This is a genomic window from Hymenobacter tenuis, assembly GCF_054780495.1.
In genome coordinates, this window is sequence record NZ_BAAGWF010000004.1 from 56,531 (window position 1) to 287,216 (window position 230,686).

Here is a 230,686-nt window from a genome sequence, read left to right on the forward strand (position 1 = left end):
ATCATCTTGTGGGCGTCCTTGCGCTCCTTCACATACACGCCCTGGGGCTTGCCGTTTTCATCGAGCTTGAACTTCACCTCCTGCGTTTCGAAGCTGATGGCACCCTGCTTGAAGCGGGCCGCGCACAGCTTCTTGGCGATGTCGTTCATCAGCACAATCTCTGCTGAGTAGTCGGAGTCCAGTCCTTCAATGCGCTCCTGGGCCTCTTCGTAAGCGAAGCGACGGTCGGAGTGAATGATGGTTTTGCCAAACCACGAGCTGTAGAGCTTGCCATTCTCGTCGAGCTCAAACACAGCCGAGAACGTCAGCTTGTCTTCGTTCGGGCGCAGCGAGCAGAGACCGTTGGACAGGCGCTCGGGCAGCATTGGAATTACGCGGTCTACGAGGTACACCGAGGTAGCGCGGTAGCGGGCCTCTTTTTCCAGGGCCATGCCGGGCTTCACGTAGTGCGTCACGTCGGCGATGTGCACCCCAATTTCCCAGTGCCCGTTTTCGAGCTTCTGAATGGACAGAGCATCATCAAAGTCCTTGGCGTCGGCCGGGTCAATAGTGAACGTGGTGACGTTGCGGAAGTCGCGGCGGCGCTCAATTTCACTAGCCGGAATTTTCTCCGCAATGCCTTCCGACTCTTCCTCCACCTCAGCGGGGAATTCAAACGGCAGCCCAAACTCCGCCATGATGGCGTTGATTTCGGCTTCGTTTTCGCCGGCCTGGCCGAAGCTGCGCACTACCTCGCCTACGGGCAGTTGGCCGCCGTCCTGGTCCGGAAACTCCGTCACGCGCACCAGCACCTTCTCGCCGTGGTTGGCGCCGTGCAGGTTCTCGAAGGGCACGAACACGTCGAAGTACAGCTTGCGGTTGTCGGGCTTCACGAAGCCCATGCCGCCTTGTATCTGGAGGCGGCCGACAACTTCCGGTCGTACCCGGTTCACTACTTCTACCACGTCGCCGACGGGGCGCCCGTCGCGGGAGCCGCGCAGGCGTAGCCGCACCGTGTCGCCGTGCATGGCAAACTTCAGACGGTCGGTGAATACGCGCACATCCGATTCGCTTTCCTCACTAATGACGAAGGCAAACTTATCAGTAGCCAAGGCCACTGTACCCGTAATGATTTCGCCGCTTGGCTCGCGGTGGCCGCGGCGTGGGGTGGTAGGCTCATCGGCATTCGGGAAGTCGAAGCCTGCCTCGCGGCGGCGGTGCACCACGGGATCTTGGCCGAATTCCGTTTCCATAGGCCGGCCAGCTTTGCGGGGGCTAGCGAATGGTTCCTGGTCGTTGCGGCGCGTTTTGCGGCCGCCAGCGGGCTCGGTAGCCGCGCGGGCAGCACCTGGGTCAGTCAGCCGATATTCGTCGTTCTGAAGCAGGGTAAGCAGGCCGCTTTTCTTGAGGGCCTTGAGGTGATTAAAAATCTCGTCGCGCTGCTCTTTGGTCGTGACACCGAGGCGGCGGGAGAGTTGGCGGTAGGCAAAGACTTTGTCGGGGTTGTCGCGGAAAATGCGAAACACCAGGTCCTTGCTAATAGCAGCAGCGGCTTGCTCGCCGCGAGCCGCCTTCGCGCGTGGGGCGCGGGGGGCGGCGGAGTCGTCTTTTTCTTTCATGTAGAAAACGGGCCGCCAGTTGTTGTCTTTTTCGCAGGCGGCGCAGGTTGAATAAGTGGGAAAGCTAGTACCAATACGAGGCTTTCCCGGGTAAAGTAATCCAGCCCGAAAAAGGGCCTCGAGGAGATGATACGGAATATATCGGCGAATAACTATTTCTAGTCGAAAATCCGAGGTTACGGTTGAGTTACTAGGGCGGCTAGATGCGTAAAGCCTGCCACCAAATGAAAGCAGAAGCGAGCTACTAGGCAGGGCCTAGAGCTTTACCCTACGCTAGTGAACGAGCTGGCCACAGCAGAACTGAAGACAGCCTAGATACCGGTTTGACTTCTTTGCCGACCTAGGCGCGGCTAGCTACTGCCGCCCGGATATCGGCGGGCTCGTCTTTAGGAATGGCGGCCAGCAGTTGTTTGGTGTACTCGTGCTGGGGGTTGGCGTAGAGCTCAGCCGCGGGGCCGCTCTCCACAATTTTACCCTGACGCATGACCAGCAGCCGGTCGCTCATAAACCGTGCCACCGACAGGTCGTGGGTGATGAATAGATAGGTGATACCGAACTCACGTTTGAGGTCGTTGAGCAGGTTGAGCACCTGCGCCTGCACCGATACATCCAGCGCCGATACGGACTCGTCGCAGATGATGCATTTGGGCTGCAACGCCAGAGCGCGGGCAATACAGATGCGCTGGCGCTGGCCGCCGCTGAACTCGTGCGGATACCGGAGGTAGTGCTCATCTTTGAGCCCAACCGTCCGGAGCAGTTCCAGCACCCGCTCCTTTTGCTGTTGCCGAGTACCGCCCACGTGGTGCACACGCATCGGCTCCAGTATAGCTTCGCCCACGGTCATCATGGGGTTCAAGGCCGCATAGGGGTCCTGAAATACCATCTGAAACTCCCGTCGCTTGCGCCGTAGCTCTTCAGCCGGCAGCGTGGCTAAGTCAACTCCTTCGAACAGAATACTACCCGACGTTGGTTCCACCAGCCGTAGCAACGTCCGACCCAGTGTGGTTTTACCGCAGCCCGACTCTCCTACTAGGCCCACGGTTTCGCCGGGGTAAATGTCAAAGCTCACTCCGTCCACGGCCCGCACGTACTCGGTAGTCCGGCGGAAGAAACCCTTGCGAATGGGAAAGTGCACGTTCAGGTTTTCTACCTGCAATAGCGGAGCTTGGGCAAGCACGCTCAGTGGCGCTTGGCTTACCAAAGGCTCACTAGTCGCAGAAGTAGCCTGAGGCTCGGAAGCATTTGGTAAGGCTGCCTCACTGCGGGGGGCTAGGCCCGTTTCCGACATAAACAACGGTTGGCCCGATTCCATCCCCGGGGCCGTTTCTAGGCCGAAATGTGGTTCCACAGGGCGTGAAACAGAATGTTCCACGGGAAACGTTTTGGTGGTTTCAGCTCCATGTTGAGGGCCTAATTCGCTTACCTCACCAATTTCAGTAGCAAGCAGTTGCGTTGCGCCAATTTTAGTAGCAATGAAGCCTCCATCAGCCGTTTCCTGCATAAAATCGGCTACTACCGGTAATTTTTTTCGCCCAACTGAAAGTTTTGGGCGGCAGGCCAGCAGGCCTTTGGTGTAGGGGTGTTGCGGGTTGGTAAAGATGTCGAGCACCGAGCCCTGCTCCACCACGCGGCCACGGTACATCACCAGAATGCGGTCGGCAATTTCTGCTACTACGCCTAGGTCGTGGGTGATGAAAATTACGGCCGTGTTGTGCTGGCGACGGAGGTCGTCGATGAGGCGGAGCACCCGGGCTTGCACCGTTACATCAAGGGCGGTGGTGGGCTCGTCAGCAATCAGGATGGCGGGGTTGCAGGCCATGGCCATGGCAATCATCACGCGCTGCTTCTGCCCTCCGCTGATTTCGTGGGGGTAGCTGCTGAAGATTTTCTCGGGCCTAGGCAACTGCGCCATTGTGAACAGCTCGACGGTACGGGCGGCGGCTTCCTTTTCAGTGAGCGAAGTATGCAGGCGCAGGGCTTCGACTACTTGGCTGCCGCACGTGTATACCGGGTTCAAGGAGGTCATCGGCTCCTGAAAAATCATGCTGATGTCGTTGCCGCGTACCTTCTGCAGCTGCTCATCGGTGAGGGTTAGCAGATCAACCTCCCCTAGCGCCTCCGACTGAAACCGGGCCTCACCCGAGGTAATCTGTCCGGGCGGCAGCGGAATCAGCCCCATCAGCGCCAACGATGTAACGGACTTGCCCGAACCCGATTCGCCTACAATGGCCAGGGTTTCGCCGCGCCGAAGCTCGAAGGAGATATCCGCCACGGCCCGCGTGTTGCCGCGGTGGCTCTGAAAATCGATGGTCAGGTTGCGAACGGAGAGAATAGGCTGGGACACGGCAACGAAAGACGAAGCGGAAAAAAGTAAAGATAGGCAGGCCCGCTGTAGCTTGCCGTGCCGATCCGGCGTATGCAACTTCCACAGAATATCAACCAATCCATTAAGTTACTAGCTCATGCAGTACCGCAAACTCGGCAAAACTGGCTTCAACGTTTCTGAAATCAGCCTGGGTACCTGGCAAGTAGGAGGCAAGTGGGGCGAGCCATTCAGCCACGAAACCGCCGACGCCATCCTGAATTCCGCCGTTGATTCCGGCATCAACTTCATTGATACGGCCGATGTGTACGGCGACGGGGAAAGCGAAAAGGCCGTGGGCCGCTTGGTACGCAGCCGCTCAGAGCGCGTGTACGTGGCCACCAAATGCGGCCGCCAACTGCAGCCCCATACCAATGAGGCCTATCAGCCCGCGGCACTTCGCAAGTTTGTAGAGGCTAGTCTGCGCAACATGCAGCTCGAAACCCTGGACCTAATTCAGCTGCACTGCCCTCCTACCGACGTGTTTTACCGGCCCGAAATCTTTGAACTGTTTGATCGGCTCAAAGAGGAAGGCAAAATCCTGAACCTGGGTGTGAGCGTAGAAAAAGTGGAAGAAGGCCTTAAAGCCCTCACCTTCCCTAACGTCACCACCATCCAGCTTATCTTCAACATGTTTCGGCAGCGCCCCGCGGAGCTATTGTTCCAGGAAGCCAAGCGCCATGATGTGGGCCTGATTGTGCGCGTGCCGCTGGCCAGCGGCCTGCTCACGGGCAAGTTTTCGCCCCAAACCACCTTCTCTGCTGAAGACCACCGCCAGTTCAACCGCGACGGCGCCGCTTTCGACAAAGGCGAAACCTTCTCGGGCGTAGACTACGAAACGGGCCTGGCCGCCGTGGAAGAGCTGAAACAGGTGTTTCCTGGCCAGGAGAACCTAGCGCCCTTGGCCCTGCGCTGGGTGCTGATGTTCCAGGAAGTAAGCTGCGTGATTCCGGGCGCCTCCAAGCCTAGTCAGCTCACTTCCAACTTGCAAGCCGCCGAGCTACCTGCCCTTACTACGGAGCAGATGCAGGCCGTGCGCCGCATTTATGAGCAGCGCATCAAGCCGCTGGTACACACCCGCTGGTAGCACTCTCGGTTTACGCTTGCCCAGACCCTAGTAGCGAGCCTGAGGATAGTTTGCTTCTGGACGAGGCCTAGTAACCTGATTCATAAAAAAGGCCTGCTGGAGTATTCCAGCAGGCCTTTTCAACTTTTAAACCGAAGCATTACACGAGCTCTGAGGCTTCCGCATCGCGGCGGGCCTGGGCAGCGGCGGCATCATCGGCCGCTACGGGGTGCGCTTCCTCCAAGTGGTGGCCATAGAATCGGTTCTGGAAAATCAGAATCAGCGCTACCCCCACAAAAATGGCCGAGTCAGCAATGTTGAAAATGGGCCAGAGCGAGAGGTGCGTCCCCCCGATTAGCGGCCAAGAGCTGGGCAGAATGCCTTCGTAGATGTCTACGTACAGCATATCAATCACCTGCCCATGCAGCCAGGGTGTGGGCACTCCAAAAGGCGCGTTGTCGTAAATAATGCCGTAAAAGATAGAATCTATGAGGTTGCCGATGGCCCCGCCCAAAATCATGGCAATGCAGATAATAAGGCCATTAGGCGCGTGCTGTTTCCAGAGCCGGTAGATGTAGTAGCTAATGCCCGTAACGGCCACCAGGCGGAACAGCGTCAGTAGCGCCTTACCATACGGCGGCGGCAGCTCCACCCCAAACGCCATACCTGGGTTCAGCGTGTAATGCAGCTTAAACCAGTCGCCGATCAGCGGAATCTCGCCGGGCATGCCCATGGTCATGTAGCGGTTCACGGCCCACTTCGAGAGCTGATCAATGACGATGACCAGCAAGGCCACCAAGTAGTATTTCCAGTACTTCATACAGTAGAAGTGAGAGGTTAGAAGCGAGAAGTGAGATGAGCAACTGACAAAAGTGCAGTCTCGGCCCCTAGCTCCTCTCCTGGCACAAAGTGACGAAGAATTTTGGACTTCGCCGCTCTGCAGCTTACTCCTTTTCCTGCGCCTATGGTATATGTTCACAGAGGCTGTTTGTGCCCTTTTGAACTGATTTAGAGAGACGTTGAAATGCTTTATACGCTGGTGTGCCAACCGGCCTTTTTACAAAACCGATTGGCACCTCAGCCTCAGGCAGTTGCCACGTGTAGCTGCACAGGCACGCTGAACTCGTCGAATTCCAGCACCGAGCCCCCGTTCAGATCGGGTGCAAAACTCAGGGCCAGCGCTTGCACTTCCTCCCGGATGTAGTCACCAAAGGACTGCACGGCAGCCTCTAGCTCGGGCTGGTGACCCAGCGTAACCCGGATTTTGTCCTGCACTTCCAGGCCGCTGTCTTTACGCAGGTTCTGGAGGCGGTTCACCAATTCGCGGGCTACACCTTCCTGGCGCAGCTCATCGGTCAGGGTCACATCGAGGGCTACCGTGAGGGGGCCGTCGGTGGCTACGAGCCAGCCGGGCAAGTCCTGGGTCCGGATTTCCACGTCGTCAGGGGCTAGCGTGAGGGCTTCCCCATCGACTTCCACGGCCAGCTGACCGGTCTTTTCGAGGGTGCTAATTTCCTCCGGCGTCATCTGCTGGATCCGGGCACCTACGGCCTTCAATTTGGCACCGTACTGCTGGCCAAGGCGCTTGAAGTTAGGCTTCACCGACTTCACCAGCACGCCGCTGGTATCGTCGAGGAACTCCACGTGCTTCACGTTTACCTCAGCGCAGATCAGGTCTTCCACCTTACCTACTTGTTCGCGCGTACTCTCGTTGAACACCGGCACCAAGATGCGCTGCAGCGGCTGGCGCACCTTCAGCACCGACTTTTTCCGCAGAGAGTGCGTGAGCGAAGAAATACGCTGAGCTAGCTCCATCCGCTCCTCCAACGCCTTATCGATGCGGGTTTCATCAGCCTGCACCAGCAGCGTGAGGTGCACCGATTCAGGGGCCAGGGGCGTGTTTTTCGCTACTGCTTCCTCGCGCATGCCATCGGTCATGTTCTTGTAGAGCCATTCGGCGAAGAAGGGCGCAATAGGAGCCATGAGCTGCGAAACCACCACCAAGCATTCCTGCAGGGTTTCGTAGGCAGCGCGCTTATCGGTGCTCAGCTCGCCCTTCCAGAAACGACGGCGCGAGAGGCGCACGTGCCAGTTGGAGAGCTGATCGGTCACAAAATCCTGGATGGCGCGGGCGGCCTTCGTGGGATCGTAAGCATCGTAATAGCCGCGCACTTCCACAATCAACGACTGCAGCTTGCTTAGAATCCAGCGGTCCAGCTCGCTTAGCTCCGTGTAGGGCACGCGGTCAAACTCACGGGCCTGGAAGTCGTCGAGGTTGGCGTACAGGGCGTAGAACGAGTAGGTGTTGAACAGCGTGCCGAAGAAGCGGCGCTGCACCTCCGTGATACCGGCGAGGTCAAACTTGAGGTTGTCCCAGGGCTGGGCGTTGGCAATCATGTACCAGCGCGTGGCGTCGGGGCCGAACTGGCTGATGGTAGCAAACGGATCCACGGCGTTGCCGAGGCGCTTGCTCATCTTGTTGCCGTTTTTGTCCAGCACTAAGCCGTTGGCCATTACGTTCTTGTATGCCACTGAATCCTCTAGCATTACGGCCAGGGCGTGCAGGGTAAAGAACCAGCCGCGGGTCTGGTCCACGCCTTCGGCAATGAAATCAGCCGGGAAATTCTTCTCGAATTTCTCCTTGTTCTCCAGCGGGTAGTGCCACTGGGCGTAGGGCATGGCGCCGCTATCAAACCACACGTCAATGAGGTCGGTTTCGCGGTACATGGGCTGGCCCGAGGGCGATACTAGGAAGATATCGTCCACGTAGGGGCGGTGCAGATCCATCTTCTCCCCGTTGGCGTAGGGGTTGTGTGTCATGACCTCGGCCGCTACGGCCTTGTCGATTTCCTGCTTCAGTTGCTCTACCGAGCCAATGCAGATTTCCTCGGTGCCATCCTGGGTGCGCCAGATGGGCAGCGGCGTGCCCCAGTAGCGCGAGCGACTAAGGTTCCAGTCTACCAGGTTTTCGAGCCAGTTGCCGAAGCGGCCGGTGCCGGTGCTGGCGGGCTGCCAGTTGATGGTTTTGTTGAGCTCAATGAGCCGGTCTTTCACCGCCGTGGTCTTGATAAACCAAGAATCCAGGGGGTAGTAGAGCACAGGCTTGTCGGTGCGCCAGCAGTGCGGGTAGGTGTGCTCGTACTTCTCCACTTTGAAGGCCGTGCCGTCGCCTTTCATGCGGATGGCAATGCTTTCGTCGAGGGTTTTGTAGTCGGCGCCGCTCTGGTCGTGGCCATCGTAGTTTTTCACCCAGCGGCCGCCGAATTCGCCCATCTGAGCTACGTAGCGGCCAGTGCGGTCTACAATGGGGCCTAGCTTGCCTTCATCGTCGGCTACCATCAGCGCGGGCACATCGGCCTGCTGAGCGGCCCGGAAGTCGTCGGCGCCAAATGTGGGCGAGATGTGCACGATGCCGGTACCATCCTCCGTGGTCACGAAGTCGCCGGGAATCACGCGGAATGCGCGCTCCTCGCCCTCAAAAGCCGGGAAGCCTTTGTCTTGACCGAACAGACGCTCGTAATTGATGCCTACCAGGTCAGAGCCTTTGAAGGTATTTTCAATGCGCCAGGGCAGCACTTTGTCGCCGGGCTTGAAGTCTTCAAACGAAGCATTTTTGCCTTTCTCCGAGAAGTACTTTCCAACCAACGCCTCCGCCAGCACCACCCGAACTGGGGCGAAGGTGTAGGGGTTAAAGGTGCTCACCAGCACGTAGGGAATGTTCTTCCCAACGGCTAGGCCAGTGTTGGCGGGCAATGTCCAGGGCGTAGTCGTCCAGGCCAGGATGTACACATCCGGCTCCGACGCACTGTCGCCATACAAGGCCGCCAGCGGCACCTCGTCTATCTTGACATTGCTGAACAAGGCCTCCGATTTTTCGTTGCGCTTCACCTTGAACTGGGCCACGACGGTTGTGTCCTTCACGTCGCGGTAGGTGCCAGGCTGGTTCAGCTCGTGCGAGCTTAGGCCAGTGCCGGCCGCAGGCGAGTAGGGCTGAATGGTGTAGCCTTTGTAGAGCAAGCCCTTGTCGTAGAGCTTTTTGAGCAGGGCCCAGCAGCTCTCAATGTACTCGGGCTCAAAGGTAATGTACGGGTCATCGAGGTCAACCCAATAGCCCATTTTCTCGGTGAGGTCGTCCCACTGGGCCTTGAAGCGCATTACCGTTTCGCGGCAGCGCTGGTTGTAGTCCTCAATGCTGATTTTCTTGCCGATATCCTCCTTCGTGATACCTAGCTCCTTTTCTACCTGCAGCTCAATGGGCAGGCCGTGGGTGTCCCAGCCGCCTTTGCGGGTCACCTGCTTGCCCAGCAATGTCTGGTAGCGGCAGAAGATATCCTTCACCGTCCGGGCCATCACGTGGTGGATGCCGGGGGCGCCATTGGCCGAAGGTGGGCCTTCATAAAACACGAACGTAGGCTGCCCTTCGCGGGTGCTTACGCTCTTCTCAAAGATGCCGTTCTTCTTCCACCACGCCAGGATATCGGTGCCGACCTGGCCATAGTTAAGCGGCTGCTTGTATTCGGGGTAGTTCATTGAGTGGGGTCGTTGTATCAGAACGTCATGCTGAGCTGGCCGAAGCATCTCTACTGCTGGCTAATTTGCCTATGAAGCAGTAGAGATGCTTCGGCCAGCTCAGCATGACGGTGTTTTTTAAGTTGTGTTCTGGTTTTAACCGTTCAGTTTCGGCTGCACCTGCATTCTATCCAAGTTGAGTTCGAGGTCATCATCTTCCTCGTGGTAGTTGTCATCGTAATGACGAATACCGGTTTGGTCGATAACATCCTCGTCCTTGCCGTGCTCGAAAGTAACGAGCAGGCAGGGCAGCAGAATCAGGTTAGAAAAGTTGGTTATCAGCAGACTGGCCGACATCAGAAGCCCTAGGGCCTTGGTGCCGCCAAACTCCGAAAAAGCAAACACTGAGAAGCCGAGAAACAGCACAATGCTGGTGTAAATCATGCTGGTACCGGCCTCCGAAAGCGTGGTGCTAATGGCAGCTTTCACGCGGCGGCCATTAGCGGCCATTTCCTGCCGGAACTTGGCTAGCAGGTGAATGGAGTTGTCGCCATCAATACCCAGGGCAATGCTGAAAATCAGGGCTGTGCTGGGCTTGAGCGGGATGCCGAAGTAGCCCATAATGCCGCCCGTGAGCAGTAGCGTAAAGAAATTGGGCAGCAGCGTAAAGAACACCGCCCGGATGCTACGGAACAAAATCAGAACCACCAAGCCCACTAGCACAAAGGCAATTACCAAGCTTTCTTTGAGCATCCCAATCAGGTACTCATTGCCTTTGGTGAAAATGATGGTAGTGCCCGTGAGTTTGACATCCATACCCGTGCCGTTGAAAATCTTGTTGATTTCGGGCTTGATGCGGTTGTTGATCAGAGTATCGAGGTTGTGCGAGCCGATATCGGCAATCTTCAGGGAGATGCGGGCCCGCTGCATAGTGCTGTCGGTGAAGGAGCGCAGCAGTTTGCTGGTCAGTTGGCCCTCGCTGCCCTTCGTCGACTGAGAATGCGCTAAGTAGCTGAAAATGTAGTTTTTCTCGGAGTTATCGGGCAGGCGGTAGTACTCCGGGGAGCCATTGTAAAAGGCCTGCGTAGAGGCTTTCAGGAAGGTTACCACACTGACGGGGGTAGTAAGCACGGGCTGGGTGCGCAGGAAGTTTTCCAGGCGGTCAATCCGCTCCAGCGTTTTCAGCTTCAGCAGGCCTTTGGGCTTGCCAGTATCCACTACCATTTCCAGGGGCATTACGCCGTTGAAATGCTGCTCAAAGAACTTCAGATCGGAGTTGACGGATGAGTCTTTGGGCAGATCATCCACCATATACGACACTGATTTCACCTTCATCACGCCAAACGAAGCCAGCACGACCAAGGCCGCAGCCGTCAGGTACACGGTGCCACGGCGCTCCAACACTAGGTAGTCGAAGAACTCCAACAGCTTAGTAAGCGGCTTGGCCTCCAGGTGTTCCAGCTGTTTGGGGGTGGGCGGTGGCAGAATGGTGAAGATGATGGGCATCAAGATAAACGAGACCATAAAGGCCACGAAAATATTGACGGTGGCCACCAGCCCGAACTGATATAGAATGGCAATGTTGGTGAAGCAGAATACCACAAACCCGATGGCCGTGGTGGTATTGTTCATTAGGGTTACTAGGCCAATTTTGCGCACCACCCGCGCCATAGCCAGCACCTGGTTGCCGGATTTACGGTAGTCGTAGTGGTAGCGGGAAAGCAGGTAGGTACAGTTCGGAATACCGATTACGATGATAATACTCGGAATCAGGCCCGTGAGCAGATTGATCTTGTAGCCCAGCAGCACCATGGAGCCAATGCACCACGTCACGACGATGAGCACGATGAGAAGCGGGAACACCACCGCCGACCAGGTCCGGAAGAACATGAACAGCGTGAGAGCCATCATCACAATAGTCAGGCCCACAAACAGCTTCATTTCGCTGGCCACTTTGGTGGTCATGGTAGCACGCACGTACGGCAGGCCAGCGTAGTGCATCTTGATGCCTGTTTTCTTCTGAAACCGCTCGGCATGGCCCAGAATCTCCTGCATCACGGCTTCGCGGCGCGAGGAGTTCAGGTACTTGGGGTCCATGGTGAGGGCTAGCAAAGTAGCGCCGGTAATGGGCGAAATCAGCTGGCCTTTATAAAACTCCTGAGCGTTTACTACCCGCATCAGCGAGTCCAACTCGGGCTGCGTTTGCGGGAAGTTGCGGAAGATGGGCGTGGCCCGAAAGGTTTGGCTGGCCGTGTCTTTTTCCAGCTTTGGCAGGCGCGTAACGCCCAAAATGCCCGTCACGCCTTCTACCTTACTTAGCGTATCGGTGAGGGTACGCAGCTCATTGAAGTTACCGAGCTTGTATACGGAGCTGTCCTGCATGCCCAGCACGAGCACGTTGCCATCCTCGCCAAACGTTCGTTTGAACTTCTGGAAGTACACCATGTCCGGATCCGTAGGGCTTACCACTTGGGCAAAGTCGTAGGTCATCTGCACCTTTCGAGCTTCCCACGCCATAAACACGGTAATCACGGCCAAAAGCCCGATGAGCAAACGGCGGTTCTTAATGACAAACAGGGCGAGGTTCCTCCACATAGGCTGCTAAAATGCAGCAAAGGTACACAACGCCCCGCAGCTATGCGGTTAATGCACAGCGATTAACCTTCTCGTTTGTAAAGGAGTCTGAAAAAGGAGGTTAGCAATAATTTCATTTTTTGTTCTGAATATAGAGAACTTTTTATGCTATTTATGTCGTAAAAGCAGGTATCCCAGTAAGTTACCTCGGGCAATAATTGCACTTTAACGCTTATTGGTTGTTGTTTTTCATTTTCCATGACTTTGTATTATTCCCCGGACGCCTCGCTTACGTACAACGCGGATTCCGAGACCCTGCATCTTAACTACAATGCTACCCGGCTATCGGTCTCTTTCGGGCAGGCCTACCACCGGGCGCTGGAGGAGATGCTGGCTCATAACGTAGGCAAGCTTTTACTGGACCTGAAGCGCAACGCGACCCCAACTGATGAGGACGACGAGCTGACTGGCCCCCTGGCGACTGTGCTGCCTGAGCAGCTGGCGCGCCCACTGTTTATAGCCGCGGTAGTTTCAGAAGGCCAGTACCAGTATCAGATTGGTAATTCCATTGCCTCCTCCACGCTTCCTTCCTCGCAGGTAGAGTTCAATTACTTTACCTCCCACCGCGACGCCGTGCAGTGGTTAAGCGAGAATTAGGACCTAGTACAACAACCATGTTGTAGCAATGCAAAAGGCCGCCGGATTGCTCCGGCGGCCTTTTGCATTGCTTAGCACCTAGTACCTGCTTATAGCTTTTCGAAAATACGGGAGAAGCTTACGGCCTCGCCGATGTAGCTGCGCAGCTCGGAAATCGGCATGCGGGTCTGCTCGCGGGAGTCGCGGTGGCGCACGGTCACGGTGTTGTCTTCCAGCGTCTGGTGGTCAACGGCAATGCAGAAGGGAGTGCCGATGAGGTCCTGGCGGGTGTAGCGCGTGCCGATGGAGTCCTTCTCTTCTACCACCAACCGGAAGTCGTGGCGCAGAGAGTTATAGATTTCGTTGGCTTTGTCAGGTAGGCCATCCTTTTTCACCAGCGGGAAAATGGCAGCTTTGATGGGCGCCACAGCGGGGTGCAGGCGCAGCAGCTTGCGGGTTTTGGTTTGCTGCTTCTCGCCTTCGCCTTCGGTGATAGTTTCCTCCTGATACGCCTGGCAGAGCGTGGCCAGGAACAGGCGGTCGGCTCCTACTGAGGTTTCTACCACGTAGGGCACGTAGTTGCCGTAGGGCTTGCCGGTTTCAGGGTTAATGTCGTTATCGAAATACTGTTGCTTTTTGCGGCTCAGGTTCTGGTGCTGGGTCAGGTCGAAGTCGGAGCGGGAATGAATGCCCTCAATTTCCTTGAAGCCGAAGGGGAATTCATACTCGATATCAACAGCCGCCTTGGCGTAGTGGGCCAGCTTCTCGTGGTCGTGGAAGCGGAGTTTATCGGCGGGCAGGCCCAGGGCCTCGTGCCAGCGGCGGCGCGTAGCCTTCCAGGTGTCGTACCACTCGCCTTCGGTGCCAGGGCGCACAAAGAATTGCATTTCCATCTGCTCGAACTCCCGCATCCGGAAGATGAACTGGCGGGCTACAATCTCGTTGCGGAAGGCCTTCCCGATCTGGGCAATGCCAAACGGAATTTTCTGACGCGCCGACTTCTGCACGTTCAGGAAGTTCACGAAGATGCCCTGGGCTGTTTCTGGGCGCAGGTAAATCTTGCTGGAGTCTTCGGCCACGGCGCCTACCTGCGTCGAGAACATGAGGTTGAACTGGCGCACGTCGGTCCAGTTGCTGGTCTTGGAAACCGGGCACTGGATTTTCTCATCAATGATGAGCTGCTTAACGCCGGCTAGGTCCTCGGCGGTGAGCAACCGCCCCATTTCAGCCAGCAAGGTTTCAGCGCGGGCTATTTCGTTGTTTTTCTCGTACTCGGCGGCGCGCTCCTCCAGTAGCACATCGGCGCGGTAGCGCTTCTTGCTGTCGAGGTTATCAATCATGGGATCCGAAAAACCATCCACGTGGCCGGAGGCCTTCCAGGTGAGCGGGTGCATAAAGATGGCCGCATCAATGCCCACCACGTTCTGGTTGAGCTGGGTCATGGCCTTCCACCAGAGCTGCTTCAGGTTATTTTTGAGCTCCACGCCGTTGGGACCGTAGTCGTACACAGCAGCCAGGCCATCATAGATTTCAGAAGAAGGGAATACAAAACCGTATTCCTTGGCGTGCGACACGATATCGGCCAGGGTGCTCTCGGCCGTGGCGGCGGATTTCTGCTCGTTGCTCATGAGGGAGAAGTAGGTACTAGGTACGTAGTGGTTCGAAAGCCGAAAGAAGTAAGCTGCTAGGTCGGCGGTGGCCTTCAACCGCTGAATGCGGCAGTCCGGCGGGCTCTACAGTCTTCTTTTGGGTACTGAAATAGCAAAAGTAGCCAAAGCTTTAGCTTGTGCCCTAGCCTGGCCTCCACAAATAGCCCAGAGGCGCTGCCACTCAATAATTTACTGTGCATCAGGCCTTCGGGATAAACCCAACATCGGTTCTTGCGTTTAGCGGCTCATTACACAGGGTGTCCGGCGAGTACGGTAACAATTTCATAATCTTGCGCCCCCTTTGGGCGGTCCTACCTTTGTTTACCGAAACTGAATCTTCACCAATCCCCCCCTTATGTTTGGCTTAGAGCCTCATGTGCTATTGCTGCTAATCGCCTGCTTGGTGGCAGCTTGCGCGTTTGAATTTGTAAACGGCTTCCACGACACGGCCAACGCCGTAGCGACGGTAATTTACACCAACACCCTGCGGCCGTGGGTGGCAGTCGTCTGGTCGGCATTCTGGAACTTCATCGGGGTGCTCACGGGCGGTATTGCCGTGGCGATGGGCATTGTGTATCTGCTCCCGGTGGAAAGCCTCGTCGATCAGAATGTGTACCACGGCATTGCCATGGTAGCAGCCCTTATTCTGGCCGCTATTATCTGGAACGTGGGCACCTGGTACTACGGCATTCCGGCTTCCAGCTCGCATGCCCTTATCGGGTCTATTCTGGGAGTAGGCATTGCCTACAGCTTCCTGCCCGGCGCCCGCGACGCGGCCGTGAACTGGAGCAAAGCCGGCGAAACAGGCCTGGCACTTATCATCGGGCCGGTGTTTGGATTCACACTCACCATCCTGCTGATGTTCCTGCTGAAGCGCCTGGTGAAAAACAAGACCATCTTTAAGGAGCCGCACAAGCGCAAACCACCACCCCTCTGGATCCGCCTGATCCTGATTGTAACCTGTACGCTAGTAAGCTATTTCCACGGCTCCAACGACGGGCAGAAAGGTGTGGGCCTGATTATGCTGATTCTGATTGGCATCGTGCCCTCCTATTTCGCCCTCGACCACACCAAGAACCCCTTGGATATGCGCGACTCACTGGTGCGCGTGGAGCAGGTAATGAGCAAGATAAATGTAGGGGACCTGAGTGCCGATGACCGCAAAAACGTGGCCGATATCCGCACTCAGACCAATATCCTCGACCAGGTATTTGTCGAAAAAACGCGGGTGGAAGAGCTGCCGCAGAACGCTCGCTTTGAGATTCGTCGCGCTATTCTGCTGCTTTCCAACAAAGCCAAAAAGATTCAGAGCAGCGACAAAGTAAGCCTGAGCACCCTAGATCGGAAGACGCTGGATGATGGTCTGAAGGATATGAAAGGCTTCACGGACTACGCCCCTACCTGGGTGTTCGTGATTGTATCCATCTCCCTGGCTGTTGGTACCATGGTGGGCTGGCAGCGCATTGTGAAAACCATTGGAGAGCGTATCGGGAAGGAACACCTAACCTATGCTCAGGGCGCTTCCTCGGAGCTGGTAGCCGCCACCATGATTGGAGTTAGCTCGGGCCTAGGTCTGCCGTCCTCTACTACGCACGTATTGTCTTCGGCCATTGCGGGTAGCATGGTAGCCAACCGCGGCATCAAGAACCTGAACCCGCAGATGGTGCGCAACATCGCCCTAGCCTGGGTGCTCACCCTGCCGGTCACGATGGCGCTGTCGGGCGGATTATTCCTGTTGTTCCGGGCCATTATGCCTTCCTAAAATTTTCCTGGAAATACACAAAAAAAGCCGCTCCAGAATTGGAGCGGCTTTTTTTGTGTTTGGCTGATTTTCAGCGTGCTGGCTTTATGGAGGGTTTGGCAGCTTTGCGTACCTAGTGTTGGGTAAAACCCCGGATAATTAGGCACTTATCCACTTATCAACACAATTTTTGATTGGTTTTGTGGATAACTCTAATTTAGGCGGGCCATTGCACCTCTAAGTCGTCGTTGATGAACACACCGAAGTTGACAAACTGCAGTTCGTTTTCATCGAAATACATGTCAATCATTTCCTTTTCGTAGGAGATGCGCATCTCGCCAGTGTCCATTTTCTCTACTTCGCTTTGCTCGTGTCCGTGGCGCTTCATTAGCTCCTGAATTGCTTCGGGGCTCTTGCCATGAATGGGCTCGCCGTAGAGGCTGATACCGGGGTGGTCCGTCTCGATGCAGCTCAGGCGGTAGTCGTCTTCGCGGTCGAAATACAGAGAGTATCCTTCCTCGAGGTAGTTCCAAGCCTGGTGCTCAAACTCGTCGTCGTCTTCCGACTCTTCTATTTCTTCGGGCTCTCCCATCAGGGCGCGTACCTCATCCATGGTAGCGCCAAACTTGAGCGGGCCCATGCCGATGCCTAGGCTGATTTCGTTTTCTTCGGTGCTGGAGGATTGGGCTGGTGTCTGCATAACCGTTAGGTCAAGGGTGAAGGGTTCAGGGAAAGTAAAGGTAGGGGTTCTGGAATGTCATTTGCCGTAACGCGCTTCGAACGCGGCGCGTTGCCGCACATACTCCGGATGCTGCTTGGCCTCGTCCCACTTCTGCTTGAATATAGCAGCCGCTTCAGCCTTTTCAGGGTCTTCGGGAGAACGAGGAAGCTCCGCGCGGCCGTGGGCGCCGCTCTGGCCTTTTTTATCGGCTGGTACGGGCCCGTCATACTTTTTGCCGCCTTGATGGTTGGCGTAGCGCCGGGCCCTAGTAAACCCCATCTGCAGAAACTTACGAGCCATATCGGCCCCCACAAAGTCTTCGTTCTGTAAATAGGCCTCAAACAGCCCGTAGATATACTCCGATGACTCCCGGGCCACCTCTGGCGTCCGGAAGCGCCAGTGGGGCAGAATCTCGGTTTTATACGGCTGTACAAGCAGCACCCCCTGCTCGCCTTTACCCACGCGGTACAGATCGGGGTGCTGGCGGAAATCAACGGTCCGGAAATCCAAGGTGTAGTCGAACGGCATGGGTAAAGGCAGTAAGGCTGAGCTAAAGCAGCTATACGCCGGTAAGTACCCTAGGGCTGCGTATTTGTTGCTTCCTAACACCTACGTCGTGGATAACCGGGCTTTTCATGTGGATAACCAACTGGTTATAAACAACTAAACCATACGCATGTGTGCATAGCAACTGCTATCCACAAGCCTATCCACAGAGATGGCCGTTTTGCTGGTTTCAGCAGTTTGGCTTCCCACAAAGCCTAGTGTTTAGGAGGATGCACGAGCGGTTTTCCACGGAAGGCAGCTCTGGATCACCCGGCCGCACCGGTTTGGCGGCCTGAACGACCTAGGCCGTGTGGATAGCGAAGGAAGCATAGTAATGCATAGCGAAGCACCTCGCTCGCATCACTGTGTTACGAGCCTACTGTCAGCACACGGGACGCTACTAGACCCAGCATAACGCTCTTTCTGCTGGACGAAAACTTTACGGCCCACGCACCCTAGGCCTCGAATTTGCTCAAACCACTTGACGTGTGTTTTCTGAGCCGCAGACTTTTCTGGGCAGCGACCAGGGTCCGAACTGCATTTTGGTTCAGCCCCGCTTTTCCACACAGTTAATAACTTTTAAGATTCTTTTTTAAATAAATTCTTCTTTGTTATCCATCGTTAGGGCTGTGTATAAGTGGATAAGAAAATGAGGTTATGCACACCGGGGATAACATGTGTACAAGAATGCAGTTATACACCGTCTATCAACAGGGTGTGTGGAAAATAATCATTTGATTTATAACACGTTAAACACGTTTTTAACAATCCACACAGCTTGTACACAAATCCACAATTCACATTCCTGTACGATGTGGATTGTAGTATTTTCGGGGGATAGTTATCCACCCTTATCCACGCTTGACTAGGGCTCGAAGGCAGGTGTAAGGGCCACTGAACATCCAAAAAAACTTCTCCGCAAGTTCTCCACGAGTTATCCATAGGTTTCCCCACCATTATCCACAGATTATGCCCTCAGTGAATCAGGGCGTGGAAAACTATGTGGATTGCTGTAACCGGGGTAGCTAAAAACAGCCCTGATGAAGCAGGAGGCCCAATTTGCTATGTGGATATCTAAATGGAGCATAGCCTATATAGCCCGCAGTAGGATTATTCCGACTTCGGTGCCAGCTGCTACTTGTCCGGACACTAATATCAACTGCTTGCCAGCGAGCCTAGGATGCTACACAGGCCTACCCTGCCAACAGGCGCACCCATGCGGCTTCGCAACGCAAAGCATTGGCAGAACCATAGGCCAAACAAAACGCCCGATTCCGGAGACCAGAATCGGGCGTTGCTGCGTGAAAACATAGGGAGCTAGAAGCTAATGGCCTCCACGTTATCGAAATTAGAGCGGACCTGAATGGTTTTGGGAAAGAGGTACACCGGCTCCGTAGGCACCCGCAGTTGGGGGTCGGGGCCTTGCCAGCGCCCGTCTTTGTTCGCGTCAATCAGCACCCGAATGCGATAAGCGCCGGGTTGCAGGTTATTGAAGCGGTAGGTGCCACGGGGGCTATCGAGGGTTGTTTGGACCTGGCCGGTACCGTCCAATAGCTGCACCCAATACCGGGTAGCTTTGGTCTGGATAGAACCGCTGAGCGTACCGGCAGCATTCTGATCTGTTACACGCAAGCGCAACGGCTTTAGTCCAAGCGGCTGCCCCGATAGATTTTGAATAGCTGTACTATCAAGCAGAATAACGACGTTTTTACGGGCCGTGGTGTTTAGAGCTACGGTGAGGGTAGTGCGGTCGGGGCTCAGCGCTCCGTCTTGTGGCACGCGGAGCGGCCGGCGCTTCACCGAATCTTCTACCAGCGTGCCAAAGGGCTTTTTGGCATCAAAGCGAATGGGTTCATTAAACACAAACCGCACTTGCCCTTGCCGGTACACCTCCCGCAGGCTACCTTCCACGGCATAGGTAGCGCCCCGTTTGGCCGGTGCCGTGCCCTGAAACCGAACATTGACAGTATCACGGCCTACGTTGCCAGCACTGTCGGTAGCGGCCAGCAGATAGCGGCCCTCCGGGAGTGCTGGCGTACGAAACAAGACGGCCGTGCGCCCGCGCTCCGTAAGGAGCACACCTTCATTAAGCTGGGCAGCGGCTGGGGCCGCCGTTGCGCCCAGTGGGGCAAGTACGATGCGTTCCACCCCTTCATTGTACGAAATCCGATACTCCGTTGGGCCGGGCTTTTGGGTAGTAATAAGGGCACGGCGCGAATCGGGGCGTACCAGCTGAAAACGCAGGCTGTCGGGTGTGGCACCGCTCACGGAAAGCAAGTCGGGCAGATACGCAATACGCTCTCCTTCCTCGTAGCGGTTGCTTTGATTTTTGTCCAGCAATGCATACGCCCGGTATTTTCCAGCTTTCAGATACTGCAGCTCAAAGGCGCCCTGCTTATCGGTGCGGGCCAGGTAGTAGGGCTTGCCGCGCCGGATATTGGCCGTATCGGTTTCGGGGTACAATACCACCGATACATTTTCGGTGGGCTGCTCCGTAAGTAAGTCGGTTACTACCCCGCGCACCGAGCCCGAGTCGAGCTGCGCGCCGGTGCTAAAGCTAATGATGGCTTTTTCTGCCGGGTTGCTCTCCGTAATGTCACTGATAGAGCTACCGAAGTTGAAGGAGTACGTGGTGTTGGCTGCAAACGGCTTATCGAAGAGCAGGGTAATGGAGGTGCGGTCTTCGCGCACTTTATAGGTGTCCTTCTCGCCGAGGACCGGAGCCACAATCAAGTTCTTCTGCAAATCCTTTACCTGCACCTGCTCCGAAAACTCCAGCCGCACTGATTGGCCCTGCACGTTCCGCTCGCCGTTGGCAGGTATGCTCTTCACGAGTTTAGGCGGAATAGTGTCGCGGATGCCTCCTTCGGGTGTGCTGATGGCAGCGCATCCGCTCAGGCCCGTAGCGGCCAGAAAGCAGAGAAAAAGACTAGCTCGGGCTGGTTGTAGCATATACAATAGGTAGCGAGAACGGAAGCCGGCAGCGGTGGCTGCTTCAGGCACCCCGAAGGTACAACGAGGCGCGGCAACCCTAGCTCACTAGGTGCTCAACGCCGATAAAGGCAAAAACTGACATTCCGGCCCCTGCAAAAAAGATGCTCACCCACTACGGAAGCATACTTTGTTAGCAGTAGCCGGAATGGCAACTTTCAGAGTGTGTGCAGGGTAACCTCCCTCCTACCCTGCCGTGGCGCGCTTGCGGGCCACATAAATCAGGCTGGAGTACTGGCCATCGTGGCTGGAGGCGTAGCGGTTCGACTGGTAGCCGGCTTTGAGCACCGTCAGCATTCCACCGCCCCGCTCGGCGCGGTGCTTTTCACTGAGCATGCTCACGTAATAGGCATCCAACGGCATCGGAAGTACCTCCTGCACCTGCATTTTATGCTTTTTCAGCAGCTGCTTCATGGTTTTGGGACTGAAATGATACAGATGCCGCGGCACATCGTAAGCAGCCCAGTCCTGGCGGTAGTGTTGCGCATCTAGGCTATCAATGTTAGGCACTGCAATAATGAGGGTGCCATCGGGCTTCAACAACCGGATGAGCTGCTGCAAGGTATCGTTCAGCTCATGAACGTGTTCCAGCACGTGCCACAGGGTAATAGCGTCGTAGGTGGCAGTCGGGAGCTGGGCTAAATCCAGAAGCGGCAAGGGCTGGCCAATGCGCTGCGTGGCTTCTTCCCGTGCCCGGGCATTGGGCTCCCACCCCGCCACCTTCCAGCCATTGGACTTAGCCGCCGCCAGAAAATGGCCCGTTCCGCAACCATAATCAAGCAAGCTTCCTTTGCGCGGCGCCAGCTTATTTACGAGAGCCACTTTGCGGCGCATCGTGAAAAAACGTGCCACTTTATAGGCCTGATTGATCATGCCACCGGCACCGCTGTTGTGGGATACATATTCGTCCGACTCGTAATAGCTGCCAATGTGCGCCGCATCGGGCCGCGGATTGGTGAATTGGAACGAGCAAGCTTGGCACTGCTGAATGGCAAAGCTTTCCTTGCTAACCGATTTATCTTCTACTACCAGTTTATTGCTAAACTCGGTTTTGCCACAGACGGGGCACTTCTCCAAACGCTCGTAAACCACAGATTTGCGCTGATTAATTTGATAACGCTGAGCCCGGCAATACAACTGCTACCGCCGTCGGCTGCACCACGAAGGTACGAAACCAAAGATGCCACGAATTCAGCGAGAATCCGTGGCATCGTTTTTTCTGGCAGATCAGCCTAAACAAGCAGGTTAGCTGCCTTACCGACCTAGATACACCATCAGTACCGATACATCGGCGGGCGAAACCCCACTGATCCGCGAAGCCTGCCCCAGTGTTTCGGGCTGAATCTTGAGCAGCTTTTCGCGGGCTTCGTGCGAGAGGGCCGGCATGGCCTGGTAGTCCAGGCGGCCTTTAATCTGGAAGTTTTCTAGCTCCTGCACCCGGGCTGCCTGCTGGTGTTCTTTCACCAGATACGACTCGTACTTTACCAAAATTTCGGCTTGCTCCAGAGCTTCGGGGCCGTAGGGGGCTAGGGCCAGCGTAAGGCCGGGCAGCACTCGGGCCAGTGCGGCCAAATCCACGTTGGGGCGGCGCAGCAAGTTTACAGCGCGCGTTTTCTCATGGATGGTTGCCGAGCCGATTTCCGTCAGCCAATCGTTGATTTCCTGGGGCTCGATGCTGTGGTTTTTCAGCAGCTTGGCTACCTCCTGCGTTTGGCGTTCTTTTTCGCGCACTAGCTCCATGCGCTCCTCAGAAGCTAAGCCCAGAGCATGGCCCAGCGGCGTGAGGCGTAGGTCGGCGTTGTCCTGGCGCAGCAACAGGCGGTGCTCGGCGCGGCTCGTGAACATGCGGTACGGCTCGTCGGTGCCTTTATTTACTAGGTCATCAATCAGCACGCCAATGTAGGCTTCGCTCCGCTTCAGAATGAAGGGCTCTTTGCCGTGCACCTTGTTGTGAGCATTGATACCAGCCATGAGGCCCTGGCACGCAGCTTCCTCATAGCCCGTAGTGCCGTTGATCTGGCCCGCGAAGTAGAGGTTCTGGATGCGCTTGGTTTCCAGCGTTAGGTGGAGCTGCGTAGGCGGGAAAAAGTCGTATTCAATAGCGTAACCAGGGCGGAACATTTTTGCGTTTTCGAAGCCCGCAATCTTACGCAAAGCCCGGTACTGCACGTCCTCGGGCAGGCTGCTTGAGAAGCCATTCACGTACACTTCAACGGTGCTCCAGCCTTCGGGCTCCACAAAAATCTGGTGGCGGTCTTTGTCAGCAAAGCGGTTGATTTTGTCTTCTACGCTAGGGCAGTAGCGCGGCCCAAGCCCCTTAATGCGGCCCTGGAACATCGGCGACTTCTCGAAGCCTTCCTTCAGGATTTCGTGGACCTCCGGGTTGGTATAGGTAATGTAGCAGGGGCGCTGCTTTACCAAAGCGGGCGTGTCGAGGTACGAGAACTTGCTGGGGTTTTCGTCGCCGGCTTGCTCTTCCATTTTAGAATAGTCGAGGGAGCGGCCATCTACACGGGGTGGCGTGCCAGTTTTCATGCGGCCAGCTTCAAACCCGAGCTCTTTGAGCTGCTCCGTAATGCCGGTACTGCCTTTCTCGGCGGCGCGGCCACCGCCAAACTGCTTTTCACCAATGTGGATGAGGCCGTTCAGGAAGGTACCGTTAGTAAGCACCACGGCTTTGCCCCGGAACTCAATTCCGAGTTGGGTTTTTACACCAACTACCGTGTTGTTTTCTACCACCAAACCCGTTACGGCTTCCTGCCAGAAGTCCACGTTCAGGGTTTGCTCCAGGGTCATACGCCACTCTTCAGCAAAGCGCATCCGGTCACTTTGCGCCCGGGGGCTCCACATGGCGGGGCCTTTAGAGCGGTTCAGCATCCGGAACTGAATCATGGTTTTGTCGGTGATAATGCCCGACTGGCCGCCCAGAGCATCTACCTCGCGCACAATCTGACCCTTCGCCACCCCGCCCATGGCCGGGTTGCACGACATCTGGGCGATGGTGTTCATGTTCATCGTCACGAGCAGAACCTTGGAGCCCATGTTAGCGGCCGCGGCGGCGGCCTCACATCCGGCGTGGCCGGCTCCTACTACAATAACGTCGTACTCTTCTTGCTGAAACATGGACCGCGAAAGCAAATGATGTAAGGCTGCTGGCTGCAAGGCAACTGGTATGCACTACGGCCGGCTGGTAAATGGCTGAATGGAGTAACAGGAAAAGCGAACGACAAAGTTCGCGCGGCCTAGCACGCAAAACGCCCGCGTTTGGGCGGGCGCTTCCAAAGAAATCAGTTCCGAAAACCGGACGCAACACGCTCAAAACGTGTGCAAAGATACGCAGTTACGCTCTTCTTTGCGCACTGCCTAACCGCAAGCTGCCTAGACCCGGCCCGGGCTTCAACCCCGATAGGCACCTAGGCTGGCTTATTCGGCGTCGTCCTGATCTAGAAAATCAACGGGCCAATCGGTAAGTAAGTCAGCTGATTGAGCCGCCACAGTATTCCAGGCAAAAGGAAGCCACCGGCCGCTGGCGCTATCAAACACTTCCGTAGCAGCCGGGCACGGAAACAGTTTGTAGTCGAATTTGGGGTAGTTGTGTACCAGGTAACCAGGATAGTAGTAGTCCATTTGCTGCTGCCGGGCCCGATTGATTTTTAGCAACATCAGGTATTTCCCCAAGCTATACTTGCGGTACGCCGGATGGTAAAAGTTCATGATGCCGGCCATGCTGCGCGCCCCGTTATCCAGGATGCCTGCTGCCACTAGCTGGTCTCCGTCGCGCAATTCAATTACCTCCGTATTAAACACGTTGCTGTTGGCCCCAGCTAGTAAAAAGGCTTCAACCGTTTCGGGGGCATCAAACGTGATGGAGCTGCGGTAAAGCCCGTAGAGCTCCTCTAGCTCCTCTGTGAGCTGGAAAGGCTTAATAATGACCGTAAACCGTTGGTTGGCGCGCAGTAGTCGGCGCTGCTCAGCCCCGTACTGCACCTCTTTCAGCGCAATACGCAGCCAGTGCACCGTATACAAGGAATTATCAAGGGGTAGAAACCGGCAGGTGAACAGGTCCTGGTGCATCCGGTAATACCCTTGGCTCAGATAAAAATCCAGCGCCTCGCCTCGGATAACAGGTGTATAGGAAGGGCTCGCGGCCATAGAGGTAACTCTAATTGAGATTACAATATGATGATAATATCAATTTATTTCCGGTAAAAGGTAGAATACATATAAATTCGGCGGTGGTAAAATAACAGGTAAATAGCTTGCTGCTTCCACTTATTATTTGTGTTCGTTAATAACTATTTGAATGCGGAGCCAATCCATAACCAGGGAGCTGTTAAACGAGCAGGTTTTGCGCACGAGGACCGCACATTTTTAGCGTAGCGAGCAATTGACAGCTTCCTAGATGCTGGTCTAGCCGCTGCCTTTGGCACTGAGCCGATGCGCCAGTGGCGGTAATACGTTTCGATAAGCTTTCCTTTCCCTCTTCGGTAAGGGACCACGTGCCACTACGATACACGCTAGGCAACTGGTGCCACAACTGGCGGGCGGTAGCGGTATCCCGCGTGCCGAGTACCCTAGCGACAATACGCCGCGTGTGCCGCTCCACAGCCAACCAGAGCTACACTTTTCGCTTTTTTTGCCCCACAAAGGTCCACATCTCATCCAATTCCAGCATTCGGGGCCAACTCGGCATGGGGCTTAGGTGGGGCCAAGCCTGCACTTTCTTTGCCAGCCGTATGATGGTGGGGCAAGATGCCAGTCAACCGCACGCTAGCCCGTTGTGAGACGCGCTCGACCAGCAACTTTTCCACCTGCGCATATTGCACCGCTTTGTGCGGCGCCGCGGGGGTGAAGACGGCTTGGTAGCGGCAGGCAGTGTACTGGAACTTGGGCTACCCCTTAAGGCTGCTATTTTTGCGCAGGACCGTGCTACCACACTTCTGGCAGGAAAAAGAGATCTGAAGGATTAGACAAGATACCGATCACCTGCTGTTTTGCCGCCGCAATAAATTTTTTATGATTATAAAAATAATAATCTAACATCAATATTATAAATACCATGCAATAATAAAATATAGTTGTTTTGCGTAATTACCACAATAATACATGCTACTATGAAATTTTAAAACATCAGAATATAGATTGTTATTATTGAAATTAAATTTTAATAATTAAAAAAGATATGCATAATACATCGGTATATATTATAAATTATCTTTGGTTTAAAATGTATTTTTTATATATAGATCTTAATTTCTTTGTTTTATCTCCATAAATAAATTTTTTAAATGAATTTATTATAATTTCATCCTTAGTGTAAAATAAGGATGCTTCTATCGCTTTTATTTTATTAATTATATTACCATTGGGGACTCTGCTATAATAAAAATTTTGAAAAAATATTAAAATGTCCGAACGCTTCATTGCTTTCAGATGTGGATGTCTTTTAGAACCAGCATAATGTATGAGGTAAGGGTAACTACTCCCTTCTTTTACTTTTTTAAGCTCAAGCTGATGAGTTTCTTCTCCATCACTCCATAACATATATGAATCAGGAAGTAGCTTAATTTGACCTTGATCAGATTTGATTGGCAGTATAACATTTAGGATAGATTGATCAACTAAAGGCATTAATTCCATATTCGTATAATATGGAAATTCCTTCGGATTGAAATATTTTTTCAAATCATACTCCGATATTTTACCAGTGCTCACTAACATTTGGCCTGCATTAAAAACATATCCTGGATAGCTATATTGAGGTTCTTCTATAATTATTTTATTAAAATCAAAATATGTTTCTTTTATGTATGCGTGATCTTGTTTTAAATTTCTATAATCTGCATCTACTACAAAATCGTATCCCTCTGATCTAGAGTAGAGATCTTCCAAAAGTTTTCCAACAAATATGATATCTGCATCTAATAGTAGTGGTCTTGAACCTGGGAAAAGATCAGATATTAAGAAATGTAATTTTGCTGCACTCCATCCAAAATGCTTTTTGCCTAAATCGAGGACTTTTACATTAAAAGCCTGCTCCAATTCTTGAGATGAAAAATCCCCCCTGAGGTAATCTTTAACTATGTATATATCAATATCGGGATAATAATACCGAATACTGGCTATGCATATTTTGGCTAGGAAAAAATCTCCTTTATTGCAAAAAACTACTACAATCTTACGTTCCATTGTGATTTAATCTATCTCCTAAATTAAAATGTGCGTAAAGATAGGCAGTCGTCTTCCTTTTTGCGCATAGCCGTCTGGCTAAGCAGGTCCTTGTCAGCGTAGCCGAGTAAGTGTAGCACGCCATGAATCATAACGCGGTGCAGCTCATCACGGAACGAGACGCCCATTTGCGCCGCGTTTTCGCGCACCCGATCCACGGAAATAAAGATGTCGCCTTCGAGAATATCGGCATCATCGGCGTTATCAAATGTGATGACGTCGGTGTAGGTGTCGTGGTTGAGGTACTCCACGTTTACCTTGTGCAGGTATTCATCGGAGCAGAAGATGTACGTGAGCTGTACAATTTCATGCTCGTGTACTTCTGCCACGCGCTCAATCCAGGAGGTTAGCTCCTGGGCATCGGCTAGCTCAAAAACAACATCTTCTACCAGAAATTCAATGCCTGGGCCTTCGTCGCGGCCAAAGTCATCATCTTCCTGGTCATTGTGCTCGGTTGGCAAATCGCTCATCGGGGCAAAAGGAGGCTAGTAGGTGGCAGTTTCGGCGCCGTTTACGGTGGGCTGAGTGGCCGAAGAAGCAGGCAGCATAAACGTGAGCTGCACGTTGCGACCATCTTTCCGGAACTCTACCTCATCCGCCAAATGGCGAATCAGGAAAATACCCCGACCACCTGGGTTCTCCAGGTTTTCAGGAGCCGTGGGGTCAATCAGGTTCGTGTAGTCGAAGCCGGTGCCTTCGTCCTCGATTTCGAACTTTACTAGGTTCTGATCTACAGATAAGGACAGAAACACGTTTTTGTCTTTATCGAACTTGTTGCCGTGGCGGATAGCATTGTTCACTGCCTCGGTTACGGCCACCATGATGTTGCCGTAGATATCGTCTTCGATGTGAAACGTGTCCTTCGAGTTATCGATGAAACTCTCCACAACACGGATATTTTCGACCAGCGAAGGAATCTGAATTTTAACCTGCTTCATATAAAGAAAAAGAGGGGGCAGCGGGGGAAGGGGGTAAAATTAGCTGAACGCTATTTCATTTTCTGAAAATATTCACTCACCTCGCGCTGATAGTACGGAGTAAGCGCCGGTGGGACGGTGCGAAGGAGCTCCGTCTGCCGGTTTTGCTGTCGTTTGTATTGTTGAAACGCTGGCGGAAACACGGGCGAACGGTTTTGGGCTGTCTGGGCTTCGCGCTTATCATCCTGGTCCCGTTCTCTGGCCGATTTCTCGGCTTGCAGCAAACGGGTAAGGATTTGGCGCTGGCGCATGATAGTCTGCTCCGTCAGCCGCTTGTTTACGAGGTCGGTTTCGGTTTGTTCCATCATTTTTTTTACATCGCCGAGGCCGCCGGCGCCGTCTTGGCCTTTACCATCTTTGTTGGAGCCGGGTTTGCCGCCGCTTTTCTGCTGCATGCGTTCCAGCTCCTGCATGGCCTGCCGTAGCATTTGTTGCTGCCCTGCCAGCTTGGCCAGCTCCTCGGAAAGGGCGCGGCCTTGCTTGCCACTTTGCTGCAGTTGCTGAATCTGCTGGTTGAGTTGCTGTTGCATGCGGCCTAGCTGGCCTTCGCCGGCACTGCTGCCTTTCTTCTTTTTACGGCCGGGTTTGCCCCCACCCTGCTGTTGCTGGCTCTGGCTTTGGCGCTGCTGCTCCTGCATTTGCTGCAAGGCGTCGTTCAGCATCAGGGCCAGATTGTTCATGCTGGTCATGGCCAGTTGCTGGGAGTTAGTAGCCCGGCCAATGCTGCGCTGCCGAATCTGGTCGAGGCTTTCGTCCATGCGGCCGTTCATCTCGCCTACTTCGCGGGTTACAAAGCTCTTGATCTGGAACACGCGCTTGGCCAAGGCATACAATGAGTCCTGCACTACCCGGGCGTCGTCCTTGAGCTTGCGCTGCGTCTGGCCCAGCTGCACAAAGCGCGGGTCGCTCTGGTCCACGGTTCGGAACTGCTTCATCAGGTTTTCCTGATCGAAGGAGAGCTTCAGCAGGTTTTCCAGGATGTCGCGCAGGTCGTCAATATTTTCCTGCTGCTCATCTGATTCCTCTTGGTCCATTTGCTGCTGCATTTTCTGGGCCATCTGCTGCATCTTCTGGGCGGCCTGCTTCTGGCTCTGGCTGGCTTTCTGGTTCTGGCTTTTGCCCAGCTGGTCCTGGCTTTCCTGCTGCTGCTCGTCTACTTGTTCCTGGTCCTGCTTCATCTCATCGGCGCCGTTCTGGCCGTCGAGCTGCTCGTCCAGCTCTTTCATTTGCTTCAGGTCCTGCTTTAGCTCCTCAAACTTTTGCTGCTGCTCGGTTTGCTGCTGTTTCAGGTTCTGCTGTTTTTGCTGCTGCTGGTCTTTGCTGAGGTTGTTTTCGGGGTTGTTCTTGTCATTCTTCTGGGTTTCATCGGCCAGCTTTTGCTGCTCCTGGGCCAGCTGCTGTAGCTTTTCCAGGGCCTGATCCTGCTTTTGCTCAAACTGGAGCTGCTTAAACATTTCGAGGGCACGCTCCAGCTCTTTCTGCAGGGTATTCTCTTTGTTTTCCAGCTGCTGCAGTAGTTTCTGCATGTCGGGCTGGTTCTGGTCCTGCTGCTGGTCTAGTAGCTTCTGCAGCTCTTCGTAGAGCTTTTTGGTTTCCGGGTCGAGCAACGTTTCCATGAGCTTTTTCAGCTCCTCGGCTTTCTGCGCTAGCTCCTCATTCTTCTGCGGGTCCAGCTGATTTTGCTGCTCCTGAAGCTGCTCAAACTGGCGCTTGAGGTCGTTGAGGGCTTGGTCCATCTGCTGCTTTTGATCCAGCATGTCTTTGAGCTGCTTGCGGTCCTGAAAGTTTAGGTCGCGCTTCACCTTCAGCTTGTCTTCGGCCTTGGCCAGCTCCCGCTCCATCTTCTTTGACTCCTGCGCCGCTTGGCTCAGTTGGCTTTGTACTGCTTGGCTCTGAGAGGCCAGCTGTTGGCGCAACTCGGTCCGGTTGGGTAAACGGAACTCAGCGGTGCGGCTGCGGGCAGCTTTGGGGCCATGCACGCCGTCGTTGTCCCACACCTGCACGAAGTACTCCAGCCGGTCGCCGGGGCGCAGGTTCAGGGGGCGCACATCCCACTGGTAAGCATAGCTTTGGCTGGGTCCACTACCTAGCGGCAGCGCCCGAACCTGATAGCCTGCGTTGGGCCGGCCTTTGCTGAGCACGCGGTAGTGCAGCTGCAGGCGCGAGAGGCCGTAATCGTCCCGAACGTTGCCGCCTAGGGCCAAGTAGCGCAAGGAGGTGCTGTCCTGAAACGCTTCCAGCGTTACCTCGGGTACTAGGTCTGGAATTACGGTCAACTGGTACTCAATCGGGTCGCGGTTGGGGCTGGCGGCATTGCGCAGGTGCACTGAGTACTGCTGGCTTTTCACGGCGCGGCGGGCCAGTAAAAACTGGCCGGCGTCGGGCTGGGCAGTTACCGTTTCATCGGGGTTCCGGAATTTCAGTAGGAGCTGGTCGGTAGCTTCCGTGTCAAACTCCCACCGAATGTCCGAGCCTTCGGGCACGGTGAGGTTGCCGGTGTTGCGGATGGTTTCGGCGGGTTTGCGCAAATAGGCGGGGTAGGAAACCCGCACGGCAAAGTCGCGCAGATTAGGCCGGGCCCGTACTGTCAGGTCATACTCTGAGGAGGTGAAGCCCGCTGCCGCCAGCTGAAATGCTACGTTCTGGCGCAGCTGCCGAAAATCAAACCGAAAGCGGTTGCCACTTTCCCGAACCAAATGCCGCTCGCGGCCATCATACACAATGCTGATTTCGTTGGGCAGGGCAGTGCCTTCCACCGTCACGTTCAGGGTAAAGTCTTCGCCCTTAAAAGCCGTTAGGTTTTTGTTCTCCACCACAAACCGAAAGGGTGCCGGTGGGGTGTATTTGCGGTTGTAGTGCAGAATCCGCTCGGTGCCCTGCACAAAAAGACTAGGGTACACCAGCAGCAAAAGTGCCACTACGGCTGCCGGTACGGCCACGTACTTCCATAGTGGTTTGGTCTGGGCCTTAATATTAATACCACGGCTGAACTCTACACCGCGCAGCTGGCCGGCACGCTGCTCTAGGCTGGCGGCCAGCAGTGCATTGTCCTGGGCTTGGCCGCGCAGCTGCAAGGCGTTCAGTAGCTTATCCTGCACGTCGGGGAACAGCTCCCCTACTCGTTGGGCCGCTTGCTCATCGCTGAGCATGCGGCGCAGGTTGGTCAGGGCTGAAAGGGGCTGCCAGATCCAGCGCCCAAACGCGTACACCACGCCGCCCACAAACCCGAAAAACAACCCGGCCCTGACCCAAGTAGGCAGGTACAGGAAGTACTCGAGTAGGTTAAATACCAGGAAAAGGCTGAGCAGCAGCCCGCCGGTAACCAGCAGCCCGCGCACCAGCAGACTTATATAAAACTTGCGCTTAAAGGCATCGAGGCGGGCCAGTACATCGTCCAGCGCCCGAGTCGTTGCGGGGTCTTTCTCCACTACCATAGGTTTGCTGCCTGATACGGGCCTGGGAAAGATACAGATTTCGGCCCGGCGGCTGCATCTACCTGACACAGGAGCTTGGGCAAGAGGTTCCACTACCCCTTCTGTAACCGCAAACTTGACGTATTGTGATGCTTGCTGCCAACAAAAAAAGTCCGGCTCCACCGGAGCCGGACTTTTTAAAGAATCTAGAAGAAAGGCTACTTACTCAGCTTTGGCCTTTGCGTCGTCTTTGTCTTGCTTGGCTTTGCGCTTTTCCTTTTTGCCGTTCGCGTCCTTGGTCTTGATTTTCATCTTTTCCGTGTCGGCAGCAGGGGTAACGCTGGTGGCAGCGGCCGGTGCAGCCGGAGCAGCGGCCGCTGCCACGCGGCCACCATCGGCATCCAGTTCTACTACTTCGTAGCCTAGCTCATTCAGGCCCGGGAAAGCCTTGGCCCGGTCGCCGACTACCACGATGTACATGTTATCAGCGGGCAGGTATTTCTGGGCAATGGCCTGCACTTCTTCCTTTTTCAGGTTTTTCAGAATGGTGCTCTGCTGCTGCACGTAGTCCTTCGACAGATCGTACTCTAACAGGCGCGCCAGGAAGGCGGCTTTCTGCTGGCCGGTCTCGTAGCGTAGCGCATCGTTCTGGCCCACCGAAGCTTGCAGGAACTGCAGTTCCTCGTCGGTGATGCCGTTGCGGTAGTTCTGAATTTCCTTCATGAACTCCTTCACCGAAGCGGCAGTAGCATCAGCCCGTACGCCGGCCTGCGCCGTGTAAGGACCCACGTAGCGGCTGCCCTGGAAGCCCGAGCGGGCACCGTAGGTGTAGCCTTTGTCTTCGCGCAGGTTCAGGTTGATGCGCGAGTTGAAGGCACCACCCAGCAGGTAGTTCGAGAGGTATGCGCGGTAGAAGTCGCCGGTAGCATCATAGGTCAGGGGAGTGAGGTAGCCCACCCGGATTTCTGACTGCGCAGCACCGTCCTTGTTCACGAAGTAGATGCGCGTTTTGTCGGGTTGCGCGGCATTTTCGCCGGCTGGCAAGGTCACGCCTTTCTTCTCCCAGCTTTGCAGGAAGCCAAGCTGGCTGGTCAGCGCCTTCTGGTCTACATCACCCACGGCTACCAGGTAGCTCACGTTTGGCGCGTAGTTCTGCTGATAGAACTGCTTTACATCATCCAGGGTGAGGCCGGTTACGGTAGAGGCCGTACCGCTGGTAGGCACGCTCATGATGTTGGACGGGCCATACACCAGGCGGGCAAACGTTTTGTCGGCAATAACTACCGGCTGCGTGTTCTGGTTGGCAATGCCCTCCAGCGTCTGCTTTTTCAACCGGGCGAAGTCGGCCTCATCGAAGCGTGGGCGGAGCAGACGCTCTTCCAGCAGCTTCATGGTAGCAGGCAGGTTTTTGGTCAGGCTCTGCACATACACCGTCGTGTTGTCGTCGCCGGACGATACGCGGATGCTGCTGCCCAGCTTATCTAGCTCTGAGGTAAACTGCTCAGCCGTGTACTTCTGCGTGCCTTCGTTCATCAACGAAGCCGTGAGAGCTGCCACGCCTACTTTGTTTGGCATAGCCTGCTCCAAACGGTGGCCGCCGCGGATAGTGAGCAGCATGGTCACCGTCGGAATTTCGGTGTTGCGGCTGCCCATTAGGCGCAGGCCGTTGCCGAACGACTCCTGCCATACGGCCGGAACCTGTACTACGGGGTTAGTGCCTGCTTTGGGCTGCTTGCTCCGGTCGAAGGTATCAGTCGCTTTAGCGTAGGTCAGGCCCTCATAGCCATAGTTTGGCGCTTTATAGCCTTCTTTCGAAACTGTATAGTTATCGGCCTTGGCCGGTGCACCACCCGTTTTGGGCAATACGCTCAGAATAACAGCCGGCTTGCCCTTGATGTACTGATTGTACACCCGGTTTACCTCGGCAGGCGTTACCGCGCGCAGCTGCTTTAGCTCTTGGGGCAGGCGATTAGGGTTGCCAAAGAACGTTTGGTTAGCGGCCAACTGGCTTACTTTGCCATTCACGCTGCTCAGGCTATTTACTACCTGTGCTTCGGTGCTAGACTTGAAGCGAGCTACCTGCTCGGCGGTGGCACCCGTGCGCTCAAATTCCTTCAACGTGCGGCGTACTTGCGCCTCAAGGCTGTCGAGGCCTTTGCCGGGGAAAGGCAAGGTTACCATCGTAAACTCACCGGCCAGCTCCGAGGTGCTGTTGTAGGCTTGAGCCTGAATAGCCTGCTGAGGCTTAATAAGGTTTTTGTAGAGCAGCGAGTTTTTGCCTTGACCAATGATCTGGGCTAGAGCATCGAGGGCGTACTCGTCGGGGTGACCGCTAGGAACCGTTGGGAACACCACCTGCATCATCGGGAAGCGCACGTTGTCCGTGTAGCTTACGTAGCGGTCGGCCGTCAGCTTGGGAGCTGCCAGCTTCTGGGCCGCTACGGCCGGGCCTTTGCTGATGGGGCCGAAATACTTCTCAGCCAACTTCACTACATCCTGGGCTTTCACATCGCCGCCCACAGTGAGGGTAGCGTTGTTGGGGCCGTACCAGCGCAGGAAGAAGTTCTTCAGGTCGTCTACGTTCGAGCGGTCTAGGTCTTCGAGGTAGCCAATAGTCAGCCACGAATAGGGGTGGCCGTAGGGGTACAGTGTGCGGGCTACGTTCTCGGAAGCCAGGCCATAAGGGCGATTGTCGTAGTTCTGGCCCCGCTCGTTTTTCACGGTGGAGCGCTGCACCTCAAATTTCTGCTGGGTTACGGCATCGAGCAGGAAGCCCATACGGTCAGCCTCCAGCCACAGCGCCGTTTCGAGCTGGTTGCTTGGTACGGTTTCAAAGTAGTTGGTCCGGTCGCGGTTGGTAGTGCCGTTGAGGGTACCACCGGCTGCCGATACGAGCTTAAAGTGCTGTTCGTCGCCCACGTTATCGGAGCCCTGGAACATCATGTGCTCGAAGAAGTGGGCGAAGCCCGATTTACCGATTTGCTCACGGGCTGATCCTACGTGGTACGTCACGTCTACGTGCACCAGTGGGTCAGAGTGGTCTTCGTGCACTATCACGGTTAGGCCGTTAGGCAGCACGTACTTCTCGTACGGAATAACCAGCTCCGAGCCTTTGCGGGTTACTTTCTCCACTAAGCGGGCACCGCCGGCCGTAGCGGCAGGAGCTTTAGCAACAGTGGCGGGTTTGGTAGTAGGTTTTTTTTGCTGAGCCTGAGCAGGCTGGAACGCAAGCGAGGCGCCCAGGCCCAGCAGCAACAAGTGGTTGCGAGTCATTATGGGAAAATAGAAATGAGGAAATACGGGTGGAAAGTTACACGGCTAAAGACAATTTCAACGCTAGGCAGGTTGCGTTGTGAAAAGTAACACAACATCTGCCGCAAAGTTGTTGAAATAACAATGCTATACTTCCAGCCCTAGGCCCCGCAGCTCGCTAAACCGGGCTTTCTGTGCCACATGGTTTGCGTAGCTCCGCTGCCTAGTGCCTACCGCTTTGCACACCAAAAAAGAGTGCTCTGCTTCCTACTCTACTTTTTCGCGCTAGCCTTCTATTGGCGAGCAACCCGGTACCGCTAAAGAAAGCCAGCACCAACCAAACTGGCAGGTGCCCCAGCCTGGTTCTGCTTTGCATATCGGTTTGCAGCCCGCCGCGCCCGCATGGCTACTAGGGCAGTGTCTGTCCCCTACCCCTCGGCCCAGGTGTACCGGCGCTCTTTCCAGTGAATGCCAGTGGGCCACCACGTGTACGTAAGCACCGCCAACGACATAAAGAGCAGATAAACATCATACAGCAGTAACACGTGCAGCTTTTCCCGATGCCCGGCCTGGCGTAGGGTAATGGCCAGGAACAGTGTCTGGCAGGCCACTTTGGCGGCATACAAGGTTACTAGGGTGCCAACAGGCAGCAACCCCGGCCAGCCCAGCACCGTGTAGAAAAACCCGTACGAGCTGAACAGTACACCAACCTGCCAGGGCAGCCGAACCGCGCCTTTCATCCAGCGTTTCCGTTGTTGCAGCAAGTGCCGCAAGGTGGGTTGCGCAACCGAAACACCTAGAGCACTAGGCGTCACAATGTTGCGGTAGCCCCAGCCCTGGGCCACTACCTTCTCAAACAGCTGCAAGTCCTCGGTAATGCTAAAGGCCAGCGCCTCATAGCCCCCAATGGAGGTATAGGCAGCCCGCGTTACCAGCATATTGTTGCCCACCGCCGTAATGGGCAGGCGCAAATCCGTTAGTATTCTGATCAGGCTTAGGCCAAATAGCCAGTCGAGGCCCTGGAGGCGCCCGAAAAGCGTGCCTTCAGCCGTGGTAATGCCCGTTACAATACCTACGCCCTTGGGCGCTGCGGCCAGCATCGTCTGCACCCAATCGGGGTGCAGGGCCATGTCGGCATCGGTGAACAGGAGGTAGTCAGTGGAGGCCGCGAGGCATAGGTGCGCCAGCGCGTTGCTTTTGCCCCGGGCCGAGCCAAGCTGGTGCCGGACAGACAGCAACCGAAACTGTGGCTTGTCTTGAATAAAGGCCTCAATGAGGGCGGCCGTGTTGTCGGTAGAAGCATCATCGCCAATCAGGATTTCGAGCTTTTCGGCCGGATAATTCAGTTTGGTAAGTGCCGTGAGGCAACGGATTATGGTGGTTTCCTCATTCCGGGCCGCAATCAGAATGCTCACGTGAGGCCGAGCGCTGGTTTCTGGTAAGACTGGCCGTGATAGCACTAGCAGGAGCAACACCAGCAAAAAGATGCCGAAGAATAACCCAAAAAAGAGGATCGGAAACGTCATATGGCTACCAGTAAAAAGAGGAAGCCACGCAAATTTCATAATACATAGAAACGTAGCTGCTTACCTAGCTAATACGACTGTGCAGCTAGGTGTTGTTGCCGGGTAAATGCTGATTTTACTGAACTATACTTTTGTATAAATACGTAGTTGCTAGAACGCAAAAGGCCCCTTCTATAGGTAGAAGGGGCCTTCTTTTAATCAGATATAATCAAGGGGGCTACAGGCGCGGGTCGGTTTCTACGGGTGCTTCATAGGCTCCAGCCGGCGTGGCCAATACCGTGCCCTCAGTAGGAAGGCGAATGTCATCGGCATCATTTACCCGAAGCGTAAGTAAACCGGAGATGATCATGGAGCAGCCACCTAGCACGAGCGTGTAGACCGACTCACCTCCAAAAACCGACTTGGTAAAGAAGCCTAGGATCAAGCCAGCTACTACCTGCGGAATTACGATGAAGAAGTTAAACACGCCCATATAATAGCCCATTTTGTTGGCAGGCAAGGCGCCAGCTAACATCGCATATGGCACGCTCAAAATAGAAGCCCAAGCAATACCTACCCCTATCATCGACACGAGCAGCATTTTAGGATCCTGAATAAAGTAGATGGAAATCAGACCAATGCCACCGGCTACTAGGCAAAGCAAGTGCGTAACGCGGCGGCTTGTGGCGCGAGCAATAACAGGCAGCAGCAGGGCCGCGATGGCTGAAATACCATTGTACACCGCAAAGCATACCCCTACCCAGTCAGCCCCTTCGTTGTAGAGCTTCGAGGTAGTATCCGTGGTATGGTAAATGTGGCTGGTTACGGCAGGAGTTGTGTAAATCCACATCGAAAACAGCGCCAGCCAGGAGAAGAATTGCACAATGGCGAGCTGTGCCATTGTTTTGGGCATGTTGGTAATGCCCTTGAAGGACTCCCGGATGCCGTTCCAGAAGCCTGCCGTACGGCGCTTTTCTTCTTCAAACTCGGCCATGTTGGCTGGTGGGTACTCTTTGGTATTCATCACCGTCCAGAGCACGGCTAGGAAGAATACTACCCCCCCAATGTAGAAAGCGTACTTCACGGACGGCGGAATCTGGCCGGCCGGTGCCGTATTGGCAATACCGAACCAGTTAGTAAACATCCAAGGCAGCATAGACGCTACTACGGCCCCCACCCCGATAAAGAAGGTTTGAGCAGCAAAGCCAGTTGTGCGCTGCTCCGAGGGTAGTAAATCGCCAACTAAAGCCCGGAAAGGCTCCATGCTGATATTGATGCTGGAGTCCATGATCCAGAGCATGCCTACCGCCATCCAGAGGGCCGATACGTTAGGCATCACCAGCAGCGCAAACGAAGCCAGGATGGCCCCAACCAGAAAAAACGGGCGCCGGCGTCCCCACTTTGGGCTCCAGGTCCGGTCTGACATGTAACCGATAATAGGCTGCACCAGCATACCAGTTAGCGGAGCAGCCAGCCAATACAAGGCAATTTCGGTTCCGCCTAGGGTTTCAAAAATGCGGCTGACGTTGGCATTTTGCAGCGCGAAGCCGAACTGAATGCCGAGGAAGCCGAAGCTCATGTTCCAGATTTGCCAGAAGCTGAGGCGGGGTTTTTCGCGGGTGCTAGTGGGGGTAGCCGCTACGCTGGTTGCCATGGAGGGAGGAATGTAGAAGTGGGAAATTGAAAGTCAGATGGAAAAGCAAGCCGCGAAACCGAATGCCACTGCTTGAGAATCAGTTTTTAGGCTTGATTTCGAAGATGTAGGCGCTCTGGGGGGCTAGTGTGAGGTTCAGGTACTCCACGGGCGGGGCTTGATTCAGCAGTTCGGTGTAGGTGTAGCGCTGGGCCGCGTTCAGGCCCATGAGTTGCATGGCCTGTTTCGGAATCTGGAGGGTGGGCTTGTAGGTTTTGTCGGGGCTGAAGTTGGCCACGATGAGCAGCTTCTGCTTGTCGGTAAAGCGCAGGTAGGTGTACACCTGGCGCTGGTTGTACTGGGCATCGAGGTTGTTGGCGTCCTGTAGCTCGTAGAAGCGGCCGCGGCGGATGGCGTCGCTCTGGCTGGTGAGGGTAAGCAGACGCGTGTAAAAGTCATGGAGCTGCTTTTGCTCGGGGCTGAGCTTGCCGCCATCAAACTTGCCGCCGTTCATCCACTTCTGGTGTTCCGGCACACCCCAATAATCGAAGATGGTGGTGCGGCCGTCCTCCCCTGAGAAACCCTCGGAGGCCAGAGCAGGCTCGCCCACATCCTGCCCAAAGTACAGCATTACGGGGCCCGTGGCTAGGGTAGCCGAAACCGTCATGGCCGGGATGGCGGCGCGAGGGTTGCCGGCAAAATCCTTGCTAGCAATACGTTGCTCATCGTGGTTTTCCAAGAAGCGCAGCATGTGGCCCGAGAACCCGCGGCTTTCTTCGCGCCACACCTTCGTAATATCCTCAGTGGTGCCCTCGCCGCGCATCAGGCGGCGCAGGCCATCGTACAGGCCCACCTTGTCATAGAGGTAGTCGAAGTGGCCCTGCTCGATGTACATCTTGTAGGTTTTGGCGTCGTAGGCTTCCCCAATAAAGATGAGGTCGGGGTTCACCTTTTTCAGCTCCGGAATTACCCAGGCCCAAAATTCTACCGGCACCATTTCAGCCATGTCGCAGCGGAAACCATCTACATTCTTCTTGGTCCAGAAGATGAGGATGTCGCGCATTTTCAGCCACGTGTCGGGCGTTTTCTCAAAATGCTTGGCGCGGCCGTTCTGGTAATCGACGCCGTAGTTGAGCTTGATGGTTTCAAACCAGTCGTCCACGCTCGGGGCCTCGGAAAATACATCGTTGCCGGTGGCTTTAGCGGGCACTTCCTGAAACTTCTTGTCTTCCCTAGGTCCGCTTAGCGGCCCAAGTGGGTTGTAACCGGCCGGCACCACAAATGACTTGCCGGGCAGGTAATAGAAGTTATTATTGGGTGTGAAGGCCTTGGTTTTATCATCCTTCTGGCCCAGATCCACGACGCCCACCGGGTGCGCATCCGACTTATAGGTGCGCGCTACATGGTTGGGAATAAAGTCGATGATGACTTTGAGCTTGTTGTCGTGGGTGCGCTTTACTAGGGCCTCAAACTCCTGCATCCGGTTCTTCACGTCCACGGCCAGGTCGGGGTCCACGTCGTAGTAATCCTTGATGGCGTAGGGCGAGCCGGCGCGGCCTTTCACCACATCGGCATCATCGAGGGCAATGCCGTGCTTGGTGTAGTCCGTCATGGTAGCGTGCTCAATCACGCCGGTGTACCACACGTGTGAGGCGCCCATTTTCCGGATGGCTTGTAGGGCGGTGTTGCTGATGTCGTTGAACTTGCCCACGCCATTTTCCTGGAGCGTGCCGTAGGACTTATTCACGGCCGTTTTGTTGCCGAACAGGCGGGTCATCATCTGGTAAATTACCAGCTTATGATCTTGGGGCAGTTCGTCGGTGGTATTGGGGTCCGAGGAGAAAGCGGTTTCTGCCACAGGCACGGAAGGTTGCGAAGTCGGGGAAAACAAAGAAAATGAAGCTAACCCCAGGGATAGGGCCGCCGCAGGCAGTAGCAGGTGTTTCATAGATAGGTAAGGTAAGCAGTTGTTGGTTGCGGGATGCCGGCTACCTAGTACTTGCGGGCAACAGGCAGCTCGCAACCGGCAACTGAAAGATTACCACTCTTGCGTTAAGGGGTGTAGCATCAGCTCATCTACCACCACGTGGGCCGGTGCCTCCAGCACGTAGCGGATAGCCTGGGCTACATCGGAGGGTTTGAGGTGCGTTTTTTCGGTGTCCAGGCCGCCAGGTTTCGACTCGTTGAAATAGGTGTCCACGAGGCCGGGGTATATCGTGCTGACTTTCACGCCAAAGGGCCGCACTTCCTTGCGCAACGAGCCTAGCATGGCATCCTGCGCAAACTTGCTGGCCCCGTATACGGTGCCATGCTCGAAGGTGCGCTTGGCTACATCAGAAGCAACGCCTACAATGTGGCCCGAGCCCTGCGCCTTCAGGTGCGGCACTACGGCTTTGCACATGAGAAAGGTGCCCTTTACATTGACGTTGAACATCCGTTCCCACTCATCGGCCTCGTAGTTTTCGAGCAGGTTGAAGGAGCCCACGCCCGCATTGCAGATCAGGATATCGAGGCGACCAAAGCGGCTTAGGGTTTCGGTCACCACCAGCTCAGCATCGGCTTCATCCGAAACATCCGCCGGAATGGCTAGGCCCTGGGTTTTGGCGTTGAGCTCGTTGAGTTCCTCGGAGCTGCGGGCTACGGCTACCACTTTGGCGCCCTGCATGGCGAGCAAAAGCGCCGTAGCGCGGCCAATACCGCGGCTGGCTCCCGTCACAATAGCTACTTGATCGGTCAGGTCGGTCATAGGATTAGCAGATTTAAGCTGAAGATACGTAACCGGGTGGTACTGCATAAGTGGCACGGGGCGGCGGTGGTTCCCGCTGCCCCGTGCTAATCTTACTTCTTCAGCTCAATAACCCAAGCCGTGCGGCCCGGAATCCGGAAGCTCTTTAGGTCCGAAACGGTGGCGCCGGTAGTTATTTCAGTGCCCGAGGTGAAGCCGTTGGTACGCTCCACAAACCGGGCGCCGTCCACCGTCTTCTCCTCCTTGTTACCGTTCAGCAGCACCATAACGGTTTCACCCTGCTCGTTGTAGCGGAAGTAGGTGTACACGCCATCCTGCGGAATAAACTGCATCAGCTTGCCGGTAGCCACCACGGGGTGCGCCTTGCGGTAATTGGCTAGGGTGCTCAGGTAGGTAAAGGCCTCGCCAGCCTGGCCGGTGCGGCCCGCCGCCGTGAAGTAGTTCTGCTTGTCGCCGGGGAAACCGCCGGGGAAGTCTTCACGCACTTTGCCATCGGGGTTCGAGAAGTTCTTCATCAGCACCTCCGTGCCGTAGTAGAGCTGCGGAATGCCTCGGGTAGTAAGCAGCCACGCCACGCCCAGCTTGTACTTCGCAAAGTCCTCCCCAATAACAGAGTAGAACCGGCTCATGTCGTGGTTATCGAGGAACGTCACGTTGCGGGTCGCGTCCTCGTACATCCAGTCGCCTTGCAGGGCATCATAGATCCGGTTCATATTGGGCTGGTCGCCGCGTAGCGCATCGTGCACCGCGCCCTGCGACTGGAAATCGAATACAGAGGCCAGGTTGGACTTAAAGCCATCCACAGGCTGGAAAATGTTGCGGGCAAAGAAAGCTTGTTGGGCCGTGCTGCCTACCCAGGCCTCACCGAACATGAACAGCTGTGGATACTCATCGGTAAGGGCCTGGCCCCACTGCATCAAGAACTTGGTATCGGAGTAAGGGTAGGTATCGATGCGGTAGGCATCGAGGCCGGTGTACTCTACCCACCACAGGAAATTCTGGATGAGGTAAGTAGCTACCAGCGGGTTGCTCTGGTTTACATCGGGCATGGTGGTGTCGAACCAGCCGCGGTTGTAAAGCTTGCGGTCCAGCTCCGAGCCGTACGGGTCATTCAGGGCCTGGGAGTTGTAGTTGCTGCGTGTAAAGCCGGGCCACTGGTTAAACCAGTCTTTGGCCGGCTGGTCCAGGAACAGGTAATTCTTGGAGCCCATGTGGTTGAGCACTACGTCGTGCACCACCTTAAACCCGTTTTGGTGCGCCTTGTCCACGAACTGCTTGTACTCCTCAGTTGTGCCGTAACGCCGGTCGGTGTTGTAGTAGTCGGTGAGGGCGTAGCCGTGGTAGCTGGCCTTGGGCATGTCGTTTTCCGTGACGGGCGTCATCCAGAGGGCTGTCACGCCTAGGCTCTTGAAGTAGTCGAAGTGGTTTTCAACGCCTTTCAGGTCGCCACCGTGGCGCGCATACATCGAGTCGCGGGCCGCTTTGGGGGCGCGCATGCCTTTGATGTAGTCGTTTTTCGGGTCGCCGTTCGAGAAGCGGTCCGGCATCAGGAAGTAAATGAAGTCCTGCTGCGTGAGGCCCTGCACCTTTTGCTTATCGCCGGGGGTAGTGCGCTGGCGCAGTTCGTAGGCATAGGTCTGCTTCTTGTCGCCCTTAAACTCCAGCTGCAGCTTGCCCGGCTTGGCCGTGGGGCTGATGGTGAGGTTAAGCAGCAAGTAGTTCGGACTCTCCAGCTTCTGCACGCCATCTAACGATACCCCTTCATATGCCTTGAGGGTAGCGGTGCTGCTAGCAATGCCGGGGCCATGCACCAGCAGCTGCAGCTTGGGGTTTTTCATGCCTACCCACCAGAACGTGGGGTCGATACGCTGAATGCCAGCGGCTTTGGCAGCCGGAGCAGGGCTAGCAACGGTTACAACAGGAGCTTTAGCGGCGAGTACTGGACTAGTAACGGCCAGCAGAGTGCCAGCCAGCAGGGGCAGAAAACGGGAAGAAATCATACGCGAGTGGGATTCAGAAACGGAGCTGGCAAGGTACGCAGCACATGCCGTGAAACGCTAGTGCTAAAGCCGCTCTGAATGGTGACGTATTGACGGATTTCTGGTGCCTGCTTGATGGGTTTGGTGATATAGCTTATTTCAAATGGCAAATGCGGTTGTACTTCGCCTTGTTTCGTATCTCGCCTGAAAGCCGGTTTCATGAGTGTTTCAAGCTGAAGCTGGTTCACGAAAAAGCCCCGCCGCTGGCGGAGGCCAGCAACGGGGCGTTGGGGTTTAGCAGCTGCAAGGGCCTAGGCCTACCGTTAGCGCAACTTACTGCAGCTTAGCCAGCCACAGGGAGGCATTGAGGTGCAAGCGGGCGTGGCTTACATTCTCGTTCCAGCCGTCGTACACAGTGTTGCCGGGCGAGCCGGTGCCGTCGTCAGCCGGCGAAGAGTCGCCGATGATAACTACGCGACCCGTACCGAAGGTGCTGCTGGCCGCCATGGCCAGGCTGTTGCCCTGGGTAGCGGAAGTGCGCCACACCAAGCCCTGCACGGTGCTGTTGGCGGTGGGCGAAAGCGTCATGGTAGCGCCGTTGTGGAAGGAAAGCTGCGAAACTTTGCCCTGCGAGCCGTTCATGATGGTGTTGGTGGTAGAAGCCAGCGCATTGGTGCTGTTCTCCACAATGTTGTCCATGTTTACCGAGAATCCGAAGGGGTTGGCTTTCACGGAGTTGTTTTGCATCAGGTCGTTCCAAATTTCGGGCGAGTCCCAGCCGTCGTTGTTGCGGTCGGAAATAGTGTGGTCCGAAATCATGAACAGGCCGCCGCCGTTCTGCACAAACTGCAGAATAGCGGTTTTCTCAGCGGCTGTAAATACCGTGTTCGGCTCATCTACCACAAATACGCTGTAGTTGGCCAAATCCTGCGGGTTGCTGGTGTTGCCGTAGCTGATGGCGGTGCCGGTGGGCAGTTGCTCTACGCTGTGGCCGAGCTTCACGAGGGCCACGCCCCACGCTGACACGGCTCCCGTCCAGTAGGTTTCGGCGGTAGTGCTGGTGATGCCGCTCTGGGCCGGCGAAGGGTAGCGCGGGGTCAGGCCAGCGTCCACATCCAGTACCCAGTCGGCGTTGCCGGCCAGTTCCCCGTGCGAGGCATCGAACAGGAATTTCTTGGCGCCAGTGGCCGGAGGCGTCGTTGTGCCACCGTACTGCTCCACTGTCACGTTATCAATGTTGATGCGGTTAGTGCCACCCGAAATCTTCCGGATTTGCAGGCGTACGCTGCCGCTCAGGTTTACGGTGAAGGACGCCGTGCTCAGGGCTGAGCTGCTGGTGGTAATGGTGCTGCCGGTTTTGGTGTAGGTGCTGCCGCTGTTCTGGCTTACCCACAGTTCCCATTGCGAGCTGGCATCGGTGCCGTACACGGCGTGCTGCACGGTTACTACCCCTGCGCCGGTGGTCAAGTTAAAGTTGGTAGTGAGGGAGCCTACGTTCCGGATGCGTACCGATTGCGCGCCGGTTTTAGGGTCAGCGGTGGTGTTGCCTAGCAGTGCGTCGTTCAGGGTCCAGGAGCCGGAGCCCAAGGTAACGGAGCCCGTAGTATAGGCTGTTTTGGTGCCAGCTTCAAAGCCTTCCGGAAAACCGGCGCTGCTGACGTTCGTGGTGGCCGTGGCACTGATGGCCGCTGGCGAGGGAAGATTTTCCTGCTTGGCACAGGCAAGAACAGAGAGGCTCAGCACGGAGGCTGCTAGCCAGCGCAAGGGGTAGCGCATAGGAAAGGGTTTGGTTGTGGAGTGGTGATAAGGGCGTGTTTACCGGGGCAAAGCTACCAGCAAGGGCATCCTGCCAACGGTAGGATAATGTTAAGGAATTATTACTATATCAACAGGAGTAGAAGCGTTTACCGCCCTTCAGCCCGGGGTTCGAGCCCCTTTGCACCCTAGGGTTGCTGCTGCCCCCAACTTCAGCCAGATGATGCTTGTTTGTCTATTACTAATGCCGGGTTTGCATTTTGCGGTTCTGGCTACGCCTTGGCCTACACAGTCCGCACTTTTCCGCTTTTTTTGGGTACGGATTCGTACGCGCATTCGTAATGGCGGAGGTTCCGCCCTGTCTTACCCCTAGTCCCACCGCGCTTTATGGCATTTGATCTGAAGATGTACACCCCCGCACCGGAGTTCAGCACTCCGGCTGCTTATTTTTCTATGGAATTCGCCCTGGATCAGGCGCTGAAAACCTACTCCGGTGGCCTCGGCTTTTTGGCCGGCTCCCACATGCGCTCTGTGTATGAGCTCAAGCAGAACCTAGTGGGCATCAGCATCCTGTGGTCGTTCGGCTACTACGACCAGGGCCGCAACGAAGACCAGAGCATGCGCGCCGATTTCCGCCTGAAGCACTACAGCTTCCTGCAGGATACCGGCCTGGTGTTCCCCATCGAAATTCACAACGCACAGGTGCTGGTGAAGGCCCTGTACCTGGCCCCCGACACGTTCGGGACGGCGCCCATGTTCTTCCTGACCACCGACATTCCGGAGAACGACTACCTCTCGCGTACCATCTCGCACCACCTCTACGACGCCGACACGGCAGCCCGCGTGGCCCAAAGCATTCTGCTGGGCGTAGGTGGTGGCAAGCTGCTTGATTTGCTGGGTCGCCACACCGACATCTACCACCTCAACGAAGGCCATGGCCTGCCCCTGGCGTTTTACCTCTACGACAAGCACGGCCGCAACCTCGAGGAAGTAAAGAAGCGTCTGGTTTTCACGACCCATACGCCCGAGCTGGCCGGTAACGAGGAGCACCCCGTAAAGCTGCTGCACGACATGTCCTTCTTCGGCCATGTGCCCCTGGAGGAAGTGCGTCGCTTGGGTATGATTGAGAATGAGCGCCTGAATTACACCCTCACGGCGCTGCGTTTTGCCCGCATTTCGAACGGCGTTTCGAAGGTGCACGGCGAGGTAGCCAACGACATGTGGGGAGGTTATCAGGGCATCAGTCCGATTATTGCCATTACCAATTCACAGAACGGCACCTACTGGCGCGACCAGCCCCTGCACGAGGCGTTAGTAGCCAACGACGACGCAGCCCTGAAGGCCCGCAAGCGCGAGCTGAAAAAGCAGCTCTTCGATATCGTGGCGGACCAAACCGGTACGCTGCTCGACCCTGAGGTGCTGACCGTCGTGTGGGCCCGCCGCTTTGCCGGCTACAAGCGCGCCGACCTGATCCTGCGCCACTTTGAGCGGTTCCTGGAAATTGTAAACCAAGCCGGCCGCCCCGTACAGGTTATCTGGGCGGGTAAGCCCTATCCCAAAGACTTTGGCGCTATCGGTCTGTTTAACAGCATCATCGAGAAGACTAAGAACCTGAACAACTGCGCCGTACTGACGGGGTATGAGCTAGCCTTGTCGGCGGCCCTCAAGAAGGGTTCCGATATCTGGCTGAACACGCCGCGCTACCCCCGCGAGGCATCGGGAACCAGCGGCATGACGGCCGCCATGAACGCCTCGGCCAGCCTGAGCATCGCCGACGGCTGGATTCCGGAGTTCGTGCGCCACGGCGAAAACGGCTTCATTGTGGAGCACACCGATATCAACCAGCCCGACCACGTGAAGGATGACATCGAGGCAACCAACCTACTGGATGTGCTCCAGAACGAAATCATTCCGCTGTACTACGACCAGCCGGAGAAATTCCTGGAGGTAGTAAAAACCGGTATGCGCGAGGTAGAGCCCGAGTTCGAGTCGCACCGCATGGCTACGGAGTACTACGAGCGGATGTATAAGGCGTAAGTAGGTTCACGGCGCTTTGGTGCCTAGTAAAAAGCCCGTTGGGTTGAGCAAACTGCTCAACCCAACGGGCTTTTTACCTTATCAGTCAATAAATTACTAGGTGCTCATGGCGTCAGAACTCGCTCCAGCACGGCCCACACGTTATTGGCCAGAATCTTCTGGCCCTCGGCGTTGGGGTGCACGCCATCGGGTAGGTTAAGGTGCCGCTGCCCGATGACACCGTGCAGCAGGAAGGGCACAAAGTCGAGCTCATTTTTCTCGGCCAGCAGCCGGAACAAGGCCTTAAACTCCTGGGCGTAGTGGCCCATGCGTCCGCCACCCAAGGTAGCCAGCGGCCCTAGGTCGAAGGGGAACTCCAACCCTACCAGCACCACGCGGGCCTCGGGATGTTGGCGTCGCACTTCATCCAGAATAAACTGCAGGTTTTGAGTGGTTTCGCGGACCGGGATGCCCCGCAGCCCATCATTAGCGCCCAGCTCCAGCACAAACACGTCAATCGTTGGAAAGCGGCTGAGCACCGAGCCGATGCGTTGGCGCCCGCCGGCGGTAGTTTCGCCGCTCACGCCGTAGTTGTGGGCTTTATACGGAAGCCGAAGGGCGTCGATTTTTTCCTGAATGCGGGACGGAAACGAGTCGCTGGCCCGCAGCTGATAGCCAGCCGTAAGCGAGTCGCCGAAGAAAACGATGGTTTGCATAAGAAGAAAGGCCACACTGTAAAAAGCTGTGGTAGAGTGAGGTATAAGCTGATGCGCACTAGGTCTGGCTGAAGCGTAAAGCCTGTTTAGCTCCAGCCTTATGCATGCAGTACAGCAGTTTAAACACGTAGATGAACGCGGGTTATCTGGCAGGGTTCGGACCAAGTGCGGGCCTAGTACGGTTGGCTGTATCCGGCTGGTTAGCTCGGAATTAGAGTAAAAACAAACTTTTTTGTCCGTTTCGGGCTTTACCTTTGTCAGCAGATAAGAATCGTTCTTATCTGCTGATTGCGTTTTGAAACCAACAACCCATACAATGTCCGTAACGAAAGCCACCGACGCTGATTTTCAACAACTACTGCAGGAAAACGAAAAAGTAGTGGTGAAATACTACGCCGACTGGTGCGGTAACTGCCGCCTGTTTTCCCCTAAGTTCAAGCGCCTGGCCGAAGCCAACGAAGGCATTGCCTTCCTAGATGTAAACGCCGAAACCAGCCCTGAGGCCCGCAAACTAGCCAGCGTAACTAACCTGCCGTTCTTTGCCGTGTTCCGCAACGGCGAGTTGGTAGATACCGTGGCCGCTAGCAAAGAAGAGGCCGTTGCCAGCCTGATTTCTCGCCTCAACTAAGCCCGCGCCCCCATGAAAATGCCCGTGATCAAGCGCCTGGTAGAAACCCAGACGTTGGAAAGCTTAGTTGCCGCCGAAGAAGCGCTTCTGGAAGAGAAAGCACCGGCTTTTGAGGTAGAAGGCGAAGACGAAGGCGAGCAACTCACGCACGTGTTTGCCGCCATCTTCATCCTCAACCACATGCAGGATACCGGCGCCGACTTCAAAACGGCCCTGCGCGAGTACACTGCTAAAGTGCGCGTGTCCATCAGCTAGGTCCTGTTGCTGCTCAAACCCCAAGAAAGCGGGCCCGAAAATCAGATAGATTTTCGGGCCCGCTTTCTTGGTTTACTAGGGTGCGTATTGGCTTACAGCTTCGCGAAGTGCCGCGCTACCAGTTGCAGACCCGCCTCAGTACACAGGCCGCGCACGTACGGGAAGAACAGGTTGCGATATACCTCGGCCAGGTTGGTTTGCGCCGGCGGAAACAGCTGGTCGTCGAGCAGCATACTGAACTGCGAAAGCAGGATATGCGCAATCAGGTGTGGGTTCAAATCGGCCCGCAGGTAGCCTTCCTGCACCGAGGCCTCTATCAGGCGCGTCAGGAGCGGAAACGAGTACCCGTTGATGTAGTCCTGCATTAGCTTCCAGGCTTCCGGATACTGCTCGCGCACCACATGGTAGTCGTAGTTAGGCGCCAGGCGCAGTTCCTGTAAGCTGTGGTTAAGCAGCCCGAGCAAGCACTCAAGCGGAGTAGCCAAATGGGCGAACAGCTGCTCGTGCTCCTGGCGCTGCCGGTTGGTGTTGCGCTGGGTTACCAAGCACAGCACAGCGGCCTTGCTGCCGAACAGCTCGCGGAAGGCCGGCGGGGTCAGGTCGAGAGCAGCGGCTAGCTGCTCATCGTGCAAAATGCCCACGCCTACCGCCGAAAAAAGCGCGGTGGCACGGTCCAGGAGTTCATGGTGTAAAAGCTCTTCCATGGGAAGGATAAAACTAGGCTGGTTCTGAGTGAGGCGCGTTTGGCTGTGAGCTAACGCCGCAGAGCAGTTACGCCAGCATACCCAACGCGAAGAAAAACAGCAGCTGCACCAGGTATACAAACGGTACCAGAGGGTTACGCTTCACAAAATCGACGCGGTTGAAGTATACCTGCAGGATCAAACTAACTGCAAACCAGCCTTTGAAGTTCAGCAGTGGTATGATGTCGTACTGCCAGCTCCAGAAATCATACTGCACCGCTACCGGCTCCAGGCACACATCTAGGCCCACCAGTAGCAAGGCCGCCACTACGGCCCGCAAAAAGTTAGGAATGGGCAGGTAACGGGCCAGAATACCCGCCGTGTACGTCAGCATTAGCCAATTGACGCCAATCATAAGAGGCACGTTTAGCCACTTGAGGCCTAGCGTAGCGCCGTACTCATAGTGCCCGAACAGCAGGCCGGTGCGCACGCCTACCACCTCCACGAAAAAGCCCGCTACCATTACCACTACGCAGAAGCTCCAGAACGCGGCCGTGCGGCGCGGCTGGAACGCCAGCAGCAGGCCCAACGTCAGCAGCAGGTTGAGCGGCACGAACTGCAGGAAAAAACTGGGGTCTTGGGAGAAAGCCAGGCCTAGCAGCCCCGTGGCGTGGAACAGCAGCAAGATGCCCTGAGCCCAGCGCAAACGCCGAAGGTACACCTCGCTGGACGGGGTAGTAACTGGGGGCATTTCTTGAGTTGGTTCAGTCATGAGGGGAGAAAAAAGCAAACAATAAGAAGGAGGCAGCCGGCCGGTTATGCACAAATCAACATCCGGCCTCTCCCTATCATGTTTCAGCGCTTAGTTTTTAACTAGATCAGAGACAATACGGGCTGAAAGCAAACACAGTGGAATGCCGCCGCCCGGGTGTACGGAGCCCCCGCAAAAGTACAGCCCGGCTAGCTGTCCTGAAAAATTGGGGTGGCGCAGGAAGGCTGCCAGCGCATTGTTGCTGGAACTTCCATACAACGCACCCCCGAACGAAGACGTGCGCGCTTCAATTCCCGGCGGGTCCCAGATGTGCTCGGCCCGAATCAGGCTGCCCACATCGGTACCCAGCGCCTCACTAACCCTGGCCAGCACCGCCCGGCGGGTTTGGGCCACCAGTGCGGCCCAGTCCTGGCCTTGGTCATGTGGTACGTTCACCATCACAAACCAGTTTTCGTGGCCCTCAGGCGCATCGGTAGGCGTGTGGCCCGAGGTGATGTTCACGTACACGGTCGGGTCGTCGGAAATGGTTTTCTCTTGGAAAATGGCCTCGAACTCGCGCTTGTAATCCCGGGAAAAAAAGATGTTGTGCACGCCCAGTTCCGGAAAGCGCCGCCCAATGCCCCAGTAGAATATCAGCGCCGAAGAAGACCTGGGTTGGCTCAGCGTTTTTTCCGGGGCGGGCTGCTGCGGAAGCAGGCGCCGGTACGTTGGCACCACATCCATGTTGCTGACCACCAGCCCGAAGTCGTATACATCTTTGGCGGTGCGCACCCCGGTTACATGCTTGCCGGCGGTAAGAATTTCCAGCACTGGCTCCTGATAGTGAAACTGCACGCCCAGCTCCTCGGCTAGTTTCACCAGGCTTTGCGCAATGGCATAGATGCCGCCGTCGGGGTAATAGGCACCTAGGCCATGCTCCAGATGCGGAATCAGGCTGAGGGTAGCGGGGGCTTGATAGGGGTCGGAGCCATTGTAAGTGGCAAACCGGTCGAAGAGCTGCACCAGGCGCGGGTCATCGAAGGCGGCCGTGTGACGCTCGTGCATGGTGCTCGTGAGGCCCAGCTGCGGCAGCGCGGCCAGCGCCTTCAGTACCTCGGGGCTGAGGTAGGTGCCGGCTTTGTGCAGCGACTTTTGCAGAAACGTACCGGCCGTGGCCTCGTAGGCGCGGCCGCTGCGGCCCAGAAATTCCAGCACCTCGGAGGCCGGCACGCCTAGCTTCTCCTCTACCTCCTGGGCAAACCGGGGGGCGTCGGCCCAGGCTGTGAGGCGGGTGCCATCGGCAAAAAAGTACTGCGTAATGGGGTCGAGGCGCTGGTAGCGGAAGTAGTCCTGTGGCTCGCGGCCCACCAACCGGAACAGCTCATCCACAAGGTGCGGCAAGGTGAACAGCGACGGACCTCCGTCAAAGCGGTAGCCGCCGGGCAATTCCAGCTGGTGCATTTTCCCCCCAAACGACTCCTGCGCTTCAAACACCGTCACGCGGTGCCCGTGCGCCGCCAAGCGCACCGCAGTGGCAATGCCCCCAATGCCAGCCCCGATTATGGCCACGGGTTGTTTGGGAACAGCAGATTTGGAACGCGACACGGCAGAAAAATAAAACAAGCCGCGGGGCGCGGCAGCAATAAATAGTAAAGGGGTAACAGTACGAAGAACGGGCTGTTTCTCGCACCAACACAAGTTTAAGCCAGTAAATGTTTGCCGGGCGAGCCTCAGGGCAACGAATACGACAGACAGCTAAAAATATTTGCCGAATCCACCGGTTTTTCCTCGTGTTTTTTAGCCGCCGCTAGCTCACAGGCGAGCTTTATGCCGTTGATGAGTCTAGGCAATTTTGCGTGTGTTGTAAGTGTATAGCGGCAAGTGTGCGACAATGTAAAAATGCTGCTCACGCCGCGCAGAGGCCGTTTGCGGCTTGTTTCACTTGCACTAGTACACCTATATTTGATCAGAGCACACCACGTCGCAGCTCCTTTCTGCCCGCGTGAAAATAGGGGTGCCGCCTATTCGGTTGCCCGCCACTCGGCTCGCATAAGCCGCGCCAGGTTTTCGCTTCTTCCCTAGCCTTCAAGTATTCGCCAACCCCTCATCCGGTGGCTAGGTGTGCCTTGGCGCCGAGCCGTTGAGCTTTCAGGCCAACGCACTAGGTAGCGCAAGAGCACCAAGGTGCCGTTCCTTCGGATTTCCTTAATGCAAGGTGCTCCCACGATGCGGATATAGGGCTTGGTAGTTACTACTAATCAAATTATTGGGTGTGAAAAAGAGCGGAAACGGGGCGGAGCATCTTTGCCCTGTTTTTTTCTTTCAGATGCCCACCCAAACTACTTGTTTCTAATAGTTTACGCTGATGAGTTGCTGCCCCACACTGCTCCCACCTCCCCGGAGCAAGGCCCGATGTACTCACCCCTTTCTCGTGCTGCTGCTCTTGCTGGGTGCGCTTGCTACCCATGCCACTCCGCGGTTAAGTTGGCTGCGGGCCGCCGGGCCCAAAACAGTAGATGAAAACGGCCGGGAGGTAGTGCTGCGCGGGTTCAACGTGGGCGGGTGGCTGCTCCAGGAAAGCTATATTTTGCAAACCGATACGCTCAACAGCCAGTGGCGCATCAAGCAGGGCTTGCTCCGGACTATGCCGGAGGCCGAAATGGAGGACTTTTACCGCCGGTACCGCCAGAACTTCATCACCAAAGCCGATATCGAATTTATTGCTAAACAAGGCTTTAACGCCGTACGGCTGCCCTTTCACTACGATTTATTCCTGACCCCGGAGCAGCGCCGCGCCCGCACCGAGGTAATTCGGGAGCCCCAGAATCAGCAGAAACTAACGGCGTATGTGCAGCGCTTAAGCACGTGGTATGATGCCGATAAGTTGTTTGTAGACAAGAACCTGGAGGGGTTTCGGCTCATTGATGAGGTAGTGAAGTGGTGCGCCGCCAACGGCATGTATGTAATTCTGGACCTGCACGCCGCGCCCGGCGGCCAGGGCACCGACCGCAACATCAACGACAACTTCCAGCCTCTGGACCTGTGGAAGCGCCAGGACGCCAAAGGCCGCCTGCTCTATCAGGACATGACGGTGCGGCTGTGGGAAAAGCTGGCGGCCCGCTACCACAAGGAGCCTCGCATTGCCATGTACGACCTGATTAATGAGCCGCATAACCTGAATGCCGCTAATGGTATGTCGGCTGATAATCAGGAGCTTCAGGTGCTGTATGCGCGGCTCATCAACGCCGTACGCGCCCAAAACGACCAGCACCTGCTGATGGTGGAAGGCAATGGCTACGGTAATGAATACACCAACCTCACGCCCGACAAGCTTCCCATCAAAGACAAAACCAACCTCGTCTATAACGCACACCGCTACTGGTGCCCCAATACTGCCGACGCAACCGACCCCAACCCGAACCAGATCAACCTGATTACCAACCTAGTGGCTTTCCGCAACCGGTGGCAGGTGCCGGTGTGGGTAGGCGAAACCGGGGAAAACTCCAACGAATGGTTTGCCGCAGCGGTGCAAGGGCTTAACGCCCAGAACATTGGCTGGTGCCACTGGAACGTGAAGCGCGTAGATGCTGGTGCCAGTCTGCTGCGCATCAAGCCCTACGGCAGTATTCTCACGCCCGAAGGCCGCGCTACCCTGCTAGAAAACATCAAGTTCGCTAACTGTCAGCCCAACCGAGATGCTATTGCGGCTCTCACGCAACCTGCTGGCGCCCAGGCTCCTTTTGCGGCCCTTATCGTGCCCGGTACCATCCTGGCCACCGACTACGACCTGGGCCGCGACGGCGTAGCCTACCACGACACCTACTCGGCCCGCACCGATTTCCGCAACCTAGCTCCTACCAACCAAGGCGGCGCCTACCGCAACGATGGCGTTGATATCAGCCCGAGTACCGAGGCTCCGAATGGGTTTGTGGTTGATAACATAGCTAGTACGGAGTGGCTTGCCTACACTGTAACGGTAACAAATGCCGGTACTTATACCGTGGAAATGCGCGTGCAGCCAGGCGCAGCTCCGGGCCGGTTGGCGTTGCAGCTGGATGGGCTCCCGTTGGGCTCAGCTACTGTTACTGCGGGCACTGCCTGGTCCACGGTTTCCCTTACTACCCCTGCCCTACCTGCCGGGCGGCATATACTGCGCGTACTGGTAGAAGAACCCGTGCAGCAACTGGCCTGGCTGCGCTTTGTACCAGCGTCGGCCGCGGGCGGAGCGGGCGGCCAATAGTAGAAGGCGCCTGCTTTTGCTTACCTTGAAGCACCATGAAGCTCGTGAATTCCCACTTCCCACCGCGTCGGGCTACCTGGTTATCTTTCCTGACGCTGAGCAGCCTGCTGTTCCTGATCCAGTTGGTCAGCTTCCCGGCTCAGGCTAAACCTGCTGATACACTGCGGGTTCGGGCTGAGTTGGAGGAGCTGTTTATTGAACCTTCTTACTATAGTGTGCTGGAAGACCCCACCGGTCAGCTCACTGTCTCCGACGTGCGCCAAACCAGCATAGCTCGTCAGTTCCGGCCCGGCAACACCTTGCCCACCACCATGGACAACATTGGGGCGGCCTATTGGCTGCGCCTGGTAGTAAAGGCCGAGGGCCCATTAAGTCAGCATTGGTACCTGGAAATGTTCGACTCCCACCTGAACGGAGTACAGTTCTTTCCAGACAACAGCACCACGCCCATCACCACTGGCGCCGATTTACCGCTGGCTACCCGCAAGTTTCCCTACAAAAACTTCCTGTTCAAGCTGCCGTTGCAGGCCAACGAGTCGCAGACGTACTACTTGCGCCTGACGTCTACCTCCAAAACTACGTTCCTGTCCCGCCTGCGTACCGAGCAGGTGCTGGCCGTTCACTTCCAGACCGAATACGGCCTGCTGGGGGGCTTTTATGGCGTGCTGCTGATAATGGTGGTCTACAATCTGTGCCTCTACCTCTTCATCGGCGAGCAAACCTACCTGCGCTACGTGCTGTACGTGCTCAGCTGCAGCCTAGTGTTTCTCTCAGAGGATGGCCTCGGGTTTCAGTACTTGTGGCCCGATAAGCCGGAGGTAAATTCCCTGATTATTGCGGGCTCGCCAATTCTATTGCTGCTGACGTTCAGTTACTACGCCCGGCAGTTCCTCGATACGGCGCAGCGCCTGCCCCAGTACGACCCCTGGCTGCGCGGTGTGGTGCTGCTAAGCGTGGTGGGCCTACTCATGGACGGCCTGTGGCTGAACTCGGGCTGGGGGTTCTGGTTTTACTTATTGCCCTACGGCATGATGTACTACGCTGCCTTCCGGGTATGGCAGCGCGGCCAGCGGGCGGCGCGCTTCTTTCTGTTAGCCCACGCCCTAGTAGCCGTAAGCGTAGTGTTCCTTATCTTGAGAAAGCTAGGAATCAATACGTTCACCACCACCGCCACGGTGTACAGCATGAACGTGGCCTTCGTGATTGAGGTGGTGGTACTGTCCTATGCTCTCGGCGAGAAAATAAAGAGCATAAAAGACGCCACCATCCGGGCCCAGGCCAAGCTGGTGAAGCAGTTGCGCAAAAAACACCAAGTGCAGGAGCAGCTAGTGGAGCAGCTCCAGCACAACCAAGACCTGAAGGACCAACTCAACTCCGAACTCGAAAGCCTGGTAGCCCAGCGCACCGAGGAATTGCGCCAGCAGAGCGATACCATAGCCGCCCAGAACCGCGACCTGCTGCACGCCAACGGCTTGCTGGCCCTGCAGTCGGCGGCCATTGAGAAACTAAACACAGACCTACAGCGCGACTTACAGGAGGTAAAAACGGCGCGGGTGCTTTCTAAAGAGGTTGATTTTGGGGAGTTTAGCCAGATTTATCCGGATAAAGATGCGTGCCTGGTGTACCTGGCCAACCTGAAATGGGCTGATGGCTACCAATGCCGCAAATGTGGCCATGAGAAGTACTGCGATGGGCGCGAGCCCCACTCTCGCCGCTGCACCAAGTGCCGCTACGTAGAGTCGGCTACGGCCTACACGCTGCTGCAAAAATGTAAGTTCTCGATTATCAAGGCCTTCTATGCCGTGTTCCTGATTTACACACACAAAGGCAATTACTCTTCTCAGGAGCTTTCCCGGATGCTGGATCTGCGCCAGGGTACCTGCTGGAGCTTCAGCCAGAAAGTGCTGGAAGCCATGCGCCGCCGCCGCTACGCCCCTGATTTCGACGAGAACGAAGGCTGGACACACGTACTGCTGGACGCCACCGGCGCCGAACCCGAAGAAGCCACTTCAGAAGAAACCGCCAACCAGGCCTAGCTCCCTAGGTACCTATCAGTCATCAACCCTCCTGTATCGGCATAGCCTCCTTGCCGCATCGTCAGGAGCAGTTGCAGCTGCCGGTATGCCTAGTAAATTCCGACGGAAACACTCCCCACAAAGTGAGTTCCGGCGGTAGGGTTCTGGCATTGTAGAAGGCTAGCCTTGGATCTAGCCTTCCCCGTGCCTGTATGGCGAATAGCCATTGCAACCGGTGAGTGAGTAACAGCTTACTATGGCTATAAGTGTAAGAAAGTTAAGAAAGAGGAGTGTTTTTTGATTGTTTTTTACGTGTTGCCAGCCTTGCGTAGTAACTCCTCTACTGGCTGATTCAGGGCATAATCTCCTTCTTTTAAGTGTGAGGTAAGTGTATAGCCTACGTGTGTGGTAAAGTTAAAAACCGCTTAAACAGGCTTGATTGCCTGTTTTTGCTATTGCTTTTCCTCACCACGGACGGATATATTTGGGCATTCTCCCCTACCTTACTGTACTTCTCGAGCTTTAGACGGAAGTGCTAGGTAGGGTTCCTGAGTCGTTTCGGTCTTCTTTGCTCTCCTCCCCGCCGCTAGGGGGCTGTGCAAGAGGCTACCTACTTCCTGCTTCTGCTATCCATAAGTAGTGTGCTTGACTTCCCCGATGCACACCTGATTTCGCTCCTCGTTCAGTAGCTTTTTTGGCATCCTAAAGCCATCGTTCAGTAGCTGCTGCCCTTGCTTTTTTGCATACGCTTGCCTGGTAGCCGAGCCTCCCCAACGGCCGGTTTTGTAGCTAATGAAGCATCAGCGTTTACTTCCCTCAATTCCCACAAACCCATGAATCAACACCTCTACACTCAGGCGCTGCGCCGGGCAATGTGGCTGGCGGCCTGCGGGCTGCCCACCCTTCCGGCGGTGGCTGCTCCATCTGCTGCCGGCCCCGATGCCAGCACAACGTTTGCCAGCAGCCGTACTGCGCTGGCCGATGTACCGGTTTCGGGCCGCATCACCCAGGGCAACGGCGACCCACTGCCGGGCGTTACCATCATCGTGAAGGGTACCACCATTGGTACTACTACGGATGCCGATGGTCGCTTCTCCCTGAACGCCCCGGACAACTCTACCCTGATTATCAGCTACGTAGGCTTTACACGCCGTGAGGTGCCCATCACGGGTGCTACTACCAGCCTGAACATAACCATGGCCGAAGACACCCGCGCCCTGAGCGAGGTGGTAGTAGTAGGCTACGGTACACAGGAGCGCGGCAGCGTAACGGGCGCCGTATCGTCGGTGTCGGCGCGCGAAATTGCCTCTCAGCCCGTCGCCGACGCTACCCAGGCCCTGCAAGGCCGGGCAGCTGGCGTTACGGTAACCTCGAACGGAGGTGCGCCGGGCGGCGCAGCTGGTACTTCCATCCGGGTGCGCGGCATTACCTCCGCCGGTAATAACAACCCGCTGTACGTAGTAGACGGCTTCCCACTGCCAGAAGGCGGTGAAAACCAGCTGAACGCTATCAGCCCCAACGATATCGAAACCATTGACATCCTGAAAGATGCTTCGGCCACGGCTATCTACGGGGTGCGGGCCGCCAACGGGGTAGTGATTATCACCACCAAGCGCGGCAAGGCCGGTACATCTACCATCAACCTAGATGCCTACCGGGGTGTGCAGCAAGTATGGCGCAAGCTGAGCCTACTGAACGCCCAAGAGTATGCTGTTATTAACAACGAAAACCGCTTGGCTAACGGCGACGCCATTGTGGTAGACCGGTTGCGCGACCCCGCCGCCCTAGGCGAAGGCACCGACTGGCAGGACGAAGTGTTCCGCCGGGCTGCCATCCAGAACTACTCGCTCTCGGCTACAGGCGGCAGCGAGAAAGCCCGCTTTGCTGTGTCGGGCAGCTACTTCCAGCAGGATGGTACCATCGTGGGGTCTAACTTCGAGCGGTTTACGCTGCGGGCCAACGGTGACGTGCAAGTGAATAAGGTCTTGAAGTTGGGCAACAGCATCTCGCTCACCCACCTCTCTGACCGGCAGATTACTAGCAACAGCGGTGAGTATGGCACCGTGCAGCACACGCTCCGCATCCCGGCTATCATTCCGGTGTTCCGCCCCGATGGCTACTACTATGAGCCCCGCGGCCAGCAGGACAACTTCATTGAGGAAAATCCCATTGTGGCGGCTACCCTCAACAACCAGCGCTTCACCCGCAACCGGGCGCTTACTACTCTCTTCGCTGAACTCGAGCCAGTAAAAGGCCTGCGCTTCCGTACCAACGTGGGCGCCGACTTCATCTTCGACAACTTCAACTCCTTCCGCCCCACCATTCCGGAGCTGCGGGTAGGCAACGAGGTGTACAGCACGCGCTACAACCTGGCCGGGGCTTCGGCAACAGCCTCGTACGCGCCTAGCTACCTGATTGAAAACACCCTCAACTACGACCACCTGTTTGGCGATAAGCACCAGGTAACGGTATTGTTGGGCCAGTCGGCGCAGTGGTTTAACTACAGCAACGTAGAGGCGTACCGTACGGGCTACCTGCGCAATGATCTGCAGGTAATTAACACCGGCCCGCTGAACACGTCTTTGGCCAACGCTGGTATCATCAACCCTACCTCGCACCTGGCCAGCTACTTCACGCGGGTTAACTACGAGTTTGCCGGCAAATACCTGTTCCAGGCCATTGCCCGCCTCGATGGCTCGGGTAGCTTCGAGCCCGGCGAGCAGTTCGGCTTCTTCCCCGGTGTATCGGCCGGCTGGCGGATTTCGGAGGAGGATTTCATGAAGGATAACAGCTTCATCAGCAACCTGAAGCTGCGCGCCGGCTACGGCAAGGTGGGTAACCCCAACAATGCCGGCCGCTTCGCCTACCTCTTCGCCATCAACTCCCAGATTCAGTACCCATTTGGCCCGAACGGCACCATCCAGACGGGTGCGGCGCCTACCCGCCTGGCGAATAACCAGTTGCGCTGGGAAACCAACAACCAGACGAACATCGGTATTGATCTGGGCTTCTTGGAAAACCGTTTCGAGGCCACCATCGACCTCTACGACCGTACCTCGCCCAACCTGATTGCGCCGGTGCCGGTGTCGCTGGTGTCGGGTACGTACGAGGCCGTAAACCGCAACGCTGCCAACGCCTACAACCGCGGTATCGACTTCTCCTTTACCTCGCGCAACATACAAGGCACGGGCAAGGCCCTGAATTGGACCACTACCCTGAACGTGTCGGCGTACAAAACCGAGCTCGAATCGTTGGGTGTAGGCCAGCCCTATGATGGACTAGGTGCCCTGAGCGGCGTAATCGTGCGTTACGATGCCGGCCAGCCTTTCGGCTCGTTCTATGGCTACGTGGCCGATGGTCTGTTCCAGACGCAGGCAGATATTGACGCCCACGCCACCCAAAACGGCGCGGCCCCCGGCGACATTCGCTTCAAGGACCTGAGCGGCCCCGATGGCGTGCCAGACGGCATAATCAATGCCTCTGACCGCACGTTCATCGGCAACCCCAACCCTGACTTCACTTACGGCATCAACAACACCGTTACCTGGGGTGGTTTTGACTTGAACATGTTCCTGCAAGGCTCGCAGGGCAATGATATTTACAACCAGAACCGCTACATCCTGGAGAGCCCCCTGTATGGCAACAGCAGCGGCAGCACCCGGGTGCTAGGCCGCTGGACCGGCCCAGGCACCAGCAACGATGTGCCCCGCGCCATTGCCGGCGACCCAAACCAGAACCTGCGCGTGTCCAGCTACTTCCTCGAAGATGGCTCCTACTTGCGCATCAAAACGCTCACGCTAGGCTACACCCTGCCGCAAGGCCTGCTCGACCGCGTGGCGGCCAAGCAGCTGCGCGTGTACGCAAGTGCCCAAAACCTGCTGACGCTGACCAAATACACTGGCTACGACCCTGAGGTGGGCTCCCGTGGCGTCGACCTGGGCGTTTATCCCCAGCCGCGCGTGTTCCTGGTAGGTCTCAACCTGGGCTTCTAACCTTTAATCAGCCTTCCCATGTCATTATTCAATAAATACGCTTGCGGTACCTTCCTGCTTACGCTGGGCCTGCTTTCCAGCTGCGGCAAGGAATTCCTCTCTGAAGAGCCGACCGACCAGGTTACGGACGCTAACTTCTACAAAACCACTACGGACGCTATTCAGGCCACCAACGCTGTGTACAGCGAGCTAGGCAAGGGCGGGCAGTATAACTATGCGCTGTGGGGCATCGGTGATATCGGCTCCGACCTTTCCACGACCGGTGGCGGCGGCGGCGGCGACGGTATTGAGCAGCAACAGCTCGATTTCTACAACATCCCGACCACCAACCCCCTAATTACCCGCCTGTGGGGCGGCTGCTACATTGGCATTGGCCGCGCCAACATTGTGCTGCAGAAGGTGCCCGGCATGAGCATTGATGCCGCTATTCAGAAGCGCAGCATTGGCGAAGCCCAGTTCCTGCGAGCCAAGTACTACTTTGACCTGGTGCGCGCTTACGGCGATGTGCCGCTGCTTACTACCCCTCCTACCTCCCTGGAAGAGGTGAACGTGCCCCGCACGCCCGCCGCGCAGGTGTATGAGCTGATTGTGAAGGACCTGACCGATGCCATTGGCAACCTGCCGGCTTCGTACAGCGGCGACGACATTGGCCGGGCCACTAAGTGGGCCGCTACTGGCCTGCTAGCTAAGGTGTACCTCACGCAGGGAAACATGGCCGGCGCCGCACAGCGGGCCCGCGAGGTGATTTCGCAGAGCGGTAAAAGCCTGTGGGACAACTACGGCGACAACTTCAAGGTAGCCACCGAGAATGGCAAAGAGTCGTTGTTTGAGGTGCAGTACGTGGCCGGCCGCAACCAATACACCTTTGATGGACTGGGCTTTGTGGGCAACGAGTTCATGGGCCCCCGCGGCCAGGGCATTGTGCCCCAGGGCGGCTACGGCTTTAACATTCCGGAGCCCGATTTCGTGGCGGGCTACGAACCCGGCGACCTGCGCCGCGACGTGACCATCTGGAAGCCCGGCGACGCGTATCCGGATGGCCGGGTGCAGCCGTCTTCCTTGCCCGGCTCCCCGAACGGCTATGGCGTGAAAAAGTGGTTTGTGGGTAAAAACAATACTAACATCTGGGACTCGGAGCTGAACATTCCGGTGCTGCGCCTAGCGGAAGTGTACCTGATTCTGGCCGAGGCCGCCGGCCCCACCGCGGAAGGCTACGAAGCCATCAACAAAGTACGCCGCCGGGCTTTCGGGCTGCCCATCAACACGGCCAGCGCCAAAGACCTTTCGGGCCTGAGCGCCGATGCCTTCAAAACGGCCGTGTGGCGTGAGCGCAAGTACGAGCTGGCCTTTGAAAACGACCGGTGGTTTGACATGAAGCGCACCGGTGAACTGCTGAAGTACCGGGGCGTGAAACCCTTCAACATTGTGCTGCCTGTGCCGCAGTCGGAAATCGACGTGAACTCGGGCCTGACTCAGAACCCCGGATACTAATTCTGCCTTGTCTGGCGGTTTGGCCGCCGGCTTACTACCCCCGCGCCGGGTGTAAACCTCCGGTGGGGGTAGTAAGCCAGCCGGCCAGCTTTCCCACTTCACTTCCCACGCAAATTCCCCATGAATCATATTACCCGCATTGCTGCGCTGGGCCTGCTGGTCGCTCCGCTGCTGCTCGCCTCCTGCGAAAAGGAAGGCGACGACTACAAGCTGGAGGGCGCCGTACCTCAGGCCAGCTTCACCTACTCCGTGAACACCACCGAGTACCCCACGGTAGTTACCTTCACCAGCACCAGCCAGGATGGTTTCTTGTACCAGTGGAACTTCGGTGATAACACCCGCGCCTCCGGCTCCCCCGTTACGCACACCTACATCCGCCCTGGCACGTACCAGGTGGAGCTGATTACGGCGGGCCGTGGCGGCACGGGCATTTCGGCCAAGCAGGCCGTGGTGATTCCGGATGCCTGCACCAACAACGCCTTCAGCAAGCTCGTAGATTGTGCCGGCAGCGGCACCCGGGTGTGGTCTATTGCTGATGCAGCAGGCTCCATTGTGAAAGAGTCGGCGACCGGCGCGGTACTTTCTACCTCCGCGACCCTGCCCGGCTGCCAGCTCGACGACCAGTTCTCGTTCAGCAACGGCTACACGCTCAACTACGAAAGCGCGGGCCAGACGTACCAGAACGGTGCGTGTGGCACCTCCCTGAACCGCTCGGGTAACTTCGTGTACAAGCCCAGCAGCAACGGACTAGGTCAGATTATTCTGAAAGGTAAAGGCGCCTTCATTGGCCTGCCTGACTCAGTTTCCAACAAGACCTACGACATTCTGGAGGCTACCGATACCAAGCTGCGCCTGCGTGGCACCAACCCCGATGGTACCCGCACCGTCATCACGCTGGCTCCCTTCGATGCGACGGCTCCTATTAAGCTGCTGCTCACGGGTGGTTCTTCCAAAACCTGGAAGCTGGACAACGCCGCCGATGCTCCTATTACCGTAGGCACTGAGGCTAACCCCGTAGCCTACTTCCCCGGCGTGAAACCCGGCGAATTGCCTGCCTGCCAGTCCGACGACGAGTATACTTTCTCGACGGCCAATGTATTCAGCTACAATGCCTTAGCTGAAACCTTCTCGGCAGCAGCTGGTTACACCTGCAAAGCACCCGAAACCGGCACCTCGGCCTACGTATTCGGGCCAGCCGCAGGTCCTGGGCTAGCCCAGTTCACATTGTCGAAGGCTGGTTCCTTCATTGGTGCCACCGATGCTTCGCCTACGGAGCGCGTATATCGGATTCTTTCCATTGACGACAAGAAGATGACCATTCGGGCCGGCAGTGGCCAAGCCGGTGGAACCGTATTCACCATTAAGATGGTTGCGAAGTAAGAAAAGCTCGACTGTTCGGGTACAGTACTGTTTGTAGTTCATGAAAAATAAATTCCTGATTGGAGTGCGGAAAGCACAGCTCGGCGCCACCTTTTTGATGGCGCTGAGCCTGAGCTCCTGCACCGAATCCAAATCCAAGAACGTGCCGGCCCCGTTGCCGCCCACACCAGTTACGCCCGTAGTAAATGAAGAAGCGCGCGACTACGGCCAATACACCGAGCTGAAGTGGGCCGACGAGTTCGACGGCGGCACCCTCGACCAAACCAAATGGTCGTATGAGCTGGGCGGCTGGGGCTGGGGTAATAATGAGCTGCAGAACTATACCAACTCCACCGAAAACAGCTTCCTGAGCGGTGGCAATCTTACCATTCAGGCGCGTCGGCAGCAGTCGGGCAGCAACGGGTATACCTCGGCCCGGTTGGTTACCAAGGGCAAGCAAAACTTCCAGTTCGGGCGGATTGATGTGCGCGCCAAAGTGCCTAAAGGCAAAGGCGTATGGCCGGCCATCTGGATGCTAGGCGCGGATATCGACCAGAACAACTGGCCCAAGTGCGGCGAAATCGACATCATGGAGCTGCGCGGTAGCCGGCCTACGGTGCTGCTTTCCACGGTGCACTTTGCCAACAGCACGGGCGCCCGCGAGTTGAAGGGCGAGGAAAAGAACCTAGACTTCGACTTGTCGGCTGACTTCCACATTTTCAGCGTGGTGCGGAGCAAGAACATGACCCGCTTTTATCTCGACGGCAACCCCGAGCCGTACTTCACCTTCACAGGTACCACCGCTAGCCCGTATCCGTTCAACAACCCGTTTTTCATGATTCTGAACGTGGCAGTTGGCGGTGACTTCGACGGCAACCCGGATGCTTCCACCACCTTCCCGCAGCAAATGCAGGTGGACTACGTGCGGTATTACCAGTATAAATAAGCGTATGCCACTGCCACCTGGGGCTGAGAAACAAACCAGGTTTCAGCAGTAGCCGCCCACTAAAGTAGTTCACGCGTACCCCGTTCGGCTTCAATGGCCGGATGGGTAGTTCCGGGGCCGGTCTGCCTGTTAGGGGTGCAGACCGGCCTTCGGTTTTACTAGGCCTGGTACCAAGCCAAAGCCCGTCTGCCCAGCAGTTGACTTCCCTTGATAAGAGGGGCTAGTCGTGCTGGACAGGCGGGCTTTTTGGTGACTACCGGCTGCTTACTCTACAGCTAGCACCAGTCCTTTCAGGTACTCACCTTCCGGATGGAAAAGGCTGACGGGATGGTCGGCGGGCTGGGTGAGGCGGTGCAGAATGCGAGCCGGGCGGCCGGCCTCAATAGCGGCGGCCAGCACGGCGCCTTCAAACAGCTCCGCCGAGACTACCTGCGAGCAGCTGAAGGTGAACAGCAGGCCCCCGGGCGCAATCTGCCGGATGCCGGCCGCATTCAGACGCTTATAGCCCATCAGGGCGTTGTGGCGCGCCGAGAGGTGCTTGGCAAACGCCGGTGGGTCGAGCACGATGAGGTCGTATTGTTCCTGGCTGTGCTTCATGAAGCTGAACACGTCCTCGGCGTAAGCCGCGTGCTTGCTTTCTAGGCCGGTGAGGGCTGCGTTGCGCTCCGTGAGTTCAATGGCTTTCTTGCTCGAGTCAACGGAGTGCACTAGCTCAGCGCCCGCCTCCAAGGCATAGGAGCTAAAGCCACCCGTGTAGCAGAAGGTGTTGAGCACGCGGCGGCCGGGGGCATAGCGGGCCAGCAGGCTGCGGTTGTCGCGCTGGTCAATGAAGAAGCCAGTTTTCTGGCCCGTTTCCCAATCTACCGCGAAGGGGTGGCCGTTCTCGTGCACAATGTGCTCTTGCCCGCTGCTTTCCCCGAAGAGGTAGCCATTTTGGGCACCGGGCGCGGCCTTGGCGGGCACCGTTTCGGCACTCTTATCATAGATAGCGCGCAGGCCCGGAATAACGGCTTGCAGGGCCGCGGCAATAAGTGGGCGGGCCTTGTACATGCCGGCGCTGTGCGCCTGCACCACGGCCGTATCGCCGTACACGTCGATAATAAGGCCGGGCAGACCGTCACCTTCGGCGTGAGTGAGGCGGTACACATTGGTATTGCCGGTGCCCGTAAGCCCTAGGCCCTGCCGAAGCTGAAAGGCATTCCGCAGCCGTGCTTCCCAGAAAGCGGCATCGGGCAGTGGTGCCTCGGGTCCGAAGCCAAGCATACGTACTGCAATGGAGCCGGGTGCGTAGTGGCCCACGCCCAGCACCTCGCCGTTGTGGGCCTGCACCATCACCACTTCGCCTTCTACTACCTCGCCCTGCATCCGGGCAATGGCCCCGGAAAACACCCACGGGTGCAAGCGACGAAGAGACTGGTCTTTACCAGGTTTGAGCGTGATAGTGGCGGTCATGGCAACGGGGCATTAGGAAAATGGACTACAAAGGTAGCCTCCTAATTTTTCCTATCCGTAGGCCCACTGAATTTGTAGCTGCTGCCATATCCAGTCAGTTACTCAAACGGGTCCAGATACGCTACCAGAATGGCAATAGCCGATAGCCCAGCCAGCACAGCCCACACCGGCCCGCCCCAAATCAGAAGCCCAATCAGCGAGACCGGCAGCACAACCAGCCCCAGCACGCCCAGAACGGTTGTGCCCAAGCCTACTTCAGTTGTGCGCTTAGGCCCAGCTGCTCGTTGCAGTGCTTGCGTGTTGTGGTGGCTAGGTTGCAGGCTTCGTTTGGCTAGTGCAACTACGGTGGCTGGTGCCTGCGTTAGCGCCCGGCGCGCCTCTTGCCGCAGCTGTCGGCGCTTTGGCTGTTGCTGAGGCCTAGGGAATAGTGCCGCTGCTTTATCGGAATCTGTAACTGAAGCCGGCGCAGTGGCTACCGGCCCAGACGGAACCGGGCGCGCTGCTACTACCGGCGCGGAAGGCTGAAACCGATACGCCGACTGGGTGCTGCGGCAACCTTGGGCCACAAGCAGGCCTAGTAACACGGCCAATACAACAGAAAGCCGAAAACGGCGGACAGCAGGAGTAGAAGATGTAGGCATACGGTCAGAACGGGGAGCAGCAGCAAGATACGCGGCTTATTGCCACCCTATACGGCAGCTGTCGGGCTCGCGCTGCCCCAGCCTGATTTTACTAGGTGCCTAGCGTGCCTGAACTTGCCCAAACCAGCGCCGGTAAATAGGTTGCCGCCAGGCAAATTGCGCCCATATAGCCGGGTAAAGCAGTACATCCAACGCCTTCAGTCCCGTCCGGTACTCCAGGTCTTCGGTGATGTAGGTGCCGCCACCAGGAGCCGGCTGCATGAGGTGGCGGTGCCGCCAGTAGCGCAGCGGCGGCGGAAGCTTCTGGCCTTCGTCTACAAAGTAAAAGGTGCCATCTGGCGTGGTGCCATGGTCGGTGATAAGGGAGGTCCAGTGGAAGCGGGCCGGACCGGCGCCGAGCTCAATATGCACCTCGTCGCCGCGGTGGCAGCCATCAAAGCGCAGCAGCCGAAACGGTGGAAACGGAGGCGCTAAGGCTAGAAACAGCTCCCTAGTAAAGCCAGCCCAAACCTGCGCCGGCGGTGCGGCTACGTGGGTACTCAAAGTGAAATGCATATGCCCTAGTACCTCCGCAGTAGGCCCTTTGTTTTCGCTACTGGCGCCCATTGCCTCTGCCTCATGCAGATAGAGTAGTAGTCCTTAGTGAAGATACGAAGGAAGGTCTCTTTAAACTTTTGCTTATATCCAAAATAATATTTATATATTTATGTATTAGCGCTTTGCGGCCGAGTGTAGCTGGTATATCCTTACCCATTTTTCTGCCATGAAAAACCCAAACGCCCTCGTTGGCGCTGGCCTGTTGTTGGCTGGTGCAGTGTATTTCCTGAGCTCACGCAAACAAGGGCACCCTAAGCCGAAAAGGTATTTCAGAGGCGACGTGGGTAAACGCTTCACCGACCACTTTGACCCCGATGCCGGCCAGCCAATTTCCGTGTCGGAAGCCACGAAGCTGGCCAAAAAATACAAGAAGCGGTACAAGGACAATACCAGCTCCAACTACTGCAACATCAAGGTCATCGAGACCATCAAGCAGACCACTGACTGCTACGGCATCCGGATTTACCGCACCCTAGACGATGAGGGCTTTCATGGCATTGCAGTGGTCGGAGTTGATAAGCAGGGCGTGGACATCACCAGCACCAAAGCCCACCTTTCCGACGCTACACTGGTAGCCAGAAGCTACGAAAAGTGCCCCTACAACTGCGACGGGACCCGCCTTATTCAGTAAAGCGGGTCCTACTCTAAAAAGGGTACGTGAGCGTTGGAGCAGGCGTAACCATCTTAAAAATAGTGACCGAAACCAGGTAGTAGCTGCGTGCCCGCAGGCCTAGCCGGAAGTGCTTATCTATCGGCCGCGAGTACTCCAAACCTGCTACCACGCCAGCTTCTTCGGAGTAGCTATTGCGGCGGTTAGTTCTATGTATTCAAGCGCTACCAAGCTGCCTGGCGTGAAGCTTCGGCAAGCTCAGCATGGTCCTTCTGTTGGAAGTGACGTCAGCGCACGAACTATGCCTTCCTGAGTAACTCAGCACTACCCCAGCAGTTCCTCAATATCCTCCTTGGTAAGGCTCTTGATGATGGCCTCATCGGTAGTAATAAGGTCCGTAACTAGCTGGATTTTCTTGTTCTGAAGGGCTAGTATTTTTTCCTCTACCGTATTCTGGGTGATGAACTTATACGTGAATACCGTGCGCTGCTGCCCGATGCGGTGGGCCCGGTCAACGGCCTGGGCCTCCACGGCGGGGTTCCACCACGGGTCGAGGATAAACACGTAATCAGCAGCCGTGAGATTGAGGCCTACGCCGCCCGCTTTCAGCGAAATCAGGAACACGCGTAGGTCTTCGGTTTCCTGGAACCTAGTAACCTCCTTGTGCCGGTCGCGGGTGTTACCATCGAGGTACGCGTACTCAATCTGGCGTTCATCCAGGGAGGCGCGCACAATATCCAGGTGCTTCACAAATTGGCTGAATACTAGCACCTTATGGCCTTCTGAAACCACGCTCTTGATCATCCGGATAACCTCCCGCAGCTTGCCCGACTCATGCTCATACTCCGCATCGGCCATGCGGGGGTGGTTGGCAATCTGGCGGAGCTTGGTGAGGCCCTGCAGCAGCATAAACTGCGTACTGGCCGTGCCATGCTCCTCTATGCTTTGCAGAATCTTATTGCGGTAGAAGCTCTTGGTTTCCTCGTAGCAATGCTGCTGCTCCTCTGTCATGGGGCAGTAGCTCAGGTTTTCAATCTTTTCGGGCAGCTCCGTGGCTACTTGGGCCTTGTGGCGGCGCAGGATAAAGGGCTTAATAAGTGCGTGGAGGCGCTTGGTTTTCAGCTCATCCTTGCCCTTTTCAATCGGCTTTAGAAACTCCTTGCGGAAAAACGACTGGCTCCCCAGCAGCCCGGGGTTGATAAACGACATCTGCGACCACAGGTCCATGGTGCTATTCTCCACGGGCGTACCCGTCAGGATGAGGCGGTGGCGCGAGTGGAGCCCGCGTACGGCCTGGGAGGTAGTAGAGCTAGGGTTCTTAATGGCCTGCGACTCATCCAGAATCACATAATCGAACTTGTACGTCTTGAGCAATTCGGCATCCAGGCGCACAATGCCATACGACGTCAGCACGACATCATACTCAGCGAATTGCTCCACGTTTTTGTCGCGGTAAGTGCCGGTGTAAATGAGCAGGCGCAGGTTGGGCGTAAACTTAAACGCCTCCGTCATCCAGTTGTACACCAAGGAGGTTGGCATTACCAGCAAGGACGCGGCGCCTTTGGCGGCACCACTTTCCTTGCGTTGCAACAGCATGGCTAGCGTCTGCACGGTTTTTCCTAGGCCCATGTCATCGGCCAAGCAGCCGCCAAAATGGTAGTCCTGCACAAAATGCAGCCAGTTGTAGCCCGCCTTTTGGTAGGGGCGCAGCTCGCCGCGGAAACCGGCGGGTAGGGGCCGGTCTTCCACAGCCTCAAACTCGCGCAGTTTTTCTAGCTTCCGGCTCATCACCACCGTGGCCAAGTTGCCATTCTGTAAGTCGGAAACCAGTGCTAAGTGGTGCTTGCGCAGCGTAAGCATCTGGTGGTGCTCCTCTACAAAGGCAAACAGCTCCAGGTACTGGGTAAACCACTCCTCCGGGATGATGGCAATTTGCCCGTTCGGCAGGCGGAACTCGTGGCGCTTGTTCAGGATGTAAGGCCGAAGCTTAATGAAGGGCACGGCAAACTCCCCGAAGTGCACAATGCCGTGCACATCAAACCAGTCGTTGGATTCCGTGATGCCTACCTGTGCCGTGATGGCCCCAATAAAATAGTCTTTGCCCGAGGTCAGGCTTTGTTGTACCGTGAAGCCTAGGCGCACCAGCTCATCGGCATGGTTATGTAGCCAGCGGAAGGCGGTGGCCCGCTCCAGAATGGCGCGGCCATTCCGAACTTCCAAGGCCCGGTCGCGCAGCTCCGTAATAATCTCTTGCTCCCTATCAAGATTGCGGATGAGGCGGTGGAAGATGTAGGTGTCTTCCTGCTTTTCCAGCTTCACGCACACGCGCTTATCGTAGGCTGTGTGCACGGTGTGGTCGCCGTAGCGGAAGCTCAAGTCGAAATGGATCAGATCCGAATCGGGGGCTTCTAGGGTGGCCGTGCTGCCACGCCGGCCGTTGCTTGCCGTAGCGCCTCTGGGCGTACTAGGTGCTGCCGCCACGCTAACCCCGGGCACATCAGAAAACGTGAGTTGGGGGCGGGCAATGTAGCGCTCCGAGCGAATATCAAACCCGCGGGCGTGCACATCAAACGACTCTACTAGCGGGGCCACAAAACGCTGAAAGTAGCTGTCCTCTACCTGGCGCGGAATTACAATGAACTTCTTGTTAAGGAAGGGCTTGATCTTTTTGCCGTCCACATCGTTCAGGAAGTTGTGCAGCACATCGTCTACCAGCAGCCACGCCGGTTGTTCGCAAACGATTACGGCGTTTTTGTACTGAAATTCAAGCTTCTGGCCCTTGTACTGAATGGTGGGGAAATAATGCGTGCTGTCCTCGTTGCGCCGAAAATGAAAAAGCACCGAAGCCCGCTCCGGTGCTACCATTATTTCGCGCCAGGTCGGCTCACCGTCCTTGCCCATAATGAACACATTCTTTCCCTGCAGCCGGTTCAGGATCTGGCCCATCCGCTCCTGTACATACAGGCAAATGGCTTCCTGCAAGGCTTTGTCGCCTTTCTCTGGGTCGTAAATCTTAAGGAAAAACTCAGCCGGAGTAGTCTTCTTCGACCAGAACTCCTTAATAACCGCATCCTGTTGGATCTGGTCTGTGAGAGCCACCAGCTCAAAGTCTACCACGTCCAGACCGTCCGCAAACTCAGGCGCGTTCTTGGCCGATACTGTCTGGTGCTGCAGTGTGAGCTGACCGCGTTGGTTGCGCTGCACTACATACGATTCAAACAGATAACCAAGATACTCGTGCTCAAGCAGAGAATAGACGATTTGAAAGGGCTGTGAAGTGGAAACCTTCATAGTCGGTTACTATAGTGCAGCTTCGAAAGTAAGAACAAATGCTAAATTGATATTTATTTATCGAAAAGTAAAATTCATTCCAAGAATAGTTACATTATAAAGATGAACAATGTTAAAATATAGGTCGAACTAACCTTTGAGGTATATGAAGGTAACCGGCATTTCTTCCGAAAGTTATAGGATCTTTTTATGTGTCAAATGCACGTAGGCTCAACAGTAAGTAAGCACGTAGAGCTGGGCCTATAGTAAAACAAAGAAAGCGCCCAACTAGCCCGATGTGGGCTGGCAGAGCGCTCTATACAATCCGGATGTAAATTTTCAGTAGTAGCCTACAGGTTTTCCCGCAAGTCGAGGCGCGAGGCATTCAGCGCTGGCCGGATGGATACGGCAATGGTGATAAAGACGATAGCCAAGCCCGTAAGCATCACATCGGCGAACTGCATCTTGACGGGGTAGGAATCTACGACGCTAGTAGCCATGCCCATGCTTACAACATGGAAGGTTTGCTGAATCCAGCAGATACCCACGCCCAGCACCAACCCGGTAATGGCGCCCACTTGGGCCACAATAGCGCCCTCAAGCAGAAATATATTGCGGATCGTGCGCGTACTAGCCCCCATGGCCATCAGAACCGCAATGTCTTTGCGCTTATCAATGACTAGCATGGAAAGCGAAAAGAAGATGTTGATGCTGGCGATAAGCAGGATGAAGGCGAAGGTGATGAACACAAACATCTTCTCCACCTTAATGGCTTTGAGCAGGCTAACGTGCTGCTCATCAGAGTCTAGGACTTTAAACGTCTTGCCTAGCTCCTGTTTCAGGTCATCCTTTACCTGCGCAATGTCGCGGCCGGGTTTCACCTTCACTTCGAGGGCAGTACGGCGGTTTTCGTAGCGCAGCAGCTGTTGGGCAAACTCCAGGGGCACAAACACATAGCTGTCGTCGATGTGCTGCTCAATCAGAAATACACCGCCCGCCAGGATGTTCTGCTCCGTAAAGGCAGTTTCTGGGTTCATGCTCAGCGTTTTGCGGCCCGTGTTACGCGGGTACAGTAAGCGCATAGGCGAAAACCGGTTGTCGAGCGTGATGCTGAGCTCGTGCTGCACGCCGGCTCCTAGTAAGGCATAATCCAGCCCGTCGCGGTGCAAATCGTGGTTGCCATCCACAATGGCCGAGTCGATGTTGCTTTGCTTGTAGTAGTTGTCGGAAACGCCCTTCATCTTCACTACCATCTGCCGGTCGCGGTACTGCAGCAGGGCGTTGTCCTCAATTACCTCCGTAATGATGCCTACCCCCGCCGTGGCCCGCAACTTAGCCAGCAGACGCGCATCAACCGGAAACGACTTGCCCTGCACGGCTGTGATAAGCAAATCCGAATCAGACTTGCCGTACAAACTCCGCACTAGGTCCTCGAGGCCGTTGAACACGGAAAGCACAATAATCAGCGCCATCGTCCCCACGGCCACGCCCACCATGGAGATGTTGGAGATAATGCTGATGATGTTGCGCTTCTTCTTCGAGAGAAAATAACGCCGGGCAATGAGCAAAGGTACGTTCACGTGCGGGGCGCGGGGTGGAGCTAGTGAAAGGGCGTAATAACGAAAATTGGTAGGTTAATCAGCAGCCAAGATACGCCGCCGGGCGCAAAAGGTCTATTTCCAGGCCTTCACAATCAGGCCAGTGCCCGAATCGTGCTTGGTGTTGGCATCGAACCAGTTTAGGAGCAAACAAAACGGGAACGTAACGAGGTAATAGAAGGGCAGCAGCACAAAAAACCACTTGGAGTAGCCCAGCATCAGGATGGGGTACTTCATGCTCAGCCGCCAGGATATTTGGCCCGGCTCCCCGTAACTATACTGCGCCTCAATGCGCTCAAAGCCTGCTGTACGCAGCTTTTGCTGAATCTCGTGGATGTTGTAGCCGTCGCGCACGTGCTCCTCAATAAAGGAGGTTTCGCCATCGGAGTGCACATCGGAGCCGCCCTGGTCAGAAGGGGTGGAGATGAGCAGCATGCCGCCGTCTTTGAGCGAGGCGTGAATGTTGCGGAACACTTCCACATCTTCCAGAATATGCTCCATCACATCCACCGACAGGGCCAAATCGAAGGTGTTGGGCTGCTGGTACAGCACAAGATCTTGCACGGCAAACTGGGCGTTGGTGCGGCCGATTTGGCGGAAGAAGCGGTTGGAGTCGGCAACCTGCTCATCCTTCACATCCACGGCCAGAATCTCCCACTTCTTGCTCAGGCCCGACATCCAGTAAGTGTACTGCCCGTAGCCGGAGCCGGCATCCAGAATACTGGTGGCGGCATCGGTGCGGCCTTTGGCCCACTGGCGCAGCTCGCGGTGCACGTGCCAGGTCCGGAGCAGGAGCAAATCGAGCAGGTGGTAGAAGAGGCGGCGGAGCCACGGCGTACGGTTAAATACTTCGCCGAGCGACTTCTTAATCGGGTCGTAGTACAAAGGGGTGAGCTGGTGAGGTGATGAATGGGTGAGGTTGAGAAGCTAGTAGTACCTAGCACAGGCATCAGCTTGATACCTGAACAAAGTACTACCTCGTCATTTCACCGGTTATTCGTCTTCGTCGGCGAAAAGCTTGGGGCGCTTGGGGGCGCCGCCCTCTGGTCCGCCTTGGGCGGCATCATCGCCTTCGCTAGGGGTCGGCGGAATGTGAATGTCGCCGAATATCTTGTCCATATGTGCTGCGTAAGCCGCCGAGTCATCCAGGAAAAAGACTAGGTCCGGTACGATGCGCAACTGCTGGCGCACGCGCTTGGCCAATGCCTGCCGAATACCTTTCTGGTTGTCTTTCACTAGCAGCAGCAGGTCCTCGCCGCTGGTATCCTTGGCCATCACCAACAGGCTCAGGTACACGCGGGCAATGCCCAGGTCAGGGGAAACGCGAATCAGGCTGATGCCCGGCGGCAGCCCCGGAAACAGGTGGGGAAGGTCGCGTTGAAATACGGCGGCCAACTCCTGTTGGAGCAGGCTAGCTACTTTTTGCTGTCGTTTACTTTCCATAAGAATTTACAAAGATACCGTTTGGGGTGATTAGGTAACGCAGGGAATAGATGATTAGGTAATTACCTAGGGGCGCTAACGCCAGAAAGCTGGGTGCGGCCTTGCCGGAACCGTACATTTGCCGGCTAGTAGGCCACTTTGTTTTTCCGGCACTAGGGTCTGTTTCGTTTTAAACTGCTGATTTCGCCTTGCTGCAATTTTTCAAAAGCTCCCTGCCCACCCGGCTTTTTGCCTTGCTGCTGCTGTTGCTGGCGCTGCGGCTTCCGCTGCTGTGGCTGGGCATTCCGCTTACGCCTGCTGAGCTTCGGGCCCTGCTGGTAGGCGAGCGGCTGCAGGAGGGCGCCCTGCTGTACCAGGATATTTATGATAGCATGGCGCCGCTGGCCGCCGCCTTTTATGGCGCCCTAGACCTAGTAAGTGCCCGGCCATTGTGGCTTTACCGCTTGCTGGCCTTGGCTCTGCTGATTTTTCAGGCCTTGCGCTTCAACTTTGTGCTCAACCGGGCCGATGTGCACCCGGAGCGCGGCTACGTGGGCGCCCTCACCTACCTGCTGCTCGGCAGCCTCACCTCCGAGCTAGATGCGTTGTCGCCGCTGCTGCTGGGCCATTCGTTTCTGATTGCGGCCCTGAGCGCCTTGCTGCCCACCTCCCGCGAGGGCTACGATAACCGGCGGCTGTTCCGGGCCGGCTTTCTGATTGGGGTAGCGGCGCTGTGCTACCTGCCGCTGGCGTTGTTTCTGCTGGTGGGCTTGTTTGCCGTTATCATCTTCGCGGCCAACTCGTTTAGGAGCTTTTTGCTGCTGGTCTGCGGCTTTTTGTTTCCGTATGCAGTGGTGGCTACGTTCTTTCTGTACACGGAGTCGTTGCCGGGTTTTGCTCAGTTTCATCTGCAGCCCACCTTGCGCGGCCTAGTAACCGAAACCGATGGGCTGCCGCTATGGGTGCTGCTGCGCCTACTGATTTTGCCGGGGTTGCTGCTGGTGCTAGGCCTAGTGCGTAGCTTCACTACCTCCCTCGGACTTGTGTTCCAGATTAAGTTTCAGCAGCTGATGCTGATTTGGCTGGTGGTGGCGGTGGCCATTGGGGCGGCCGGCCGTGGTATGGCTACCGGCACGTTGGTGCTTATTTTGCCACCCCTCACGTATTTCAGCTTGTTTCTGTGGCAGAAAGGGCGGCGGGCCTGGGTACCGGAACTGCTGCTGTTGGTGGTAATTGGGCTGGTGGTGGTTGTGCGGTATCGGTCGGTGCTGCACCTAGAAACTGTTATCCAGATTCCGGGAGAAGGTAACTATGCCATAAATCCGGAGCCCAAATATGCCTTTCTACAGGGGCAGCGCCTACTGGTACTAGGTCCCGATCAGCGCCCCTACGTCCAGAACCGCTTGGCTACTCCGTACTTCGACTGGCGCCTAGCGCAGGCCGATTTTGGCCACCTGAAGGAATATGATGCGGTGTTCCGGGTGGCCCGCAACTTCCAAAACAACCCGCCTCAATACCTGATCGACCAGGCCGGGCTAGTGCCAGAACTGCAATACAAAATCCCCGATATTTTTGGCCGGTACCAGCCCACGAACACACCCGGCGTGTACCGCTTAAGTAAATAAAAGAGCGGGTTTGTGCTGCACTAGGACCTAGTGCAGCGCAAACCCGCTCTTAGTATGGCGCTAATATTTAGCAGCTTATCTTATCAATGCGAGTCTGGTGGCGGCCGCCTTCAAAAGCGGTGTTCAGAAACTGGCTGGTAATGGCGCGGGCTGTTTCGGCATCTACAAAGCGGGCCGGAATGCACACAATATTGGCGTTGTTGTGCTGCCGAATCAGGGTGGCTACCTCCGGTTCCCAGGCCAACCCCGCCCGAATGCCCTGGTGCTTATTAGCCGTAATGCACACTCCGTTGGCCGAGCCACACAGCAGAATGCCCAGCTCAAACTCGCCCTGCTCCACGGCCGAGGCCAGCGGATGCACATAATCAGGGTAGTCCACAGAGTCGGCGGAGTAGGTGCCAAAATCCTGGACCTCATACCCGTTGTCGCGGAGCCAGTGCAGCAGCATTTGCTTTTGCTCGAAGCCGGCGTGGTCGGAACCAATGGCAAGTTTCGTCATGTGAGTGAGCTAGGAAAGTGAGTTGAGAGAGAGGAGTGAAGGTAGTATAGATGGCAAAAAAAATGTGCTGACGCAGCTAGTGGTAAAGCTCATCAGCACATTTCTTGTTCCGTATCAAGGGCTATGCTATGCCTTTGTTTTCAGTTAGTTGTGCGTTCAAGGAAGCAGTGCGGTTGCGGCCTACTACCCGGACAATGTTAATACTCAGCTCATAGAGCAGAATGATAGGAATGGTCACGATAATCTGGGCCGATACATCGGGAGGCGTGATGATGGCCGCAATAACCAGAATAACCACAATGGCGTGCTTGCGGTACACGCGCATGATTTCGGGCGTTATCAAACCAGCTTTGGCCAGGAAGAACACAATCATGGGCAGCTCAAACACAAAAGCACACGATAACGACATGGTCGTGAGTGTGCTCAGGTAGCTCTGCATGTCAATCTGGTTTTCAATGGTAGCATCTACCACGTAGCCCGCCAGAAAGTTGATGCTCATGGGCGCCGCAATGTAGTAGCCAAAGAGCAGGCCCAAGGCAAACAGCACCGATACAAAGAATACGGCCCCCTGCGAGTTCTGCTGCTCATGCGGGTAAAGACCGGGCTTAATAAAGCGCCACAGCTCCCAGAACAAATACGGAAAACCCAGCACCAGGCCCACAATAAAAGAGGTGCTGATGTGCATGGTCAGCTGCCCGCTCATTTCACGGTTCTGAATAACAAAACCAATTTTATCGATGCACAGGCTGGGCGCGTGCAGCCATTCCCCCACCTGGCAGAACATCCGGTACGTCCAGAAGTCGGGGCGGGAAGGACCCAGGATCAGGTCGTGAAATAGGAAATCCTTGGAGAAAAAGGCCGCCAGGGCAAATATCACTACCGCAATAGCCGCCCGGATGATGTGCCAGCGTAAGGCCTCCAGGTGGTCGATAAAAGACATTTCCTGCTGGTTGCCCAGCGCAGGTTGATTAGGATCCACAGAACGGGGGAAATGAGGAAATAAACGAAGGAGTCAGGACTAGGGTGACAGACAAACGAAAACCAGCCCGAACAGGATGCTGCCGGACCAGTTTTCGTGTCAAATAGGCCTAGCTACTCAGCCATTCCGGAAGTTAAACGAACAGCGGATACTGCTCCATCCACTCGTTGATCTGGCCCCGAACGCGGGCAATGCGGGTATCGTCGTCGTTATGGGTCAGCACTTCATCAATGAACTCCACAATCCGAACCATATCCGTTTCCTTCAGGCCGCGGGTGGTTACGGCTGCCGAGCCAATGCGCATGCCGCTGGTAATAAAGGGCGACTTATCATCGAAGGGCACCATGTTCTTGTTGATGGTGATGTCGGCCTTGATAAGCGTGTTCTCCGCAATTTTGCCAGTTAGGCCTTTGCTGCGTAGGTCAATTAGCATCAGGTGGTTGTCGGTGCCGCCCGAAATAATCTGGTAGCCGCGCTCCACGAAGGCACCTGCCAACGCCTGCGCGTTTTTGATAACCTGGTGGGTGTAGTCGGTGTAGGCGTCGCTGAGCGCTTCGCCGAAGGCTACGGCTTTTGCGCCGATAACGTGCTCAAGCGGGCCGCCCTGGGTGCCGGGGAATACACCTGAGTCCAGCAGGCTGCTCATCATGCGAATTTCACCTTTCGGGGTTTTCAGGCCGAAGGGGTTTTCGAAATCTTTGCCCATCATGATCAGGCCGCCGCGCGGGCCGCGCAGGGTTTTGTGCGTCGTCGTCGTAACGATGTGGCAGTAGTCGAAGGGATTATTCAGCAAGCCCTTGGCAATCAGGCCGGAAGGGTGCGAAATATCGGCCAGCAACAGCGCGCCTACCTCGTCGGCCGCTTCGCGCAGGGCTTTGTAGTCCCAGTCGCGGGAGTAGGCCGAGGCACCGCAGATGATGAGCTTCGGCTGCTCGCGGCGGGCTGTTTCTTTTACTTTCTCCCAGTCAATAAGACCAGTCTCGCGCTCTACGCCATAAAAGCTAGGCTTGTAAAGTTTGCCTGAGAAGTTAACGGGCGAGCCATGCGTCAGGTGGCCGCCGTGCGACAGGTCGAAGCCGAGGATTTTGTCGCCGGGGTTCAGGATGGCCAGCATGACGGCGGCGTTGGCCTGGGCGCCGGAGTGCGGCTGCACGTTTACCCACTCTACTCCGAACAGCTCCTTGGCCCGGTCTATGGCCAATTGCTCGATCTGGTCCACAATTTCGCAGCCACCGTAGTAGCGCTTACCGGGCAGACCCTCGGCGTATTTGTTGGTGAGGATGGAGCCCTGGGCCCGCATCACTTGCTCCGACACGTAGTTTTCGGAGGCAATGAGTTCAATACCGTGAGTTTGCCGTGCTTTCTCCTTCTGAATCAGGTCGAAAATTACGGTGTCGTGGGTGAGGGTAGTGGCTTGCGTTTCCATAGCTTCAAAGGTAGCGGATGAATAGTGAAATGAGTACGCACTAGGTCCGGGAGTTTGCCAAACCCTCCATGCAATTGTGGTGTGGCTTTAGAGAAGGTAATGGCCTAGGGCAGGTGCAGACCTGAACCGGTACGTGCTAGCGTAACCGGCTGGCCACGGGCACTGCTTCCGCATCTCGCAACTTCGCCTTACCTTGCCTGCATGAACTCGCCCCAGCAGCTTGCCGAAGTCCTGACCAGCTTACGCATCGGAAACCAGTCGTTTCTGATTACGTTTTATGAGCAGAACCGCGACCTGTTTGCCCGCTGGGCCCGGCGCCAGCACCAATTGGCCCCCCCGGAGGCCCACGCCCTGCTCCGGACCGTAGTAGTAGAGTTCTACGACCAAGTGGCCGATGGGCGCCTAACCAAGCTGCCACCCGATTTGCGGGCGTATGTGTATGGCATTGCCGATGAGGAGATGCGAGCTGCCCGTACTACGGCCGAGTTGCCAAGGGCAGAAGCCGGTCGGCGCCATCACCTCTTGGCAATGTTTCAGCAGCTAGGAGAAGGGTGTCAGAAAATGCTGATGTATTTCTACTTCCGGGGCTACAACTTTGAGAAGGTGGCCGGCAAGATGGGGTACGCCAATGCCAACGTTGCCCGGATCCAGAAATCGAGCTGCCTGCGGAAGCTGTACGAACTGCGGCTGCGCGCTGAAGGAGCCCAAGCATAATGGCTGGCTGGCCTCTTCTGCGTAGCTTAGCAGCTTCTGGGAGCTGTTGTGTACCTACAGCATGCCCCCAATCTGCCGCCCTACGCTTATTTCCCGCTAGTACTGTAGTATGACGCTGCCTGCCTTCGACCTGCGCCCTTACCTGGAAGAGCTGGAACGCTTTGCCGATGGCCAGATGACGCCCGCTGAGCAGGAAGCCTTTGAGGTCCGGCTGGAGCAGGATGCTACGCTGTACCAAGCCTACCAGGCGTACGAGCAGCTGGCCGCCGACCTACGCTGGGTGGCCGGGCACGAAACCCTGCATCAGCGCCTGCTCGCCCTAGATTTGCGCCTGGATCAGCGCCAGGCCGCCTTGGGCCGCATCCGCCGTCGGCAGCGCCGCACGCAACAGCGCTGGGGCCTGTTGGGGTTGGCGGCTGGTATTGTGCTCGTGTTGCTCTGGATGATCCTGCGCCCAACGGCCCCGAATGCGGAGGCCTCTTGGACCCGGTATTACGTGCCTGAGGTAGGGTTATCTGATGACGTAGTGCAGGAGACGCAACGCCCTCTGCTGGCCGAAGCCATGCGCTACTACCGCGACGGCCACTACGCGCCGGCACTGCACTCCTTGCGGCGCATTTCGTCCAGCAGCCTGGGCCAGGATACGCTTATGTACTACAACGGCATCTTTCTGCTAAGCCAGGATAAGCCCGAACAGATTAAGGCGGCGCAACCATTTCTGCGGCGCGTAGCCATGCAGTCGGGCTCGGGGCTGGCCCGGCGGGCGCGCTACCACCTGGGCATGGCCTACTGGCGCAATCAACAAATTACGGCTGCCCGCAATACGCTGCGCTCCGTAGCCAACGACCCTCAGAACCCGTACCAGGAAGCGGCCCGGCAGCTGCTTCGCTCCGACGCGCTACCGCAGGAATAAGGAAGCCAAACACTAGCCTGCCTGGCTTATCGAACCGCAATGGGGTAGTCGGGCTCTATGTTGGGTTGCAGCACCAGTTTGTTGGTGTCTAGGTCCAGAGCGGCCAGATGGCGAAGCTCCGGGTTGTGGCGGTACACGCAGCCTGTATCGAGGCAAATAGCTTCTTTGTGGGCTTTTACGTGTTTTTCCACGGTTGCTGTGGGAGTGGGCACGTGCCCGTGTACTATCCGCTTGCCGCCCGTGCGGGAAGCATCGTAGGTAAAGGCCTTGGTATTGAGCATGGTGTCCCAATCGTGGCGCATTTGCTCAGGAGGCAAGCGAAAATCGAAGCCGGCATGCACCAGAATAAAGCCCGGTACGTCAAACTGATACGGCAGGTCATGTAGCCAGCGCAGGTAGCGGGCCGGAATGTCCTCGGGCCGTTCCACGCCAAAGCTCTGTAATGTAATACGGCGGTCTTCATCCGTGGCCCAGGTGAGTTGTTGGTGTCCGTTGGCGGCGTCCAGCAGTTCCTGGTCGTGGTTGCCCCGTAGGCACACCACGTGGTAGCCCCGTTGCGGAAGCTGCATAAGATAGTCGAGGGTGCCGCGGCTATCGGGTCCTTTGTTCACGTAATCACCTAGTACATACAGCTCATCTTGTGGGGTTAGCTTCAGCTTTTCCTCTACTAGGTGCTGAAACGAGCGTAAGCATCCGTGCAAATCAGTGGTAACGTAGCGGGCCATAAGCGTAACTGGAAAGAAGAAACGAGAAACAAAAAAGCACCTGCCGTGGCAGGTGCTTTTTTACGGAGTCCGCAGTTTTTAGCTGTAAGCGGGCTTGTCCAGATCGGGCTTGTCGAGGTTGCGGTTCGGATGACGCAGACCAGCATCTAGGGCCTCCTGGGCCAAGCGCTCTTCGGTGGCCTCATCTAAATTATTTACAGGCAGGTTGCCGGTGCCTTTCGGCTGTTCCGTTTGGCTAGGGCTGCCATGGTTTTCCTTAGACTGCTGATTGGTGTTATTGCTTTTGTAGGGCATAGCGTTCAGAAGTTTACTGGTTCGTTTTCACGTAGAAACAGAGCGGGAAACTAAAAATGCCAGGAAAAACCTGGGCCTACAGGTTACTGCACAATGGCAGAGTCCGAGGCATTCGGGTCAGTGAGGTCGGCGTTGGTGCCTTGGCGGGCCAGCTCATCGTTGTTGGGCTGGCGTTGCTCCATTTGGCCCATGCCCACACGGGAGTTCGGGTTGCGCATTTCGTCGCGGCCGGGGCGGTCGTCGTCCGCATCCAGCTCATCTACGGGGCGACGCGGGCGCATGTCAGCGTCGCGGTCGTCGGGCATATCCTGGTTAGGGCGGTCGGAGCGCCCTTCGTCGTTGCTACGCATATTATCGGCGGGGCGCTGGGCCTTATCCGCATCTTCATTCACGGAAAGCGAGGTAATACCGTTCTCACTGTCCGTGCCGTAGCCTTCTTTGCCGTCGCGGTTGCCGAAGCCACCACGCGCTGCTTCGTTCTTGGGTGGGTCAGCACCCGGGATGATGTGTCCGGCAGAGAGTTCCTGGTCCGTCGTATCGTCGTTGATTACGCGAACGGGACGATTGTTTGGGTCAATGGCCATAAATAAGCAGACTAGTAGGATGGGAGGAGTTACAGGAAAGTGTACTGTGGTTTGAGGGTTTGGGTTTAGGTTTGGCCTAGTAGCTGGCCCATAAAATTGCGGCGTGCCCTCCTGCGTAGCTGAACGGTTGGGGCTGTCACGAAGCCTAGTGCAAAAGATGTTAAGCTCATGTGCCAACCAAACCCGAAGCGCTTTCCACTACCAGCAAGCAACAAAACGGGAGGCCCCGACTAGCAGGGCCTCCCGTTCTATTTCCAGGCAGGTAGCTGATGCCTAGTCTTGCAGTACAATGCGGGTGAACTTGCTCTTTTTGCCGGTTACCAACCGGGCCATGTAAGTGCCCGAAGAGAGCTTGCCTTTGCTGAATTCATACGAGAAGCTTTCCCCCGCTTCGCCGTTGCCTTCTGCAACTACCGTTACCACCGAGCCCTGCATGTTCATCACCTCCAGGCGGTAGTGGCCGCTTTGAGGTAGTTTGAAGGCTAGGGACGTACGACCCCGCGAAGGGTTGGGTGAAGCCGTTAGGCCATCCTCCGTGGTGCTTTCGCTGCCCAACAGGCTCGCGGAAGCCTCTTCCTGGCAGGTGCCTACCATGTCGCCGTGGCGCAGGTGGTCTAGTACATCGGTGCTGCCGATGCAGAGCAGCTTGCCGTTGTGGCACACCTGCACTTTGTCGTTCTTATTGCCGCAGCGCACGTCAATCACCTCAATTCTAACCTCAGCCGTGCGGGTGCACTGGTCAGCGTTAACGGCCGTAACGGTGAAGGTGTACGAACCAGCCGCAGTAGGCGTGAACACCGGATTAGCACTAGTGGCATTGCTCAGGCCGGTTGCTGGCGCCCAGGTGTACTGGAAGGTTGGGTCGCCGCTGGCAGTTAGCGTCACGCTCTGAGCACCATAGCCTAGGTAAATGGTGTTGCGGGCGGCCCCAGCGAAGCCAGCAGTTTCGGGCGATACCGTAATGGTGGGTGCTGAGCAGGCGTACAGTGGGGGCATATCGAAGGCCTCCACTTGGTCGATGCGGCTGGTGCTTAGGCCCTGCTTGGCGCTAAAGCCCAGACCACGGCGGGCAAACACTTTCCAAATCAGCTCCTGGTTGGCGCCTTTGTTCAAGACCATATCAGCCGCCAGAATGCCGTTGCGGGCATCTACAAAGCCAGGGCTGCAGGGCTGCTGCTTCAGGCCTTCAATCACGAGAGCCATGGCGATGTTGTTGCCGCCCGTGCCTTTGTACAAGTCAGCATGATACCCATACTTTTCGATCAGGGCCCAGTTCATGTCCCAAATCATGGTAGCCCATACAAAACCTACGCCGTGCGGAGCTGCCAGCGCCGTGTTGTTGGTAGCGCCGTAGGTGTAGTTATTCACCGCAAAATCGGTGCTGTACGGAGCCGGACGAATACCGCGGCCGGTGGTGGGCTGCCCGGAGGCGTATGTGCCAATACCACGGGGCTTCGCACCGTTGTCGCCAACTTTTGTGGTCAGCATCAGGCCAAACCAGTCGCTCCAGCCTTCACCCGCTTGTTCAGCATTGCGCAAGCAGGTTGAGTTCATGGCGCCGCCCGTCAGGCGGGTAGAGATGCCGTGACCGTATTCGTGGGCAATGATGCCGTTATCGAAGTCGCCGTCAAATTCCGGACCTGAGCCATCATTTTTCAAAGTAATTACTACCTCCGTTTGCGCATCCAGTGCCGTCCGGACCTTAGCTCCATCGGACTGGCTGATCATTACGGCCGGAATAGCAATAGCCGGCAGGGCCACGGTGGGCGCACCGCCCATGACGATGGGTGCACCAGCGGCGTTGTTAATAACTAAAACAGCTATAGCTCCTGCTTTTTGAGCGTTCTGTACCTTATCGGCAAAGCCACAGCTACCCCGGTACACCACCGCAATGTTACCGCTGATGGCCGCTGCATTACTAAACTCGCTGCAGCCTTCCTGGCCTACGCCCGTGGCCGTAGCGGCCAGCACAAGCTTGCCCGTTACGGGCGTGGAGGTTAAGGGCTTACTGAAGCTGCCTTCGAGGGCGGTGTAGCTGCCAGCTAAGGCAGCTGGCGAGGTAATGCGGAACAAGTCCTTATCGGGAATACCGCTCCACAGGTACATCTGCATGCGGGGCGCAAAGCCGTCGTTGCCGGTGGCAAAGTTGGCGTTGTTGCGCGTCGTCGGGATGTTGCGGCTGTCTTGGGCCTCAGCTAGTACGGGGTCATTGGCCATGCCGCCCCTTTCAAAGACATCATACTGGAAGTTGCCACTGGCCTCATCGAAGCCATACTGGTACCAGATGTCGTGCATGAGGTTGTTCCAGTAGAACAGGTTTGCTGTGGCCGCATCGCGGTACGTGACGGGCTGCTTGGTCAGGTCAACCGGAAAGTTGAAGTTCAAGTCAGCACCACCATCGGGACTGTAGTTGGTAGCGAAGCTATTGTTGTTGGTAGGGTCTTCGTAGGCGAAAACGTTGTTGCCACGGGTGGTAGTAAACGAGCCAGCGGGCGAGTAGTGCCAGCCTCGAGGCGAGGCTTTTTCATCGGCGGCACTCGTGCTGACAAATACCCGAGGCCCGTGGTTAGGGCTTTCCGTTACCAGAGGGTACACATTGTAGATGTTGGCTACTGGGTCGGCGGCGGCCGCTACGGTGGCGGCAAAGTTAAACGGCTTCGATGCCGCAACAGCCTGAGAAGCGCCGTAGCCCAGCGGGAGCCCGCCGGGGCCATCATTGTCAAACTCGCAGTGTACTACTAGGTTGTCTTTTTCCAGCACCTCCCCGGTAGCAGCATCTAACCGCATGTCCCACCAGTTCTGAGCGTTCAATTCGTAAATCGACACGTTCCAGGCCAGGCGCAGGCTGCCATCGGGCATGGGCTGATACACGAGCTTAGCCGGAATGGACTCCAGCGAAATGCCCCCGTTTGAGAACAGAACCTCTTGGTTTGTGCCCCCGGTCTTTTTCTGAACTGACAGCGGCTGTTTCAGGGAGATGTTCAGGTGCCGGGCTGCGGCCGCTACCGCCGCCTCGGCCGTGAGGCGGGCTTTGGCCGGCTTCACGCGCTTGCTCACATCAAGTTGGAAGCGGTTCCCCACGTTCAGGACCTGGTTGTCCGAGGTCATGTTAACGTTGGTAATGGCATTATGGATTTCAATGCCTTGGTACCGCTGCTTCAGGTAAATGTGCTTTACTCCACTCCTCTTCGACTCCGTCTGACTGCTTACCGCAACGTCGGCAATATCAGAATCTGTGAGCTTGAGGAGTTGTTTGTTTTTTTTGAGGTGGTTCAGTACGGCCTGCGGTACTGCTTTCTGGTCCGAAGGCCCCGTGCCTTGGCCATAGGTAGCCTGACCGGCTAGGAATAAGGAGGCTGCTAGCACGGGTGGTGCCAGGCGTGGTAAGAGTTTATGCATGTTGTAAGAGTATGGTGGATAAGGCAATAGCGCACTGTAAGTAAACAGTTTGGTATAGTTTTTTCAATAAGTAATTTAACTTATTTCATTAATTATGGGACTTCATTGAAATAATTACAATTGACAGGGCCTTTCTTTGGCTTAATGGCTATTTTTATTAATAATATCATATATATTAAAATTATGTCATTGTGAATATGCTGTAGCTCAGCGGTATAGCCAAGCCAAAACGGGAACTGACTAGGTGCCTGAAAACGAAAAGCCCCCTGGCAGCAAAGCCAGGGGGCAAACGCAGTGGTAACAGTGTCATCGGGAAGCATGGCTTCCGCGTACTTTGCTAGGGTATTTGAAGGCGTAAAGCGTTAAAGTATAGCTTGATAAGCGTGTTGTAAGCTAGGCAAAAACCTGTTTTACAGCAGTTTATGCCACTGCGGCAGAATGCTATAGTCCGGCTTTAATGCACCAGCACCCCAGCGTCTTCCGCGGCGGCTACTGGCTGCCCAATCAGGCGGCGCCCTACCAATTGAATCAGTAAGGCCAGCAAGGCCGAGGTGGCCATGATGGCCACCATAGGTACGGCCGTGTGGGTATTGAACAAACTCACTCCGAATGAGGCTAGAGCGCCCACCGCCATTTGGGTGGCGCCCATCAGGGCGGCAGCGCTACCCGCGTTTTTGGAGAAGGGAGCAATGGAGAGGGCCGCCGCGTTGGGGTTGGCAAAGCCCAGGCAGCACAGAAAAAGAAAGAGCATCACGATGGTGCCAGCTACGCCAAACCACCCTAACGCGGTGCCCAGCAGAAACACTAGCCCAATAATCGACTGAAACCCCATAGCTACCAGCACAATCTGCTCGCTGCGGTAATAGCGCAATACCCAGCTGTTGACTTGGCTGGAGCCGATGAAGCCCACCGAGAGCAAAGCGAAAATCCAGCTGTAGGCCTTGCCGCTCACCCCGAAAATATCCATGAATACCAGGGGCGAGCCGGAAACGTACGCCAGCAGGCCGCCAAACGTCATGGCGCCGGTGAGGGCGTAGGTAAAGAACTGAGGCTCGCGCAGCACCGACCAAAATGTGGTCAGGATGGGCTTGGGGTGCAGGGAGTAGCTAGGGTCGGGCTGGTAGCTTTCGGGCAGCCAGAACACGGAGGCCAGCAGCATAAGCGCACCCATCAGGAACAAGACCAGAAACACCGACTGCCAGCCGTACGCCTCCACCATATAGCCGCCCACGGTAGGCGCCAGCATGGGGGAAACGCTGATAACGAGCGTGAGCAGCGAGAAAACCTTGGGTGCATCCTTCACCGGGAACAGGTCGCGGACCATGGCCACGGCGGCCACCGTAGCGGCGCAGCTACCCAGGGCCTGCACAAAGCGGAGCAGAATAAGCGAGTCAATGGAGGCTGACAGGTAGCAGCCCAAGGAGGCCAAGGCGTACAGCAGCAAGCCTATGTACAGCGGCTTTTTGCGCCCAAACCGGTCGAGCAACGGGCCATAAAGCAGCTGCCCGGCCGAAACCCCCACGAAAAAGCTGGAGAGCGAAAGCGAAACCTCAGCCACTGTGGTGTGCAGATCCCGCGCTATGGCCGGGAAGCCCGGCAGGTACATATCAATGGAAAAAGGACCCAGCGCCGATAGGGTACCAAGAATCAGAATCAGAAAGAAATAGCGTTGCTTACTCATGAAGGGGTAGCAGACACCATCCGGCCAACTCAGTGGTCAGTGGCATCTTTAAAAGAAAAGTCAGGTTTTTAGACAGTTGGGCTTCTTAACCAAAGAATGAGCAAGAAGATTAGCTCAACAACGAAATGTTTTTTCAGAAACGACTCCGCTGCGGACAACTCAGCCAAGCCACAAAGGTAGTGGGCTAGGGTGGTTCTGGGGCCCAAGTGCCAGCCGCGGCAGCCCTATGGTAGCGGCGTGTGTGTTTCCGGGACGGGCAGCCTACCTTGCACTTCCTCCCTGTAACTGCGCTACCCTATGTGGACTGAACAAGACAACGCCCTTACCCGGACTTTCCGGTTCAAAGACTTCAAAATGGCCTTTAGCTTCATGAGCGATGTAGCAGAAGAAGCCGAGTACCAGGAGCACCACCCGTGGTGGAGCAATGAGTACAACGTGGTAACCTTCCGTCTGCGCACCCACGATGCCGGCAACACAGTAACCGACAAAGACCGCAAGCTGGCCGCCGCCATTGATCAGCTGGCGGCCGAATACGGCGGAGAGTGAGTGACGAGTAATCGGTTGCCCGCTACGCAAGGCCTAGTACCCGTACGCCGCAACCCACTACTTGCAACTGCTAACTCCTCTACCTTTGCTGCTGTATGACGACGACTGCTACTCCCGCTCCCACGCTTCTGTATCTGGTGCCCACGCCCATTGGCAACCTGGAGGATATTACCCTGCGGGCCATTCGGGTGCTGGGCGAGGTAGATACCGTGCTAGCCGAGGACACGCGCACCAGTGGCCGCCTCATGCAGCACCTGGGCCTGAAAAAGCCGATGCTCAGCTACCACCTCCACAACGAGCACCAGCAGGTGCAGCGCCTGTTGGAGCGCCTCGAAAAAGGCGAAACCATGGCCTTGGTATCGGATGCAGGCACGCCCGGAATTTCTGACCCCGGCTTTTTGTTGGTGCGCGAGTGTCTGGCCCGGGGCCTAAAGGTGGAGTGCCTGCCCGGCGCTACGGCCTTTGTGCCTGCCTTACTGAAGTCGGGGTTTGGGGCGGAGCGGTTTACCTTCGAAGGCTTTTTGCCGGTGAAGAAAGGGCGCCAAACCCGCCTTAAAGAGCTGGCTGGCGAAACCCGCACCATGATTTTCTACGAGTCGCCGCACCGGATTGTCAAGACCCTGGAGCAGCTGGCCGAAGTACTAGGTCCGGAGCGGCCGGCATCCGTCAGCCGCGAACTGACCAAGCTATTTGAAGAAACCGTAACGGCTCCGCTTTCCGAGCTGGCCGCCAACTTTGCGGCCCGCGCGGCCATCAAAGGTGAAATTGTGCTGGTGGTGCAAGGCCACAAAGAAGAGCGCGCCAAAGAAGACCGCTATACCGACGAACATCGTGCTGACTAAATCAACTGCTTCCGCTACCCCCATTACGGCCGCCAACCTGCCGGTTTCGGGGTTGGCTTTCTGGCTGCCGAGCCTGCTGGCCCTGCTGGGTGCGGCGTTGCTGTGGCTGGGCTGGCCCGTAAATCCGGCTCCGTTGGCGCTGGTGCTGCTGGTGGCGTGGGTGCCGTTTCTGCGGATGGAGCAGCTTCTCACGGAGCGCGGGGCTAGCGGCTGGAAAATATGGCGCTACGGTTATTTGCTGCTCGTGCTCTGGAACCTGTTCACTACCTACTGGGTGAGCTACAGCACGTTGGGCGGCGGCATCACGGCCGTTATCTGCAACGCCCTGATGATGACCATGCCGCTGGCCGCCTTCTATCACACCAAGAAGCACTTTGGTCCGCGGCTCGGCTACCTTTCCCTGCCCATCTACTGGATTGCCTTTGAGCAGCTGCACCTGCACTGGTTCCTGACCTGGCCCTGGCTGACGCTCGGCAACGGCTTTGCGCAAGCTAACTACCTGGTGCAGTGGTATGAGTACACCGGTTTCCTGGGCGGCTCCGTCTGGATTTGGGCCGTGAACCTGCTCGTGTTCGGGGCATGGTTTGGCTTTCGGAGTGCTGGTGCGGCGGCTGGTACTACCCCTCCACTACGCCTGAAGTGGTTATGGCCGGTACTCGCGGTGGCACTTCCCATAGCCGCGTCTTTTCTTATCGGAAGCCAGTATCAGGAGAAAGGCCCTACGGCTGAGGTGCTCGTGATCCAGCCGAACGTGGACCCCTTTAAGGAGAAGTTTGAGGGAGGCGCCAATTTCATTCCCCACGATCAACAGCTGACCCGTTTGCTCACACTCACCGAGCAAAACCTCACCCCGCAAACCAAGCTGGTGCTCTGGCCCGAAACCTCGCTGGATGAAACGTACTTCGAGGCCAGCATTGAGGGCTACCCTAAAATTATGCGCATCCGGCAGTGGCTGGGCCAGCATCCGGGCGTGGAGCTCATTACCGGCCTGACGACCGTGGGCCAGTATGGTCCTACTAAAGAAAAAGCCAGCCCTACCGCCCGCTTCCGCGAAGACTTAGGCTATTATGATGTATTTAACACTGCCCTGCATTTGGGCAGTGACACGGGCCCAGCGGAGTTTTACCACAAAAGCCGCCTAGTACCAGGCGTAGAAGGCGTGCCGCCGTGGCTCTCCATGTTTGTCATTGACCTGGGTGGTACGGCCGGCGGACTAGGCTCTCAACCCGAGCGAACTGTGTACCGCACCGCTACCCCCAACCTGCGCGTGGCCCCCGTTATCTGCTACGAATCCGTTTACGGCGACTTTGTGAGCGACTACGTGCGCGACGGCGCTTCGCTGATTGGCATCATCACCAACGACGGCTGGTGGTCTGATTCGCCGGGCCACAACCAGCACCTGCAGTATGCCACCTTGCGCGCCATTGAAACCCGCCGCGACATTGCCCGTTCCGCCAATACCGGTATTTCCGCGTTTATCAATCAGAAAGGCGAGATAACCCAGCGGACCGGCTGGTGGGTGCAGGCCGTCAGCCGCGCCACCGTGCACCTGAATACCGAGCTAACGTTCTACGTGCGGTACGGCGAGCTAATCGGGCCCGCCTGCCAGATAGCGGCCTTCCTGTTGCTGATTCTCACGGCCGTATGGGCCGTACTGCACCGCAGGAAAGTAGCTCGCCTATAATTCCAGACCGTCATGCTCCTGCATCACGAAGCATGACTACATTTTTCTTCTAATGCTTGATTACAATCAACTTAGCTTTCAGCTGGCAGCCGTTACGCGCCACGCCGGTCAGTTTATCCGCCAAGAAGCCCTGACCTTCGACCGCAGCCATATCGAAACCAAAGGCGTGCACGACCTAGTGTCGTATGTAGATAAGGAAACCGAAAAACTGTTGGTGGCCGGTCTGCGCGAAATTCTACCCGAGGCGGGCTTCATCACGGAAGAAGGCACTGTTGGCGCTGACCGCGTAGACGGCTACAACTGGATTATCGACCCCTTGGATGGTACCACCAACTTTGTGCACGGCCTGCCGGTGTACTGCGTGAGCGTGGGCTTGATCTATCATCAGGAGCTAGTAGCGGGTGTGGTGTACGAGGTAGTGCGCGACGAATGCTTCCGGGCCGCCAAAGGCGCCGGGGCTTTCTGCAACGAGGTGCCCATCCACGTAACCGATGTGCCCGACCTGAATAACTCCCTTATTGCCACCGGTTTCCCTTACACTGATTTCGGCCTGATGGACGACTACCTCCAGATTCTGGGGGCGTTCATGCGCCGCTCGCATGGGGTGCGCCGCGTAGGCTCGGCCGCCGCCGACTTGGCGTATGTAGCTGCCGGCCGCTTCGAGGGCTTCTTCGAGTTCAACCTGAATTCATACGATGTAGCTGCGGGCATTTTGCTGGTGCGCGAAGCGGGAGGCCGGGTAACTGAGTTTCTGGAAGATGGCGACCCACTCTTCGGGCGCCAGGTGGTAGCCAGCAATGGCCACGTGCACGACGAAATGCAGGCGACTATCCGGGAGTTCTGGAAGTAAGAGCGCCCAGGCAAACCACACGGCTTAAACCAAACTTTTCCGAGCTTGTCGTAGTTTTGTGACCATCATGTGGATACAATATCTCATCATTGCTTTGCTGTTCGCTGGCGCTGCGTTCTACGTGGGCCGCATCTTCTGGCGGGCCTTTATGTCCAAGGATCAGGCGGGTTGCGCCAAGGGCTGCGGCGGGGCCTGCTCCGTGATTGATGTAGACCGGTTACAGCGTACCATTGAGCTAGCGGCCACCCGCGACGCAAGTCCGCGCTAGCCCGCAATATTCTTGCATCCGGATATAACCTGTCCCCGTACTGGCTACGTATAGCCGGTACGGGGGCTTTTCGTTTGCAGGCCCTGCCTGCCTCGGCCCCCTGTCAACCTCTCCCTTAACTACGCCCCTCATCATGCAAGACAAAGAAGAAGAACGCTCGCTCGTCAACGTAGAACAGAAACTCAACAAAGACGGCTTTACGGCAGACTTCCGCGTGACGGAGGGCCGCTTGCACACCCTGGATACCGAGCGCGCCAAAAGCTACGGCCCTGAGGAAGTAACCATCGTGGACTTTTACCGCTTTGAAGGTGAAAGCGACCCAGATGACATGTCGATTCTCTATGCGCTGGAAACGACCGATGGTGTCCGGGGTACTATTTCCTCGGCCTATGGTACCTACGGTGACTCCGATGCCTTGGAATTCCTGAAACAGGTAGAAGACTTGGGTAAAAACCTGACCAAGAACCACAAGTAGGCGCCCACCGCGCCCAATTAGTACTACCTGCTCGCGTGCGCCGCAACTCCGTTGCGACGCACGCTGTCGTTTCCGCCCTTACCAAACTCAGCAATGAAGACGCCGCTGCCCACTCACCCGCTTCACTCTGCCGCTGACCTCGACCGCTTGATAGAGGCTATTGGCGATGCCCGCATTGTGCTGCTAGGGGAAGCCTCGCACGGAACCTCGGAGTATTACACCTGGCGCACTGCTCTTTCCAAGCGGCTCATTCAGGAAAAAGGATTCGGGTTTATAGCGGTGGAAGGCGACTGGCCCGATTGCTTTGAGGTGAACGCCGCCATCAAGCAGGATGAAGTGACCTATGGCACAGCCGCTAGGCTGCTAAGTAACTTTAACCGGTGGCCTACCTGGATGTGGGGCAACTGGGAGGTAGCGGCTTTAGTAGAATGGCTGCACCAGCACAACCGGCAGCTGCCGCGGGCGGAGCGCATTGGCTTTTATGGTCTGGATGTATACAGCCTCTGGGACTCCTTGCAGGAAATATTGCGCTACGTGGAAAAGCAAGGCGATGGCGCTGTGCACGCCGCCCAAAAGGCCTTCCGCTGCTTTGAGCCTTACGGCGACGACCCACAGGAATACGCTGAAGCCGTGGCCTTCGTCTCGAAAGACTGTGAAGATGAAGTAACCCACATGCTGCACACGCTGCGCCGGCAGGTGGCCACCCAGCACCTCGCCGGCTTACCGGAGCGTGAGGAGCAGTTTAATGCCGAGCAGAACGCCTTAGTAGCCGTGAATGCGGAACGCTACTACCGGGCTATGATTCAGGGCGGCTCGGCCTCTTGGAACGTGCGTGATCGGCACATGATGGAAACCTTAACGCGCCTGCTTGACCTCCACGGACCCACTAGCAAAGTCATTATCTGGGAGCACAATACGCACATCGGCGATGCGCGCTACACCGACATGCGCCGCGACGATATGGTAAACGTGGGCCAACTCGCTCGCGAAGCCTATGGCCGTGAAAATGTATTTGCCGTGGGCTTTGGCTCCTATCAAGGCTCCGTAATTGCCGGCAAAAAGTGGGGCGCTACCCCCGAACGTATGAGCGTACCCGAAGCTACCCATGGTTCTTGGGAAAACCTGCTGCATCAGCAACTCGGCGGCGACAATGCCCTGCTTTTCTCCTCGGAGTTGCGCGGCCACGACGTCCTGCGCCAGCCCATTGGGCACCGTGCTATTGGGGTAGTGTACCGGCCTGAGTTCGAGCGGTTCGGTAACTACGTGCCTTCTGTATTGCCAGAGCGCTACGATGCCTTTCTCTTTCTGGACAAGACCCACGCCCTGCACCCGCTGCCTACCCATCCGGCCGAGCATACCCCGCCGGATATGTACCCATGGGGTGAATAAGCAACTGTTTACTAACTATTTATACAGTCCGTGTGTCCCGCCGCCATAAAGCCGGGGCACACGGATATTTTATTTCTAGTCTTCGCTATGCAACGATTTGGAGCGCCTCGGATTCTCATCAGTACTCAGCTTTATAATACCAGGTTTCTCCTACCATTTATAGCACTACGTGTATGTTCATCCGGTCTATTGGCATTGGTACCGCTTTTCTTTCACTTCCACTTCTGGGGGTAGCGCAAGCTACTGAACCCCCAACACCCCGATTTTATGTGGGTGTTTCAGCTTACACCAACTGGTACCAGCGCGCCAGCCGTGGGTTAGATAACAGCAAGTGGCCCCCAGTACAGCTCACCCTCGGCTACCAACTTCGTCCTCGTTTGGGGGTACAGGTAAGTACGTCCTATACCAGCAGCACGCATTCCTACGTAGGCATGCTTAGCGAATTAAGCTATGCTCCGGGCGCCGAATATGCCTCTGACCGCCGCAACACGTCGTTGAATATCTCGGTGCTCGGGCGTTATACTCTTACGCGCGACCTAAGCCACCGCTTCCAGGTAGATGCGTTGGGCGGGTTTACCCTAGACCATAATACCTATCACCAGAAGGGCTATGTTCCTAACTTCAACCGGCCGGGTGAAACCGCCTTCTTTGAGCGAAACGGCCAAGCCAACCATTTTGGTCTTAGTTTAGGTCCTAGTGTCCGTTACCGCCTTTTCTCTGGCCTAGAGGCGGTGGGCGAGGGAACCCTCAACCTGGGCTTACAATCCCCGAACGTACTCACCACGTCTGGCTCTATTGGACTGCGCTACCGGTTTGGCCATTAACAGGGGCTAGCGGTGCAGTAGGTATTGCAGCAAGCTTCCTATTGCACCGCTAACCCCACACTTTGGTGCCTTCGGTGCAGTTGCGGCACATCTCAATCTGGTCGCGGCCTTTGAGCAGGGAGGCGCGGAACTGGCGGTACTTGGTGCCGTGCCAGAGCTGGCGGAAGGTTTGCTGCTTCAGGTCACCTAGGCGGTACTCGGCGTCTTTGTCAAAGCAGCAGGGCACCACCAGTCCGTCCCAGGTTATCACGCAGGAGTGCCACATTTTCCAGCAGTGATTTACCAGCTTGTTCTTGATGCTCCAGGTGCCGTTCTGGTTGTTCTCGTAGCGCGAGTAGTAGTCGATGGTCGGGATAAGCGGGGAGCCGTGCTGGTAATCGTAGATCTGAGCGGTCTTGAACCACACATCATCTACGCCCAATTCCTTGGCCAGCTGCTTGGCCTCGGCCATCTGATGCTCGTTGGGGCGAACAACCAGAAACTGAAACACCACCCGCGGCTTCTGCGACTTCAGCTCCCGACGCCACTTAATCAGATTTTTGGTGCCCTCCAGCACTTTATCCAGCTTGCCGCCCACGCGGTACTGCTGGTACACCTCCTGCGTAGTGCCATCCAAGGAAATGATCAGCCGATCAAGGCCGCTTTCCACGGTGCGGCGGGCATTGGTATCGTTGAGGTAGTGCGCGTTGGTGCTGGTAGCCGTGTAAATGCCCTTACCTGCCGCGTACTTCACTAGGTCCAGGAAATTAGGGTGCAGATATGGCTCGCCCTGAAAATAGAAAATCAGGTACCACAGCCGGGAGGCAACCTCATCAATGGTCTTACGAAATAGCTCATCAGGCAGCATACCCGTGGGCCGAGTGAAGGAACGCAGGCCACTAGGGCACTCCGGGCACCGAAGGTTACAGCTGGTAGTAGGCTCGAAGGACAGCGCTACGGGCAGCCCCCAGTGCCGAGCCTTGCCCGTTAGCTTGCTTAGCACGTAGCCGCCCACTACTTGCGCCCCATTCCAGACGCGGGTGGGGGTAGCTTTTGAAAAGAAGTTAAGTCCGTCGGTGAGTAAGGAAGCCATGCTGGTGGTAAAGGTACGGTGCCGGGGCTTGTCTGGTCAGGCCGTAAGCGTACTTCGCTCAACCCTCGGGTATCACCAGCTTCGTAACAAACAAAAACGCCTGCTGCCGCGTGGCAATAGGCGTTTTTGGTCTAATAAAAATGGAGAGCGGTTTACTTACTGTCTACGGGTAGCGTGCTGCTGTAGGTGTTGGCCTTCCCAAAAGACTCTTTAATTTCATCTACAGCGGCCCGGCTGCTGAGGCGCTTAGGCTTGGTGTTGAGGAAGGTACCATCTTCAGCGAGCAAGAAATAGCTAGGTACATCCTGTACGGCATACGCTTTGGCCATGGCTGAGCGCAGGCCGCCGGCTGAGCGCACGTGTACGCCGGGTAGCTTCTTGCTGATAACCAACTGCTTCCAGGCCCCTTCGTTCTCATCAAGAGCAACGTTCAGGAATACAATGTTTTTGCCGTCGAACTTCTTGGCTAGGTCCGCCGCATATGGCAAGTCGCGCAGGGCCAGGCCGCTGGTAGTGCGCCAGAAGTTGATATAGATGAGCTTACCCGCAAACTGCTTAAGCGTAACGGAGTCGCCGGTGGCCGATACCAAAGTGAAGTCGGGTGCCGGCGAGCCGATGGCAAATGCCTTATGCGTCTCAAAATCCTGGAGTAGCAGCGGGTAATACCTATTCTTGGCGTCTACGGAGCGGTAGTCTGCCAGCATAGCTGCTGACTGCTTCACATGCCCAAACCGAAACGACTCCTTGAGCACACGCCCCATGATGATGGGCTGCACGAGGCCGCTTAATTGTTTTTTGGCCAAATCATAGCACACCTGATAAAAATCGGGGTCGGTGCGCTGCTTGCCGTTGGTGATGGCCAGCGAGTGGATGTAGTTCAGCAAAAACTCCTGGTACTGCTCACTCTGAACCGCCGCCGGATTGTTGATCAGGGCTTTATCGTTCAGGAAGTCATAGTACGTAGGCGACATTTTCAGGCGGCTCTCCGTTGCCACTACCTGCTCGCGCAAGTCCTGAAAGGTGAGCCGGTCGTTGGCGTAGCTATACTCAATTTCTGCCTTTACATATTGCTGAAAGGCCGGGCTCAGGCCTTCCATGCTCGCTTCCATAAACTTTACCTCCTCTTTGCGGCGGTAGTCTAGGAAAGAAAGAAAGCCGGGTTCATAGAGCATGATGTTATCAGGAAGTACCTGAAAACCATCATTTTCCACAAACTTGTCGTCCATTTCGCTGAGGAACGTATTTGCCTCGGCCCCACGTCCTTTGTAGCGAACGGTGCCAGCCAAATCAGTAGCCTTGAAGCGGACTTCCATCTGGTTGCCGGGTTCCAGGTACATGTCTACCACGTCGTCGCCGTACACAAGGTCGGCGCGGGTGGGGCCTTGTACCGTTAGGGCCAACCGGAACTCACCTTTAGAGTCCAAGCGGGCGTAGGTAATCTGCTCTTTTACATCCAGCGGATTTTCGCGGACGGACACGGCAACCGAGTCAGCAGTACGGCCACTGACCTTACCGGTCAGGACCACGGTGCCCTGGGCGCGGCCCAGCAAAGGGGCGGCCAGCAGCCCCGCCCATAGCAAGGCGGCAGTGAAGGTAGATCTATTGGCCATTGAAGGAGCTACGTCAGAACCAGAACCCCAAATCTGACAGAAACATGTCAGGATCAGGCAACCGGAGTAAGGTGTTTCGCGGTAAAAGTCAATTCTTCTACCGAAGATACGGTGGAAAGGTTGAGAAAGTCCAATCCGATATATTACTTTTTTCGTAACCTGACCCGCAAACCCAAAGTTTTGAACACTTAGGAAAGCCCAGCCAAGAAGCTACATAAATTGTAGATTTCCTGGCTGGGCTTCAGTATGAGCAAGTTAGCGGTTTTACTGCTCCCATGACCTAGTGTTTTAGCCAAATAAACCCGTTAGTACCTCATCTAGCCGGCCGGCCGGGTGTACCCGAATGCCATAGCGCGCGAGGTCGAGGCCTTTGGCATTAAATTGAGAAATGTACATTTCGGCGAAGCCCAGCTTTTCTGATTCTCCCAGGCGCTGATCAAGCCGGCTTACGGCTCTGATTTCTCCGCTCAAGCCAACCTCGGCGGCCAGGCATATTTCGCCCCGAATCGGGATGTCATTTAGGGAACTTACCACGGCGGCGCACACGGCTAAATCCAATGCGGGGTCTTCGAGGCGTAAGCCACCGGCGATGTTCAGGAACACATCATGCTGGCCTAAGCGCAAACCGCTTCGCTTCTCCAATACAGCTAGGAGCATTTGTAACCGCTTGCTATCGAAGCCGGTAGAGGAGCGCTGCGGAGTACCGTATGTAGCCGGCGTTACCAGGGCCTGTACCTCCACCAGCAGGGGGCGGTTGCCTTCCAGGGTGGCGCCAATAGCAATGCCGCTCAGCTGCTCAGTGCGCTGACTCAACAGAATTTCAGAGGGGTTGCTTACCTGCCGTAGCCCCGAGCCCTGCATCTCATAAATCCCTAGCTCCGAAGTGGAGCCAAACCGGTTTTTGATGGTGCGCAAAATGCGGTAGGTCAGGTGACGGTCGCCTTCAAACTGCAGCACGGTATCTACCATGTGTTCCAGAATTTTGGGGCCAGCAATGGAGCCGTCTTTGGTGATGTGGCCGATGAGCAGCACGGGCACGCCCGTATCTTTGGCGTACTTAAGCAACTCTGTGGTGCACTCGCGCACCTGGCTTACAGAGCCCGGGCCCGCCTCAACAATAGTGCTGTGCAGCGTCTGGATGGAGTCAACAACTACCACGTTGGGCTGGAGCTGATCAATCTGGCGGAAGATGTTCTGGGTATTGGTTTCGGTGAGGATGTAGAGACCGGGGTGCTGCTGGCCCAGGCGCTCGGCCCGCATCTTGATCTGCTGCTCACTTTCCTCGCCCGAAACGTAAAGAATACGCAGATTGCGCAACTGCATGGCAATCTGGAGCATAAGCGTGCTTTTGCCAATGCCCGGCTCGCCGCCAATCAGCACCAAGGAGCCTGGCACCAAACCACCACCTAGCACGCGGTTCAGCTCCGCATCGTGGGTATTCAGCCGCGACTCCTCTTCGTACACAATATCACCGAGCGACTTCGGCTTGGCTGCTTTAGAGGTGGTACCCACCGCCGTAGATGCCTTCCAGGCATTGGCCGCCGTGTTGGTGTCGGTTTTCTCAATTACCTCTTCTACGTAGGTGTTCCACTCGCCACAGCTAGGGCAGCGGCCAATCCATTTAGCCGACTGTGCGCCGCAATTCTGACAAAAAAACAGGGTTTTAACTTTGGCCATGCCGCTTGATTGAGATGCAAAAGGGGAAACTAAAGAATGCAGCCGGGAGCTAAAAAGTTTGGCAAGAAACGTCTTTTTACCCGCCCGCGCTGCTTTTTGATATTCGTAAGAAAAGAAGGCTTAAGCTATTGGTAACAGACTGGCATCCGCTGTGAAAAGGGGCCGCTTCAGGCCGCGTCGCTTCCGCAACGCCCTGCACGGTGCACCGGAAAAGACTAGGTCGTGTGGTAGGGCAAAGCCTACGAAACTCAACCAATTCAAAGTAACTTATACCTTCAACCGTCTGCCGAAGGCATGTGCTGGCTATAGAGGCGAGCCGTGGAAAGAAGTAGTCCTTACCTACCGTTAGTTGCTTTGCCATGACCACCGCTGCTATTGCTGCCGAAGAGCTTACCCGAATCACGATTTTTAATGATTTGCCCCCTGCTACCCTGCACTGGTTGGCCAGCCATGGCGAGCGACGAAACTTTGCGCCCAACGAAACCATCCTGAGTGCCGGCGACGAAGCCCAATACATGGTGGCGGTGCTCAAAGGCGGCCTACAGTTTTATGCTGTGCGCAATGGAAACCGGGAGCCCGCCTTCCGGATTGATGCTGGCCAGATTAGTGGCGTGCTACCGTATTCGCGGTTGCGCGTGATTAGCGGGCACGGAGTGGCCGTTGGCGAAACCGAGGTGTTTGTGCTCCACCGTGCCCTGTTTCCGGAGCTGGAACAGGAAAGTCCTGAGCTGGTGCAGCGGCTAGTGGGCCTGATGAGCGACCGGGCCCGGCTGGAGGCGCGCCACCAAGAGCGCGACGAAAAGCTACGGGCGTTGGGCAAACTATCAGCGGGGCTGGCGCACGAGCTAAATAATCCGGCCGCGGCCATTATGCGAGCCACCGAAACGCTCACGTCTCTGCTGCAAGCCAAGCCGGCGCTGCTGCTGGAGTTTGTGCGCTATTGTCCGGCCCCCGAAACCCTATCGGCCCTGGCTGCCTTGGCTGCTGCACCCGTAACGGCTGCCCCGCCCGCTAGTTCACCGCTGGCTCGCGCTGATGCCGAGGATGAACTCTCGGACTGGCTGGAAACGCAGGGCGTGCCCGATGGCTACCAACTGGCCGCGGGCCTATTGGATGCGGGCCTGACGCTGGAAGCATTACAGCCGGTAGTTGCCGACTTACCCGAGCCCGCCCGCCCCGCCGCCCTCAGTTGGCTGGAAGGCCAGCTTACTACCCGCCGGCTGGTGCTAGATGTGCAAGAAGCCGGAACGCGCATTACTACCCTAGTGGCCAACGTGAAGACGTACAGCCACATGGACCGGGGTAGCAACTTCGAGCCCTTGGATGTGCACACCGGCCTCGACAGCACCGTGAACATGATGAGCTACTGCATGCGCGAAGAGAAAGTGCAGCTCATCCGCGACTATGCACCCACCTTACCCCTAGTAAAAGGCCAGGTCAGCAGCCTCAACCAAGTCTGGACCAACCTACTGGATAACGCTATTGATGTGCTGCCGCCGGGTGGGAAAATCATTCTGCGTACCCGGCAGGAAGGCGAATTTGTGCGCGTGTTTGTGATTGATAATGGACCCGGTATACCGGCCGACGTGCTGCCTCATATTATGGAGCCCTTCTTCACGACTAAGCCTGCCGGAGAGGGAACCGGATTAGGGCTCGATATTGCCATGCGAATTATAGAACAGCACGGCGGCCGGCTGGAGGTGCAGTCGGAGCCCGGCCATACGGAATTTGGTGTGTGGTTGCCGGCACTTTAGCACCTAGCGGTCCTGCGCTCATCTTATCTATCGTATTTCTGCCTTCCCTCACTTGCCTCTGATTACTATGAAAAAGCCTGTTATTCTCTGCATTGACGACGATCCGCAGGTTCTGACGGCCATTGATCGGGATTTACGCCAGGAGTTCCGACGCGACTACCGGGTACTGCGCGCCAGCTCGGGTCGCGAAGCACTGGCTACCATTCAGGAGCTGAAAGATCGGGAAGAGCCACTGGCGCTGATTTTGGCCGATCAGCGCATGCCCGATATAGAAGGTGTAGAGGTGCTTACGCAGGCACGCCAGCTGTACCCCGATGCTAAGCGCGTGCTGCTCACGGCCTACGCCGATACCGAGGCGGCCATCCGGGCTATCAACTCGGCCCGCCTCGACCACTACCTCATGAAGCCTTGGGACCCGCCCCAGCAACTGCTCTATCCTACGTTGCACGACCTGCTGCGGGCCTGGGAAGTCGGCTACAAGCCGCCGTTCAATGGCGTTCGGCTGATTGGCTTTCAATGGTCGCCCCGCTCCCACGACCTCAAAGATTTTTTGGCGGGCTATATGGTGGGCTACCAGTGGCTCGACTATGAAACTGACGCTGAGGCCCAGGCTTTACTAGCCCAGAAGGGGCTCTCAACCCACGACTTGCCCGTGGTGGTGCTGGAAGATGGCACGGCGCTGGCCAACCCCTCGGCCACGGAGGTGGCCACGCGTATCGGCCTAACGGTGCAGGCCTCGCAGGAACTGTATGATGTAGTCGTGATTGGGGCGGGCCCGGCAGGCTTGGCCGCCGGCGTGTACGGCGCTTCGGAGGGGCTCCGGACTCTAGTGATTGAGCGGCAGGCGCCGGGTGGGCAGGCGGGCACCAGTTCCCGTATTGAAAACTACCTAGGCTTCCCGACGGGGCTCAGTGGTACGGAGCTGGCTCACCGCGCCTGGACCCAGGCCGTGCGCCTTGGCGCTGAAATACTAGCCCCTCAGGAAGTAACCGAAATGTGCGTGCAGGATGGCTATAAGGTGCTCACCCTCAGCGACGGAAATAAAGTCCGGACCCGGGCCGTGATACTAACCACCGGCGTTAGCTACCGCACTTTGGCGGCTCCTGGCATGGACCGCCTGAGCGGAGCGGGTGTGTATTACGGGGCTGCCCGCACTGAAGCGCGTTCCTGCGAGGAGCAGGATGTGTACATCGTAGGCGGCGGCAACTCGGCGGGGCAAGCGGCCATGTATCTGGCAACGTATGCCCGACGGGTGTTCATCGTGATTCGGGGCGAAAGCCTGGCCGCGTCCATGTCGAGCTACCTGATTGAGCAGATTGGCCAGACGCCGAACATTGAGTTGCTGCCGTTTACAGAGGTAGCGGAAGTGTGCGGCGGCGACCACCTAGAAGAAGTGATGTTGAAACGCGAAGGCCAGCTGGAGCGCCGACCCGCGCGAGCCCTCTTTGTATTCATTGGAGCAAAGCCCAGCACCGAATGGGTGTGCAATACCATCGTGTGCGACAGCAAAGGATTCTTGCTGACGGGCCGTGACCTGGTAACGGATCCGCGCTACGCGGCCTCCTGGAAACACCCCCGTCGGGAGCCGTATCTGCTCGAAACGTGCGTGCCGGGAGTGTTTGCCGCCGGCGACAGCCGGGCCGGAGCTATGGCCCGGGTGGCCTCGGCCGTTGGAGAGGGAAGTATGGCCATCAAATTCGTGCATCAGTACCTCGATGAGTAGGCGCCGATGGGGTAGCGGGCAAGACTTTCAACTTTTTTTATGGAAACTCAACCGTATGGCTGGGCCTGCCTGCTTCTCAATTTTGGGCCTTAGTAGGTAATAGTGCGGGTTACAATTGGAAACGCGAGGTTCCTAATCAGGCGTAGCAGGTCTTTCCATGCGGTTTTGACGAAAACCATCCGTTCGGTTTGGAGGTATATAGCGTTGTGGCTATTCACAAGGATAGCCGTTTGCTGTTGTTTTTCGTGCCGAGGCGTATGCGCTCATTTTTCCAAAACCTTCCTTCTCTTACTTTCCTGCCCGTAGCCGCCACACTTTTGCTGGGCAGCTGCGAGATGCTGGAATTTAGCCCCAGTGACCACCGCTCACCTCATCATAAGCAGGACCTGACTGCTAAGCATCTGGCGCGCTTGGCTCAAACTCCTTTGCCTGCCGGCGATACGCTGCGCTTTGTGTTCACCGGCGACTCGCAGCGCTTCTATGATGAGGCAGAGGATCTGGTGAAAAGTGTGAATCAGCAGCCCGGCGTGCAGTTTATGCTGGTGGCCGGCGATATTTCCGACTTCGGCCTGGCCCGCGAAATGCACTGGGTAGATGACCACTTGCAGAACCTGAAAGTGCCGTACCTCACCGTTATCGGTAACCACGACCAGGTGGGCAACGGCCGTGAAGCCTACCAGAAAATATTCGGGCCGCTGAATTACTCCTTTACCTACGGCGACACCAAGTTTATCATGACCGATACCAACGGCCGTGAGTACAACTTTAATGGCCGCATTCCGGACATGAACTGGGTAAACCAGGAGCTGCAGGATAAGTCGACGAGCCGCCAGATTATCGTCTCGCATGTGCCCCCGCAGGATGTTGATTTTGACCCGGCCGTGCGCGATGCGTATGTAACGGCCCTGCGGGAAGCGCCTCGGTTGGCGTTCGAAATGAATGGCCACCGCCACTCCTTCAGCATTGGCGAGGCCTTCGGTGATGGAGTGACCTATATCAATTCTTCGGCCTTTGACACGCGCCAGTACCTAGTGGTAACGGTGTGGGGCGACAAGCAGTTTCGGCTGAAAACAGTAACGTTCTAATGGTACCGCGCATTCTATTGGCGGCCCTGGCCGCCACGCCGCTCGCCGCTGCTGCCGGGCCCGCTTCTATTTCCCCTGACTCCCTAGGTAGCACTTCAGCTTCAACTGTTGTGCAGGTGCCTTCTGACAGTACGCACCCGTGGTATCGCCCGCGGCATTTTGTGGCGCAAACTGGCGGTGGGCTGGGCATGGTGACGGTGGGCGCGGGCTATTCCTTCTGGCAGGAGCGCACCGACCTGGATGTGCTGCTGGGCTATGTGCCTAAAAAATACGCTGGCTCCGCCCTTACCGTGATTTCGGCCAAGTTTACGTACTCGCCCTGGCATGTGCCGGTAGGGAAGAAGTGGGCCATAAAACCGCTTTCTGTGGGGGCCTACGTCAGCTACACCAGCGGCATTGCCAACAAGGAAAAGCCGGGCCAATACCCTAAAGGCTACTACTGGTTTTCTACCGATACGCGTTTTGGGCCTTTGCTGGGTAGCCGCCTGAGCTACGCGCTGGCGCCCACGGCATCAGGGCGGCCCCGTAACCTCTCGGCATATTATGAGCTAGGCTCCAATGATTTGTACGTTATCAGCTACGTGCAGAATCCGAAGGGCCTGTCGCCAGCCGATATTCTGACCCTGAGCTTGGGCGTAAAACTTGATTTCTAGCGCGCTACCCTTTCTTGGTATCGCCCAGCCTGTTGTTCAGGAGCCAGAAGCACTAGGCCGGCAACGTGGCTGAACCGTCGGTTTGGAAGAGGTGAAGGGCTAGTAAAGCCGGCCCAACATGAAGCACCGCTCCTGCTCAGCATTTACTAGGTCCTAGCCGGGCGCAAACCCGAACAACACAGCGGTTCTGCTCAGCGGCTCGCCGTGCGCTAGGCGGCGCTTATTCGTTTACGCTCACATGCTCCAGGTACGTGGTGCGGGCTGCGCGCAGCAACTGCAGTAGTTCCGTGCGTTGCTGGATCAGGCGTTCGGCCACGGGCCGCTCCGTCCGGAACAGGCGGAGCACCCGGAGCTTGCGCAGGCGTCCGGCCAGGTTTCCCCAGTAGCTCAGGGCATAGAACCCCGACAGCGGCAGACTAATGAAATACAGTATCGTCCAGAGCCAGCTGTGGGTAAGGGAATGTACCAATGCCGTTTGGGCCAGATAAAACAGTGTGAACGTGAGCATGCCCGTCACTAGCATGATGGGGGCTATAAACACCACATCAGTGGTAGCGCGCTTGGCCGTAAGCGAGGGAATGATATACGGCAGATAGTTATTGACCACGCCATACAGGTACAGCGGCGCCCCCAGCAGCAGCCGAATGCCTGCCCCAATGGCGCGGCTGGTGCGGCTGCTGCCATCATCCGTGCGGGTTTCCAGGGCCTCATCCGTCAGGCGCAGGCGGGTGAGCTCCTGATGATAGGCATGCATTTTTTGCTGTAACTCGGCGAGGCGGCCAGCATCGTGGTTTTCAAAAAACCGGACGGCTTTTAGCAAGGTCCGGCTCAGCTGGAAGTTGTCGTAGAGCGTGTCTTCGTCGTCCTGAATCAGGTGCTGGCCGAAGGTGCGCTCCACTTGGGTCACGAGCTCATCTTCCTCATCCGTGCGCGTAATCACCAGACAGGCTTCCATGCGTCGCCGGATTTCCTCCGTGAGCACATCGGCCGCGGCATCGGGGTCTTGGTGGTACTGATCGGCGTAATCGGCTACCCTAATCGGCTCGGCTAGGTCCACAAACACATCAGACCGGAACCGCTGAGGATCGAAGTAATTTATGCCCATGGGCAGGATATGCACGCCCAGTGTAAAGTTGTGCCGGGCTTCGGCACCTAGCGCAATGCGCGCCGCACCGGTTTTCAGGGGCCGCAGCCGCCGCTCGGCCACGCTGGTGCCTTCCGGAAAAATCATGATGGTGCCGCCCTTATCAAAGTAATCGTAGCAGCGCCCAAAGGCTTTTTCATTCTGGGCCTCAAGCTGGGCCGGCGTCAGATTTTCAGCTCCGGTATCCAGGTCCTGCCGGCGGTAAATCGGGATAGAGTTGCCCGACTCCATAATGGCTCGCACAATCGGGTTCTTGAAGAAGGTGCTTTTGGCCAGAAATGCGATGGGCTGCCGCCGGTTAATGGCCGCTACCAGCGGGTCCATCAGGGTGTTGGGGTGGTTACTGGCGATGAGCAAGGGGCCGCGCATTTGAAGGCGCTTGGGGTGGCGCACCTCCAGCTGCCGAAAAAACACACGTAGGGCCACCTGCACCAGGGGCTTCATCACTGTATAGAAAAGCATAGCCGCAAGAAAGGCAGATTTTGGTGGGATTGGATAGGCAAGTGAGCCGCAAGTTGTCGAGCTTACGAGTGTTGCCGTAACATCGGACGGAGCACCGCGGGCCGAGTGAGCGGCATCCGCGCAATTTCCAGCATCTTTGAGGTACGTTTTGACTTGCCTATTATGCGTCTGTTGCTTGTATTTCTGGGGGTAGTGTTGGCCCCACTGGTGAGCTTAGCCCAAACGACGGCCGCCGCTGAGGCCGCTGCCCAGGCCACGGGCCTGCGCCGGGCCAACCAGCTGGTGCTGGAGCGGCGCTACGAATCGGCGTGGAAACTGCTCAAGTTTCTGGATCAGATGAACGTGGAGCCCGCCGTCGCGCTCAAGAAAACGGAGGTGGCCCTGAACTACCATATCGGCACCGAGGGCCTGACGTATTTCGCCTTCCGCGACCTGTCGTTGCTGGCGCCTTCCATCGACAGCCTGCGCCAGTTGGGCAAAGATTCAGTGCGCTATACCTTTCCGGTGCGCCGCGTGCTGGAAACGCTGAAACAGAAGTACCCCGATAACTACAAGCTCGACCGCGCCCTCGGCGACTACTACTTTGCCGTGCAGCAGTGCGATTGTGCCGAGCCAGACTTAGGCGAGGACGAGGTATTTCAGCGCACCGTTCAGCATTACCAGCAAGCCCACGAGCACGGCCAAGGCGACTACCTCTCGTATTTCGCTTTGGGCTATGCCTATCAGCGCCTAGGCCAGTTTAAAGAAAGCTTGGCTCCGTTTGAGCGCTCCATTCAGCTGCGCAAAAACTACCCTACTTCGCACCTGAACCTGGCCTTCGTGTACTTGGAGCTCAAGGAGTTCGAAAAAGCCCAAACCCATGCCCGTCGTGCCGTAGAGCTCTACGACGATAAGCACCACAAAGACGATGCAGCCTTCCTACTCAGCGAAATTGAGGCGCGCCTAAAATCTGCCACGGCCCCTAAAGCCCAATAAGAAAGGAGCGCGAACCGCACGGTTCGCGCTCCTGGTATTTTACAGTGTGGTACCTGCTTTAAACGTGCCGTCGTTCACAGATTTTAGGAACTTGGTGAGGCCGCGGAAGTAGGTTTGCTGGTCGTCCCACATACTCATGTGGCTGCCTTGGGGGCAGAGCAAGTAGTTGCCCTGCTTCACCTTATGGCTCATTTCTTCCATGTCTTTGGGGTTCATGGTGTCGTACTGGCCGCCAATCATGAGGGTGGGCACCGTGATTTTATCGAGGTCGTTCCACCGGTCCCAGGTGAGCAGGCGGCCAGCGGTTTTAAACTCGTTCGGCCCCTGCATTAGCTCATATACGTGCTGATTGACGTGCTTGAACGAGCGCGCCACTGGGTCGGGCATCTCGGCCATACGCAGCAGGTGCTGGGAGTAGTAGTTCTTGAACACTAGGTCCTCATACGTGGGATTGTGGTAGTCTTTCTTCACCTCAAACTTCTCCAGGGAGTCCAGCAGACTAGGCCGCAACTGGGCTCGAAGTGTCTTATTGTAAGCATCATAGCGCGGAATGCTGGCCACCATGTTCGAGATGACGAGGCCCGCCAGGTGGTCTTGGTGCTTGAGGGCGTACTCCAGGGCCAGGATGCCGCCCCAGGAGTGGCCTAGCACATAAAACTTATCAATGCCCAAGGCCTGGCGTACTTGCTCCACCTCATCTACGAAGCGCTCCGTGCGCCACAGGTCGTCATCCTGAGGCTGATCGGAGTAGTAGGAGCCGAGCTGGTCGTACTCATAGAACTGGATGCCTTCCTGCGGAAAAAAGCTCTCGAAGCACTCCATGTACTCATGGGTCATGGCTGGGCCGCCGTGCAGAAGCAGCACCTTAATCTTGCCCGTCCCAAACCGCTTCGTCCAGACGTTGAACGTGCCCTTGGGTGTCTTAATCGGAATCAGCTGTACTCCTCCACTCCGAACACCCGTTTCAAACGGCTGCAAATAGCCCGTCGTGACGGTATTGGGCGACTTATCGGAAGGAGCCGACGGGGCGTCGGGCTTCTGCTGGCAGCCGGTGATGGTGAGAGCAGCGGCTATGGCTAGGCCAGTAAGGCGGGTGAGGAGAGGTGCGGTCATGAGGTGGGGTCGGTTAGTTCTTCAATAGTAGAAAGAACTGACCGAAAGCCCACTAGGCCTATCGGTGTTTGTAGGTTAGCAAACCTATAGCCCTTAAAAGCAGACCGTCATGCTGAGCTTGTCGAAGCATCTCTACCGGAGCTAATCAAAAGAGTTAGCATTGCGGTAGAGATGCTTCGACAAGCTCAGAATGACGGTCGTGTGTAAGCCACATCAACCACTCTAAGTGGCCTAGCCTACGGAACCCTACAAATTCTCGCGGTTCATGACGCGGTTCTGGCGGTTAATAGACTCCAAGTGAACGGCGTCGAAGTACTTCAGGATGAAGTCTTTGGTGAGGCCGAGCTGGTTGCCTTTCTGTACGCCGCGCTCCAGAATTTCATTCCAGCGGTTGGTTTGCAGAATGGTAATGTCGTTCTCCTTTTTGTAGGTACCGATGTTCTCGGCTACCTGCATGCGGCGGCCCAGTAGGTGCAGAATCTCGTCGTCGAGCTGGTTGATTTGCTCGCGCAGCGTGGTGAGCACCGTGATGAACTCCTGCTGGTCGGTAGTTTCGTGGCGCCAGATGAGGCCATCCAGAAGCTCAGCGAGACGCTCGGGCGTTACCTGCTGCTTGGCGTCGCTCCAGGCGTTGTCGGGGTCAATGTGTGATTCCAGCATCAGGCCATCGAAGTCCAGGTCAATGGATTTCTGCGCGATGCCCGCTAGGCCAGTCCGGTTGCCGCAGATGTGGCTTGGGTCACAGATGATGGGCATGTCGGGCAGGCGACGCTTCATCTCGATGGGCAGGTGCCACATCGGGGCGTTGCGGAATTCGGTGTTACCATAGCTCGAGAAACCGCGGTGAATAAGGCCAATGTTCTTGACGCCAGCCTTCGCCAGGCGCTCCACGGCGCCCATCCACAGGTCCAGGTCGGGGTGCACGGGGTTCTTGATGAACACGGGCACATCGGTGTTGCGCAGGGCATCGGCCACGGCCTGCACCGAGAAGGGGTTTACGGTGGTGCGGGCCCCAATCCAGAGCACATCTACCTCGAAGGCCAGCGCATCTTCCACGTGTTTGGGTGTGGCCACTTCCACGGTAGTTGGTAGGCCAGTCAGCTGCTTGGCCTTCTGCAGCCACGGCAAGCCTTTGGTGCCCACACCTTCAAATAGGCCAGGCTTGGTGCGAGGCTTCCAGATACCGGCGCGCAGCATATCAACCTTGCCGGTTGCGGCCAGACGGGTGCAGGTTTCAATGAGCTGCTCCTCCGTCTCGGCCGAGCAGGGGCCAGAGATGATCAGGGGCTTTTTGGCCAAGAAGGTCTTGTGTTCGGCCTGGTCGGCGGGGGAGGTGATGAGCTGTTCCATTATAGGTAGTTGAGTTTTTCAGTTGGAGTGGCCTAGGGAGGCCGGGGAGTACTTTTTATTTTAGGCTCCCCTCTCAGATGAGGAGGGGCTGGGGGTGGTTGATGTGGCCTAGCACGGGTTTTAGAATTAGAGCTAGTTAACGTTCAACGATTGTCAACCACCCCCAACCCCTCCTCATCTGAGGAGGGGAGCTAGCATCTAGCTCTGTTATTTCAAAATCTTCTTGATCAGGTTGGCTTGCTCGATTTGTTGATAAACAGCCGAGTAGTCTTCCTGATTCAGCAGCTCGCGCAGGTGTTGGAGCTGGTGGATATGCTCGTCTAGCACATCCAGCACATTCACGCGGTTTTGGCGGAAAATGGGCACCCACATATCGGGCGAGCTTTTAGCAAGGCGTACCGTCGACTCAAATCCACCACTTGCCAATGCAAATATCTGCTGTTCTTCTTTCTCTTTCTCTAACACGGTGAGGGCCAAGGCAAAAGAAGTGATGTGCGAGATGTGCGAGATGTAGGCCGTGTGCAAATCGTGGGCCGTGGCATCCATGTAGACTAAGCGCATGGCTAGGCGGCCAAATACTGCTTCTACCCGTGCTACGGCATCTTCGGCGCTACGGGCTGCATCACAAATCACGAGGGTTTTGTCGCGAAACAAGCCGGGAATGGCGGCCGAGGGGCCCGAATATTCAGTGCCTGCCATGGGATGTACCGCCACGAAACGGGCGCGGTTGGGGTGGTCTTCTACGGCGGCCAGCAATGTTGCCTTGGTGGAGCCGACATCAATGACTACCTGGCGTTCAGTAGCGGCATCCAGCACCTGGGGCAGCACATGCAGCATGGCATCCATCGGCACGGCCACTACTACCAGATCGGCGCGGCCAACCGCTGCTGCCAGGTCGGCTTCTATTTCATCAACCAGGCCTAGCGCTACGGCTTGCTTCTGGTTTTCAAGGCTTTGATCTACACCAATGATATGATGCGCTAGGCCAGTCTCTTTGAGGCTAAGGGCGAGTGAGCCGCCTATCAGGCCAATTCCTATTATCGTGACTACCATTGGTGAAATGGTGAGGGGGTGAAGTAGTGTGTTTGCTGTGCTTGAGTGGAGCGAAGGACCTGCGAACATCAGGCATGCTCCCCGACGATACCGTTGCAGCGGGAGCAGGCCCTCCGTTCCTCTCAAACTGATGCGGAAGGGCTGAGCTGCTGGGCTTGCTTGATGCGGCCCAGCGCCGCCTGCAGCACCTCTTTGGTCTGGCACAGGCTCACCCGAATGAAGTTGTTGCCGTTGCTCCCGAAGATGCCGCCGGGCGTGATGAACACATTCGCATTGTAGAGCAGCTCGTCGCTGAGGGCGTACCCGTCGGCGTAGCCCGCCGGAATAGGAGCCCATACGAACAGGCCTACCTGGTTGCGGTCGTAGCGGCAGCCGATGGTATCGAGCAGTTCGAACACTAGCTCGCGGCGGGCGCGGTAGTGGGCGTTCAGCTCGGCGTACCAGGTTTCATCGAGGTTCAGGGCTTCCACGGCGGCCAGTTGCACGGGCAGAAACATGCCGGAGTCGAGGTTGCTTTTGAAGCGCAACACTTCCTGCAGTAGATCGGCGCGGCCTGCCAACAGGCCTACACGCCATCCCGCCATGTTGTGCGACTTGCTCAGGGAGTTCAGCTCCAGTACTACTTCCCGCGCGCCCGGCACCGCCAACAGACTCTGGGGCTCCTCCGTGTTCAGGATAAAGCTGTACGGGTTATCGTGCACCAGCAGGATGTTATGCGCTGTGGCAAAGGCTACTAGCTTGGTGAAGAACGCGGCATCGGCGGCGGTGCCGGTGGGCATGTGCGGGTAGTTTACCCACATCAGCTTCACCCGGCTCAGGTCGCGCTGGGCCAGGGCATCGAGGTCGGGGAGCCAGTTGTTCTCGGCTTTCAGGTCGTAGTCGAGGGGCGTGGCGCCGCTCAGGTGCGCGGCAGCGCGGTAGGCCGGGTAGCCGGGGTTCGGAATCAGCACCTCATCACCCGCCTCCAAAAACGTCATGCTCACATGAATGATGCCCTCCTTGGAGCCCAGCAGCGGCAAAATCTCCGACTCCGGGTCCAGCGCAACGCCGTACTGGCGCTGGTACCAGCCCGCCATGGCCTGGCGCAGCGCCGGTACGCCTTTGTAGCTCTGGTAGGCGTGGGTGTTGGGCAGCTCGGCGGCGCGCGTCAGGGCAGCCACCACGTTGGGGTGCGGCGGCATATCGGGAGAGCCGATGCCCAGGTTGATGATCTGCTTGCCGGCTTTATTCAGGCCATCAATCTCACGCAGCTTCTGCGAGAAGTAGTATTCCTGGGTGTGCTGAAGGCGGCTGGCTACGGGGACTTGCATGAGGTAGGCGTTTATCTGTTATCCTAGGTGAGGCGAGGAATGACAGCTCTGATGAGTGTTTTTTAGTGCGTGGTGCCCTTGTGGTACACTCCTAGCACTTCCAGTTTCTCCGTCACGGGGGCAATGTCGCGCAGGGCAGCTTGCAGCTGCTCGGGCTGGTCGAATTCCAGGTCGGCGTGGAAGTAGTATTGCCAGGTGCTGCCCGGTTTGGGGCACGACTGCAGCTTGGAAAGGTTGATGCCCAGATCGGCAATGCGCACCAGCACCCTCGCCAGGCTGCCCTGAGCATGTGAGGTGTGGAAATACAGCGAGGCTTTGTTAGGCTGCTCTACTTTCAGAGTGTTTTCAGGGCGGGCTACTACCAGAAAACGGGTGTAGTTTTTCTTCTCGGCGTGAATGTCTTCGGCCAGAATTTCCAGATCATATAGCTCGGCGGCTAACTTACCAGCCACTGCCGCCACACCTGAGCGCTGCTGCTCCCGTACGCGTTGGGCGCTCAGGGCGGTATCCTCTGTTTCTACTAACTGCCAATGGTGGTAATCGTTCAGAAAATCAGCGCATTGCAGTAGGGCCATGGGGTGGGAGTGCACCTCCTTGATATCGGAAAGCTGCTGACCGGGCAGCGCCATCAGGTGCTGGCGGATGCGCAGGTACACTTCGCCCATCACCCGCAGGCCCGACTTGCGCAGCAGCGTGTAGTTGGGCAAAATGCTACCGGCAATGGAGTTCTCAATGGCCATTAGCCCAGCTCCCGTGCTGCCAGTGGCTACCTGGCGCACTACCTCGCTAAATGTGGCGCAAGGCGCAGTCAGCGTTTCGGGGCCGAAGTAGTGGCGGGCGGCTATCTGGTGGAAACTACCGTCAAAGCCTTGGATGGCAACAGTGGGGAGCATGGTACTGGTGATGAAATGGCAATAAAAAAGGCCTCCGGGGTGCGGGGCCTTGGGTTTTGCTGTGGTGCTGCTCTTGTGTCAGTTTCGGCAAATCGGGCCCCGCTTCTTTGTAAAAAAGAAGTAGTAATAGCCGTAATAAAAGAAGTGCTGAGCAGACATGTGGGGTACTGTGTGAGCGTAAAAAAAGCGCCTCCCGAGGTTGTCGAGAGGCGCTGAAGTTTTTCGGTTGGGAAAGCTACAGAGGGGCCGCTCGACTACGCGTTGGCGTAGTAGAAATAGGAGCTAAAATAGAAGCGGCCGGTGGGCTGGAGCATGAGTATCAGGTGCTTTGACGGTGGCAAGGTGGGGCCCGACAGCGGTAAATCCAAATTAAATTTTAGAAATAAAAGCGAACAAACGTTCGGTAGAAGCGGCAAACACATCAGGAATGTTCCGCCTCTATGCGTGTTGTGCTGCCACCTGCAAGGCACGAATCTTCCCTGGGTTTGACTCCGATGTAGACCTAGTCTTTTTCCGCAGATTGTCTTCCATTCAGTGGGAACAACCGACCTGGCTTGCAGTTACGGCTGAGCTATAGGTGCCTCTAGCAGCTTGGAAACCTAGAAAATGTGAGCCGACAGAAAGTTGGCACGGTTTTGTAATACTATCTCTCCGAAGCCGGCAGCCACCCGCTGCGCACCCTTGGTAGCCGGCCCTTTCCTTCCAACTTTTCTTGCTATGAATACGAAGCGACTTTTCGGCCGCCTGGCCGCTGCTACCCTATTGATTTCGGCTTTTGCTACTGCTTCTGAGGCCCAGGTTCAGACGCACCGCGTACCTGCTTATACCGGCAAAGCACAGGCTCGCACGGTTCCTTCCTACTCCTCTTCGTCGGCCACGGATGGCGTGAAGTTTGGTGTTCGGGCCGGTGTGAACGTGTCGGACTGGTCGGGTGATGCGGTAAGCAGCGTGATGGACCTGGCCGAGTACACCAGCGGCGCCGTGACCAAGGAAATGAAGCCGGGTGTCTATGCCGGTCTGTACGCCACCTTGCCGCTGGGCCCGCGCTTTGCCATTGAGCCCGGCATTGGCTACTCCGAGAAAGGTACGGCTTTGGTGGGCCGAATTCCGCTGGAACAGTTTGATTTCCTGAACGCGAAAGTAACGGCCACGGCCCGCATGGCTTACCTCGATATTCCGTTGCTGGCTAAGGCGTACCTCACGGATGGCTTGTATATCTATGCCGGCCCGCAGGCGTCGGTGCTGCTTTCGGGTAAGGCCCGCGTGAAGGCCAGCGCCCTCGGGTTCTCGGCTTTCAATACTGACTTCGATGTGAAAGACCAGTTCCGCCCCGTTGACTTCAGCGTGGTAGGTGGCCTAGGCTATCAGTTTCAGGGCGGTTTTGGCCTGAGCGCGGGCTATGATTACGGCTTGTCATCGCTCGATAAAAACAACAATTTTGATGCGCAAAACCGCGTCATTAAGGCATCCCTGAATTACTCGTTCTAAACTCTCTCTCCGCGTACCTTTTCCCTGCACAAAGGCCCCACCGAACTTCGGCGGGGCCTTTTTTGGCACGAGCAATAGTACAACTACGTATTCATCACATAGGATACATAAGAAGCCGAAGTCGACCCAACGGTCTTGGCGGGCGGCGCGGCTGCAACCAGCGCCCCCAGACCCGCTAGTGAGTGAAGCATGGGCCGACTTCGGTGTTCGTAATGGCGTTAGCTCGCCCGTTAGGAGCGCTAGGGCAGAACCCAGCTGAAGACAAGAGTAGTATGGCGTTGAATAGGTTGCATTTATTTGAAAATCTGATGGTTACTAGTTGGCTTTAATGCCGGGCCTAGCAAACGTCCTGGCTTTAGCGGACGCCCACTTCCCGGGGGCTGGGCCGCAACCCTTCTGCTAGCTTAATAAGGCGCACCAACTCGGCGCGGTACCCATCGGGGTCGAAGCGCTTGGCACCCTTGGCGAGGCTAGCAGTAGATTCCCAGGTAGCTGCGCCACGGTAGTCACTCTGGCGCAGCAGCATACCAAACTGTGCGACGGCCGCGGCAAAGCGCAGGTTTTCACTAGCCTCCGCCAAGGGCCGAACCGACCCGGTAAGTGGTTGCTCTAGTAGCTTACTAGCAGTGCCCTGGGGCTGCTTGTAGCGCAGCTTTACGGTCAGCAATTCCGCTGAAGCTGGCGCCGGCGCTGGGGTAGGGGCCGATTGGTATTTTAGGGCATCGACGGAAGTGCGGGCGCCCACGGGCACTACCTCATACAAGGCCGTAACAGTGTGTCCCGAGCCAAGTTCACCGGCATCTTTGCGGTCGTTATTAAAATCTTCAGCGGCCAGCAGACGGTTTTCGTAACCCACTAGGCGGTATTCGCGCACTCGAGCGGGGTTAAACTCCACTTGCAGCTTTACATCTTTGGCAATGGTGAAGAGGGTGCCCCCAAACTGCTGCACCAGCACCCGGCGGGCTTCATCAAGGTTATCGAGGTAGGCGTAGTTGCCATTGCCTTGGTCAGCGAGTAGCTCCATCTTCTTGTCTTGGTAGTTGCCTTGCCCTACGCCCAGCACCGTTAGGAACACGCCGGATTCGCGCTCCTGCTTAATAAGACGCTCCATGGCTTGGTCGCTTTGCTCGCCCACATTGAAGTCGCCGTCGGTGCAGAGAATCACGCGGTTGTTGCCTTCCTTATTGGAGTTCTCTCGCGCTACCTTATACGCTAGGCGTAACCCAGCCCCACCGGCCGTAGAGCCGCCGGCTTCCAGGTTATCAATGGCTTCCAGAATAGTGGCGCGTTGGGAGCCGGCAGTGGGCGGCAGCACCGTGCCCGCGGCCCCGGCATATACCACCAACGCTACCTTATCCTGAGGGCGCAACTCTTTGGTGAGCAGCCGCAGCGCCTGCTGAATCAGGCCCAGGCGGTCTTCGCCTTCCATGGAGCCCGATACATCAACCAGGAAAACCAAGTTGGCTGGTGGCAGCTTCTCAGTTGCTATTTTACGGCCCTGCAGGGCTATTTGTACTAAGTGATGCTCGGGGTTCCAGGGGCACACTGCTTGCTCCGTAATAACGCGAAAGGGCTCCGAGGATGAAGACTCGGGCTGGGGGTAGTCGTATTGAAAATAGTTGATGAGCTCCTCCGTGCGCACCGCGTCGATAGGCGGCAGTTGGCCTTGCTGCAAGAAGCGGCGCACGTTGCTGTAGCTGGCCGCATCCACATCAATACTGAAGGTGCTCAAGGGTTCTTTGGTAGCACTCCGGAAGCCATTTTCAGCAATGGTGGCGTACGATTCCCCGGCGCCCGGTTCAGCGGGTTGCGAGGGGTAGGGTAAGCCATACTTGGCATCTGTCCGCTTGCCTTTTCGGGCCATCGAGCTGTTTCCCCGAACCCGTACACTAATTCCCGCCGTCCGGCCCGCTAAACCATAGCCTGTAACCACCACTTCATTTAACGACTGCGAATCTGCTGCCAGTGCGACGTCAATGGTTTTCTGCCCGCTGAGCTTTATTTCCTGCTGAACAAACCCAATGGCACTGAAGATGATTACTTTTTTACGGCTCGGGACCTGTAGTGTATAGGTGCCATCGTGGTTCGTGCTTACCCCGATGGTGGAGTCTTTCACAAGTACCGTCACGCCGGGCAAGCCCTGGCCCGTGCTCCGGTCTGTAACTTTGCCGCTGACAGTATAGGTGGCAGCTGGCGTGGAGGTAGCTACCCGCGGTTGGGTTTGGGCTACCATGGATGCGGAAGGCAACAGCGCTACCGCCAGCGCGAAATAGAAAATACGCTTCATGAGAGAAAGAATAGAGGTGAATGGATAAAAGACAGCGGGTAATTCTGGCGGGATGAGGACCAATTTGAGCAGGCATGCGCCCTAGTAGTAGCCTGCACAAGTGGGCATATGATAGGGTAGTTTGTGCCGGCAAGGCACCTAGCAGGAAGGCACTTGGCAAGCCAGCAGGAGGTAGCAAGGCAGCATAACCGGAGGCATTTGGGGAGGTGCTTGCTTGTTAGATGCCGCCGCCTCGCAGATTCCACAGGGCCACTGGAAATATTTTTGCAACTCTTTTGCCAGCCGCATTGCTGTGCTAGTAGAAAGCAGGTCGATGCGGTTTCCGCCCGAAACCGTAGCTTTCGGCTCTGCCTGTCGTTGTTATGTTCTTTCGTCGCTCCCACCGTGCTGTGCCAGTTGCCGTGCTCCCCGATGGGGAACTGCTCCGGCGCTACCATGCCCACGGCGACGTGCACGACCTCGGCACTCTCTACGACCGGCATATGGTGCAAGTACTAGCCATTTGTAGGCGCTACCTCCACGATGAGGAAGAAGCCAAAGACGCCGTGATGCAGCTCTTTGAGCAGCTAGTCAGTAAGTTGCGTCAACATGAGGTGGAGAACTTTGCTCCCTGGCTGCATGCCACGGCCCGCAACCACTGCCTCATGGCCTTGCGGGCCCGACAACGAGCCGGCCCGGCGGCGGGTGGGGCGCTGGTGGTGCATTTTCCTGATGCTGCCGGTATGGAATCGGCCGCGGCCCGGCATCTACTAGCTGATGACCCCGATGAAGCCGACCTGCACGAACAGCACCTGCAACAACTGGAGCACGCACTGGCCGAGCTGCCTCCTGGCCAACGACGATGTCTGGAGCTGTTTTACCTCGAAAAGAAATGCTACCGCGACATTGCCGACCTCACGGGTTTCGACCTGAACGCGGTAAAAAGTCACCTTCAAAACGGTAAGCGCAACCTGCGCCGCCACCTCGAATCAACTGCTGCTTCCAATGCCTCTCCCTAACTCCTCTTCTGAACCCACTGCTTCCGCGAGCCGGCACCTGCCGGTGGAAGTACTGCGTCGGTACGTGGCCGGGACGCTGGAACCAGCTGAGCAGCACCGTGTGGAAGCTCACACCCTCGACTGTGAACAGTGCGCTGATGTACTAGCTGGCCTGGAGCTGCAACCCGCCGCCGTTACCGATGCCAGCCTCCTAGACTTGCGCCAGCGCTTGGGTAGCCGCGTGGCCGAGCTGGCCGAAGAAGCAAAGCCCGTAGCGGCCGGACTAGCGTGGCGGAAGCTGGCCGCTGCGGCCGTGTTGCTGCTAACTCTGGGAGCGGTAGCCTGGTTTACGCTGCACCGTACTGCCTATACCGGCAACGAGGCCCTGGCCACTCGCACCATAACAGTAAAAACCGCCCCGCCCCCAGCCGCTCCCCACACGCTGCCCCTGGACACGACCCTGCTAGCGACTTCGGCATCGACTACCCCTGACCTGGCCCTGAACACACCTCCGGCTACTAGGTCAGCACCCTTAGCAAACCGCGCACGGCGCGCACCCTCAAAACCGGTCCGGGTATTCGCTGATAAAGAGGTGAGCAGGCCGGCAGTTGTCGCGTTAGCCACGCTAGCTGGCAACCAGTCGGCTGCCGATGCTTCCGAGGCCCAGGACTCTGGGCGTACAGCGTCCTCAAACGCCGCCATGGTAGCGGCGGCTCCTTCCCAGCCAGCAGCCCCTAGCACCGCCGAGGAAGCTTCTAAAGTCATGGCGCGTTCGGCTAGGTCGAAGGCCAGTGCAAAGTCCTCGCCGTCAGTGGTTTCATCTGCGGAGGCTACGCGCACCGTGCGCGGCCGTATTACCGATCAGGCGTCGGGTACGGGGTTGCCGGGCGTGACGGTGCTAGTCCCGGGCACGCAGCAAGGTGTTTCGACGGCGCAGGATGGTTCGTTTACGCTCACCGTGCCCGCCGCTACTGATAAACTCCTATTCAGCTCCATTGGCTACACCACCAAAACGCAGGCCCTGCGCCCCACAGACTCCACGCTGGCCCTTGCCCTGGCACCCGACTCAAAGGCCCTGAGTGAGGTAGTGGTGGTGCGGCGCGATGCCCCGCCCATGCCGGCGCCGGTGGGTGCTATGCCGGCCGGGGGCTATGCTGGCCTGAAAAAGTACCTGCGCGACAGCCTAGACTACCCCGAAAAAGCCCTCGAAGCCCGCCAGGAAGGCAATGTAAAGCTGCACTTTGTGGTGGGGGTAGATGGCAAACTCAGCGACATCAAGGTGGTGAAAAAGCTCTCCGAGGAGTGTGATGCCGAAGCCATTCGGCTGTTGCAGGAAGGCCCGGCCTGGTTCCCAGCCATCCAGAACGGCCGCCGCACGGCCCGCACTGTCGAGATTACGGTGCCATTCAAACTGGAGGATCGGTAGTGCAAGAGGATGTAACTGTCGCTCCTCGCCTAGTTACTACCCCTCACAACACAACAAACCCCTGCTGCCAACGCTGGTACCAGGGGTTTGTTGGTTTTTCTGGTCTAATGGTAACAACGTGATTAGCAGTGTTATGATGGGGTGTCATTACGCCTGAACGCAGCGGGATCCTGCTTAGCCGCTGTAGCCGCCGCCGCTTTCGGGCTCGGTGGCGCTGCCGCCGGGTTCTACCTCGCGGGGCAGGTCGGGCTCGGTTTTTACTTCTACGTGGCTGTAGTCGGGGGCGCCGTTGCCGGCTACCGGCACCGGCGTTTCGTTCGCAGTAGGGCTAGTATGGTGGGCCGAGGGAGGCGTAGGAGCCGTGTTTTCCTGGGCGGGCGGGGTCACAGCGGAAGGCTGGGCGGTGGTGGGCTGATCAGGCTGGACGGACAGCGCATCGGACTCGTCTTCGAACGTCTTTTTCATAGAAAGGAAATAGCTGATGAGGTGCTTGGAGCTACCCTATACGCAACCAACGGGCCTAGGGCCGAGCTCCCACCTCGCAGAATTTTGGGGTAGCCGTGGCGGGCCGTAGCCTGTTGCGTACTTTTGCGCCGTGCCGGCTAGCGGCGCGCTTTCTTGTACCCTTATTCTCTTCTCACCCACTAGAAGCATGACTCAGTTCCGCACCGAGAAAGATACCATGGGCACCGTGCAGGTTCCCGCCGACGCCTACTACGGCGCCCAAACCCAGCGCAGCATCGATAACTTCCAGATTGCCCAGGACATCAACCGGATGCCCAAGGAAATCATCCGCGCCTTTGCGTATCTCAAGAAAGCTGCCGCTCTCACCAACCGCGACGCCGGCATTCTGCCCGCCGAAAAGGCTGACCTGATTGGCCGCGTGTGCGACGAAATCCTGGAAGGCAAGCTCGATAAGGAGTTTCCGCTGGTGGTATGGCAAACGGGCTCGGGCACCCAAAGCAACATGAACGTGAACGAGGTAGTAGCCTACCGCGGCCACGTGCTGCAGGGCGGCCAGCTTTCGGATGAGAAAAAAGTACTAGCCCCGAACGACGACGTAAACAAGAGCCAAAGCTCGAACGACACGTTCCCGACGGCCATGCACATTGCGGCCTACAAGATTCTGGTAGAAACCACGATTCCCGGTATCGAGAAGCTGCGCAACACGCTTAAGGCCAAGAGCGAGCAGTTCATGCACATCGTGAAAATCGGCCGCACCCACCTCATGGACGCCACGCCGCTCACGGTAGGGCAGGAGTTCTCTGGCTACGTGTCGCAGCTCGACCACGGCCTGCGCGCTATCAAGAACACCTTGGCTCACCTTTCGGAGCTGGCCCTAGGGGGCACCGCCGTCGGAACCGGCATCAACACGCCCGCTGGCTACTCGGAGAACGTAGCCAAGCACATTGCCGACCTGACGGGCCTGCCCTTCATCACGGCCGAAAACAAGTTTGAGGCCCTGGCTGCCCACGATGCTATTGTGGAAGCTCATGGCGCGTTGAAGACGGTGGCCGCTTCGCTGATGAAAATAGGAAACGACATTCGCTTGCTGGCCTCGGGTCCGCGCGCGGGTATCGGCGAGCTGCACATCCCGGACAATGAGCCCGGCTCCAGCATCATGCCCGGCAAAGTAAACCCCACCCAGTGCGAGGCCATGACCATGGTAGCGGCGCAGGTGATGGGCAATGATGTAGCTATCAACATCGGCGGTATGAACGGCCACTTCGAGCTGAACGTGTTCAAGCCCGTCATGATTTACAACTTCCTGCACTCAGCCCGCCTCATCGGCGACGTGTGCGTGAGCTTTAATGACAAGTGCGCCGTAGGCATCGAGCCCCTGGAAGCTAACATCAAGAAGCACGTAGACAGCAGCCTGATGCTGGTAACGGCCCTGAACCCGCACATCGGTTACTATAAAGCCGCTGAAATTGCTCAGACCGCCCACAAAAACGGCTCAACGCTGAAGGAAACCGCGCTGCAGCTCGGCTATCTTACCGAGGAGCAGTTCAACGAGTGGTTGAAGCCCGAGGATATGGTAGGCGAAATCAAAAAGTAGGCCTAGCTGCACTTTTTTCAAAAGCCGTTGCTCCATTCTGGGGCGGCGGCTTTTGCTTTTTTCGGCATCTTTACGCGGCATTCCCCCGTCTCGCTCCCGATGAATTTTTCCCGCTGCATTACCCTCGAAAACAGCCGCGTGCGCCTGCGACCCTTAGAGCTTACCGACTTCGATGACCTGAAGGAGGTAGCGTTTGATCCGGCCATTTGGCAGTATACCCTAACCCCGGCCCCCCAAAACAGCGTGGAGCTGGCGGCCTGGCTGACGGAGAGTGTGCGCGAGCGGGAAGCCGGCCGACGCTACCCGTTTGCCATCATCGACCGGGCGAGTGGCCGGGTGGTGGGCAGCACCAGCTATGGCAACCTGGCGCTAGGTGACTGTCGGCTGGAAATTGGCTGGACCTGGCTGGGGCGCGCCTACCACCGCACCGGCCTGAACCGCGCTTGCAAGCATCTGCTGCTAAAGTATGCTTTTGGTGAGCTAGGCTGCGAGCGGGTAGAGCTCAAAACCGATGCCCGCAACTGGCAGAGCCGCGACGCCATGCGCCGGATGGGAGCCACCGAAGAAGGCACGCTGCGCAGCCACATGAAAACCCAGGGCGGCCTGCGCCGCGACACCGTGTACTTCAGCATCCTGAAGCCCGAGTGGGACCAGCTACGCCACTCCGTGTTTCAGCAGTTCGACGCCCGTGGCTGAACCGACACCCCCGCCGCGCCGGTTTCCGGCCCTAGTGCAAAAGCGCGCCGCCAGCTTTGGCTATGCCTTTCGGGGCGTGTGGGCCGCACTGCGCACCGAGGTGCACTTGTGGTTTCATGCCGTTGCCTCGGTAGTAGCAGTTGTGTTAGGCTTCTATGTAGGCCTAGCGCGCTGGGAGTGGGTGGCAGTGGCCTTGTGCATTGGGGCGGTGTGGTGCGCTGAGCTGATAAATACGGCCATTGAAGCCGTCGTAAACCTGGTTTCGCCAGACCATCACCCGCTGGCCGGGCGCGCCAAAGATGTGGCGGCCGGTGCCGTGCTGGTTATGGCCCTAGCCGCGCTGGCCGTTGGGTTGTTGATTTTCGGACCTCGCCTTTGGGCATTGGTTGCGCATTAGCGGGCTGCTACCTCAACTACTGGCTAGCGCCTGCGTAACCAAGCTTTGTGTGCATATTTGCCGCCCCTGCTGCCCTAGGCACCAGTGCCGCCTCAATCCCCGTCTTCGTTCATGCGCTTCTCCCTGCTCTTTCTCACGGCTTCCCTAGCCGCCCTGCTCACTACCCCCGCCTGCCAGCGCAATGTGGCCGTTACTACCCCCACCGATGCGCCCCAAACCGGTATGGCCGGCAGTGTTTCCACGCCTGCTCCTACCAGTGTCAACACCATTGAGCCTTCACCAGGCTCTGATGCGGCCTTCGATACGGCCAAGCGCCCTAAGTGGCTGGAAGACCGGATTCAGAAGCACATGAATGATAAAAAGCAGAACCCGCCCATTCATATCTACAGCTACCAGTTTGATGGGGCTACGGTGTATTATGAAACCAGTCCGTGCTGCGACCAATACACCAACCTGTATGCCGCCGATGGCAAAATCCTGTGTCATCCCGATGGCGGACTAACCGGCCGCGGCGACGGTAACTGCCCCGATTTCGTGAAAAAACGCACTACCGAAAGACTGGTGTGGCAAGACCCTCGCTAGGCACAAGTCAGCGGTAAACCCTTGGTATACCGCTGACTGCTTGCTGGTCTTCTGCACTCAACATCTACCTACTTCTCACTTCTATCGCATGATCAACACCATTGAAAAGCTGGGCGCTTACTCCGTATGGGCCAATGAAACCCTGTTGCGCCACCTCGATGGCCTAGTAGCCGAAGGTGCTACCATCCCGAGCGGAGCACTGCGCATCTTCAGCCACGTGCTGAACGCGCAGGCTATTTGGCTGGGCCGCATGACCAACACGCCCAGCCCCGTGAAAGTGTGGCAGGAGCATGATTTGGCTACCCTGCACCACTGGCATGAGCAAACCTCCGAGCGTTTTCACCAGTACGGTATTTCCGCCGATGACGCGGAGATGCAGCGCCTCATCACCTACACCAACTCCATTGGAGAGGGCTACACCAGCCAGATTTCAGACATCCTGACCCACGTGCCGGTGCACGGCAACTACCACCGCGCCCAGGTAGCCAAAGAGCTGCGCGCTGCCGGTCTGGAGCCCATTAACACCGATTTTATCACCTACTGCCGCGAGCTTTCGGCGAAGGCTGAGGCGGCCGATGTGCCGAGCTTGTAACACTAGGGCCACCTAGTAGGTTAAACCCTTTCGGGTGGTGATGCACCACCCGAAAGGGTTTTTAGTTGTTAGTTCTCCGCCATATTCGTCTTCCCTTTTCTGATGACTTCCTCTGCCTCACTTCCGCCCGTGCTCAGCCCTGAGCGCCTGGCTGGTGCTCATACCTACGCTACGTATCGTCAGCTCATTGATGACTTGCAGGCCCAGGGCAAAACCACCGGCGAAACCCAGTCGGACATGCTTACCAACTACACCCGCCTGAACGTGCAGCGGATGGAACGGATTGACAAAAAGGTAGAGCTGCTGCCCGAAGTGCAGGCGGCCCTCGGCAACCTGGAGCATAAGTACGAGTGGCTTATCTTGACGGAAGGCTGGTGCGGCGACGCGGCCCAGATAGTGCCCATTCTGGAGAAAATGGCTCAGGCCAGCTACGGCCGCATCAGCACCCACTACCTGCTCCGTGACGAAAACCTGGACCTGATGGACCAATACCTCACGGCGGGCGGCCGCTCTATTCCCAAGCTTGTGGTATTGCACGCTGATACGCTCACGGAGGCCGCGCAGTGGGGCCCGCGGCCCGCGCCAGCGCAAGATCTGTTTCTGGAAATGAAAGCTCAGGGCACCAGCTTCGAGGAGTTTGCTGAGCGCCTGCACGGCTGGTACGCCAAAGACAAAACCGTAAGCACCCAACAAGAACTATTGCCTATTCTGCGCGGCCTCGCCTAGGCCCGTGTTCCGGCCAAACCCCCAACAAAAAAGCTCCGGCCAGAAGTGGCCGGAGCTTTTTTGTTGGGAAGTGAAAAGACTAGCGCAGGCGGTCCATGCTCCGCACCAGCTGCTCGTCGCGCCGGATAAAGCGGTTGGCCAGCAGGTTCAGTAGTAGCGCGAGGGTAGGCAAGTAGAAACCAGCTTCGAACTGGCCGGGCATCTTGATATTGAGCAGCATCTCGCCACGGCTCGAATAATAAAAGCCCGCACCCAGAGTAGCCACAATCAACAGGAAGTTCACGAGGCCTAGCTTCAGCTGCGTGAAACGGTTGCGGTACTGAAAAATCTCGAATAGGGCTACCGCAGCCGAGGTGGCGGCCAGTGCGGCAATGGGCCACGTGCTCATTGGGGCCGACATGCCCGGATCGGCCTTCTCATACGTTAGCTGGGTGGCCGTCAGGAGCAGGGTTTGCTGGCTAACTGGGTCGGTTTTGCTCCAGAGAGGCAGAAACAAGACACTTAGCATGGCCAGGGCCAGCAACAGCAGGAATACGCTTTGGATTCTTTGTATCATCTTTGTGTTTTGATAGTTCGGCAGACGAAGAACGGCCTATGTGGGCCGGCAAAAGTAGCCAACTACGACCGGAATAACCGCATTACATCCAATGCCTACTGCATACATCGTGGACGCTGTCCGCACTCCTATTGGTAAATTTGGCGGCGCCCTCAGCAGCATCCGCCCCGACGATATGGCCGCTCACGTGCTGCGCGAGCTGCTCCGCCGCAATCCTTCCGTTGATAAAACGGCTATTGAAGACGTAATTATTGGCGCTGCTAACCAGGCCGGCGAAGACAACCGCAACGTTGCCCGCATGGCCGCGCTGCTGGCCGGACTGCCCATTACCGTTCCGGGTGTAACCGTAAACCGCCTGTGCGCCTCGGGGCTGCAAAGCATTATGGATGCCTCGCGAGCGATTATGGCCGGTGAGGGGGACATCTATCTGGCCGGTGGGGCCGAAAGCATGACGCGCGCGCCCTTCGTGATGGCCAAATCGGCCACTGCCTTTGCCCGCGACTTCATGGCCCACGATACCACGTTGGGCTGGCGCTTCGTGAACCCCAAGCTGAGCAAAATGCACCACCCGTACGCCATGGGCGAAACAGCGGAGAACGTGGCCCGGAAGTACGGCATCACGCGTGCAGAGCAGGATGAATTTGCCTTTCATTCGCAGCGTAAATACCAGCGCGCCTTCGAAAAAGGCCGTTTCCGCCGTGAAATTGCTCCCGTATTCATCTCCCAGCCCAAAGGCGATGCAGCCACCTTCGATCAGGATGAACCGCCGCGCATTTCCAGCCTCGAAAAGCTGGCTACCCTTAAGCCGGCCTTTCAGGCCGATGGCAGCGTAACGGCCGGTAACTCAGCGGGCATCAACGATGGCGCTGCTGCCGTGCTGGTGGTAAGCGAAGAAGCCCTTAAGCGCTATAACCTAAAGCCGCTGGCCCGGGTAGTAGCCTCGGCCGTGGCAGGGGTTGATCCGGCGTATATGGGCTTGGGTCCGGTGCCCGCCACCCAGAAAGTGCTGAAGCGCGCCGGCCTGACCCTCAACGACATCGGCCTGATTGAGCTCAACGAAGCGTTTGCGGCCCAAAGCATTGCCTGCATCCGTGACCTGGACCTGAACCCAGAAATTCTCAACGTGAACGGGGGCTCTATTGCCATTGGTCATCCGCTGGGGGCTAGTGGCTCGCGCATTACCGCTACCCTGCTGCACGAGATGAACCGCCGCGAAGGCGTGCGCTACGGCCTGGCTACCATGTGTGTAGGCGTAGGGCAAGGCGCAGCCGTGATTTACGAGAAGCTCTAAGCTGGAAACCCAACGCCCGGTGTGTTGAACGCGCAACGTGCTGGTGCACCTGATGGAGTAGCCTTATGCCTGATTCGCTCCTGACACCCACCCTTACGTTGCCCGTAGCTGGTGCACGGCTGCGGCCCTGGCGCTTTTCTGATGCCAGGGCCCTAGCAGCGCACGCCAACAACCAGCACATTGCTCAGCACCTGCGCGACACCTTTCCGCACCCATACACGGTGCAGAATGCGGAGTTTTTCCTGAGCCTCGTGGCCGATGATACCCGCGACCTGCACCTGGCCATTGAACTGGAAGGAGAAGCGGTAGGCAGCATTGGGGTGCATTTCAAGACGGATGTGCGCCGCCGCTCTGCCGAAATTGGCTACTGGGTGGCACAGGAGCAGTGGGGCAAAGGCTTGGCCACAGCTGCTGTGAAGGCGCTGAGCAGCTACGTGCTGGCCCACTTTGATATCTGCCGCCTGTATGCCGTGGTGTTTGCCAGTAATCCGGCTTCGGGCCGGGTGCTGGAAAAGGCGGGGTATGAGCTGGAAGCCCGCCTGCGCCGTAGCGTGGTAAAAGACGGCCACACGTTGGACTCGTTGCTGTATGCGCTGGTAGTAGAAAGCTAGTGGCGTGTCTTGCAGTCTATTCGCTACCCCTGCCATCGGTTCAAACCCAACGGGGGGCTAGTCTCTTCTTTCAATCTATTTTGCTTCATGCGCTACTTTCTTCATCTGGCTTACGACGGCACGCAGTACCACGGCTGGCAGATACAGCCGCGCGCCATCTCGGTGCAGCAGGAGCTCGACCGGTGCCTGTCGCAGGTGCTGCGGCAGCCCGTGTACTGCCTCGGCAGCGGCCGCACCGACTCCGGCGTGCATGCCAGCCACCAGGTAGCGCACTTTGACGCCGAATTGCCCGAGGGACTGGACATGGCTACCCTGCTCTACCGTCTCAACCGTGCCCTCCCGCGCGACATCCGGGGCCAGGTGCTACACCCCGTGCCCGATAAGGCGCATGCCCGCTACGACGCCACGGCCCGCACCTACGAGTACCACGTGCGCCTCACCCCCGACCCATTCGCGCCTAACTTTAGCCTATACCTCGACCGTGCCCCGGATCTGGCGGCCATGAATGAGGCCGCCGCCATGCTGCTGGGTACCCACGATTTTACCAGTTTCTCGAAAGTAAAAGGCAGCGAAAAACACTACCTCTGCACTTGCTTCGAAGCCGGCTGGCACGCCGTGCCCGGCGGGCTGGTGTTTCGCATTCGGGCCAACCGCTTTGTGCGCGGTATGGTGCGGCTAGTTGTGGGTACTTTGCTGACAGTAGGCCGTGGTAAAATGAGCCCCCAGGAGTTCGGAGAAGTATTCCGCAGCCTGAACCGGGTGCATGCGAGTGGTGCGGCGCTGGCCAATGGCCTGTTTTTGTGCCGGGTAGAATATCCGGCTGCGCTGCTCGAAGGTGTGACCTTACCAACGGGTTTGCCGTACTTTTCCGGAAAGTAAGGAGGTGAGAGCTGGAAAGAGTGCTGCTTTTTCCTAGGTGCTGTAGCGGCCCCAACCCTCCCGGTTACTTATTCGCTTCTCGCCTGTTACCTCCTACCTTCACTACCCGCCCCCGACTACCCTATCCGAATGGAGCAACCTACTACCGCCACTAAGAGCGGCAACATCTTCGATTGGCAGGTGCTAAGCCGGCTGATGACGTATGTGCGGCCTTACCAGCGCGTCTTTTACTTCCTGATTTTCCTGACCATTGCCACGGCTGTGCTCGGGACGCTGCGCCCGTTCCTGATTCAGCAGATGGTAGACGTAACCATTGAGCAGGGCGACTGGGCCGGCCTGAACCGCATGTTTGGGCTGCTGCTGGTGCTGCTGGTAGGGCACGCCATTGTGAGCTACCTCCAGACCTATTTCGGCGGCTGGCTAGGCCAGTACATCGTCCGCGACATCCGGGTAGACCTCTACAAGCACATTCTGGACCTACGCCTGAAGTTCTTCGATAAAACGCCCATTGGGGTGCTCGTGACGCGCAATATTTCCGATGTAGAAACCCTTTCCGACGTGTTCAGCGAAGGCCTAGCCGCTATGATTGGCGACATTCTGCAGCTGGTCTTTATCGTCTCGTTCATGTTTTACATCGACTGGCGCCTGACCCTGGTGAGCCTTTCCGTAATTCCGCTGCTGCTGTTCAGCACCTATGTGTTCAAGGAAAAGGTGAAGAAGTCGTTCCAAGAAGTGCGCACGGCGGTGGCCAACCTCAACTCCTTTGTGCAGGAGCACCTGACGGGCATGAATGTGGTGCAGATCTTTAACAACGAGGAGCGCGAGCTACGCAAGTTCAAGGCCATCAATCAAGAGCATACCCGCGCTAACATCCGCTCGGTGCTCTATTACAGCATCTACTTTCCGGTAGCGGAGGTGCTGGCCGCCGCCGGTGTGGGGCTGCTGGTGTGGTATGCGGCCCAGGGCCAGATTGAGGGCACCATCTCGAAGGGCGCCCTCATTGCCTTCATCATGTACAACGCGCTGTTCTTTCGCCCCATCCGCCAAATAGCTGACCGCTTCAACACCTTACAGTTGGGCCTAGTGAGCACGGAGCGCCTGCTTAAGCTCCTTGATAGTAAGGAGTTGATAGCTGACAATGGCACGTACATTCCTACCGACCTGCGCGGCGACGTAGATTTCGAGCACGTGTGGTTTGCCTACAACGACGAGGAATGGGTACTGCGCGACGTGAATTTCTCGGTGAAAGCCGGCCAGACCTACGCGTTTGTGGGGGCTACGGGCGCCGGTAAAACCAGTATCATCAACCTGCTCAGCCGCTTCTACGAAATCAATAAAGGCACTATCCGCATCGATGGCCACGACCTGCGCGAGTACGACCTGAAGGACTTGCGCCGCCACATAGGGGTAGTACTGCAGGATGTATTCCTGTTTGCGGGCACCATTCGCGACAACATTACCCTCGGCAAAACCGACATCACCGACGCCCAGATTTGGGAAGCCGCCGATCTGGTAGGTGCTCGCCGCTTTATTGAGCGCCTACCCGGTGCCCTCGATTACCAGGTGATGGAGCGCGGCGCTACCCTTTCGGTAGGCCAGCGCCAGCTCATTAGCTTCGTGCGGGCCATGGTGTACCAGCCGCGCATCATTATCCTGGATGAAGCCACTTCCTCCGTCGACAGCGAAACCGAGGAGCTGATTCAGCAAGCCATTGAAAAGCTGATGCAGGGCCGCACTTCGCTGGTAATTGCCCACCGCCTGAGCACCATCCAGAAGGCCGACCAGATTATCGTGCTCGATAAGGGCGAAATCAAGGAGTCGGGTACGCACGAGGAGCTGTTGCGCCACCAGGGCTTCTACGCCAACCTATACCAGATGCAGTACAAAGACGTGCTTTCGTAAGAAATGCGGTGCCGCGTTGCGCGGCGGTTTACCTTTGCGGCAGGCCTAGTGTTTTCTGCCTTTTTACTACCTCCATGAATAAGATTCTTCTGGCGCTGGCCTTGCTTCTCGGAGTGGGTTTCTCGGTAGCCTACTGGAAAATGGGCGGCTTCAGTGCCGCCACCATCACGCCCGAAACGACCACCCAGCCTTACTACCTGGCGGGGCGCTACTACGAGGGGCCGGCCAACGATGAAGCCTTCGGCGACCTGACCCGGCAGGCCTACGAGCTGCGCAAAAGCGGCCAGTTGCGCGGCGACTTCGGCAACATCTTCTACAACAGTCCCGAGACGTCCCGCGACGCGGCCCGTGTATTCGTGGGCGTAGTAGTAGCCGACACCACCTCGCAAAAGCTGCCGGAAGGGTATCAGTACCGGGTTTTTGCCGCCGGCCAAAAAGTGCTGCGCGCCCACATTGATGCCAGCTACCTGGTAGCCCCTGATAAGCTGTATTCCGGCATAAAGGAGTACGCTACCGCAAATAAGCTCACTCTGCAGGACGTGTACCTGGAGCGCTTCCCAGATAAAGGAGAGCCAGAGGTACTAGCCGTACTCAAGTAGCTGAATGACCCAAAAAAAGCGCTTCTAGGCCACGGACCTGGAAGCGCTTTTTTAATAACCGAAGAGCTATTTACCTCCTAAATGTAGTGAGGCACCCACATTGAGATAGGCTAAACCGAAATTAGAAACAAAATAGGAAGACTTAGCTCCAAAATCATTTACGGGTGCAGGTGATTTAGATTTATCCTTAGTACTGACGTAGCTAATATTTCCTAAGACCAGTTGCAGACCTAGTTTTTCAGTCGGGAAAAACACTAGGCCGGGAGTAATGGCACCCATTCCTCCCTTGCTTACACGGCGGGTAGTGATGCTCTGGCTAGAGGACGTTTCTGATGTCGAATAACTATTACCAGTTGTATAACCGCCATCCAATTGGCCATAAAGACCTAGCTTCTCAGTTATCATCTTATAATACCGTACGAATGGCCCGAAGGAATTAGTAGTGTAGCCGTAGGTATATCGGCCTTGATTTGGGTCATTTGTTTGTATCTGTTTGCCGTTATTTATGTTACCTGATAAGCCTATTGCTAGGTTGTCAGCTATAAAGTATCCAACAGTAGTGGTGAGTTGAAGTATCTTATAGTCGCTTTTCTGACTATTCATTGAACCGTTAAATTTATTTTCGGACTTATTGTAATTGATAAGACCACTTACTAAATAACGACCTGCACTTGTTTGTGCATGGGCACTAGCAGCGAAGCCAAGGAAAAGCAAACTTGGAAGTAACTTCTTCATGAAGATGGGTTAAAATAGATCGGGAAAATGTTAGAGTGTCGCTCTAACGGAGGTTTCACGATGTTATTTTATTATACATATATATTGATGAAAACGCTACCATGTTTATGTTAGTAACAATTCAGCTTGAAGGAAAGAAGAGAAAACGCCTCAGGTAGTTCAGCCTACACAATAACTCACAAAGGGCAACCGAGCAGATGGTAGTTATTTATACGTAGTAATCCTAAATTTTCTCGTTATAAGTACGTAAATCCATTTCGATCCGGGGCGTTATAGAAACCTTAGCAGTAGGGAGAAGTACAGAGGTAGCAGTGAGTTTGTCTAGTTACTAGGGACGAAATCGTTCTGAACTACTAGGCTAACGCGCTTCTAACTACGTGTCCCACCTGAACCTTAACGCCGGATTCTTATGCTAGCAATGGATTACCGGGGCCCTAAAAGGGTCCGTGCCACTGAAAAACCAATGCCCGAAATCAAGCATCCGCAGGATGCTATTGTCCGGGTAACCCGCTCCTGCATCTGCGGCTCCGACCTGCACCTATACAACGGCAACGTGCCCGATACGCGCGTAGGCTCCACCTTCGGGCACGAGTTTACGGGCATTGTGGAGGAAGTTGGTCCTGAGGTAACGAAAATCAAAGTAGGCGACCATGTATTGGTGCCTTTCAATATTGCCTGTGGCGAATGCCACTTCTGCAAGCAAGGTATGTTTGGTAACTGCCACGAGGGCAATACCATGGCTTCGGGGGTAGGCTCCATCTTCGGTTATTCACACACTGCGGGTGGGTACAATGGCGGACAAGCCGAATATGCCCGTGTGCCGTATGCCAACGTAGGCCCAACGGTGATACCCGAGGGGATGGACCCCGATGATGCCGTGCTGCTCACAGACGTAGTGCCAACCGGCTACCAGGCCGCCGAAATGGCTGGCATTCAGCCCGGTGATACGGTAGTAGTATTTGGCGCTGGTCCGGTTGGAATTATGGCGGCCCGCTGCTGCTGGCTATTTGGTGCCGGCCGGGTCATCATCATTGATAAAGAAGACTACCGCCTCGAATTCGCAAAAAACTACGCCAACTGCGAGGCTTATAACTTCGAAAAAGACATGGATGATCCAGTGGTTTTCATCAAGAAAATCACGGATTACATGGGGGCCGACTGCATAATTGATGCCGTAGGAGCCGAGGCAGCGGGTAACGCCATGCAAACCATCACGGGCCGCAAGCTGCTGTTGCAGGCGGGCTCGGCCACGGCCCTGCACTGGGCGGTTAACTCAGTGAAAAAAGGCGGTGTTATCTCCATTGTAGGCGTGTACGGCCCTACGGATAACCTCGTGCCAATTGGTAACGTGCTAAACAAAGGCCTCACCATCCGGGCTAACCAGGCCTCCGTAAAGCGGCTCTTGCCGCGGCTCATTGAGCACGTACAAAATGGAGTAATCAAACCCAAAGAGCTCATAACGCACCGTATCCCACTGGAGGAAATTGCCGATGGCTATCGGATGTTCTCCGCTAAGCTCGACAATTGCATCAAACCGCTCCTGGTTTTCCCTAACTCCAAATAACGCCGACTTACGATGGAAAATACTGTGAAAGATCCGCAGAAGCTGCCTGGTTGGGGTATTGATGCGGACCCTAAAAACGACCCTACTTATCCCATGCGTACGCGCATGAACGTAGAGCAGGACCCTGACAGCAAACACCGTCCCGCCTCGTTGCAGCCCGTAGACATAGAAATACTGAAATCTATAGAGCGGCCGAATGTATCAGCGGTATTCGGCGAAGCCTCCCCTCCAAGTGGGCTTAGTGGTATGATTCGGCGTATGGCTTTTAAGTACAGCGAGTCGCATTACGGGCACTGGCTACCCTTGATTCTGGCAGATAGAATAAATGTGGTTGAAGGTGTGTTGGAGGATTTTGCGCACGGCAAAGTGCCTAACATCTTCGCCGAGAAAGGCTACAAAGTAGAGTGGCAGCACAACCGGACCAATTTCATAGCCAAAATGGCCACCATTGCTGCCGTTACCGCCGGCGCGATATTGTTGCTCTCCCGCGACAGCAAAGGCCACAAACCCAATAGAAGATATTCATAAGCAGCATAAGCTAGCACCTAAAGCAACGGCGACTCGGACTCATGTCTGGGTCGCCGTTTTGCGTGATTAGTAAAGGTTGCTACGGCCTACTGACTAGCATGCTACTTATGTGAATTAGCTAGGGTTTGTGGCGTTGCTAGACCTAGTGCTGAAACTAACTGCCAAAACATAAAAAAGCCCGCTGAACAAATGCTCAGCGGGCTTTTTAGGGAGAGAACACGAGTGTCGGGGTGGCAGGATTCGAACCTGCGGCCTCCTGCTCCCAAAGCAGGCGCGATACCGGGCTACGCTACACCCCGATGCGTTGTGGGCATGCTACCACACTTCGGACACTTTCTCTAGTGTTTTTGCCGAAAAAAGCCTCCGGGTGGGGTTCCCAGAGGCTTTTCAAACAAAAAATTCTTCGGTCGGAGTGGCAGGATTCGAACCTACGACCTCCAGCACCCCATGCTGGCGCGATACCAGGCTACGCTACACCCCGATGAATTATGGCACAAATGTACACATGCTGGCCGCTACCACGCAAGCTTTTGAAAGGTAATTTTCAGGTTAAAAACGGTTGGGACGGCTTCGGGGCCTAGTAGCAGGCTAGCTGCCTGCATGTTGCTGAGAATTAAAAAAAGAGCAGCCTCAATAAAAATGTAGCTGGCGCGTTTCTTGCTCCAAAGGATTTTACTCAATAATGCAAGTCGACGAAACCGGGGTGGGGGTAGAGTTACGTACCTTTATAGTCCCGTATCGTTCACTTCTAGCTTCAGAACGCGTATGAAAACTTCTACTCTTCTTGGATGCTTGGTCGCGCTGCTTTCATGGGTGCAATCGGCTCAGGCTCAAACCAAACCAGCGCCAAAGCCTGCCCCTGCGGCAGTAGCGGCCGTGGCCACGGCCACGCCTCCAGCTCTTATAACCGATAAGATGGCGGACCCCACGCCGAATAAAGATGCTCTTAAGGTGCGGGCCGAAGCCAACCCCCTTACCAAGCGTCTGACGGTGCGTACCGATGCCACCGGCCCCACCCGGGTGGAGATAAACGCTACGGATGGCCGCCCAGTTATCACCCGCGACCTGATGTCGGGTGCGGATGCGGTGGTACTTGATATCAGCAGCCTACCAGCCGGTTCTTACCTCGTGCAATGCTCATCTGGTGAGCGCCGCGGCGTGAAACGCGTAATGGTTGGCCAATAAACTACCCACTCGCTAGGTAAATTTTTCTGCTAGAAAGCCTTGTACATTGTAAGATGTGCGGGGCTTTCTGTTTTTTGTGCTGCTTAACCACTGCTCCCTATGTCTCAACTATCCTATTGGGAACACCAAGCCTTCCTGCGCGCTGCGGATGTAGTAGTGGTTGGAGGTGGTATTGTGGGCCTAACGGCGGCGCTATATACCCGGCGGTTGCGACCTGCGGCAAGGGTAGTGGTGCTGGAGCGCGACGTACTGCCCAATGGCGCCAGCACCAAAAACGCCGGGTTTGCGTGCTTCGGTAGTATCTCGGAGCTGCTGGAGCAGGAAAAACGCGGCGGTACGGTGGCCCTGCAGCAAGTGGTGCAGGCCCGCTGGGCAGGATTACTTCGGCTGCGCGAACTGCTCGGTGATGAGCAACTGCACTACCAACCGGTGGGAGGCTACGAACTGTTCCGGCCCGAGGAAGCTGAACTAGCCACTACCTGCCTGCAGCACCTGGAGTATTACAATCAGTTACTAGCCCCCATCATCGGGCAAACTGCCATTTTCCGCAACGCCACGGCTCGGATTCCGGCCCTGGGCTTGGCTGGTGTAAACGTGATGCTGGAAAATAGCGCGGAAGGCGCCTTAGATACTGGCCAGATGATGCTGGGGCTGCTCCGGTTGGCCTGGCAGGAAGGGGTAGTAGTGCTGCATGGGTGCCCAGTGCATGCACTGGAACCCGGCAACACCAGGGTGCAGGTGCGCACAGCGCTCGGCAACCTGGAGGCGGAGCAAGTGCTGCTGGCAACCAACGCCTTCAGCCGACAGTTCTTTCCGAAACTGGACCTAGTGCCTGGCCGTGGGCAAGTGCTGGTAACGGAGCCGTTGCCCGGCCTGAACCTGCCCGGTACCTTCCATTATGATAAAGGCTACTACTACTTCCGGCAAGTTGGCAGTCGGCTGCTGTTGGGCGGTGGACGCAACCTCGACTTCGCGGCCGAAGAAACCATTGAGCCTGGCCTGACGCCGCTGGTTCAGAAGCGACTGGAACAGCTCCTCCACGAGGTAATTCTGCCCGGGCAGCGTCCCCGCATAGACTTCCGCTGGAGCGGCGTGATGGGGTTTGGTACTGAGTTGGAGCCGATTATCAAACCGCTGGCCCCGGGCATTTTTGGGGCGCTGCGCTGCAACGGCATGGGCGTGGCTATGGGCGCGGGCAGTGGTTGGAAAGCAGCTCAACTGATGGTGAGCTAAACGCCATCGGGTTCATCGCCTGGGGTTTGAAACAAGAATCACTACCCCTCGAAACGCAGCAAACCCTTGGCTGCAGTAGTAGCGCCAAGGGTTTGCGAGTGCTAGGTCAGGTTGGTTGTGAAAGTCCAGAGCTATGCTTCCTCACTTTGCAACTGCCGCTCGTAGAGGGCCCGGTACAGGCCGTTCTCGTCACGCATTAGGTCCTCGTGGGTGCCGTGCTGCACAATCTGCCCGTCGTCGAGCACCAAGATTTCATCAGCTAGCTTCACCGACGATACCCGGTGCGAGATAATGAGGCTGGTCCGGTTGTGCATGATGCGCTGCAGCGCCCCCAGAATAGCATTTTCAGTGTTGGTGTCTACGGCCGATAGGGCATCGTCCAGAATCAGGATTTTGGGCTCTTTCACCAGTGCTCGGGCAATGCTCACGCGCTGCTTCTGGCCGCCCGAAAGCGTGATGCCCCGCTCGCCAACTTTGGTATCAAAGCCTTCCGGAAAGCGCAGAATGTTCTCGTACACGTTGGCATCCTTGGCCGCCTGAATCATGCGTTCCTCCGTGGGTGCATCAATCCCAAAGTTGATGTTGTTGCGAATGGAATCAGAGAACAGGAACACATCCTGGGGTACGTATCCAATCTGCCCGCGCAGGGACCGCAAGGACAGGTCACGCACATCCACACCATCAATCCGGATGCTACCCTCCGTTACATCGTAAAGCCTCGATAGCAAAGCGGCCACGGTGCTTTTGCCCGAGCCCGTATTGCCGATAACAGCTAGCGTTTGGCCCTGCCGGATGCGGAACGACACGTTGCGCAACGCCTGAATACCGGTATCAGGGTAGGTGAAGGTAACGTGGTCGAATACAATGTCGCCCTGAATGTCCAGCTCCAGATTTTGGCGCGACACGATGTCGGTTTGCTGGTGCATGAACTCGTTGATGCGAGCCTGCGAGGCCTCAGCGCGCTGCACTAGGGAGCTGGTCCAGCCCAAGGCCGTTACAGGCCAGGTCAGCAAGTTCACGTAAATCAGAAACTCGGCAATGCTACCCGTTGTGATAGTGCCGCGCAGTACTTCCTGCCCGCCCAGCCACACCGTAACGATGGTGCTCAGGCCAATCAGAAACAAAATCAGCGGAAAGAACAGCGAGTTCACGAAGTTGAGGCTCAGTGACTTCTGCTTGTAGTGCTCCGAAGCTTCCGCAAACTGCCGGTACGAGTCCTCTTCGCGCACAAACGACTTCAGCACCCGAATTCCCGAAAATGCTTCCTGCACAAACGTGGTCATGCTGGCCAGGGAGCGTTGAATCTCGTCTGACTTCTTCTCAATCAGGTTGTTAACATAGAAAATGCTCACGCTCAGCACAGGCAGCGGCAGCAGCGTGTACAACGTCAGCTTCACGTTCACCATGAGCATGAGCGGCACGATGAGCACGAACAGAATAACCAACTGCATGAAGTACATGATGGCCGGCCCGATGTACATACGGACCCGTCCTACGTCCTCCGAAATCCGCGACATCAGGTCGCCGGTGCTGTGGCGGCGGTAGAAGCTCAGCGGCAAGGACTGATAGTGCTGATAGATTTCGTTTTTCTGGTCGTTCTCGATGTGCCGGCTCATCACAATGAGCGTCTGGCGCATGAAAAACAGGAAGATGCCGCGCAGCAGCGCCATCACCAGAATCAGCACGCCGTAGAGTAGCACGTGCCGGCCAAACAGCTCGTACACCTCACTTTGGGCTTCAGTGCCCGCATAGAGGTAGTAGAGGTCGATGCCTTCACTAACTAGGTCGAAGGCGTAGCGTACGATTTGAGCCGGGAAGATGGCTAGCAGCGTACTTAGGGCCACAAATAGCACCCCCCCGAGGAAGTGCCATTTGTAGCGGAAGAGGTATTTATTGGTAGCGGAGAGGGCGCGCACAGAAGCAGGTGGGGGAGTTTAGGAGTTTGGAAGTTAGAAAGTTAAAAGAAGCGTAAACGGTTTTGGCTGGAGTTTGGGTTTGGCCGGGGCCTAGTCTTACTCAGTTTCTAACCTATTAACTCACAAACCTCTAAACTCCGGGAAAAGACTACGGCTAGGTGGCTGAAGTCGGAAAAACGAAGTACTTTTGCACCCGCATTGCGCGAGTAACACCCCAGAAAGCCAAGCGGCACGTAGCATTGAACGACGGGAGAATAGCCGCAGGGCCTTGCCATTCGTTTAACCCGTTGCGGAGCGAAACTTCTCTGGAAAAGGCCTCGCAAAGGTACAACCACCCACGGTGAAATAGTGAACGGAAAGGGTTTGCGGTTTTGGCCTGCCTAGCAAGAGTAGCCAACTGCCCACCCTGCCTTTTCAGTATCTCCCACCTTCTCCTTTCCACCTCACCACCCCCATCTTATGGTTGAAACGAAAGTGCTGTCGGAAACCTCGGTATTCGGTCAAATTGCCGAACACCAGCACGAGCAGGTAGTGTTCTGTCACGACCACGAAACTGGTTTGCGCGCCATCATTGGCATTCACAACACGGTACTAGGCCCAGCGTTGGGCGGAACCCGCATGTGGCACTACACCTCCGAGGCCGAAGCCCTGAACGATGTGCTTCGCCTCTCGCGCGGCATGACTTACAAGGCAGCCATTTCGGGCCTGAACCTGGGCGGTGGCAAGGCCGTCATTATTGGCGATGCCAAAACCATGAAGACGGAGGCCCTACTGCGCAAGTTTGGCCGCTTCGTGCAAAACCTCAACGGCAAGTACATCACGGCCGAAGATGTAAACATGACCACCAAGGACATGGAATACATCCGGATGGAAACCAAGCACGTGTCGGGCCTGCCCGAAAGCATGGGCGGCTCCGGCGACCCGTCGCCGGTAACGGCCTATGGCACCTACATGGGTATGAAAGCCGCGGCTAAGAAGGCATTCGGCTCCGACTCATTGGCTGGCAAGCGAATTGCGGTGCAAGGCGTAGGCCACGTGGGTACCTATCTGCTGGAGTACCTGCAGAAAGAAGGTGCCCACTTGGTGCTAACGGACTACTACGAAGACCGCGCTCTGGAAGCAGCCGCTCGGTTTGGCGCTAAAGCCGTGGGCCTCGATGAAATCTACGACCAGGACGTGGACATCTACTCGCCGTGCGCGCTGGGTGCTACCCTGAACGATGACACCCTCAGCCGCCTGAAGTGCCAGGTGGTAGCGGGCTGCGCCAACAACCAGTTGGCTGACGAGAACGTGCACGGACCGGCGCTGGTAGAGCGGGGCATCATCTATGCCCCCGACTTCTTGATCAACGCTGGTGGCCTCATCAACGTGTGCTCCGAGGTAATGGGCGGCAACCGCGAGGCCACCATGATTCAAACGGAGAAAATCTACGACATTACTACCCAAGTGCTTACCCGAGCCGAGCAGGAAGGCAGCCACCCCCAGGCTGCTGCTACCCGCCAGGCCGAGGAGCGTATTGCCGCCATCGGCAAGGTTAAATCAACTTACTAAATGGTGAACTAGGGAAGTTGTGAAATGGTGGGTTTACTCTAATAAAATCCCTAGGGGCACATATTCGACAAACCTGCTGTTTCACGACTTCGCAACTTCACAACTTTACCAACAAGAATGCTCAACCGTCGCACGCTTCGCATCAAGGTCATGCAGTCCCTCTACGCCTATCATCAGGCAGTGGGGTCCGATTTTTTATTGGCCATTGACCGGATTGCGGATGCCTTCGCGCCCGATTTGAATTCGCCCGAGCCCCAGGACCGCAAGCAGTTGCAGGGCCAGCGCAAGATGTCGGAAGTCATTTTCAAGGAGTGGCACAAAACCGGCGAAGAGTTCGAGAAGACGAACGACGCTGACGTGAACGACGCAGTGCAGGACGCCATTAAGTACTACCAGCAGGCTGTAAGCAAAGATGCTTCGTTCTATGGGGGCCAGATGGTGCACGCTGCCGAGAGCATTCACGACCAGTACATTCACTTGCTCAACATTCCGGAGGCCTTGCTGCAGGTAATTGAGGAAGAGAAAGTGCGCGATTCGCGCCGCTTCACGGCCGCCAAAGAGCCCCTGCTCGACGCTACGCGCTTGTTGGAAAACCAGGTAATCGAAAAGCTCATCAACAACCTGCAGCTCCAGGACCTGACCATTCGTCGTTCCCTGAAGTGGCACGGCGAGGAAGAGCTGGACGCATTGCGCCAAGCCTGGCGGAGCGAGATGAAGCAGGATCCGGAGCTCTTGAGCTACCTGGCGGCCCCGGCCGGCAACTACCAGGAAGACCAGGAAATCCTCAAGCACATCTATAAAACCTACGTGTTCAAGGGCGAGAACCTGCCCGCGTACATTGAGGAAGACGACCTGAACTGGGAAGAAAACCGCGCCATCGTGAAGAACCTGGTAGTGAAAACCGTCAAGATGCTCGACGAAGCGGCGGACGAAAATCTGGTGCTCATGTCGCTTTCAGCGAACTGGCAGGAAGACAAGGAGTTTGCCGAAAGCCTGTACAAGCAGACGCTGGCCGATGATGAGAAGTACGAAAAGCTGATTGCCGAATCAGTACAGAACTGGGATGTGGAGCGCGTGGCGCTTACCGACAAAATTCTGCTGAAAATGGCACTCTGCGAGATGCACCTGTTCCGGGCTATTCCCGTGAAAGTGACCATCAACGAGTACATCGAAATCAGCAAGATTTACAGCACGCCTAAGAGCAAGCAATTTGTAAACGGTATTCTGGATAAATTGGCGCAGGATCTGACCGCCAGCGGGGCCATCCGGAAATCGGGCCGCGGGCTGCTGGATAACCAGTAGGTTCAACGCAGAACCGGACCTAGGCGGAAAAGCGCAATATTCGCGCAGTTCTATATCCTACGGCGCAGTTCTACGTATCTACTCATACTCCCTGTCTCACTTCTCACCCTCCGTACTCATTTCTGTTCATCATGGGTAGCAAAACCACTACCGGCATCCTTTGCTTTGCCGGCGGCGCCCTCACCGGGGCCGTTATCGGACTACTTTACGCACCTGAAAAAGGCCGCGAAACGCGTAGCTGGCTGAGCTATCAGCTGGAAAAGTACCGCGAAACGCTGGCTGACCTGACCGAGAACCTAGTAACCAGCCGCACCGACCAGGGCCCCAGCTCCGCAAAAAGCGAAGGCCAGCGCGTGATTCAGGATGCTAAGAGCAAAGCCGAGCAGCTGCTTGGCGATGTTGATCAGCTTATTAACCAGATCAACTCCCGGAAAACAGTTTAGGGATGCGCTGAATACTGGATGTGCTGAAGTGCTGATTGGCAGATACCTGCCGGCAGCATTTCAGCACATCTTCATTTTTAGTACCCGCCATTGGTAGGTACATTTGTACAACATTATGGGGTGCCGGCAGCCTACCGACGGCACTACCAGAAAGGTACTTCAGGTGGCTTCTGGCGGCGCAGCAAACGCTACCCCAGAATAGGCTACAAACCTGCTGCGGCCCCGCCCGCACCCAGAATTGCTCATTAACCCAACTCAATAGAATGCATCTCATCACTCTTATTCCCGGCGACGGCATTGGCCCCGAAATCACGAAAGCAGTAACCGATATTTTCGCGGCGGCACAGGTGCCGGTGCAATGGGAGGAGCAGAACGCAGGCCAAACCACCTTCGACCAGTCGGGTGAGCTGATTCCGCAGGCGCTGCTCACGTCGTTGGAGAAAAACCGGGTGGCGCTGAAAGGCCCCATCACTACCCCCGTAGGCAAAGGCTTCCGCAGCATCAACGTAACGCTGCGCCAGAAGTACGACCTCTACCAGAACGTACGTCCGGCCAAAACCACGGAAGGCATCGAGACGCGCTATTCAAATATTGACCTAGTGCTGTTTCGTGAAAACACGGAAGGCCTGTACGCCGGCCTCGAAATTTTCGACGAGCAGAACGGCATCGGTGATTCTATTGCCCGTGTAACCATTTCGGGTGCCCGTAAAATTTGCCGCGCGGCGTTTGCGTATGCTGCCAAGCATGGCCGCAAAAAGGTAACGCTGGCCCACAAAGCCAACATCCTGAAAGTGCCCGGCAAAATCATGCTGGATGCTGCCCAGGAAGCTGCTCGCGAGTTTCCCCAGGTGCAGTACGAAGAAAAAATCATCGACAACATGTGCATGCAGCTGGTTACCAAGCCAGAGCAGTTCGATGTGATTGTAACCACCAACCTGTTCGGCGACATCCTGTCGGACCTGTGCGCTGGTTTGGTAGGCGGACTAGGGGTAGTAGCTGGCGCGAACATCGGCGACGATATGGCCATCTTCGAGGCCGTGCACGGCTCGGCTCCTGACATTGCCGGCCAGGGCAAAGCCAACCCAACGGCGCTGCTGCGTTCGGCCCTGATGATGCTGCACCACATTGGCGAGCACACGTACGCCGACAAGATTGAAAAAGCACTGGAGCTGACCCTGAAAGACAAAGCCAAGTGCACCGGCGACCTGGGCGGCACGGCAACCACCACTGAGTTTGCGCAGGCCATCATCAACAACCTGAGCCACTAGTAGGTTGAGAGTAGCAGAAGCTTTCCGCTAGGCCCTGGCACAAACGCATGTGCTGTTGTGTTACGGCCTGGCGGAGGGCTTCCGTAGGCAAGGAATTATGCCGTACTTTCACCACGTAAATCGTTTTCAATAAGCTGCTGACATAACAGGCCGTAGCTTCTTTTTTTACTCAACATGAAACGCAATCTTTTTTCTGCTTTCCTGCTGTCGGGCGTGCTGCTGGGCGCCTGCAATAACAACAAGGCTGAGGTAGGTGCCGAGGGCATGAACGCGGCCGCTGCCAACGCCAGCGAGGCGGTAGCTAACCCGGTAGTAGACAACCCGAACGTAACCGGCGAAACGGAAGCTCCGAACCCCAACGCCCCGGTGATGACCTTCGCCGTAGCCGACCACGATTTCGGCGACATCAAGCCCGGCCAAGTGGTAAAACACACGTTTGAGTTCACCAACACGGGCAAGTCGCCGCTGCTGATTGAAAACGCAACGGCTTCCTGCGGCTGCACTACCCCTAACTGGACCAAAGAGCCGATTGCGCCCGGCGCCAAAGGCACCATTGATGTGCAGTTTGACTCGCAAGGCAAAACCGGCATCCAGAACAAAGAAGTAGCCATCCAGGCCAACACGCAGCCTACCATCACGAAAGTGGTAATTAAGGCCAACATCCTGCCCGAGAGCACCAACGGTCCTACGCGCTAGGGTAACTTCAGACGCTAACTACTAAAAGTTGAGGAGTAGTACGGCCCGGGCCGGCTGCCCTTCAACTTTCTGTTTTTCAGCGCTTTTCTTTTCCGTATATTCCTCTTTCTATGCTTGCTACGCTTTTACTCCAAGCTGCTTCCGGCGCTAATGGCCTGATTTCCTACCTTCCCCTAGTTGGTATGGTCATCGTGATGTACTTCTTCATGATCCGGCCCCAGCAGCGCCGCGCCGCCGAAGCTAAGGCTTTCCGGGCATCACTGGGCAAGGGCTCGAACGTGGTTACCATGGGTGGGCTGCACGGGAAAGTAGTCGACCTGAACGAGGACACCGTTACGATTGAGGTAGATAAGGGCGTACGTCTGCGCTTCGACCGTTCGGCCATTGCCCGCGAAGTAGCCAGCAAAAATTCTGCTCCCGCTGCCTAGGTACTAGGTCTGCTGCTGGCTCAAACCGCTTGCTGACGGGTTCCGGTTGCTACCTTGGCTAGGAGCCCGCTAGGGCCCGGGTAAGCGCAACCTGCTGGGGGCAACTAGTGCCTTCTTTGTTCTTCTTAAGCTTTCCGCCTCGTGTCGTCTGCTCGTCCTGACCGTTTGCTGCGCTGGTTTGTAAACCCGTTTTTTGGGCAGGAGCGGAGCTATTGGCGGGCCGTAACGGCGTGCTTTCTGGCGGCCAGTACGTTCTGGCTGCTAAACGCCTTCAACAAGACGTATACCACCCGCATTGCGTACCCTATTGCGTGGCGCTACGATGAAAGCCGTTTCATTCCGGTGAAGCCGCTCCCGAAAGAAGTGCAGGTAAACGTGACGGGTCGAGGCTGGAAACTGCTGCGGCGCCAACTCATGCTGGATGTAAAGCCAGCCGAGCTGCTGCTGGGTGCGCTGCCAACCACTAGGTACGTAACCAGCCGCATGCTGCGGCCGGCCCTGCAGCAGGCCATGGATGGGCTCCAATACAATTACCTGATTGCCGATACGCTTTGGGTGGAATTTGACCGCTTGGTGAGCCGCAAGCTGGCGTTAGGACTGAGCCCGGCCGCCGATGGGGCTGCGCTGCCCTATGCGGCCCGCTTTGAGCCAGATAGTATTGTGTTTCGGGGGCCGGCGGGCAAGGTGAATACGCTGCCCAGCCCGTATCCGGTGCACCTGCCTCAGGCCCCGGCCGGCTCCTCAACCGGCGATATACAAGTTCCTATTGGCGGCCCCGACCTCGTGCAAACCAACGTGCAGGATGTGCGCGTGCGGCTGCTGCGGCGCCCCGTCGTGACGGTACCCGTGCAGGTAGTACCGGAACTGCTTGATGCTCCGGCTGGGCATGAGTATAAGTTTTCGCCGGCCACCGTGCGGGTTCGGCTCCAGTTCTTTCCGGAGGATACCGCGGGCTTTAAACCAGAGCAGGTGCGTGTGCAGCTGCACTACGGGCAGTTCATCAACCGCGACTCCAGCCTGCGGCCTTTTCTGGCTGAAAAACCAGTGCAGGCCCGAGGCTATCTGCTGCTTACGCCCGGCGTTCGGGTAACTTCAACGGCGCAAGAATAACCTTTCGGCATGCTGAAAATAGGAATTACGGGCGGTATTGGCTCCGGCAAAAGCGTAGTATGCAAGCTGTTTCAGGTGCTGGGCGCCCCCATCTACGACTCCGATGCGCGCGCCAAATGGGTAATGGCGCACAATACCCAGCTTCGCGACGAGCTACTAGCTGCTTTCGGATCCGAAACCTTCGATACGCACGGGCAGCTTAAGCGCAGCTACTTGGCGCAGAAGGTCTTTACTGATCCTGCGCAGTTGGCCCGCCTCAACAGCCTGGTACATCCCCACGTAGGCCACGACTTTGAGGATTGGGCCGCAGCCCGGCAGGCTGAAGGCTACCCCTACCTGATGAAGGAAGCCGCCCTGCTCTACGAATCTGGCGCGTACCGGCAGCTTGACCGCATCATTACCGTGTATGCCCCGCTGGAAATCCGGCAGGCCCGGGTGCTGCACCGCGACCCGCACCGCACCCCCGATGACATTCAGAACATCATCGGTAAGCAAATGAGCGAGGAAGAAAAGCTGCAACGGGCCGACTACGTCATCTACAACGACGACCAGCACCTGCTTATTCCACAGGTACTTACCCTGAATGCGGAGTTCAAAGGCTGAGCAGGGCTAGGCGCCTTACCGAATGATGGGGCTTCTTTCAAAGGGCCGGGTGCGGTCAAAGAGGTAGCGGTATGTGATGTGGGTTTTATAGATGCGGGCGCCAATGGAGCGGGTAAGGGCCAGCATACGCGGGTTGAAGTCGCCGATCCAGTTCATTTCAATATCGTGGTAGCCGGCGCGCATAAACTGAGCGCGGGCATGCACCATCATGGCAGACTCTATGCCTTTGCCTTGCCACTCGGGCACTACCCCGAAAATAACGCCGAACAGTTTTTTGTCGGTTCGCTGCATGTATTTGCGCTTTTCCCACAGGAAACGCAGCTTACCGACTAGGCCAAATTTGCGGCCAATGTGCTTGAAAATCTGGTTGAGCTCGGGCAGGCTTACAAAGAAGGCAATGGGCTCGTCGTTGTGGTAGGCAAACCACAGCAGGCGCTCATCCAGCACGGGCTTCATCTCGCGCACCAACTCCCGGGCTTTGTCCAGCGGCATGGGGTTGATGCCGCTGTGGTTGGCCCAAGCCAGGTTATACACGTGGTGAAAGTCTTGGGCTAGTTTTTCGGCCTTGCGCTTGCTCGCGTGCTCAAACCGAAACGTAGGGTACTGCTGGGCATATTTCTCCATGGCCCGCCCAAAGGTTTCGTGCAAAGGCGTGGCTACCTCCCGGTAGCAGGTATACTGCTTGAAATACACCTGAAAGCCGTAGTTCTCAAACAGCTGCTGATAATACGGGGCATGGTAAAACATGCCATAGTTAGGCTCGGTGAAGCCCGCCGTCAGGAGTCCCCAAAACCGGTCCCGCTCACCGAAATTAATGGGGCCATCCATAGCGGCCAGGCCGCGCTGGCTTAGCCACAAGCGGCTGGCCTCAAACAATTCATTAGCGGCCTGCTGATCCTCAATACACTCAAAAAAGCCCATTCCGCCTACCGGCAGCGTTGGGTCGGTTTGCGGGGTTTGGTGGTTGATAAAGGCAGCTACCCGCCCAATAACCTCGCCGGCAGGGCTGGTAAGTATCCAGCGGATGGCCTCGCCGTGGGCAAAGTTATGGTTGCGCTTCGGGTCGAAAACGGCTTCAATCTCGTGGTCGAGCGGACCAATCCAGTTCGGATGGTTCTGGTAAATGCGGAAGGGCAAATCCAGGAACTGACGGCGGTACTCAGGGGTCGTGACTTCAAGTAAAGGCATACAGAAAGGAAGCAGAAAAACGCAAGCCCGGCAAAGAAAAGCAGTTGGCGCTTACGGGCGGGGTAGTCGGAAAATAGAAAGGACCTTGATGCCCTCTACCCGCAGCGTATAAATTTCACTGCCTACAGAATCTCTGTAGGACTGCGGGTGCCAGCGGTAGGAGGTAATGAAATAATCGGCCTGCTCCAGCGGCAGGTATTGAATGCGCTGGCGCTGTTCAGGTTTCAGAATGAGGCTATTCGTGTAAACTGGAGCCGATAGCGGCCAGCGGGCACTAAACTTAAGAGGCCCCTGAGGCTGATGTTGGAGCGCCCATTCTAAGCCTCGGCGGTAAGTGAGACCCCAATGGTCGCGCTCAAATAAGGCCTCTACCATGTGGGCGGGCAGGAAGCTATAGTACAGGTTCTGGAAAGGGTGCATCCGAACCATGCGTACAAAGGTATACAGGGTTTCGAGGCTGGCCAGTAGACTCATGCCTAGCGCCAGGTTACGCCAGGAAGGGTGTTGCCGCGCTACGCCCGCTAAGGCTACAAGGCCCCGCACGGCCAGCAACACCAACGCTGGGTACACAAAATACAAGTGCCGCCAGGTATCATAAAGCGACGAGTGCAAAATGATTACCAGCAGGATAGGGCCTAGTAACCAGCCAAGCAAGAGTAGGTCGAGCTGCGTTGCCGGATTCCGAAGTGTCAGCCAGCCGGCTCTACTACCATGGACAGTTACGGCTACTACCCCTATACATGCGGCCAAAACGTATGAAACGGGAGTGGTAAGAATAATCCAGACAGGAATGTAATGCCACGGCAGTTCATTGGCTTTATAGGCCTGACCGAAATAGTAATTGGTCATGATCCACTTAAAGTGGCTCATGCTTTTAAAGGCCGCTACAAAATTGCCTACGGGGTTTTCCCAGAGATAAGGCCAGCCTACCACCGTGGTTACTACCGCAACCGCTACGCTGATACCCAGTAGGCGCACTCGTTGCCGCCGCTCCGGAGCGGCCAACCAGGGCCAGTCCAGCAGTAGCAGTCCAAGCGTGAACGGCACCAACAAGCTACCCAGGATGCGGGCATCAACGGCAAGCCCAATGGCTATACCATGCACGACGGCCCGCAAGTAAGTCGGGCGCTCTTTCAGCCTAACCAGCGTAGCCATGCCGAGGGTAAACAGGCCCAAGAATAGGATGTCTTTGCCATTGTAAAACCCTTCCGCAAAGATCCTCGGAGAGAGAACCAGGAGGAAGGCGGCCAGCAGTGCTAGGCGCCAGTCCTGGAAGCGGATACGGCCTATCTGGTAGGTGCTCCAAATGCCCAACAGGAAAGTGCCGAAGATGAGCAGGTGGCGCATGTAGTAATACGCCTGCGGATCATGATGTGTAAACAGGTAGCTGAGTACGGTAACCGGAATTTCGAAAACGACGCCATGGTCATTGTCGGGGTAGCCTTTCAGGGGCGGAATCTGATGCACGGAAGGATCTTGCCCTACTTTCTCCGGGAAAACCAGCTCGGCCATATACTTCACGTTCACCAGCCCATTGAGGTGGTCGGTCGGCTCATCCCAGGAAACGCCGTAGTCGCGGTGCAGCGCTACCCCCACCAACGCCAGCAACCCAAAAAACAGGCCCACCACCCAGCGTTGGCCGGCACTAGAGTTGTTGGAAAACCACGTTGATACAGGCATAAGGGTGGCTGGCGTGTTTAGTATAGAGATAGCAAAAGCGGTGCGGATATCAGACGCAGATAATCAGGGCATAGCCCGCTAGGATATCCTTGGGGCAAGGGACCCTGGAAAAGCAACCATCTGCCTCAGCAGAAAGGCGGCCCTGCGGTCAAACCATAAAACGCGGCTAAATTCGGCAATTCATTGCCAACTTTTGGTTTGTTTCCTGTGCTGCGTAGCATTCCCCGATACATTTGGCTGCTAGCCGCGTTTCTGCTGGTGCTGCGGCTGGCCCTGAACCTGCACCTCAACCCGGGGCTGGAGTGGAATTATGATGAGCGCCGAAACGGCCGCATTGCCGATAGCTACCTAGCTGGCCACGGCTACGTAAGTCAGGATCCGGTACGCAAAACCCTGCGACCCGATGCTTTTCACGCCACGTTTCCGGTGTTTGTGTACATCGGGTGGGCCAAGACCGGGTTGCCCCGCCACTACCTCACGTTGCTGGTGTATGCTGCTGCCGCCGGGTGTTACTTGCTCGGAGGCTTGTATGTGCAGCGCACTCTTCGGCACTTTGGCGTTTCGCCGGGCCTAGCGTGGGCCGGGGCGGGCGCGTGGGCTCTCTCGCCCGGAGTGGTGTACTACGTGGGAGCTTTCTGGTGGTACGAGAACATTACGCTCCCTCTCCTAATCCTGGTGGTGTACAAGCTGCTGCGCCTTTCCAGTGGCCGCCCCTTGCGCTTGCCCGATGGTCTGCTGATTACAGGGTTAGTGCTACTTTCTTGCCTGCTACGCGGATACCTGCTGGCGGTGTACGGGGTGCTGTTTGCCGTGTTCTTGGGCCTAATGATGGGCCGACGAGCTGCGCGCCGGCAGCGTGCAGCTGCTTGGGCGCTGAGCCTGACAGTGCTGTTTGGCATAGGGCTGGTGCATGTGCCCATCCTGCTGAAAAACCACCGCTTGTTTGGGGCGTACGTGCTAAGCAACCAGGCGGGGTTTGAGCTGCTGCAAGGTCATAACTCCGTAACCAACGGCCGGTTTATGTTTGACTGGGATGAGCGCACCGGGCCCTTCGATCACTACGTGCGGGCCCAGATTCCGCAGCTCGACTCCCTGACCCAGTACCAGGAAAGCCAGGCCCGCAGCCGACTAGCCCGCCACTGGATAGCAACCCATCCTGGGCAGGAAGCGCAGCTCTGGGTTCGTAAAACTCTGCTGTTCTTTTCACCTGAGAACTTCATTGCCGACGCCCCTCGTACCCCCTGGAACCCGTTTACGGCCCTAATCCATGTAGCCTTTTTCGGGGCTCTGCTCCTAACTATTTTCCACTACCGGGGGCTGCGTTTTGAAGCGCCTGATGCCCTGCTCCTGACGCCGCTCATAGCCGTGTGGGCGCTGAGCCTGGTGTTTTTTGTGGGCTTTCGGTGGCGTTTTTTTGCCGAGCCGGCCATGCTGCTGTTCCCGATTATAGTCTGGCATCGGTTGCGGCGCCCACTCCCTGCGCCGCCAGAACAGCGCCAATAGGTCTTTCCCCATCACCAACCGGCGGCTAGCAGCAACCTGCTAAAAATAGTGCTCACCTGAACTAATGGCTGCCGGGCTGTTCACGCCAAGGCTCCTAGGTCTGCTTTCTGGCGAAGGCCAGCTTACCCTTCTGGCCTTATCGGCTATCTTATCTCGAAGAATTTCGTAGCCTGAAGCGTGGCGCGGCTTAGCCCGGATAGCATAACTGTACAGCCGCCGCGAGGCTCTAGGTGCTTTATTCCGCTCAACCCCCTCGCAAAACAAAAAAGGACAGCCGTTTCCGACTGTCCTTGTAGTGTGGGAGATACTGGGTTCGAACCAGTGACCCTCTGCTTGTAAGGCAGATGCTCTGAACCAGCTGAGCTAATCTCCCGAGGGGTACGCGTAAAAAGTAAAGTGGGAGATACTGGGTTCGAACCAGTGACCCTCTGCTTGTAAGGCAGATGCTCTGAACCAGCTGAGCTAATCTCCCATGGGCGTGTCCCGTTTGGGATGGCAAATATGGGAGGTCATTTTCGAATACGCAACTCTTTGTGCCATCTTTGGCCAGAGAAATTTTTGGGGCCGCGCTCGGTTAGTGAGGCAACGCATTACCAATCAGAAGTTTCAGGAGGATACATGCAGTGAGTCGATTTCTGAAAATTTCTTTCCTGACCCTGTTTTTCCTGCTTGGCGGGCTGGTAGGTGGCGTATGGCTCGGACAAAATCGCATCATCGGCTTGTTCGTGGCAGAATTAAATCGGTACCTGCAGGTGCCGGTACGGGCCAGTCGGCTGGAAGTATCCGTGCTCGACCAATTCCCCCGCCTGTCCGTGACGTTGCACGACGTGGTAATGGACGGCTCTCTGCCCACCGATACCATGAAGCTAGGCCGGGCCAAGCGGCTGTATTGTGCCTTTGATGCCTGGGACCTGCTAGCCGGCAATTACCGCATTCGGGCGGTGCGCGTAGCCGATGCCGTGGTGCGCGTGCGGCGCAACGCTCAAGGCAAACCCAACTACCTCGTGCTGCGCCCCGATACGGCTACTTCAGCCGCCGACCAACCGTTTGCTATTGAGCTGGAAGGTATTCAGCTGGAGCGCGTGCGCATCGTGTACGAAGACTCTTCGCGGCGGCAGTACTTTGCCCTCCGAACGCCCAATCTGAAAGCAGCGCTAGGTATCACCGACACGCGGGTAGAGGTAGCTGCGGAAGGCGCCGCGCTGGTAGAAACCCTGCGGCTAGGCTCTGATGACTACTTCCGGGCTAAAAACCTCACGCTAGGCACCACACTAGTCGTTGATCGGGCCAGCCAACGCGTTACCATCCAGCCATCCAAGTTACAGGTGGGCCTAGCGGCTTACACCATTGCCGGTACCGTCGACTATCGGGCTGCCACTCAGCTAGACCTGCGGTGTGATGCGGCCGGCACCGATATCCAGTCGGTGCTGGCGTTGTTGCCGCCGCGCCTCACCAAACGGCTGGCTGGCTACCGCAGCAAGGGCGCGGTATACTTTGGCGGCACAGTGCGCGGCGAGCTATCGGGGCAGCACAACCCTAGGGTGGCGGTGGAGTTTGGGTGTCAGGATGCGTCGTTTTTTCACCCTGATTACCAGCAGGCCGTCGACCACGTGTACCTGACCGGCTCGTTCAACAATGGCACCGCTCACTCCGTGAAAACGGCCGTGCTGGCCCTGAAAAACGTACGTGGACAACTAAGCGGCCGCCCATTTGGTGGGCAGCTGCGGCTGGAAAATTTTACCGCGCCGCACCTTCAGCTGCAGCTCCGCGCCGATGTAGATGTAGCGCGGGCCATTCGGTTTTTCCCGCTTTCGGCGGTGCGCCAGGCGAGCGGCGATGCCACCCTAGCCCTGAATCTGGACGGAACCTTACAGGAGCTGCGGGCCCGGCCCACTGCCCGCCAGGCCAGCGGCGAGCTGACCCTACGCAACCTACACTTGCAGCTGCGCGCTTTCCGCCAGCCCTTCACGCGCCTGAACGGCCGGCTGCAGCTACAGGGGGGTGATGTATCGGTACCGGCTTTCAGCGGTCGGCTAGGCAACTCTGACTTCCAGGGTCGGGGTACGTTGCGCAATGTGGCTGGCTGGGTCTTGAAGCCCCGTCAGCCCTTGCGCCTGGAAGCGGTAATGAGCTCTAATCTGTTGGACTTCAATCAGCTACTGTACGTCTATCAGCCCGCTTCTGGTGGCAAGACAAGTGGCGGGAGCTCTGGGCGCGCGGAAGGGTTGCGCGTGCCGGCCAACCTAGCGTTTAGTGTGCAAGCCAGTGCCCGGCAGGTACGCTTCCGGCGGTTGCGAGGCCGAAATCTGCAGGGCAACCTGCGCCTGCAGGGGCAAGTGTTCAGCTCCACGGGCCTGGCCTTAACAGCCGCCGGCGGCCGGACCAGTGTGCGCGGCACCGTGGATGCCCGCCAACCCCAGTTACTCAAGGCGCACACCCTCATGAGCTGCCAACAAGTGCCACTCGACAGCCTGTTTTACGTGTTCGAGGATTTCGGTCAGCAGTTTATCACCCAGCGTCATGTGCGGGGCTCACTCACGGCTACGGCCGAGGCTGATACGTACTTCGATGCCCACCTTTCGCCCCTCACCGACCGGCTAGAGGCAGAGGTGCATGCTACCGTGCGCAACGGCGAGCTGCTGAATTTTGAGCCCATGCAGAAGCTTAGCTTGGTGGCAAATCGGGCTACGCTACGCCATTTGCGCTTTGCTGAGTTGAAAAACAGCCTCTACATTCAGAGCCGCACGGTCTATATTCCTGAAATGGACATCCGCTCCAACGTGAAAGCCGCCGCCCTGATTCGGGTAACCGGCACGCATACCTTCGACCAGCAAATGGACTACCACGTCCGGATTCCGCTGCTGCCGGGCCTGCTGCCCTGGGCCACGGCCCGCGCCGAAGGGCCCATGCTGCGCCTCGCCATTCAGGGCTCGGAAAGCAGCTTTACCGTGCGGCCGGAGCGGGCCACCCCCGCCCGTCCGGCTCCAGCGCCGGTTGCGGTCCGGCCCGGGCCTAGAAGCCCCGCGCCTCAGGAAAGGCCTGCTGCTACCCCAGCCCCGCATCCCAACTTTGAGCTGAAGAAGCCCGCCAAGAAGCCTGCTCAGCCACAAACAGGTGAATATTTTGACTTTTAAAGCGGCAGCACGGAATAGCTTGCTGCCTGTTGGTTAATCAACTTGTCTTTGAGAGACAGGTGCTTATAGAATAGGAAGTAGCTGTTTGACTATAGTTTGCCGGGGCTGCCTGCAGGCTAACCAATCCGGAACGGTTGCGTTAAGGGTATCTGGTTTATCTCCACCCTGTTTTCTTTCCAACCATGAACGATACGCAACTCTTACAGAACTACTCCGACCAGGAGAAAGCTGCCTACCTGAGTGTGATTGCCAGCCTAGCCTCTGCCGACCGTGAAGCCTCGGCGGCTGAAATAGAATTTTTGCAGCAGCTAGCGCACCAGGCTAGCCTGAGCGGCGGTGCCACGCAGCAGGTTATATCGGCGGCCAAGGACGCCAGCAACGAAAGCATCAAAACCAATCTGGACACTTTGCGCTCCAGCGAGCTGCGGTACTCTTTGGTTACTGACCTCATTAGCTTTGCCCGCGCCGATGGCGCCTACTCCAACACGGAGGAGGAAATGGTAAATAAAATTGCGGCCTATCTAGGTATCAACCAGCAGCAAACCCAGGCGCTGGAGCAGGTAGTAGACCAGGCGGCTCAAGTGCCACATGATGCCAACGACCCGGGCAAGCAAGGCTTCCTGAGCGGCATTTCCGACAAGCTCGATAATGTTGGTATTCCGAAAGGTGCGCTTATGGCCGGCCTGCTAGGGGTAGTAGCTCCTATGGTCATTTCACGCGTAGTGGGTGGCCGCAGCCAAGGCGGTATGATGGGTGGCGGCGGTGGCCTCCTCAACAGCGGTATGGGCGGCCTGCTTGGTGGCGCGGCCAGCAGTGGCATGGGCGGCTTGCTCGGTGGCCTGCTGGGTGGCGGCTTGCTCGGCGGAATGATGGGCGGTGGTCAGCAACAGGCTGGCTACGGCAACTATCCGCAGCAAGGCAGCCACGTAGGTAGCGGCGGCCTCGGCTCTCTGATGTCTATTCTGGGCGGCCTGGGGGGCCAGCCTAACTCGCAGCCCCGCAGCGCCGGCGGTGGCGGCTTGGGCGGCCTGATGGGAGGCGGCATGGGCAGCTTGCTCGGCGGCCTGCTGGGTGGCCGGCGCTAGGCGCAGTTAACGGCATAGGTAGAACAAAGAGGCCCTTGTTGCAGCTGCAACAAGGGCCTCTTTGGTTTGACGCTAGGTCTCGGTTACTCGGCAACCACTGCTGGCGGCAGCGCTGCCGGATTGGGGTTAGCACCTTGGCCATCAAAAGGGCCAGCCAGTTGCACTACCGTTGTGCCCGCATTAGCGAAGTCGCCGCCATGTTTTTCTACTAGGCTGATCAGTAAATAATTAAGCTCTTCTTTTACATCCAGATACTCATCGTAGTTGGTGGTGTTTACGAAGTACTGTACGGTTACCTCTTTGGCCGTTGGGGTGAGGGCCGCAAATTTCACCTGGGCATCTTCGCCTACCAGCGCATGCGCCTGGATAGTGATGCGGGCATCGTCCACAATGGCGCGTAGCTGCTCGCTAGTGGTGCTTTGGCTAAGGGCCAGCGTGAAGCCCACGCGGCGGGCCGTGCGCAGCGAAAGATTGTCTAAGGGCTTGTCAATCATGCTTTTATTGGGTACCGTGACGTAGCTTTTCTCGGCTGTGCGCAGGCGTGTGCTCCGAAACCCAACTTTCTCCACGGTTCCCGTGATACCACCCACCGTTACTAGGTCGCCCACGGCAAAAGGCCGGTCGAGGAAAATGGTAAAGGAGGCAATCAGGTTTTCTAGGCTCTCTTTGGCCGCGAAGGCCACCGCCAGGCCGCCAATACCCAGGCCGCCAATCAGGGCCGTTACGTTCACGCCAAACACGCGGCTCAGCATCACTAAAAAGGTGAGGGTGAGCACAAACACCTTTAGCAAATCCTTGGCAAACGGAATCAGCTGGTTGTTGAGGCGGGAAGGGGTAGCCTCGGCCCGGCGCTGAAACACGATGACCATGAAGTCGATGATGCGCAGCCCGATCCAGCCTAGGCCCCCGAATACGGCCAACTGAAACATCCGGAACAGCGCTACCTGTGGCCAGGGCTCGTTGCGGGTAAGTTCAGAGCTGCGCACGGGGTAGTTGAGCACCTGAAAAGCAAAGTAGGCTGTAATCAGAAACACCACCACCGAAATGGGCTGAATCAGGAGGGCCTGAAACTGAGTTTCGCTGACTCCTTCGGTCCGCTTACGGATAAAGCGGAAAACCAGCTTCGAGAGCAGCCTCGAAAGCAGCGTTTTGAACGCGTACCCGAACAGCAATATACCCACGCACCATAGGTACGCGGCTATGTTGTTGCCTAGAAATCGGATGTGAAGAATTTCCTGAAGGGTCATATACGGAGGTGTTGGGCTGACGCGCCGAGGCCTTGGCTAGTGGTCTGCTGATCAACGGGTTTGTAGCGAAACAGGGGCTAGGTCGCTACCTTGCGCACACGCCGGAAGCCAAGCTATACCAACTGGCGTAGCGCCATTTCAAACGACTTCTGGGCAATGCCGGTGCGGGCGTCGCCTTGCTTGCGCGTGCGCTCCAAGGCCGAGCGAATGATGCGCGACGTATCCTGGAAAATGGCCTGGTCGGTAATTTCAGCGTTGGACTCCATCAGGTATGCGAATACCCGGGCCATGCCGCAGTTGGCAATAAAGTCGGGGATAACGGAGGTGTGGTCGTCAGCAAACTCGCCGGTAGGTCCGAAGAATATTTCGGGGTCTTGGAACGGCACGTTGGCACCGCAGGAAATAACTTCCAGTCCGCCCGCTACCAGCTGCTCTACCTGCTGGCGCGTAACCAAGCGTGAGGCCGCTGCCGGAATAAATATTTCGGCTCCACTGCTCCAGATGCGCTGGTTTACTTCCTCAAAGGAGAGCAGATTAGGGGCCGTCAGGGCATTGCCTTCGCGGCGCAAAAACAACTCCCGTATTTCTTCCAGCGAAAAGCCCTCTTCCTTCATCAGGCCCCCGGCCCGGTCGATGATGCCGGTTACGCGGGCACCTTGGCTGGCTAGGTAATAGGCCGCTGCTGCGCCCACATTGCCCCAGCCCTGCACAATGGCGCGCTTGCCCTGCACCGAGCGGCTGCCCCACAGCTCGTAGTAATGACGAACCGCCTCGGCTACTCCATAGCCCGTGATAAGGTCGGCAACGGTGTATTTGCGGCTTAGGTCCGGCGAGAAGCTAGCGTCTTCCAGCACTTTCACTACGCCTTGGCGCAACTGGCCCAGCTTCTGAATCTTCTGGGGCTCCGTGGCGCGGTAGTGTCCGTTCACAATGCCTTCCTGCGGATGCCACAGGCCGTAGTCTTCCGTAATCGGAATTACGTCGTGTATTTCATCCACATTCAGGTCGCCGCCGGTGCCATAGTAGGCTTTCAGCAGCGGAATAACGGCCCGGTACCAGCGTTCCAGCACACCGCGTTTGCGTGGGTCCTGGGGGTCGAAGTTGATACCGGACTTGGCACCGCCAATGGCCGGCCCCGACACGGTGAACTTCACTTCCATGGTTTTGGCTAGGCTTTCTACTTCGCGCTTATCCAGGCCTTTGCGCATGCGGGTACCGCCGCCGGCCGCGCCGCCACGCAGGGAGTTAATCACCACCCACCCTTCTGCTTCGGTTTCGGCGTCTTTCCATTCAAATACTATTTCCGGACGTTTATTCTCAAACTTGGCCAGCAGGTCTTTCATCAGCAAGAATTCAGGGTGGGGGTGGAGATTTCTGGCGCAAAGGTAAGAATGCCCCGGCCGGCGGCCACAAGTTTATGCCAAGCGCCACGCAGCCCGCCGGCCCCCGATATTTTGCACCGCAGTAGGAGAACTACTAGGCTATTGCAACCCGCTAAGTAGGTTTTAAGCGGTTTCGTTGACCTTTTACCCCTAGTATTCCGTAGAAGGAACACCGGTGCAATTCCCCTGAATTTGTAAATTTTTTTGGCCCCTGGTACACCGAAAAGGAACTATGCAGGTGCGGAATATCGTATTACGCATATTCCTGCATACCCTCCCCCAGTACCACCGTTGTAACGACAATATGAAACCATTGCTTTCAAGAGTAGAATCTAAAAAAGTAGACAAGGCAGCAGCCATGCTGAAAGTGCTAGCCCACCCTAAGCGGCTGGCCATCGTTGATCTGCTCGGCAAAGAGGAAAAGATGACCGTAACGGAAATCTACCGTTCCCTGGATTTGCCCCAGGCTATTGCTTCCCAGCACCTGATAACCCTCAAAGACCGCGGCATTCTGTCGTCGTTTAAAGTGGGTACCAAAATCTATTACTCCCTCTCCATTCCGAAGCTGCTGGACGTAATCGATTCGTTGGAAGACTGCTGCGACACCATGTAAGTGCTCGGCCCGCGGGTAGTACCTGGGGTTAAGAAAGGCGCCAACGGTCTGAAAATATAAAGCCCGCCTGCGTAGCAGGTGGGCTTTTTTATGGGAGTTACTAGCGTGTTGTTGGGCTCGAACCCAAGCCGTTAGGCTACGTTAGGCTGGCGCTCCAAGTCAAACAAATCAGTCAGCACATCAATCAGCTGGTCGGCTTCACCGCGCTTGCAGGCTGCTTTCAACTGCAGTACGGGCTGCTTGAGCACCTTTTGCATCAGGGAGCGGGTGATGTCGTCCATGCGTTTGACTTCCTCGGGGCTCATTTTCTTCTGGAACCGGTCCATTTCCTCAAGGCGGATCTGCTCCAGCGCGTTCTTGAGCTTCTGGATAGTCGGCGACACCATCATCTCCTTGGTCCAGTCCTGCAGCCCAACCAGGCTTTCTTCAATAATGGCCCGTACCTGCGGCACGGCGGCAAGGCGGCGCTCCAGCGCAGCCGAAGCTTTGCTGTGAATAGCGTCAATATTATACACTAGCACGCCGGGTACCTGCTCCACGTCAGAAGCAATGCTGCGGGGCACTGAAAGGTCGATGAAGAACTTGTAGCTCAGCACGTCCAGGCGCTCCACCATGTCGTGGGTGAAGAACGGCTCGTCGCGGGCAATGCTGCTGATGATAACGTCGGCTTCCTTCATGCCCTGTACTAGGTCCTCAAAGTCGAGCACCTTTAGGTTGCACTCCTGTGCCAGCTCAACCGCCTTGGAGCGGGTACGGTTGCAGATGGTAACATCCTGAAACACCTTGCTGTCGCCGAAGTGGCGGCATACGTCAGCGCCAATTTCACCGAGGCCTACTACCAGCACCCGGGGGTTGGCCACGTCAGCCGTCAGCTCTTCTACTAGCTCCAGTGCCGCGTAAGAGGTGGAAGCCGCGCCGTCGCGGAAAGAGGTTTCCTGCTGGACGCGCTTGTTGGTGAAGAATACTGTGTGCAGCAAGCGGTGCAGGAACGGGCCTGCCGCATCAGCATCTGCCGACCACTGGTAAGCCTGCTTTACTTGGTTGCTGATCTGCAGGTCGCCTACTACTTGCGCATCGAGGCCCATGGCTACCTCAAAGAGGTGACGCACGGCATCGGAGTGGCGGTCCAGAATATCGAAATACGGAAAGTAATCCGTTACTTCCGGCAGGTTTTTGAGCTGGCCCAACGCCTCAATGATAGCGGGGCTCTGGTCGCGCTCAGCGGAATAATAAATTTCCGTGCGGTTGCAGGTGCTCAGCACAAGCAGGTCCGTGAGGTCTAGCTCGTGGCGTAGGGTATTGAGAAAGCGGCGACAGGCGGCCTCGTCCAATGCAATCAGCTCCCGAATTTCTAGGGGAGCTTTCTTGAATGATAGACTAACGGCCTTGAATGGATGGAGCATAGCGGTTGCTAGTGCGAGAATCAGGAGGCAAAAATACAGTACAAATTGCTAGCGTGAAAACAGTTGATAAACGCGGGTGGTTCGGGATTACGCAATATTTGCGGTAGAAGGTCGATATGGGCATGTTAGCCGGCCTCGGCGCTCGTTAAAACTGACAAAAATCATTCGATTACTTGGCCAAAGCGGCCAGCTGTCGGCCGCTTGGCGGGCGTGCTACCGTATCTTCGCCGAGGTTGTGCCCGTATCCGGTACCTAGTCACTCGTTGTTTCGCTCGTGCTGCCCATCCCGATTTACGATCAAAAATCCCGTATTAAGCTCGTCATTGTAGCCGTGGCGCTGCTCATTGGGGCCGCCACCGTGATATACACCAACATTCTGGTGCAGCGCCTCTCGGAGCGGGAACAGAAACAGATTGACCTCTACGCCAAAACGCAGCGCTACATCATCAACACGGAGGAGGAATCGAACCTGTCCTTTCTCTACGATGAAATCATTGATGCCAACACCACCATTCCGGTTATCGTGACGGATGGGGAAGGCAACATTGTGGACGCTCGGAATGTGAACGTGCCCAAAAACGTAGCCGAGGAGGTTTCCATTCGCTACCTCCGCCGCGAGATTGAACTCATGAAGGAGCAGCACCCGCCCATCGTGATTGAGATTGGAGCCGGCCTGCGCAACTACCTCTATTATAAAGAGTCGTCGTTGCTGACGCAGCTGCGCTACTACCCGCTGGTGCAGTTGGCCATCATTGGGTGCCTAGCAGTTATTGCTTATTTCGCGTTCAGCTACTCCCGCCGGGCCGAGCAGAACCGCGTGTGGGTAGGGCTGGCCAAGGAAACGGCTCATCAGCTGGGCACCCCGCTCAGCAGCCTGGTGGGCTGGCAGGAGTATCTGCGCGAGTCGGAGCGGTTTAAAGATGAGCCGATAGTGGAGGAGCTGGGCAAGGATATCCGGCGGCTGGAAATCATTACGGAGCGGTTCAGCAACATTGGCTCGGTGCCGGTGCTCAATGACGAGAACATTTTGCGGGTAACGCAGAACGCTATCAGCTACTTGCAAAGTCGGGTATCGAAAAAGGTAACGTTTGAAATCAAAACTGATTTACCCACCGACACGCCCGCGCAGGTCAACATTCCGCTCTTCGATTGGGTGATTGAGAACATCTGCAAGAATGCCGTCGATGCTATGGAAGGCCGGGGCAGCATCACCATCCATTTGCGCCGCCCGGTCCGGAACAAGTCCCAGATTGCCATCGACATTACCGATACTGGCAAAGGCATCCCGAAAAGTAAGCTGGAAAGCGTGTTCCTGCCCGGCTACACTACCAAAAAGCGCGGCTGGGGGCTGGGCCTAGCCCTGGCCAAGCGCATCATCGAGAACTACCACCGTGGCCGCCTCTTTGTGAAGTGGAGCGAGGTAGGCCGCGGCACTACCTTCCGGGTTATTCTGAATGGCTAACAATTAGCGGCTAGCCTCTTGAGTAGCCACCGTTTCGGCCGCTTCCCGCGCTTTCTTTACTTCAGAGCGGTTCGTGATTTCCACGTAGCTGTTGCCGATTACGGGCCTGCCGTGGTGGGTGCCTTCTACTTTGCACATGCCTTCCCAGTAGTGCATCTTGATGCCTGCAAAAAGCTTGAGGGTAAGTTCCTGATTGGCTATCAGGGGTGTGATGGTAAGGTCATAGCCCTGGCTGGGGATGCGCAGGCGCCATTTGCTGGGGTAGCGCTGCTTGGAGGTTGGGCTAATCCAGTAGGCTAGGGGCTCCAGCTCAAAGTCCTGCTGGCTTAAGTGCGTGTTTTGAGCCTGCGGGCCGTAGTGCGAGCCTCCGCCAATGCTCTGGCCGGTAGCCTTGTTGTAGAGCTGGTAGGCCATAATTTCTTCCTTAGGCTCATCTAGCTGAATGCTGAACCAGTCCCAGCCAATGTCTTTGGTGGTCACGCTGTTGCAGTTCCATTGGCGGTCGTACCACAGCTCGCCTTCTACCTGGCGCACTTTGCCGTCTATTTCAATGGTGCCGGAGGTGCTCATGCGCGGGTAGCTGTAGTAGCCCGCCTGCGCGACGGGGCCATATTTCTCGTAGCCGGTGCCACCGTGCAGCAAAACGGGTTTGAGCGGAGTAGTCGTCAGGTCGATGGCGTGGCCGGTGTGTTCGGCCATGCGGGCTTGCAGGTGGTAGCGCCCCTCTTGGCCCGTGAGTGTCCAGCGCTGGGCACGTTTCTGCGTAGCGAGGTTGATGGGCAGGGTTGAGGCCAGCAATTGGGGTAGGCGCTCTACCTTATAATCGTAGCGGAATTGCTGCTGCCCAGGGTCGGTGAGGGCAAAGTTGACCATCTGCCAGTCTTTCTTCCCCGTCAGGTTGAAGTGGAAAAATACGTACTCCACCCCAAATACCTCACCCGTGGCTTTATCGCGCAGGTGTCCCGTGAAGTACCACCACTCCAAGGAGTTCTGCTTATGCACGGCTTCCTCCTGGGGCAGTTGAGCCCGCTCGTTAAAAACATCGTGCTTATTGGTAGGCTTGAGGGCGCAGCCGGAAATAGTAACCAAGAAAAGGGCAGCTAGCAATAAATTCTTCATACCCCGGAATAAGGCAATTAGGGGCCGAAAGGTTTGACTATTGAGTTAGCGGCTGCGGAATAGTTGCGTGATGCGCCACCACAGAGTGCGAGGTGAGAACTGATTTATGCTTACTGCTTCAAACCTTCCCAATACATCCTGATCGAGAGAAAGCTCGATAGTAGTATTGGGGGTAGCAATTATCTCTCTGGTTACAAAGCCAATACTACTTATTAACAGCACCATAGGCTGTGTATGTCCGGCAGGTATCTGCAGCTCAAATGTGCCATCCGAAGTGGTTGAAACCCCAGTGGTTGTTCCCTTAAGCAACACCGTCGCGCCAGGTAAGCCCGCACCATTCTGTTTTTCCAGTACGCGGCCTCTGATGACCATGAAAGGAGATGTTGGCAGCGGCGGATGAGCGGATGTCGCCACCATGCCCACCGTAACAGTAGTTACTGTTTTCACATCGGAACGCGACTGAGCGGTTGCCGGCGCTGTTGTAACTCCTAGGCCCAACAATGCCGCCAAGGCCAGCCAGCGAGTGCGCCATCCGGCGGAGGGCTCCGATGAAACTAGTACCAGCGGCCGGTTTAGTTGCTCCTGCCGAAACCGCCCGCAGGTTCCGCCGCTCGGCTGCCCTAGGAAGGCTACCACCTCGGCATCAGTCATGCGGGTAAAATCAACTACCACCGTGCTGCAGGCGGCGCAGTGGCGGCCTTGTGCGGCGGGCGACATGGCCTGCCAGTTTTCGTGGCAGGGCTTCGGAATGGTGAGTGTAGGGCGTTGAGGCATATAGCAGCAGGTTGAGGTTGCTGTAGTGATGCCGCCCTAGGTCACATTCCACACGAAAGCCACCATTATTTGACTTTGCTTTCCGCTTATATTCTCATGATAGAAAGCATGTATTTAGTTATCAGATGATTATCAGATGAAGAAAATCCTGTTCGGTTTCGTGCTTGATTTAACCTAGTAGCCTTGGGTCGGTAGCCAAACGCATCATTCTACTAGTAGCGGTAGCTTAGTTGGCTTGGTGAGTGCGCAGTAGTGCTAGGGCTCCGGAAGTAGCCAACCGGGCCACCCTCAATCAGCGAGTTCAAGCAGGAAGAAAAAGGTCGCCGCTTGCCAGGCGTGCAGCCGACCGTCATTATTCTGTATCTTTTGCCCCTCTTAACCTCTCACTACTGCTTTGTCTACGCCCCTTCCACCCTCACGTTTGAGTGGCCTGTTTCGCCGCAAAAGCCTCACCGATATTCTGCACAACCCGCCCGCCGATGCGGAAGGCCACGGCCCCGGCGACACCGGCGGCCTGGAGCGCCACCTCACCGTCCGCGATCTGACCTCGTTGGGAATTGCCGCCGTAATTGGAGCCGGCATCTTCAGCACCATTGGCAATGCCTCGCACGATGGCGGTCCGGCCGTGTCGTTGCTGTTCGTGTTTACGGCCATTGCCTGCGCCTTCTCGGCCCTGTGCTATGCGCAGTTTGCGGCTACCATTCCTGTTAGCGGCTCGGCCTACACCTATGCTTACGCTTCGTTTGGTGAGCTAGCGGCCTGGATTATCGGGTGGGCCCTGATTATGGAATATGCCGTCGGTAACATTGTGGTGGCTATTTCCTGGTCTGATTACTTTACCGGGCTCATGGATGGCATCGGGGTGCACATCCCCATCTGGCTTACCATGGGCATGCAAAGCGCCCACAAGCACTACAATGAGGTGTTGGCCCTGATGCAGTCCGGCAAACCGCTGTCAGACGCTACGGCTACCCAGCTGGCAGGCTACAACGCCTGGTCGGCGGCACCAGAGCTGTTCGGCGACTTGCGCCTGGTAGTTGATCTGCCGGCTGGCCTGATAACGCTGCTGATTACAGCCATTGTGTACATCGGCATCAAGGAATCCAAGAATGCTTCCAACCTGCTGGTGCTGCTCAAGCTGATTGTGGTAGCCACCGTAATTGGGGTGGGCGTATTCTACATTCAGCCAGCCAATTGGAGCCCGTTTGCCCCGAATGGAGTAGGCGGCGTGCTGAAAGGCGTATCGGCGGTGTTTTTTGCCTACATCGGTTTCGATGCCATCAGCACCACTGCCGAGGAGTGCAAAAACCCCCAGCGCGACTTGCCCCGGGCCATGATTTATGCCCTCATCATCTGCACCATCTTGTATGTGGTTATCACGCTGGTTCTCACCGGTATGGTGTCGTACAAAGAGCTTGGCGTGGGCGACCCGCTGGCGTTTGTGTTTCAGAAAGTTGGCCTTGACTGGCTGGCAGGGGTAGTAGCGGTGTCGGCTATTTTTGCCATGGCCTCGGTGCTGCTCGTGTTCCAGATTGGTCAGCCGCGCATCTGGATGACCATGAGCCGCGACGGGCTGCTGCCTCCGGTTTTTGCCCGGGTACACCCCCGGTTCCGCACACCCTCGTTCAGCACCATCGTGACCGGGTTCTTTGTGGGCGTGCCGGCCTTGCTGCTCAACATGGACCTAGTAATCGACCTGACTTCAATCGGGACGCTGTTTGCCTTTGCGCTGGTGTGCGGTGGTATTTTGGTGATTGACCCGCACGGCCAGAGCGAAGCCCGCTTCAAAGTGCCCTACATCAATGGGCAGTTTCTGGTGCCGCTTATCATGCTGATTGGTCTGGGGCTGCTGTTCATGTACAATCAAGAGGGCCTGACGGAGTTCTGGAGTGCCGTGCGCGGCGACGGGGGCTACGAGGAGTTCCGCCACTACATCCCGATGCTGGTGTTCATCCTGTCGTGCATCATTCTGGCGTGGCTTTCGTTCCGCAAGCGCCTTTCCTTGCTGCCTACCCTCGGCTTGCTCACCAACCTCTACCTCATGACGCAGCTGGGCATTAACAACTGGCTGCTGTTCTTTGGCTGGCTTATTATCGGGCTGGCGCTGTACTTTAACTATGGCTTCAAGCACAGCAAGCTGGGCCTGAAAAAAGTAGCTGCGGCCCGGTAAGCCACCCCTTACTTTCAGTAGCTTCACAAACCCGTTGGCCGCAGTAGCCAGCGGGTTTGTTTTGTATGATGGCGACCCTAGCGGCCGCCGGTTTTTGCCTTTTCCGCCGTATGTTGGCTGCTACCACTTCTTCTCTGGCCTCCCGTCTGGAAGCCTCCCGCCAGGAGCTGCTTGATTTAGGCCTGCGCAATCCGCTGCTCAATTTCCGGCTCTCAAAAGCGCAGGGCGTTGGGGTAGTAGGCGAAGATGCCGCGGCGGTGTATGAGGTGCTGGTGCGGCAAGGCAAAACCATGTATTTCCAGGCGGCACCCGAGCCAGCCTCGCAAGTGAATTCACTGCAAATTAAAGATAGTGACGGGTTTGGATCAGTGCTGGGGCTAGTAGAACCCGCCGAAGTGCCAGCCGCTGAGGCACTATCGGAAGCTGCGCGCCAAGCGGTACTAGCCGATAACAAGCTGCAAACCGCCGAGCCCCTGGCCAAGCTAGAAAGCCGGCTTCTGAACACCTACTACACTGCCCGCACCAGCCTCGAAGAGCAGGGCGTAAACATCCTGTATCTGGCCCTGGGCATGCTCACCTGGTATGAGGCTGCCAGCAGCGAAGAGCCGCGCCGCGCGCCGCTGGTGCTGGTGCCGGTGCTGCTGGAGCGGGGCACCGCCGCCGAGCGGTTTAAGCTGCGCTACACCGGCGCCGAGGTAGAAGGCAACCTGTCCTTGCAGGCCAAGCTCAAAGCCAGCTTCGGACTGCAGCTTCCCTTGCCGGAGCCAGAGGAAGAAATGAACGTAGCCCTCTACCTGGCTGCGGTTGCTGAGGCCGTGCGGGGCCTGCCGCGCTGGCAAGTCGAGCCGAACAGTATTGCGCTGGGTTTCTTCTCTTTTGGGAAGTTTATGCTGTACCGCGACCTAGACCCCGCCAACTGGCCTGCGGACGCTATCTTACATCATACCGCCATAAAAGCTTTGCTGGGCGCTGAAACCGGGTTTCAGGATGCCCCGCCTACGCTCTCCGATACGGCTTTCCTGGACACCGAAAGCGCAGCCCACGAGTTGCACCAGGTGCTGGACGCCGACAGCTCGCAGCTGCTGGCCTTACTGGCCGTGCAGGAAGGCCGTAACCTGGTAGTGCAGGGCCCGCCCGGCACGGGCAAGTCGCAGACCATTGCCAACCTGCTGGCCGAGGCTATTGGAGCCGGCAAGAAAGTGCTGTTTGTAGCCGAGAAAATGGCCGCCCTGGAAGTAGTAAAGCGCCGCCTCGATAGCCTGGGCCTGGGCGCTGCCTGCCTGGAACTACATAGCCACAAAGCCAACAAAAAAGCCCTTCACGACGAGCTGAAAGCTACCCTCAATCTCGGTCGTCCCGCCACCGCCACGTTGGTAGAAGACCAGATGGCCCAGCTCCCGCGCTACCGCACCGCTCTCAACGAGTATGCCTTGGCGGTGAATGCACCCTTGGGCCGCAGCCGCCGCACCGCCCAGCAAGTGGCCGGCGAGCTGTTACGCCTGCGCGACGAAACCGGTGCCCTGGAGCTGCCCCGCATTCCGTTCCAAAACCTGCCTGCCTGGACCGATGCTGATGCCGCCCACGCTGAAACCCTGGCCGCGCGGCTCCAGGCGGTGCTGCAGAAAGTAGGAGTGCCGCATAAGCTGTTGTTCTGGGGAAGCGAGCGAACTGTTTTTCTTCCCGCTGAGCAGGCCGCCCTAACCCAGCAATTAGCCGAAGCCCAGGCGGCCGTTGTCGGGTTACAGGAGGCCGCCTGCACGCTGGCGCAGCACCTCGGCCTACCCCTCCCAACTGAGCGAACCGGCGCCGAACAGTTGTTGCCCTCGGCCCGGCATCTGCAGCTAGCTCCGCCGCTGGCCGAAACTGCTGTGGCAGAGGTTGCGTGGCTCCAGCAGGCTAGTAAAATCCAGGAGATGCTGCAGGCGGGGCAGGCCTATACTGCACTCCGGCAGCAATATGAGGCCACTCTATTGCCGGAAGCCTGGGACCAGCAACTGCTCCCGGAACGGGCCGCCCTGCTTACCTACGCCGACAAGTGGTGGAACTTCCTGAACGGCGATTATCGGCGGGCCCGCAAGCGACTGCAAAGCCTGTGGCGCGGCGTATTGCCCAAAGAATCAGCGGGTGTGGTGGCCTGTATCGATGCCATTCAGGAAGCAGCCCGTCACGCCAAAACGCTCACGGAAGCAGCTGCCCTAGGGCAGCATCTTTTCGGAACTGCCTGGCAAGACACCCGCTCCAACTGGCCGGCGCTGCAGCAAGTGCAAGCCTATCTAACCCTAACGCACCAGCGAATTAAGCGCGGAGAGCTGCCGCTAGCCCTGCTGGAGTATCTAACCCAATCGCACCGCCCTACTGAGGCAGCCCAGCCGCTAGCCGCCCTGGAGACTGCACTGGTGCGGCAGCGCACGGCGGTGCAAGCCGTAGTTGATGGGTTGCAGCTGAACGAGGCGCGTCGGTTTGGCCCACAAGGGCGGTTGCAGTTTCAGGAATTTGAAGCACAACAAGCGACACTGGCTGCCTGGGCCACTGACCTACCCGCCTTGCTTCCGCTTACGGAGTGGAACAACGTTGCAGCGAGCGTACAAGCAGACGGCTTCCCGGAATTGCTGCTGTTGGCCGGGCGCTGGGAACTAGCGGCGCAGCACCTGGTAGCTGCCGTACGCCTGACGTGGCTGGAATATTTGCAGAAGCTGGCCTCCGAGCAGCCCACCCTGCGCCAGTTCGAGCGCACCAGCCACGAAGAAACCGCCGCCCGATTCCGCCAAGCCGACCGCGACGCGCTGTATCACCACCGCGTACGGGCCCTGCGCCAACACTTTGATCAGCTCCCACATCCGCAGGCTGGCGGGCAAATGCTGCTGCTACGCAATGAATTCGCCAAGAAAACGCGCCATTTGCCGCTGCGTAAGCTGATGCAACAGGCCGGCCGCGCGGTGCAGGCCATCAAGCCCATTTTCATGATGTCGCCGCTTTCGGTGGCTAGTTTCCTGCCACCCGGCGCCGTAGAGTTCGACTTGGTGGTGTTCGATGAAGCCAGCCAAGTGAAGCCCGTGGATGCGCTGGGCGCCATTGCCCGCGGCAAGCAGCTAGTCGTAGTCGGCGACTCGAAGCAGCTGCCGCCCACTTCGTTTTTTGATTCCCTGACGGGCAGCGGGAAAGAGGCCGACGAGGAGAACGTAACGTCCGACATCCAAAGCATTCTGGAGCTGTGCAAGGCCCGCCAAATGCCCGAACGGATGCTGCGCTGGCACTATCGCAGCCGGCATGAAAGCCTGATTGCAGCCTCCAATCATTTGTTTTACGACGATAAGCTGGTCATTTTTCCTAGCCCTGGCGGGCAAGGCAACCTGGGCCTTCTGTATCATCATCTGCCCCACACCCACTACGAGCGTGGCACCACGCGTACGAACCCACTAGAGGCGCAGGCTGTGGCCGAGGCCGTGTTGCACCACGCCCGCACCACCCCGGGCCTCACGTTAGGGGTAGTAGCTTTTAGCACGGCGCAGCGCCAGGCCATTCAGGATGTGCTGGAAAAACTGCGCCGCCAACACCCCGAAACGGAGGAGTTTTTCAACCAGCACCCACATGAGCCGTTTTTCGTCAAGAACCTCGAAAATGTGCAGGGCGATGAGCGCGACGTGATTCTGATTAGTGTGGGCTACGGCCGCACCAAGGAAGGCTACCTGGCCATGAGCTTCGGGCCGCTGAACGGTGAAGGCGGCGAGCGACGCCTGAACGTGCTCATCACTAGGGCCAAGCAGCGTTGCGAAGTGTTCACGAACCTTACCGCCGATGACCTGGACCTAAGCCGAACGCAGGCCAAAGGCGTAGCCGCCCTGAAAACCTTTCTAGCCTTTGCTCAGCACGGCCGCTTAAACCAGAACGAGGAAACCGGGCGCCCTATGGAGTCGCCGTTTGAGGCGGCGGTGCACCGTGCCCTTACGGCCCGCGGCTACCTCGTGCGGCCCCAAATCGGGAGCCAGGGCTTTTATATTGATCTGGCAATTGTCGACCCCGACCAGCCGGGCCGCTACGTGCTGGGTATTGAATGCGACGGCGCTATGTACCACAGCGCCCGCTCGGCCCGCGACCGGGACCGGCTGCGTCAGCGGGTGCTGGAAGGCGTGGGCTGGCGTTTGCACCGCATCTGGAGCACCGACTGGCTCCGGGACCCGCAGCGCGAAACCGAACGCGCCATTCAGGCAATTGAGGATGCCCGCCACCGTCCTCCTCTTCAGGACCCAGCAAATCCGGAGCCTCCTGAAATACTAGCCCCCGTTCCTGCTTTAACCGGCATCGAGCGCGAGGAGGCGGCTAGCCCCGCCATGTTGGCCGAGCCTTATCAGCTAGCGCAACTGCCCGCCGCGGTAGCTCATCGGGAGCTGCACCAGCACAGCTTGGGCCAACTTTCTACTTGGCTAGCCTCTATTGTGCGCATCGAAAGTCCGGTTCACATTGAGGAGGCCACGCGCCGCCTAGCCCTGGCTAGTGGCGCCAGCCAAGTAGGGGCCCGCATCCGGAAAGCCGGCCAAGACGCGGCGTTACTGGCCCAAAACCTGCGCCACTTACGCCGGCAGGGCGACTTCCTGTGGGAAAATACCATGCAGCACCCGCCCCTGCGCGACCGAAGCCAGCTGCCCGCTATTTCCCGCAAGCTCAGCTTTGTGGCTCCTGAGGAGCTAGCCCGGGCGCTGCGCACTGTAGTGGAGCAAAGCTTTGCGCTCCCGCGAGAGGCGGTGTATCTGCCTGCCGTGCGCCTGCTTGGCTTCAGCCGCCTCACCCCCGACATGCGCCTGCTGCTGGAGCCCGCACTGGCCGGCTTACTGGAGCGCGGCGAGGTAGAGGAGGTAAACGGCGTGTTGAAGTCACTGGGGTAAAGATTCAGGTATGCTCAGGGCCGTCTGCGGGAAACAGTAGAAGAACACTGGGCGCCTATTATCCTGTGTCTTGGGCACTAGGGTACCTCGGTGGCCAAAGCGGCCAGAACCCTTGTAGGAGAATAGCAGAGTATCCGGCTTGGTGGGCAACCCGTTCGGGGCAGAGGCTGCGTAGGTAGTTGCGTTCTTGCACCTTGCACCCATGGCCCGTTTGCTCCTGTTTTTTTCATTGCTCTTGCTGTGCCACCGCCCTGCCTCGGCGCAAACACAGCCAGCTGACAGTGGAGCCTACACGAGTGCAGATCGAATGGTGGTGTATACGTTCGCCAACGACGCCTTTTTCCGCACCGACTACTATTTCACACAGGGTATGTCGTTGCTGGTAGTGCTACCTTCTCTGCGCCACTCGCACGTTAACAAGTTGCTAGGGCCTGTAATGGCCGGAAGCGTGTTGCACCACGGCATTCAGCTGCACTATGATGGCTTTACACCGCTGCGGATTCAGGACCCGTTTATCCGCCGCCAAGACCGACCCTACGCCTCGTATATCTACGCCGACTTGCTGCGTGTAGCCACGGTTCCTGCGCGTCAGTTGCGCCTTACTTCGGAGCTTCAAGTAGGCATTATGGGGCCGGCCGCTGGTGCCAAAGGATTCCAGACTACGCTGCATGAGTGGCTAGGCGCCCCCACGCCTCGAGGTTGGGACTACCAAATCCGGAACGATGTGGTGCTGGGCTACGAAGTGAAGCTGGAAAAGCAACTGGCCGCCGTGGGGCGCGGTATAGAGCTAATTGGAAGTGGCACTGCGGCCCTCAGCACGCTCTATACCTATGCGGGTGCTGGTGCAAGGCTGCGTGTAGGAATTCTGAGTCCTTATTTCAGCCAATGGAACGTGGCCTCTCGCGGTAGTAACAGTGGCCGGCGGCGCCTGCAGCTTTACACGGAAGGCCAGCTTACCGGGCGCCTGGTGGGCTACAACGCCACGCTACAAGGCGGCCTACTGCGCTCTGATAACCCGTATACACTGCCGGCTCGCGCCATCAATCGGGCTGTGGGCCAGGCTACAGGCACTGTAGGGCTGGGCATGGAGGGAGTGCGGCTGGAAGCCTCCGCCGTCTGGATCTCTCCGGAATTTCGGGGTGCTCGGCAGCACCGTTGGGTGCAGTTTGGGGTAGCGGTAGCGTTCTAAGTGACTCAGCTAGCCTACTTTGCCCGATGAATAATGGCGACGCTGATAAGGATGATAACCATGCCTAGCAAGTGCCAGAGGTTAAACTGTTCCCCATCGAGCAAGCCCCAGCCCAAGGCCATAATAGGCACCAAGTACGTGTTGGAGGCGGCAAACAATGCCGTTGAGCTTTGAATAAGCTTGTTGAAAAGCACCATGGCTACGGCCGTACTCATGGTAGCCAGCAACGCAATGTAGCCGAAGGCCGTCCAGGCGCCGGGTATGGTAGCGAGTTTGTGCAGGAACTGCGTGCCTACCAGCAAGTAAGCCAGAGCCGGCCCGCCAATGAACAGGAGCAGCAACCCCGTAACTGCTAGGGCCGGAATGCCATGAAAGTGATGCTTAATGATATTGACGCTGAAGCCGTAGCCCAGCGTAGCCAGCACAATATACAGGCCGTACCAGGCATTGCTTTCTCCGGAAGGGGTAGCGTCGCCCCCGCTGCCGCCCAGCAGCATCAGCACCACCGTGCCTGCTAGCCCCAGTCCGATGCCCAACACGCGCAAGCCGGTCAGCTTCTGCCCAAAAAACGCGGCCCCCACTACTAGGGTAAACACGGCAGTAAGGGCATTCAGTACGCCCGCCAGCCCAGATGCCATTTTGGTTTCAGCATATGCAAACAGAAAGGCCGGAATCAGGGTGCCCACCACGCCGCTCAGCACCAACCACTTAAAGCGGCTCCGTTCCACCTTGCCAATGTGTTTGAGCGCAAACGGCAACAGCAGCAGCGCCGCCACACTTACCCGCGCAGCGCCTAGCTCCAGCGCCGAAAATACCACCAGTCCTTTCTTCATTAGAATAAAAGACGTGCCCCAAATAGTAGCCAGTACCAGCAGCAACACCCAGGCCGAGGCCGGTGTGCGGTGGGGTGGGGGCGAGGCCACGGCGGCCGGGCTAGGAGCCGAAGAAACAACCGGGGCGGGGGCAGTAGGCATGAGGGGGCGGGTGGTAATAGAGCGAAGGGGAGAAGAGCAAAAAAGAAAAAGTGCCGAAAAAAGCCGTCATGTTGAGCTTGTCGAAGCATCTCTACCGCTTAGTCCTCACGATTGAGTTAGCTAGCGGTAGAGATGCTTCGACAAGCCCAGCATGACGGCCTAAATAAAGCCTAGGCTACCAGCATCGGCTCAGCAGCAATAATTTCATCCATGATGGCGTGGATTTCGGCGGGGTCGTTGCTGTCCACGAGGCGGGTGCGCCACTGGCGGGCACCTTCCAAGCCCCGGAAGTACTGGGCATAGTGGCGGCGCATCTCAAACACACCGGCTCGTGGGCCTTTCCATTCCAGGCTCTTTTCAAAGTGCATGCGGCAGGCTTGCACGCGCTCCTCTACGATGGGGGGCGGCAGCAGCTGGCCAGTAGCGGCATAGTGCTTCACTTCCCGAAAAATCCAGGGGTAGCCAATGGCAGCGCGTCCAATCATCACGCCATCAACGCCGTAGCGGTTTTTGTATTCCACAGCTTTTTGGGGCGAGTCGATGTCGCCGTTGCCGAAGATGGGAATTTTGATGCGCGGGTTGTTTTTGATGCGGCCAATCAGGTCCCAGTCGGCGTCGCCCTTGTACATCTGCACGCGGGTGCGGCCGTGTACGGTAAGCGCTTCAATACCAATGTCCTGCAGGCGCTCGGCCACGTCTTCCACATTTTTGGTGGAGTCGTCCCAGCCCAGGCGGGTTTTTACCGTCACGGGCAAGTGGGTGGCGCGCACGACGGCCGAGGTCATTTCCACCATTTTCGGAATGTCGCGAAGTAGGGCCGCGCCGGCGCCCCGGCAGGCTACTTGCTTTACCGGGCAACCGTAGTTGATGTCGATAAGGTCGGGGCCGGCTTCGGTGCTGATGCGGGCGCATTCGCCCATCGTTTCCACATCGGAGCCGAACAGCTGAATGCCAATAGGTCGCTCGTAGTCAAACACATCGAGCTTCTGGCGGCTTTTGGCCGCGGCCCGGATCAGGCCTTCCGAGGAAATAAACTCGGTGTACATCAAATCAGCCCCTCCTTCTTTGCACACGGCCCGGAATGGCGGGTCTGAAACGTCCTCCATGGGCGCGAGCAATAAGGGGAAATCGGGCAGGGCAATGTTGCGGATGTGTACCACGGCAGGCTATTCTAGTATTTTGCGCAAATTTACGACTATATCGGGGTCTTAGAGACCGGAGTGCGGAAGGACTAGGCTGCGAAGCCGCGCAAAGTCCTGCTCGTGTACCGGTTTATCGTTCTCAGGCACCTAGCGTTTCACGTTCTAAGCTCCCAAGACCCCAAACGGTTATGAAAGGTTTCGTCTCCAGCCGGTTGCATCCTTTGGCTAACCTAGCGCTGCTGCTGGTGTTGCTGGTGGCCACGTTTTGCGTAACCAGCCTGCTCATTGCGGTATGCAGCAACCTCATTTTTGGGGTTGGCTTATTTGAAATGGGCAACGTAACACAACGGCCCGCCGACTACCCCAACGGCTGGGGCGTATCCATGCTGAGTCAGGGCTTGCTGCTGCTCGGAGGCTTTGGTGGGGCTGCGTTGGCGTTGGCGTCTTTGACGGGCTTTCGGTGGCTGGATTATTTCACGCCGCGGCGGCCCGTGCCCTGGCAGTGGCTAGTGCTGGCTATGCTGTTGATAATTGCCAGCTTGCCCGCCATGTCGGTGTTGGTAGAATGGAACGCCAAGGCGCATTTTCCTGCATTTCTGAGCGACTGGGAAAAGGCGGCGCGGGAGCTAGAAGACCGGGGCCAGCAAATAACCCGCTACCTCACCCGTTTCTCGTCGCCGCTGCGGTTTGTGGTGGCCGTGCTGGTTATTGCGGTGGTGCCGGCCGTGAGTGAGGAGCTATTTTTTCGGGGCGTGATTCAGCGCAACCTTGTGCAATGGACGTCGCGGCACGTGGGCATTTGGCTGGCGGCCGCCCTGTTTAGCGCTATTCACTTTCAGTTCTTCGGGTTTGTGCCGCGCTTTGTGCTAGGGCTGGTGCTCGGCTACTTATATGAGTGGAGCGGCAATATTCTGGTGCCCATGGCGGCGCACTTCGCCCAGAATGGCTTTCAGCTAATCTTGCTCTATAACGCCCAGCAGCAATGGGCCGCTTCTGATTTCGACCCTGACTCTACGGAAAGCCTGCCGTGGTATTTGGTGCTGTTCTCCCTAGGTGCCTGCGCCGCTTTGCTGTGGTACTTACGCCGCCAAATGCAGCAGCCCCGCGCCGACCGGCTGCCTTCTGAGATGCACACCCTCGGCAGCCACGGCGTGGCCGTTCGGCAGGCAACCGCCACGCCACCCGCCGCCCGCACCCTCAGCCACGACGGGGTAGATACTACCCGGTTTGAGTAGCGCCCCGGCCTAGTACTTATTGGCTCGCTGAATACTTCTGTTCCTACTATCACTCTCCCTCTTGGCCTCTTCTCCCGCTCCTGCCCCGCCCTCCACTACCGAGCCGCCGGCTGGCAAACCGCCCATGTCTAACCTGTCCCAGCGTATTCTCTTCGGGGTTATCGGGGCCGTGCTGCTGCTTGGTAGTGTGTGGTATAGCGCCTGGACCTTTGCTCTGTTTTTTGGGGTAGTACAGATGCGGATGCTATGGGAGTTTTACCGCATGATGCGCCATGCTGGCTACAAACCGGCGGCCCTCTTCGGCGGCTCACTGAGCCTAGTATTATTTGCTGGTATTCTGCTGGTTAGCCGGGTTCTTGATTTGCCTCCAGAAGGCCGCTACCTGGTTGATAATTACGCCAGCCATGCCGGGTATGTGCTGGTAGGCATTATTACGCTACTTCCCACCGTCTTGATTCTGCGGGAAATGTACGAGTGGCCGCGTGAAAATCAGTCATTTACGCCCTTTGCCAATGTGGGTGTTGCCCTGCTGGGCTTGCTGTACGTGAGCCTGCCGATGAGCCTGCTGAGCGTGGTGGCTTTCGATGCCCAGGGCTACGACTACCGCCGCGTGTTTGCGCTCCTGTTGTTGGTGTGGTCGTCGGATATTGGAGCGTACGCGGCGGGCAAAACCTTGGGCAAGCACAAGCTGGCACCTAAAATTTCGCCCGGCAAAACCTGGGAAGGGGCCGTTGGGGGTTTCTTACTGACGTTGGTCATGGGCTGGGCCCTTGGGTATCTGCTGCCCGAACTCTCATTAAGCTACCGCCTATTAGTAGCCGGCGTAGTGGCTCTGTTCGGCCCGCTCGGCGACCTAGCCGAATCCATGCTCAAGCGCAGCGTAGATGTGAAAGATTCTGGCCGCATTATGCCCGGGCACGGCGGCCTCCTCGACCGGTTCGATGCCTTCCTGTTCATTCTGCCTGTGCTGGCTTTCCTGCAATTGCTGTTCGGGTAAGTGTTGTTTTGAGAAGCGCTACTAAAAAAGCCAATCAGCCTAAATTCAGCTGATTGGCTTTTTCGTGAAAAACAGGAACTGTTTTTGCTAAGATGCCTGACTTTTAGGGCGGAAACCGGTAAAACGTATTGCCGTACTTCGCCTAAGGTTAAAACCTAACTAAACCGTAAGGTAAACGCGGCACATGACCGGCTCCAGTCGGTCTGCGTATGGCATAAACCTACTACCTTTGACCACCCAAATTACCCTGTGCGCGGCTGCGGCTCCCACCGCTTAGGTCGCCAGTTTTCTTTATTCTCACCCACCCAACCCCCCAACCCCGTATGGCTGCCACCACGGTGTACAAAGAACCGGCCCCTCGCGTTGATGCCGAAAACCCCTTGGAATCCATGATGTCGCGTTTCAACGTGGCCACTGAAATTCTAGGACTTGACGATGAAACCTATAACGTACTGAAGGCCCCCGACAAGCAGGTGATTGTGCATATCCCTGTGACGATGGACAATGGCAAAGTACGGGTGTTTGAAGGCTACCGTGTGGTGCACAACACCATCCTAGGCCCTTCAAAAGGCGGTATCCGCTACGACAACAACGTACACCTGGACGAGGTGAAGGCCCTAGCAGCTTGGATGACGTGGAAGTGCGCCGTGGTTGATATTCCGTACGGCGGTGCCAAAGGCGGCATCATCTGCGACCCCACCACCATGAGCGCCGGCGAAATTGAGCGCCTGACTCGTGGTTACACGCTTTCGATGAAAGACGTGTTCGGCCCCGACCGCGACATTCCGGCTCCTGACATGGGTACCGGCCCGCGCGAAATGGCCTGGCTCATGGACGAGTTTAGCAAAACAGTAGGCGCTACCTCGCCAGCTGTGGTAACTGGTAAGCCCCTGGTAATGGGTGGCTCACTGGGCCGTACCGAGGCTACTGGCCGCGGCGTAATGGTATCAACGCTAGCTGCTATGAAGAAGCTGGGCATGGTGCCTACGCAGGCATCGGCGGTGGTACAGGGCTTCGGCAACGTGGGCACCTGGGCCGCCAAGCTGCTGAGCGAGAAAGGCGTGAAAATTAAAGGCATTTCCGATATCAGCGGCGCCTACTGGAATGAAAACGGCATCAACATCGACGAAGCCGTAGCGTACAAAAACGCGCACAAAGGTCGCCTCGATGGGTTCACGGGCGCTACCCTCATGGACGACGCCAACGACCTGCTGCTAGCTGACGTGGATGTGCTGGTGCCTGCTGCCGTGGAAGATGTTATCACGGAGCACAACGCCCACGACATCCGGGCCAAGCTGATTGTAGAGGGCGCGAACGGCCCTACGTCGGCTTCCGCTGACCCTATCATCAACGAGAAAGGTATAATGGTGGTGCCCGATATCTTGGCCAACTCGGGTGGGGTAACGGTTTCTTACTTCGAGTGGGTGCAGAACCGCCAGGGCTTTAAGTGGACCGAGGAAATGGTAACTGAGCGCGCCGACCGCATCATGAACGATGCCTTCGAGAAAGTGTACGCTACCTCCCAGAAGTATAACATTCCGATGCGCATTGCCGCTTATGTAGTGGCCATCGATAAAGTAGCTCAGACCTACAAGTTCCGCGGCGGCTTCTAAGAAGTTGCGACACGGCCGGCAAGTAAGCGGTTTAAGCCTATTGGAGGGCTAGTAAATCGCCTACGGCTGAGCTGCCGGCTCATGTCTCGGAACTAGCTATATTTGCTCTCGGATAGCCCGGGCCTGCTGGCTCGGGCTATCTTTGTGCAAGCCCGCTGCCTGTTTCTGGAAAGAAATAGCAGGGCGGCACACTACCTGTTTCTGAAAAAAGCGTCTGAATTAGCATAATCTGCGTATTCAGCGCAAATCAGCGATTTATGAAGATCCACAAAGAAGGACGACGTATTCTGTTCTTTACGCTACTGGCCCTGCTGGCTGCGAACTTGCTGCTGTTCCGCTACAATGCTGAAAACGATGGCGTAAACAAGGTATTCGCCGTGATTTCGGTGATAGTATTCCTGACGCTGCTCCAGTTTTTCCGTAGCCCCGCCCGGCGCTTGTTCACCCACGAAGACCTAGTCATTGCGCCTGCCGACGGCAAGGTGGTCGTGATTGAGAACGTGCACGAGCCGGAATACTTCGACGACCAGCGCAAGCAGATCAGCATCTTCATGTCGCCGATTAACGTGCACATCACCCGGAACCCTATTTCGGGCATTGTGCGCTACTTCAAGTACCACCCAGGCAACTACCTGGTGGCTTGGCACCCCAAAAGCAGCACCAAAAACGAGCGTACCACGGTAGTAGTGGAGTCGGAAGCTGGGCCGTTTGTGCTGTTCCGCCAGATTGCCGGCGCTATGGCCCGCCGCATTGTGTGGTACGTAAACGAAGGCGACGAAGTAAGCCAGGGCGAAGAGTTTGGCTTCATCAAATTCGGCTCCCGCGTGGACATTTTCGTGCCCCTTGATACGGAAGTGAAAGTGCAGATTGGCGAAAAAGTGAAAGGCGGTCAAACCATCATTGCTCAGCTCAAAACCGAAGCGCCTTCGCTCTTTTAATACCGAATAGGCCCGACACTAGCATCGATATAGTGCCAAACCCCTATAGCAGCAGCGCCCGCCTCAGTATTGGGGCGGGCGCTGCTGCTATAGGGGTTACTGCGCCACCTCATGCGGCAGGCGGTAATGCAGCAGCGTAGTGCCATCGGGCCAGGTTTGGGTGCGCAGCAGCTCGGTAGCCTGTGGGTGAGGCTGAGGCCGCCAGAGCGTAATGCCCGAGCCCAGCAGCTGAGGCACAATGAACAGCATAATCTCATCAATGAGGCGGGCGGCCAGCAGAGGCGCCGCCAGCGTGCTGCCCCCAATCAGCCAGATGGTGTTGCCGGGCTGCTGCTTTAGTTTACTAACAAAGCTGGTAGGGTCTTCGGATACAAAATGCACGGAGGGGTGCGCCGGCTCAGTGGGCGGGCGGTGCGTAAAAACGTAGTTGGTAAGCGTGGGGTAGGGCCACTCCCCGAAGGTGAGCACCTGCTCGTAGGTAGCCCGACCCTGCAGCGTAACGTCGGCCGTGGCCAGAAAATCAGCATAGCCGTAGTCCTCGCCGGGGGGCGGAGTCGGCAGCCATTCAACGGAACCATCAGGAGAGGCAATGTAGCCATCGAGGCTAGTCGCAATGTACAGAACGACTTTACGCATGGGTGGGAGGTAGTGGTTGGGTGGGAGTGGTAGGCAAACGAGGGGCAGGGCCACTAGCCGCGCAAGCCGCTAGTGGCATAGATCAGGAGCGAGGAAAAGGAGCAGAATAACCCAGCTTGGCGCAGTTGGCTACTGCCAGCAAGTGGGAGAAGTTCTAACTAGCTGTAAAATACAACTTCTTTCGTCGCGGCAAGCACTTTTGGCTGGCGCCTTGGTGTTTGGCGTTTCTTTCAACTGTGCCAGGTTTTATAAGGTTGCGCCCGAACCTAAAACAGCCAGCGCGGCCTCCCAGTGCTACCAGCAAGCCTAGTTGCGGACTGCTGCCTACCTTCGCAGTAGCAGTTGCCTGTTGGCCGTTGAGGCCAGCAAGAATGTGACTGCGCCTGAACCACGCAACCTGCCCGGGCGGAGCGCTAGTGCACGGGCCTGAAACCTTATTCGTCTTTTTTGATTTCTGCTGCTATGGCCGAAGAACTGCACCTCGATACAACCCTCACCAAAGCGGAGCAATACCGCCAGCTACTACCCCAAATTGAAGCCCTAACCACCGGCGAGCCGGACTTGGTGGCTAACCTGGCTAATACTGTGGCAGCCCTGCGGCAGGCTTTCGGCTTTTTTTGGGTTGGTTTTTACCTGGTGAAGCAAGATGAGCTGGTACTAGGTCCTTTTCAGGGGCCAATTGCCTGCACCCGCATCCGGCGCGGTAAAGGCGTGTGCGGCAGCAGCTGGCAGCAAGCTGCTACACTGCTAGTGCCTGATGTAGAGGAGTTCCCCGGGCACATTGCCTGCAGCTCCGATTCCAAATCGGAAATTGTAGTGCCCGTCATCAAAGATGGCCATGTAGTAGCCGTGCTCGATGTGGACAGCGACAAGCTCAACGATTTTGACCACGACGACCAACTGGCCCTTGAGCAGCTGATGCCGCTGGTAGCCAGTTGGTTTTAATTCCGCGTGGGCTGAAGCTTCGGGGGGCTAGCTGAAGTATGCCGCCTGAGTCTGGACTAAGGTTCAGGCCACCACGAGGCCTAGGGTTCTGCCCAGCACCCCAACATCCGTGCTAGGGCTGGGTTGGCAACCAAGGCCGGTGCTGGTGCGTTGCAGAACCTTCCTGTATCCGGCCGTTTATCCATCCTTTCTGCGGTCTTTCTTTTGCTCCTGTATGCCGCCTAGTGCCCTTGCTCTGAGAACTGTTGAAGTAACCCGCTACGTCACGCCACTGCGGGAAGGTGGCTCCCTACCCGCCCTGGCCGAGGCCGACGATGAGTTCCTGTACGTGCTCAAGTTTCGGGGCGCTGGGCAGGGCGTGAAAGCCCTGATTGCGGAGCTAATTGTGGGCGAAATGGCCCGTGTACTGGGTTTGCGAGTTCCAGAGCTGGTGTTTTGTGAACTGGATGTGGCCTTTGGCCGCAGTGAGCCCGATGAGGAAATTCAGGACCTGTTGCGCGCCAGCACCGGGCTCAACCTAGGCCTGCACTACCTCTCGGGCGCCAGCACTTATGACCCCCTAGTGAATACCATTGAGCCCCGGCTCGCTTCCCAAATTGTGTGGCTTGACAGCCTAACGCTAAACGTAGACCGCACCGCCCGCAATACCAACCTACTGATGTGGCACAAGGAGCTCTGGCTGATTGACCACGGCGCCGCCCTGTATGTGCACCACGCCGGCCCGGGCTGGGCACAGCCAGAAAAGCACCGCACCTTTGCCCAGGTGAAAGACCACGTGTTACTACCCCAGGCCAGCGAGCTAACCGCCGTTGATGCCGAAAGTCGCGCGCTTCTTACCCCAGAAATCCTCCGGACTATCGTAGCTACCGTTCCTGAGGAGTGGCTGCAAGTAGCCGCTGGCCCTGATAGCACTGCCCAGGAGCAGCGTGAGGCGTATATACAGTTCCTGGAGGCCCGCCTGGCCACCTCCGACCTTTTTGTTCAAGAAGCTCAGCATGCCCGCAATGCACGTATTTGAGTATGCCGTGTTGCGCGTGGTGCCCCGCGTAGAGCGTGAGGAATTCCTCAACGTTGGGGTAATCCTGTATTGCCGCGAGCAGGGCTTTTTGCAAGTTCTCGTCGCACTGCCCGAAGCACGCCTGCAGGCATTTACTAGCTCCGAATCTGCCCTGAACCTCGAGGACCTGAGGGCGCGCCTGCACTCGTTTGAGCGAATCTGTCAGGGGCGCGCAACCGGCGGACCTATTGGGCAACTGCCCATTGCCGAGCGGTTCCGCTGGCTCACCGCCACGCGTAGCACCATTGTGCAAACCTCGGCGGTGCACCCGGGCCTCTGCGAAGATGCCGCTGCCACCTTAGCGCGCTTATTTCAACAACTAGTAGCGTAGCAGCACTTGTTTATTCACCGCTGAGCGTCAGTCCTGCCTTCTCTAGGTCCGGAATGGCGCTCAACCCTGTGTAAGGTGCGGCCAAGGCCAACTCGTTACACTTGCTTATCTGCAAAAGAAAAAGGCCAAACAATTCGTTAGAATTATTTGGCCTTTTCGGAGGTAGCGGGGACTGGACTCGAACCAGTGACCTTTGGGTTATGAGCCCAACGAGCTACCAACTGCTCCACCCCGCACTGTTTGGTAATACAAATGTAAGAGGCTTTTTGGGAAATCCGCATAGTGGTGTCGCAATTAGCGTGAATTGAGGCTTTTTAGGCTGAGTATCAGCTATAAAAAATTTATAATGGTAGCAGTGGAGTTCAAAGTAGGTACATGATTTTGGGTGTGTTAGTTTTTTATGGAGGCTCAACCGTAAGGTATCCTGATCTATCTGTACTTCTTATAACACAAACATGAACCCCTCCTTCCTCCCCTCCCTTCGTTGGGCAGTGCCCATGGTGGCAACTGGCCTAGCACTAGCTTCCTGCAACTCGTCGCAAACCAATGAGTCGAAGTCGGCTACGGCTATTGCTACCGACTCGATGATGACAGCTCCCGTTGATTCTGTCAGCGGCAGTGCTTCAAAGGCCATAAAGCCAGCCGGCCCGAAACCGGCCTGGGCGCCCACCATTGCCCCTGAAATGCAAACAGTAATGGAGGCCCTGGCCAGCCTCAATCCGAAACCTATTGAAACCCTTTCAGCAGCGGAGGCGCGCAAGCAGCCGGGCCCTAAAGAAGCGGTAGAGAAGGTAATGCGCGACAACAGCATCCCGATGCCGGCTTCCACTGCTGACACTACCAGCCGCATGGTGATGCCCGGTGTGAAGGTTAGAATTTATACCCCGCGCAATGCCAGCGGCCCTTTGCCCGTAGTAGTGTACTACCACGGCGGTGGCTGGGTAATTGCCAACCTAGATGCCTATGACGCTTCGGTGCGGGGATTGGTGGAAAAAACCGGCGCCATCTTCGTGTCGGTAGCGTACCGGCAGGGGCCGGAGCACAAGTTCCCAACTGCCCACAACGATTCGTTTGCGGCTTACCAGTGGGTGCTGCGGAACGCTGCTTCTTTCAATGGCAACCCACAGAAGATAGCCGTAGTAGGCGAAAGCGCCGGTGGCAACCTGGCGGCGGCCGTGAGCATGATGGCGCGCGACAAAAAGGTAATGCTGCCCAAACATGAGGTATTGGTATACCCCATTGCCGGCTACGACCTCAATACGCCCTCTTACCAGCAGAATGCGCAGGCTAAGCCCCTGAATAAGCCCATGATGGCGTGGTTCTTTGAAAACTACCTGCGTGGCACCGCCGACGGGAAAAACCCGATGATTTCGCTGGTAAATGCCAATCTTAAAGGTCTGCCGCCGACCACGGTAATTACCGCCAGCATCGACCCGCTGATGAGCGACGGAAAAATGTTGGCCGATAAGCTGCAAGCTGCCGGTGTGGCTACCCGCTACCAGAACTACGAAGGCGTTACGCACGAGTTCTTCGGGATGGCCTCCGTAGTGCCCCAGGCTGGTCAAGCCCAAGAACTAGCTGCCAGCGAGCTTAAGAAAGCACTGCAATAAGCAGTCAGCATGAATAAGGCAAAAGCCTCTGCTACCTGATAGCAGAGGCTTTTGTAGTTAATAGCACTAGGTTGATTCAAGCAGTCAACCTAGTGCTAACAAGGTTTGACGCTGTGTAAAGGGTAGTACCCTGGGTTAAAAGCGGCTGGTGATGCCAAAGTGAATTTTACCCGAGTTGAGCCCAAACTTCTGCTGCTTGTCGCGGCCTAGGGCGTACACAAACTGAAACTGTCCGGCCCCGGTCCGGAAGCTTAGGCCGGCTCCTAGCCCGGTGGGCGTATCCTGTGGCACGGGGTCGGCAGGTAAGTCGCGGCGGAGGTACGCCTGATCGACAAACAAGAATACATACGCATCACTGCCCGTAAACTGACGGTATTCGGCGGTGCCAACGGCGTACTGGCTGGCGTAGAAGTTCAACTCATTAAAGCCGCGCAACGTCGCTAGGCCTCCCACCCGAAACAAGTCGTTGAGAAACAGGCGCTGGTTGATGAGGGCTTCGCCGCGCAGCCGGGCTAGCAGCACGCCGGCACGCCCCACCCGCACGTACTGCTCAATGCGGGTGCCCAGGCTTACTTGGGTAGAGCGCAGCGGAATACCTTCGTATAGGCTCTCGTTCAGGTCGGAGTTTTTGCTGATCGTTTTTGTGCCAATGGCCGCCTGCCCGCTAGCCAGCAAGCCACGCCGCGGAAAGTACACGTCGTCCAGGGTGTTCCAGGCGTATTCCAGGCCATATGAAGTAAACCGCGAGTCGATATTTTCGGGCAGTACAGTGGCCTTGTACAGCAGCGAATCAATCAGCCTGGAGTTGCGCCATTCCACGAACACCGACACGCGGCCGGCTTGCGCGGTAGGGTACACGGCCTGCAGGCGGGGCTTCAGGGTCAGGAACTGGTCGTTTTGCTTGAGCAGATTGAAGGAGCCGTTCAGCTCCAGCGGCGTACCAAAAAATGCTGGGTGCACGTACTGCGCATCTAGCAGCTGCGACGTCGGGTCAAGCTTGCGCCACTGCACCCCAATGCCCTTGCCGCCCCCACTGATGTTGCGTAGGTTGATGGTCACGTCGCCGGTAATCTGCACGCGTTTTTGGCCGGCCAGCGGGTTGGGGTTGGGTAGCACGCCCACAATAGCATCAAACTGATTGGCTGTGCGGTCTTCGAGCAGAAAGTATACCCGCGCCCGCCCTTTGGCAAAGCGTACTTCGGGTTCGGCCTTAAGTTGGAGGTAGGGAAGTTGCCGCAAGCGCCGCGTGGCTTCCTGAATGCGCAGTTGACTGAACGGCTGGTTGGGCTCAATCTGTAGGTATTTGGCCAGAAACCGGGCCCGCGTTTTGGTTTTGCCCACCAGCTGAATGGAATCGAATACCACGGCAGGCCCGCGGCGCAGCACTATGCGCCCTTCCACGTCAGTACCTTCCATTGACAAGGAGTCGAGGCCAATGGTGGCAAACGGGAAGCCTTGGTTTTCAGCTTCGTGTAATACACGCTCCTGCAATTGGGCCCACTCTTGGGGCCGGAAGGGTTGCTGCTGAAACAGCTTTTCGCGGTAGCCGGCCCTGGTAAGCAGCCCGTCGCCGAGGTTGCCGTTGCGCAGGCGTGCCCACCGAAACTTCTCGCCCAAGTAGAGTTGCACGCGCACCGTGTCGCGGCTCCAGCGCAGCTCATCGGCCGAGGCCGTGAGGTAAGCATCGGTTTGCAACGCCAGCACTAGGGTCCGGATTTCGCGTAAGGCCGCCAACGAATCGGGCAGTACAGTGCGGTATCGATAGGCCCGTAGCGTCGGTTGGTCGCTAGGTTCAGTTTGCAGCTGAAGTGTAACCGGGGGCCTACTGGGCTTTAGGGCGGGTGCCGGCCGCTTTCGGGTGGTATCGGGGGGTAGTGCAGCGGCTGGGCTAGCCGGCAGGGGCGGCGCAGCAGGGGTGAGCGGCGCCGTTTGTTGCGCCCAGGCGCGGGAGCCACTGCCTACAGCAAACAGCAACAACCAGAAAACGAGGGCGAGGGCGTACATTTGAAGTCTGAAACGCGAAACGCCGCGTTTAATTTCCCGAAAGGTATTTCTCTGTCGTCAATTCGACGCCTATTCTGCCGAAGCCACAGAACGTAGCGCCCTTGGTTACTGTTCCGGCATTATTCGCGGCACCCATTGCCCGCCCCCGAACGACTCTCGCGCCCATGTCTGGCCTCTACCTCCACATTCCCTTCTGCAAGCAGGCCTGCCATTACTGCGACTTCCATTTCAGTACCTCTATGGCCCTGAAAAGCAGTTTGGTAACGGCTATTACCCAGGAGCTGGCTTTGCGCCGCGACTACCTGGGGCCTACCGCCACGCTCAATACCATTTACTTTGGTGGCGGTACACCCTCTTTGCTTACAGCAGCGGAACTGGATTCGATTTTTGAGGCCATCCACCGGCACTTTCGTGTCGCGACCGATGCAGAGATAACCCTGGAAGCCAACCCCGACGACCTAACGCCTGAAAAAGTACGCGAGCTGGCAGCGTCGCCCATTAACCGCCTAAGCATTGGCTTACAAAGTTTCCACGAGCCTCACTTGCGCCTGATGAACCGGGCGCACTCGGCGGAGGAGTCTCGGGCGGGGGTGTTGCGGGCGCAGGATGCCGGCTTCGAGAATATTTCGGTGGATTTGATTTATGGTGTGCCCGCACCCGACCATAGCATTTGGCAGCAGGATATGGCCGTGGCGTTTGGCCTGCAGGTGCCACACCTGTCGTGCTACGCCCTCACCATTGAGCCCGACACGGTGTTTGGCCGTCAGCTCCGGAAAGGCAAGTTTGTGGCCCCAACCGATGAGTTTGTGGCGCAGCAGTTTGAAATGCTCCTGTCAGAAATTGAGCGCCACGGCTATCAGCAGTACGAAATCAGCAACTTCTGTAAGCCCGGCCGCGAGTCGCGCCACAACTCGGCATACTGGCGCGGGGTGCCTTACCTGGGGTTGGGGCCTAGCGCGCACTCCTTTAACGGCGAAAGCCGACAATACACAGTAGCCAACAACCCCCAGTATGTAGCGGCCGTGCTGGAGCGCCAGCAGGTGCCAGCCACCGTGGAAGTGCTGAGCCTCCAAGACCGGGCCAACGAATACCTGATGACCAGCCTGCGAACTGCTGGCGGCTGCAGCCTGAGCCACCTGCGCGACGCGCTAGGGGTAGATTTGCTCGCAACCCGAGCGGCCTATCTGCACGAGCTCCAAACCACGGGCTTGGCTACCTTGGATGCCAGCGCCACCCTGCGCCTCACCAACCAAGGCAAGCTGCTCGCCGACCATATCACCTTGGAGTTATTTCAGGGCTAGCGAGTTCCGTATTCGGTAACGCATAGGAACCAGCAGATATAGCTATGCTTTATGGGAAGGTCTGCTCAAAATGCCAGCAAAAGCACTAATTTCCGGCATTCCTCTATCCTTTTCCCTATGGTTGAGCGGGCACTGGTGGCAGCACGCGCCCGCAATTTCCTCTGAGCCTAGGGTGCTTTCAGGCTCAAGTCCGTGATTATGAGAAGACTAATAGACGCTCTGGCCGACGACACGGATTTCTTTATCGAGCAGGTGCAGATAACTGCTATTGTCTTCGATAATTCTGATGACGTCACCATCTGGGCAACTACCAATTTCGATCAGGAGCCCCACTTCTTCCATCTGGGCCTGCCGTTTCAGCTGTTGGATCTGTTGCTGCGGCTAGCAGGCCCGCGGGCCGAAGAACTGCAAGAAGACATTGCCGACGCCCTGGCCACGGTGCACGAGTGGCCCTGCCTGCTGGAGTACAACAGCGAAGCCGACCCGCCCGTGCTGCTGCCCAACGTGGCCCTCAAGCTTTCGTGCACTTACCCTGCCGATGAGCCCTATGAAGAAGGCGACGACGACGAAACCTTTGATATCAGCATGGCCGCTGACCTGGAGGATGCCGAGGAGTTTGAATCCAGCCAGCCCCACAACATTTTCTACCTCGAGGGCGTGTTCCTGCGTATTGAGCCCTAAATACGCTGCCGTATCCTGTTACCTATGTTTTACCTTTTTCCCGGGCTAGGGGCCGATGAACGGGTGTTCCGGAACCTGCTGCCGTTGCTCAATGGCGAGGCACACGTGATGCAGTGGCTCACACCTACCCCTCAAGAGCCCCTGCGGCACTATGCTACCCGTATGGCGGAGGCCATTCCGCAGGAGGCAGAGGGGTTGTTGGTAGGCGTTTCGTTTGGTGGGGTGGTGGCCTTGGAAATCAATCGGTTGCGGCCGCGCATGCGCACCGTACTTATCAGCAGTATTCCCGATGCCAGCTGCCTGCCGCCTTTGCTGCAGCTGGTGCGGTTTACGGGTGTGCATCACCTAGTGCCGCCGCAGTTGCTGAAGCTGTTTCCGCGAGCAGGACAGTGGTATTTCGGGGTGGAAAACGGCGAAGAATACCGGCTCTTCAAACAGATCTTGCAGGATATGGAGCCAGTGTATACCCGCTGGGCCATTCATTGCCTTCTGCACTGGGACAGCACCCACGTGGGCCGCAGCATCCAGATTCTGGGTACCCACGACCGAGTATTTCCGCCCGGTCCCACCCCGGTAGAGTATCTTATTCGGGGCGGCGGCCACTTCATGGTGGTTAGCCACGCCGAAGAGATTAGCCGGATACTTAATAAGCTCAATACCAATGAGGTAAAGGTAATGGCCGCGGAGAAGAAGGTCTGAAAACGAACTTCCGTATCCACGCCTCCTGGCACTTCGCCACCCTTAAGGGGCTAGCAGCATCTGCTGCTGAATGCACCTCACGTAGTTTTCTGCACTTCCTTTCTCATGCTTGCTACCTACCCCCATCAAGGCCGCAGCTTTGCCTTCGACCCTACCGCTCCGCTGGATATATCGTTGCCGCTGGCCCCCGGCGAGCAGCAAGTAAACTGCTTCTGGGCCGAGCCCGTGCAATTTGATGTGATTCGGGTGGGAAGCTTTGTAGGCAGTGTGGCCGAGGGTGGTAGTACCAACTACAAGCGGGTGCACCTCACGCCCCACGGCAACGGCACTCATACCGAGTGCTACGGCCATATTTCGGCTAGCCCCGCCGCCACGCTCAACCGCTGCCTGCGCCGCTTTCTGTTTGTAGCGCGGCTTGTTTCGGTGCAGCCGCGCCCCCAGCCCAACGGCGACGAGGTGGTGATGCTTGACGATGTACGGCGCGAGCTGGAAGGCGGCCCCGATGCCGCTATCCGCCCCGAAGCCCTGATTTTGCGCACGCTGCCCAACCACAAAGCCAAGCGTACTAGGCAGTACTCGGGCACCAACCCCACCTACCTGGAGCCGGCCCTGGCGCACTACCTGGCTGAGCACCACATCGAGCATTTGCTGCTTGACCTGCCGAGCGTAGACCGGGAAGAAGATGGCGGCGAACTGCTGGCGCACCATGCCTTTTGGCGCTACCCCGCCGCTACCCGCGAGCACGCTACCATCACAGAGCTGATTTTTGTGCCTGATGAAGTGGAAGACGGCTTATTTCTGCTTAATCTGCAAATTACTAGCCTTGAGCTCGATGCCAGCCCTAGCAAGCCCATCCTGTACGCCCTGCGCTAGCACTCACCTTCCGCCTTACTTTTCAGCTTTTCAACGATGCGCACAACTACGCTGTATGGTGCCTTGGGGCTTTTTGTTGGCATACTGGCCGGGTGCGCCCGGGGGCCGGTAGCTTCCACAAGTGGTTCAAGTGACTCTGGCGGGCCGGGCCTAGGAGCAATCCGGGAAGATGACCTGCGCCGCGACCTGTTTGCCATTGCCGACGACAGCTTCCGCGGGCGCCGGGCCGGCACCGCCGATGAGTTGCGGGCCGCCGTGTGGGTAGCCGAACGCGCCCGGCAAGCCGGATTGGAGCCCGCCGGCGACGATGGCACCTACTTCCAGTTTTATCCGCTGCGGCGCATCACGGTGGCCGCTACCTCCCGCCTGCTGCTCAACGGCCAGCCCCTGGCCCTGTGGCGCGATGCCTGGGTGACTACCCCCATGAATGCCCGGCTCAGCGGCCCAGTAGTGTGGCTCAATACCCTGGCCGATACTGTGCGCCGCGACCTGCGAGGAAAAATTGTGGCAATGCCCATTGTACCGCCTGCCCCGCTGCCGGCTCCCAAAATGAGTCTCTGGGGTATGCGCTACGCCCTAGCTGCCATTAATCAGCAAAGTGTTGCGCTGCGGGCCCGTGGAGTAGCGGGTATTGTACTGGCCGCTGATGCCACGACGGAGCCGAACCTGGATTTTGTGGGGCACCGCTACGAGGACGGCCAGTACCTGCTGCCCACTATGCTAGCGCCGGAAGCGCCCGTGCCGGTGCTGCTGGTGCGGCAAGCAGTAGGCGCTACGCTCCGCAAATCGGGTGCGCGCCTACAGGCCGAGCTGGAAAAGAACGACTTCGAGTATCCATCCGTGAACGTGGTAGCGCGCGTAGCCGGCACTGACCCCGCCCGGCGACAGGAGCACGTGCTCTTCAGCGGCCACCACGACCACGATGGCATTGGCAAGCCCGTAGCCGGCGACTCCATCTGGAACGGCGCTGATGACAATGCTACCGTGACGGTGGCCCTGCTGGCCATTGGTAGGGCCTGGAAACAGCGGCCCGGGGCTCGGTCGGCGCTGTTTGTGTGGCACGGCGCCGAGGAGCGCGGCCTGTTGGGCTCGCGCTGGTTTGCTGAGCACCCCACCGTGCCAAAGTCCTCGCTGGTAGCAGTGCTCAATGGAGATATGATGGGCCGCAATGCCCCAGACTCCGCAGCACTGCTTGGTTCTATTCCGCCTCATCGCAACTCCCGCGCTCTTACCGAAATGGCCCTGCAAGCCAACCAACGCACCGCGGGCTTCAAGCTTGATACCTCCTGGGATGAAGCCACCCACCCCGAAGGCTGGTACTTCCGCTCCGACCATTTACCCTATGCCCGCGCCGGCATTCCGGCCGTGTTCTTCACCACCCTGCTGCACCCCGACTACCACACGCCCCGCGACGAAGCCTCCCGCATCGACATCGGCAAGCTTACCCGCATGACGCGCTGGATGTATGCCACCGGCTGGCTGGTTTCCGAGGCCTCCGAACGCCTAAAGGCGGACCCTGACTTCAAGCTGGAACGGTAGCCACGAAAGCCAACTTCACCCAACGTAAAACGCCCGATTCTCACGTGAGAATCGGGCGTTTTGCTGCTATGTTAATACGAGAGTCGGACTAATTCAGCCACACGGTCAGCAGCATTTCGAAGCGGTGTGGGCCGTAGGCATTGTAATAGGGCGCTTCGCCCTCAAAGCCAAGCACGTGCACCAGCGGAATGCCCTCCGTGTGCGAGTCCACTACCCGAACGGGGTACAGCTGGCCTTCTTCGGGCCAGTCGCCCACGTGGTTGTAGGGGCGCTGGCTGGCATCTACGCAACGCGCGTAATCAACAAAAGGAGCATGACGGGTAGCTTCCGCCAGGGTAAGATTAGCAACTTCGTACTTTGGCATGGTGTGTCGTTCTACAGATATGAGGCCTTAGGCAGAGTGCTACCCCTCCGAAGAGCGGTAACCCGGGCCAACGGATGATGAGAGCAAAAGCCTGCGGGGTATTCCGTGCCAACGGTACGGGCTCCGGACGGACCTAGTCAGGTAGCAATGCTTACCGTCCAACGCATCGGCGCGGCGCATTGTTCGACTAAACTAACCGGATTTTTTCTGTTCCAAGCAAATCCTTGCTATCATACAACCTTATCTTGACTGGTGTCAAAAGTAGGTAACTATTTGTTGTTCAGATTGTAGTGAGTCGATGGTAAGCTCCGCAGTTTTTCGGCGCTGAACTCCGGCGTAATGTCGCGCTGCGGGGTGCCTAGCATTTCGTAGCCTACCATAAACTTGCGGACAGAGGCCGAGCGCAGCAGCGGCGGATAGAAGTGCATGTGCAGGTGCCACTCGGGGTGCTCTTGGCCATCGGTGGGGCGCTGGTGCAGCCCCGCGGAGTACGGGAAAGAGATGTTGAACAGGTTGTCGTAGCGGATAGTCAGCTGCTGCAGGGCCTCAGCAAAGGAGTCCTTTTCGGCGTCGGTCAGCTGCTCAATGGACTGTACATGCCGGCGCGGCAACACCAGGGTCTCGAAGGGCCATACCGCCCAAAATGGCACTACTACTACCCAGTGCTCGGTTTCCAGTACCACGCGCTTTTGCTCGCGCAGCTCCAGGGCCAGGTAATCGGAAAGCAGGCTGCGGCCGTGCTCCTGGAAGTAGGCAGCCTGCTGCACCGACTCTTTGGCAGGTTCCACCGGCACTGTGCGCTGCGACCAAATCTGGCCGTGCGGGTGCGGGTTTGAGCAGCCCATAATGGTGCCCTTGTTCTCAAAAATCTGAACGTAGTTGATATCGGGTAGGGCGCCGAGCTCCAGGTACTGCTCCACCCACACATCTACTACCCCCCTGATAGCCGGCAACTCCATTTCCGGCAGGGTCAGGTCGTGGCGCGGCGAGAAACAGATTACGCGGCAGATACCCGATTCGGCTTCGGCCCGCAACAGCCCCTCCACGTTAATGCCGCCCGTGGGCACATCAGGGGTGAGGGCGCCAAAGTCGTTATCGAAAACAAACGTGCCTTCGTAAGCCGGGTTTACCTCGCCATTGGCGCGCGTGTTGGTGGGGCAGAGGTAGCAGGTAGGGTCGTAGGCCGGACGCACTTCCGGCTCCGCCGATTCCTGCTGGCCCTGCCAGGGGCGCTTGGCGCGGTGCGGCGAAACCAAAATCCATTCTCCGCTCAGCGCATTGTAGCGGCGGTGAGGGTGCTCGGTGCTATCAAAATCGGCCATGAGAAGCTGAGGTAAGTAAGAGAAACGTGCCGGTTGGGCAGCAAAGTAGGGCTAGGCTTTAATGGCAGCAGATTACTGCACTACGCTGGGCTCCAGCGTGCCCACGCCGCCCACAATAGTAGCCGTGTAGGTTTCCAGGTGCAGCCCCAGTTGCTGCTGGTAGGCGGCCGTCTGGTGGGCGATGAACGCCTCCACGTGTTCGGGCGCTACCAGGTTAATAGTGCAGCCGCCAAAGCCGCCGCCCATCATGCGGGCCCCGAACACGCCGGGTGCCTGCTGAGCCGAGGCTACCAAAATATCCAGTTCGGGGCAGCTTACTTCGTAGTCGTCGCGCAGACCGGCATGCGAGGCGTACATTTCCTGCCCGAAGGCGCGCAAGTCGCCGGCCAGCAGGTGGCGGCAGGCCGCTTCTACCCGCAGGTTTTCCTGCACCACGTACAGGCAGCGGCGGAATACTACGTCGCCAAGCTCGTCCTTATGGGCCTGTACTTGCTCCGGGGTGGCGTCGCGCAGGCTCTGAATGTGGGGATAATGGCGTTGCAGCAGCGCTACGCCTTGCTCGCACTCTTGGCGGCGCGTGTTGTATTCCGAGCTGGCCAAGGAGTGCTTTACGCCCGAATTGCACAACACAACTTGGCTGGCTGAGGTATCAAAGGGAAAATACTCGTACTCTAGGGAGCGGCAATCGAGGCGTACTACCTGCCGGGGCTGGCCAAACAAGCTGGCGAACTGGTCCATGAGGCCGCACTGCACCAAGGCGTACTCGTGCTCCGCTTTCTGAGCCATATGGGCTAGTGTCATGCGGTCCAGCTCGGTACCGAGCAGCGTGTTCAGGGCAAAGGCCAGGCCGCACTCCAGCGCCGCCGACGACGACATGCCCGCACCCAACGGAATATTACCGCCAAACACGCAGTCGAAGCCTGGTACTTGCACGCCGCGCTTCTGAAACTGGGCCACCACGCCTAGCAGGTAGTTGGCCCACTGCACTTGGCCGCGCTCTACCGCCGTAACTTCTATGGAAAACGACTCTTTCAGATCATGCGAAACCAGCCGAATGGTATTGGTCTGGTTCAGGCCCACCGCGAAGAAGATTTCCTTATCCACCGCCGCTGGCAGCACATAGCCGGCGTTGTAATCGGTGTGTTCGCCAATTAAGTTAACCCTGCCAGGGGCGCGTACTAGCAGAGGCTCGGAGGTGAACTGCTGACGAAATTCGTGGGCAATGGTGGTAGCTAGCTGCATAGCGAGAAGGAAATAAAGGCGGTTGCTGCTGTAGGAAGGCCACTACAGAACAGGCGGCTGGTACCGGCCGGCGCGGCTCAATGTTACGTGGTATTTCAGACTTTGGCTGCGCTAATCTAGGCGCTTCTGCCGCTTTTACGGCACCGTAGCCGGTATTTTTCACCGGTAAAGTCAGTTCTAAAATGCTGTGCTTTCAGTGGAGGCGTGCCTGCTGACCTGGCGCAGAACCTACTACAGCTTAAACTGGAAGCTCACCTTCACGCCAAAGTTGCGAGCCCCTGGCGCGTTGCGGTATGTGAGGCGGTGAATGAAATCAACCCGAGCCACCTTCAGGATATTCTCCACGCCATAGCCCACCTCCGCATACGGCGTGCTCCCTAAGGCCCGAAACGACGGCAGCGGCCCGCCATTCACGGGGTCGGTCTGCGGAATGATGTGGCGGTTGGCCTGGCTGACGCTGCCCCACAGAATATTGCCGGTGGCCACCAGCCGCCAGTTGAGCTGTTTAATGGCCGGAATAGAGTTCAGCAGAAAGCCATCAAACTGGTTTTCCAGCCGAAACGCTAGGTACCGGTCGCTCACAAACTCAAAGTAGCGCATCAGGTTAAAGGCGCCCGCGTTATAGAACGGCGACTGGTTACCGAGGTGCGTTTTGAGCACCGGATACGGCACCGTGCTCGGGATGTAGCCCGCATCCAGCCGGTAATCGGTGCGGCCCAGCTGGCCCAGCCGGATGCTCTGGTCGATGAGCAGGTTGAGCTTGTGATACCGGAAGTCCGACCCCAGCACGTCATCTACGCCTAGGGTGTAGCGCACCGTAAACACCGGCCACCGCTTCACACCAATAGCTGAGCGGCGGTTCTGGTTGTTCTCTACCAGCACCTCGTCCCGGGCATAACGCGATTCTAGTACTACTTCCGACAGAGAAAATTGGTCGTCGGTAGGGGAGCCGGGCTGAGTTTCGCGGGTGTAGTAAGCGAAGGGGTACAAGGGCCGAAACTGCTGATGGCGCAGTACCACGCGTTGGGTAAAGCCCCGAAACAGATCGGACTGCAACGCCACGCTGGTCAGCTCGCGGCGCAAGGGCCGGCTGCTGCTGATGTTGCCTAGGCGGGCCGAGGCTTCAAACAGCGGATTTTCCAGGGCATAGTCGTTGTCGAGCAGGGCTACCTGGTCTAGGTCGTTGCGGTGCTCGAAGTTGGCCACCGTCCAGTGCCGGCGCTCTAGCACCCGCTGCACCCGCAGCCCGTACTTAAAGCGCCCATCCTGCGTGCCGTAGGCCAAATACGTGCGCAACAGCCAGTCGCGGCTTAGCTCGGGGGTAGTCCGAAAGCCCACTCGAAAGCGCTGACCCTCAATGCTGTTGAAGCTGTACGCCGTCAGAATCGGGCCCCAGTCGAGCTTGCCGGCGCGGTAGTAGCCGTTCACGGCCACATCGGCTATTTCCAGCAGGTTGCGCACCGCCGGCAGCTTCCGCACCGAGTCCAGTACCATTAGTGTGGCCTGCTCTTGCTGGGTCAGGGAGTCGGGCCGGTTTTGCGCAAAAAAGTCCTTGGGCACCTCAAACGCATCGGATGCCGTTTCTAAGGGCCGGTCGTAGAAGGCCAGCGGCTTAGGCTGATTAACCAGGAAATTGGAGTTGACCGTGGTGAGGCGCGCCAGAATGCCCGTGCTGCTTTTAGTAGGCTTTATGCCAATTACTACCCTAGTACGCCGCGGCAACCCTGCGCCGGCGGCGGAGGGCGTCAGCTCTTGCCACACGCGCACCTGCTCTACAAAATTGAGGTTAGCCTGGGGGCTCACAGCCAAGTCAAGCTGGCGCAGCGCATACGTGTCGGTTGTTATCCAGATGGTGCCCACAAACGCCAGGTCCTGCGGCCTGCGCGGCGTCACGCCAATTCTATAGCAGAAATCCTCGCCTACCATCACCGAATCCTGCAACTCGTACTCGTAGGTGAACTTCCAACCCTCGGCAATGGGCGAGATGAAGTCCTTGCCGAGCAGCTGTTGCCAGTTGAGGTAGAAGTCCCAGTCCTGAAACGAGGACCCCATAATCTGCGACACCACTGAGCCTTCGCGCGGCGTTGCCCCGCGCATCTGTGTCTTGCGCACTTCCTCCCGCTTGCGCAACGGGTTGTTGTTCTGGTAAAAGCGCGACAGCACCTCAGAGGCAAAGATGGGCACTATGGCCTTGCCTTTAGCATCGCGCGCTACTCCTAGGCTATCGGCTACCTGTATCATCTGGCGCAGCACGCTGCGGCGACTTACCTGGTCGGGCAGGTTATTAAGAGCTAGCTCCGTGCGGTTGTAGGAGTCGAACTCGAAAGCCTCCAGTCGGCGCTTGTTGTTGCGGTTTTTGTGATCCTGCACGCGGCGAAGAATCACGTACGCTGGGTTTTCGCGCGGCCGAACTACTACCTCGCCCAGCGCCACCGACCCCGAGCCTAATGCAAAGTTGATGGTTTGTTTGGCGGCGGTGCTGGTAACAGGCTTTTTCACGGCCGTAAACCCAATGGCCGATGCCACCAGCGTATCCACGGGGCCAGCCACCGTCAGTTGGTAGCGCCCATTCTCATCAGCCGTAGCGCCCTGGCTCGTGCCGCGTACAAACACTGATGCGAATGGAACCGGCTGGCCATTAACGGTTTCCGTCACGCGGCCACTAAACACCAAGCGTTGGGCTTGCGCCACAGGCATACCTAGCAGCAGCAAAGGCAGCAAAAGCAGCGGGCAGAAAATACGCATGATGGCAGTGGGTTCAGGCCAGACTACGGCAACCTAGCAACTGGTAAGATATCGAGCGACATCGGCAAAAGCGAATAAGCCCCCCACCAGCTTGGTCCCGGCGGTTACTTCGGGCATTCTTCGCGGGTCAGGGTTTCGTTGATGCTGATGGCGGTGGCGCTACCCTCTGCCGCCGCCAGAAGTGCCTGCTGCGTACCAGGTGTGTTGTCGCCGGCAGCGTACAGGCCGTGCACTGAGGTTTGGTGGTTTTTATTAACCCAGATGGCACCCTTACTGGTCAGGCGGCAACCCATCTGCTCGGCCAAGGGGCTACGTTGGTGCTGGTGCGCGTGCACAAACACGGCCGCGCGAGCTAACTTCTCTCCCGACTCGAACACAATATGTCGAAGCTCTCCGCCATCTGTGCCTTCCAGCCTTGCCACGGGCTCTTCGCGCACCTGAATGTTTTGGCGACGTAGGCGGCGGCGGGCATTTTCGGTCAGAAAACCCGGGCCGTCAATACACGCTATTACGTCTTTGCTCCAACGGCTAACCAGTAAGGCCAGTCCAGTCACCATTTTGGCGCGTCCGTACACAGCCAGCGGCTGGTCGCGCACTTCCCAGCCGTGGCAATAGGGGCAGTGCAGCACGCCTTTGCCCCACAGTTCGCGCATGCCCTCAATGGGCGGTAGCTCGTCTTCAACGCCGGTGGCCAGCAATACTTTGCGTGTCGAAAGCGTCGACTTGCGGCCGGTTGGCCCTTCCAGGGTAAGCTCAAAGCGCTTGGCTATGGCCTTAATCTCCAGAACCCGCGCCTCCCTGATTTCAACAGAGGCGTATTGCGTCAGCTGTTCGCGGCCCAAGCGGAGTAGCTCAGCGGGTTGGGTTCCGTCGCGGGTCAGGAAACCCTGTACGGCGGGTGAGGGGGCATTGCGGGGTTGTCCGCCATCGAGCACCACCACACGGCGCAGGCAGCGGCCTAGTACCAAGGCCGCGCTCAGGCCAGCGCTACCAGCACCCACAATAGCAACATCCGTATCGGTCAAAGGCCAGCTAGGTACCCGATGACGAGGAACTGAGTCAGACATAAAAACAAGAGTTAGCCCAGTCTATACCCAGAATTCGGGAGTGAGGTTAGGCCAGCGGGCACGTGAATTGGCTATCTATAGCAAAAAAGCCCCTTCTCCGAAGAGAAGGGGCTTTTTGCGAAAAGCAACCTAGTCAGATTATTCTTTCACTAAGCGCTTGGTGAACACCTGGCCATTGCCCTGAATGGTGACGATGTAGCTGCCTTGCGGCAAGCCTTGCACTTCCAGTGCCTGGTTGAGGCCACCTTGCTGCGTAGTTGAGCGAACCATGCGGCCGGCCATATCGGTCAGTTGCACGCGGTACGTGCCAGCCGGCAGCGTGGAAAGGTCCAGACGAACATCCGAAAGGTCAGATGCCGGGTTCGGGTACAGTTCTACGTTAGCTACTGCTTTTGCGAACGTCACGGCCTGCACCATGCTCAGCGTAGGAGTGCCATCCGTATCCATCTGGCGCAGACGGTAATACACCGCACCCTGCGCTCTCGTGCCTACGTTGGCGTCTACGAAGCTGTAGTCTTTAGCCTGAGTAGTAGTGCCCTGGCCTTTTACCTCGCCAATAGCCTGGAAGGTGACAGCATCAAAGCTGCGCTCTACCACAAATCGGTCGTTGTTCAGCTCCTGAGCCGTGCGCCAAGTCAGTTTAGCATCCTGATTAGCAGCCTTAGCTGAGAAGCTTACCAGCGTAACCGGCAGCGGGTAGGCCCCGATGATGATAGTTACGCGGCTGGTTGTTACACCACCTGTAGCATCTGTAGTAATTACGTCCATGGGGTACGTGCCATTCTTCAGCAGTAAGCGGTTAGCTACTGTGAACTGACCCGTAGCAGCGTTCATATCAATACCCGAAGGCAAGTTTGAATTGCTGAGTACTGCTCGTACTACTACGCCGTCAACATCTGAAACGGTAGCGAAGGAGTAGCCATTGGCGTAAGGGCCATTGGTTGGCGAGGCCACGTTGTACACGGCTTCGGTCTCGAATACATTGAGCGCAACCGCTACCGAAGAGGTGCCGCTGGTGGCATCTGTAGTATTGACCGTGAAGCTATACTGACCTTTTACAGCCGCAGAAGCAGTGGGTACGCTAATGGTACCATCAGCACCCACAGTCAGCCAAGTTGGAACACCAGTACCAGCTGCCGCCGTGATAACTCCGTTTTGGTCCGTGATAGTTACTAGGCTCCTGCCGTTCGTCAAGGCATCGAGGTTGTATGCGTTAGGCGTAGAAGCTACAGCTTCCTGATCAGCGAAGATGGTGATGCTGACAGTTACCGTTGATTTACCGCCTAGGGCATCTACCGTATTCACCGTGAAGGTTGTGGTGCCCGTTACAGCTGAAGCTGCCGTGGGAACCGTGATGGTGCCATTCGAAGCTAAGCTCAACCAAGTGGGCAGGTTGGGGCTAGTAGCCGTGATGGTGCCATCGGCATCAGTCACTATTGCTAGGGTCTTGCCATTGGTCAACCCGTCGCGGTTAAACGAGTTCGGAGAAGAAGCTACTGCTTCTCTGTCGGCATTGATAACCAGGGTGATAGTGCTGCTGCTGGTGCCGCCCGTTGCATCGGTGGTGCTGATGGTCAGGGGGTAGGAGCCAGCTACCAGTGTGCCAGCATTCGTTACCGTGATGGTACCGTTTGTAGCCAGGGTAGTGCCGGCGGGCAGCGTACCGCTCGTGAGCGAAGCGGCCGTGATGTTGCCGTTGCCGTCCGTAACCGAAGCCAGTACGTTAGTATTAACGTAGTTGTCTACGTTTTTTGCTGGTGCCACAGTATACACCGCTTCCTGGTCAGCGAAGATGGTGATGGTAGCCGTAACACTCGACTTGCCACCAGTTACATCCACCGTATTTACTGTGAAGTCATAGGTGCCGGCAGCAGGAGCTATGGCACTGTTCACCGAGAACTGGCCCGTAGTAGTGTTGAAGCCCATACCAGCAGGTAGAGTACCCATCGTGATAGTAGCCGAAGTGAGGGTGCCATTGGCATCCGAAACCGTAGCCAGCGAGGAGCCGTTGCTCAGCGCATCACGGTTGAACGAGTTCGAAGTGCTGTATACCGCCTCAGCATCCGGATTAATAACCAGCGTGATAGTGCTGCTAGACAATCCACCCGTAATATCAGTTGTGCTGATGGTTAGGGGATAGGAGCCGGCTACCAACGCTGAAGTGTTGTTTACACTAATGGTACCGTTGGCAGCGAGGGTAGTGCCAGCGGGCAGCGTACCAGTTGTCAGCGAAGCTGCCGTGATAGAACCGTCGCCATCCGTAACAGAAGCCAGCGTGAAGCCGTTGGCGTAATTGTCGACGTTTTTAGCCGCGGCTACTGTGTACACTGCTTCCTGATCAGCGAGGATGGTGATGCTTACACTTACCGTCGATTTACCTCCGGTTGCATCCACGGTGTTCACCGTGAAGGCATAAGTGCCATTCGCTGGACGCGTAGCTGGTGTGCCGCCGATGGAATAAAACTGCCCAGTAGTAGTGTTAAAGCCCATATTAGCGGGTAATGCACCCGTTGCGATGGTTGCCGAAGTAAGAAGGCCGTCGGCATCCGTCACGGAAGCCAGCGGTTTATTAGCAGTCATTGCATCCGTATTGAATGAGTTAGACGAACTGTATACCGCCTCTTGGTCAGTGGTGATAGTAATGCTTGCAGTTACCGTCGATTTGCCACCTAGTGCGTCTACCGTGTTCACCGTGAAGGTGTAGGTGCCAGCAGCAGGGGCCGTAGCGTTGTTCACCGTGAACTGACCGTTCGTGGTGTTGAAGCCCATGCCAGCTGGCAAGGAACCCGTTGCGATGGTTGCCGAAGTGAGGGTACCATCAGCGTCCGTTACCGTAGCCACCGAAGTGCCATTGCTCAGCGCATCGCGGTTGAACGTGTTCGGAGTGCTGTACACCGCCTGCTTATCGGTATTGATAGTGATAGTAACGGGTATTGCCGATTCGCCACCTAGTGCATCTACTGTGTTGATGGTAGCAGTGTAAGTGCCCGCTACAACGGCGTTCGTATTGACACTAATGGTACCATTGGTTTGCAGGGTCAGGAACGTAGGCAGCGTGCTGCCGCTAGCAAGTACTGCTGACGAGATGATGCCATTCGCGTCCGTTACGGTTGCTACTACCGAGCCATTGGTTAGGGCTGTGTTAGCAAACGTATTCGGAGTAGAATACACGGCTTCCGTATCGTTCTCCTTTACTGGAATAGTATAGGTAGCAGGAGTAGCATCAATGCCGCCATTGTTATCGGTAGCTGTGAACCGGAAGCTGTCATTCTCAACGCTATTGTCAGCAGTTGGGAAGTTGCCCGAGGGGTCGTACTTCAGCGTGCCTGCCTGTTCCTTGCTGAGGTTGAGTTGGCTAGTACCGCCTTGTAGGTTAGCAGCAGTAACAGCCACGTAAGAGCCAGCCGTGCCATTGGTGTTAGTGTTGTAGTAAAGCGTGCCTTTGGTTGGCAGGCTCGTGAACTGATAAGAAGCAATAGTGCCATCTTCATCCGTTGCGGCCAATGTTGGAATGCTGGTCTGGCCATTCGTGCTCAGAATAGCAGAGGCTACCGAAATGCTTACATCAGTGGCGGAAGGAGCTGCGTTCGTTACCGTAATGGTGTAGGCAACTGCTGGAGACGATACACCACCGTTGTTGTCGGTAGCCGTAAAGTTGAAAACGAACGTACCGTTGCTGGTGCCGGCCGGGTCGAATTTCAGGTCGCGAGCCTCAGCCAGGGTGAGTACTAAGCCAGGGAAGTTCGTACTATTCACCACAGTGGTTCCCACGTACAAGGTACCTAGCGTGTAAGCAGGCAGGCCAGACAAAGTGTACCTAGCAATAGTGCCATCAGCATCTGTAGCACTAGGTACTGGAATAGCCGTGGAGCCATTGCTGCTTGGCATGGTAGCGCTGGTAGCTGTTGCAACAGGCGCCACGTTTCCAATCGGAATGGTGAAGGTAGCAGGGGTGGGGTCAGTAGGGCCGACTGCAGTGTTCGCACGAGCCGTGTAGGTAAATGTAACGTCCGTGTTGTTGGTGCCAATAGGGTCAAAGCTCAGTACGCCCAATGTGCCTAGTGTGCCCGTCGTAAACTCGGAGCCAGCAATAACAGCGGAAGTGACGCCTGCGAACGTCCGGTAAAGCGTACCCTGAGTAACTGGGTCGGGTACGGTGGAAAAGATGTAACTGTAAATGCTTCCGGTTGTAATGCTAGCACTCAGCGTGGATATATCAGTACGGGCGGCGCTACTCAGGATAGTGACGTTGGTGACATTGTTAGCAACCGGTAGCGTTGTGTTTACAGGTATGGTCAGCGTAGCCGTGTTAGTGCTGGTGGCGTTGTTGTTATCTTTAGCCGTAAAGGGAAGGCTTAAGATAAACGAGTCATTGTTGTTAGCTGGGTCAAAACGCAGCGTGCCGTTTGCTGGGATATCAGTAGTGGTCGTAACAAGTACGTTAGCGGTAGAACCGGCAGTTGTGTAGTAAAGGGTGCCTTGCGAGGTGCCGTCAGGTAGCGCTGTTAACCGGTAAGATGTAACTGTGCCATCAGCATCGCTTCCTTGGAATGAAGGCGTTACTACATACGTTGCATTCGGACCTCCGCTTGGGAGAATAACATTGCTTACGCTTGAAATAGCCGTTGGGGCTACGTTGCCTACCGGAATGGTATAAGTAGCAGGCGTGGCATCGGTTGTACCATCGTTGTCAGTAGCCGTGAAGGTGAAAGTCACGTTGCCATTCGTAGAGCCAGAGGGATCGAAGCGTAGGCTGCCTGCCTGTGCCGGTGTTAGGGTTACAGTCCCGATGTTGCTGCTCGTGAAAGCAACGTAGTCATAGCCAGCATTGTAGTACAGCGTACCATCAGTGGGCAAGCTTGAAATTTTGTAAGATGCAATAGTGCCATCAACGTCCGTGGCAGACAATGCTGAAATAACGGTTTGATCAGCGCTGCTGCTAATAGAGCCAGAGTTGGTAGTATTGATAGCTACCGGAGCCGCGTTGGTGATAGTCAGCGTGTATGTAGCGGCTGATTTGCTGACTTCCCCTAGTGCGTCCGTGGCAGTATACGTGAAATTTACGCTGCCCAATGCCGCGGTGGTAGCAGGCATAAAGTACAGGGCCGCGGCCTGCGCCGGCGTAAGCGATAGCCCTGGGAAGTTAGTGGCATTTACCTCAGTGTAAGTGCTGCCAACAAGAACATACAGTTTGCCGGACGCATTAAGTGCTGTGAGGCTGGCCTGGGTGATGGTGTAGCTAGTAATGGCGTCATTATCGGCATCGGTTGCTGACAAAGGCAGTAATGCAGTGTAGCTCCCTCGGGGGGTAGAAGTGCTTTTAGCTGCAGGTACGGGCGGCGTATTCACAACCGTCGATACTTTCGCATTTGCCAACGTACCGTTATTATTAACCGGCTCTATGTCCAATCCGGTAGTTGTGCTACTGGCCACCCCAGTAACAGGGCCCGTGGCTGGCATAGTGAAGCGAATAGTGCTGGTGCTAGTGGCGTTGCTCGCTAATGTCCCAATGGCAGGTAACGTGAGCAGGCCTGTATTCGAATCGTAGGCTGCACCGGCTGCGACCCCGTTAATGGTCACATTAGTCAGGCCCGCAGTCAGCTGAACTGTGGATACAACCCCCGCAGCACTAATGTCGCCTTGGTTTTTGGTTGTCGCCACGTAGTCTACCGGCTGCCCGGCAACAGCACGAGCAGGACCCGTAAGCGTAGTGGCTAGGTCTACTTCAGCGCACCACACCATTGATGGTATACCAATGGTCTGTAAACGAAGGTTGCCAGCAGTGTACGCCTGCGTGTTCTTGTAGATAATCTCAAGTCGCGAAATGGCAACACTTGATGGATAGGTTAGTACCACCGTTCCTGCGGGGCCACTATTCACACCAATGCCCTTGATGGTATTAGCACCAGCAACAAACGTGTTACTGCCGTTGGAACCCAACGCCACATCAGCAGCCTGGAGTTGATACAAAGTTCCACCTAGAGTGTAGGCATTGAACGTTACTTCGTCAATGAAGTCGCTACCGCCACTAGCTAGGGTGCTAACGTCGATATCCTCCATTGCAAATGCCAAGTTCTTCACCGGACGGCTAAAGTTCATCTGCACAGTAGATATGTTTGCTGCGCTAACATTAGCATTGTCGAGTTGCCATACTAAGCCTTGTGTAGAAAGGCGGGCGGGCTGGTTTTCTATGCCCAAAATATTTGTCTGCCCTGCTGGAACAGATGAGGTATAGCTCGTAGTGCTTACAGTAGTATTAGCAACTGTAACCCCTGCCTGTGCTTTCCAGCTCTCTCCTACTGTTCGCTCTGAAAAGTCAATAGCACTGTTTTGGCTGCATGAAGCATTACTAACAGGCAGCGAGTATGTAGCCGCAGTCGCAATATTGCTAGTGCGATATGTAAAACTATAATTGCCTGCTGCTGCGGTAGCATCAGGAGCATAGGTCAGCGAACCGGCGTTACCCACGGATACAGTAGCTGGAACTGCAGTTATCGGAGTGCCATTGAGCCGTAGTACCCCTTTTGCTGGCAGTGTAAGAATGGTAAAGCTGCCAGGAGTCGAAGTAGCTGAAAGCGGCTTGATAGCAGTAGCCCCAAATGATTTTGGAATAATAGGGGCCGCTTTATTTACGGCTGTTTGTGCCCAAGCAGGCCTTTCAGCTAACATGAGCCATGCTAGCAGGAAGGGGGCTAATCGTAAGCGTGTTTTCATAGAATGAAGTGAAATGAAGATTGTCTGAGGGAGGGGCCTCTAGCGATGGAATGAGGTGTGAGTGCACTACTATCTAGCTCAAAACTACCTTGCGCGTGTGGCGAGCCCGGTTGATTTCGCTGAATGACGAGCTGTTCTCGGTGAGTTGGTCGATTTTGTTAGCGAATGAATTGGCCAAGATTTTTACTGTGCTGCCGTAATTGTCCCACTTTGGGAAAACGCAGCCAGCATATGCCAAGCTCCGCCGTCAGCTAGATTTTCGTTGGGCAAAAAAAGAAGCCCCACCGGATGGTGGGGCTTCGTAGTCTGGTTTGTTGAAAAAGGCCGGCTAGTACACTTGGTTGCGGCCGCTTTGGTTAACGAGCTGCTGAACTTCTTGGTTAAAGCCAGATTCCTGCTGCAAATCCTCAAGGTTGAGGTGGAAGCGGTATTTCCAAAAATGAGTTGGGTTGGCTGGTACGTTGATTTGCTCAGCAAGTGGGTCTTGGCGGCGTAAGCTCGCATCCATAGCCAGCAAATCCTGGAGGGGGAAGATGGCCCACATAGCCGGCGAGTACAGGTGCTGCACCGTAATGTCGCGGGCAACCCAGGGCTCGCAGAATGGTGGCGCCTGCTGACCGTGGTGCCCCAAAATGGTCTCGAAGAAACGCTGCGTTTTCTCGCGGTCTTCTTCCCACCAGCCACGCACCGTGCTCATGTCGTGCGAGCCGGGGCTAACCACGGAGAGGTATGGCGCGGCACCTGGGTGGCCGAATTCTACGCTCGGGTCAGAAGGCATGCGCTGGATGTTAAGGCCCAGGATGCCCAGGGCCTTCATCACGCCCGGCACCGAATCAGGTACCATACCCAGGTCTTCACCGCAGATGAGCATATCGGTAGCCCAGCGCACGGCCGGCAGTTTTACTAGCCCCTGGCGGCGCCAGAAGTCCTCATGACGGCGGTAGAAAAAGTCGAAGTACAGTTCCTGCAGGCGTGGGCGCGTCTGGTCATCCAGCTCCCGAAACGAGCGGCTTAGGTGCAGCGTGATGCGCGGATGGTAGAAGTCAGCCTGTTGGTCGTCGGGCACAAACAGCACCTCATTTACTAGGCGGTACAGGCCGGTGCGCAGCCAGCGGTAGTGCTCGGCGTTGCTAGGGTCCTGTTGCAGCTGAACCTCCAGCACGGCTTCAATCTGGCGCTGGGTACGCACGTGCTCCTTCAGGCGGATAACGCCGTGGCCGGCATCTTCCATGAACTCATCAAACACGCTCTGGGCCTGACCGTGGAAGATTTCCTGCAGAATGTGCCAGCGGATATAGGGCTCACAAAGGCGGCCATAATCGAACCAACCAATGCGCTGTTTAATTTCGTGTTGGTGTAGGGGTAGTGCCGGCGAGAAGTGACCCAGTAGGCCCTCTACAGAATGCCCCGGAATTTCCCAGATGCGGAAAAAGCCCAGAATATGGTCGATGCGAAGGGCATCGAAGTAGCGGGCCAAGTGGCCCATGCGCTGCTTCCACCACTGGTAGCCGTCTTCGGCCATTCGCTCCCAGTTATAGGTGGGGAAGCGCCAGTTCTGACCCGTAACCGAGAAGTCATCGGGGGGCGCGCCGGCCTGCTGGTGCATGTGATAAAGCTCAGGCTGGGTCCAGGCATCTACGGAGTGGCGGTAAATACCAATGGGCAGGTCGCCTTTTACTACTACCCCGTGGTGGCGGGCATAGTCAACGGCTTCCCGCAACTGCTTATCGAGGTAGTACTGCGTGAAGAAGTGAATCCCGAACTCATCAAAGTCGGCGCTGGCCTCATCGGTCAGCTCGGCTACCTTGGCCGGCGTGCGGAACTCCTCGGGCCACTGGGTAAAGTCGGCGGTATGGAACCGGTCGCGCAGGCCGGAGAAGGCCGCGTACGGTACCAACCAGGCCTGCTGCTCCTCGCGGAACTGCTGAAAATCGGGGTTGGCTAAAAACGCAGCCTTTTCCTGCTGATAGAGCTGGCGGATGAATTGCCATTTGGCGTTCATCACGGGCTCGTAGTCTACGAAGTCTTTGGCGTTTAACTCCTCGCGCAGGCGCTCTAGTTCCTGGCGCGCCGTGGGGTCCTGTAGCTCAGCAATTTCGTCGAGGTTGAGGTACTGCGGGTGCAGGGCAAACACCGAAATAGCCGCGTAGGGGTAGCTATCTACCCAGGTGTGGGTGGCTACGGTGTCGTTGATGGGCAGAATTTGCACGAGTTTCAGGCCGGTCGCTGCGGCCCAATCTACGAGCAGCTTCAGATCAGGGAACTCGCCTACGCCCAGGCCGCGGCGGCTGCGCAAGGCAAACACGGGCAATGCCACGCCCGCCCCGCGCCAGTTGCCGGTAGGGTAGCGGAAGTGGTCATCGGCCTTTACCACTAAAGTGCGTGGCCCCTGGCTGGGCTGAATAAGGCGGTCGTCGCCGGCCTCCAGGTGCACAATTTGTTGCGTCCGCGGGTCCCAGATGCCGTATTTGTACTGCACCGTCTGGCTGGGGTTCTGCAACGCCACTTCTGCCACCCAAGTAGGGTAGTCAGCGTCTGAGAGGAGCACGGCCTTTTGGGCGTCCCAGGCACCTAGCGCGGCATCGGAGCCTAGCACGCACAGCTGGTGGTCAGACTCGACGCGTGGCGCCGCCAGTTGAAAACGCACCACGGCATCGGCAGCGGGAGTTGCCGGCGCTGCCGCAGGGGCGGGGCGTCGCATCAGGGCTTTGGTGAAAGCGGCCGTGTGCAGCTCGTTTTCAGCCAAGGCCGGAGCGCGCCAAAAATCTTCTAGCACAACGCGCGTAAAGCGGCCGGCTTCATAGGTAATTTTCCGGTTCGGGCCCCATTCCCAATGCTTGCCCCCATCGCGCTCATCCAGCAGCACGTATTTATATTCCACGGTGTCCAGCTGGTCATCGGGCAGGCTAATTTCCTGAGACCAGGTGCCTGAGTCAGCGTGGTAGAACAGGTCCAGAGCTTGGTCGAGGTTCCATTGGCCCAGTGTGGGCAATGAGCCGCAAACTACCAGGCGCTGGCCCCAGGCCGTGCGGAAGGGTAGCGTAAAGCGAAGAATCATCGGGTACTGATTTTACAGAAGAAATAGGGCCGAAAGATAAGGCTTAATGCGCTGTCAAGTGGCGCTGGGCAGGGCCTCAAACGGACATAAATTCAGGCATTTTACCTTGATTTTGGGCCTAGTAATGGCCGGTTGATACGGGGTTGATGCCCGATTGATTTTTTGCCTCCATGCCCAAAATTTTACCCGCCGAAAATAAAAGTGAGTGGGTAATAACTTTTCTCAAACGTGACCTTACTACCCCCTTCCTAAAGGCAAACTGAGAGGGAGGTTCGCCTTCAAAGCAGTGGGAGTTGCTCGGATACGTGTGTCATCGGCCGGGCCCGCTAGGTACCTAGTACTAGGCATCGGCTGCTGGCAAAAGGTAGCGGCAACGGCCCGAGTGACAGACTAGGTGGCGGCGGGTTGGAGCGGAAGAGAGGGGTAGAAGCAAGCCATTGGTAGCTATAACGGCCTGAGTGACCGGTAAAAAGGGCATCGGGCAAACCTGGGGAGGGTGTTTATCGTTTGCCGGACTAGGTTTCATTCTACTCTCTGCCTTTTGCCAGTTTATCTGCGTCGTATTCTTTACGCCCTGTTAGGGCTCGTCGGGCTCGTGCTACTCTTAGTAGCCGGGGTTTTTGTGTTTCTGCAAACCTCATCAGGTCAGGATTTTGCGGCCCGGAAAGCGGAAAATTACCTGCGCGACAAGCTCCAGACCGAAGTCAGAATCGGGAAGTTTCGCTCTGACTTTAAGCACGCGCTCAGCCTCGATGGCGTGTATCTGGAAGATCAAAAAGGGGATACGTTGGTGTCCGTGGGGCACCTAGGGCTGGATATTGATATCTGGGCCCTCACCAAATCCCAGATCAACCTGAAAAGCCTGGAGCTCAACGATGGCCGCATTGCTATTAAGCGTACGGAACCCGACAGCATCAGCAACTACGATTTTATCCTCAACGCCTTCACCGCCGGCGATACGGCCACTGCAGCTACTACCCCCGCCGATACTACAGGTGCGGGCTTTCAGTACAACATCGGCGACTTGCGCCTAACCAACATACTGCTCACGTACAACGATGCGGTGGATGGTATGAACGTGCGCACCAAGGTGGGGGAGTTGGCCGTGAACATGGACCTAGTGGACGTGGATGGCTCTACCTATAAGGTCGATCAGGCCGCGCTGAAAAATACCAGCATTGGGATTGTGCAAACCAAAGTGCCGCCAGACACCCCCGCCGATACGGCGGCTCTACAGCTGGAATTCGGCCTGAACCGGGCGCTGCTGAACAACGTCAGCCTGACATATAAGAACAACCCGTCGTCGCAGTTCATCAGTACCCGTGTGGGCGAAGCGGAAATTACAGCCGACAACATCGACCTGATAAACAGCCGGGTAGCCCTGAACACCCTGAAGCTACGCAACACTAGCTTCGCGTACGCTCAGAACGAGGAAGTGCCTGTAGAGCAGCGCGTAGTAAACCCAGCTGAGGCCGTGCGCGACCTGAACAAGTCAGTAGAAAATGCAACCGGCCAGGAGGCTAGTTGGGTAGTTAGCCTGAAGCAGTCCGATATCAGTGGGGTAGACGTGGCCTTTGATAACTTCAATGAACCGCGCCAGAAAACCAAGGTGCGGGGCATGGACTACAACCACCTCAAGTTCACCAACTTGGTGCTCAATACCGAGAACCTGCGTTACTCTGAAAATAGCACCACCGGCCGTATTACCCAGCTGGCTGGGCAGGAGCAAAGTGGGTTTGCCGTGACCCGCGCCCAGGCCGATGTCATCTTCGACTCGGCCCAAACCCGGCTTGATAATCTGGATTTGGTTACGCCGCACACGCGCATCCGCCAGACGCTGGCCATGCGCTACAAAAACCTGGATGCCATTGCCGACGATCTGCCCAACCTGCGCATTGAGGGCGACCTGCGCGACACCCGCCTCGGCTTCCGCGACATTCTCTACCTAGCCCCCGATTTGGCGTCAACCCCGCCCTTCACGACCGGCCCCAATCAGTCGGTGCTGGTAAGTGGGCAGGTGAGCGGCCGAGTAGGTGATTTACAGATCCGGAACCTCGATGCTGTGGGCTTCCGCAACACGGTAGTGCGCGGCTCGGGTCGTATTCAGGGCTTACCGAACACCGATGAGCGGCTGGTACTGAACCTCGACATCCGGGAGTTGCGCACTACTGAAACCGATATGCGCGGACTGCTGCCGGCCGGCACGTTGCCACCCTTGGCTACCAACCCCAACCTGCCGCTTACGCTTAGTGGCCGCGTGCAGGGGCGCCTCAACAACCTGGCTCTCCAGAACGTCAACTTCCGGGGCCTGACGGGTACTCGCCTGCGGGCTAGCGGCCGAATCCAGGGGCTGCCCAACACCGACCGCCGCCTCTACACTGACCTGAACATTCAGGAGTTTGTCTCGACGGCTGCTGATATCCGGGGGGTGTTGCCGGCCGGTACGTTGCCAGCGGGCTACAATCTGCCACCTCGCATAGCGGTATCGGGCACGTTCCGGGGACGCCCTACGGCACTGGTGTTTGATACCGATTTGCGCGCTACAACCAGTTATGGCAACCTAGCCGCCAAAGTAAATGTGGGCGAAGGCCCCGCCGGCCAAGAACCCGTAACGGCTACCTTCAGCACGCAACGCCTGGATGTAGGCAAATTCCTGAACGACCCCACCATTGGCAAAGTAACAGCCAGCGGTACGCTCACGGGCCGTGGCGGCCTCGACCCAAACCAGCTGCGTGGTACCCTAAACGCTCAGGTGCAGGAGGCTACGTACAATAACTACACCTACCGCGGCATCACGGCTAAAGTCGACATCGACCGGAACCGCTATGTGGTGGATGCTAGCAGCAAAGACGACCCCAACCTCAACCTCGATCTGCTGGCGACTATCGACCTGCGCAATGCCTCGAACCCTACCTATACTGTTGACCGCTTGAACCTGCGCGGAGCCAACCTCACGGCCCTGGGCTTTTACACCGGCGGCGACCTGCGCGTACAGGGCGACCTGACGGCTAACATCAGCGGCTCTGATCTGAACACTCTGAACGGCACCTTCTCGGGCAACCGCGTAGTCATCGTCAGCAACAACCAGCCCTTTGCGCTCGATTCTGTGAATGGCCGCATTGTGCAGCGCACGGGCCGCACTGAAGTCGACTTTACCAGCAGCGTAGCCGATGTGACCTTGCGCGGCAACACCCGCCTCGGCGACATTGCCACTGAGTTGCAGCGCCACCTTGATCGGTACTTTGACCTGCCCGGTGTGCAATACCGCCCCAGCGCCGACTACCGGCAGTTTACCTTCGAAGCCAACCTGAAGCAGCCGCGCCTGGTGCAGCAGCTGGTGCCTGACCTCACGCGCCTCACGCCGTTTAAGCTCACCGGCAGCTACGACAGCCGCGCCGCCGACCTGCGCCTGAACACCCGTGTGGGCCGCATCGTGTACATGGGCTATGCCCTGGATTCACTGAAGCTTAACGTCAGCTCCGATCCGCAGAAGCTGGACTACGCTTTGGGCTTGCGCCAAATCAGTCAGGATACTACGCTGTCGGTACCGAACCCTAGCTTAGTAGGCAGCATTCAGAACAACGAAATCGGGACGCGGCTGCGCATTGCCCAGTCGGATAGTGCCGAGCGGCTGAATCTGGCTGGCGCGTTGCGCGTGCTAGGTGGCGGTGATGCCTATACCTTCCGGTTCGACCCCAAACTGATGCTCGATCAGAAGCAGTGGGACATTCCGACCAACAATGAGATTCGCTATACCAGTGCGACGGGTGCCATCTTTGCCCAAAACCTGAGCTTCAGCCGCAACAACCGCCGCCTCAGCCTCCAAACGCTGGCTGGCGCACAGTATCCGCTGCAGGTGAACATGGAGAACCTGGAAATCAATGCGCTGGGTCGGGCCGCTGGCTTTCAGGATTCGTTGATTGCCGGTACGCTTAATGGCCAAGCCGTAGCCTTTAGCCTAGGCCAGCCCAAGCAGGCCTTTACGGCCAACGCCAACCTAGCAGGCTTCGTGTTCAACAAAGCCGCCATCGGCGACATTGCCTTACAAGCTACCAACCCAACCTCCGACCGCTACAGCGTGGATATGCGCCTCACCAACCAGCAGGGCATGGATGTGCGGGCCGTGGGCTACTACCTGGCCACGCCGGCCAGCCCCATCCAGTTTGATGTGAACGTAAACCGGCTGGATCTGAAAATTGTCGAGCCTTTCTCGTTGGGGCAATTGCAGCAGATGGGTGGCGGCGTAACGGGGCAGCTAGCCGTAACGGGCAGCGCTACCCAGCCCGTGGTAAACGGTACGCTCACCACCACTCCCGATGCCACTTTTACCCTCTCGCAGCTGGGTGCACCGTACTTCCTGGCCTCGCAGGATATTGACTTTACCAACCAGGGCATTGGCTTCGATAACTTCATTGTAAAAGACTCCCTAGGCAACCGAGCCGTGGTAAACGGCTCCATCCGGACCCGCGACTATGTGTCGGACTTCCGCTTTGATTTGGAAGCGACTACGGAGAACTTCTTGGCTGTGCAAAGCTCCCGCCGTGACAACCCGCTGTTCTGGGGTAAGCTGTTTGTGGATTCTGACTCGCGCATTACCGGCAACCTAAACCTGCCTATCGTCCGGACGCGGGCTAGGGTGGCGAATGGTTCCGACCTGTTTGTGGGCGTGCCCACCGATGACCCTGTGAAAGTTGAGCGCGAAGGCATTGTGGAGTTCATAGATAAAAGCGCCCCCGTTGATACCATGCTGGCCCGTCAGCTAGCCCTCGATACGCTGCAAACCACCAGTGGCTACGACGTGCAGGCTTTGGTAACCGTCACCGACAAAACGCCCTTCACCATTGTAATTGACGAGGCCTCCGGCGACAACCTGCGGGTACAGGCCAACGGCACGCTCAACACCGCCATTGATGCTACGGGCGCCATCACCCTCACGGGCCGCCTCGATGTTACAGATGGTAAATACCAGATGTCGTTGTATGATCTGGCCTCCCGCGAATTTGATATTGCGCCGGGCAGCTCTATCACGTGGAGCGGCGACCCCTACAATGGGCAGGCCAACGTAACGGCCATTTACAAGGTGCGGGCCGCCCCGGCCGAGCTGATTTCGGCGCAGGGCCTAGCCGATGAATCTTTGTCGGCTATTGGTCGCAACCAGCTTCCGTTTGAGGTAGATCTGAAAGTGACCGGCGAACTGCTCAAGCCTGTTATCGGGTTCAACATTCGCTTGCCCGAGGAGGCCCGGTCTGATTTGCGCGGCCCCATTGAAGCCCGCCTGACGCAGCTACGCCAGCCTTCCCAGGAAAGTGAGCTGAACAAGCAGGTGTTTTCGTTGCTGGTGCTGAACCGCTTCCTGGCTGATGACCCCTTCCAGAGCAGCAGCGGCAACCTAGTAGCCAGCCAGCTGCGCGGCTCAGCCAGCCAAGTGCTCACGCAGCAGCTCAACAACCTCACGGGCTCTTACCTCTCCAACTTGGGCGTGGAGCTCGGGGTGAACTCCTATGCCGACTTCAGCAGCGGCGCCGAGAAAACCCGCACCGACCTGAACGTGGCCGTGCGCCGGCAGCTGCTTAATAACCGCCTCACGGTACGGTTGGGTACCGATGTACCCCTAGGCGGCGGCAACCAGGCCTCGCAGGGCCAGAACCAGTCGGGGGTAAGCGCCTTTGCCGGCGACGTAAGCGTGGAGTACAATGTGCTGGCCAACGGCCGGATCCGGCTGCGCGCCTTCCGCAACAATGCTTACGGCGATATTGACGGGCAATTTGTGCGCACCGGCGCTTCCCTGATTTTCCAGCGCGACTACCGCAACCTAGCCGACCTGTTCAAGGGCATCGATGAGGAAGTAAAAGAGGAAGTGAAGCTGGAGAAGCGCCGCCGCCGCCAAGACCGCAAAGCCGGCCGCGACACGGTAGCTACTGCCTCCTCCGCTGCTCCCCAAGATTCTACCAAGCTGCGGCCGGTCTTTATTCGGCCGGATTCTGCCCGTCGTGTTACGCAGTCGTCGGCCCCGCGCCGCTAACTTCCTAGGTGCCTGATTGGCCGAAAGGTCGTCTGTTATTTTTTCTGTTCTGAACTTCCAATTCATGTTGCATTTTCTGCCCTTCCTCTCCTCAGTCAAGGACGCTGCCGACTCTCGTGGTCAGGCTTGCCCGGCCCGCCGGGGTGGGTGGGGCCTGGGAGTTGCGGCGCTGGCCCTGCTGGCGTCGTGCTCGGGCACCAAATACATTCCGGAGGGCAGCAAGCTGTACACGGGCAGCACCGTAAAGATAAAATCGGCCAGCCCGATACCCCGGGAGGCAGAGCTGACTACGGAGCTGGAATCGGTTATCACGCCCAAGCCCAACAGCTCGTTTCTCGGAATTCGGCCTAAGCTGTACTTCTGGCATTTGGGCGAAGGCAAAACCAAAGGCTTGGGCCACTGGATAGCCAATAAGTACGGCGAGAAGCCAGTGCTACTCAGCCAGGTAGATACCCAAAAGGTGAAGGGCCTGATGGTGAACCGGCTCTACAACAATGGCTACTTCAAGCCCGAGGTGCACAGCCGCGTGCAAACCAAGGGTAAAGCAGCCACCGTTGACTACACGGCAACGGTAGGCAAACCGTACACCATCAAGGAAATTTTTTTCCCGGAGGGCGACTCGCTACTAGCCCGCGCAGTGCGCGCAACCCAGCCGGCCTCCCTGCTGAAGGTTGGCGACGCCTACAATTTGCAAACGCTCACGAATGAGCGCACCCGCATTGATGGCGTGCTGAAAAACCAAGGCTTCTATTATTTTAGTCCCGAGTACATTCTGTTTCAGGTAGACAGCACGCTCAATAATGAGATGAACGTGTACCTGAAAATCAAGGAGAAAACGCCAGAGCAAGCCTCGAAGCCCTACTTGGTGAACCGCGTTCGGCTCAATACCAACTACTCGCTTACCGATACTACCATCAATGAGCAGCGCCCCATTCGCTACCAGGGCTACCTGTACTTTCCGGATGAGGAGATGTTCAAGGCGCGGTCCATTACCAATGCTACGTTTATTTACCCCGACAGCCTGTACCGCCGCCGCCGCCAAGACCAGACCTTGAGCCGCCTCATGAGCCTAGGCACCTTCAAGTACGTGGACATCGGGTTTCGGCCCGCCCGCCAAAAAGCCGACTCGGCAGGCTATGGCTTCCTGAACTCGTATGTGCGCATGACGCAGCTGCCCAAGAAGAGCCTGCGGGCCGAGGTGCAGCTGGTCAGCAAATCCAACGGCTTCACCGGGCCCGGCTTCCGGGTGCAGTACCGCAACCGCTCAGCATTGCGCGGGGCCGAGCAGCTCTTGATCAACCTCACGGGCTCCTTTGAAAACCAGACCCAGAGCAATGCCACCACCATTGGTGTTACCAGCTACGAGCTTGGTGCCGATGCCCAACTGCTTGTGCCGCGCCTGATTACACCGCCCTTCGATATCCGGCTGGTAAACTCTGACTTTCAGCCGCGTACTTCCTTTGGGGTGGGGGTACGGTCTGTGACGCGGGTAGATGCATTTACGCAGCGCGGCTTCAACTTCAACTACGGCTACAGCTGGAAAACCAGAATCACGAACGAGCACGAGCTGCGCCCCATTGATGTGCAGTACCTGCGCCTTACCGATACCAGCGCCGCCTTCAACCGCTTGCTGATTGAGCGGCCGTTTCTGGCCAACTCCTTCCGGCAGCAGTCCATTCTGGCCAGCTCGTACCGCTATACCTACAACCAGCAGGCCCTGGAGCAGCGCCGCAACCAGATTTATTTTAGCGGCGGCGTGGAAGTGGCCGGCAACCTGGCGTATCTGGCCAGCTCGCTCACGGGCCAGCCCCAGGTTACGAACCCCGACGGCAGCAACTCCTACACCATTTTGGGCCAGCAGTTTTCGCAGTACACGAAAGTAGACTTAGAGCTGCGCAACTACTTCCGCACCAGCGCTAGTCCGGCCAGTGGCAACAAGTTTGCTACTCGCCTGCTGCTGGGCTTAGGGCTGCCTTACAAGAATGCCAATGTGTTGCCCTACCTTAAGCAGTATGGCATTGGCGGCCCCAACAGCGTGCGGGCCTTTGCTGCCCGCGGCCTAGGTCCTGGTACGTACCGAACCCCCCTGTCGCGTGAAACCAGCGCCTTCTATGATCAGGTTGGTGACATGCGCATTGAAGCCAACGCCGAGTACCGCCAAGATTTGTTTCCGTATGTGAAGGGTGCGCTGTTTGTTGATGCCGGTAATATCTGGCTTATCAACAACGACCCCAGCCGCCAAACCATTGATGCCGAGGGCAACCCCGATGGTAAAAACGGTCAGTTCACGTTCAACTCCTTCATGAAAGAGCTGGCCGTGGGTGCCGGTGCTGGTTTGCGTATTGATGTGCAGTTCTTCGTCATCCGCTTCGATTATGCATATCCGCTGCGCTTGCCTTACAGCAACACCGAAATCCGGGATGCTTTGAATCAGGTCATTTACGAGAAGACACCTACTTCTGGCCGCCTCAACATTGCCATTGGCTACCCTTTCTAGGCCGCGACCTGTACCGGGTTTGAGCTATTGCTAAGCCTAGTACAGTATGGCTTAGGAGCGCAAGAGCAGTAACAAAAAAGCCCCGCCACGTAAGTGGCGGGGCTTTTTTAGGTTTGAGGCGTACTGCTACCTAGGCTTCTACGGCCAGTCGGATTTCAGCAGGGGCGCCTACCGTTTTATGTGCTGGTACTACCGTTACCACCACAAACTTGGAGGTAGGTGTGTTGCTGACTTTGGCTACGCTACCTACCGGCACCAACGGGTTGGCCTCGGGGAAATAAGCGGCTACGTTGCCTTTCGGAATGTCGTACGGCACGGCCACGAACTTCTCCACGGTGCGCTTTTCGCCTTTGTAATGGCTCGTGATGTCAATCAGGTCTTTGGCCTTGAGGCCTCGGTCGGCCATGTCCTGTGCGTTCATGAACAGTACGCGCCGCTCACCATGAATGCCGCGGTAGCGGTCATTGTACTCGTAAATGGTCGTGTTGAACTGGTCGTGGCTGCGTACAGTCATCAGCACCAGCTGGTCGGGCTCCAGGATGTGCTTTTCCAGCTCCGTGGTAGAGAAGTTCGCTTTACCGTTCTTGGTAGTGAACTTGCGCTCCCTAGGTCCGTTGGGCAGGTAAAACCCGCCGGGGCGGCGCAGCTTCTCATTGAAGTTCTCGAAGCCCGGAATGACCCGCGCAATGTGGTCGCGGATGACGTCGTAGTTTTCCGTCATGGCTACCCAATCGGCAATGTTGGTTCGCTCGCCGAGGGTGGCAATAGCCACTCCCGCCAGAATAGCTACCTCGCTCATCATCTGGCCTTCCAGCGGCACCAGCACGCCTTTGTTCTGGCTTACTACGCCCATGGAGTTCTCGCAGGAAGTCATCTGCTGTCCCGACTTCTGCATGTCAATATCCAGGTGGGTGAAGCAGGGCAGGAGCAGGCTGGTTTCGCCGGTAGTGAGGTGGCCGCGGTTGAGCTTGGTACCTACAAATACCGTGAGCTTCTGCTTGCGCATGCCTTCGGCAATAACCTCGGTGTCGGGGCCGGCCGCCAGCAGGTTACCGCCCAGGCTGAAAAATACCCTGGTTTTGCCTTTGTACATAGCCTTAATAGCCTCTACGGTGTCGTAGCCATGCTCATAGGGCGGCGTGAAGTTGAACTCCTTGGCCAGAGAATCCTGAAACTGCTTGGTAGGCTGCTCCCAGATGCCCATGGTCCGGTCGCCTTGCACGTTGGAGTGGCCGCGCACCGGGCAGGTACCTGCGCCAGGTTTGCCAATGGCCCCTTTCATCAGGTGCAGGTTCACAATTTCCTGGATGGTTTGTACGCCCTGGCGCTGTTGCGTTACGCCCATGGCCCAGCAGGTAATGATCTTCTGCTTGGTAGCCAGCATGTTGGCCGCTTCCAGCAGCTGCGCCCGCGAAATGCCGCTTACTTCCTCAATGTCTTCCCAGGCCGTGTTGCGGATGTTCTGCTCAAACGACTCGAAACCGGTGGTGTACTCAGCAATGAAGGCACGGTCTACTACCTGGCCGGGGTTCATGTCCTCGGCCTCAAACAAGTGCTTCATGATACCGCGCAGCAAGCCCATGTCGCCATCTACCCGCACCTGCAGGAACAGGTCGGTAATCTGGGTGCCGTCGCCGAGCAATGCGCCCAGCGCCTTGAAGGGGTTCATGAAGTCCTGCGGGTTCTTGAAGTGGTTCAGGCCAGCCTCCAGCAGCGGGTTTACGCTGATGATTTTGGCGCCGTTCCGCTTGGCCTTCTGCAAGGCCGAGAGCATGCGCGGGTGGTTGGTGCCCGGGTTCTGGCCAATAACCAAAATGACCTCGGCCTCATGAATATCATTGAGGGTAACGGAGCCTTTGCCGAGGCCCAGAGTAGGGCTAAGGGCGGCGCCGCTGCTCTCGTGGCACATGTTGGAGCAGTCGGGCAGGTTGTTGGTGCCGAACTGCTTGGCAAACAGCTGGAACAGGAAGGCCGGCTCATTGGGTACTTTGCCCGAGGTATAGAACAGGGCTTCATTGGGCGAGTCCAGCGCGTTCAGCTCATCGGCAATAATCTGAAACGCATCGGGCCAGGCAATGGGCGAGTAGTGGTTGTCGCCGGGGCGCTTCACCATGGGGTGCGTGAGGCGGCCGGCATTGTTCTGGTCGCGGTCCGTCATCTGCGACAACTGCGCCAGGCTATGGCGGGCAAAGAACTCCGGTCCGGCGGCTTTATCGTCGGCATCGGAGGCAGTAGCTTTCGCGCCGTTTTCGCAGAACTCTGCTACGGAGCGGTGGTCGTCGGGGTCGGGCCAGGCGCAGCTAGAGCAGTCGAAGCCATCCTTCTGGTTCATCTTGAGCAGCCCCCTAGTGCCGCGGTTTACGCCGCCTTCGCCCCAGCTAAACTCCATGGACTTGATAACGGCCGTTACGCCGGCTGCTACCTTGGCCCGCTCCTCCAGCTTGAGGCCGGTAAGCGCTTCTGGTGGCTGCGCCAGAATAGGGTGCAGGTACTTGGCGTTGGCTACATCAGGGGCAGGAATCACTGATTCGTCTCGTTGGTGTTGGGGGTCGGGCCGGTAATGGTCGTTGGTAGGGGCTACTCCTTGGTCGGGGCGCTCACCACTTTTGGGCACGTTATCCTCAGCACCTTGCTGTTCGGTTTTGCCAGCCTTGCTGGGATCTTCGATGGGGGATTTTTCCATGACAAGCAGAACAAATGAAGAGGAAAAGATAACGGAAAATCAGTCACTTACAGCAACTAAGCCCGCCTCTTTTTAGGGTGATTACTAGGGTTTGCGGTGGCGGTAAGCCCAGCCGCCGGCACGTGGAAGGCCGCGCCATTTGCTGGCGCGTGCTCCTGGGGAGAGCTAAACCCAAAGCCCGGCCGGCCACTACTGTTGCTAAAAGCATTCTGGCGGGCAATGGTTTGAATTTCAGACGAAGAAATGACAGCGGAAGTTGTGGAAACCCCGAATTTGACACGCCCTACTGGGCATGCTGCCCCGGGCTCCTAATGTTTGCAATCAAAGTCTTTTTCCACCAATACCTTCAATGGCTGCTCGTGGGCCATCATGAGCGTGGCGGAAAGGCCTACTTGGTCGGTTTGGGTCCAGTGAGTAGCTAGGGCAGCGGGCACTTTAATGGTCAGCGCCCCGGCCCCGTAGCCAATACGAAACTCTTCTGACTCGACGCGCTCCAGCGCATACGTGAAGGTTTCGGGCTCTGTGGGGCCTAGGGAAAGCACAACCGCAACGCGGCCGGTTTCGGCAAACTGCTGCACTTCGGCATCGGAAAGGCGGAGACGCAGGGAATTGTCTTCGAGGCGGAGTTTCATGAAGCGTAAATTGAGGTAGATTGTAACAGCTTTACGCAGAAATGGCCGCGTAGGCGGAAGCTGCTGCCCGCACGTGCGCCCGGCAGGGCTGAATATAGGCTTTCGTGTAAGAGAGAAGGAATAAGTAAGTATGGTGATATGATTGCGAAAGCTATGCTGTGCAGTTTCGGCGTGTATGTTGGGCTAGCGGTTGCTGGGCGCCCCGGCTGGGCCCAAACGGCCCGCCCTGATTCCAGCTTGCAAACCGATGCAGGCAACAGCCTGCGCCAGCACTACACCCAAGGGCTAGGCTACGAGTCAGGGTTGTATACCGGTCCCGAGTACGTCAACTATGTGAAGCGCTACATTGTAGGGCATCCGTTTTTGGGGGCAGGAACGCCCCAGGAAGGCACCCTGGACTATGCCGGCTTTACCTACCTGGGGTTGCCGCTGCGCTACGACCTAGTGCTGGACCAAGTGGTGCTGAAGTCGCCCTCGGGGGGGCTAGATATGAGCCTAGTAAATGAGAAAGTGAGCCGCTTTACTATTGGCCCACACGCCTTTATCCGTCTGGCGTTTACGGATTCTGCTACTACCGCTGGTATGCGCACGGGCTTTTATGAGTTGCTGGCCGATGGCCCGGTTCGGCTACTGGCTTTGCGCAGAAAAGAAATACAGGAGCGAGCCGCCACCGACGGTATGGAAGGCCATATAGACCAGAAGAATAAGTTCTTTATCAATACGCGTGGTCAGTATTATGAAGTAAGCAAAGCCAAAACGGTGGTGACCCTTTTTCCGGAAAAGAAAGCAGACCTACGCAAGTACATCCGGAGCCAGCACCTTACATTCAGCAAAGCCACGCGCGAGAAGTCACTGGTTACGCTGGCACGCTATATCAGCACCCTCGCGCAGCCCGTGCCCTAGTAAGCTGCTCTTGTATTCGCGCTCCTGATGATACGCGTGGGCTTATGCTATCCTGCCTGTTATGAATTCTTTTTATCGGTTTGTTCTGCTTGTTTTCTGGTGTGCGGGTAGCTTTTGCAGCTATGGGCAAACCCCTGAGCCCAGCGTGAGCGGTACGTTTCAGGGCCTGAGTCTGGAGCAATTCGTGCGGCAGCTGCAGGCCCAAACCAGCTATCGGTTTTTCTTTGATTCAACGGCCGTCAGGGGCGTGTCGGTTACGATGCAGGTGCAGGCGCAACCGCTGAGCAGCGTACTCCGGCAAGCCCTGGCCCCCACGGGGCTGCATTTCGCCATTGATGAGGAACACAACGTGTTCATCTCCGCTAGGGGGGTAGTATCAACCAACCTGCCCGAAAGCTATTTCCGCACTGCTCCCGGGGCCGTGGCTGCTGATGTAGCGCCGGGAGCAACGCCTCCGCCCTTAGCGCCCGAGCGCAATCGGGCTGCTGCCCCCAACACACGGTTGTATGAGATTGGCAACCCTAGTAGCGCCCCTGCCTCGGGCAAGGCTACTCTGGCCGGTCACATCCGCGAAGCCAAATCGGGCGAGGCGGTGCCGGGTGCCTCGGTGTACGTGGAGGCTCCAACGATTGGCGCCTCTACTGACCAGTTTGGCTATTATGCCCTCACCCTGCCGGTGGGCCGCCACACACTCAACATTCGTGGCATTGGCATCAAGAACACCCAGCGCCGTATTATGCTGCACGCCGAGGGGCAGTTGGAAGTGGAGGTGGAGGAAGACTTTACGAACCTGAAGGAGGTAGTAATTGAGGCCGAGAAAGACAAGAATGTAGCGGGTATGCAAATGGGCCTGGAAAAGCTCGACATCAAGACGATGCGCCAGGTGCCCACGGCTTTCGGCGAAACCGATATTCTCAGGGTGGTGCTTACGCTGCCGGGCGTGAAATCAGTAGGAGAGGGCAGCACCGGCCTAAGCGTGCGCGGCGGCAACACCGACCAGAACCTGATCTTGTTCAACGACGCCACCGTGTACAACCCGTCGCACCTGTTCGGCTTCTTTTCAGCCTTTAATCCGGATATTCTGAAGTCGGTTGAGCTTTACAAAAGCGCCATTCCGGCACGCTATGGGGGGCGGCTTTCCTCGGTGCTGGATATTGCCACCCGCGACGGCAACAAAAAGAAGCTTTCCGGCTCGGGTGGCATTGGGGCGCTCACCAGCCGCCTCACGCTGGAAGGCCCCATCATCAAAGACAAAAGCTCGTTTCTGGTTGGTGGCCGCACCTCCTATTCCGACTGGTTGCTGCGGGCCCTGCCCAACCGCGACCTGCGCGAAAGTGCGGCTTCCTTCTATGACCTGAGCGCCCACCTCAGCCACGAACTGAACGAGAAAAATACGCTCTACGCCACCGGCTACCTGAGCCGTGACCGGTTCCGGCTGGCCGCCGACACCTCCTACACCTACCACAACCGCAACGCCAGCCTGAAGTGGAAGCATATTTTCAGCAACAAGCTCTATGGCGTGCTTACGGGTACATACAGCCAGTATGCCTACCAGATTGCCAGCGAAAAGAACGCCGTGAATGCATCGGAGCTGTCGTTCGGCCTGCGCCAACTAGGCGCCCAGGCTGATTTCAGCTACTTCCTGAATACCAAGCACACCGTTGATTTTGGGGCCACTACCCTGCGCTACCGCGTAGACCCAGGCCGGCTGCAGCCCTTAGGCGAAGAGTCGTTGATTCTCAAAGATGAGCTAGCTCGCGAACAGGCCCAGGAAAGCGCCCTCTACCTTTCTGACCGCATTGATCTGGCGCCGCGGCTGGCCGTGGTAGTAGGGCTGCGCTACTCGCTGTACCAGGCGCTGGGCCCGCGCGATGTCAATCAGTATTTGCCCGGAGCGCCGCGCACCGTCGGCAACATCAGTGATACGGTGCGGTATGGCGCGGGCAAGAGCATCGCCACGTATCATGGCCCCGAGTACCGACTGTCAGTGAAATATGCGCTGTCGGAGAAGTCGTCGGTGAAGGCCAGCTTTAACCGCACTCGCCAGTACATCAGCCAACTTACTAGCACCACCTCCATTTCGCCTACCGACACTTGGAAGCTAAGTGACAGGTACTTGCGGCCCCAGGTCGGCGACCAGGTGGCGCTGGGCTACTACCGCAACTTCCGCCGCAACACCATCGAGACATCGGTGGAAGCTTATTACAAGCGGATGCAGGATGTGGTAGACTATAAAAGCGGCGCCAAGCTGCTGCTCAACCATCACCTGGAAACCGACCTGATTAATGCCGAAGGCAAGGCCTACGGAGTGGAGCTATCTATCAAGAAATCATCGGGTAAGATTAACGGGTGGCTGAACTACACCTATTCTCGCTCGCTGGTACGCATCAACCCCGAGGTGGTCACGGAGCGCATTAATGGCGGACGCTACTACCCCAGCAACTTCGATAAACCGCATGATGTGATGCTGGCCGGCAACTACCGCTTTAGCCGCCGCTTCAGCACTTCCCTCAACTTCAACTACAGCACCGGGCGCCCTATTACGCTGCCGCTGGCCCGCTACTACGTGGAAGATGTAGCCCGCGTATTCTACTCTGACCGCAACGCCTACCGCGTGCCCGACTACTACCGGCTGGATTTTGCCATGAACATTGAGGGTGGCCACAAAGTCAAGAAGCTGGCGCACAGCTCCTGGACGCTCTCGGTATATAACCTGACGGGGCGCCGCAACCCGTACTCGGTGTTCTTTAAAACCCAGAACGGTAAAATCGTGGGGTATCAGCTTTCCATTTTTGGGCAGCCTATTCCGACGGTTACCTACAACTTCAAGTTTTAGTGAAGCGCTCTATGCCGCGTATAAAGCACTTTTTGATCTGGTTACTAGTAGCGCTAACGCTGCCCAGCTGCCTCGACCCATTTGAGCCGGAGGTGGAGGGTACGCCCGAGGGCTATCTGGTAGTAGGCGGCTTTATTAACCTGAATGGCATAACTACCATTCGGTTATCGAGGGCGCAGGGGGTAGCGAATGCCGCAGCCGCCGCGCCCGAAACCAAGGCCACCGTTACGGTCTGGGATGATGCCGGCGCCTCGTTTGCGCTTTCGGAGCAAGCGCCGGGTAGCTATAGTTCGGCCCTTCTGACTTTAAGCGACGCCCGAAAGTACCAAGTTCGGCTGCGCACCTCGGCGGGCCGCGAGTATGCGTCGGAGCTGGTGGTGGCCAAGAGCGCGCCGCCCATTGATAGCATTTCCTGGGCCGTTGAAAACCGGGGCGTGCAGTTATACGTGAATAGCCACAACCCCACCAACAACTCGCGCTACTACCGCTGGACCTACGCCGAAACCTGGGAGTTTCAATCAGCTTTCAGATCTAATATCGAGTATGTTAACGGCACTATCCAGGAGCGCACCGAAGATATTTACCGGTGCTGGGGCTCGGCCAACTCCAACACCCTTCTGTTGAGCAATACCGTTCGGCTGAGTGAGGATGTGGTGTCGGAATTTCCGCTAGTGTTGCTGCCTCGAAACTCCGTAAAGCTGCGCTATAAGTACAGCGTGCTGGTTCGGCAATACGCCCTCACGCCCGAAGAATACGCCTACTGGGAACTGCTGAAAGCCAACACCGAAAGCTTGGGCGGCCTCTTTGATCCGCAACCTACCCAGCTCACGGGCAACGTGCGCTGCCTGACCGATGCCGCGGAGCCTGTAATTGGGTACATTGGGGCGGGCGCCGTTACGGAAAAGCGCCTGTTTATTGCCAGCACCGAGCTGCCTGATATTCGCTATGAAACCGGCTATGGAGGATGTAGAGACATTGATACCGTGTTGGTTAAAGATGCCTCAACCGCTTTCGCAAGCCCGGCGTATTTGCCCCTCTATAACATCTATATTCCTCAAACCAGCATCCTGATTGGCTACGCGGCGGCCACTGCCGAATGCACCGACTGCCGCCGCCGTGGCACCAACGTCCGGCCCGACTTCTGGCAGTAAGCCTCACCTGCTTTGTTCAGATCCTTCATTTTCTTTACTACCGTGAGTTCTTCGCTCAACCGTTTTCGGCTACTCCGCCAAACTCCTAGCGTATGGCTGTGGTGGGTGGTAGGATGGTGGATGGCCGGGCTAGGTAGCGCCGCGGGGCAAACCGGGCCCGGCAGCATTCCGCAGGCGCTGGCCCGCTATGCCCAGCACTTGCCCACCGAAAAGCTGTTTTTGCACCTAGACCGGCCGTGTTACGTGAGTGGCGAAACCATGTGGTTTGCGGTTTACGCTGTGGAGGGGGCTAGGCATCAGCCACTGGCAGCCAGTACTGTGGCCTATGTAGAGGTGTTGGACCAAGAGCAGCGGCCCGTGGCGCAAGGCAAAATTGGGCTGCGTCAGGCCCTGGGGCAGGGTTCATTCGTATTGCCCGCCGAGCTTGTTTCGGGGCAATACACCGTCCGGGCCTACACCAACTGGATGAAAAACTTCGGGCCCGCGCTGTATTTCCAGAGCCTCATAACCATCGTGAATACCCGCACCCCGGTAGGACCACCGGTTGCTCGCATGGCGGCTGCTTTCGACCCACAGTTTTTTCCCGAGGGCGGCTACTTAGTACAAGGTCTGACTAGCAAAATCGGCTTTAAGATTACGGATGGCCGCGGAAAAGGCGTGGCCGCCGAGGGCACTGTGCTGGATGAGGCTGGGCAGCCGGTGGGTCGTTTCCGTACGCGGCGGTTTGGGCTGGGCAGCTTTTCCTTTACGCCTACCAAAGCGGGTGCTGCTTATACAGCCGTTATCCGGGTTGGCACGCAGCACACCATAACCAGCGCCTTGCCCCCAGTGCAGGCCCAGGGCTACGTGCTTCGCCTAGAAGATGTTAGTGCAGAGCAGGTTCGGGTGGTGGTGCAGGCTAGTGGCGCTGGCTTGGCTACTGAGCCTCTTTTTCTGCTAGCACATACCCGGCAGCAGCTGGCCTTTGCGGCTGAGGCGCAGCTAGGTAGTGGCCAAGCTCAATTCTTAATCGAGAAAAAACAGCTAGCGGCGGGTATTACGCATTTTACGCTCTTCAATAGCAAGCGGCAGCCCCTATGCGAGCGGCTCTACTTCCGGCCGCCCACCAACACCCTAGCCCTTACGGCCCGCCCCGATAAAGCCCAGTACGCACCCCGCCAGCAGGTACGCCTGCAACTGGCGGCCGCCCTACCCCCCGGCGCCTCGCAAACCGCCCACGTATCGGTGGCCGTGTACCAGCTCGATTCATTGTCAGCCGCAGGAGGCGCGGATATCTCCAGTTACCTGTGGCTTTCCTCTGATTTGAAGGGGACTATTGAAAACCCGGCGTATTACGTCTCGGCTCCAGATACAGCCGTGGCCGCCGCTGCCGACAACCTGATGCTGACGCAGGGCTGGAGCCGGTTTACGTGGGCTGAGGTGCTAGCAGAAAAGCCGGCGCCTATAGCCTATCTGCCCGAGCTCAATGGCCACCTAGTGCGGGGCCGGGTGCTCCACCGCTCTACTGGCACTCCGGTAGCGGGCATCCCGGTGTATCTCACAGCGCCGAGCCGAGCCATTCAGCTTCATAATTCCATCAGCAAGCCCGACGGCAGTATTCAGTTTGAAATGCCCCACCTGTACGGAACCAAGCAGTTGCTGGTACAGCCCAACCTGCGGCGCGACAGCCTCGTGCAAGTAGAACTCCTCAACCCGTTCTCAGAGCATTATACGCCGGCTCCCAAGGTTCCCTTCACGCTGCCTGAGCGCTTGGCCGCGAGCCTTCGCCGCCGACATGTGCAGGCCGAGGTACAGCAGCACTATGTAACTCGGCCGGTGGTGTACCACATGCCCGCTACGGACACCGTGGCGTTCTATGGCAAGCCCGATGAGCGCTATTTGCTCGATACCTACACTCGGTTTAAGGTGATGGAAGAGGTAATGCGCGAGTACGTGCCTGGCGTGCTGGTCCGGATTCGGAAAGACGGGTTTCACTTTCTGGTGCCCGATGACAATGCCCGCACTACCCGCGAAAATCCACTGGTGCTGCTAGATGGCATGCCGGTGTTCAATACCAACCAGATTATGGCTTTTGACCCCCTGAAAGTGCAGAAGCTGGAGGTGATCAGGAAACGATATTTCGTGGGGCCGCTCGTGTACAACGGCATCGTAAGCTACACCACCTACAAAGGCGATTTAGCTGGATTCCCGCTCGACCCGCGGGTACTGCTCCAGGAGTATGAGGGCGTGCAGGGCCAGCGCGAGTTTTACGCGCCGCGCTACGAAACGCCCCAGCAAGTCCAAAGCTGGCTACCCGACTTCCGCAACTTACTGTACTGGAATCCGGCCGTGAGCCTAACCCCCGGCACCAGTTCCGAGCTTACCTTCTATACCTCCGACCAAGTAGGTGCCTACCAAGTAGTGGTGCAGGGCCTTTCCGGCACCGGGAATACCGGCAGCACCACGTATACCTTTGAGGTAAAGCCGGCTTTATAAGACCGAGGCCGGCGCTACGTGAGCCGCCACTTGTGGCTATACACGTTGTAGCGGTTCTGGCGCACGAAGCCGCAGAGCGTCATGCCGAAATCCGTAGCTGCTGAAACGGCCAGGGAGCTTGGAGCGCCCACGGCAGCTAGTACCGGAATGCCTGCCACGGCAGCCTTCTGCACCAGCTCAAACGAGGCCCGCCCGCTCACGAGCAGCACCGTGTTGTGCAGTGGCAACATGTCCTGAAACAGGGCCGCGCCAATTACTTTATCCAGTGCGTTGTGGCGGCCCACATCTTCGCGCAGCAGCAGCAGTTCGCCTTCCGGCGAGAACAGAGCCGCCGCGTGCAGACCGCCAGTTTGCTCAAATAATTCCTGGGCAGCCCGCTGGCGCTCGGGAAGCTGGTGCAGTACAGCCGCTTCTACATAAGGCCCAGCGGCAGGCAGCACGGGGCAGGCCGCGGCGTGCACCGCCTCAATGCTGGTTTTGCCACACACGCCGCAGCTGCTGCTGGTATAGAAATGGCGCTCCAGGCGAGGCAAATCGGGAGAGGCGCTAGGGGCCAGCTCGGCCCGAACTACATTCTCTCGTTCCTCTTCTTTTTCCACATCGGGGCAGTAAATGATGCCCTGCAGGTCCTGGCGGCCCCGGATGATGCCTTCGGTAAGTAAAAAGCCGGCGGCCAGCTCAAAATCGTGGCCCGGGGTGCGCATGGTAATGGAAAGCGTGCGGTGCTCCCGCTGTTCACTAGGCCCAAAACCCACCCGAATCTCCAGGGGCTCTTCGGCAGCCAGCACATCCGAGGCTTCGGTTATTTCCGTGCCCTGCACTTTGTGCACGGTAACGTAATCATAGCTGGTAGGGGGCAGAAAAACGGGCGCAGACACGGCAGCAGATCAAGGGGAAGAGAAGATACAAGAGCAGACGGGGGCCGCCCGCTACCCCAGCAGGACGTAAGCGCCGGCTGTTAGGTTAACCTTATGGCCCAGAAGTAAGTTTAGCCATGACACACCTTCGCCAGCAGGAAACCGCCCGCTGATAGCGGCCCGCATGGCCATACCTAGTATCTTGTAGAATGCTTACCACGGAAGAACGCCAAATATATCGTCGGCATTTACAACTGCCTGAAATAGGCGAGGCGGGCCAGCTCCGCCTGAAAAATGCCCGCGTGCTGGTAGTAGGAGCCGGCGGTTTGGGCTGCCCTATTCTGCAATATCTGGCTGCCGCCGGCGTGGGCACGCTAGGCATTGCCGATGCCGACAAAGTGGAAGCCAGCAACCTGCAGCGGCAGATTCTGTATGGCCCCGCTGACCTGGGCCACGCCAAAGGCACTGCCTCCGCCCGGGCCATTCACCGCCTCAACCCGCTCGTGCATACCCAAGTGCACAACTGCCGCGTCACGCTGGGCAACGTGCGCGACCTAGTAAGCAAATACGACCTAGTAGTGGACGGCTCCGACAACTTCCCTACGCGCTATCTGCTGAATGATGCCTGCGTGAGCTACGACAAACCGCTGGTGTCGGGTGCTATCTATAAGTTTGAGGGGCAGGTTTCCGTCTTTAATTACAAGGGCGGCCCCACGTACCGGTGTTTGTTTCCGCAGTCTCCTTCGTCCTCAGAGGCACCTAACTGCGATGCTACCGGTGTGTTGGGCGTGCTGCCGGGGCTAGTAGGTACGGTTCAGGCTACGGAAGCGCTGAAAGTAATCCTTGGCATCGGGGAGGTACTGTCGGGGCGGCTATGGCTGCTCGATGCTCTTTCCTTCGAAACGCGCACCCTGCGGTTTGCCCGGCAGCCTGCGCAGGCCCTGCTGAACCTCGATACCGCCCCCGTCAGCGACTACGCCGACTTGTGCGGCGTCAGCATCCGCAGTATTTCGGTTACGGAGCTGCACACGCTGCTGGAGTCGGGCCAACCGCCATTTTTGCTGGATGTGCGCGAGCCCCACGAGTTTGCCGCCAGCCACTTGCCCGGCGCTACGCTGCTGCCCCTGGGCAGCCTGGAGAAAGGAGTGCCTGCCTTGCCCAAACAACACCCCGTGGTGGTATACTGCCGGAGCGGCCGCCGAAGCGCAAAAGCCATTGAGCAGCTCCAAACCAACTTCGGCCTTACCAACCTGCTCAACCTAGAGGGCGGGATTCTGGCCTGGGAAGAGCAGGAGCGCGTGGTAGGGCTGTAGCAACCACCCCTGAACTGAATGCCGCGGAAGAATGCCTGACAGCAGGCGGCTTCCGCTCATGCGGCGCTAATTCCGTACTTGCGTACAAATCTGGCCAGCCGAGAGGGGCTTGGGCTGCCTGTGTGGGGTAGTACTTGTTCTCGGGGCCGGCTTCTTAGTGTAGTATCACCTGCTTTCTTTATGCCGCTTGCTGCCTCGCCGCTGGCCCGCCGTCCTCGCCTCCGCTTTGACCGAAACGAATTTGCCGGCGCGCTCGGGGACTTAGGTACGGACTTACCCTTGCTCATTGGCATTATTGCGGCCTCGGGCATCAACAGCGCCGGCGTGCTGGTCATGTTTGGGCTGATGCAGATTTTCTCGGGCCTGTGGTACGGTATGCCCATGCCCGTGCAGCCCCTGAAAGCCTTTGCTGCCCTGGTCATTGCCCAAAAAATTCCGGGCCGCATTATTTTTGGCGGCGGGCTGGCCATTGGCATCGGTATGTTTCTGCTGTCGGTATCGGGGCTAATTGATGCCCTAGCCCGTTTGGTGCCCAAGCCCGTGGTGCGCGGCATTCAGTTCGGCTTGGCCTTGCAGCTGGCTACCCTGGCCTTGAAAGAATACGTGCCCGCCGATGGCCTAGCGGGGTTTGCGCTGGCGGCCGCCGCGTTTCTGGTTACGGTAGTGCTGCTGGGCAACCGCCGCTGGCCAGCGGCCCTAGTGGTGCTGGTGCTGGGTGTCAGCTATGGGTTGGTCTTTAAACTCGACCTAGGCACGGCCCAACGCGCTATTGGCCTGCACTTGCCCGCCTGGCATGTGCCCCAGTGGGCTGATATTCTGACGGGCGCGGTGCTGCTGGCCCTGCCCCAGATTCCGCTTTCCCTAGGCAACTCGGTGCTGGCTACCCGGCAGGTGGTAGAAGATTACTTTCCGGAGCGGCCCCTTACGGTGCGGCAAATTAGCTTCACGTACTCGCTCATGAACCTCGTGAACCCGTTTCTAGGCGGCTTTCCGGTGTGCCACGGCTCGGGCGGTATGGTGGGGCACTATACGTTTGGCGGACGCACGGGCGGCTCGGTGGTGCTGTATGGGCTGCTGTTTCTGGTGCTAGGGCTCGTATTTAGCCAAGGCTTCCAGCAACTGGTTCAGATATTCCCGTTACCCATCCTGGGCGTGCTGTTGCTGTTCGAGGCCCTGACGCTGGCCACGTTGCTGCGCGACATTAGTGGCACGCGCTCCGATCTGCTGCTGGCCTTGCTAGTAGGCCTGCTGTGCAGCGGCCTGCCCTACGGCTACTTAGTGGGGCTAGTGACGGGCACGGCGCTTTATTATGCCATGCAGCGCGGCTGGGTAGGACTAGGCAAGTAAGCTGCCGGAAGTATGGTTACCTTGCGGGCGGGGAACGGGCTACGGCGCTGCATGCGGCTGGCAGCCACTCTACGGTTGGCCCGGGCAACGATTCGCGTATGGAAGAAAATGTACTCTGTCAGGTTTGGAAAACAGTGCGAATGGAGGCCGGGCCGCATCCGTTTCAGGGCTACTGGAGCACCGGCGACAGCAAGCTCTTCGACTTTCGCTTTCTGGATGCTCCGCAACTCGCCTCTACTGCTACTCCGGCGGCCAACTGGACCCGCGACGCCGACAAAATCCGGCACCCGGGCAATGAAACGGCCCTGTATCTGCTGATTCAGGCCGCCACGCCCGAGTACCTGGTGCTGGAAATGCACATGCTGTACTCCGGTCAGGATCGGCACACGCTCACGCTCTATCTGGTTCCAGATACTTTGAGCGCACGTAGGGCCTAGTCGGGTTGGGAGGGTACGTGTTCCGGAGTCGGCACGGCCGGGTTGCGGCGCGCAATCCGGTACATTACCGAAAGCACCAGGTTGTTTTTGGAGGTGCGGCTTTGCGGCGTGAAGATGTTCTGGTCGTAGTGGGCGGCCGTGTAGTTCGACTGATGCAACCAGCCAGCCTGCAAGGTCCAGTTGGCATCAAACTGATACCCTACGCCGCCATACACCCGGTTACGCTCAAAAAACGGGCCCTTGGGGTTGAGGAATATCTCATCATACGCCGACAGAAAAAACGTCTGGTCGGTGATGGTGACGTGGTTGAGGGGTAGAAAACCATTCAGGCGGTACCGGATGCGGTTGCGGAACGTAGAGGAGCCGGCGGGTGTGATATTATCCCGGAAGGAAAACCAGCGTTGCTCTACGCGGTAACGGTGCTCTACCTTTAGGCGGGCGCTGTAATGCGTGAAGGTTACTTGCTGCCAGAGGCGCTTTTCCACGTTCAGCGGTCCGTCGCCGAGGTCCCGGTAATCGGAGGTAGAGTAGCGGCCCCCGGCTACCATAACGCTGAAGTTTTTAGAAATATCGTAGCTGATGCCGCCCTTCAGCTCATTGTAAAAAAACTGCCGAAACAGGTTGTTGGAGCGCGCCTGCACCTCGGCATAGCCGCCCCAATGCTTGGGCCCGCCCGGCAGCACCACCGTCCCGATGGTCCAGGTGCCCCAATGCGGATCTGCAATGGCATTGGTTTGAGCCTGCGCCGACTGGCACATAGCGCCGCACCAAGCAGCCGTCAGGAGCAGAATAGCAGAAGATTGGGAGAGCAACATGGCCTAGGGAAGAAGGAAGGCAAAAGTATAGAGCGCCGTTGTCGGATACACCAATCGAGGGGCAGAATAAGGTAAACTCGATTAAATGGGCAAACACCAATTAGCGTAGCACTCGAGTAGTTTCAGCTGGTAGCAGGTCTGGCACTTTGCAGCAGCAGACATCACACAGAAGAGTTACGCTATACGCTAAACGGCACCGCCGGATGAAGTAAATACCACCATCATAGCACGCTTTGGAGCACTGCCTGATACTCGGCGTTGTCGGTGAGGCCGTTGTGTCCGGCGCCGCGCAGCGTAATAAACTGGTCCTGGGGTTTCAGCAACGACTTCAACTTCAGGCTTGCTGCATGGCTGATTAGCTCGTCTCGCTCCCCGTGGAAAATAAGGATGGGCGCACTAATCTGCGGCACCACTTCCTCGGTATTGAGGGGGTAGCGCAGGATAGCGCTCGGAATCCAGGGGTAATGCTGGCGGGCCACGGCGCGCATACTCAAGTAAGGCGCCTGCAAGATCAGCAGCTTGGGGTGGTACCGGGCGGCGAGCCAGGCTGCCGCGCCAGTGCCCAATGAGTAGCCCAGCACAACGGTGCGGTCTTCGGGGTATTCCTTTAAAACGTGCCGATACGCCACTTCTACATCCTCGAGGAACTGCTCTTGGCTGCTGATGTGGCCCTCGCTTTTGCCGTAGCCGCGGTAGTCCAGCAGGAATACGTCGTAGCCGAGGCGCGTGTAAGTAGGCGCAACCATTCCCCAATCATCGAGGGCGCCGCCGTTGCCGTGCAGATAGAAAACCAGGCCTTTGGGTGTGGGCGTTTCGGTGCGGAAGTGCAGGGCATGTAGTTGAGTGCCGTCGGCTGTAGTCACCCAGCGCTCCTCAAACCGCCCCGGAAACAAAAATCGGTGCTGCGCCGACAGCTTGGTAGGAAAGAACAGCAACCGCTCTTGCTGAAAATACAGCAGCAGACATACCGCCACGTACACTACCGCACCCAACCCCAGTATCCAGAGAAGAACTTTCATCTTGCTTCAAACATACGTGGGTTTCACGTAGTCTGGTAGTTCTTCCGTGTGCCCTCACCGATTTGATAAGGTGCCTAGGGGCTTCTTACCCCCCAATCGTGCTCATCGACTCGAAGCTGAGCTGATGCAGCGGGCGCTGGCTTTCGGCCTCAAAGCCATTAGCGGCGCGGTTGCGGAACGCGGTTTTTAGGGCCTCCGCAATTTGCTCATCCGAGGAGCCGCCGCGCAGCAGCGCCCGAATATCCAGTACGCCCTGGTCGTAGAGGCAGGTTTTGAGGCCACCTTCCGCGGTGAGGCGAATACGGTTGCAGGTGCCGCAAAACGTACGCGAATATGCTGCAATGATGCCCAAACGGCCCTGGTGGCCGGCTACAGTGTAGTGCGAGGCGGTGTCGCCGGGGCGGGTGCTCACGGGGGTCAGCTCGCCTAAGTTTAAGGCCAGGTGTTCCCGAATGCGGTTATGGTTCCAGGGCAGGGTAGCGGCGTGGCTGCCACCGTTGAAGGGCATTTCCTCAATAAAACGCACATCTACGGGCAGCTCGCGGGTCAGCTCGGCCAGGGGCAGAATGTCCTGCGTGTTCTGGCCGTCCATCACTACCGCGTTGATTTTCACCCGGATGCCGGCCGCCAGCAAGGCATAAAACGTTTCCATCACGCGGGGCAGTTCGTCGCGGCGCGTGATGCTGGCAAAGCGCGCCCGGTCCATCGTATCGAGGCTGAGGTTCACGGCTTTCACGCCCATGCGGGCTAGCTCTGGCACATACGGCGCCGTAAGCACACCGTTGGTGGTCATGGTCAGCTCCTCAATGCCCGGAATCTCGGCCAGTCGGTTCATAAACGGCACCAGGTCGCGGCGCACGAAAGGCTCGCCGCCGGTCAGGCGCACTTTGCGCACGCCCAAGCCAGCCATAATAGCTACCAGACGTTCCATTTCCTCGTAGGTCAGTAGCTCCTGCTTGGGCAGATACTTAATGCCTTCTTCGGGCATGCAGTAAAAGCAGCGCAGGTTGCACCGGTCCGTGACGGCCAGCCGCAGGTATTCCAGCGGACGGCCGTGGTTATCAAACAAAACGGACGGAACAGCAGCAGGCATAGCAGGCAAAAAGAAGCGTATCGCGAAGTCCGCGAATGTAAAGCAAAGGCGGATACTACATCCCTAACAACCGGATGACCCAGATTGTCAGTCCTCGAAAAGAATTCTGCGTAGTTGGCTCCTCTACGAAGATTACTAGGCAGAAGATGTTCCGGAACCCAGACAACAATGCCAACCCGCCGTAGTTTAGCCTACAGCAACCGAAATTGCCGCAGCCACTAGCCCCTGAAGTTGCGTAAACCGTGGCATACTTTGCGTAATCACTCTACGATAATGAACCTGAAAATAGCTTTGTTTGGCATTGCCCGCGAAATAGTAGGCCGCTCCTCGCTAGAAGTTTCGGCGCCCGAAGGCCAGTCGGTGCAGGCGCTGCTGGCCTCATTGCAGGAGCAGTACCCAGGCTTGGGCCGACTTTCGAGCCTAGCCGTGGCCGTCAATAATGAATATGCCCCTGCGGATGCTGCGTTGTCGGAGCGGGATGAAATTGCTTTGATTCCTCCCGTTAGTGGGGGGTAGCAACCGCTGACTAGCTCTGAAGCCTAACGCGCCCGTTTATCGTCTGCGTTGGGTTTCAGCCAGGTTACTAGCCCTTGCCAGCACGCCAACTGCCCTAGAAGTGGTGGGTTGGGTGCGCTGTTTAATCTTCCTTCATTCTGCTTGCTCCTTGATTCACATCGACCTCATTGACCAGCCCATCGACGTACTGGCCGCCTTGCAAACGGTGCAGGCCGATGGCGCCGGTGCTGTTAACACGTTCATTGGCACCGTTCGCAATAAAAGCACGGGCCGCCCGGTCATTCGGCTTGAGTATGAAGCCTATGACAGCATGGCGCTGCACCAGTTGCGCAAAGTAGCAGAGCAAGCCGTGGAGAAATGGCCCATGCTCCAGAAAGTCACCGTTATTCACCGCAAAGGCACGCTCTACATTGGCGATGTAGCCGTGATTGTGGCCGTATCGACCCCGCACCGCGCCGAAAGCTTTGACGCCTGCGAATATATTATCGACACGCTCAAGCAGGTGGTAACCATCTGGAAAAAAGAGTTCTACGAAGATGGCGACGTGTGGGTAGCCGCGCATCCGTAAGGATTTGACCAACAACGAGGCCTAGTACCCGCCGGTATTTTCTCCCAGTACTTGGGAAAAAATACCGGCGGGTACTAGGCATTTGCTTTACTGCAACTCATGTTTGGCCTGCTCAGCTTCCTCTGGTGTGTTCACGTTGCGCAGCTCCTCGGGCGCCGGCGCGGGCAGCAGATTGATATCGGAATTGATTAGCGATTTGCGCGGACAACTGTAGCCCAGGCTCAGGAAGCGCAGCAGCGTGCCGTAGCTACTAGGTTCCCAAATAGTGATAAGCGGCTCGGGCCATTCGTTTTCGGGGCTTTGGAAGGCCGTGGCCATTTTGCCGGCCTGCCGATGCTCTACCAAATGGCCCAACGTAGTTTCGGAAAGAAACGGTAAGTCGCAGGCTACCACCAGCCAGGCCGCGTTAGGGTCGAGGCGGAAGGCCGACAGCAGTCCGCTCAGGGGCCCCAAATCTGCAAACGTATCAGGCAGGGGCCGCAGTCCGGCATACTCCAGCTCCACCACCTGGTCGGGGCGGCAAGAAACGTGCACATCTTGGCAAAATTGGGCGAGTAGCTCGGCGGCGTGTGCGCGTTGCTCCTGGCCATGATAAGCCAGCTTACCTTTATCCTGGCCCATTCGCTGGCTTCGGCCCCCAGCCAGCACCAGGCCGCGCAGGGGAGGAGCCGCCGCGTGCCATTCCTGCAAAATCAGGTCGGCTAGGGCTTGGGTGTCGTGGAGGGGTAGTACGGGCACCTGTACTTCGGCCAGATGGGCGCGCAGATAGGCGGGCACCTCCGTTACGCCTTCGGGCAGCAGCAGGGCGCGCACATCCGTAAGGCGGTCGAGCTTCTTTTCCACGGGCTTGGCGGGGTCCAGAATCACGAGTTGCTGCCGGGCCCGAAAGTGGTTACCGTTTACAAGCACCAGGCTTTGGTGCTGCAGCCACTCCTGCTGGCTAAACTTGTCCAGCCCACGCTTCACATCCAGCCTAGTGAAGGTGATTTTATCGGTGAGCTCCGCGGCGGCCCCGGCTTGCAGAATCGCAGCTTGGCCGCCGCTGCCGCCTTGGGCGGCATCGTCGCCGGCAGCATGGTCGGCATCTACATACGACACTTGCAACTGGCTGGTAACCAGCGAAATAAGCCGAGTTGTCAGCTCCTTAATTTTGCCGCAGGGTGCTCCCAGAATAGCCAGCTCATGCCGGTTAAACTCGCCCAGGTGGGGCCGGGCCAATTGGGCGTGCTTGGTGCGTGGCGCTCCTTTTGGCTCTTCAGAAGTACGGTTATCCGGCATGATGAAAATCTTGTTTGCCGCCGGTTTTTTCCAGCAAGCGTGTTTCCTGAATTACAATGTTGTGCGACAAGGCTTTGCACATATCATAAATGGTAAGAGCGGCCACCGAGGCACCGGTGAGGGCTTCCATTTCTACCCCAGTTTTGCCGGTTACAGTAGCGGTGCACTCAATCACCACGGCATCTTCGCCATCAGGCTCAATGCGCACCTGGCAGTCGTCGAGGCCAAGCGGATGGCAAAGCGGAATCAGCTCTGAGGTGCGCTTGGCGCCCATAATACCAGCCAGAATAGCCGTCTGAAACACGGGGCCTTTGCGGGTAGGTAGGTCGCCTTCCTTTATCAGGGCCATAATTTCGGGCCCGAGGACCACGCGGCTGCGGGCTCGAGCCACACGACGGGTAGGCGTTTTCTGGCCCACATCAACCATGGCAGGTTGGCCGGCAGCGTTCAAGTGAGTGAGTTTGGAAGAAGCAGACATAAAGAGGAAAAAGAAAGCGAAAGCTGCAGCGTGCCATACACGGCTAGGCGGGCCCATTGGGCGGGG

At 57.1% G+C, this 230,686-nt stretch carries 169 protein-coding genes and 5 tRNA genes (1 of these 174 only partly in view); 87 read left to right on the forward strand and 87 right to left on the reverse strand.

Features of this window, described 5'->3' with window-relative positions; all coding sequences use genetic code 11:
- Both rnr and ACYVGU_RS13770 read right to left on the reverse strand, forming a co-directional pair.
- On the reverse strand, window positions 1-1,598 hold the 5' portion of the coding sequence (gene rnr / locus ACYVGU_RS13765; protein ID WP_460622550.1) for a ribonuclease R family protein. 904 nt of this gene lie to the left of the window's left edge; only the first 1,598 of its 2,502 coding nucleotides appear in the window; the start codon lies at window positions 1,596-1,598; its stop codon lies beyond the left edge, outside the window.
- 340 nt (window positions 1,599-1,938) lie between these two features.
- Entirely contained in the window at window positions 1,939-3,942 is a 2,004-nt protein-coding gene (locus ACYVGU_RS13770) for an ABC transporter ATP-binding protein (RefSeq protein ID WP_460622551.1), read from the reverse strand.
- A 118-nt stretch (window positions 3,943-4,060) separates the two neighbouring features.
- On the opposite strand from ACYVGU_RS13770, the gene ACYVGU_RS13775 reads away from it, so the two are divergent.
- Window positions 4,061-5,047, forward strand: a complete 987-nt coding sequence (locus ACYVGU_RS13775; RefSeq protein WP_460622552.1) for an aldo/keto reductase — start codon at window positions 4,061-4,063, stop codon at window positions 5,045-5,047.
- Window positions 5,048-5,186: 139 nt separating this feature from the next.
- On the opposite strand, the gene ACYVGU_RS13780 is transcribed toward ACYVGU_RS13775, so the two are convergent.
- The 3 genes from ACYVGU_RS13780 to ACYVGU_RS13790 form a co-directional block, all read right to left on the reverse strand.
- A complete protein-coding gene (locus ACYVGU_RS13780) occupies window positions 5,187-5,846 on the reverse strand; it encodes a lipoprotein signal peptidase (RefSeq protein WP_460622553.1) in 660 nt (219 codons plus the stop codon).
- Between the two features lie 263 nt (window positions 5,847-6,109).
- A complete protein-coding gene (gene ileS, locus ACYVGU_RS13785) occupies window positions 6,110-9,556 on the reverse strand; it encodes an isoleucine--tRNA ligase (protein ID WP_460622554.1) in 3,447 nt (1,148 codons plus the stop codon).
- Between the two features lie 135 nt (window positions 9,557-9,691).
- Window positions 9,692-12,130, reverse strand: a complete 2,439-nt coding sequence (locus ACYVGU_RS13790) for an efflux RND transporter permease subunit (protein ID WP_460622555.1) — start codon at window positions 12,128-12,130, stop codon at window positions 9,692-9,694.
- A 237-nt stretch (window positions 12,131-12,367) separates the two neighbouring features.
- On the opposite strand from ACYVGU_RS13790, the gene ACYVGU_RS13795 reads away from it, so the two are divergent.
- Complete coding sequence (locus tag ACYVGU_RS13795; protein WP_460613197.1) at window positions 12,368-12,766, forward strand: hypothetical protein; 399 nt, start codon at window positions 12,368-12,370, stop codon at window positions 12,764-12,766.
- A gap of 89 nt (window positions 12,767-12,855) precedes the next feature.
- On the opposite strand, the gene ACYVGU_RS13800 is transcribed toward ACYVGU_RS13795, so the two are convergent.
- Window positions 12,856-14,373: a glycine--tRNA ligase gene (locus ACYVGU_RS13800; RefSeq protein ID WP_460622556.1), complete on the reverse strand. Its 1,518-nt coding sequence runs from the start codon at window positions 14,371-14,373 to the stop codon at window positions 12,856-12,858.
- 376 nt (window positions 14,374-14,749) lie between these two features.
- On the opposite strand from ACYVGU_RS13800, the gene ACYVGU_RS13805 reads away from it, so the two are divergent.
- Window positions 14,750-16,156, forward strand: a complete 1,407-nt coding sequence (locus ACYVGU_RS13805) for an inorganic phosphate transporter (RefSeq protein WP_460613199.1) — start codon at window positions 14,750-14,752, stop codon at window positions 16,154-16,156.
- A gap of 196 nt (window positions 16,157-16,352) precedes the next feature.
- Here the strand turns inward: ACYVGU_RS13805 and ACYVGU_RS13810 are convergent, their stop codons facing one another.
- From ACYVGU_RS13810 to ACYVGU_RS13890, 17 genes are all read right to left on the reverse strand, one after another.
- On the reverse strand, window positions 16,353-16,835 hold the full coding sequence (locus tag ACYVGU_RS13810; RefSeq protein WP_460613200.1) for a hypothetical protein: 483 nt from the start codon (window positions 16,833-16,835) through the stop codon (window positions 16,353-16,355).
- A 57-nt stretch (window positions 16,836-16,892) separates the two neighbouring features.
- Window positions 16,893-17,384: a DUF4385 domain-containing protein gene (locus ACYVGU_RS13815; protein ID WP_460622557.1), complete on the reverse strand. Its 492-nt coding sequence runs from the start codon at window positions 17,382-17,384 to the stop codon at window positions 16,893-16,895.
- 1,335 nt (window positions 17,385-18,719) lie between these two features.
- Window positions 18,720-20,354: an Ig-like domain-containing protein gene (locus tag ACYVGU_RS13820; protein ID WP_460622558.1), complete on the reverse strand. Its 1,635-nt coding sequence runs from the start codon at window positions 20,352-20,354 to the stop codon at window positions 18,720-18,722.
- A 225-nt stretch (window positions 20,355-20,579) separates the two neighbouring features.
- Complete coding sequence (locus ACYVGU_RS13825) at window positions 20,580-21,485, reverse strand: class I SAM-dependent methyltransferase (RefSeq protein ID WP_460622559.1); 906 nt, start codon at window positions 21,483-21,485, stop codon at window positions 20,580-20,582.
- Between the two features lie 162 nt (window positions 21,486-21,647).
- A complete protein-coding gene (gene mnmG, locus ACYVGU_RS13830) occupies window positions 21,648-23,516 on the reverse strand; it encodes a tRNA uridine-5-carboxymethylaminomethyl modification enzyme MnmG/GidA (protein ID WP_460622560.1) in 1,869 nt (622 codons plus the stop codon).
- A 300-nt stretch (window positions 23,517-23,816) separates the two neighbouring features.
- A complete protein-coding gene (locus tag ACYVGU_RS13835; RefSeq protein WP_460622561.1) occupies window positions 23,817-24,545 on the reverse strand; it encodes a GNAT family N-acetyltransferase in 729 nt (242 codons plus the stop codon).
- Window positions 24,546-25,604: 1,059 nt separating this feature from the next.
- Window positions 25,605-26,582 (reverse strand): hypothetical protein, encoded by a 978-nt coding sequence (locus tag ACYVGU_RS13840; protein WP_460622562.1) that lies wholly within the window; start codon window positions 26,580-26,582, stop codon window positions 25,605-25,607.
- 23 nt (window positions 26,583-26,605) lie between these two features.
- On the reverse strand, window positions 26,606-27,091 hold the full coding sequence (gene ybeY / locus ACYVGU_RS13845) for an rRNA maturation RNAse YbeY (RefSeq protein ID WP_460622563.1): 486 nt from the start codon (window positions 27,089-27,091) through the stop codon (window positions 26,606-26,608).
- Between the two features lie 15 nt (window positions 27,092-27,106).
- Window positions 27,107-27,559 carry an ATP-binding protein gene (locus tag ACYVGU_RS13850; protein ID WP_460613207.1) on the reverse strand — a complete coding sequence of 151 codons (453 nt, stop codon included), beginning with the start codon at window positions 27,557-27,559 and terminating at the stop codon, window positions 27,107-27,109.
- Between the two features lie 50 nt (window positions 27,560-27,609).
- Complete coding sequence (locus ACYVGU_RS13855) at window positions 27,610-31,032, reverse strand: DUF4175 family protein (protein ID WP_460622564.1); 3,423 nt, start codon at window positions 31,030-31,032, stop codon at window positions 27,610-27,612.
- A 201-nt stretch (window positions 31,033-31,233) separates the two neighbouring features.
- Window positions 31,234-34,284, reverse strand: a complete 3,051-nt coding sequence (locus ACYVGU_RS13860; protein ID WP_460613209.1) for a M16 family metallopeptidase — start codon at window positions 34,282-34,284, stop codon at window positions 31,234-31,236.
- Window positions 34,285-34,691: 407 nt separating this feature from the next.
- Window positions 34,692-35,789, reverse strand: a complete 1,098-nt coding sequence (locus tag ACYVGU_RS13865; protein ID WP_460622565.1) for a glycosyltransferase — start codon at window positions 35,787-35,789, stop codon at window positions 34,692-34,694.
- A 217-nt stretch (window positions 35,790-36,006) separates the two neighbouring features.
- Window positions 36,007-37,422, reverse strand: coding sequence for an MFS transporter (locus tag ACYVGU_RS13870; protein ID WP_460622566.1), 1,416 nt, complete (start codon window positions 37,420-37,422; stop codon window positions 36,007-36,009).
- Between the two features lie 79 nt (window positions 37,423-37,501).
- A complete protein-coding gene (locus tag ACYVGU_RS13875; protein WP_460622567.1) occupies window positions 37,502-39,349 on the reverse strand; it encodes an alpha-amylase family glycosyl hydrolase in 1,848 nt (615 codons plus the stop codon).
- A 90-nt stretch (window positions 39,350-39,439) separates the two neighbouring features.
- The gene (locus tag ACYVGU_RS13880) at window positions 39,440-40,147 is read right to left on the reverse strand and encodes an SDR family oxidoreductase (RefSeq protein ID WP_460613213.1); all 708 of its coding nucleotides are present in this window, start codon (window positions 40,145-40,147) and stop codon (window positions 39,440-39,442) included.
- Window positions 40,148-40,239: 92 nt separating this feature from the next.
- On the reverse strand, window positions 40,240-42,147 hold the full coding sequence (locus ACYVGU_RS13885) for a glycoside hydrolase family 13 protein (RefSeq protein WP_460622568.1): 1,908 nt from the start codon (window positions 42,145-42,147) through the stop codon (window positions 40,240-40,242).
- 312 nt (window positions 42,148-42,459) lie between these two features.
- A complete protein-coding gene (locus ACYVGU_RS13890; protein ID WP_460622569.1) occupies window positions 42,460-43,902 on the reverse strand; it encodes a hydrolase in 1,443 nt (480 codons plus the stop codon).
- 432 nt (window positions 43,903-44,334) lie between these two features.
- On the opposite strand from ACYVGU_RS13890, the gene glgP reads away from it, so the two are divergent.
- The gene (gene glgP, locus ACYVGU_RS13895) at window positions 44,335-45,918 is read left to right on the forward strand and encodes an alpha-glucan family phosphorylase (RefSeq protein ID WP_460622570.1); all 1,584 of its coding nucleotides are present in this window, start codon (window positions 44,335-44,337) and stop codon (window positions 45,916-45,918) included.
- A gap of 104 nt (window positions 45,919-46,022) precedes the next feature.
- On the opposite strand, the gene ACYVGU_RS13900 is transcribed toward glgP, so the two are convergent.
- Window positions 46,023-46,628 (reverse strand): arylesterase, encoded by a 606-nt coding sequence (locus tag ACYVGU_RS13900; RefSeq protein WP_460622571.1) that lies wholly within the window; start codon window positions 46,626-46,628, stop codon window positions 46,023-46,025.
- Between the two features lie 301 nt (window positions 46,629-46,929).
- Here ACYVGU_RS13900 and ACYVGU_RS13905 point away from each other — a divergent pair, with 301 nt between their 5' ends.
- Both ACYVGU_RS13905 and ACYVGU_RS13910 read left to right on the forward strand, forming a co-directional pair.
- On the forward strand, window positions 46,930-47,241 hold the full coding sequence (locus ACYVGU_RS13905; protein WP_460613218.1) for a thioredoxin family protein: 312 nt from the start codon (window positions 46,930-46,932) through the stop codon (window positions 47,239-47,241).
- Window positions 47,242-47,253: 12 nt separating this feature from the next.
- Complete coding sequence (locus ACYVGU_RS13910) at window positions 47,254-47,496, forward strand: DUF6952 family protein (RefSeq protein ID WP_460613219.1); 243 nt, start codon at window positions 47,254-47,256, stop codon at window positions 47,494-47,496.
- Between the two features lie 92 nt (window positions 47,497-47,588).
- Here the strand turns inward: ACYVGU_RS13910 and ACYVGU_RS13915 are convergent, their stop codons facing one another.
- From ACYVGU_RS13915 to crtD, 3 genes are all read right to left on the reverse strand, one after another.
- On the reverse strand, window positions 47,589-48,200 hold the full coding sequence (locus ACYVGU_RS13915; RefSeq protein WP_460622572.1) for a hypothetical protein: 612 nt from the start codon (window positions 48,198-48,200) through the stop codon (window positions 47,589-47,591).
- Window positions 48,201-48,267: 67 nt separating this feature from the next.
- On the reverse strand, window positions 48,268-48,951 hold the full coding sequence (locus ACYVGU_RS13920; RefSeq protein WP_460622573.1) for a carotenoid biosynthesis protein: 684 nt from the start codon (window positions 48,949-48,951) through the stop codon (window positions 48,268-48,270).
- A gap of 90 nt (window positions 48,952-49,041) precedes the next feature.
- Window positions 49,042-50,535: a 1-hydroxycarotenoid 3,4-desaturase CrtD gene (gene crtD, locus ACYVGU_RS13925; protein WP_460622574.1), complete on the reverse strand. Its 1,494-nt coding sequence runs from the start codon at window positions 50,533-50,535 to the stop codon at window positions 49,042-49,044.
- A gap of 826 nt (window positions 50,536-51,361) precedes the next feature.
- Between crtD and ACYVGU_RS13930 the strand changes: the two genes are divergently transcribed.
- The 6 genes from ACYVGU_RS13930 (at window position 51,362) to ACYVGU_RS13955 (ending at window position 62,973) form a co-directional block, all read left to right on the forward strand.
- Complete coding sequence (locus ACYVGU_RS13930) at window positions 51,362-53,170, forward strand: cellulase family glycosylhydrolase (RefSeq protein WP_460622575.1); 1,809 nt, start codon at window positions 51,362-51,364, stop codon at window positions 53,168-53,170.
- Between the two features lie 35 nt (window positions 53,171-53,205).
- Window positions 53,206-55,206: a 7TM diverse intracellular signaling domain-containing protein gene (locus ACYVGU_RS13935; RefSeq protein WP_460622576.1), complete on the forward strand. Its 2,001-nt coding sequence runs from the start codon at window positions 53,206-53,208 to the stop codon at window positions 55,204-55,206.
- An 812-nt stretch (window positions 55,207-56,018) separates the two neighbouring features.
- Entirely contained in the window at window positions 56,019-59,177 is a 3,159-nt protein-coding gene (locus ACYVGU_RS13940; protein ID WP_460622577.1) for a SusC/RagA family TonB-linked outer membrane protein, read from the forward strand.
- A gap of 18 nt (window positions 59,178-59,195) precedes the next feature.
- Window positions 59,196-60,668 carry a RagB/SusD family nutrient uptake outer membrane protein gene (locus ACYVGU_RS13945; protein ID WP_460613226.1) on the forward strand — a complete coding sequence of 491 codons (1,473 nt, stop codon included), beginning with the start codon at window positions 59,196-59,198 and terminating at the stop codon, window positions 60,666-60,668.
- A 120-nt stretch (window positions 60,669-60,788) separates the two neighbouring features.
- Window positions 60,789-62,048 (forward strand): PKD domain-containing protein, encoded by a 1,260-nt coding sequence (locus tag ACYVGU_RS13950; protein ID WP_460622578.1) that lies wholly within the window; start codon window positions 60,789-60,791, stop codon window positions 62,046-62,048.
- 40 nt (window positions 62,049-62,088) lie between these two features.
- The gene (locus ACYVGU_RS13955; protein ID WP_460622579.1) at window positions 62,089-62,973 is read left to right on the forward strand and encodes a glycoside hydrolase family 16 protein; all 885 of its coding nucleotides are present in this window, start codon (window positions 62,089-62,091) and stop codon (window positions 62,971-62,973) included.
- Window positions 62,974-63,237: 264 nt separating this feature from the next.
- Here ACYVGU_RS13955 and ACYVGU_RS13960 read toward each other — a convergent pair whose 3' ends face one another.
- The 3 genes from ACYVGU_RS13960 to ACYVGU_RS13970 form a co-directional block, all read right to left on the reverse strand.
- Window positions 63,238-64,425, reverse strand: coding sequence for a class I SAM-dependent rRNA methyltransferase (locus tag ACYVGU_RS13960; RefSeq protein WP_460613229.1), 1,188 nt, complete (start codon window positions 64,423-64,425; stop codon window positions 63,238-63,240).
- Window positions 64,426-64,523: 98 nt separating this feature from the next.
- Window positions 64,524-65,066: a hypothetical protein gene (locus tag ACYVGU_RS13965; protein ID WP_460622580.1), complete on the reverse strand. Its 543-nt coding sequence runs from the start codon at window positions 65,064-65,066 to the stop codon at window positions 64,524-64,526.
- A 99-nt stretch (window positions 65,067-65,165) separates the two neighbouring features.
- Window positions 65,166-65,621, reverse strand: coding sequence for an SRPBCC family protein (locus tag ACYVGU_RS13970; protein WP_460622581.1), 456 nt, complete (start codon window positions 65,619-65,621; stop codon window positions 65,166-65,168).
- Between the two features lie 208 nt (window positions 65,622-65,829).
- Here ACYVGU_RS13970 and ACYVGU_RS13975 point away from each other — a divergent pair, with 208 nt between their 5' ends.
- Window positions 65,830-66,294 (forward strand): hypothetical protein, encoded by a 465-nt coding sequence (locus tag ACYVGU_RS13975; RefSeq protein WP_460622582.1) that lies wholly within the window; start codon window positions 65,830-65,832, stop codon window positions 66,292-66,294.
- A gap of 303 nt (window positions 66,295-66,597) precedes the next feature.
- Here ACYVGU_RS13975 and ACYVGU_RS13980 read toward each other — a convergent pair whose 3' ends face one another.
- From ACYVGU_RS13980 to ACYVGU_RS13995, 4 genes are all read right to left on the reverse strand, one after another.
- Entirely contained in the window at window positions 66,598-69,564 is a 2,967-nt protein-coding gene (locus tag ACYVGU_RS13980) for a DEAD/DEAH box helicase (protein ID WP_460613233.1), read from the reverse strand.
- A gap of 329 nt (window positions 69,565-69,893) precedes the next feature.
- Window positions 69,894-71,123, reverse strand: a complete 1,230-nt coding sequence (locus ACYVGU_RS13985; RefSeq protein ID WP_460622583.1) for an FtsX-like permease family protein — start codon at window positions 71,121-71,123, stop codon at window positions 69,894-69,896.
- 93 nt (window positions 71,124-71,216) lie between these two features.
- Window positions 71,217-72,026, reverse strand: a complete 810-nt coding sequence (locus tag ACYVGU_RS13990; RefSeq protein WP_460613235.1) for a class I SAM-dependent methyltransferase — start codon at window positions 72,024-72,026, stop codon at window positions 71,217-71,219.
- A 108-nt stretch (window positions 72,027-72,134) separates the two neighbouring features.
- Entirely contained in the window at window positions 72,135-72,584 is a 450-nt protein-coding gene (locus ACYVGU_RS13995; RefSeq protein WP_460622584.1) for a ribosome-binding factor A, read from the reverse strand.
- Between the two features lie 188 nt (window positions 72,585-72,772).
- On the opposite strand from ACYVGU_RS13995, the gene ACYVGU_RS14000 reads away from it, so the two are divergent.
- Window positions 72,773-74,188, forward strand: coding sequence for a hypothetical protein (locus ACYVGU_RS14000; protein ID WP_460622585.1), 1,416 nt, complete (start codon window positions 72,773-72,775; stop codon window positions 74,186-74,188).
- Between the two features lie 67 nt (window positions 74,189-74,255).
- Here ACYVGU_RS14000 and rpiB read toward each other — a convergent pair whose 3' ends face one another.
- From rpiB to ACYVGU_RS14015, 3 genes are all read right to left on the reverse strand, one after another.
- Complete coding sequence (gene rpiB / locus ACYVGU_RS14005) at window positions 74,256-74,687, reverse strand: RpiB/LacA/LacB family sugar-phosphate isomerase (protein WP_460613238.1); 432 nt, start codon at window positions 74,685-74,687, stop codon at window positions 74,256-74,258.
- A 121-nt stretch (window positions 74,688-74,808) separates the two neighbouring features.
- Window positions 74,809-75,666 (reverse strand): twin-arginine translocase subunit TatC, encoded by an 858-nt coding sequence (gene tatC, locus ACYVGU_RS14010; protein ID WP_460622586.1) that lies wholly within the window; start codon window positions 75,664-75,666, stop codon window positions 74,809-74,811.
- Window positions 75,667-75,799: 133 nt separating this feature from the next.
- Window positions 75,800-77,092 carry a serine hydroxymethyltransferase gene (locus ACYVGU_RS14015; RefSeq protein ID WP_460613240.1) on the reverse strand — a complete coding sequence of 431 codons (1,293 nt, stop codon included), beginning with the start codon at window positions 77,090-77,092 and terminating at the stop codon, window positions 75,800-75,802.
- A 201-nt stretch (window positions 77,093-77,293) separates the two neighbouring features.
- Here ACYVGU_RS14015 and ACYVGU_RS14020 point away from each other — a divergent pair, with 201 nt between their 5' ends.
- The gene (locus tag ACYVGU_RS14020; protein ID WP_460622587.1) at window positions 77,294-77,806 is read left to right on the forward strand and encodes a hypothetical protein; all 513 of its coding nucleotides are present in this window, start codon (window positions 77,294-77,296) and stop codon (window positions 77,804-77,806) included.
- A 109-nt stretch (window positions 77,807-77,915) separates the two neighbouring features.
- Window positions 77,916-78,719, forward strand: coding sequence for a tetratricopeptide repeat protein (locus ACYVGU_RS14025; RefSeq protein ID WP_460622588.1), 804 nt, complete (start codon window positions 77,916-77,918; stop codon window positions 78,717-78,719).
- A gap of 26 nt (window positions 78,720-78,745) precedes the next feature.
- Here the strand turns inward: ACYVGU_RS14025 and ACYVGU_RS14030 are convergent, their stop codons facing one another.
- From ACYVGU_RS14030 to ACYVGU_RS14050, 5 genes are all read right to left on the reverse strand, one after another.
- Window positions 78,746-79,444, reverse strand: a complete 699-nt coding sequence (locus ACYVGU_RS14030; protein ID WP_460622589.1) for a metallophosphoesterase family protein — start codon at window positions 79,442-79,444, stop codon at window positions 78,746-78,748.
- A 78-nt stretch (window positions 79,445-79,522) separates the two neighbouring features.
- Window positions 79,523-79,738, reverse strand: a complete 216-nt coding sequence (locus tag ACYVGU_RS14035) for a hypothetical protein (protein ID WP_460613244.1) — start codon at window positions 79,736-79,738, stop codon at window positions 79,523-79,525.
- Window positions 79,739-79,821: 83 nt separating this feature from the next.
- Entirely contained in the window at window positions 79,822-80,322 is a 501-nt protein-coding gene (locus tag ACYVGU_RS14040; RefSeq protein ID WP_460613245.1) for a hypothetical protein, read from the reverse strand.
- Between the two features lie 273 nt (window positions 80,323-80,595).
- Window positions 80,596-83,721: a T9SS-dependent M36 family metallopeptidase gene (locus ACYVGU_RS14045; RefSeq protein WP_460622590.1), complete on the reverse strand. Its 3,126-nt coding sequence runs from the start codon at window positions 83,719-83,721 to the stop codon at window positions 80,596-80,598.
- Between the two features lie 454 nt (window positions 83,722-84,175).
- The gene (locus ACYVGU_RS14050) at window positions 84,176-85,402 is read right to left on the reverse strand and encodes a multidrug effflux MFS transporter (protein WP_460622591.1); all 1,227 of its coding nucleotides are present in this window, start codon (window positions 85,400-85,402) and stop codon (window positions 84,176-84,178) included.
- Window positions 85,403-85,699: 297 nt separating this feature from the next.
- On the opposite strand from ACYVGU_RS14050, the gene ACYVGU_RS14055 reads away from it, so the two are divergent.
- From ACYVGU_RS14055 to ACYVGU_RS14090, 8 genes are all read left to right on the forward strand, one after another.
- Window positions 85,700-85,948: a 4a-hydroxytetrahydrobiopterin dehydratase gene (locus tag ACYVGU_RS14055; RefSeq protein ID WP_460622592.1), complete on the forward strand. Its 249-nt coding sequence runs from the start codon at window positions 85,700-85,702 to the stop codon at window positions 85,946-85,948.
- A gap of 95 nt (window positions 85,949-86,043) precedes the next feature.
- Window positions 86,044-86,790 (forward strand): 16S rRNA (cytidine(1402)-2'-O)-methyltransferase, encoded by a 747-nt coding sequence (rsmI, locus tag ACYVGU_RS14060; RefSeq protein ID WP_460613249.1) that lies wholly within the window; start codon window positions 86,044-86,046, stop codon window positions 86,788-86,790.
- Window positions 86,780-88,474, forward strand: coding sequence for an apolipoprotein N-acyltransferase (gene lnt, locus ACYVGU_RS14065; protein WP_460622593.1), 1,695 nt, complete (start codon window positions 86,780-86,782; stop codon window positions 88,472-88,474). The genes rsmI and lnt overlap by 11 nt, the downstream gene beginning before the upstream one ends.
- Window positions 88,475-88,526: 52 nt before the next feature.
- The gene (locus ACYVGU_RS14070) at window positions 88,527-89,324 is read left to right on the forward strand and encodes an inositol monophosphatase family protein (RefSeq protein WP_460613251.1); all 798 of its coding nucleotides are present in this window, start codon (window positions 88,527-88,529) and stop codon (window positions 89,322-89,324) included.
- A gap of 67 nt (window positions 89,325-89,391) precedes the next feature.
- Window positions 89,392-89,592 (forward strand): FeoB-associated Cys-rich membrane protein, encoded by a 201-nt coding sequence (locus ACYVGU_RS14075; protein ID WP_460622594.1) that lies wholly within the window; start codon window positions 89,392-89,394, stop codon window positions 89,590-89,592.
- Window positions 89,593-89,725: 133 nt separating this feature from the next.
- Complete coding sequence (locus ACYVGU_RS14080; protein ID WP_460613253.1) at window positions 89,726-90,067, forward strand: hypothetical protein; 342 nt, start codon at window positions 89,726-89,728, stop codon at window positions 90,065-90,067.
- 93 nt (window positions 90,068-90,160) lie between these two features.
- Window positions 90,161-91,456: an erythromycin esterase family protein gene (locus ACYVGU_RS14085; protein WP_460622595.1), complete on the forward strand. Its 1,296-nt coding sequence runs from the start codon at window positions 90,161-90,163 to the stop codon at window positions 91,454-91,456.
- Between the two features lie 173 nt (window positions 91,457-91,629).
- The gene (locus ACYVGU_RS14090) at window positions 91,630-92,280 is read left to right on the forward strand and encodes an outer membrane beta-barrel protein (protein WP_460622596.1); all 651 of its coding nucleotides are present in this window, start codon (window positions 91,630-91,632) and stop codon (window positions 92,278-92,280) included.
- Between the two features lie 49 nt (window positions 92,281-92,329).
- Here ACYVGU_RS14090 and ACYVGU_RS14095 read toward each other — a convergent pair whose 3' ends face one another.
- From ACYVGU_RS14095 to radA, 3 genes are all read right to left on the reverse strand, one after another.
- Entirely contained in the window at window positions 92,330-93,352 is a 1,023-nt protein-coding gene (locus ACYVGU_RS14095) for an SPASM domain-containing protein (protein ID WP_460622597.1), read from the reverse strand.
- 152 nt (window positions 93,353-93,504) lie between these two features.
- The gene (locus tag ACYVGU_RS14100; RefSeq protein ID WP_460613257.1) at window positions 93,505-94,962 is read right to left on the reverse strand and encodes a TlpA family protein disulfide reductase; all 1,458 of its coding nucleotides are present in this window, start codon (window positions 94,960-94,962) and stop codon (window positions 93,505-93,507) included.
- Window positions 94,963-95,250: 288 nt separating this feature from the next.
- Window positions 95,251-96,639 (reverse strand): DNA repair protein RadA, encoded by a 1,389-nt coding sequence (gene radA / locus ACYVGU_RS14105; protein ID WP_460613258.1) that lies wholly within the window; start codon window positions 96,637-96,639, stop codon window positions 95,251-95,253.
- 359 nt (window positions 96,640-96,998) lie between these two features.
- Here radA and ACYVGU_RS14110 point away from each other — a divergent pair, with 359 nt between their 5' ends.
- The 4 genes from ACYVGU_RS14110 (at window position 96,999) to ACYVGU_RS14125 (ending at window position 101,854) form a co-directional block, all read left to right on the forward strand.
- Window positions 96,999-98,393, forward strand: coding sequence for a sensor histidine kinase (locus ACYVGU_RS14110; RefSeq protein ID WP_460622598.1), 1,395 nt, complete (start codon window positions 96,999-97,001; stop codon window positions 98,391-98,393).
- Window positions 98,394-98,460: 67 nt separating this feature from the next.
- Complete coding sequence (locus tag ACYVGU_RS14115) at window positions 98,461-100,116, forward strand: FAD-dependent oxidoreductase (protein ID WP_460622599.1); 1,656 nt, start codon at window positions 98,461-98,463, stop codon at window positions 100,114-100,116.
- Window positions 100,117-100,373: 257 nt separating this feature from the next.
- A complete protein-coding gene (locus ACYVGU_RS14120; protein ID WP_460622600.1) occupies window positions 100,374-101,201 on the forward strand; it encodes a metallophosphoesterase family protein in 828 nt (275 codons plus the stop codon).
- On the forward strand, window positions 101,201-101,854 hold the full coding sequence (locus tag ACYVGU_RS14125; RefSeq protein WP_460622601.1) for a hypothetical protein: 654 nt from the start codon (window positions 101,201-101,203) through the stop codon (window positions 101,852-101,854). Before ACYVGU_RS14120 ends, ACYVGU_RS14125 begins: the two co-directional genes overlap by 1 nt.
- Before the next feature lie 220 nt (window positions 101,855-102,074).
- Here ACYVGU_RS14125 and ACYVGU_RS14130 read toward each other — a convergent pair whose 3' ends face one another.
- A complete protein-coding gene (locus ACYVGU_RS14130; RefSeq protein ID WP_460622602.1) occupies window positions 102,075-103,460 on the reverse strand; it encodes a lysophospholipid acyltransferase family protein in 1,386 nt (461 codons plus the stop codon).
- Window positions 103,461-103,622: 162 nt separating this feature from the next.
- Between ACYVGU_RS14130 and ACYVGU_RS14135 the strand changes: the two genes are divergently transcribed.
- Window positions 103,623-104,435, forward strand: a complete 813-nt coding sequence (locus ACYVGU_RS14135) for a tetratricopeptide repeat protein (RefSeq protein ID WP_460622603.1) — start codon at window positions 103,623-103,625, stop codon at window positions 104,433-104,435.
- A 39-nt stretch (window positions 104,436-104,474) separates the two neighbouring features.
- Here ACYVGU_RS14135 and ACYVGU_RS14140 read toward each other — a convergent pair whose 3' ends face one another.
- From ACYVGU_RS14140 to ACYVGU_RS14160, 5 genes are all read right to left on the reverse strand, one after another.
- Window positions 104,475-105,548: an alpha/beta hydrolase family protein gene (locus ACYVGU_RS14140; protein WP_460622604.1), complete on the reverse strand. Its 1,074-nt coding sequence runs from the start codon at window positions 105,546-105,548 to the stop codon at window positions 104,475-104,477.
- Between the two features lie 246 nt (window positions 105,549-105,794).
- Window positions 105,795-106,898: a chorismate mutase gene (locus ACYVGU_RS14145; protein ID WP_460613266.1), complete on the reverse strand. Its 1,104-nt coding sequence runs from the start codon at window positions 106,896-106,898 to the stop codon at window positions 105,795-105,797.
- 207 nt (window positions 106,899-107,105) lie between these two features.
- Window positions 107,106-107,951 carry a Rossmann-fold NAD(P)-binding domain-containing protein gene (locus tag ACYVGU_RS14150; RefSeq protein ID WP_460622605.1) on the reverse strand — a complete coding sequence of 282 codons (846 nt, stop codon included), beginning with the start codon at window positions 107,949-107,951 and terminating at the stop codon, window positions 107,106-107,108.
- Between the two features lie 122 nt (window positions 107,952-108,073).
- The gene (locus ACYVGU_RS14155) at window positions 108,074-109,261 is read right to left on the reverse strand and encodes a pyridoxal phosphate-dependent aminotransferase (protein WP_460622606.1); all 1,188 of its coding nucleotides are present in this window, start codon (window positions 109,259-109,261) and stop codon (window positions 108,074-108,076) included.
- 62 nt (window positions 109,262-109,323) lie between these two features.
- Window positions 109,324-110,154, reverse strand: coding sequence for a prephenate dehydratase (locus ACYVGU_RS14160; protein ID WP_460622607.1), 831 nt, complete (start codon window positions 110,152-110,154; stop codon window positions 109,324-109,326).
- A 717-nt stretch (window positions 110,155-110,871) separates the two neighbouring features.
- Here ACYVGU_RS14160 and ACYVGU_RS14165 point away from each other — a divergent pair.
- A complete protein-coding gene (locus ACYVGU_RS14165; RefSeq protein ID WP_460622608.1) occupies window positions 110,872-111,642 on the forward strand; it encodes a porin family protein in 771 nt (256 codons plus the stop codon).
- A gap of 355 nt (window positions 111,643-111,997) precedes the next feature.
- Here ACYVGU_RS14165 and ACYVGU_RS14170 read toward each other — a convergent pair whose 3' ends face one another.
- On the reverse strand, window positions 111,998-113,929 hold the full coding sequence (locus ACYVGU_RS14170; RefSeq protein ID WP_460622609.1) for a vWA domain-containing protein: 1,932 nt from the start codon (window positions 113,927-113,929) through the stop codon (window positions 111,998-112,000).
- A 362-nt stretch (window positions 113,930-114,291) separates the two neighbouring features.
- Between ACYVGU_RS14170 and ACYVGU_RS14175 the strand changes: the two genes are divergently transcribed.
- Together ACYVGU_RS14175 and ACYVGU_RS14180 are read left to right on the forward strand one after the other, a co-directional pair.
- A complete protein-coding gene (locus tag ACYVGU_RS14175) occupies window positions 114,292-114,927 on the forward strand; it encodes an RNA polymerase sigma factor (protein WP_460622610.1) in 636 nt (211 codons plus the stop codon).
- Window positions 114,914-116,332 carry a TonB family protein gene (locus tag ACYVGU_RS14180; protein ID WP_460622611.1) on the forward strand — a complete coding sequence of 473 codons (1,419 nt, stop codon included), beginning with the start codon at window positions 114,914-114,916 and terminating at the stop codon, window positions 116,330-116,332. The genes ACYVGU_RS14175 and ACYVGU_RS14180 overlap by 14 nt, the downstream gene beginning before the upstream one ends.
- Window positions 116,333-116,506: 174 nt before the next feature.
- Here the strand turns inward: ACYVGU_RS14180 and ACYVGU_RS14185 are convergent, their stop codons facing one another.
- Window positions 116,507-116,797, reverse strand: coding sequence for a hypothetical protein (locus ACYVGU_RS14185; RefSeq protein WP_460613274.1), 291 nt, complete (start codon window positions 116,795-116,797; stop codon window positions 116,507-116,509).
- A gap of 187 nt (window positions 116,798-116,984) precedes the next feature.
- On the opposite strand from ACYVGU_RS14185, the gene fumC reads away from it, so the two are divergent.
- The 6 genes from fumC to ACYVGU_RS14215 all read left to right on the forward strand — a co-directional run bounded on the left by fumC (window position 116,985) and on the right by ACYVGU_RS14215 (window position 121,384).
- Window positions 116,985-118,391 (forward strand): class II fumarate hydratase, encoded by a 1,407-nt coding sequence (gene fumC / locus ACYVGU_RS14190; RefSeq protein ID WP_460622612.1) that lies wholly within the window; start codon window positions 116,985-116,987, stop codon window positions 118,389-118,391.
- 99 nt (window positions 118,392-118,490) lie between these two features.
- Complete coding sequence (locus tag ACYVGU_RS14195) at window positions 118,491-119,087, forward strand: GNAT family N-acetyltransferase (RefSeq protein WP_460622613.1); 597 nt, start codon at window positions 118,491-118,493, stop codon at window positions 119,085-119,087.
- The gene (locus ACYVGU_RS14200; protein ID WP_460622614.1) at window positions 119,080-119,484 is read left to right on the forward strand and encodes a diacylglycerol kinase family protein; all 405 of its coding nucleotides are present in this window, start codon (window positions 119,080-119,082) and stop codon (window positions 119,482-119,484) included. Before ACYVGU_RS14195 ends, ACYVGU_RS14200 begins: the two co-directional genes overlap by 8 nt.
- Window positions 119,485-119,595: 111 nt before the next feature.
- Complete coding sequence (locus tag ACYVGU_RS14205; protein WP_460622615.1) at window positions 119,596-120,066, forward strand: DUF6970 domain-containing protein; 471 nt, start codon at window positions 119,596-119,598, stop codon at window positions 120,064-120,066.
- A gap of 88 nt (window positions 120,067-120,154) precedes the next feature.
- Window positions 120,155-120,658, forward strand: a complete 504-nt coding sequence (locus ACYVGU_RS14210; protein ID WP_460613279.1) for a DinB family protein — start codon at window positions 120,155-120,157, stop codon at window positions 120,656-120,658.
- Window positions 120,659-120,760: 102 nt separating this feature from the next.
- Entirely contained in the window at window positions 120,761-121,384 is a 624-nt protein-coding gene (locus tag ACYVGU_RS14215; protein ID WP_460622616.1) for a thioredoxin family protein, read from the forward strand.
- 79 nt (window positions 121,385-121,463) lie between these two features.
- Here the strand turns inward: ACYVGU_RS14215 and ACYVGU_RS14220 are convergent, their stop codons facing one another.
- Window positions 121,464-121,940 carry a DUF4293 family protein gene (locus ACYVGU_RS14220; RefSeq protein WP_460622617.1) on the reverse strand — a complete coding sequence of 159 codons (477 nt, stop codon included), beginning with the start codon at window positions 121,938-121,940 and terminating at the stop codon, window positions 121,464-121,466.
- 91 nt (window positions 121,941-122,031) lie between these two features.
- Here ACYVGU_RS14220 and ACYVGU_RS14225 point away from each other — a divergent pair, with 91 nt between their 5' ends.
- The 5 genes from ACYVGU_RS14225 (at window position 122,032) to ACYVGU_RS14245 (ending at window position 127,222) form a co-directional block, all read left to right on the forward strand.
- Window positions 122,032-123,231 (forward strand): thiolase family protein, encoded by a 1,200-nt coding sequence (locus tag ACYVGU_RS14225; protein WP_460622618.1) that lies wholly within the window; start codon window positions 122,032-122,034, stop codon window positions 123,229-123,231.
- Window positions 123,232-123,296: 65 nt separating this feature from the next.
- The gene (locus ACYVGU_RS14230) at window positions 123,297-123,842 is read left to right on the forward strand and encodes a GNAT family N-acetyltransferase (protein WP_460622619.1); all 546 of its coding nucleotides are present in this window, start codon (window positions 123,297-123,299) and stop codon (window positions 123,840-123,842) included.
- A gap of 87 nt (window positions 123,843-123,929) precedes the next feature.
- Window positions 123,930-124,721, forward strand: a complete 792-nt coding sequence (gene truA / locus ACYVGU_RS14235; RefSeq protein ID WP_460622620.1) for a tRNA pseudouridine synthase A — start codon at window positions 123,930-123,932, stop codon at window positions 124,719-124,721.
- Window positions 124,722-124,850: 129 nt separating this feature from the next.
- Window positions 124,851-126,623 carry an ABC transporter ATP-binding protein gene (locus tag ACYVGU_RS14240; protein ID WP_460613285.1) on the forward strand — a complete coding sequence of 591 codons (1,773 nt, stop codon included), beginning with the start codon at window positions 124,851-124,853 and terminating at the stop codon, window positions 126,621-126,623.
- A gap of 74 nt (window positions 126,624-126,697) precedes the next feature.
- Window positions 126,698-127,222, forward strand: a complete 525-nt coding sequence (locus ACYVGU_RS14245; protein ID WP_460622621.1) for a hypothetical protein — start codon at window positions 126,698-126,700, stop codon at window positions 127,220-127,222.
- A 66-nt stretch (window positions 127,223-127,288) separates the two neighbouring features.
- Here the strand turns inward: ACYVGU_RS14245 and ACYVGU_RS14250 are convergent, their stop codons facing one another.
- Window positions 127,289-127,957, reverse strand: coding sequence for a hypothetical protein (locus ACYVGU_RS14250; protein ID WP_460622622.1), 669 nt, complete (start codon window positions 127,955-127,957; stop codon window positions 127,289-127,291).
- A gap of 409 nt (window positions 127,958-128,366) precedes the next feature.
- On the opposite strand from ACYVGU_RS14250, the gene ACYVGU_RS14255 reads away from it, so the two are divergent.
- Complete coding sequence (locus tag ACYVGU_RS14255; protein ID WP_460613288.1) at window positions 128,367-129,521, forward strand: zinc-dependent alcohol dehydrogenase; 1,155 nt, start codon at window positions 128,367-128,369, stop codon at window positions 129,519-129,521.
- Between the two features lie 12 nt (window positions 129,522-129,533).
- A complete protein-coding gene (locus ACYVGU_RS14260; RefSeq protein WP_460613289.1) occupies window positions 129,534-130,049 on the forward strand; it encodes a hypothetical protein in 516 nt (171 codons plus the stop codon).
- A 225-nt stretch (window positions 130,050-130,274) separates the two neighbouring features.
- Here the strand turns inward: ACYVGU_RS14260 and ACYVGU_RS14265 are convergent.
- Window positions 130,275-130,348 (reverse strand) — tRNA-Pro (locus tag ACYVGU_RS14265).
- Between the two features lie 108 nt (window positions 130,349-130,456).
- Window positions 130,457-130,530 (reverse strand) — tRNA-Pro (locus ACYVGU_RS14270).
- Window positions 130,531-130,814: 284 nt separating this feature from the next.
- Here ACYVGU_RS14270 and ACYVGU_RS14275 point away from each other — a divergent pair.
- Window positions 130,815-131,234, forward strand: a complete 420-nt coding sequence (locus tag ACYVGU_RS14275) for a T9SS type A sorting domain-containing protein (RefSeq protein ID WP_460622623.1) — start codon at window positions 130,815-130,817, stop codon at window positions 131,232-131,234.
- A 99-nt stretch (window positions 131,235-131,333) separates the two neighbouring features.
- On the forward strand, window positions 131,334-132,467 hold the full coding sequence (locus tag ACYVGU_RS14280) for an NAD(P)/FAD-dependent oxidoreductase (protein ID WP_460622624.1): 1,134 nt from the start codon (window positions 131,334-131,336) through the stop codon (window positions 132,465-132,467).
- A 131-nt stretch (window positions 132,468-132,598) separates the two neighbouring features.
- Here ACYVGU_RS14280 and ACYVGU_RS14285 read toward each other — a convergent pair whose 3' ends face one another.
- Entirely contained in the window at window positions 132,599-134,383 is a 1,785-nt protein-coding gene (locus tag ACYVGU_RS14285) for an ABC transporter ATP-binding protein (RefSeq protein WP_460622625.1), read from the reverse strand.
- Between the two features lie 459 nt (window positions 134,384-134,842).
- On the opposite strand from ACYVGU_RS14285, the gene ACYVGU_RS14290 reads away from it, so the two are divergent.
- The 8 genes from ACYVGU_RS14290 to coaE all read left to right on the forward strand — a co-directional run bounded on the left by ACYVGU_RS14290 (window position 134,843) and on the right by coaE (window position 141,784).
- Complete coding sequence (locus ACYVGU_RS14290) at window positions 134,843-135,934, forward strand: Glu/Leu/Phe/Val dehydrogenase dimerization domain-containing protein (protein ID WP_460622626.1); 1,092 nt, start codon at window positions 134,843-134,845, stop codon at window positions 135,932-135,934.
- A 117-nt stretch (window positions 135,935-136,051) separates the two neighbouring features.
- Window positions 136,052-137,236: a transcription antitermination protein NusB gene (nusB, locus tag ACYVGU_RS14295; protein WP_460622627.1), complete on the forward strand. Its 1,185-nt coding sequence runs from the start codon at window positions 136,052-136,054 to the stop codon at window positions 137,234-137,236.
- A 131-nt stretch (window positions 137,237-137,367) separates the two neighbouring features.
- The gene (locus ACYVGU_RS14300) at window positions 137,368-137,679 is read left to right on the forward strand and encodes a YtxH domain-containing protein (RefSeq protein WP_125436073.1); all 312 of its coding nucleotides are present in this window, start codon (window positions 137,368-137,370) and stop codon (window positions 137,677-137,679) included.
- Between the two features lie 263 nt (window positions 137,680-137,942).
- The gene (locus ACYVGU_RS14305; protein ID WP_460613295.1) at window positions 137,943-138,947 is read left to right on the forward strand and encodes an isocitrate/isopropylmalate dehydrogenase family protein; all 1,005 of its coding nucleotides are present in this window, start codon (window positions 137,943-137,945) and stop codon (window positions 138,945-138,947) included.
- 174 nt (window positions 138,948-139,121) lie between these two features.
- Window positions 139,122-139,643, forward strand: a complete 522-nt coding sequence (locus ACYVGU_RS14310; protein ID WP_460622628.1) for a DUF1573 domain-containing protein — start codon at window positions 139,122-139,124, stop codon at window positions 139,641-139,643.
- A gap of 110 nt (window positions 139,644-139,753) precedes the next feature.
- Window positions 139,754-140,071: a preprotein translocase subunit YajC gene (yajC, locus tag ACYVGU_RS14315; protein WP_460613297.1), complete on the forward strand. Its 318-nt coding sequence runs from the start codon at window positions 139,754-139,756 to the stop codon at window positions 140,069-140,071.
- Window positions 140,072-140,212: 141 nt separating this feature from the next.
- Entirely contained in the window at window positions 140,213-141,181 is a 969-nt protein-coding gene (locus ACYVGU_RS14320) for a YbbR-like domain-containing protein (protein WP_460622629.1), read from the forward strand.
- Between the two features lie 9 nt (window positions 141,182-141,190).
- Window positions 141,191-141,784 carry a dephospho-CoA kinase gene (coaE, locus tag ACYVGU_RS14325; protein ID WP_460622630.1) on the forward strand — a complete coding sequence of 198 codons (594 nt, stop codon included), beginning with the start codon at window positions 141,191-141,193 and terminating at the stop codon, window positions 141,782-141,784.
- A gap of 15 nt (window positions 141,785-141,799) precedes the next feature.
- Here coaE and ACYVGU_RS14330 read toward each other — a convergent pair whose 3' ends face one another.
- Both ACYVGU_RS14330 and ACYVGU_RS14335 read right to left on the reverse strand, forming a co-directional pair.
- The gene (locus tag ACYVGU_RS14330) at window positions 141,800-142,972 is read right to left on the reverse strand and encodes a GNAT family N-acetyltransferase (RefSeq protein ID WP_460622631.1); all 1,173 of its coding nucleotides are present in this window, start codon (window positions 142,970-142,972) and stop codon (window positions 141,800-141,802) included.
- A 51-nt stretch (window positions 142,973-143,023) separates the two neighbouring features.
- Window positions 143,024-144,652: a hypothetical protein gene (locus tag ACYVGU_RS14335; protein WP_460622632.1), complete on the reverse strand. Its 1,629-nt coding sequence runs from the start codon at window positions 144,650-144,652 to the stop codon at window positions 143,024-143,026.
- Between the two features lie 207 nt (window positions 144,653-144,859).
- On the opposite strand from ACYVGU_RS14335, the gene ACYVGU_RS14340 reads away from it, so the two are divergent.
- Window positions 144,860-146,155, forward strand: coding sequence for a hypothetical protein (locus ACYVGU_RS14340; RefSeq protein ID WP_460622633.1), 1,296 nt, complete (start codon window positions 144,860-144,862; stop codon window positions 146,153-146,155).
- 298 nt (window positions 146,156-146,453) lie between these two features.
- Here ACYVGU_RS14340 and ACYVGU_RS14345 read toward each other — a convergent pair.
- Both ACYVGU_RS14345 and ACYVGU_RS14350 read right to left on the reverse strand, forming a co-directional pair.
- Window positions 146,454-146,528: transfer RNA gene (locus tag ACYVGU_RS14345), tRNA-Val, on the reverse strand.
- Between the two features lie 24 nt (window positions 146,529-146,552).
- Window positions 146,553-146,627, reverse strand: a tRNA-Val gene (locus tag ACYVGU_RS14350).
- Between the two features lie 151 nt (window positions 146,628-146,778).
- On the opposite strand from ACYVGU_RS14350, the gene ACYVGU_RS14355 reads away from it, so the two are divergent.
- Window positions 146,779-149,289, forward strand: coding sequence for a hypothetical protein (locus ACYVGU_RS14355; protein ID WP_460622634.1), 2,511 nt, complete (start codon window positions 146,779-146,781; stop codon window positions 149,287-149,289).
- A gap of 182 nt (window positions 149,290-149,471) precedes the next feature.
- Window positions 149,472-150,374, forward strand: a complete 903-nt coding sequence (locus ACYVGU_RS14360; RefSeq protein WP_460613304.1) for a TerB family tellurite resistance protein — start codon at window positions 149,472-149,474, stop codon at window positions 150,372-150,374.
- An 83-nt stretch (window positions 150,375-150,457) separates the two neighbouring features.
- Here ACYVGU_RS14360 and ACYVGU_RS14365 read toward each other — a convergent pair whose 3' ends face one another.
- Window positions 150,458-151,621: a mechanosensitive ion channel family protein gene (locus tag ACYVGU_RS14365; protein WP_460622635.1), complete on the reverse strand. Its 1,164-nt coding sequence runs from the start codon at window positions 151,619-151,621 to the stop codon at window positions 150,458-150,460.
- 113 nt (window positions 151,622-151,734) lie between these two features.
- Window positions 151,735-152,964 carry a Glu/Leu/Phe/Val dehydrogenase dimerization domain-containing protein gene (locus tag ACYVGU_RS14370; protein ID WP_460622636.1) on the reverse strand — a complete coding sequence of 410 codons (1,230 nt, stop codon included), beginning with the start codon at window positions 152,962-152,964 and terminating at the stop codon, window positions 151,735-151,737.
- Between the two features lie 343 nt (window positions 152,965-153,307).
- Between ACYVGU_RS14370 and ACYVGU_RS14375 the strand changes: the two genes are divergently transcribed.
- Complete coding sequence (locus tag ACYVGU_RS14375; protein ID WP_044003755.1) at window positions 153,308-153,616, forward strand: ArsR/SmtB family transcription factor; 309 nt, start codon at window positions 153,308-153,310, stop codon at window positions 153,614-153,616.
- A 131-nt stretch (window positions 153,617-153,747) separates the two neighbouring features.
- Here the strand turns inward: ACYVGU_RS14375 and hemA are convergent, their stop codons facing one another.
- Window positions 153,748-155,019: a glutamyl-tRNA reductase gene (gene hemA / locus ACYVGU_RS14380; protein ID WP_460622637.1), complete on the reverse strand. Its 1,272-nt coding sequence runs from the start codon at window positions 155,017-155,019 to the stop codon at window positions 153,748-153,750.
- A 274-nt stretch (window positions 155,020-155,293) separates the two neighbouring features.
- Between hemA and ACYVGU_RS14385 the strand changes: the two genes are divergently transcribed.
- The gene (locus ACYVGU_RS14385; RefSeq protein WP_460613308.1) at window positions 155,294-156,481 is read left to right on the forward strand and encodes a sensor histidine kinase; all 1,188 of its coding nucleotides are present in this window, start codon (window positions 155,294-155,296) and stop codon (window positions 156,479-156,481) included.
- 3 nt (window positions 156,482-156,484) lie between these two features.
- Here ACYVGU_RS14385 and ACYVGU_RS14390 read toward each other — a convergent pair whose 3' ends face one another.
- Both ACYVGU_RS14390 and ACYVGU_RS14395 read right to left on the reverse strand, forming a co-directional pair.
- Complete coding sequence (locus ACYVGU_RS14390) at window positions 156,485-157,600, reverse strand: lipocalin-like domain-containing protein (RefSeq protein WP_460622638.1); 1,116 nt, start codon at window positions 157,598-157,600, stop codon at window positions 156,485-156,487.
- 45 nt (window positions 157,601-157,645) lie between these two features.
- Window positions 157,646-158,374, reverse strand: a complete 729-nt coding sequence (locus ACYVGU_RS14395) for a peptidase associated/transthyretin-like domain-containing protein (RefSeq protein WP_460622639.1) — start codon at window positions 158,372-158,374, stop codon at window positions 157,646-157,648.
- Window positions 158,375-158,768: 394 nt separating this feature from the next.
- Between ACYVGU_RS14395 and ACYVGU_RS14400 the strand changes: the two genes are divergently transcribed.
- From ACYVGU_RS14400 to ACYVGU_RS14410, 3 genes are all read left to right on the forward strand, one after another.
- Window positions 158,769-160,544 (forward strand): amino acid permease, encoded by a 1,776-nt coding sequence (locus ACYVGU_RS14400; RefSeq protein ID WP_460613311.1) that lies wholly within the window; start codon window positions 158,769-158,771, stop codon window positions 160,542-160,544.
- Between the two features lie 110 nt (window positions 160,545-160,654).
- Window positions 160,655-165,424 (forward strand): DUF3320 domain-containing protein, encoded by a 4,770-nt coding sequence (locus ACYVGU_RS14405; RefSeq protein WP_460622640.1) that lies wholly within the window; start codon window positions 160,655-160,657, stop codon window positions 165,422-165,424.
- A gap of 202 nt (window positions 165,425-165,626) precedes the next feature.
- Window positions 165,627-166,613: a lipid A deacylase LpxR family protein gene (locus ACYVGU_RS14410; RefSeq protein WP_460622641.1), complete on the forward strand. Its 987-nt coding sequence runs from the start codon at window positions 165,627-165,629 to the stop codon at window positions 166,611-166,613.
- Between the two features lie 14 nt (window positions 166,614-166,627).
- On the opposite strand, the gene ACYVGU_RS14415 is transcribed toward ACYVGU_RS14410, so the two are convergent.
- Window positions 166,628-167,587 carry a DMT family transporter gene (locus ACYVGU_RS14415; protein WP_460622642.1) on the reverse strand — a complete coding sequence of 320 codons (960 nt, stop codon included), beginning with the start codon at window positions 167,585-167,587 and terminating at the stop codon, window positions 166,628-166,630.
- Window positions 167,588-167,757: 170 nt separating this feature from the next.
- Window positions 167,758-168,747, reverse strand: coding sequence for a tRNA dihydrouridine synthase (gene dusB, locus ACYVGU_RS14420; RefSeq protein WP_460622643.1), 990 nt, complete (start codon window positions 168,745-168,747; stop codon window positions 167,758-167,760).
- Window positions 168,748-168,917: 170 nt separating this feature from the next.
- Between dusB and ACYVGU_RS14425 the strand changes: the two genes are divergently transcribed.
- The 4 genes from ACYVGU_RS14425 to ACYVGU_RS14440 all read left to right on the forward strand — a co-directional run bounded on the left by ACYVGU_RS14425 (window position 168,918) and on the right by ACYVGU_RS14440 (window position 173,512).
- A complete protein-coding gene (locus ACYVGU_RS14425) occupies window positions 168,918-169,964 on the forward strand; it encodes a CPBP family intramembrane glutamic endopeptidase (RefSeq protein ID WP_460613316.1) in 1,047 nt (348 codons plus the stop codon).
- A 61-nt stretch (window positions 169,965-170,025) separates the two neighbouring features.
- Window positions 170,026-170,961, forward strand: coding sequence for a phosphatidate cytidylyltransferase (locus ACYVGU_RS14430; RefSeq protein WP_460613317.1), 936 nt, complete (start codon window positions 170,026-170,028; stop codon window positions 170,959-170,961).
- 323 nt (window positions 170,962-171,284) lie between these two features.
- On the forward strand, window positions 171,285-172,574 hold the full coding sequence (locus ACYVGU_RS14435; RefSeq protein WP_460613318.1) for a Glu/Leu/Phe/Val family dehydrogenase: 1,290 nt from the start codon (window positions 171,285-171,287) through the stop codon (window positions 172,572-172,574).
- A 257-nt stretch (window positions 172,575-172,831) separates the two neighbouring features.
- Window positions 172,832-173,512 carry a phosphatidylserine decarboxylase gene (locus ACYVGU_RS14440; protein WP_460613319.1) on the forward strand — a complete coding sequence of 227 codons (681 nt, stop codon included), beginning with the start codon at window positions 172,832-172,834 and terminating at the stop codon, window positions 173,510-173,512.
- 96 nt (window positions 173,513-173,608) lie between these two features.
- Here ACYVGU_RS14440 and ACYVGU_RS14445 read toward each other — a convergent pair whose 3' ends face one another.
- The gene (locus ACYVGU_RS14445; protein ID WP_460622644.1) at window positions 173,609-174,148 is read right to left on the reverse strand and encodes a dihydrofolate reductase family protein; all 540 of its coding nucleotides are present in this window, start codon (window positions 174,146-174,148) and stop codon (window positions 173,609-173,611) included.
- A gap of 462 nt (window positions 174,149-174,610) precedes the next feature.
- On the opposite strand from ACYVGU_RS14445, the gene ACYVGU_RS14450 reads away from it, so the two are divergent.
- The 3 genes from ACYVGU_RS14450 (at window position 174,611) to ACYVGU_RS14460 (ending at window position 176,481) form a co-directional block, all read left to right on the forward strand.
- Window positions 174,611-175,093: a GAF domain-containing protein gene (locus ACYVGU_RS14450; RefSeq protein WP_460623398.1), complete on the forward strand. Its 483-nt coding sequence runs from the start codon at window positions 174,611-174,613 to the stop codon at window positions 175,091-175,093.
- A 214-nt stretch (window positions 175,094-175,307) separates the two neighbouring features.
- Window positions 175,308-176,111, forward strand: coding sequence for a HipA family kinase (locus tag ACYVGU_RS14455; RefSeq protein ID WP_460613322.1), 804 nt, complete (start codon window positions 175,308-175,310; stop codon window positions 176,109-176,111).
- Complete coding sequence (locus ACYVGU_RS14460) at window positions 176,089-176,481, forward strand: DUF3037 domain-containing protein (protein WP_460622645.1); 393 nt, start codon at window positions 176,089-176,091, stop codon at window positions 176,479-176,481. Before ACYVGU_RS14455 ends, ACYVGU_RS14460 begins: the two co-directional genes overlap by 23 nt.
- A 163-nt stretch (window positions 176,482-176,644) precedes the next feature.
- On the opposite strand, the gene ACYVGU_RS14465 is transcribed toward ACYVGU_RS14460, so the two are convergent.
- Window positions 176,645-176,717 (reverse strand) — tRNA-Met (locus ACYVGU_RS14465).
- A gap of 219 nt (window positions 176,718-176,936) precedes the next feature.
- Between ACYVGU_RS14465 and ACYVGU_RS14470 the strand changes: the two genes are divergently transcribed.
- A complete protein-coding gene (locus ACYVGU_RS14470) occupies window positions 176,937-178,091 on the forward strand; it encodes an alpha/beta hydrolase (protein ID WP_460622646.1) in 1,155 nt (384 codons plus the stop codon).
- Between the two features lie 135 nt (window positions 178,092-178,226).
- Here the strand turns inward: ACYVGU_RS14470 and ACYVGU_RS14475 are convergent, their stop codons facing one another.
- Window positions 178,227-180,095 carry a BamA/TamA family outer membrane protein gene (locus tag ACYVGU_RS14475; RefSeq protein ID WP_460622647.1) on the reverse strand — a complete coding sequence of 623 codons (1,869 nt, stop codon included), beginning with the start codon at window positions 180,093-180,095 and terminating at the stop codon, window positions 178,227-178,229.
- 164 nt (window positions 180,096-180,259) lie between these two features.
- Between ACYVGU_RS14475 and hemW the strand changes: the two genes are divergently transcribed.
- The 5 genes from hemW (at window position 180,260) to ACYVGU_RS14500 (ending at window position 185,188) form a co-directional block, all read left to right on the forward strand.
- Complete coding sequence (gene hemW / locus ACYVGU_RS14480; RefSeq protein WP_460622648.1) at window positions 180,260-181,396, forward strand: radical SAM family heme chaperone HemW; 1,137 nt, start codon at window positions 180,260-180,262, stop codon at window positions 181,394-181,396.
- Between the two features lie 198 nt (window positions 181,397-181,594).
- Window positions 181,595-182,077 (forward strand): hypothetical protein, encoded by a 483-nt coding sequence (locus ACYVGU_RS14485; protein WP_460622649.1) that lies wholly within the window; start codon window positions 181,595-181,597, stop codon window positions 182,075-182,077.
- 24 nt (window positions 182,078-182,101) lie between these two features.
- Entirely contained in the window at window positions 182,102-182,776 is a 675-nt protein-coding gene (locus tag ACYVGU_RS14490; RefSeq protein ID WP_460622650.1) for an alpha/beta fold hydrolase, read from the forward strand.
- A 105-nt stretch (window positions 182,777-182,881) separates the two neighbouring features.
- Window positions 182,882-183,649 (forward strand): cyclase family protein, encoded by a 768-nt coding sequence (locus tag ACYVGU_RS14495; protein ID WP_460622651.1) that lies wholly within the window; start codon window positions 182,882-182,884, stop codon window positions 183,647-183,649.
- 36 nt (window positions 183,650-183,685) lie between these two features.
- The gene (locus ACYVGU_RS14500; RefSeq protein ID WP_460622652.1) at window positions 183,686-185,188 is read left to right on the forward strand and encodes a zinc-binding metallopeptidase family protein; all 1,503 of its coding nucleotides are present in this window, start codon (window positions 183,686-183,688) and stop codon (window positions 185,186-185,188) included.
- A gap of 88 nt (window positions 185,189-185,276) precedes the next feature.
- Here the strand turns inward: ACYVGU_RS14500 and ACYVGU_RS14505 are convergent, their stop codons facing one another.
- The 7 genes from ACYVGU_RS14505 to ACYVGU_RS14535 all read right to left on the reverse strand — a co-directional run bounded on the left by ACYVGU_RS14505 (window position 185,277) and on the right by ACYVGU_RS14535 (window position 201,700).
- Window positions 185,277-185,552: a hypothetical protein gene (locus ACYVGU_RS14505; protein ID WP_460613337.1), complete on the reverse strand. Its 276-nt coding sequence runs from the start codon at window positions 185,550-185,552 to the stop codon at window positions 185,277-185,279.
- A 269-nt stretch (window positions 185,553-185,821) separates the two neighbouring features.
- Entirely contained in the window at window positions 185,822-186,874 is a 1,053-nt protein-coding gene (locus ACYVGU_RS14510) for a galactose-1-phosphate uridylyltransferase (RefSeq protein WP_460622653.1), read from the reverse strand.
- Between the two features lie 72 nt (window positions 186,875-186,946).
- The gene (galK, locus tag ACYVGU_RS14515; RefSeq protein WP_460613339.1) at window positions 186,947-188,116 is read right to left on the reverse strand and encodes a galactokinase; all 1,170 of its coding nucleotides are present in this window, start codon (window positions 188,114-188,116) and stop codon (window positions 186,947-186,949) included.
- A 231-nt stretch (window positions 188,117-188,347) separates the two neighbouring features.
- The gene (locus ACYVGU_RS14520) at window positions 188,348-190,861 is read right to left on the reverse strand and encodes a DUF5686 and carboxypeptidase-like regulatory domain-containing protein (RefSeq protein WP_460622654.1); all 2,514 of its coding nucleotides are present in this window, start codon (window positions 190,859-190,861) and stop codon (window positions 188,348-188,350) included.
- Between the two features lie 104 nt (window positions 190,862-190,965).
- Window positions 190,966-191,928, reverse strand: a complete 963-nt coding sequence (locus ACYVGU_RS14525) for an NAD(P)/FAD-dependent oxidoreductase (RefSeq protein WP_460622655.1) — start codon at window positions 191,926-191,928, stop codon at window positions 190,966-190,968.
- A gap of 138 nt (window positions 191,929-192,066) precedes the next feature.
- Window positions 192,067-198,027: a putative Ig domain-containing protein gene (locus tag ACYVGU_RS14530; RefSeq protein ID WP_460622656.1), complete on the reverse strand. Its 5,961-nt coding sequence runs from the start codon at window positions 198,025-198,027 to the stop codon at window positions 192,067-192,069.
- A 943-nt stretch (window positions 198,028-198,970) separates the two neighbouring features.
- The gene (locus tag ACYVGU_RS14535) at window positions 198,971-201,700 is read right to left on the reverse strand and encodes a 4-alpha-glucanotransferase (protein WP_460622657.1); all 2,730 of its coding nucleotides are present in this window, start codon (window positions 201,698-201,700) and stop codon (window positions 198,971-198,973) included.
- Window positions 201,701-202,241: 541 nt separating this feature from the next.
- Between ACYVGU_RS14535 and ACYVGU_RS14540 the strand changes: the two genes are divergently transcribed.
- Window positions 202,242-207,722: a translocation/assembly module TamB domain-containing protein gene (locus ACYVGU_RS14540; protein ID WP_460622658.1), complete on the forward strand. Its 5,481-nt coding sequence runs from the start codon at window positions 202,242-202,244 to the stop codon at window positions 207,720-207,722.
- 64 nt (window positions 207,723-207,786) lie between these two features.
- Window positions 207,787-210,219: a BamA/TamA family outer membrane protein gene (tamL, locus tag ACYVGU_RS14545; protein ID WP_460622659.1), complete on the forward strand. Its 2,433-nt coding sequence runs from the start codon at window positions 207,787-207,789 to the stop codon at window positions 210,217-210,219.
- 130 nt (window positions 210,220-210,349) lie between these two features.
- Here the strand turns inward: tamL and ACYVGU_RS14550 are convergent, their stop codons facing one another.
- Complete coding sequence (locus ACYVGU_RS14550) at window positions 210,350-212,902, reverse strand: FdhF/YdeP family oxidoreductase (protein ID WP_460622660.1); 2,553 nt, start codon at window positions 212,900-212,902, stop codon at window positions 210,350-210,352.
- 308 nt (window positions 212,903-213,210) lie between these two features.
- Window positions 213,211-213,534: a DUF7009 family protein gene (locus ACYVGU_RS14555; protein ID WP_460613347.1), complete on the reverse strand. Its 324-nt coding sequence runs from the start codon at window positions 213,532-213,534 to the stop codon at window positions 213,211-213,213.
- Window positions 213,535-213,672: 138 nt separating this feature from the next.
- Here ACYVGU_RS14555 and ACYVGU_RS14560 point away from each other — a divergent pair, with 138 nt between their 5' ends.
- From ACYVGU_RS14560 to ACYVGU_RS14575, 4 genes are all read left to right on the forward strand, one after another.
- Window positions 213,673-214,437 (forward strand): hypothetical protein, encoded by a 765-nt coding sequence (locus tag ACYVGU_RS14560; protein WP_460622661.1) that lies wholly within the window; start codon window positions 213,673-213,675, stop codon window positions 214,435-214,437.
- A 61-nt stretch (window positions 214,438-214,498) separates the two neighbouring features.
- Window positions 214,499-217,273, forward strand: coding sequence for a carboxypeptidase-like regulatory domain-containing protein (locus ACYVGU_RS14565; protein ID WP_460622662.1), 2,775 nt, complete (start codon window positions 214,499-214,501; stop codon window positions 217,271-217,273).
- 11 nt (window positions 217,274-217,284) lie between these two features.
- Complete coding sequence (locus ACYVGU_RS14570) at window positions 217,285-218,424, forward strand: DUF4249 domain-containing protein (protein WP_460622663.1); 1,140 nt, start codon at window positions 217,285-217,287, stop codon at window positions 218,422-218,424.
- A gap of 42 nt (window positions 218,425-218,466) precedes the next feature.
- Window positions 218,467-220,899 carry a hypothetical protein gene (locus tag ACYVGU_RS14575; protein ID WP_460622664.1) on the forward strand — a complete coding sequence of 811 codons (2,433 nt, stop codon included), beginning with the start codon at window positions 218,467-218,469 and terminating at the stop codon, window positions 220,897-220,899.
- 14 nt (window positions 220,900-220,913) lie between these two features.
- Here ACYVGU_RS14575 and fdhD read toward each other — a convergent pair whose 3' ends face one another.
- The gene (fdhD, locus tag ACYVGU_RS14580) at window positions 220,914-221,777 is read right to left on the reverse strand and encodes a formate dehydrogenase accessory sulfurtransferase FdhD (RefSeq protein ID WP_460622665.1); all 864 of its coding nucleotides are present in this window, start codon (window positions 221,775-221,777) and stop codon (window positions 220,914-220,916) included.
- A gap of 188 nt (window positions 221,778-221,965) precedes the next feature.
- Between fdhD and moeB the strand changes: the two genes are divergently transcribed.
- The 3 genes from moeB (at window position 221,966) to ACYVGU_RS14595 (ending at window position 224,853) form a co-directional block, all read left to right on the forward strand.
- Window positions 221,966-223,069 (forward strand): molybdopterin-synthase adenylyltransferase MoeB, encoded by a 1,104-nt coding sequence (moeB, locus tag ACYVGU_RS14585; protein ID WP_460622666.1) that lies wholly within the window; start codon window positions 221,966-221,968, stop codon window positions 223,067-223,069.
- A gap of 180 nt (window positions 223,070-223,249) precedes the next feature.
- Window positions 223,250-224,416, forward strand: coding sequence for a putative sulfate/molybdate transporter (locus ACYVGU_RS14590; protein ID WP_460622667.1), 1,167 nt, complete (start codon window positions 223,250-223,252; stop codon window positions 224,414-224,416).
- Between the two features lie 98 nt (window positions 224,417-224,514).
- The gene (locus ACYVGU_RS14595; RefSeq protein ID WP_460622668.1) at window positions 224,515-224,853 is read left to right on the forward strand and encodes a hypothetical protein; all 339 of its coding nucleotides are present in this window, start codon (window positions 224,515-224,517) and stop codon (window positions 224,851-224,853) included.
- On the opposite strand, the gene ACYVGU_RS14600 is transcribed toward ACYVGU_RS14595, so the two are convergent.
- The 3 genes from ACYVGU_RS14600 to moaA all read right to left on the reverse strand — a co-directional run bounded on the left by ACYVGU_RS14600 (window position 224,850) and on the right by moaA (window position 227,780).
- Window positions 224,850-225,668, reverse strand: coding sequence for a DUF2490 domain-containing protein (locus ACYVGU_RS14600; protein ID WP_460622669.1), 819 nt, complete (start codon window positions 225,666-225,668; stop codon window positions 224,850-224,852). The genes ACYVGU_RS14595 and ACYVGU_RS14600 overlap by 4 nt on opposite strands.
- 221 nt (window positions 225,669-225,889) lie before the next feature.
- Window positions 225,890-226,687 carry an alpha/beta hydrolase gene (locus ACYVGU_RS14605; protein WP_460622670.1) on the reverse strand — a complete coding sequence of 266 codons (798 nt, stop codon included), beginning with the start codon at window positions 226,685-226,687 and terminating at the stop codon, window positions 225,890-225,892.
- Between the two features lie 85 nt (window positions 226,688-226,772).
- Window positions 226,773-227,780, reverse strand: a complete 1,008-nt coding sequence (gene moaA / locus ACYVGU_RS14610) for a GTP 3',8-cyclase MoaA (RefSeq protein WP_460622671.1) — start codon at window positions 227,778-227,780, stop codon at window positions 226,773-226,775.
- 273 nt (window positions 227,781-228,053) lie between these two features.
- Between moaA and moaD the strand changes: the two genes are divergently transcribed.
- Window positions 228,054-228,296 (forward strand): MoaD/ThiS family protein, encoded by a 243-nt coding sequence (moaD, locus tag ACYVGU_RS14615; RefSeq protein WP_460622672.1) that lies wholly within the window; start codon window positions 228,054-228,056, stop codon window positions 228,294-228,296.
- 148 nt (window positions 228,297-228,444) lie between these two features.
- Complete coding sequence (locus ACYVGU_RS14620; protein WP_460613360.1) at window positions 228,445-228,864, forward strand: molybdenum cofactor biosynthesis protein MoaE; 420 nt, start codon at window positions 228,445-228,447, stop codon at window positions 228,862-228,864.
- Between the two features lie 87 nt (window positions 228,865-228,951).
- Here the strand turns inward: ACYVGU_RS14620 and ACYVGU_RS14625 are convergent, their stop codons facing one another.
- A complete protein-coding gene (locus ACYVGU_RS14625) occupies window positions 228,952-230,142 on the reverse strand; it encodes an NTP transferase domain-containing protein (protein ID WP_460622673.1) in 1,191 nt (396 codons plus the stop codon).
- Entirely contained in the window at window positions 230,132-230,620 is a 489-nt protein-coding gene (gene moaC / locus ACYVGU_RS14630; RefSeq protein ID WP_460622674.1) for a cyclic pyranopterin monophosphate synthase MoaC, read from the reverse strand. Before moaC ends, ACYVGU_RS14625 begins: the two co-directional genes overlap by 11 nt.
- Window positions 230,621-230,686: the final 66 nt, after the last annotated feature.

Excerpts from the sequence above, each read along its gene's own strand:
- ACYVGU_RS13775 (WP_460622552.1), top strand. The coding sequence starts at position 4,061 with ATGCAGTACCGCAAACTCGGCAAAACTGGCTTCAACGTTTCTGAAATC.
- ACYVGU_RS13780 (WP_460622553.1), bottom strand. The coding sequence starts at position 5,846 with ATGAAGTACTGGAAATACTACTTGGTGGCCTTGCTGGTCATCGTCATT.
- ileS (WP_460622554.1), bottom strand. The coding sequence starts at position 9,556 with ATGAACTACCCCGAATACAAGCAGCCGCTTAACTATGGCCAGGTCGGC.
- ACYVGU_RS13790 (WP_460622555.1), bottom strand. The coding sequence starts at position 12,130 with ATGTGGAGGAACCTCGCCCTGTTTGTCATTAAGAACCGCCGTTTGCTC.
- ACYVGU_RS13795 (WP_460613197.1), top strand. The coding sequence starts at position 12,368 with ATGACTTTGTATTATTCCCCGGACGCCTCGCTTACGTACAACGCGGAT.
- ACYVGU_RS13800 (WP_460622556.1), bottom strand. The coding sequence starts at position 14,373 with ATGAGCAACGAGCAGAAATCCGCCGCCACGGCCGAGAGCACCCTGGCC.
- ACYVGU_RS13805 (WP_460613199.1), top strand. The coding sequence starts at position 14,750 with ATGTTTGGCTTAGAGCCTCATGTGCTATTGCTGCTAATCGCCTGCTTG.
- ACYVGU_RS13810 (WP_460613200.1), bottom strand. The coding sequence starts at position 16,835 with ATGCAGACACCAGCCCAATCCTCCAGCACCGAAGAAAACGAAATCAGC.
- ACYVGU_RS13815 (WP_460622557.1), bottom strand. The coding sequence starts at position 17,384 with ATGCCGTTCGACTACACCTTGGATTTCCGGACCGTTGATTTCCGCCAG.
- ACYVGU_RS13820 (WP_460622558.1), bottom strand. The coding sequence starts at position 20,354 with ATGCTACAACCAGCCCGAGCTAGTCTTTTTCTCTGCTTTCTGGCCGCT.
- mnmG (WP_460622560.1), bottom strand. The coding sequence starts at position 23,516 with ATGTTTCAGCAAGAAGAGTACGACGTTATTGTAGTAGGAGCCGGCCAC.
- ACYVGU_RS13835 (WP_460622561.1), bottom strand. The coding sequence starts at position 24,545 with ATGGCCGCGAGCCCTTCCTATACACCTGTTATCCGAGGCGAGGCGCTG.
- ACYVGU_RS13840 (WP_460622562.1), bottom strand. The coding sequence starts at position 26,582 with ATGGAACGTAAGATTGTAGTAGTTTTTTGCAATAAAGGAGATTTTTTC.
- ybeY (WP_460622563.1), bottom strand. The coding sequence starts at position 27,091 with ATGAGCGATTTGCCAACCGAGCACAATGACCAGGAAGATGATGACTTT.
- ACYVGU_RS13850 (WP_460613207.1), bottom strand. The coding sequence starts at position 27,559 with ATGAAGCAGGTTAAAATTCAGATTCCTTCGCTGGTCGAAAATATCCGT.
- ACYVGU_RS13855 (WP_460622564.1), bottom strand. The coding sequence starts at position 31,032 with ATGGTAGTGGAGAAAGACCCCGCAACGACTCGGGCGCTGGACGATGTA.
- ACYVGU_RS13860 (WP_460613209.1), bottom strand. The coding sequence starts at position 34,284 with ATGACTCGCAACCACTTGTTGCTGCTGGGCCTGGGCGCCTCGCTTGCG.
- ACYVGU_RS13865 (WP_460622565.1), bottom strand. The coding sequence starts at position 35,789 with ATGACGTTTCCGATCCTCTTTTTTGGGTTATTCTTCGGCATCTTTTTG.
- ACYVGU_RS13870 (WP_460622566.1), bottom strand. The coding sequence starts at position 37,422 with ATGGCAACCAGCGTAGCGGCTACCCCCACTAGCACCCGCGAAAAACCC.
- ACYVGU_RS13875 (WP_460622567.1), bottom strand. The coding sequence starts at position 39,349 with ATGAAACACCTGCTACTGCCTGCGGCGGCCCTATCCCTGGGGTTAGCT.
- ACYVGU_RS13880 (WP_460613213.1), bottom strand. The coding sequence starts at position 40,147 with ATGACCGACCTGACCGATCAAGTAGCTATTGTGACGGGAGCCAGCCGC.
- ACYVGU_RS13885 (WP_460622568.1), bottom strand. The coding sequence starts at position 42,147 with ATGATTTCTTCCCGTTTTCTGCCCCTGCTGGCTGGCACTCTGCTGGCC.
- ACYVGU_RS13890 (WP_460622569.1), bottom strand. The coding sequence starts at position 43,902 with ATGCGCTACCCCTTGCGCTGGCTAGCAGCCTCCGTGCTGAGCCTCTCT.
- glgP (WP_460622570.1), top strand. The coding sequence starts at position 44,335 with ATGGAATTCGCCCTGGATCAGGCGCTGAAAACCTACTCCGGTGGCCTC.
- ACYVGU_RS13905 (WP_460613218.1), top strand. The coding sequence starts at position 46,930 with ATGTCCGTAACGAAAGCCACCGACGCTGATTTTCAACAACTACTGCAG.
- ACYVGU_RS13910 (WP_460613219.1), top strand. The coding sequence starts at position 47,254 with ATGAAAATGCCCGTGATCAAGCGCCTGGTAGAAACCCAGACGTTGGAA.
- ACYVGU_RS13915 (WP_460622572.1), bottom strand. The coding sequence starts at position 48,200 with ATGGAAGAGCTTTTACACCATGAACTCCTGGACCGTGCCACCGCGCTT.
- ACYVGU_RS13920 (WP_460622573.1), bottom strand. The coding sequence starts at position 48,951 with ATGACTGAACCAACTCAAGAAATGCCCCCAGTTACTACCCCGTCCAGC.
- ACYVGU_RS13935 (WP_460622576.1), top strand. The coding sequence starts at position 53,206 with ATGAAGCTCGTGAATTCCCACTTCCCACCGCGTCGGGCTACCTGGTTA.
- ACYVGU_RS13940 (WP_460622577.1), top strand. The coding sequence starts at position 56,019 with ATGAATCAACACCTCTACACTCAGGCGCTGCGCCGGGCAATGTGGCTG.
- ACYVGU_RS13945 (WP_460613226.1), top strand. The coding sequence starts at position 59,196 with ATGTCATTATTCAATAAATACGCTTGCGGTACCTTCCTGCTTACGCTG.
- ACYVGU_RS13950 (WP_460622578.1), top strand. The coding sequence starts at position 60,789 with ATGAATCATATTACCCGCATTGCTGCGCTGGGCCTGCTGGTCGCTCCG.
- ACYVGU_RS13955 (WP_460622579.1), top strand. The coding sequence starts at position 62,089 with ATGAAAAATAAATTCCTGATTGGAGTGCGGAAAGCACAGCTCGGCGCC.
- ACYVGU_RS13960 (WP_460613229.1), bottom strand. The coding sequence starts at position 64,425 with ATGACCGCCACTATCACGCTCAAACCTGGTAAAGACCAGTCTCTTCGT.
- ACYVGU_RS13965 (WP_460622580.1), bottom strand. The coding sequence starts at position 65,066 with ATGCCTACATCTTCTACTCCTGCTGTCCGCCGTTTTCGGCTTTCTGTT.
- ACYVGU_RS13970 (WP_460622581.1), bottom strand. The coding sequence starts at position 65,621 with ATGCATTTCACTTTGAGTACCCACGTAGCCGCACCGCCGGCGCAGGTT.
- ACYVGU_RS13975 (WP_460622582.1), top strand. The coding sequence starts at position 65,830 with ATGAAAAACCCAAACGCCCTCGTTGGCGCTGGCCTGTTGTTGGCTGGT.
- ACYVGU_RS13980 (WP_460613233.1), bottom strand. The coding sequence starts at position 69,564 with ATGAAGGTTTCCACTTCACAGCCCTTTCAAATCGTCTATTCTCTGCTT.
- ACYVGU_RS13995 (WP_460622584.1), bottom strand. The coding sequence starts at position 72,584 with ATGGAAAGTAAACGACAGCAAAAAGTAGCTAGCCTGCTCCAACAGGAG.
- rpiB (WP_460613238.1), bottom strand. The coding sequence starts at position 74,687 with ATGACGAAACTTGCCATTGGTTCCGACCACGCCGGCTTCGAGCAAAAG.
- ACYVGU_RS14015 (WP_460613240.1), bottom strand. The coding sequence starts at position 77,092 with ATGGAAACGCAAGCCACTACCCTCACCCACGACACCGTAATTTTCGAC.
- ACYVGU_RS14020 (WP_460622587.1), top strand. The coding sequence starts at position 77,294 with ATGAACTCGCCCCAGCAGCTTGCCGAAGTCCTGACCAGCTTACGCATC.
- ACYVGU_RS14025 (WP_460622588.1), top strand. The coding sequence starts at position 77,916 with ATGACGCTGCCTGCCTTCGACCTGCGCCCTTACCTGGAAGAGCTGGAA.
- ACYVGU_RS14030 (WP_460622589.1), bottom strand. The coding sequence starts at position 79,444 with ATGGCCCGCTACGTTACCACTGATTTGCACGGATGCTTACGCTCGTTT.
- ACYVGU_RS14035 (WP_460613244.1), bottom strand. The coding sequence starts at position 79,738 with ATGCCCTACAAAAGCAATAACACCAATCAGCAGTCTAAGGAAAACCAT.
- ACYVGU_RS14040 (WP_460613245.1), bottom strand. The coding sequence starts at position 80,322 with ATGGCCATTGACCCAAACAATCGTCCCGTTCGCGTAATCAACGACGAT.
- ACYVGU_RS14045 (WP_460622590.1), bottom strand. The coding sequence starts at position 83,721 with ATGCATAAACTCTTACCACGCCTGGCACCACCCGTGCTAGCAGCCTCC.
- ACYVGU_RS14050 (WP_460622591.1), bottom strand. The coding sequence starts at position 85,402 with ATGAGTAAGCAACGCTATTTCTTTCTGATTCTGATTCTTGGTACCCTA.
- ACYVGU_RS14055 (WP_460622592.1), top strand. The coding sequence starts at position 85,700 with ATGTGGACTGAACAAGACAACGCCCTTACCCGGACTTTCCGGTTCAAA.
- rsmI (WP_460613249.1), top strand. The coding sequence starts at position 86,044 with ATGACGACGACTGCTACTCCCGCTCCCACGCTTCTGTATCTGGTGCCC.
- ACYVGU_RS14070 (WP_460613251.1), top strand. The coding sequence starts at position 88,527 with ATGCTTGATTACAATCAACTTAGCTTTCAGCTGGCAGCCGTTACGCGC.
- ACYVGU_RS14075 (WP_460622594.1), top strand. The coding sequence starts at position 89,392 with ATGTGGATACAATATCTCATCATTGCTTTGCTGTTCGCTGGCGCTGCG.
- ACYVGU_RS14080 (WP_460613253.1), top strand. The coding sequence starts at position 89,726 with ATGCAAGACAAAGAAGAAGAACGCTCGCTCGTCAACGTAGAACAGAAA.
- ACYVGU_RS14085 (WP_460622595.1), top strand. The coding sequence starts at position 90,161 with ATGAAGACGCCGCTGCCCACTCACCCGCTTCACTCTGCCGCTGACCTC.
- ACYVGU_RS14090 (WP_460622596.1), top strand. The coding sequence starts at position 91,630 with ATGTTCATCCGGTCTATTGGCATTGGTACCGCTTTTCTTTCACTTCCA.
- ACYVGU_RS14095 (WP_460622597.1), bottom strand. The coding sequence starts at position 93,352 with ATGGCTTCCTTACTCACCGACGGACTTAACTTCTTTTCAAAAGCTACC.
- ACYVGU_RS14100 (WP_460613257.1), bottom strand. The coding sequence starts at position 94,962 with ATGGCCAATAGATCTACCTTCACTGCCGCCTTGCTATGGGCGGGGCTG.
- radA (WP_460613258.1), bottom strand. The coding sequence starts at position 96,639 with ATGGCCAAAGTTAAAACCCTGTTTTTTTGTCAGAATTGCGGCGCACAG.
- ACYVGU_RS14110 (WP_460622598.1), top strand. The coding sequence starts at position 96,999 with ATGACCACCGCTGCTATTGCTGCCGAAGAGCTTACCCGAATCACGATT.
- ACYVGU_RS14115 (WP_460622599.1), top strand. The coding sequence starts at position 98,461 with ATGAAAAAGCCTGTTATTCTCTGCATTGACGACGATCCGCAGGTTCTG.
- ACYVGU_RS14120 (WP_460622600.1), top strand. The coding sequence starts at position 100,374 with ATGCGCTCATTTTTCCAAAACCTTCCTTCTCTTACTTTCCTGCCCGTA.
- ACYVGU_RS14125 (WP_460622601.1), top strand. The coding sequence starts at position 101,201 with ATGGTACCGCGCATTCTATTGGCGGCCCTGGCCGCCACGCCGCTCGCC.
- ACYVGU_RS14130 (WP_460622602.1), bottom strand. The coding sequence starts at position 103,460 with ATGCTTTTCTATACAGTGATGAAGCCCCTGGTGCAGGTGGCCCTACGT.
- ACYVGU_RS14135 (WP_460622603.1), top strand. The coding sequence starts at position 103,623 with ATGCGTCTGTTGCTTGTATTTCTGGGGGTAGTGTTGGCCCCACTGGTG.
- ACYVGU_RS14140 (WP_460622604.1), bottom strand. The coding sequence starts at position 105,548 with ATGACCGCACCTCTCCTCACCCGCCTTACTGGCCTAGCCATAGCCGCT.
- ACYVGU_RS14145 (WP_460613266.1), bottom strand. The coding sequence starts at position 106,898 with ATGGAACAGCTCATCACCTCCCCCGCCGACCAGGCCGAACACAAGACC.
- ACYVGU_RS14150 (WP_460622605.1), bottom strand. The coding sequence starts at position 107,951 with ATGGTAGTCACGATAATAGGAATTGGCCTGATAGGCGGCTCACTCGCC.
- ACYVGU_RS14155 (WP_460622606.1), bottom strand. The coding sequence starts at position 109,261 with ATGCAAGTCCCCGTAGCCAGCCGCCTTCAGCACACCCAGGAATACTAC.
- ACYVGU_RS14160 (WP_460622607.1), bottom strand. The coding sequence starts at position 110,154 with ATGCTCCCCACTGTTGCCATCCAAGGCTTTGACGGTAGTTTCCACCAG.
- ACYVGU_RS14165 (WP_460622608.1), top strand. The coding sequence starts at position 110,872 with ATGAATACGAAGCGACTTTTCGGCCGCCTGGCCGCTGCTACCCTATTG.
- ACYVGU_RS14170 (WP_460622609.1), bottom strand. The coding sequence starts at position 113,929 with ATGAAGCGTATTTTCTATTTCGCGCTGGCGGTAGCGCTGTTGCCTTCC.
- ACYVGU_RS14175 (WP_460622610.1), top strand. The coding sequence starts at position 114,292 with ATGTTCTTTCGTCGCTCCCACCGTGCTGTGCCAGTTGCCGTGCTCCCC.
- ACYVGU_RS14180 (WP_460622611.1), top strand. The coding sequence starts at position 114,914 with ATGCCTCTCCCTAACTCCTCTTCTGAACCCACTGCTTCCGCGAGCCGG.
- ACYVGU_RS14185 (WP_460613274.1), bottom strand. The coding sequence starts at position 116,797 with ATGAAAAAGACGTTCGAAGACGAGTCCGATGCGCTGTCCGTCCAGCCT.
- fumC (WP_460622612.1), top strand. The coding sequence starts at position 116,985 with ATGACTCAGTTCCGCACCGAGAAAGATACCATGGGCACCGTGCAGGTT.
- ACYVGU_RS14195 (WP_460622613.1), top strand. The coding sequence starts at position 118,491 with ATGAATTTTTCCCGCTGCATTACCCTCGAAAACAGCCGCGTGCGCCTG.
- ACYVGU_RS14205 (WP_460622615.1), top strand. The coding sequence starts at position 119,596 with ATGCGCTTCTCCCTGCTCTTTCTCACGGCTTCCCTAGCCGCCCTGCTC.
- ACYVGU_RS14210 (WP_460613279.1), top strand. The coding sequence starts at position 120,155 with ATGATCAACACCATTGAAAAGCTGGGCGCTTACTCCGTATGGGCCAAT.
- ACYVGU_RS14215 (WP_460622616.1), top strand. The coding sequence starts at position 120,761 with ATGACTTCCTCTGCCTCACTTCCGCCCGTGCTCAGCCCTGAGCGCCTG.
- ACYVGU_RS14220 (WP_460622617.1), bottom strand. The coding sequence starts at position 121,940 with ATGATACAAAGAATCCAAAGCGTATTCCTGCTGTTGCTGGCCCTGGCC.
- ACYVGU_RS14225 (WP_460622618.1), top strand. The coding sequence starts at position 122,032 with ATGCCTACTGCATACATCGTGGACGCTGTCCGCACTCCTATTGGTAAA.
- ACYVGU_RS14230 (WP_460622619.1), top strand. The coding sequence starts at position 123,297 with ATGCCTGATTCGCTCCTGACACCCACCCTTACGTTGCCCGTAGCTGGT.
- truA (WP_460622620.1), top strand. The coding sequence starts at position 123,930 with ATGCGCTACTTTCTTCATCTGGCTTACGACGGCACGCAGTACCACGGC.
- ACYVGU_RS14240 (WP_460613285.1), top strand. The coding sequence starts at position 124,851 with ATGGAGCAACCTACTACCGCCACTAAGAGCGGCAACATCTTCGATTGG.
- ACYVGU_RS14245 (WP_460622621.1), top strand. The coding sequence starts at position 126,698 with ATGAATAAGATTCTTCTGGCGCTGGCCTTGCTTCTCGGAGTGGGTTTC.
- ACYVGU_RS14250 (WP_460622622.1), bottom strand. The coding sequence starts at position 127,957 with ATGAAGAAGTTACTTCCAAGTTTGCTTTTCCTTGGCTTCGCTGCTAGT.
- ACYVGU_RS14255 (WP_460613288.1), top strand. The coding sequence starts at position 128,367 with ATGCTAGCAATGGATTACCGGGGCCCTAAAAGGGTCCGTGCCACTGAA.
- ACYVGU_RS14260 (WP_460613289.1), top strand. The coding sequence starts at position 129,534 with ATGGAAAATACTGTGAAAGATCCGCAGAAGCTGCCTGGTTGGGGTATT.
- ACYVGU_RS14275 (WP_460622623.1), top strand. The coding sequence starts at position 130,815 with ATGAAAACTTCTACTCTTCTTGGATGCTTGGTCGCGCTGCTTTCATGG.
- ACYVGU_RS14280 (WP_460622624.1), top strand. The coding sequence starts at position 131,334 with ATGTCTCAACTATCCTATTGGGAACACCAAGCCTTCCTGCGCGCTGCG.
- ACYVGU_RS14290 (WP_460622626.1), top strand. The coding sequence starts at position 134,843 with ATGGTTGAAACGAAAGTGCTGTCGGAAACCTCGGTATTCGGTCAAATT.
- nusB (WP_460622627.1), top strand. The coding sequence starts at position 136,052 with ATGCTCAACCGTCGCACGCTTCGCATCAAGGTCATGCAGTCCCTCTAC.
- ACYVGU_RS14300 (WP_125436073.1), top strand. The coding sequence starts at position 137,368 with ATGGGTAGCAAAACCACTACCGGCATCCTTTGCTTTGCCGGCGGCGCC.
- ACYVGU_RS14305 (WP_460613295.1), top strand. The coding sequence starts at position 137,943 with ATGCATCTCATCACTCTTATTCCCGGCGACGGCATTGGCCCCGAAATC.
- ACYVGU_RS14310 (WP_460622628.1), top strand. The coding sequence starts at position 139,122 with ATGAAACGCAATCTTTTTTCTGCTTTCCTGCTGTCGGGCGTGCTGCTG.
- yajC (WP_460613297.1), top strand. The coding sequence starts at position 139,754 with ATGCTTGCTACGCTTTTACTCCAAGCTGCTTCCGGCGCTAATGGCCTG.
- coaE (WP_460622630.1), top strand. The coding sequence starts at position 141,191 with ATGCTGAAAATAGGAATTACGGGCGGTATTGGCTCCGGCAAAAGCGTA.
- ACYVGU_RS14330 (WP_460622631.1), bottom strand. The coding sequence starts at position 142,972 with ATGCCTTTACTTGAAGTCACGACCCCTGAGTACCGCCGTCAGTTCCTG.
- ACYVGU_RS14335 (WP_460622632.1), bottom strand. The coding sequence starts at position 144,652 with ATGCCTGTATCAACGTGGTTTTCCAACAACTCTAGTGCCGGCCAACGC.
- ACYVGU_RS14360 (WP_460613304.1), top strand. The coding sequence starts at position 149,472 with ATGAACGATACGCAACTCTTACAGAACTACTCCGACCAGGAGAAAGCT.
- ACYVGU_RS14365 (WP_460622635.1), bottom strand. The coding sequence starts at position 151,621 with ATGACCCTTCAGGAAATTCTTCACATCCGATTTCTAGGCAACAACATA.
- ACYVGU_RS14370 (WP_460622636.1), bottom strand. The coding sequence starts at position 152,964 with ATGAAAGACCTGCTGGCCAAGTTTGAGAATAAACGTCCGGAAATAGTA.
- ACYVGU_RS14375 (WP_044003755.1), top strand. The coding sequence starts at position 153,308 with ATGAAACCATTGCTTTCAAGAGTAGAATCTAAAAAAGTAGACAAGGCA.
- hemA (WP_460622637.1), bottom strand. The coding sequence starts at position 155,019 with ATGCTCCATCCATTCAAGGCCGTTAGTCTATCATTCAAGAAAGCTCCC.
- ACYVGU_RS14390 (WP_460622638.1), bottom strand. The coding sequence starts at position 157,600 with ATGAAGAATTTATTGCTAGCTGCCCTTTTCTTGGTTACTATTTCCGGC.
- ACYVGU_RS14395 (WP_460622639.1), bottom strand. The coding sequence starts at position 158,374 with ATGCCTCAACGCCCTACACTCACCATTCCGAAGCCCTGCCACGAAAAC.
- ACYVGU_RS14405 (WP_460622640.1), top strand. The coding sequence starts at position 160,655 with ATGTTGGCTGCTACCACTTCTTCTCTGGCCTCCCGTCTGGAAGCCTCC.
- ACYVGU_RS14410 (WP_460622641.1), top strand. The coding sequence starts at position 165,627 with ATGGCCCGTTTGCTCCTGTTTTTTTCATTGCTCTTGCTGTGCCACCGC.
- ACYVGU_RS14415 (WP_460622642.1), bottom strand. The coding sequence starts at position 167,587 with ATGCCTACTGCCCCCGCCCCGGTTGTTTCTTCGGCTCCTAGCCCGGCC.
- ACYVGU_RS14425 (WP_460613316.1), top strand. The coding sequence starts at position 168,918 with ATGAAAGGTTTCGTCTCCAGCCGGTTGCATCCTTTGGCTAACCTAGCG.
- ACYVGU_RS14435 (WP_460613318.1), top strand. The coding sequence starts at position 171,285 with ATGGCTGCCACCACGGTGTACAAAGAACCGGCCCCTCGCGTTGATGCC.
- ACYVGU_RS14440 (WP_460613319.1), top strand. The coding sequence starts at position 172,832 with ATGAAGATCCACAAAGAAGGACGACGTATTCTGTTCTTTACGCTACTG.
- ACYVGU_RS14445 (WP_460622644.1), bottom strand. The coding sequence starts at position 174,148 with ATGCGTAAAGTCGTTCTGTACATTGCGACTAGCCTCGATGGCTACATT.
- ACYVGU_RS14450 (WP_460623398.1), top strand. The coding sequence starts at position 174,611 with ATGGCCGAAGAACTGCACCTCGATACAACCCTCACCAAAGCGGAGCAA.
- ACYVGU_RS14455 (WP_460613322.1), top strand. The coding sequence starts at position 175,308 with ATGCCGCCTAGTGCCCTTGCTCTGAGAACTGTTGAAGTAACCCGCTAC.
- ACYVGU_RS14460 (WP_460622645.1), top strand. The coding sequence starts at position 176,089 with ATGCCCGCAATGCACGTATTTGAGTATGCCGTGTTGCGCGTGGTGCCC.
- ACYVGU_RS14470 (WP_460622646.1), top strand. The coding sequence starts at position 176,937 with ATGAACCCCTCCTTCCTCCCCTCCCTTCGTTGGGCAGTGCCCATGGTG.
- ACYVGU_RS14475 (WP_460622647.1), bottom strand. The coding sequence starts at position 180,095 with ATGTACGCCCTCGCCCTCGTTTTCTGGTTGTTGCTGTTTGCTGTAGGC.
- hemW (WP_460622648.1), top strand. The coding sequence starts at position 180,260 with ATGTCTGGCCTCTACCTCCACATTCCCTTCTGCAAGCAGGCCTGCCAT.
- ACYVGU_RS14485 (WP_460622649.1), top strand. The coding sequence starts at position 181,595 with ATGAGAAGACTAATAGACGCTCTGGCCGACGACACGGATTTCTTTATC.
- ACYVGU_RS14490 (WP_460622650.1), top strand. The coding sequence starts at position 182,102 with ATGTTTTACCTTTTTCCCGGGCTAGGGGCCGATGAACGGGTGTTCCGG.
- ACYVGU_RS14495 (WP_460622651.1), top strand. The coding sequence starts at position 182,882 with ATGCTTGCTACCTACCCCCATCAAGGCCGCAGCTTTGCCTTCGACCCT.
- ACYVGU_RS14500 (WP_460622652.1), top strand. The coding sequence starts at position 183,686 with ATGCGCACAACTACGCTGTATGGTGCCTTGGGGCTTTTTGTTGGCATA.
- ACYVGU_RS14505 (WP_460613337.1), bottom strand. The coding sequence starts at position 185,552 with ATGCCAAAGTACGAAGTTGCTAATCTTACCCTGGCGGAAGCTACCCGT.
- ACYVGU_RS14510 (WP_460622653.1), bottom strand. The coding sequence starts at position 186,874 with ATGGCCGATTTTGATAGCACCGAGCACCCTCACCGCCGCTACAATGCG.
- galK (WP_460613339.1), bottom strand. The coding sequence starts at position 188,116 with ATGCAGCTAGCTACCACCATTGCCCACGAATTTCGTCAGCAGTTCACC.
- ACYVGU_RS14520 (WP_460622654.1), bottom strand. The coding sequence starts at position 190,861 with ATGCGTATTTTCTGCCCGCTGCTTTTGCTGCCTTTGCTGCTGCTAGGT.
- ACYVGU_RS14525 (WP_460622655.1), bottom strand. The coding sequence starts at position 191,928 with ATGTCTGACTCAGTTCCTCGTCATCGGGTACCTAGCTGGCCTTTGACC.
- ACYVGU_RS14530 (WP_460622656.1), bottom strand. The coding sequence starts at position 198,027 with ATGAACTTTAGCCGTCCGGTGAAGAACTTGGCATTTGCAATGGAGGAT.
- ACYVGU_RS14535 (WP_460622657.1), bottom strand. The coding sequence starts at position 201,700 with ATGATTCTTCGCTTTACGCTACCCTTCCGCACGGCCTGGGGCCAGCGC.
- tamL (WP_460622659.1), top strand. The coding sequence starts at position 207,787 with ATGTTGCATTTTCTGCCCTTCCTCTCCTCAGTCAAGGACGCTGCCGAC.
- ACYVGU_RS14550 (WP_460622660.1), bottom strand. The coding sequence starts at position 212,902 with ATGGAAAAATCCCCCATCGAAGATCCCAGCAAGGCTGGCAAAACCGAA.
- ACYVGU_RS14555 (WP_460613347.1), bottom strand. The coding sequence starts at position 213,534 with ATGAAACTCCGCCTCGAAGACAATTCCCTGCGTCTCCGCCTTTCCGAT.
- ACYVGU_RS14560 (WP_460622661.1), top strand. The coding sequence starts at position 213,673 with ATGATTGCGAAAGCTATGCTGTGCAGTTTCGGCGTGTATGTTGGGCTA.
- ACYVGU_RS14565 (WP_460622662.1), top strand. The coding sequence starts at position 214,499 with ATGAATTCTTTTTATCGGTTTGTTCTGCTTGTTTTCTGGTGTGCGGGT.
- ACYVGU_RS14570 (WP_460622663.1), top strand. The coding sequence starts at position 217,285 with ATGCCGCGTATAAAGCACTTTTTGATCTGGTTACTAGTAGCGCTAACG.
- moeB (WP_460622666.1), top strand. The coding sequence starts at position 221,966 with ATGCTTACCACGGAAGAACGCCAAATATATCGTCGGCATTTACAACTG.
- ACYVGU_RS14590 (WP_460622667.1), top strand. The coding sequence starts at position 223,250 with ATGCCGCTTGCTGCCTCGCCGCTGGCCCGCCGTCCTCGCCTCCGCTTT.
- ACYVGU_RS14595 (WP_460622668.1), top strand. The coding sequence starts at position 224,515 with ATGGAAGAAAATGTACTCTGTCAGGTTTGGAAAACAGTGCGAATGGAG.
- ACYVGU_RS14600 (WP_460622669.1), bottom strand. The coding sequence starts at position 225,668 with ATGTTGCTCTCCCAATCTTCTGCTATTCTGCTCCTGACGGCTGCTTGG.
- ACYVGU_RS14605 (WP_460622670.1), bottom strand. The coding sequence starts at position 226,687 with ATGAAAGTTCTTCTCTGGATACTGGGGTTGGGTGCGGTAGTGTACGTG.
- moaA (WP_460622671.1), bottom strand. The coding sequence starts at position 227,780 with ATGCCTGCTGCTGTTCCGTCCGTTTTGTTTGATAACCACGGCCGTCCG.
- moaD (WP_460622672.1), top strand. The coding sequence starts at position 228,054 with ATGAACCTGAAAATAGCTTTGTTTGGCATTGCCCGCGAAATAGTAGGC.
- ACYVGU_RS14625 (WP_460622673.1), bottom strand. The coding sequence starts at position 230,142 with ATGCCGGATAACCGTACTTCTGAAGAGCCAAAAGGAGCGCCACGCACC.
- moaC (WP_460622674.1), bottom strand. The coding sequence starts at position 230,620 with ATGTCTGCTTCTTCCAAACTCACTCACTTGAACGCTGCCGGCCAACCT.